At 69.7% G+C, this 227,496-nt stretch carries 204 protein-coding genes, 1 tRNA gene and 2 pseudogenes (2 of these 207 cut by a window edge); 102 read left to right on the top strand and 105 right to left on the bottom strand.

Annotated elements, in window-relative coordinates; genetic code table 11:
• Together NL114_RS08210 and NL114_RS08205 are read left to right on the top strand one after the other, a co-directional pair.
• On the top strand, window positions 1–464 hold the 3' end of the coding sequence (locus NL114_RS08210; RefSeq protein WP_254824305.1) for a GTPase. 772 nt of this gene lie to the left of the window's left edge; only the last 464 of its 1,236 coding nucleotides appear in the window; its start codon lies beyond the left edge, outside the window; its stop codon occupies window positions 462–464.
• 137 nt (window positions 465–601) lie between these two features.
• On the top strand, window positions 602–1,918 hold the full coding sequence (locus NL114_RS08205; protein WP_254824304.1) for a GTPase: 1,317 nt from the start codon (window positions 602–604) through the stop codon (window positions 1,916–1,918).
• Between the two features lie 249 nt (window positions 1,919–2,167).
• Here NL114_RS08205 and NL114_RS08200 read toward each other — a convergent pair whose 3' ends face one another.
• The 3 genes from NL114_RS08200 to NL114_RS08190 form a co-directional block, all read right to left on the bottom strand.
• Window positions 2,168–3,004, bottom strand: a complete 837-nt coding sequence (locus tag NL114_RS08200) for a hypothetical protein (protein WP_254824303.1) — start codon at window positions 3,002–3,004, stop codon at window positions 2,168–2,170.
• Window positions 3,005–4,153: 1,149 nt separating this feature from the next.
• Window positions 4,154–4,918, bottom strand: coding sequence for a nucleotide-binding protein (locus NL114_RS08195; RefSeq protein ID WP_254824302.1), 765 nt, complete (start codon window positions 4,916–4,918; stop codon window positions 4,154–4,156).
• 185 nt (window positions 4,919–5,103) lie between these two features.
• The gene (locus tag NL114_RS08190; RefSeq protein ID WP_254824301.1) at window positions 5,104–6,387 is read right to left on the bottom strand and encodes an RNA-guided endonuclease InsQ/TnpB family protein; all 1,284 of its coding nucleotides are present in this window, start codon (window positions 6,385–6,387) and stop codon (window positions 5,104–5,106) included.
• 368 nt (window positions 6,388–6,755) lie between these two features.
• Between NL114_RS08190 and NL114_RS08185 the strand changes: the two genes are divergently transcribed.
• Complete coding sequence (locus NL114_RS08185; RefSeq protein ID WP_254824300.1) at window positions 6,756–6,899, top strand: DUF7503 family protein; 144 nt, start codon at window positions 6,756–6,758, stop codon at window positions 6,897–6,899.
• A 21-nt stretch (window positions 6,900–6,920) separates the two neighbouring features.
• On the opposite strand, the gene NL114_RS08180 is transcribed toward NL114_RS08185, so the two are convergent.
• Together NL114_RS08180 and NL114_RS08175 are read right to left on the bottom strand one after the other, a co-directional pair.
• Entirely contained in the window at window positions 6,921–9,098 is a 2,178-nt protein-coding gene (locus NL114_RS08180; RefSeq protein ID WP_254824299.1) for a hypothetical protein, read from the bottom strand.
• 17 nt (window positions 9,099–9,115) lie between these two features.
• Window positions 9,116–9,781, bottom strand: a complete 666-nt coding sequence (locus NL114_RS08175; protein ID WP_254824298.1) for a DUF7504 family protein — start codon at window positions 9,779–9,781, stop codon at window positions 9,116–9,118.
• Window positions 9,782–10,195: 414 nt separating this feature from the next.
• On the opposite strand from NL114_RS08175, the gene NL114_RS08170 reads away from it, so the two are divergent.
• The 6 genes from NL114_RS08170 to ncsA all read left to right on the top strand — a co-directional run bounded on the left by NL114_RS08170 (window position 10,196) and on the right by ncsA (window position 14,552).
• Window positions 10,196–10,351: a hypothetical protein gene (locus NL114_RS08170; protein WP_254824297.1), complete on the top strand. Its 156-nt coding sequence runs from the start codon at window positions 10,196–10,198 to the stop codon at window positions 10,349–10,351.
• 119 nt (window positions 10,352–10,470) lie between these two features.
• Entirely contained in the window at window positions 10,471–11,259 is a 789-nt protein-coding gene (locus tag NL114_RS08165) for a class I SAM-dependent methyltransferase (protein ID WP_254824296.1), read from the top strand.
• A gap of 92 nt (window positions 11,260–11,351) precedes the next feature.
• Entirely contained in the window at window positions 11,352–11,951 is a 600-nt protein-coding gene (locus NL114_RS08160) for an NADPH-dependent FMN reductase (protein ID WP_254824295.1), read from the top strand.
• Window positions 11,952–12,115: 164 nt separating this feature from the next.
• Window positions 12,116–13,030, top strand: a complete 915-nt coding sequence (locus NL114_RS08155; RefSeq protein WP_254824294.1) for a spondin domain-containing protein — start codon at window positions 12,116–12,118, stop codon at window positions 13,028–13,030.
• 102 nt (window positions 13,031–13,132) lie between these two features.
• The gene (locus NL114_RS08150; RefSeq protein ID WP_254824293.1) at window positions 13,133–13,405 is read left to right on the top strand and encodes a winged helix-turn-helix domain-containing protein; all 273 of its coding nucleotides are present in this window, start codon (window positions 13,133–13,135) and stop codon (window positions 13,403–13,405) included.
• Window positions 13,406–13,514: 109 nt separating this feature from the next.
• Complete coding sequence (ncsA, locus tag NL114_RS08145) at window positions 13,515–14,552, top strand: tRNA 2-thiolation protein NcsA (RefSeq protein WP_254824292.1); 1,038 nt, start codon at window positions 13,515–13,517, stop codon at window positions 14,550–14,552.
• Window positions 14,553–14,608: 56 nt separating this feature from the next.
• On the opposite strand, the gene NL114_RS08140 is transcribed toward ncsA, so the two are convergent.
• The 5 genes from NL114_RS08140 to NL114_RS08120 all read right to left on the bottom strand — a co-directional run bounded on the left by NL114_RS08140 (window position 14,609) and on the right by NL114_RS08120 (window position 17,944).
• On the bottom strand, window positions 14,609–14,791 hold the full coding sequence (locus NL114_RS08140; protein ID WP_254824291.1) for a hypothetical protein: 183 nt from the start codon (window positions 14,789–14,791) through the stop codon (window positions 14,609–14,611).
• 48 nt (window positions 14,792–14,839) lie between these two features.
• Window positions 14,840–15,523 (bottom strand): RAD55 family ATPase, encoded by a 684-nt coding sequence (locus NL114_RS08135; RefSeq protein ID WP_254824290.1) that lies wholly within the window; start codon window positions 15,521–15,523, stop codon window positions 14,840–14,842.
• A 164-nt stretch (window positions 15,524–15,687) separates the two neighbouring features.
• Complete coding sequence (gene ftsZ, locus NL114_RS08130; RefSeq protein ID WP_254824289.1) at window positions 15,688–16,863, bottom strand: cell division protein FtsZ; 1,176 nt, start codon at window positions 16,861–16,863, stop codon at window positions 15,688–15,690.
• A gap of 3 nt (window positions 16,864–16,866) precedes the next feature.
• Window positions 16,867–17,043: a transcriptional regulator CdrS gene (gene cdrS, locus NL114_RS08125; RefSeq protein WP_254824288.1), complete on the bottom strand. Its 177-nt coding sequence runs from the start codon at window positions 17,041–17,043 to the stop codon at window positions 16,867–16,869.
• A gap of 358 nt (window positions 17,044–17,401) precedes the next feature.
• On the bottom strand, window positions 17,402–17,944 hold the full coding sequence (locus tag NL114_RS08120; protein WP_254824287.1) for a double zinc ribbon domain-containing protein: 543 nt from the start codon (window positions 17,942–17,944) through the stop codon (window positions 17,402–17,404).
• A gap of 183 nt (window positions 17,945–18,127) precedes the next feature.
• Between NL114_RS08120 and NL114_RS08115 the strand changes: the two genes are divergently transcribed.
• The 3 genes from NL114_RS08115 (at window position 18,128) to NL114_RS08105 (ending at window position 20,375) form a co-directional block, all read left to right on the top strand.
• Window positions 18,128–18,201: transfer RNA gene (locus NL114_RS08115), tRNA-Tyr, on the top strand.
• A gap of 516 nt (window positions 18,202–18,717) precedes the next feature.
• On the top strand, window positions 18,718–19,170 hold the full coding sequence (locus NL114_RS08110; protein ID WP_254824286.1) for a hypothetical protein: 453 nt from the start codon (window positions 18,718–18,720) through the stop codon (window positions 19,168–19,170).
• 20 nt (window positions 19,171–19,190) lie between these two features.
• A complete protein-coding gene (locus NL114_RS08105; RefSeq protein ID WP_254824285.1) occupies window positions 19,191–20,375 on the top strand; it encodes a tail fiber domain-containing protein in 1,185 nt (394 codons plus the stop codon).
• A gap of 123 nt (window positions 20,376–20,498) precedes the next feature.
• Here the strand turns inward: NL114_RS08105 and NL114_RS08100 are convergent, their stop codons facing one another.
• Window positions 20,499–22,544, bottom strand: coding sequence for a bacterio-opsin activator domain-containing protein (locus NL114_RS08100; RefSeq protein WP_254824284.1), 2,046 nt, complete (start codon window positions 22,542–22,544; stop codon window positions 20,499–20,501).
• A 117-nt stretch (window positions 22,545–22,661) separates the two neighbouring features.
• Window positions 22,662–23,453 carry an alpha/beta fold hydrolase gene (locus tag NL114_RS08095; RefSeq protein ID WP_254824283.1) on the bottom strand — a complete coding sequence of 264 codons (792 nt, stop codon included), beginning with the start codon at window positions 23,451–23,453 and terminating at the stop codon, window positions 22,662–22,664.
• 137 nt (window positions 23,454–23,590) lie between these two features.
• On the opposite strand from NL114_RS08095, the gene NL114_RS08090 reads away from it, so the two are divergent.
• Window positions 23,591–24,277 carry a helix-turn-helix domain-containing protein gene (locus NL114_RS08090; protein WP_254824282.1) on the top strand — a complete coding sequence of 229 codons (687 nt, stop codon included), beginning with the start codon at window positions 23,591–23,593 and terminating at the stop codon, window positions 24,275–24,277.
• 94 nt (window positions 24,278–24,371) lie between these two features.
• On the top strand, window positions 24,372–25,031 hold the full coding sequence (locus NL114_RS08085; RefSeq protein WP_254824281.1) for a hypothetical protein: 660 nt from the start codon (window positions 24,372–24,374) through the stop codon (window positions 25,029–25,031).
• 19 nt (window positions 25,032–25,050) lie between these two features.
• On the opposite strand, the gene NL114_RS08080 is transcribed toward NL114_RS08085, so the two are convergent.
• Entirely contained in the window at window positions 25,051–26,445 is a 1,395-nt protein-coding gene (locus tag NL114_RS08080) for a wax ester/triacylglycerol synthase family O-acyltransferase (protein ID WP_254824280.1), read from the bottom strand.
• 179 nt (window positions 26,446–26,624) lie between these two features.
• Entirely contained in the window at window positions 26,625–26,864 is a 240-nt protein-coding gene (locus NL114_RS08075; protein WP_254824279.1) for a hypothetical protein, read from the bottom strand.
• A 198-nt stretch (window positions 26,865–27,062) separates the two neighbouring features.
• On the opposite strand from NL114_RS08075, the gene NL114_RS08070 reads away from it, so the two are divergent.
• On the top strand, window positions 27,063–28,163 hold the full coding sequence (locus NL114_RS08070; protein WP_254824278.1) for a succinylglutamate desuccinylase/aspartoacylase family protein: 1,101 nt from the start codon (window positions 27,063–27,065) through the stop codon (window positions 28,161–28,163).
• 42 nt (window positions 28,164–28,205) lie between these two features.
• On the opposite strand, the gene NL114_RS08065 is transcribed toward NL114_RS08070, so the two are convergent.
• The 7 genes from NL114_RS08065 to mutL all read right to left on the bottom strand — a co-directional run bounded on the left by NL114_RS08065 (window position 28,206) and on the right by mutL (window position 36,678).
• The gene (locus tag NL114_RS08065; RefSeq protein ID WP_254824277.1) at window positions 28,206–29,090 is read right to left on the bottom strand and encodes a lipoate--protein ligase family protein; all 885 of its coding nucleotides are present in this window, start codon (window positions 29,088–29,090) and stop codon (window positions 28,206–28,208) included.
• Window positions 29,091–29,401: 311 nt separating this feature from the next.
• Window positions 29,402–30,055, bottom strand: coding sequence for a hypothetical protein (locus NL114_RS08060; RefSeq protein ID WP_254824276.1), 654 nt, complete (start codon window positions 30,053–30,055; stop codon window positions 29,402–29,404).
• 87 nt (window positions 30,056–30,142) lie between these two features.
• A complete protein-coding gene (locus NL114_RS08055) occupies window positions 30,143–30,877 on the bottom strand; it encodes a type 1 glutamine amidotransferase (protein ID WP_254824275.1) in 735 nt (244 codons plus the stop codon).
• A 145-nt stretch (window positions 30,878–31,022) separates the two neighbouring features.
• A complete protein-coding gene (locus tag NL114_RS08050; RefSeq protein ID WP_254824274.1) occupies window positions 31,023–31,502 on the bottom strand; it encodes an RNA-binding protein in 480 nt (159 codons plus the stop codon).
• Between the two features lie 155 nt (window positions 31,503–31,657).
• Entirely contained in the window at window positions 31,658–32,959 is a 1,302-nt protein-coding gene (locus tag NL114_RS08045) for a PGF-CTERM sorting domain-containing protein (RefSeq protein ID WP_254824273.1), read from the bottom strand.
• A 177-nt stretch (window positions 32,960–33,136) separates the two neighbouring features.
• A complete protein-coding gene (locus NL114_RS08040) occupies window positions 33,137–34,090 on the bottom strand; it encodes a PfkB family carbohydrate kinase (RefSeq protein ID WP_254824272.1) in 954 nt (317 codons plus the stop codon).
• 281 nt (window positions 34,091–34,371) lie between these two features.
• Window positions 34,372–36,678 carry a DNA mismatch repair endonuclease MutL gene (gene mutL / locus NL114_RS08035; RefSeq protein ID WP_254824271.1) on the bottom strand — a complete coding sequence of 769 codons (2,307 nt, stop codon included), beginning with the start codon at window positions 36,676–36,678 and terminating at the stop codon, window positions 34,372–34,374.
• Window positions 36,679–36,777: 99 nt separating this feature from the next.
• On the opposite strand from mutL, the gene NL114_RS08030 reads away from it, so the two are divergent.
• Window positions 36,778–38,868, top strand: coding sequence for a hypothetical protein (locus NL114_RS08030; RefSeq protein ID WP_254824270.1), 2,091 nt, complete (start codon window positions 36,778–36,780; stop codon window positions 38,866–38,868).
• Window positions 38,869–38,933: 65 nt separating this feature from the next.
• On the opposite strand, the gene NL114_RS08025 is transcribed toward NL114_RS08030, so the two are convergent.
• The 4 genes from NL114_RS08025 to NL114_RS08010 all read right to left on the bottom strand — a co-directional run bounded on the left by NL114_RS08025 (window position 38,934) and on the right by NL114_RS08010 (window position 41,997).
• The gene (locus tag NL114_RS08025; RefSeq protein WP_254824269.1) at window positions 38,934–40,274 is read right to left on the bottom strand and encodes a hypothetical protein; all 1,341 of its coding nucleotides are present in this window, start codon (window positions 40,272–40,274) and stop codon (window positions 38,934–38,936) included.
• Window positions 40,275–40,320: 46 nt separating this feature from the next.
• A complete protein-coding gene (locus tag NL114_RS08020) occupies window positions 40,321–40,740 on the bottom strand; it encodes a dCTP deaminase/dUTPase family protein (RefSeq protein ID WP_254824268.1) in 420 nt (139 codons plus the stop codon).
• A gap of 70 nt (window positions 40,741–40,810) precedes the next feature.
• A complete protein-coding gene (locus NL114_RS08015; RefSeq protein ID WP_254824267.1) occupies window positions 40,811–41,113 on the bottom strand; it encodes a hypothetical protein in 303 nt (100 codons plus the stop codon).
• Window positions 41,114–41,292: 179 nt separating this feature from the next.
• On the bottom strand, window positions 41,293–41,997 hold the full coding sequence (locus NL114_RS08010) for a hypothetical protein (RefSeq protein WP_254824266.1): 705 nt from the start codon (window positions 41,995–41,997) through the stop codon (window positions 41,293–41,295).
• A gap of 393 nt (window positions 41,998–42,390) precedes the next feature.
• Here NL114_RS08010 and trpB point away from each other — a divergent pair, with 393 nt between their 5' ends.
• Entirely contained in the window at window positions 42,391–43,557 is a 1,167-nt protein-coding gene (gene trpB / locus NL114_RS08005; protein WP_254824265.1) for a tryptophan synthase subunit beta, read from the top strand.
• A gap of 63 nt (window positions 43,558–43,620) precedes the next feature.
• Here the strand turns inward: trpB and NL114_RS08000 are convergent, their stop codons facing one another.
• Window positions 43,621–44,295 carry an RNA ligase partner protein gene (locus tag NL114_RS08000; protein ID WP_254824264.1) on the bottom strand — a complete coding sequence of 225 codons (675 nt, stop codon included), beginning with the start codon at window positions 44,293–44,295 and terminating at the stop codon, window positions 43,621–43,623.
• Between the two features lie 135 nt (window positions 44,296–44,430).
• Between NL114_RS08000 and NL114_RS07995 the strand changes: the two genes are divergently transcribed.
• Window positions 44,431–45,597, top strand: coding sequence for an RNA ligase (locus NL114_RS07995; protein ID WP_254824263.1), 1,167 nt, complete (start codon window positions 44,431–44,433; stop codon window positions 45,595–45,597).
• A gap of 95 nt (window positions 45,598–45,692) precedes the next feature.
• On the opposite strand, the gene NL114_RS07990 is transcribed toward NL114_RS07995, so the two are convergent.
• A complete protein-coding gene (locus NL114_RS07990) occupies window positions 45,693–46,202 on the bottom strand; it encodes a hypothetical protein (RefSeq protein WP_254824262.1) in 510 nt (169 codons plus the stop codon).
• A gap of 204 nt (window positions 46,203–46,406) precedes the next feature.
• Between NL114_RS07990 and NL114_RS07985 the strand changes: the two genes are divergently transcribed.
• Together NL114_RS07985 and NL114_RS07980 are read left to right on the top strand one after the other, a co-directional pair.
• The gene (locus tag NL114_RS07985; RefSeq protein WP_254824261.1) at window positions 46,407–46,718 is read left to right on the top strand and encodes an Htur_1727 family rSAM-partnered candidate RiPP; all 312 of its coding nucleotides are present in this window, start codon (window positions 46,407–46,409) and stop codon (window positions 46,716–46,718) included.
• Window positions 46,715–47,914, top strand: coding sequence for a TIGR04347 family pseudo-SAM/SPASM protein (locus tag NL114_RS07980; RefSeq protein ID WP_254824260.1), 1,200 nt, complete (start codon window positions 46,715–46,717; stop codon window positions 47,912–47,914). Before NL114_RS07985 ends, NL114_RS07980 begins: the two co-directional genes overlap by 4 nt.
• A gap of 44 nt (window positions 47,915–47,958) precedes the next feature.
• On the opposite strand, the gene NL114_RS07975 is transcribed toward NL114_RS07980, so the two are convergent.
• The gene (locus tag NL114_RS07975) at window positions 47,959–48,480 is read right to left on the bottom strand and encodes a GNAT family N-acetyltransferase (RefSeq protein WP_254824259.1); all 522 of its coding nucleotides are present in this window, start codon (window positions 48,478–48,480) and stop codon (window positions 47,959–47,961) included.
• Window positions 48,481–48,816: 336 nt separating this feature from the next.
• On the opposite strand from NL114_RS07975, the gene NL114_RS07970 reads away from it, so the two are divergent.
• Together NL114_RS07970 and NL114_RS07965 are read left to right on the top strand one after the other, a co-directional pair.
• A complete protein-coding gene (locus tag NL114_RS07970) occupies window positions 48,817–49,068 on the top strand; it encodes a DUF2249 domain-containing protein (RefSeq protein ID WP_254824258.1) in 252 nt (83 codons plus the stop codon).
• Window positions 49,065–49,406 (top strand): CGCGG family putative rSAM-modified RiPP protein, encoded by a 342-nt coding sequence (locus NL114_RS07965; protein WP_254824257.1) that lies wholly within the window; start codon window positions 49,065–49,067, stop codon window positions 49,404–49,406. The genes NL114_RS07970 and NL114_RS07965 overlap by 4 nt, the downstream gene beginning before the upstream one ends.
• Window positions 49,407–49,471: 65 nt before the next feature.
• On the opposite strand, the gene NL114_RS07960 is transcribed toward NL114_RS07965, so the two are convergent.
• Window positions 49,472–50,134 carry a helix-turn-helix domain-containing protein gene (locus NL114_RS07960; RefSeq protein WP_254824256.1) on the bottom strand — a complete coding sequence of 221 codons (663 nt, stop codon included), beginning with the start codon at window positions 50,132–50,134 and terminating at the stop codon, window positions 49,472–49,474.
• A gap of 115 nt (window positions 50,135–50,249) precedes the next feature.
• Here NL114_RS07960 and NL114_RS07955 point away from each other — a divergent pair, with 115 nt between their 5' ends.
• The 3 genes from NL114_RS07955 (at window position 50,250) to NL114_RS07945 (ending at window position 52,174) form a co-directional block, all read left to right on the top strand.
• Complete coding sequence (locus tag NL114_RS07955; protein WP_254824255.1) at window positions 50,250–51,395, top strand: TIGR04053 family radical SAM/SPASM domain-containing protein; 1,146 nt, start codon at window positions 50,250–50,252, stop codon at window positions 51,393–51,395.
• Window positions 51,396–51,543: 148 nt separating this feature from the next.
• On the top strand, window positions 51,544–51,858 hold the full coding sequence (locus tag NL114_RS07950; protein ID WP_254824254.1) for a hypothetical protein: 315 nt from the start codon (window positions 51,544–51,546) through the stop codon (window positions 51,856–51,858).
• A 55-nt stretch (window positions 51,859–51,913) separates the two neighbouring features.
• Complete coding sequence (locus tag NL114_RS07945; RefSeq protein ID WP_254824253.1) at window positions 51,914–52,174, top strand: DUF2249 domain-containing protein; 261 nt, start codon at window positions 51,914–51,916, stop codon at window positions 52,172–52,174.
• An 18-nt stretch (window positions 52,175–52,192) separates the two neighbouring features.
• Here the strand turns inward: NL114_RS07945 and NL114_RS07940 are convergent, their stop codons facing one another.
• Together NL114_RS07940 and trxA are read right to left on the bottom strand one after the other, a co-directional pair.
• On the bottom strand, window positions 52,193–52,924 hold the full coding sequence (locus tag NL114_RS07940; RefSeq protein WP_254824252.1) for a CPBP family intramembrane glutamic endopeptidase: 732 nt from the start codon (window positions 52,922–52,924) through the stop codon (window positions 52,193–52,195).
• 75 nt (window positions 52,925–52,999) lie between these two features.
• Window positions 53,000–53,413: a thioredoxin gene (gene trxA, locus NL114_RS07935; protein ID WP_254824251.1), complete on the bottom strand. Its 414-nt coding sequence runs from the start codon at window positions 53,411–53,413 to the stop codon at window positions 53,000–53,002.
• Between the two features lie 196 nt (window positions 53,414–53,609).
• On the opposite strand from trxA, the gene mutS (NL114_RS07930) reads away from it, so the two are divergent.
• Complete coding sequence (gene mutS, locus NL114_RS07930; RefSeq protein WP_254824250.1) at window positions 53,610–56,321, top strand: DNA mismatch repair protein MutS; 2,712 nt, start codon at window positions 53,610–53,612, stop codon at window positions 56,319–56,321.
• Between the two features lie 70 nt (window positions 56,322–56,391).
• On the opposite strand, the gene NL114_RS07925 is transcribed toward mutS (NL114_RS07930), so the two are convergent.
• Together NL114_RS07925 and NL114_RS07920 are read right to left on the bottom strand one after the other, a co-directional pair.
• Entirely contained in the window at window positions 56,392–58,893 is a 2,502-nt protein-coding gene (locus NL114_RS07925) for a DUF11 domain-containing protein (protein WP_254824249.1), read from the bottom strand.
• 248 nt (window positions 58,894–59,141) lie between these two features.
• Window positions 59,142–59,801, bottom strand: coding sequence for a helix-turn-helix domain-containing protein (locus tag NL114_RS07920; protein WP_254824248.1), 660 nt, complete (start codon window positions 59,799–59,801; stop codon window positions 59,142–59,144).
• A 371-nt stretch (window positions 59,802–60,172) separates the two neighbouring features.
• Here NL114_RS07920 and NL114_RS07915 point away from each other — a divergent pair, with 371 nt between their 5' ends.
• A complete protein-coding gene (locus NL114_RS07915) occupies window positions 60,173–60,688 on the top strand; it encodes a DUF7342 family protein (RefSeq protein ID WP_254824247.1) in 516 nt (171 codons plus the stop codon).
• 2 nt (window positions 60,689–60,690) lie between these two features.
• Here NL114_RS07915 and NL114_RS07910 read toward each other — a convergent pair whose 3' ends face one another.
• From NL114_RS07910 to NL114_RS07895, 4 genes are all read right to left on the bottom strand, one after another.
• Window positions 60,691–61,029: a hypothetical protein gene (locus tag NL114_RS07910; protein ID WP_254824246.1), complete on the bottom strand. Its 339-nt coding sequence runs from the start codon at window positions 61,027–61,029 to the stop codon at window positions 60,691–60,693.
• Window positions 61,022–61,384: a helix-turn-helix domain-containing protein gene (locus NL114_RS07905; RefSeq protein ID WP_254824245.1), complete on the bottom strand. Its 363-nt coding sequence runs from the start codon at window positions 61,382–61,384 to the stop codon at window positions 61,022–61,024. The genes NL114_RS07910 and NL114_RS07905 overlap by 8 nt, the downstream gene beginning before the upstream one ends.
• 101 nt (window positions 61,385–61,485) lie before the next feature.
• Window positions 61,486–61,926: a helix-turn-helix domain-containing protein gene (locus tag NL114_RS07900; protein WP_254824244.1), complete on the bottom strand. Its 441-nt coding sequence runs from the start codon at window positions 61,924–61,926 to the stop codon at window positions 61,486–61,488.
• Between the two features lies 1 nt (window position 61,927).
• Window positions 61,928–63,064 carry an AAA family ATPase gene (locus tag NL114_RS07895; RefSeq protein ID WP_254824243.1) on the bottom strand — a complete coding sequence of 379 codons (1,137 nt, stop codon included), beginning with the start codon at window positions 63,062–63,064 and terminating at the stop codon, window positions 61,928–61,930.
• A gap of 190 nt (window positions 63,065–63,254) precedes the next feature.
• On the opposite strand from NL114_RS07895, the gene NL114_RS07890 reads away from it, so the two are divergent.
• Genes NL114_RS07890 through NL114_RS07880 form a run of 3 tightly spaced genes read left to right on the top strand, consistent with a single transcriptional unit; the run spans window position 63,255 to window position 65,493 of the window.
• Window positions 63,255–63,566 carry a hypothetical protein gene (locus NL114_RS07890; RefSeq protein ID WP_254824242.1) on the top strand — a complete coding sequence of 104 codons (312 nt, stop codon included), beginning with the start codon at window positions 63,255–63,257 and terminating at the stop codon, window positions 63,564–63,566.
• Window positions 63,566–63,967 (top strand): hypothetical protein, encoded by a 402-nt coding sequence (locus NL114_RS07885; protein ID WP_254824241.1) that lies wholly within the window; start codon window positions 63,566–63,568, stop codon window positions 63,965–63,967. The genes NL114_RS07890 and NL114_RS07885 overlap by 1 nt, the downstream gene beginning before the upstream one ends.
• Window positions 63,964–65,493 carry a HesA/MoeB/ThiF family protein gene (locus NL114_RS07880; protein WP_254824240.1) on the top strand — a complete coding sequence of 510 codons (1,530 nt, stop codon included), beginning with the start codon at window positions 63,964–63,966 and terminating at the stop codon, window positions 65,491–65,493. The genes NL114_RS07885 and NL114_RS07880 overlap by 4 nt, the downstream gene beginning before the upstream one ends.
• Window positions 65,494–65,633: 140 nt before the next feature.
• On the opposite strand, the gene NL114_RS07875 is transcribed toward NL114_RS07880, so the two are convergent.
• The gene (locus tag NL114_RS07875) at window positions 65,634–66,536 is read right to left on the bottom strand and encodes a DUF7351 domain-containing protein (protein ID WP_254824239.1); all 903 of its coding nucleotides are present in this window, start codon (window positions 66,534–66,536) and stop codon (window positions 65,634–65,636) included.
• Between the two features lie 354 nt (window positions 66,537–66,890).
• Here NL114_RS07875 and NL114_RS07870 point away from each other — a divergent pair, with 354 nt between their 5' ends.
• The gene (locus NL114_RS07870) at window positions 66,891–67,598 is read left to right on the top strand and encodes a queuosine precursor transporter (protein ID WP_254824238.1); all 708 of its coding nucleotides are present in this window, start codon (window positions 66,891–66,893) and stop codon (window positions 67,596–67,598) included.
• Between the two features lie 9 nt (window positions 67,599–67,607).
• Here the strand turns inward: NL114_RS07870 and glpK are convergent, their stop codons facing one another.
• The gene (glpK, locus tag NL114_RS07865) at window positions 67,608–69,161 is read right to left on the bottom strand and encodes a glycerol kinase GlpK (RefSeq protein ID WP_254824237.1); all 1,554 of its coding nucleotides are present in this window, start codon (window positions 69,159–69,161) and stop codon (window positions 67,608–67,610) included.
• A 236-nt stretch (window positions 69,162–69,397) separates the two neighbouring features.
• Here glpK and glpA point away from each other — a divergent pair, with 236 nt between their 5' ends.
• From glpA to NL114_RS07845, 4 genes are all read left to right on the top strand, one after another.
• Complete coding sequence (gene glpA, locus NL114_RS07860; RefSeq protein WP_254824236.1) at window positions 69,398–71,074, top strand: anaerobic glycerol-3-phosphate dehydrogenase subunit GlpA; 1,677 nt, start codon at window positions 69,398–69,400, stop codon at window positions 71,072–71,074.
• Window positions 71,065–72,447, top strand: coding sequence for a glycerol-3-phosphate dehydrogenase subunit GlpB (glpB, locus tag NL114_RS07855; protein WP_254824235.1), 1,383 nt, complete (start codon window positions 71,065–71,067; stop codon window positions 72,445–72,447). The genes glpA and glpB overlap by 10 nt, the downstream gene beginning before the upstream one ends.
• The gene (locus NL114_RS07850; protein WP_254824234.1) at window positions 72,444–73,934 is read left to right on the top strand and encodes an anaerobic glycerol-3-phosphate dehydrogenase subunit C; all 1,491 of its coding nucleotides are present in this window, start codon (window positions 72,444–72,446) and stop codon (window positions 73,932–73,934) included. Before glpB ends, NL114_RS07850 begins: the two co-directional genes overlap by 4 nt.
• An 80-nt stretch (window positions 73,935–74,014) precedes the next feature.
• The gene (locus NL114_RS07845) at window positions 74,015–74,671 is read left to right on the top strand and encodes a helix-hairpin-helix domain-containing protein (RefSeq protein WP_254824233.1); all 657 of its coding nucleotides are present in this window, start codon (window positions 74,015–74,017) and stop codon (window positions 74,669–74,671) included.
• A gap of 34 nt (window positions 74,672–74,705) precedes the next feature.
• On the opposite strand, the gene NL114_RS07840 is transcribed toward NL114_RS07845, so the two are convergent.
• Window positions 74,706–76,229 carry a class I adenylate-forming enzyme family protein gene (locus NL114_RS07840; RefSeq protein ID WP_254824232.1) on the bottom strand — a complete coding sequence of 508 codons (1,524 nt, stop codon included), beginning with the start codon at window positions 76,227–76,229 and terminating at the stop codon, window positions 74,706–74,708.
• Window positions 76,230–76,410: 181 nt separating this feature from the next.
• On the opposite strand from NL114_RS07840, the gene NL114_RS07835 reads away from it, so the two are divergent.
• Window positions 76,411–77,241 carry a crotonase/enoyl-CoA hydratase family protein gene (locus NL114_RS07835; RefSeq protein WP_254824231.1) on the top strand — a complete coding sequence of 277 codons (831 nt, stop codon included), beginning with the start codon at window positions 76,411–76,413 and terminating at the stop codon, window positions 77,239–77,241.
• A gap of 150 nt (window positions 77,242–77,391) precedes the next feature.
• On the opposite strand, the gene NL114_RS07830 is transcribed toward NL114_RS07835, so the two are convergent.
• Window positions 77,392–79,335, bottom strand: a complete 1,944-nt coding sequence (locus NL114_RS07830) for an endonuclease/exonuclease/phosphatase family protein (RefSeq protein ID WP_254824230.1) — start codon at window positions 79,333–79,335, stop codon at window positions 77,392–77,394.
• A gap of 104 nt (window positions 79,336–79,439) precedes the next feature.
• Here NL114_RS07830 and NL114_RS07825 point away from each other — a divergent pair, with 104 nt between their 5' ends.
• Window positions 79,440–79,826 (top strand): DoxX family protein, encoded by a 387-nt coding sequence (locus NL114_RS07825; protein ID WP_254824229.1) that lies wholly within the window; start codon window positions 79,440–79,442, stop codon window positions 79,824–79,826.
• A 218-nt stretch (window positions 79,827–80,044) separates the two neighbouring features.
• Window positions 80,045–82,051: a PAS domain S-box protein gene (locus NL114_RS07820; RefSeq protein ID WP_254824228.1), complete on the top strand. Its 2,007-nt coding sequence runs from the start codon at window positions 80,045–80,047 to the stop codon at window positions 82,049–82,051.
• Between the two features lie 71 nt (window positions 82,052–82,122).
• Here the strand turns inward: NL114_RS07820 and NL114_RS07815 are convergent, their stop codons facing one another.
• The 8 genes from NL114_RS07815 to NL114_RS07780 all read right to left on the bottom strand — a co-directional run bounded on the left by NL114_RS07815 (window position 82,123) and on the right by NL114_RS07780 (window position 89,881).
• Window positions 82,123–84,369 (bottom strand): NADP-dependent malic enzyme, encoded by a 2,247-nt coding sequence (locus tag NL114_RS07815; protein WP_254824227.1) that lies wholly within the window; start codon window positions 84,367–84,369, stop codon window positions 82,123–82,125.
• Between the two features lie 112 nt (window positions 84,370–84,481).
• On the bottom strand, window positions 84,482–85,171 hold the full coding sequence (locus NL114_RS07810) for an urease accessory protein UreF (RefSeq protein ID WP_254824226.1): 690 nt from the start codon (window positions 85,169–85,171) through the stop codon (window positions 84,482–84,484).
• A complete protein-coding gene (locus NL114_RS07805) occupies window positions 85,168–85,761 on the bottom strand; it encodes an urease accessory protein UreE (RefSeq protein ID WP_254824225.1) in 594 nt (197 codons plus the stop codon). Before NL114_RS07805 ends, NL114_RS07810 begins: the two co-directional genes overlap by 4 nt.
• The gene (locus NL114_RS07800) at window positions 85,761–86,750 is read right to left on the bottom strand and encodes an urease accessory protein UreD (protein WP_254824224.1); all 990 of its coding nucleotides are present in this window, start codon (window positions 86,748–86,750) and stop codon (window positions 85,761–85,763) included. The genes NL114_RS07805 and NL114_RS07800 overlap by 1 nt, the downstream gene beginning before the upstream one ends.
• On the bottom strand, window positions 86,750–87,373 hold the full coding sequence (gene ureG / locus NL114_RS07795) for an urease accessory protein UreG (protein ID WP_254824223.1): 624 nt from the start codon (window positions 87,371–87,373) through the stop codon (window positions 86,750–86,752). Before ureG ends, NL114_RS07800 begins: the two co-directional genes overlap by 1 nt.
• Window positions 87,370–87,732 carry an urease subunit gamma gene (locus NL114_RS07790; protein ID WP_254824222.1) on the bottom strand — a complete coding sequence of 121 codons (363 nt, stop codon included), beginning with the start codon at window positions 87,730–87,732 and terminating at the stop codon, window positions 87,370–87,372. Before NL114_RS07790 ends, ureG begins: the two co-directional genes overlap by 4 nt.
• On the bottom strand, window positions 87,729–89,435 hold the full coding sequence (ureC, locus tag NL114_RS07785) for an urease subunit alpha (RefSeq protein WP_254824221.1): 1,707 nt from the start codon (window positions 89,433–89,435) through the stop codon (window positions 87,729–87,731). The genes NL114_RS07790 and ureC overlap by 4 nt, the downstream gene beginning before the upstream one ends.
• Window positions 89,432–89,881 (bottom strand): urease subunit beta, encoded by a 450-nt coding sequence (locus NL114_RS07780; RefSeq protein WP_254824220.1) that lies wholly within the window; start codon window positions 89,879–89,881, stop codon window positions 89,432–89,434. Before NL114_RS07780 ends, ureC begins: the two co-directional genes overlap by 4 nt.
• 226 nt (window positions 89,882–90,107) lie before the next feature.
• Between NL114_RS07780 and NL114_RS07775 the strand changes: the two genes are divergently transcribed.
• The 8 genes from NL114_RS07775 to NL114_RS07740 all read left to right on the top strand — a co-directional run bounded on the left by NL114_RS07775 (window position 90,108) and on the right by NL114_RS07740 (window position 98,595).
• Entirely contained in the window at window positions 90,108–90,827 is a 720-nt protein-coding gene (locus NL114_RS07775) for a HoxN/HupN/NixA family nickel/cobalt transporter (RefSeq protein WP_254824219.1), read from the top strand.
• 462 nt (window positions 90,828–91,289) lie between these two features.
• Complete coding sequence (locus NL114_RS07770) at window positions 91,290–92,594, top strand: urea ABC transporter substrate-binding protein (RefSeq protein ID WP_254824218.1); 1,305 nt, start codon at window positions 91,290–91,292, stop codon at window positions 92,592–92,594.
• A complete protein-coding gene (urtB, locus tag NL114_RS07765; protein ID WP_254824217.1) occupies window positions 92,591–93,532 on the top strand; it encodes an urea ABC transporter, permease protein UrtB in 942 nt (313 codons plus the stop codon). Before NL114_RS07770 ends, urtB begins: the two co-directional genes overlap by 4 nt.
• A 1-nt stretch (window position 93,533) precedes the next feature.
• Window positions 93,534–94,664 (top strand): ABC transporter permease subunit, encoded by a 1,131-nt coding sequence (locus NL114_RS07760; RefSeq protein WP_254824216.1) that lies wholly within the window; start codon window positions 93,534–93,536, stop codon window positions 94,662–94,664.
• Window positions 94,661–95,518 carry an ABC transporter ATP-binding protein gene (locus tag NL114_RS07755; protein WP_254824215.1) on the top strand — a complete coding sequence of 286 codons (858 nt, stop codon included), beginning with the start codon at window positions 94,661–94,663 and terminating at the stop codon, window positions 95,516–95,518. Before NL114_RS07760 ends, NL114_RS07755 begins: the two co-directional genes overlap by 4 nt.
• A gap of 2 nt (window positions 95,519–95,520) precedes the next feature.
• Window positions 95,521–96,219, top strand: a complete 699-nt coding sequence (locus NL114_RS07750; RefSeq protein WP_254824694.1) for an ABC transporter ATP-binding protein — start codon at window positions 95,521–95,523, stop codon at window positions 96,217–96,219.
• Between the two features lie 75 nt (window positions 96,220–96,294).
• On the top strand, window positions 96,295–97,245 hold the full coding sequence (locus tag NL114_RS07745) for a D-2-hydroxyacid dehydrogenase (RefSeq protein WP_434084114.1): 951 nt from the start codon (window positions 96,295–96,297) through the stop codon (window positions 97,243–97,245).
• A gap of 102 nt (window positions 97,246–97,347) precedes the next feature.
• On the top strand, window positions 97,348–98,595 hold the full coding sequence (locus NL114_RS07740; RefSeq protein ID WP_254824213.1) for an acyl-CoA dehydrogenase family protein: 1,248 nt from the start codon (window positions 97,348–97,350) through the stop codon (window positions 98,593–98,595).
• A gap of 255 nt (window positions 98,596–98,850) precedes the next feature.
• On the opposite strand, the gene NL114_RS07735 is transcribed toward NL114_RS07740, so the two are convergent.
• The 7 genes from NL114_RS07735 to NL114_RS07705 all read right to left on the bottom strand — a co-directional run bounded on the left by NL114_RS07735 (window position 98,851) and on the right by NL114_RS07705 (window position 108,537).
• Complete coding sequence (locus NL114_RS07735; protein ID WP_254824212.1) at window positions 98,851–100,974, bottom strand: hypothetical protein; 2,124 nt, start codon at window positions 100,972–100,974, stop codon at window positions 98,851–98,853.
• A 37-nt stretch (window positions 100,975–101,011) separates the two neighbouring features.
• Complete coding sequence (locus tag NL114_RS07730) at window positions 101,012–101,749, bottom strand: energy-coupling factor transporter transmembrane component T family protein (RefSeq protein WP_254824211.1); 738 nt, start codon at window positions 101,747–101,749, stop codon at window positions 101,012–101,014.
• Window positions 101,750–101,804: 55 nt separating this feature from the next.
• The gene (locus NL114_RS07725; protein ID WP_254824210.1) at window positions 101,805–102,503 is read right to left on the bottom strand and encodes an energy-coupling factor ABC transporter ATP-binding protein; all 699 of its coding nucleotides are present in this window, start codon (window positions 102,501–102,503) and stop codon (window positions 101,805–101,807) included.
• Between the two features lie 21 nt (window positions 102,504–102,524).
• Entirely contained in the window at window positions 102,525–103,106 is a 582-nt protein-coding gene (locus tag NL114_RS07720) for a biotin transporter BioY (protein ID WP_254824209.1), read from the bottom strand.
• Between the two features lie 114 nt (window positions 103,107–103,220).
• Window positions 103,221–104,039 carry a DUF6159 family protein gene (locus tag NL114_RS07715; RefSeq protein WP_254824208.1) on the bottom strand — a complete coding sequence of 273 codons (819 nt, stop codon included), beginning with the start codon at window positions 104,037–104,039 and terminating at the stop codon, window positions 103,221–103,223.
• A 136-nt stretch (window positions 104,040–104,175) separates the two neighbouring features.
• A complete protein-coding gene (locus NL114_RS07710; protein WP_254824207.1) occupies window positions 104,176–106,563 on the bottom strand; it encodes a DEAD/DEAH box helicase in 2,388 nt (795 codons plus the stop codon).
• A 96-nt stretch (window positions 106,564–106,659) separates the two neighbouring features.
• The gene (locus tag NL114_RS07705) at window positions 106,660–108,537 is read right to left on the bottom strand and encodes a PINc/VapC family ATPase (RefSeq protein WP_254824206.1); all 1,878 of its coding nucleotides are present in this window, start codon (window positions 108,535–108,537) and stop codon (window positions 106,660–106,662) included.
• 176 nt (window positions 108,538–108,713) lie between these two features.
• Between NL114_RS07705 and NL114_RS07700 the strand changes: the two genes are divergently transcribed.
• The 5 genes from NL114_RS07700 to NL114_RS07680 all read left to right on the top strand — a co-directional run bounded on the left by NL114_RS07700 (window position 108,714) and on the right by NL114_RS07680 (window position 113,999).
• Window positions 108,714–109,466: a pirin family protein gene (locus tag NL114_RS07700; RefSeq protein ID WP_254824205.1), complete on the top strand. Its 753-nt coding sequence runs from the start codon at window positions 108,714–108,716 to the stop codon at window positions 109,464–109,466.
• Window positions 109,467–109,585: 119 nt separating this feature from the next.
• A complete protein-coding gene (gene serA / locus NL114_RS07695; RefSeq protein ID WP_254824204.1) occupies window positions 109,586–111,169 on the top strand; it encodes a phosphoglycerate dehydrogenase in 1,584 nt (527 codons plus the stop codon).
• Between the two features lie 558 nt (window positions 111,170–111,727).
• Window positions 111,728–112,255: a cation:proton antiporter regulatory subunit gene (locus tag NL114_RS07690; RefSeq protein ID WP_254824203.1), complete on the top strand. Its 528-nt coding sequence runs from the start codon at window positions 111,728–111,730 to the stop codon at window positions 112,253–112,255.
• Window position 112,256: 1 nt separating this feature from the next.
• Window positions 112,257–113,465 carry a cation:proton antiporter gene (locus NL114_RS07685; RefSeq protein WP_254824202.1) on the top strand — a complete coding sequence of 403 codons (1,209 nt, stop codon included), beginning with the start codon at window positions 112,257–112,259 and terminating at the stop codon, window positions 113,463–113,465.
• A 33-nt stretch (window positions 113,466–113,498) separates the two neighbouring features.
• A complete protein-coding gene (locus NL114_RS07680) occupies window positions 113,499–113,999 on the top strand; it encodes a hypothetical protein (protein WP_254824201.1) in 501 nt (166 codons plus the stop codon).
• A gap of 1 nt (window position 114,000) precedes the next feature.
• Here the strand turns inward: NL114_RS07680 and NL114_RS07675 are convergent, their stop codons facing one another.
• From NL114_RS07675 to NL114_RS07665, 3 genes are read right to left on the bottom strand one after another with little or no spacing between them, the layout of a single operon-like run.
• Window positions 114,001–114,693 carry a diacylglycerol/polyprenol kinase family protein gene (locus NL114_RS07675; RefSeq protein ID WP_254824200.1) on the bottom strand — a complete coding sequence of 231 codons (693 nt, stop codon included), beginning with the start codon at window positions 114,691–114,693 and terminating at the stop codon, window positions 114,001–114,003.
• 4 nt (window positions 114,694–114,697) lie between these two features.
• Window positions 114,698–116,539, bottom strand: coding sequence for a glycine--tRNA ligase (gene glyS, locus NL114_RS07670; RefSeq protein WP_350355405.1), 1,842 nt, complete (start codon window positions 116,537–116,539; stop codon window positions 114,698–114,700).
• Window positions 116,532–117,395, bottom strand: coding sequence for a CBS domain-containing protein (locus NL114_RS07665; RefSeq protein WP_254824199.1), 864 nt, complete (start codon window positions 117,393–117,395; stop codon window positions 116,532–116,534). Before NL114_RS07665 ends, glyS begins: the two co-directional genes overlap by 8 nt.
• 296 nt (window positions 117,396–117,691) lie before the next feature.
• On the opposite strand from NL114_RS07665, the gene NL114_RS07660 reads away from it, so the two are divergent.
• Window positions 117,692–118,309, top strand: coding sequence for a protein sorting system archaetidylserine decarboxylase (locus NL114_RS07660; protein WP_254824198.1), 618 nt, complete (start codon window positions 117,692–117,694; stop codon window positions 118,307–118,309).
• Window positions 118,310–118,387: 78 nt separating this feature from the next.
• Here the strand turns inward: NL114_RS07660 and NL114_RS07655 are convergent, their stop codons facing one another.
• From NL114_RS07655 to NL114_RS07635, 5 genes are all read right to left on the bottom strand, one after another.
• Window positions 118,388–119,131, bottom strand: a complete 744-nt coding sequence (locus NL114_RS07655) for a DNA polymerase sliding clamp (RefSeq protein WP_254824197.1) — start codon at window positions 119,129–119,131, stop codon at window positions 118,388–118,390.
• A 75-nt stretch (window positions 119,132–119,206) separates the two neighbouring features.
• Window positions 119,207–120,382, bottom strand: coding sequence for a sensor histidine kinase (locus NL114_RS07650; protein ID WP_254824196.1), 1,176 nt, complete (start codon window positions 120,380–120,382; stop codon window positions 119,207–119,209).
• 2 nt (window positions 120,383–120,384) lie between these two features.
• Window positions 120,385–120,831, bottom strand: coding sequence for a response regulator (locus NL114_RS07645; RefSeq protein ID WP_254824195.1), 447 nt, complete (start codon window positions 120,829–120,831; stop codon window positions 120,385–120,387).
• Complete coding sequence (locus NL114_RS07640; protein ID WP_254824194.1) at window positions 120,828–123,125, bottom strand: PAS domain S-box protein; 2,298 nt, start codon at window positions 123,123–123,125, stop codon at window positions 120,828–120,830. Before NL114_RS07640 ends, NL114_RS07645 begins: the two co-directional genes overlap by 4 nt.
• A 195-nt stretch (window positions 123,126–123,320) precedes the next feature.
• Entirely contained in the window at window positions 123,321–125,126 is a 1,806-nt protein-coding gene (locus NL114_RS07635; protein WP_254824193.1) for a twin-arginine translocation signal domain-containing protein, read from the bottom strand.
• A gap of 186 nt (window positions 125,127–125,312) precedes the next feature.
• On the opposite strand from NL114_RS07635, the gene NL114_RS07630 reads away from it, so the two are divergent.
• From NL114_RS07630 to NL114_RS07620, 3 genes are all read left to right on the top strand, one after another.
• Window positions 125,313–126,062 carry a helix-turn-helix domain-containing protein gene (locus tag NL114_RS07630; protein WP_254824192.1) on the top strand — a complete coding sequence of 250 codons (750 nt, stop codon included), beginning with the start codon at window positions 125,313–125,315 and terminating at the stop codon, window positions 126,060–126,062.
• Window positions 126,063–126,145: 83 nt separating this feature from the next.
• Window positions 126,146–128,548, top strand: coding sequence for a heavy metal translocating P-type ATPase (locus tag NL114_RS07625; RefSeq protein ID WP_254824191.1), 2,403 nt, complete (start codon window positions 126,146–126,148; stop codon window positions 128,546–128,548).
• A gap of 237 nt (window positions 128,549–128,785) precedes the next feature.
• Window positions 128,786–129,628 (top strand): 23S rRNA (uridine(2552)-2'-O)-methyltransferase, encoded by an 843-nt coding sequence (locus tag NL114_RS07620; RefSeq protein ID WP_254824190.1) that lies wholly within the window; start codon window positions 128,786–128,788, stop codon window positions 129,626–129,628.
• Here the strand turns inward: NL114_RS07620 and NL114_RS07615 are convergent, their stop codons facing one another.
• Window positions 129,629–129,817 (bottom strand): ribbon-helix-helix domain-containing protein, encoded by a 189-nt coding sequence (locus NL114_RS07615; RefSeq protein WP_254824189.1) that lies wholly within the window; start codon window positions 129,815–129,817, stop codon window positions 129,629–129,631.
• Between the two features lie 84 nt (window positions 129,818–129,901).
• Here NL114_RS07615 and NL114_RS07610 point away from each other — a divergent pair, with 84 nt between their 5' ends.
• Both NL114_RS07610 and NL114_RS07605 read left to right on the top strand, forming a co-directional pair.
• Window positions 129,902–130,177, top strand: coding sequence for a hypothetical protein (locus NL114_RS07610; protein WP_254824188.1), 276 nt, complete (start codon window positions 129,902–129,904; stop codon window positions 130,175–130,177).
• Window positions 130,174–130,605 carry a type II toxin-antitoxin system VapC family toxin gene (locus tag NL114_RS07605; RefSeq protein ID WP_254824187.1) on the top strand — a complete coding sequence of 144 codons (432 nt, stop codon included), beginning with the start codon at window positions 130,174–130,176 and terminating at the stop codon, window positions 130,603–130,605. Before NL114_RS07610 ends, NL114_RS07605 begins: the two co-directional genes overlap by 4 nt.
• A gap of 92 nt (window positions 130,606–130,697) precedes the next feature.
• Here NL114_RS07605 and NL114_RS07600 read toward each other — a convergent pair whose 3' ends face one another.
• On the bottom strand, window positions 130,698–133,055 hold the full coding sequence (locus NL114_RS07600; protein ID WP_254824186.1) for a twin-arginine translocase subunit TatC: 2,358 nt from the start codon (window positions 133,053–133,055) through the stop codon (window positions 130,698–130,700).
• Window positions 133,056–134,241: 1,186 nt separating this feature from the next.
• Here NL114_RS07600 and pheS point away from each other — a divergent pair.
• A complete protein-coding gene (gene pheS, locus NL114_RS07595) occupies window positions 134,242–135,762 on the top strand; it encodes a phenylalanine--tRNA ligase subunit alpha (RefSeq protein ID WP_254824185.1) in 1,521 nt (506 codons plus the stop codon).
• Complete coding sequence (pheT, locus tag NL114_RS07590; protein ID WP_254824184.1) at window positions 135,762–137,534, top strand: phenylalanine--tRNA ligase subunit beta; 1,773 nt, start codon at window positions 135,762–135,764, stop codon at window positions 137,532–137,534. Before pheS ends, pheT begins: the two co-directional genes overlap by 1 nt.
• 100 nt (window positions 137,535–137,634) lie before the next feature.
• Here the strand turns inward: pheT and NL114_RS07585 are convergent, their stop codons facing one another.
• Both NL114_RS07585 and NL114_RS07580 read right to left on the bottom strand, forming a co-directional pair.
• On the bottom strand, window positions 137,635–138,042 hold the full coding sequence (locus tag NL114_RS07585) for a DUF7473 family protein (protein WP_254824183.1): 408 nt from the start codon (window positions 138,040–138,042) through the stop codon (window positions 137,635–137,637).
• 162 nt (window positions 138,043–138,204) lie between these two features.
• Window positions 138,205–138,768 (bottom strand): TATA-box-binding protein, encoded by a 564-nt coding sequence (locus NL114_RS07580; protein WP_254824182.1) that lies wholly within the window; start codon window positions 138,766–138,768, stop codon window positions 138,205–138,207.
• 188 nt (window positions 138,769–138,956) lie between these two features.
• Here NL114_RS07580 and NL114_RS07575 point away from each other — a divergent pair, with 188 nt between their 5' ends.
• Both NL114_RS07575 and NL114_RS07570 read left to right on the top strand, forming a co-directional pair.
• Window positions 138,957–140,228: a TIGR01177 family methyltransferase gene (locus tag NL114_RS07575; RefSeq protein ID WP_434084110.1), complete on the top strand. Its 1,272-nt coding sequence runs from the start codon at window positions 138,957–138,959 to the stop codon at window positions 140,226–140,228.
• 76 nt (window positions 140,229–140,304) lie between these two features.
• The gene (locus tag NL114_RS07570; protein WP_254824181.1) at window positions 140,305–141,030 is read left to right on the top strand and encodes an HAD family hydrolase; all 726 of its coding nucleotides are present in this window, start codon (window positions 140,305–140,307) and stop codon (window positions 141,028–141,030) included.
• 288 nt (window positions 141,031–141,318) lie between these two features.
• On the opposite strand, the gene NL114_RS07565 is transcribed toward NL114_RS07570, so the two are convergent.
• Window positions 141,319–142,347, bottom strand: a complete 1,029-nt coding sequence (locus NL114_RS07565; RefSeq protein WP_254824180.1) for an AAA family ATPase — start codon at window positions 142,345–142,347, stop codon at window positions 141,319–141,321.
• A gap of 153 nt (window positions 142,348–142,500) precedes the next feature.
• Here NL114_RS07565 and NL114_RS07560 point away from each other — a divergent pair, with 153 nt between their 5' ends.
• The 3 genes from NL114_RS07560 (at window position 142,501) to NL114_RS07550 (ending at window position 144,567) form a co-directional block, all read left to right on the top strand.
• Complete coding sequence (locus NL114_RS07560) at window positions 142,501–143,490, top strand: GAF domain-containing protein (RefSeq protein WP_254824179.1); 990 nt, start codon at window positions 142,501–142,503, stop codon at window positions 143,488–143,490.
• The gene (locus NL114_RS07555) at window positions 143,487–144,209 is read left to right on the top strand and encodes an RAD55 family ATPase (protein ID WP_254824178.1); all 723 of its coding nucleotides are present in this window, start codon (window positions 143,487–143,489) and stop codon (window positions 144,207–144,209) included. The genes NL114_RS07560 and NL114_RS07555 overlap by 4 nt, the downstream gene beginning before the upstream one ends.
• 76 nt (window positions 144,210–144,285) lie before the next feature.
• Window positions 144,286–144,567 (top strand): DUF7967 family protein, encoded by a 282-nt coding sequence (locus tag NL114_RS07550; RefSeq protein WP_254824177.1) that lies wholly within the window; start codon window positions 144,286–144,288, stop codon window positions 144,565–144,567.
• Between the two features lie 43 nt (window positions 144,568–144,610).
• Here the strand turns inward: NL114_RS07550 and NL114_RS07545 are convergent, their stop codons facing one another.
• Window positions 144,611–145,414 carry a DUF7089 family protein gene (locus NL114_RS07545; RefSeq protein ID WP_254824176.1) on the bottom strand — a complete coding sequence of 268 codons (804 nt, stop codon included), beginning with the start codon at window positions 145,412–145,414 and terminating at the stop codon, window positions 144,611–144,613.
• A 1-nt stretch (window position 145,415) separates the two neighbouring features.
• Window positions 145,416–145,511 carry a hypothetical protein gene (locus tag NL114_RS21815; protein WP_420028402.1) on the bottom strand — a complete coding sequence of 32 codons (96 nt, stop codon included), beginning with the start codon at window positions 145,509–145,511 and terminating at the stop codon, window positions 145,416–145,418.
• 351 nt (window positions 145,512–145,862) lie between these two features.
• On the opposite strand from NL114_RS21815, the gene NL114_RS07540 reads away from it, so the two are divergent.
• The gene (locus NL114_RS07540) at window positions 145,863–146,255 is read left to right on the top strand and encodes a RidA family protein (RefSeq protein ID WP_254824175.1); all 393 of its coding nucleotides are present in this window, start codon (window positions 145,863–145,865) and stop codon (window positions 146,253–146,255) included.
• 49 nt (window positions 146,256–146,304) lie between these two features.
• Here NL114_RS07540 and NL114_RS07535 read toward each other — a convergent pair whose 3' ends face one another.
• From NL114_RS07535 to NL114_RS07520, 4 genes are all read right to left on the bottom strand, one after another.
• A complete protein-coding gene (locus NL114_RS07535; RefSeq protein ID WP_434084113.1) occupies window positions 146,305–147,807 on the bottom strand; it encodes an MATE family efflux transporter in 1,503 nt (500 codons plus the stop codon).
• Between the two features lie 270 nt (window positions 147,808–148,077).
• The gene (locus NL114_RS07530; protein ID WP_254824174.1) at window positions 148,078–149,061 is read right to left on the bottom strand and encodes an OapC/ArvC family zinc-ribbon domain-containing protein; all 984 of its coding nucleotides are present in this window, start codon (window positions 149,059–149,061) and stop codon (window positions 148,078–148,080) included.
• Window positions 149,062–149,158: 97 nt separating this feature from the next.
• Window positions 149,159–149,575: a DUF2073 domain-containing protein gene (locus NL114_RS07525; RefSeq protein ID WP_254824173.1), complete on the bottom strand. Its 417-nt coding sequence runs from the start codon at window positions 149,573–149,575 to the stop codon at window positions 149,159–149,161.
• A gap of 4 nt (window positions 149,576–149,579) precedes the next feature.
• Window positions 149,580–150,209 carry an Era-like GTP-binding protein gene (locus NL114_RS07520; protein WP_254824172.1) on the bottom strand — a complete coding sequence of 210 codons (630 nt, stop codon included), beginning with the start codon at window positions 150,207–150,209 and terminating at the stop codon, window positions 149,580–149,582.
• A 1,542-nt stretch (window positions 150,210–151,751) separates the two neighbouring features.
• On the opposite strand from NL114_RS07520, the pseudogene NL114_RS07515 reads away from it, so the two are divergent.
• A pseudogene (locus tag NL114_RS07515) lies at window positions 151,752–153,194 on the top strand (Cdc6/Cdc18 family protein); the annotation flags it as partial.
• Between the two features lie 830 nt (window positions 153,195–154,024).
• Here the strand turns inward: NL114_RS07515 and NL114_RS07510 are convergent.
• Window positions 154,025–154,993, bottom strand: a complete 969-nt coding sequence (locus NL114_RS07510; protein ID WP_254824170.1) for a S26 family signal peptidase — start codon at window positions 154,991–154,993, stop codon at window positions 154,025–154,027.
• A gap of 100 nt (window positions 154,994–155,093) precedes the next feature.
• Here NL114_RS07510 and NL114_RS07505 point away from each other — a divergent pair, with 100 nt between their 5' ends.
• On the top strand, window positions 155,094–156,854 hold the full coding sequence (locus NL114_RS07505; protein ID WP_254824169.1) for a DNA-directed DNA polymerase II small subunit: 1,761 nt from the start codon (window positions 155,094–155,096) through the stop codon (window positions 156,852–156,854).
• A gap of 385 nt (window positions 156,855–157,239) precedes the next feature.
• Here the strand turns inward: NL114_RS07505 and NL114_RS07500 are convergent, their stop codons facing one another.
• On the bottom strand, window positions 157,240–157,449 hold the full coding sequence (locus tag NL114_RS07500; protein WP_254824168.1) for a hypothetical protein: 210 nt from the start codon (window positions 157,447–157,449) through the stop codon (window positions 157,240–157,242).
• 208 nt (window positions 157,450–157,657) lie between these two features.
• A complete protein-coding gene (locus NL114_RS07495; RefSeq protein ID WP_254824167.1) occupies window positions 157,658–158,098 on the bottom strand; it encodes a hypothetical protein in 441 nt (146 codons plus the stop codon).
• Between the two features lie 148 nt (window positions 158,099–158,246).
• Between NL114_RS07495 and NL114_RS07490 the strand changes: the two genes are divergently transcribed.
• From NL114_RS07490 to NL114_RS07475, 4 genes are all read left to right on the top strand, one after another.
• Complete coding sequence (locus NL114_RS07490; protein WP_254824690.1) at window positions 158,247–159,989, top strand: excinuclease ABC subunit C; 1,743 nt, start codon at window positions 158,247–158,249, stop codon at window positions 159,987–159,989.
• A 90-nt stretch (window positions 159,990–160,079) separates the two neighbouring features.
• Window positions 160,080–161,345 carry an SPFH domain-containing protein gene (locus NL114_RS07485; RefSeq protein WP_254824166.1) on the top strand — a complete coding sequence of 422 codons (1,266 nt, stop codon included), beginning with the start codon at window positions 160,080–160,082 and terminating at the stop codon, window positions 161,343–161,345.
• 55 nt (window positions 161,346–161,400) lie between these two features.
• Window positions 161,401–162,210, top strand: a complete 810-nt coding sequence (gene pheA / locus NL114_RS07480; protein WP_254824165.1) for a prephenate dehydratase — start codon at window positions 161,401–161,403, stop codon at window positions 162,208–162,210.
• A 240-nt stretch (window positions 162,211–162,450) separates the two neighbouring features.
• Complete coding sequence (locus NL114_RS07475; RefSeq protein ID WP_254824164.1) at window positions 162,451–163,146, top strand: Sjogren's syndrome/scleroderma autoantigen 1 family protein; 696 nt, start codon at window positions 162,451–162,453, stop codon at window positions 163,144–163,146.
• A gap of 610 nt (window positions 163,147–163,756) precedes the next feature.
• On the opposite strand, the gene NL114_RS07470 is transcribed toward NL114_RS07475, so the two are convergent.
• Window positions 163,757–166,309, bottom strand: coding sequence for a DEAD/DEAH box helicase (locus tag NL114_RS07470; RefSeq protein WP_254824163.1), 2,553 nt, complete (start codon window positions 166,307–166,309; stop codon window positions 163,757–163,759).
• A 220-nt stretch (window positions 166,310–166,529) separates the two neighbouring features.
• Between NL114_RS07470 and NL114_RS07465 the strand changes: the two genes are divergently transcribed.
• Window positions 166,530–166,751, top strand: a complete 222-nt coding sequence (locus NL114_RS07465; protein WP_254824162.1) for a hypothetical protein — start codon at window positions 166,530–166,532, stop codon at window positions 166,749–166,751.
• A 120-nt stretch (window positions 166,752–166,871) separates the two neighbouring features.
• Here NL114_RS07465 and NL114_RS07460 read toward each other — a convergent pair whose 3' ends face one another.
• Entirely contained in the window at window positions 166,872–167,459 is a 588-nt protein-coding gene (locus tag NL114_RS07460) for a DUF7474 family protein (RefSeq protein ID WP_254824161.1), read from the bottom strand.
• A gap of 476 nt (window positions 167,460–167,935) precedes the next feature.
• On the opposite strand from NL114_RS07460, the gene NL114_RS07455 reads away from it, so the two are divergent.
• Window positions 167,936–168,712, top strand: coding sequence for a coenzyme F420-0:L-glutamate ligase (locus NL114_RS07455; RefSeq protein ID WP_254824160.1), 777 nt, complete (start codon window positions 167,936–167,938; stop codon window positions 168,710–168,712).
• A 78-nt stretch (window positions 168,713–168,790) separates the two neighbouring features.
• Window positions 168,791–169,780: a 5,10-methylenetetrahydromethanopterin reductase gene (locus tag NL114_RS07450; protein ID WP_254824159.1), complete on the top strand. Its 990-nt coding sequence runs from the start codon at window positions 168,791–168,793 to the stop codon at window positions 169,778–169,780.
• A 32-nt stretch (window positions 169,781–169,812) separates the two neighbouring features.
• On the opposite strand, the gene NL114_RS07445 is transcribed toward NL114_RS07450, so the two are convergent.
• Window positions 169,813–170,031, bottom strand: a complete 219-nt coding sequence (locus tag NL114_RS07445) for a DUF8024 family protein (RefSeq protein ID WP_254824158.1) — start codon at window positions 170,029–170,031, stop codon at window positions 169,813–169,815.
• A 102-nt stretch (window positions 170,032–170,133) separates the two neighbouring features.
• On the opposite strand from NL114_RS07445, the gene NL114_RS07440 reads away from it, so the two are divergent.
• From NL114_RS07440 to yciH, 5 genes are all read left to right on the top strand, one after another.
• Entirely contained in the window at window positions 170,134–170,466 is a 333-nt protein-coding gene (locus NL114_RS07440) for a DUF7573 domain-containing protein (RefSeq protein ID WP_254824157.1), read from the top strand.
• A gap of 204 nt (window positions 170,467–170,670) precedes the next feature.
• The gene (locus tag NL114_RS07435; RefSeq protein ID WP_254824156.1) at window positions 170,671–171,636 is read left to right on the top strand and encodes an AAA family ATPase; all 966 of its coding nucleotides are present in this window, start codon (window positions 170,671–170,673) and stop codon (window positions 171,634–171,636) included.
• Window position 171,637: 1 nt separating this feature from the next.
• Complete coding sequence (locus NL114_RS07430) at window positions 171,638–172,711, top strand: DUF58 domain-containing protein (protein WP_254824155.1); 1,074 nt, start codon at window positions 171,638–171,640, stop codon at window positions 172,709–172,711.
• Window positions 172,708–174,993: a transglutaminase TgpA family protein gene (locus NL114_RS07425; RefSeq protein ID WP_254824154.1), complete on the top strand. Its 2,286-nt coding sequence runs from the start codon at window positions 172,708–172,710 to the stop codon at window positions 174,991–174,993. The genes NL114_RS07430 and NL114_RS07425 overlap by 4 nt, the downstream gene beginning before the upstream one ends.
• A 109-nt stretch (window positions 174,994–175,102) precedes the next feature.
• Window positions 175,103–175,396, top strand: a complete 294-nt coding sequence (gene yciH, locus NL114_RS07420) for a stress response translation initiation inhibitor YciH (RefSeq protein WP_254824153.1) — start codon at window positions 175,103–175,105, stop codon at window positions 175,394–175,396.
• A gap of 40 nt (window positions 175,397–175,436) precedes the next feature.
• Here yciH and NL114_RS07415 read toward each other — a convergent pair whose 3' ends face one another.
• A complete protein-coding gene (locus NL114_RS07415) occupies window positions 175,437–176,102 on the bottom strand; it encodes a helix-turn-helix domain-containing protein (protein ID WP_254824152.1) in 666 nt (221 codons plus the stop codon).
• Window positions 176,103–176,190: 88 nt separating this feature from the next.
• Between NL114_RS07415 and NL114_RS07410 the strand changes: the two genes are divergently transcribed.
• Together NL114_RS07410 and NL114_RS07405 are read left to right on the top strand one after the other, a co-directional pair.
• Complete coding sequence (locus NL114_RS07410) at window positions 176,191–177,612, top strand: cytochrome P450 (protein ID WP_254824151.1); 1,422 nt, start codon at window positions 176,191–176,193, stop codon at window positions 177,610–177,612.
• A gap of 38 nt (window positions 177,613–177,650) precedes the next feature.
• Window positions 177,651–177,971 carry a hypothetical protein gene (locus tag NL114_RS07405; protein ID WP_254824150.1) on the top strand — a complete coding sequence of 107 codons (321 nt, stop codon included), beginning with the start codon at window positions 177,651–177,653 and terminating at the stop codon, window positions 177,969–177,971.
• Between the two features lie 12 nt (window positions 177,972–177,983).
• Here NL114_RS07405 and NL114_RS07400 read toward each other — a convergent pair whose 3' ends face one another.
• Both NL114_RS07400 and NL114_RS07395 read right to left on the bottom strand, forming a co-directional pair.
• Window positions 177,984–178,355 (bottom strand): rhodanese-like domain-containing protein, encoded by a 372-nt coding sequence (locus tag NL114_RS07400; protein ID WP_254824149.1) that lies wholly within the window; start codon window positions 178,353–178,355, stop codon window positions 177,984–177,986.
• Window positions 178,356–178,428: 73 nt separating this feature from the next.
• The gene (locus NL114_RS07395) at window positions 178,429–179,601 is read right to left on the bottom strand and encodes a sensor histidine kinase (RefSeq protein WP_254824148.1); all 1,173 of its coding nucleotides are present in this window, start codon (window positions 179,599–179,601) and stop codon (window positions 178,429–178,431) included.
• Window positions 179,602–180,045: 444 nt separating this feature from the next.
• On the opposite strand from NL114_RS07395, the gene NL114_RS07390 reads away from it, so the two are divergent.
• The gene (locus tag NL114_RS07390; protein WP_254824147.1) at window positions 180,046–181,443 is read left to right on the top strand and encodes an MFS transporter; all 1,398 of its coding nucleotides are present in this window, start codon (window positions 180,046–180,048) and stop codon (window positions 181,441–181,443) included.
• Between the two features lie 61 nt (window positions 181,444–181,504).
• Here the strand turns inward: NL114_RS07390 and NL114_RS07385 are convergent, their stop codons facing one another.
• The gene (locus NL114_RS07385) at window positions 181,505–182,311 is read right to left on the bottom strand and encodes an ABC transporter permease subunit (protein ID WP_254824146.1); all 807 of its coding nucleotides are present in this window, start codon (window positions 182,309–182,311) and stop codon (window positions 181,505–181,507) included.
• Window positions 182,308–183,228, bottom strand: coding sequence for an ABC transporter ATP-binding protein (locus NL114_RS07380; RefSeq protein ID WP_254824145.1), 921 nt, complete (start codon window positions 183,226–183,228; stop codon window positions 182,308–182,310). The genes NL114_RS07385 and NL114_RS07380 overlap by 4 nt, the downstream gene beginning before the upstream one ends.
• Before the next feature lie 125 nt (window positions 183,229–183,353).
• Between NL114_RS07380 and NL114_RS07375 the strand changes: the two genes are divergently transcribed.
• Window positions 183,354–183,776: a CoA-binding protein gene (locus tag NL114_RS07375; RefSeq protein ID WP_254824144.1), complete on the top strand. Its 423-nt coding sequence runs from the start codon at window positions 183,354–183,356 to the stop codon at window positions 183,774–183,776.
• Between the two features lie 24 nt (window positions 183,777–183,800).
• On the opposite strand, the gene NL114_RS07370 is transcribed toward NL114_RS07375, so the two are convergent.
• Genes NL114_RS07370 through NL114_RS07360 form a run of 3 tightly spaced genes read right to left on the bottom strand, consistent with a single transcriptional unit; the run spans window position 183,801 to window position 185,493 of the window.
• Window positions 183,801–184,415, bottom strand: a complete 615-nt coding sequence (locus tag NL114_RS07370; RefSeq protein ID WP_254824143.1) for an NUDIX hydrolase — start codon at window positions 184,413–184,415, stop codon at window positions 183,801–183,803.
• A complete protein-coding gene (locus NL114_RS07365) occupies window positions 184,412–184,924 on the bottom strand; it encodes a hypothetical protein (protein WP_254824142.1) in 513 nt (170 codons plus the stop codon). Before NL114_RS07365 ends, NL114_RS07370 begins: the two co-directional genes overlap by 4 nt.
• Window positions 184,921–185,493 carry a DUF5809 family protein gene (locus tag NL114_RS07360; RefSeq protein ID WP_350355404.1) on the bottom strand — a complete coding sequence of 191 codons (573 nt, stop codon included), beginning with the start codon at window positions 185,491–185,493 and terminating at the stop codon, window positions 184,921–184,923. Before NL114_RS07360 ends, NL114_RS07365 begins: the two co-directional genes overlap by 4 nt.
• A gap of 338 nt (window positions 185,494–185,831) precedes the next feature.
• Between NL114_RS07360 and NL114_RS07355 the strand changes: the two genes are divergently transcribed.
• On the top strand, window positions 185,832–186,725 hold the full coding sequence (locus NL114_RS07355) for a universal stress protein (RefSeq protein WP_254824141.1): 894 nt from the start codon (window positions 185,832–185,834) through the stop codon (window positions 186,723–186,725).
• Between the two features lie 43 nt (window positions 186,726–186,768).
• On the opposite strand, the gene NL114_RS07350 is transcribed toward NL114_RS07355, so the two are convergent.
• Both NL114_RS07350 and NL114_RS07345 read right to left on the bottom strand, forming a co-directional pair.
• Window positions 186,769–187,050 carry a hypothetical protein gene (locus tag NL114_RS07350; protein ID WP_254824140.1) on the bottom strand — a complete coding sequence of 94 codons (282 nt, stop codon included), beginning with the start codon at window positions 187,048–187,050 and terminating at the stop codon, window positions 186,769–186,771.
• Window positions 187,047–187,850, bottom strand: a complete 804-nt coding sequence (locus NL114_RS07345) for a M14 family metallopeptidase (protein ID WP_254824139.1) — start codon at window positions 187,848–187,850, stop codon at window positions 187,047–187,049. Before NL114_RS07345 ends, NL114_RS07350 begins: the two co-directional genes overlap by 4 nt.
• Window positions 187,851–188,227: 377 nt before the next feature.
• Here NL114_RS07345 and NL114_RS07340 point away from each other — a divergent pair, with 377 nt between their 5' ends.
• Together NL114_RS07340 and NL114_RS07335 are read left to right on the top strand one after the other, a co-directional pair.
• Entirely contained in the window at window positions 188,228–189,391 is a 1,164-nt protein-coding gene (locus NL114_RS07340; protein ID WP_254824138.1) for an acyl-CoA dehydrogenase family protein, read from the top strand.
• 7 nt (window positions 189,392–189,398) lie between these two features.
• Entirely contained in the window at window positions 189,399–190,547 is a 1,149-nt protein-coding gene (locus NL114_RS07335) for a thiolase family protein (protein ID WP_254824137.1), read from the top strand.
• Window positions 190,548–190,622: 75 nt separating this feature from the next.
• Here NL114_RS07335 and NL114_RS07330 read toward each other — a convergent pair whose 3' ends face one another.
• The 5 genes from NL114_RS07330 to NL114_RS07310 all read right to left on the bottom strand — a co-directional run bounded on the left by NL114_RS07330 (window position 190,623) and on the right by NL114_RS07310 (window position 198,108).
• Window positions 190,623–191,099 carry a hypothetical protein gene (locus NL114_RS07330; RefSeq protein ID WP_254824136.1) on the bottom strand — a complete coding sequence of 159 codons (477 nt, stop codon included), beginning with the start codon at window positions 191,097–191,099 and terminating at the stop codon, window positions 190,623–190,625.
• Between the two features lie 102 nt (window positions 191,100–191,201).
• A complete protein-coding gene (locus NL114_RS07325; RefSeq protein WP_254824135.1) occupies window positions 191,202–192,791 on the bottom strand; it encodes a long-chain-fatty-acid--CoA ligase in 1,590 nt (529 codons plus the stop codon).
• A 42-nt stretch (window positions 192,792–192,833) separates the two neighbouring features.
• On the bottom strand, window positions 192,834–194,531 hold the full coding sequence (locus tag NL114_RS07320; RefSeq protein WP_254824134.1) for a thiamine pyrophosphate-binding protein: 1,698 nt from the start codon (window positions 194,529–194,531) through the stop codon (window positions 192,834–192,836).
• Window positions 194,532–194,652: 121 nt separating this feature from the next.
• Window positions 194,653–196,998 (bottom strand): TRAP transporter permease, encoded by a 2,346-nt coding sequence (locus NL114_RS07315; RefSeq protein WP_254824133.1) that lies wholly within the window; start codon window positions 196,996–196,998, stop codon window positions 194,653–194,655.
• 21 nt (window positions 196,999–197,019) lie between these two features.
• A complete protein-coding gene (locus NL114_RS07310; RefSeq protein ID WP_254824132.1) occupies window positions 197,020–198,108 on the bottom strand; it encodes a TAXI family TRAP transporter solute-binding subunit in 1,089 nt (362 codons plus the stop codon).
• A gap of 618 nt (window positions 198,109–198,726) precedes the next feature.
• Here NL114_RS07310 and NL114_RS07305 point away from each other — a divergent pair.
• Genes NL114_RS07305 through NL114_RS07280 form a run of 6 tightly spaced genes read left to right on the top strand, consistent with a single transcriptional unit; the run spans window position 198,727 to window position 203,832 of the window.
• A complete protein-coding gene (locus NL114_RS07305; RefSeq protein WP_254824131.1) occupies window positions 198,727–200,685 on the top strand; it encodes a type II secretion system F family protein in 1,959 nt (652 codons plus the stop codon).
• Entirely contained in the window at window positions 200,686–201,669 is a 984-nt protein-coding gene (locus NL114_RS07300) for a DUF7289 family protein (protein ID WP_254824130.1), read from the top strand.
• Complete coding sequence (locus NL114_RS07295; protein ID WP_254824129.1) at window positions 201,666–202,154, top strand: DUF7266 family protein; 489 nt, start codon at window positions 201,666–201,668, stop codon at window positions 202,152–202,154. Before NL114_RS07300 ends, NL114_RS07295 begins: the two co-directional genes overlap by 4 nt.
• Complete coding sequence (locus tag NL114_RS07290) at window positions 202,151–202,837, top strand: DUF7263 family protein (protein WP_254824128.1); 687 nt, start codon at window positions 202,151–202,153, stop codon at window positions 202,835–202,837. The genes NL114_RS07295 and NL114_RS07290 overlap by 4 nt, the downstream gene beginning before the upstream one ends.
• Window positions 202,830–203,291: a DUF7262 family protein gene (locus NL114_RS07285; RefSeq protein WP_254824127.1), complete on the top strand. Its 462-nt coding sequence runs from the start codon at window positions 202,830–202,832 to the stop codon at window positions 203,289–203,291. The genes NL114_RS07290 and NL114_RS07285 overlap by 8 nt, the downstream gene beginning before the upstream one ends.
• Window positions 203,284–203,832 carry a DUF7261 family protein gene (locus NL114_RS07280; RefSeq protein WP_254824126.1) on the top strand — a complete coding sequence of 183 codons (549 nt, stop codon included), beginning with the start codon at window positions 203,284–203,286 and terminating at the stop codon, window positions 203,830–203,832. Before NL114_RS07285 ends, NL114_RS07280 begins: the two co-directional genes overlap by 8 nt.
• Window positions 203,833–203,847: 15 nt before the next feature.
• Here the strand turns inward: NL114_RS07280 and NL114_RS07275 are convergent, their stop codons facing one another.
• On the bottom strand, window positions 203,848–205,896 hold the full coding sequence (locus tag NL114_RS07275) for a DUF6517 family protein (protein WP_254824125.1): 2,049 nt from the start codon (window positions 205,894–205,896) through the stop codon (window positions 203,848–203,850).
• 189 nt (window positions 205,897–206,085) lie between these two features.
• On the opposite strand from NL114_RS07275, the gene NL114_RS07270 reads away from it, so the two are divergent.
• The 4 genes from NL114_RS07270 (at window position 206,086) to NL114_RS07255 (ending at window position 209,796) form a co-directional block, all read left to right on the top strand.
• Complete coding sequence (locus NL114_RS07270) at window positions 206,086–207,273, top strand: sensor histidine kinase (RefSeq protein WP_254824124.1); 1,188 nt, start codon at window positions 206,086–206,088, stop codon at window positions 207,271–207,273.
• Between the two features lie 126 nt (window positions 207,274–207,399).
• Window positions 207,400–207,687 (top strand): hypothetical protein, encoded by a 288-nt coding sequence (locus NL114_RS07265; protein WP_254824123.1) that lies wholly within the window; start codon window positions 207,400–207,402, stop codon window positions 207,685–207,687.
• A gap of 129 nt (window positions 207,688–207,816) precedes the next feature.
• A complete protein-coding gene (locus tag NL114_RS07260) occupies window positions 207,817–208,824 on the top strand; it encodes a hypothetical protein (protein ID WP_254824122.1) in 1,008 nt (335 codons plus the stop codon).
• A 120-nt stretch (window positions 208,825–208,944) separates the two neighbouring features.
• Window positions 208,945–209,796, top strand: coding sequence for a M14 family metallopeptidase (locus NL114_RS07255; RefSeq protein WP_254824121.1), 852 nt, complete (start codon window positions 208,945–208,947; stop codon window positions 209,794–209,796).
• A 49-nt stretch (window positions 209,797–209,845) separates the two neighbouring features.
• Here the strand turns inward: NL114_RS07255 and NL114_RS07250 are convergent, their stop codons facing one another.
• Entirely contained in the window at window positions 209,846–210,577 is a 732-nt protein-coding gene (locus NL114_RS07250; RefSeq protein ID WP_254824120.1) for an SDR family NAD(P)-dependent oxidoreductase, read from the bottom strand.
• 265 nt (window positions 210,578–210,842) lie between these two features.
• Here NL114_RS07250 and NL114_RS07245 point away from each other — a divergent pair, with 265 nt between their 5' ends.
• Complete coding sequence (locus NL114_RS07245; protein ID WP_254824119.1) at window positions 210,843–212,747, top strand: beta-CASP ribonuclease aCPSF1; 1,905 nt, start codon at window positions 210,843–210,845, stop codon at window positions 212,745–212,747.
• Window positions 212,748–212,867: 120 nt separating this feature from the next.
• Here NL114_RS07245 and NL114_RS07240 read toward each other — a convergent pair whose 3' ends face one another.
• From NL114_RS07240 to NL114_RS07230, 3 genes are all read right to left on the bottom strand, one after another.
• Window positions 212,868–213,311: a universal stress protein gene (locus tag NL114_RS07240; RefSeq protein WP_254824118.1), complete on the bottom strand. Its 444-nt coding sequence runs from the start codon at window positions 213,309–213,311 to the stop codon at window positions 212,868–212,870.
• A 135-nt stretch (window positions 213,312–213,446) separates the two neighbouring features.
• Window positions 213,447–215,885 (bottom strand): PHB depolymerase family esterase, encoded by a 2,439-nt coding sequence (locus NL114_RS07235; RefSeq protein WP_254824117.1) that lies wholly within the window; start codon window positions 215,883–215,885, stop codon window positions 213,447–213,449.
• A gap of 94 nt (window positions 215,886–215,979) precedes the next feature.
• Window positions 215,980–218,598 carry a prolyl oligopeptidase family serine peptidase gene (locus NL114_RS07230; protein WP_254824116.1) on the bottom strand — a complete coding sequence of 873 codons (2,619 nt, stop codon included), beginning with the start codon at window positions 218,596–218,598 and terminating at the stop codon, window positions 215,980–215,982.
• Between the two features lie 296 nt (window positions 218,599–218,894).
• On the opposite strand from NL114_RS07230, the gene mutS (NL114_RS07225) reads away from it, so the two are divergent.
• Window positions 218,895–221,642 (top strand): DNA mismatch repair protein MutS, encoded by a 2,748-nt coding sequence (gene mutS, locus NL114_RS07225; RefSeq protein WP_254824689.1) that lies wholly within the window; start codon window positions 218,895–218,897, stop codon window positions 221,640–221,642.
• A 232-nt stretch (window positions 221,643–221,874) separates the two neighbouring features.
• On the opposite strand, the pseudogene NL114_RS07220 reads toward mutS (NL114_RS07225), so the two are convergent.
• Both NL114_RS07220 and NL114_RS07215 read right to left on the bottom strand, forming a co-directional pair.
• Window positions 221,875–222,021 (bottom strand): annotated as a pseudogene (locus NL114_RS07220) (DUF5615 family PIN-like protein); the annotation flags it as partial.
• Window positions 222,018–222,293, bottom strand: coding sequence for a DUF433 domain-containing protein (locus tag NL114_RS07215; RefSeq protein WP_254824115.1), 276 nt, complete (start codon window positions 222,291–222,293; stop codon window positions 222,018–222,020). The gene NL114_RS07215 and the pseudogene NL114_RS07220, both read right to left, overlap by 4 nt.
• A gap of 263 nt (window positions 222,294–222,556) precedes the next feature.
• Between NL114_RS07215 and NL114_RS07210 the strand changes: the two genes are divergently transcribed.
• Window positions 222,557–223,147 carry a DUF1684 domain-containing protein gene (locus tag NL114_RS07210; RefSeq protein WP_254824114.1) on the top strand — a complete coding sequence of 197 codons (591 nt, stop codon included), beginning with the start codon at window positions 222,557–222,559 and terminating at the stop codon, window positions 223,145–223,147.
• 34 nt (window positions 223,148–223,181) lie between these two features.
• Here the strand turns inward: NL114_RS07210 and NL114_RS07205 are convergent, their stop codons facing one another.
• Together NL114_RS07205 and NL114_RS07200 are read right to left on the bottom strand one after the other, a co-directional pair.
• Window positions 223,182–223,835, bottom strand: coding sequence for a potassium channel family protein (locus NL114_RS07205; protein ID WP_254824113.1), 654 nt, complete (start codon window positions 223,833–223,835; stop codon window positions 223,182–223,184).
• Between the two features lie 22 nt (window positions 223,836–223,857).
• Window positions 223,858–225,324 carry an APC family permease gene (locus NL114_RS07200; RefSeq protein WP_254824112.1) on the bottom strand — a complete coding sequence of 489 codons (1,467 nt, stop codon included), beginning with the start codon at window positions 225,322–225,324 and terminating at the stop codon, window positions 223,858–223,860.
• Between the two features lie 223 nt (window positions 225,325–225,547).
• Between NL114_RS07200 and NL114_RS07195 the strand changes: the two genes are divergently transcribed.
• The 3 genes from NL114_RS07195 to NL114_RS07185 form a co-directional block, all read left to right on the top strand.
• Entirely contained in the window at window positions 225,548–226,594 is a 1,047-nt protein-coding gene (locus NL114_RS07195) for a hypothetical protein (RefSeq protein ID WP_254824111.1), read from the top strand.
• Between the two features lie 66 nt (window positions 226,595–226,660).
• Window positions 226,661–227,344 (top strand): class I SAM-dependent methyltransferase, encoded by a 684-nt coding sequence (locus tag NL114_RS07190; protein ID WP_254824110.1) that lies wholly within the window; start codon window positions 226,661–226,663, stop codon window positions 227,342–227,344.
• Between the two features lie 69 nt (window positions 227,345–227,413).
• Window positions 227,414–227,496: the start of a DUF2391 family protein gene (locus tag NL114_RS07185; RefSeq protein WP_254824109.1), read on the top strand. The gene runs 346 nt beyond the window's last position; the window shows 83 of its 429 coding nt (coding positions 1–83); its start codon is at window positions 227,414–227,416; the stop codon falls past the right edge of the window.

Genomic DNA, 227,496 nt, shown 5'->3' with positions numbered 1-227,496 from the left:
CGGTCGCCGAGCTGTTGTGTAACTACTTGCCTGCGGAGGCGTTGCTGCAGTTCGCACAGGCACAGCGCCGTGAGCGACTGATGCGACAGTTAGCTCGGAAACAGACGATCGCCGTCGCGAATGCGGTTAATGAAATCCCCCGGAAGCTGATTGTGAATCCGAATATCCCGATTATTTCAGGGTTTGAAGCCTACTTGATTGCGCTAATCGGGTCATTTGCCGGGCGCGAACTCAGTGTAGATTTAGTCGATGAATATCTCGATACTAGGAATATGCCGTTAAATAACGTCCTCTCAGAACTTTCAGATATCACGGTTGATTCTGTTACCGGGTTGTTGAAGGATGATCTTGACTATCTTCCGAAGTCAACGTACGCTGTTGGACGCGCGGCCGAGGAGTACTTTTTTGATGATGAAGTCATCGCCGAAAGCGAGTTCCTTGCTGAAGCAGAGGAGGTTTTGTAATCTTTACACGGATTGCATATGGAGGAGCCGACCGGCTATTACTGTCGACAGACATCCTCACCGGATCCGCCTTATCGGGAGTTCCCAGCAGTTGAGACGGACCATACGTTAATTATGCGGTAGCCTTAGAATGGTATATGGCTGTTGACACAGAAACGTACGCTGGCTTGCGCGAGCGTCTTGAGATGGCGATCGACGCCGCGCCGGTAAGCAACGAAAAGAAACAGCAGGTGGAGGATAAACTGTTTGAGGCGATGGTCGGTGACATGGACGTTCTTATCGGCGACTCTCGCCCGCCACGGCTATTCATTATGGGCCGATCAGGGGCCGGAAAATCGTCGTTGATTAACGCCCTTGCAAACAAGGAGGTGGCTGGTGTAGGTGATGTTGAGCCGGAAACCGACGAGGCTGAGAAATATCATATCCAGTTCCCGGAGCGACACGCCAGTTGGGATGTCGTTGACTCGCGTGGGCTCTTTGAGAGCATCCCCGCAGGCGAGGAGCTACCTGAGGGAACGGTTAAGAAGCTGAAACAGGATATCCAGCAGTACAATCCCGACATTATCATACACGTCCTGACACCTGATCAGGCACGAGCCGGTGAGGAGGACTTCAATACGATTGACGAAGATCTCAGAGAAGAAATACCAGGGTTTCCCCCAATTGTCTACTGTTTGAATAAAATCGACACGCATCTATCGCCTGGGGGCGACTGGCCACCCGAAGAGAACCCAGCGTTAACTAGTACAATTACTGACAACCTCGATTTCATCGCCGGCATGCGGAACCCTGGGACTCGAGAACCGTTTGATCGGAACGCACCTGTTCGCGGCTACCTATTCTACCCACGAGACAAGATTAACGAGGGGGAGGCAGATATCGGATTACTCGACGATGTCGGCGTCTTTCCGGCATATCTCAAAGAGGAGCCCTACTGGAACGTCGATACACTCGCAGAATTCATCGGGGATTGTATGCCAGAGGAAGCACTACTTCAGTACGCACAGGCACAGCGTCGCGACCACTTAATGAGGAGAATCGCTCGCGAGCGAACGCGGAAAATCTCGGCTGTCGGCGCTTCGGTCGCGGCGGCTGATCTCTCCGGAATCTCTGACATCGCGATTCTGACCCCGCTTCAGGTGTATCTCGTCATGCTAATCGGGTCCTTGTCATGCCAGGAGTTCAGTAAACAAACGGCGATGGAGTATTTCGGTGAGTTCGGAGCCGTCAGCGGCGCCGGGTTCCTCTTTCGGAAGCTTGCGGGGGCCGCAGCCGGCGTATTTCCCGGCCCCGGGCAGGTACTGAACGGAGCAATCGCCGGTGGCGGCACGTATACCCTTGGTAGGTCCGCGGAGGCATATTATTTCGACGGGAAAACTATGTCACCATCGGACTTCAAAAAAGATCGGGGAAGGTTCATCAAGGACCTCGGCGATAAGGTTGGATTCAACTAGCTAGCGACCGATTTCGAACCTGCGATCGACGAACCGACGAGTTCCAGAGTGGGCGGCAACCTTGGTCGGGTCGGTCAGTGGTTAGAAGTATTGATTAACAGCGTTGCTGAACCTCTCGCCGAGTAATTTCCTCTCTGACCGACTCGCGCCCTGTATGCAGCACAGCCGTTGAGAACTGTCACCGATTGAGAAATTCAGCAAAGACTGAGTGCACGAATCGTCCTTCAGTCATCGATCGGTGTCAGCTGTCTACGGGAGGAGGTCAGTTAGGTCTGGCAAGTTGATCTCGAAGTCGAGATTCGGGAGCTCGATATCGGGGAGCAATCGTTCAATCGGCCCCTCGTTCTCCTGGGGGAGCGGTCCAAGCGCCCCACCGCGCTGGGGTTCCCTAGACTCTACAATCTCCTGAATCTCCTCGTACGAGTATTCCAACTCCACATCGTACTCCCACCGCTCGGCATCCCGTTGGAGTTCCTGGAGCTGCGCCCAGACGAATTCGATGGTATCCTCGGTGACGACCTCCCCGTAGACCGAGCCCCGAATGGCCCAGTGAAGCTCACTCATCAGCAGTGCGATACAGCCACGGCAGCCGTATCTGGCAAAGCGGAGGAACGTACGATTGGCGATGAACCGGGTGCCGCTCCACGCCATATTGTACGGCGTTCCGGCAGTCCAGAGTGCAACCTCCAGTCCGAAGGCGGCCACTGCGAAGAGAAAGCCCGTGACGGCGTCCGGGCTCGGGTCGGGCGTCTCGATGGCACAGGCGGCACTACAGAGGGTGTTGAAGCTCTCCACGAGCGGTATGTAGCGGGTGTAGTCACTGAGATTTCGCTCTCCGGCCTCGATCATCGCCTCGTCGATCGCGTTCGTGATGTCGTACCTGTTGAGGATGCGGACCCCGAACCGGAGTCGGCGGAGGATGTCATTCGCGGCGCCACCACCCGCGACGACTGCATCGAGCGCCGTCTCGGAGACGGTGTTGTGAGCCGCACACAGCTCGGTTGCGCAGCCGACGACGGCCGCGTGCCGCTCGGCTTTCGTGTCCGGAAGCGCCTCGAAGTAGCCCTCCGAGATATCGTCCGTCACCGGCGGCGCCGCAGTCGCGACTCCCGGTGCGAGGGTCGGAAGACTCGCAGCGGCACGGAGGATGGTGCGCCGTTTCATGCTGGACTGCGTGTAGGGAGCTGGGGAGCGTGTGACAGGCGACTCCCCAGTAGCCGTCTCGTCCCACTCCCAACTAAATCGTCGCAAACCACGGCGAAAGTGGTTTCGACCGGAGCCCTAGCCGGCCATCAGTAGCCGGTCCCGAGTCCGTGGTCGCTCTCGAGTCGACTCCAGTTCCGGGGCCACCGGACGCGGTACCGACACCGGCCCCTCGTCGACCGACACCGGCGCTGTGACTACAGAGGGCAGATCATCCGCAAGCGTGCCGCTATTGCTGAATGTATGTGGCCAGCGCCGAAGTGGAGCCGAAGCGAGTCACCTGCCACAGACGTGGGATGCTGGACTGGCAAGTAGCCGCCTGCTGCGCCGCATCTGGCATCCAGCGATACGAGAAGCATCATCCAGAGAGAATGTATTCGAATGGCAGTGAATCGAGCAACGTGGAAGGTATGTAGTCGTCTGTAGCGCCGAATCCACCACCAACATATTGGTTCGAATATGGGTTATCCCTCAGGAGTGCCACGACCGGCAGTCGAGATCGGCGAGTCACGGCCTGACAGCGGTGTCGAGTCATACGGGGGATGCTGCAGTCGTGAGTCGCGGGACTGGAAAACCGCAAGACAGCACGGGTGTGTAGTGACTTCCAGCCGCCTCGTGGGTGGCTTCAGGAGCGACTCGACGTTCCAGGCGGCCAGTCGCGAACCAGTGCGGTCGAATCGTTGGGGCACCGGTTCGAGTCTGCTGGGGATGAGACGGCTGCTCTCGATGGATTCCGGACTGCACCCCCCAATGGTGGATTGGCGTTCGTAGGTCCGCTTGGGAGGCCACGCTACAGGCTTCTACACACTGGTATCTTGCGGATGAGGCCCTCTCTGTAGTCTGTACCCCTCCAGCACTCCGAGCGCGAGGCGAGTCTCACAGCAAGCCGGACCCCCCGCTACCCCGGTGAGATTGAAATTCGAAAGCGGGTCCAATGAGTCCGTAACCGCTACCGACAGCCGCCGGACAGCGACCAAGCGACCCACGGTCGACGGCAGCACTGCCGAGGCTTGCGCCGGTGGGGAGGAACAGCTACGGTGGCTGCTGCGGTCGAATCGCGCTTCTCGCACGCCGCGAAATATCGGCTGGGTCACCGTCCTGAATTGTGAGCTGTCCTGCTGCTGCCCGGTAGGCATCGGCTGCAGCGGAGTTCGGGGCGTGTGCCAGGAGTGGGTGACCACTGTCAGTCGCTTCTCTAACGACCGAACTCTCGGGGATCTGTCCCAGCACTGGGGCGTCGAAGTACCGTTCGGCCCGTTCGACGATGTGATCGGGAACCGAATCACCGACCCTGGTCAACAGCACGCCAGCAACGTCGGTTCCGTAGACGGTGGCATACCCGTCAACTTGCAGTCCGTCCGAGAGCGCCGAGGTGGTGGGTTCGAGCACGACCACCGCGCGGTCCGCGAGAACAATCGGTAGTGTTGGCGCTGCCGACTCCAGGAGCGCGGGCGAGTCGATCAGGAGAAGGTCCGTGTCGGCGGCGATGGTCGCGAACACATCCCGGATGCGCGAGGAATCAGCTGACGCCAGCGCATGAAGTGTTGTCCCGCATGGGAGTAACCGGACTCCATGTCGCTCGTGACTAATCGCATCGACTGACGGTCCATCGGCGCAGAGCACATCCTGCAGCGTCCCGTCAACGTGTGGCGACGCAGCGAGCAACTCGGTACTCCCGGCTGCGGGGTCGAGGACTGTCACGTCGTGCTTCTCGGCGAGTGCCATCCCCAGGGCGAGCGTGCTGGTCGTGACCCCGGAACCGCTCGGTCCTGCAGCGATGGCGATGGCCTCGACCATACCCCGACCTGGGCAATCCTCCGGATAAAAATACTCGGTTGAATCGGCGGCTACGTCGCGGTGGGCAGATAGACGACTCGAATACGTCGAGAATTACGATCGGACCGGGTATCCCGCATCCCGAAGCGGTCTTGACATCCACCCCGCCATGAACGGTGAGGATTCCCCACGCTGGGTGATATCGCTTATCGACCCACGGAGGCAACTTGCGGGTTCGTATGCTCCTCGTTGGGACGATGAGAGCGTGGTGGCTCCAACCAGTCGTGGTTGTCCCACTTGAGGCATACAGGCCGTGCCATCGGCCGTGATATCGTTGTCTGCCGTCTCAGGAACGATTCCGACGCCACGAGATCGGCGTGCCCCTCGAAACCACACTCGCAGGTCAGGGTGTCGTGATGTCGGGTTACCTTGGTGGTCGAGCCACAGTCCGGACACGTCTGCGATGTCCAGGCCTCCGAACGGACTTCCACCGTGATTCCGTATTCCTCGGCCGTACAGGCGAGTCTGTTGATGAACGCTCTGAAGGCCCAGAAATTGTGTGTCTTCTCGTTCGTCACGACGGACCAGTGGCTGTCTAACACGTCGGTTAGGTCGCCCACGTACACCGTGGCAACGCCATCGTCATGCAGCCGCTCCATGAGATCACGCGCGAGCGCGTCCTGCGCGTGGTCACGGCGGTTCGTTCGGCGGCGATAGAGGCGACGGATACGGTGGCTACTGTATCGGCCCTCTTCAAGCAGCGATTGCAGCCGCGCGATCTCCTGTGTCGTGTTGCGGAACCGCTCGAACAATTCCTGACCTTCGTACAGGTACTGCTTGCCGGTCGTTGTTGTACACGCGACGAGATAGTTCGCGCCGATATCCAGAGCGGCTTCTTCCGAAGCCAGTGGGTGTGCCAGTTGCGAATGGTCGTCACCGACCGTGACTGGTTGAATGGCCCTGAATGTGTCCGCGACCTCGTCGTAGTACAGCTCCAACCGACCCTGTTTCTCGTACTCGGTCCAGTTGGGGGATCCCTGCACCTCGAGTTGAAACCGTTCCTGGTATCCGATCCCGTATTCCTCTTTCAGGTCTTGGCCAATCAGGATCTCGAGACGGGAGTATTCTCCCCACTCAACGGAGTACGATGTGTTTCGGATGTAGGTCCGCAGATCACGACCCTCTGAAGCGTTCCCCCAGTATCCGGGCGTGCCGTTAGCTTCACCCGTCTCTTGGAGCCCGAAGAACGACTTCCAGGCCTCGCAATTCTTGCGCTCGATCTGCTGGACCGTCGAAACGCCGAGAACGCCACCGTATCGACCACGATACTCACTAACATCCCATACGTCCGCGTCCGGGTCAGTGTAGTTCTCGTGGCGCTCGTAATTGATCTCGTTCCAAAGCGCAGCAGAAGCGTCCAACAGACGCCGGAGCAGCTCCTCGTCCTCCTCGGACTGCGGAACAACCTCGAACGTGTTGGTACGCTTCATCCACGCCTGTTTCCTCCCCCATTCACACATAAAGTTGAGCTTCATACGCTACCTATGGTCGAGGACCGCACCGCGTTCACCGATGATGGCTAGTACGAGGGCCTGAAGAAACGTCGCAACCTGCCTGGAAGGGACTCGTACTGGAGGGTAAACGGGAGGTTCGGGAGGAACTTCCGGACTGGGTCTCGAAAAATCGTATCGAACCGCGACTCCCGTATGGACCCCGTCCTGCTCCTGTCTGACATGTGTTCTCGTACCAATAATTAAGTCCCCACGAGACTCGTGGTAGTGCAAACCCTTATTACGCAGTGTTCTTGTCGGGTTCTTTTAATTAATTTCAATACGAACAGCGATAAGTTTAGATTGCGATGAACTCAGAAGATGGAGAGAAAACGGTTGCAACGTACCTCAAAGAGCACCCGCGGATGTCCGGCGTCCTGTTCACGCTGCTGTTGCTCCTGAGCCAGTCGGGCAGCGCGGTGGCACAGGGTGTCACCGGAAGCGGTCCATAAGCCGACCGAGTCGGAACGCGCTCAGAGCGAGTCGGCGTCTATCGTATCGCTCCAGACCAGATCGCCGTCGAGGCGGACCGGCGACGAGGCGTACCCGAAGAAGTCCGCTGCTTCTGCCGGCGACAGTTCGAACGAGTCGATGGTCCCCGAGGAGAGGTAGTAGGTGTTCTCGGCCCCGCTGAGGAACGGCATGAACTCGCTCCCGATGCCGTGTGCGGGTGTGGGGAACCCGGTGAGCGTCAGCACGAGGTCGCCGCTGTCGGCGGACCGGACCTCCGTAAGCAGCGCCGTGCCGCTGGTACACTGGACGACCGAGAGGCTCCCGTCGCCGACGACGATGTACTGCTGCCCGATGGGGTGGAAGTCGCGGGCGAGGTCCAGCGCGGCCCGGAACGGGAAGCCGTACTCCAGCAGCCGCGCCATCGTCCGGCCGAGTTCGACCGCGCCGGCGTTGGTCACGTCGGTGTGGCTCCCGACACCGACGATGGCGCCAGCCTCGATGAGCGCGCGGGCCTGCCGGTAGGAGCGGCAGGCGTTGAAGAAGAAGGTGTCCACGCCGGTCGCATCGAGGGCCCCGCAGTCCAGTTTCCCGTCCTCGCAGACCAGTCCATCGGGTTCGGCGTGGCCGATGTAGTGGAGGAAATCGTGGTCCTCGGCGAGCAGGTCGGCCAGCTCGGACACCGACAGGTCGTGTCGGAGGTTCACCTCGAACGGGAGGTGCTCGCGCTGCCCGTACACCGCCTCCACGTCGGTTTCCTCGTCCATCGCGGCGTCGTTGCAGACGACCGTGATGTCTATCTCCCCGTCACCGGCCTGGCGGGCGAGCCGGTTACGGTAGGCCGTCAACACCGCCTCGCTCGCCCCGAACGGGACACCCTCCCCGACCCAGACCTGCTCCAGTGCGTCGGCCGGCTCGGGACTGACGAACGAGAGGTCGTCCGTGTCACCGGCCGTGGTGCTGCGCACGCCGCCACCGCCCGAGGGGGAGCCCCGGGTCGACCCGCCGGCACTCGGGCCGCGCGTGAAGCCCCCGGCAGGTGACCGGGCCGAGCCGTCGCTCGAGAGGAACGACGCGACCGCCTCGGCCTGTGCCGATTCGTCACCGCCCGACCCGCCCGGCGACCGGGGCGTACGCACCAGCGCGAGGTCGTCGACGAGGAAGGGGAGTATCTCCACGGAGGACGCCACCGGGCGCGCGGTCGCCGCCACCTTCCACTGTGGGAGGTGGGGCTGGATGGTCCCGTAGGGGATCGTCAGGTAGCGCCGGACCCGCTCGGCGTGGTCGGCGTGGTAGAGCGCCTCGAAGTCGACGCCGAGCTGGCCCGTGACGGCCTCGCGCTCGCTGAGACGACGGCCGTGGCCGTACGCCCCGTCGTAGCGCGTGAGACAGTCCATGAAGAAGACCGTCTTGAGCGCCTCCTCGACGGCACGGCCGAGGCTGCCGCCCGCCGAGAGGGGATGGACGGCACCGTCGGCCACGATGCGAGCCTCGGCGGCGGCGCGGACCTCGGCCCCGAGGTAGTACGCGAGCGGTGCCGCCGTCAGGGCGGCCTCGGTCGTCTCGGGGAGTTCGAGCCGGACATCGGTCGACGGCGGGGCGAGTCCGCGGGTATCGAGTTCGTCGCCGAGTTCGACCGCGGGCGGATGGCCCCGGAGGCTCGGATAGGAGCGTTCGGGCATCGTGGTCCCGAGCGCGGCCCCGAACGTCGAGACGGTCGCCAGCAGGTCCGCCGGGTCCGCCGTCGTGGTCACGGTGGTCGCCGGGCGGGTCCGGCGCGAGCGCGCACCGACGAGAACGTCGGTGTCGTCGCCGAAGTCGATGCGTGTCTCGGCGAAGTCCGCCTCGATGGAGACCGCCGACTCGACCTGCAGGTAGCACTTGATCGGTGTCAGCAGTTCGAGTGTGTACCGGCCGGCGTCGAGGGTGGTCTGTTCGAGGTGTTCGACGCTGGCCACCAGCGCGCCGTCCGGCGCACGGACGTAGACGTTGGTCGCGGTCGGGAGCCGGACGGCCGACGTCCGGACCGCCGTCGCGGTGTCGACGGGGTAGGCGAACCGGTCGCCCGACGCCGGTACCGGGTCGATGGGTGCCGGCGTGTCCAGCTGGTACTGATGGTTGTCCACGGGGTCGAGGATCCGGAGCCCGAGCTCCTCGGTCGCCGCCGCGAACGAGACGCCAGGGGTGCCGTTGCCTGTCATGATGGTTCGTCTCCGCGTCACTCGGCCAGCGGGAGCCAGTCCGACCGGATACCGGCCTCGTGGATGTGCCAGCGCTGCTCCGGGTGGTCGTCGGCGAGGCGGAGTTCGACGGTCGCGTCGACCAGCGCCGCGACCGTCCCGGCCAGTTCGCCGTCCGCCGCGAGCGGCAGGTGGAGATGGCAGGTGCCACCGAGTCGCCGGACCCGGCTGGTGACGAGATGGAGGAACCGGAACGCCTGCTCCTCACCGCTCGTCTCGACCAGCGGCAGGACCGACTCCACGCAGACGCGGGGCCCCCGGTCGGCGGTCGTGTCGAGCGCCGCGAGTTCGGCCTCGAACGCCTCACCGGCCGACGACAGCGTCGGGACCACCGTGGCGGCGCTACTGCTCGCCCCGCCCGCGACGGCGCCGGCGCCGCCGGTCGGGGTGTCGGCGGCCGCGGCGCCCCGGGAGGCCGCGTCGAGTTCGAGCACCCGGTCACCGTCCGCGGGGCCACTCGCCGACCCCGTGCCGGTACCGACCCGGACGAACAGCCGTTCGTCGTCAGCCGGCCCGAGCAGCTCGTCACACGTCTGTCGGTGGAACCGGTCCGGGACGGCCCCGGCGACCAGGAACGCGCTGCCGGACCGCCGTAACTCCGTGAGTGCCGCCTCGAACTCGTCTCCCCGCCCCTCTGGACCCATGGTTGGTCATCCTTTCAGGTACGGGAAAATAAGGGTTGGTACGATTCTCTGAGCCTGCAACAGCCGACGAGCCCATGCCGCCAGCGCGGCGGACGCCGGGCGCGGAGGCGACCCACGCGGAGGGGGCTCGGGCCGGGGTTCGTCGTCCGTCCAGCCGCGTTCAGGCGCAGCCCCGGATGATCCCTCACGGTCCATCATTCCGAAACGTTCGTCCAGAACTCACCCGTCTATACCGGGTACCGCTCGATTCACGTCGGGAAGTAACCCGGACTCCCGACGAACGTCCGCATTCTCGATGCCCGCGAGCGCCGGTCGGTGCAATAGTTGCCGGAATTGGCAGGAAAGAACATGAAGGTTTATGACCCACCAACAACCATGATGGATTGAGGACAGCGCACCTGTCCACGCAACACCATGACGGACCGCCCAACCCACGAGATCGAACCGATGGTTCCGGAGATGCCCCGACAGTCCGCCGAGGACGAGACGCCCACGATCGCACAGGACGGGGGCCGTGTACTCTCCCGCGACGAGGAGGCCGGCGCCCCCCTCGTCCCGAAGCTCTCCTGAGCGGTCCGTCCGCTTCACCGAACCGTTCTTCGAACACCTGACCCGGTAGCTCCGGCTGTCTGCCCCGGAGGCTCGACTGTCCGCGCCGCTTTTCCCGGCCCGCTCCCTCACCGCGAGTGATGCGACGGTTCGGCGCCGACTACCTGACCGAGACCCGCCGCGGGATGTGGGACGACTCGCGCGAGGCACTCGCCGACCTCCTCCTGAGCGACGCCGACAGCGTCCTCGACGTCGGCTGTGGTACCGGCGAACTCACGGCGGTCCTCCGCGAGGAGTGCCCCGGTCGGGTGGTCGGGCTGGACCGCGACCCCGAATTGCTGGCCCACGCCCGGCGCGACGGGCCGGTCGTCCGCGGTGACGCTCGCGGGCTCCCGTTCCCCGACGATGCGTTCGACGTGGTCGTCTGCCAGGCGCTGCTGGTGAACCTGCCCGACCCGGCCGCCGTCGTGCGCGAGTTCGCCCGCGTCGCCCGCGAGCGCGTGGCCGCCATCGAACCGGACAACGCCGCCGTCACGGTCGAGTCGAGCGTCGACGCCGAGGCCGCCCTCGCCGAGCGGGCGCGCGAACGCTACCTGCAGGGCGCCGAGACCGACGTGGCGCTGGGCGCGAGCGCGCGCGAGACGTTCGAGACGGCCGGCCTCGCCGACGTGCGGAGCCAACGCTACGACCACGAGCGCGTCGTCGAGCCGCCGTACGCCGACCACGAGGTCACGGCGGCGACCCGGAAGGCCAGCGGCGCCGACCTCCGCGAGCGCCGGGCGACGATGGCCGGCACCGAGGAGGACCTCGACGCGCTCCGGGAGTCCTGGCGCGACATGGGCCGCGAGGTGGTCCGGCAGGTCCGCGACGAGACCTACGAGCGCCGGGAGGTCGTCCCGTTCCACGTCGTCGTGGGGCGCGTCGACTGAGCCCCGCCGATCGCGGTGCCAGACAGATATCACTCCTGCTACAGGAGCTGAGTTCTGCGAGTCCTCTTGTGTCCGCCGCCGCTAGCCGGGGTATGCGTTCCCCCTCCGACGTGCGGCCCGCCGCCGACCCCCACATCGTCGCCCTGTGCGGGAGCCTCCGCGACGCCAGTCGGACCCGGATCGTCCTGGCCGAGGCACTGGCGGCCGCCCGCGACGCCGGCGCGACGACGGAACTGATCGACCTGCGCGAGCGTGACATCCCGGCTCTGGACCCCGACGCCCCGACACCGTCCGACGCTGCCGCCCTCGCCGACGCCGTCGCGGGAGCCGATGCCGTCCTGCTGGGCACGCCCAACTACCACGGCTCCTACACGGGCGTCCTGAAGGACGCGCTCGACCACCTCGGCCGCGGCGAGGTCGGCGGCGCCACCGTCGGCCTCGTCGAGGTCGCCGCCGGCTCGCACCCCGGCCCGGCGCTGGCACATCTCCGTGGCGTCTGCCGGACGCTGAACGCGTGGACGCTTCCCCTGGAGGTCGCAGTCGCGGACTCGCACACCGTCGTCACCGAGGACGGCATCGCCGATACCGACCTGACCGAACGGGTCCGCCGCCTCGGCGCGGAGCTGGTCCGATACGCCGGCGTCGAGCACTACCCGGAGCTGGCCGGACCACCGGGCGCCACGGGCGACTGACCCGCCGCCACTCGTCGCCACGCCGGCGAACTCTAGACGAATCTACGACGAACCCACGGCGGAGCCCGCACGGACACCGGGCGGACTCCGGAAGCTATCTGAAAAATCATCTTCTACGTGTCCGGGCTCGGTGGCGGTGTGCGCCGACGCGCACGGTGCTACCCATGAACGACAACGACGGCGGTCACGGCGACGGCGGCAGTGGAACCTCGCGGCGCAACTTCCTGCTCGGTGCCGGAGCGGTCGGCACGAGCGCGCTGGCGGTCGGGGCGGGCGGGAGCGTGCTGGCGGACACCCGGTTCAGCGTCCAGCCCCGGGAGGCGCTACGCGTGCGCATCGAGAACGTCTCGACGGGGACGACGCTGGCAACGACGGCCGACGGCGAGGCGGCCGAACAGCCGGTGCCGCTCTCCCCCGGCGCGTTCGCGGTCCATTCCCCGGACGAGCCGCTCTTCGCGCACGGCGCCCCCGAGCGCGGCAACGGGCTGGAGGAGATCGCCGAGGACGGGATGCCCGGCCGGCTGGTCGGGTCCCTGAGCGGTCGCGACAGCGTGACGCAGGCGGGCGCGTTCACGACACCCGTCGGCGCCGACGGCCCAGGGCCGCTGCTCCCCGGCGATGCCTACGAGTTCGAGGCCGACGTGGCCCGGGCCGGGCCGGACAGCTACCTCTCGCTCGTCACGATGTTCGTCCCGTCGAACGACGGGTTCTACGCGCTCGGCGGCGAGTCGGGGCTGAAACTCGTCGACGGTGACGAGGTCGTCACCGGCGACGTGACCGACCACGTCTCGCTGTGGGACGCCGGCACCGAGGTCAATCAGGAGCCCGGCGTCGGCGACCAGCAGGTCCAGCGCCAGCGCGCGGCCGGCGTCGGCGACGTCGAGCGCGAGGTCGTCGTGCCCATGAGTGAGGTGAACGGCTACGACTACCCCGACACGGCGGATGTGATCCGCGTCACCGTCGAGCGCGTGGAGAGCGAGGGAGACTCGATGAGCGGGGACGGCGAGATGGACGATGGGGGCGAGATGAACGGGGACAGTGAGATGAACGACGGCGGCGGCATGGACGACGGCAACTGACACGACCTCCGGGCGTCGCCGCATCCCGCGCCGCCGATGCGCTATCCCCACGACCGGAAACCTGTAGGCGTCCCCGTGTGAGAGGCCCACGAGGTCACCTCGATGGAGAAGGCGCTCTGGTACCTGATCGCCGGGACGCGCGGCGGCGAGAACCGGGCCCGCATCGTCCGGCTCATCGACGAGCGCCCCCGGAACGCGAACCAGCTGGCCGACGAACTCGGGGTCGACTACAACACCGCCCGCCACCACCTCGACAAACTCGCCGAACACGACGTCGTGGAGACCGGCGGCGGCGAGTACGGGAAACTCTACTTTCTCACCGACCGCTTCGAGCGCAACCGCGACACCTTCGAGGAGATCACGAAGCACCTGTGACCGTGGTGTCCACCGCCAGCCACAACGCCATCTCGAAATCCACCACCCCCAGCGACGTCCCGGAGCGAAACCCACAACCGCACACGCGACAACCCCACACCAACCAGAGATGCAGTGCGACAAGTGTCCGGCGGACGCGGTGACGCACCTCGCGTACTCGGGACTCCACCTCTGTGGGGAACATCTCCGACGCTCCGTCGAATCGCGGGTCCGCTCGCGGGTCCGCGAGGACGCGCTGGTCCCGTCGGACGCGACGCCCGAGGACCCGGCGACGTGGCTCGTCGGCCTCTCGGGCGGGAAGGACAGCGTCGTCCTCACCACCGTCCTCCACGAGACGTTCCGTGAGGACCCGCGCATCGAACTCGTCGCGCTCACCATCCACGAGGGGATCGAGGGGTACCGGGACGCCTCGCTCGACGCCTGTCTCGAGCTGGCCGAGGACCTGGACATCGCCCACGAGGTCGTCTCCTACGCCGAGGAGTTCGGCCTGGAGATGGACGACGTGGCCGCCGAGGACCCGGAGGGGATGGCCCCCTGCGCGTACTGTGGCGTCTTCCGTCGGGACCTGCTCTCCGAGTACGCCGCCGACCTCGACGCCGACCTGCTGCTGACGGGCCACAACCTCGACGACGAGGCCCAGACAGCGCTGATGAACCTGTTCTCCGGCGACGTGAACCAGATGGCGCGCCACTGGGCGGCCTCGCTCGGCCCGCTCGACGAGCGCGAGAGCACCGACGCCGTGGACGGGCCGTTCGTCCCGCGCGCCAAACCGCTCCGCGACGTACCCGAGAAGGAGGTCGCGCTGTACGCCCACCTCCGGGACCTGCCGGTCCACATGGCCGAGTGCCCACACGCGAGCGAGGCCTATCGCGGGGAGATACAGGAGCACCTGCTCGCGCTGGAAGACGACCACCCCGGGACGCGCCACTCGGTGATGTCGGGCTACGAGGAACTGGCGCGGCTGGCCGCCGAGGCGCGGGACCGCGGCGCGGAGCGTACCGGCGAGTGCGATCGCTGTGGTGCGCCGACCACGCGCGCGGTCTGTCGGAAATGCGCACTGGTCGAGTCCGTCCACGACGCGGGCGCCGGCATCGCCGGCCACGAGTCCGAGGAGCTCCCGGAGGGGGGCGACGTGGACGCGGACTGAACGGGCGCGGACAGGGATGCCGACTGAACGGGTGCCGGCGCCGCCACCGCCACGGTTCAGCCGTCCTCGAGTCGCTCGCGCCGGGGCGCCCTCGGCACCGAATCCTCACCGCAGGCGGGGTCGGTGTCGACCCGTTGCCAGCCCGTCCCGGGCTCGATGGGGAACTCGACCGACGTGCCGGGGACCGAGAGCGCGTACATCGTCGCGCCCAGGAGGTTTGTGAGGGCCCCGCATAGCACTGGCTCCGTATCTGTTCGGTGTTTGAAGACAGTACGACTGCGACCCCGTCAGGGCAGGGCGGCCGGCTGCCACCCCACCCCGCCGTCGAAGCCGCGCAACCGGAGTTCGTACGGCCGACCGTGCGACGCCTCGCCGGGTGCCTGCCGGAGGTCGATGCGCCCGTCGAACGCCCGGGCGATCATGTTCACCGTCCGGTCGTCGTGGGCATCCGTGTCCAGCGTGTGCACCGAGACACAGCCGAGGCTGGCCAGCCGGGTCGCGAGCACGTGGCAGAACTTGAAGACGTCCTCCGGCGAGCGGTAGGCGAGCAGGGTCGACAGCGAATCGAGCCCCAGCCGGTAGCCGTCGCCGCGGACTGACAGCGACTCCAGCGCCCGCGTGATGCCGATGCCGACCCCCGTCAGGTCGTTCGGGGAGGAGACGTGCTGGACGCGCCCAGACCCCGAGAGCGCCTCGCTGGACGACTGGCCGGTGCAATCGACCAGCCCGAACCGCGACTCGTCGACATCGACGAACTCGGCGAAACGGTCCTCGATAGCGTCGGCGTGGTCCTCGGTGGAGACCATCGCGACCCCCTCCCCCGCCGCGTGGCCGGGGGCGAGGATGGCCGCGACCAGTCGCTCCTTCCGAGTCATCACCGGCCCCGCGACGAGAAGGCTGGTCCCCGGTGCCACGCGTCGGTCGAGCGGCGCGAGGCCCCCGGTCCGCTCCGGGTCCACCAGCCTGTACATTCGTCCCGAATCAGGGGCAGGAACCGCTTAACGCCTCGGATGGCGGCGTCCGACGATGAGCCAACACCTGTCAGACGATTCTACCGACATTGGGACCGAGGAACCAGCTTAGCAGCTGCTCCAGTCCGCGTATACAGCCGAAAGAAAACTATCGGTATCCGTATCTATCGGATAACGTCCAGACCGTTGTTCTTCTCGCCCTCGACCTCGGGCTTGCCGCCGTCGGTCTCGCCGACGCCGAAGGTGTCCGCGCCGGTGGACTCCTGGACCGCGTCGCCCTCGATGGCCGCGCGCGAGGCATCGGCCTGCTTCTGGGTCGTCGGGCCGAGCACCTGGGCGGACTGGACGCCGGTCATGATGGCCATGACCCGCACCTTGCCCTTGTACTCGTCCTGGATGCGCGCGCCCCAGATGACGTTCGCCGAGGCCTCGAGGCGCTCGGTGATGCGCTGGGCGATACCCTCGGCCTCTTTCAGCGTGAGGTCGGGGCCGCCCGTGATGTGGACGAGCCCGCCGGAGGCGCCCCGATAGTCGACGTCGAGGAGCGGGTGCTCCATCGCGTCGTTGACGACCTCCTCGGTCTTGTTCTTGTCCTGGGTCTCGCCCACGAGCATCACTGCCACACCACCCTGGTTCATGATTGACGTCATGTCCGCGTAGTCCAGGTTGATGAGGCTCGGCTGGGTGATGGTCTCGGAGATGCCCTTGACGGTCTCGGCGATGATCTGGTCCATCACGGAGAACGCCTTGCCGATGGGCAGGTTGGGCACGTAGTCGAGCAGGCGGTTGTTGTCCAGCACGATGATGGAGTCGGCCTCGTTCCGCAGCTTCTCGAGGCCCTCCTCGGCCTTCACCGTGCGGGCACGCTCGACGTTGAACGGCGTCGACACCATGCCGACGACGATGGCGCCCTGCTCCTTCGCGATCTTCGAGACCACCGGCGCCGCGCCGGTACCCGTCCCGCCACCCATGCCGGCGGTGACGAAGACGAGGTCGGCGTCGCCGATGACCTCCTTGACGGTGCCCTGGGCCATCTCGGTGGCGCGCTCGCCCATCGAGGGGTCGCCACCGGCCCCGAGCCCGTTGGTGAGGGACTTGCCGACGAGGATCTTCGTGTCGGCCTCGATCATCTGCAGGTGCTGCTTGTCCGTGTTGATGGCGATGGTCTCGGCGCCCTCGACGCCGATGTTGTAGAGCCGGTTGACCGTGTTGTTCCCGGCGCCACCAGCTCCGACGATGACGATCCGCGGGTCACCGAAGTCACTGGCACCGTCGCCGTCGTCCATCTCGCGGGACTCGGCCTCGGCGTTCTCCAGAGCGGAGTTGACGATGTCCTGCATCGTCTACACCTTGGCCCAGCCGCGCCGGTCGCTGGCCCGGTCGGTATCCTCGTGTTCATTCAACATCTCACGAACGGCCGACCGGATCGCCTCGCTCCGGTTGGGGAACTCCCCCGTATCGACCATTCGCTCGACCTCTTCGATCTGCTGCTTCGGAATCCGTAGTGTCACACGCTCCATTGTATTGCTCCCTTGTTGGTCGGTAAGACGGCGTGCGGCACACACCCGCATGCGTCGTACAGCGCGAAATCGCACGACAGCGGCCGGATGTAATCCGACCACCCGCGCTGTAAGACGACCGTCTTACGCAGAAGTATGCATAGACGGCTATCACTTAAACCTTTCTGCGAGCGTATGACGCTCGTCGCACAATCGCGTAAACTGGGTTAAGGCGGCCGAAATAAGCGTTTACAGCATCAGAGAGCGGCGTCGAATCCCGCTGACCGGGCAGACACGACCGGCTATCGACGGACAGTTTACCAGCAAGGATACGGCCGATTACCTCGAAAACATCCATCAGAGCGCGTTTTCCCACTGTTTACGGACTGTCCAACACGTCCGCCGCTGTCGTCCGACGGCCGCAGGACGGGCAGAACGCCCAGTCCGAGCGGAGCTCGTCACCGCACTCGCAGAACACGCGGTGGCTCGCCTTCTCACCACAGTTCGGGCAGTAAACGTGGTCCTGCGTGAGATTCTCGCCACATTGGGCACACGGCTTCTCCCCCGACTCGGGCTCGTTTGCACCCTCCGTGGACACCGTGTTACGCTCACCACCCTCCGCGGTGGCGTTCGCCCCGGATTCGCCGTCGAGAGAGATGTTTACGTTGATATCCTGGCTCTCGGTGGGCGGCCGGTAGCCCTCCAGCCGGTCCGTGATGATGGCATCGACCCGCTCGGCGACCAGCTCGTCGAGCGTTCCGGCGTCGGCCACCTCGGCGGCGTCGGACGTGTCGACGGACGTCCCGGTCGGCTCCCCGAGGTACTCGCGGAGCGCCTCGCGCATGACCTCGCTCTTGGAGGCGTCGAACTCCTCCAGCTGGGCCACGAGGTCGTCGTCGGCCCGGAACGTTATCTTGCTCACGTTGTCCGACGTTGTGTGTCACGGTACATCAACCTTCGCGTGCGTCAGACGACCGTCTGCCGCCAGAGTCGGACACACCGACAGACGGCGTCGACACGCACGCTGTCGGACACCGTGTGCCCACGCCCCACGCCCTCACGGGATGATAACGATTAAGTCCGCGACCGGCCCAGTTCCGCGTGCCCGCCCTTAGCTCAGACTGGTAGAGCAGTCGACTGTAGATCGACTTGTCCCCCGTTCAAATCGGGGAGGGCGGACTCCTTCTCCAGTCGAACCGTGGCCGGGTCCGGGAAGCGATACCCAGACCCGACCGACGAGATACCCGACGAGCTACGGCTCCGACCGACGAGCACAGTGTTCACGGAACCCCGCTCGAACCCGGCGAGACTGACTCGGTGACGTGCGTGCTGTGTAATGGGGAGTGCGCGCCCTCGGGTGCGATCGTCACGAGGCCTGTACGGTGATTAGCGGAGTGTCCCTGCCGTACAGCCGCCCGGGGACAACGCCCCGACCACGCCGCCGGCCCTACGTGCATAGCGTCCGGGTTGAAAGCCGGTCCGCATGACCTCGGGATGTGCTTCCTTCGCACGCACAGTTTCGGGGTGACGGGGGCGTGACCGCTCCCGGCAGGGATGGCTGTGGGGGCCATGCCGTCCAGGATATGCTCACTCAGCCGTCGTCTGAGCCCTCCGATGCCAGGAGTCCCTGTCCCCCACCCTCGCCCCGCACACAGGCAAGGCGCACCGACCGACGACAATCACGATATCCGATACATGGACGACAGACTCGACATCGACCGACGAACGCTGCTGGGGACGGCCTCGCTGCTCGTGACGGCGGCGACGGCCGGCTGTTCCGGCCTCCGCGGGGGAGACGGCGACGGCGGCGACGGCGGTGGCAACGACACCAGTGACGACAGTGACGCCGAGTCCACGCCGAGCCCGACGACGTACGGCTACGGCGGGACGGCAACCGCGACGCCGACACCGACGGCGACAGCCAGTCCGACGGCGAAGCCCCGGGCGACGACCACCGGGAAGCCGGAGACGGACCGGCCGACCGACACGCCGATGGACACCCAGACGGCGACACCAGCGGACACACCCACCGACACGACGACGCCGACCGACACATCCCCCCGGACGGCGACACCGACGGGTCGGCCCGAGGGCGACTACGGTGAGCAGACGTACGGCGAGTACGGCTACGGGGGCGTCGCCCCGTGACGCGACGCATCGACTGACACATGCCCGAGACACCCAATCACTCCTACAACATACCCGAGGAGGGCGCGACCGACTGGCACCAGCCGCTGAACGAGAACTTCCGGCAGTACGACACCGACATCGAGATCCGCGACGAGGAAGCGAACCGCTCGAACTACGAGCCGGTCGACGGCGCGAAGTTCCTCGCCACGGATACCGGCGTCGTCTCCATCGGTGACGGGGAGAACTGGCTCCCGGCGCTGGCGCTGGCACGGTATCGGGCGCCGGCACAGAGCAACACCCCCGGTATCGCCTTCGGCTACCAGAACAGCCTCAACGGCGAGGGGGCGACCATCAGCGGCGGCGGGGAGAACAGGGCGGCCGGCGGGGCGACGGTCGCGGGCGGAAGCTTCAATGGTGCCGACGGCAGGAGTTCCGCCATCGGGGGCGGAAGCAGGAACGAGGCCGGCGGGTTCGGCGACGTGGTCTGCGGCGGTGCGAACAACACGACCGACGGGGGGTCCCCACAGCAGGGGGCCAGTAGCATCCAGGAGATCGAGAACGGGTTCGCGACGGTCCCCGGTGGGAAGAGCAACACGGCGAGCGGGCGTTTCAGCTTCGCCGCCGGTCGCCAGGCGGACGCGTCGGAGGACGGGAGCTTCGTCTGGGGCGACGGGACCCGGCGGACGGTCCAGGCGACCCAGGCCAATCAGATGGTGTTCCAGGCGGGCGGCGGCGTCACGATTTTCTCCGCCAGCGACGCCTCGGCGGGCGTCCGGCTCTCCGCGGGCAGTGGCTCGTGGTCCTCGCTGAGCGCCGCCAGCGCCAAGTCGAACGTCCAACCGGTCGACCCGCAGGGCGTGCTCGACGGCGTCGAGTCCCTCGACGTGTCGACCTGGGAGTACGACGCCGAGGCCGACGCCACCCACATGGGCCCGATGGCGGGCGAGTTCCACGACGCCTTCGGCCTCGGCGCCGACACCGACCGCATCGCGAACGTCGACGCCGACGGGGTCGCACTGGCCGCGATACAGGGCCTCGCCGAGCGCGTCGAGGAGAAGGAGAACCGTATCGAAGAGCAAGACGAGCGCATCGAGAAGCAGGACGAGCGCATCGAGGAACTGGCAACCGAGAACGAGGCGCTTCGCGAGCGGCTGGCGGCGCTCGAACGGCAGGTCGACAGCACCGACGCCGCCGGTGGCGGCGAGAGGTCCACGGCGGACTGACGGCTCCTGCTCCAACCAGCCGTCGACGAGGACGGGACTCCGGACGACGGTGACCGGCCCGCTATCGTCCGCCCCGCCGCCACCCGCACCGGCGTCCCCGCGGTGCCTTCGCCTCTCCGCCCGTCAGTCGTCCAGCAGCGCGGCCAGGATGGTCCGCTGGGCCTTCCGGAGGTGCCCGTGGAGCGTCGGCGCGGCGAGGCCGAGCGACGACGCGACCTCCTCGGCGGTACTCTCGCGCGGCCACGCGAAGTAGCCCGCCCGGTAGGCCGCCTCCAGTGCCTCCCGCTGGCGGCCGGTGAGCGCGTCGAGCAGGCCGCCGGGGCGGCCGACGGTGGTCACCTCGCGGTCGCGCTCCCGGCGCGCGACGAGGGCCAGGTCCGGGAAGGTCTCCTGGACGGTCCCGATCAGGTCGCGCACGTCGGCGTCGACCGGCGCCTCGATGACGAGGTCGGCACCGTCGGGGCCCGCGACGACCGTCCGGACGGTCGCCCCGGCGGCCTCGACCGCGTGCAGCAGCGACGCCTCCCCGGCGAGCAGTTCGACCCGGCCGCCGTCAGCCGCGGTGACCGTCCGGGCGCGTTCGACGCGAGGGTCCGCCCCAGCGGCGGCGGCCACGTCGTCGGGGGGCGCCCCGTCGACCGCGCAGTAGACCACCCACGCCTCGCCCGACGGGACATACCCCTCCAGCTCCAGTTCACAGTCCGCCTCGGCGGCGACCGGGACGAGCACGCCGCCGTCGACCCGGAACTCCAGTTCGACGACGGCGTCGGCGAACAGGAGTTCACGGCTCCGGGCGGCATCTATCACGGTCCCGACGGTCCGTCCGAGCACGTCGAAGCCGTCCCGCTCGCGGGGCGTGAACGCGCCCTCGCGGGCCGCGTAGACGACGAGTACCCCGTAGACGGTCCCCTCGCTGCGGAGCGGGACGGCGGCCACGGACTCGAAGTCCCGCTCGCGTGCCACCGCCCGGTGCTCGAAATCGGGGGCGACAGCGTCGGCGACCTGTATCTCGCCGGTCCGGAGCGCCGCGCCAACCGGTTCGTCGGACGTCCCCCGCTCGTCCTCGTCGACGGTGTGTGTGACCGAGTCCAGGTAGCCGTCGCCCTCGCCGGCGGTCACGCGGGGGACGATCCGGTCGCCGTCGAGTTCTCGCTCGCCGACCCAGGCGAACCGGTAGCGGTCCGAGGCCACCAGCCGCTCGCAGACCCGGCGCTCGACGCCCCCCTGACTGGCCGTCCCGACCAGTTCCCGAACGGTCGCCAGCAGGACCTCGTTGATGCCGTCGAGAGTGGCCAGTTCGTCGCGCTGGCGCTTCAGCGCCCGCTCACGCTGTAGCCGGCCGGTGATGTCCCGGCCGATACCGACCCGGTAGCGTGCTCCGGTCTCCGGGTCCGTATAGGTCGACCCGTGGAGCTCGTGGGGGATGGACTCACCCTCCTTCGTCACGAGGTTCACCACGTTGTGTCGGTCCGGCACGTCGACGAACGCCGCCGGGTCCTCGGGCACCTCGTCGGACTCGGCAGGAACCAGGAAATCCGCCGGGTCGAGCGCCGCCAACTCGGCCTCGCTGTAGCCGAACCGGTCGCGCAGCGCCTCGTTCCAGAAGACCAGTGTTCCGTCCTCGTCGACCACGTACAGCACGTCGTCCAGCGCGTCGACGACGTTCTCGACGAACCGGCGCCCCTCCCAGGGGTCGCTCCAGGAACCGGCGGTGTCGGCGGAGGCGGGCTCGGTGGCTGACCGAACCCCGACAGCCCCCGGCGATGACTGCCGCTCGCCGGCCGGAGGACCATCGCGGCCGCCGGCTCGTTCCCCGTCCCGGCCGTCGGTCCGCGTCGGGGACGCCTCGACCAGCCACACGAGAGCACCCCGCTCGGTCGTCGACAACGTCAGGTCGGCCGGCATCCCGCCGTCGAGGCGGACCTCTCCGGTCCAGTCCGTCCCGTTCCGGGCCGGCGGGAGCGCCTCCGCCTCGATTCGGTCCGCCTCCGTCGACGGGAACAGCGACCGCCAGTGCTCGCCGACGAGGGCGTCGGCCTCGATCCCGACCGCCGCCGCCAGCTCCGGGGAGACGTGGACGAACCCCCCGTCTGCGTGGACACCAACCCCACCCGGTACCGCCGCCGCGAGATCGGCCCATCCGGGCCGGAATCGGCTCGCGTCGTCCATGTTCGGGACAGAAACGGGAAGTGGTAAACTCATTTGGGTCGCTACAGGGACGGCGACAGCGGGGCGACAGCGGGGCGACAGCGCCGGTGTACCTACGGCCGCGAGGGGCGCTGTCGTCTAGCTGCGGAGGAAGGCCTCGACCTCGGCGGCGACCAGGGCCGGGGCCTCCGAGGGGCCGCTGTGGCTGACGCCATCGAACTCGACGAGGCGGCTGTGTGGGAGCGCGTCGTGAACGGCGCGGGCGCTCTCCCGAAGGAAATCCGGGCCGTCCGTTCCGGACATGACGAGCACGGGCGCCTCGGCTGCGAGTCGGTCGGGAAGCCGGTACTGCTCGACGGCGCGGTTCATCCGGACGACCTCCTCGGCGAGGTCCACACAGCCCGGCCAGACGGGCCACGCCGACAGCCAGGCGTCGAGGTCGTCGATACCGTCCGGATGGAGGACCTGTTCGATGTAGCGTTTCACGGCCTCCCGGCGCTTCCCCTCGTCGAGCAGCGACTGCATCCGGGCCGAGAGGTCCGCCATCCGGCGGTAGTCCTCGGGCAGCACCGCCGGCTCGTACGCGAGGACGGCGGCGACGTCCGCGTCGGTCGCGGCCTCGACCGCGGTGAGTGCGCCGAACGAGTGCCCGAGGAGAATCGGGTCACCGTCGACCGCGGCGGCCAGTTCGCGAACGTACCGTGCTTCGCGGTCCAGTACCTCGCCAGGGCCGGTCTCCGAGGCGTCGTCGAGACACGTGCCGAAGCCCGGGCGCTGGGGGACGACGGCGGCGTACTCGTCGAAGTGGGGGATGACCGGCGTCCAGTAGTCGCGTGGAGCCATCCCACCGTGAAGGAGGAGGAGCGGCTGTCCGTCGCCGTGCCGTTCGTAGACGATGTCGGTACCATCAGGGGAGTGAGTCGACTGCATACACATCCGTGTCCGGGAGGGATGCGGCTAAGGCGCACTCTCAGTGGTTAGGCCATTGAAGTGGAGCAGGAACCGGGCAACGGGCGTCCCGGGCGGCAGTCCGGTAGCCCCATGGTTCCGGACCGGAACGAACGCGTATGGGGTTCGTCGCTGAGTTCGACATCCACTGCGAGGCGCTCCCACTCACCGACGTCGCGGCGGCCGTGTCCGACGCGACCCTGGTGCTGGAGTTGCAGTTCAATCACGGCGCGCGGCCGCTCTTCCTGCTGACGGCGACCGGCGGGAGCCGGCCGGCCATCGAGGCCGCCCTGACCGAGGCGTACGACGTCGACGAGTGGACGCTGGTGGGTGAGGCCGGCGAGACGCGGCGGTATCAGGTCGTCCCGGCGCTCAGCCTGGAGGAACAGCTCGGAGCCGATATCGCGGACCTCGACGACCTCGAGGCACTGGCGACGACCGACGCGATCATCGAGCGGATCGAGGTCACGCCCACCGGCTGGCAGCAGGCCGGCTGGTTCGCCGACCGCGCGGCGTTCGGCGCGTTCTCGTCGTTCTGGCAACGCAACGCCGGCTTCCGGCTGAACCGACTCACCCGGGACGGGGAGCCCGAGCCGCCCGGCGACGGGCTGACCGACCGGCAGCAGGAGGCGCTCCGGACGGCGTACGAACGCGGCTACTTCGACATCCCGCGGGGCGCGTCGCTCGAGGCGGTCGCGGCCGAACTCGACATCACCGCGGCCTCGCTCTCGGAGCGGTTGCGTCGCGCACAGACCCAGCTCATCGAGGAGACGCTGGCGACGACGTGGCCGCCCCTCCCAGACTGACCGGGGCCATCCGACCGGACCGAGCGGCCGTCGGCCCGGTGCCGGATTCGAATCGGCGTAATCTTCTTCCTGTCGCACGTGGGACTCCCGGGCGATGTCCACCTCGAACCAGGTGCGGCAGGCGGCCATCGCGCACGCCGAGAACGTGATGTACGACAGCGCCGAGGCCGAGGTGGTCGCGACGCGGGACGTCTCGAAGGGGACGCGGGCGGGACTCCACGTGCACCCGAAGGGAGCCAGCGTGAAGGGGGCGGTCCTCGGGGTGCTCCTGGGGCTGCTGGTGGGAGTCGTGCTGGGGCTCGTCCTGGTCATCGTCGTGCCATCGCTTGCGGTGCCGGTGATGCTCGCCGCCGTGGTCGCGGGCGGGTACGTCGGGGCGACGCGGTTCCACTCGACCAGGTACGCCACCGTCACCGTCGCCCCGAACGGCGATATCGTGCTGGAGAACCGCGACTGTCCGAAGGCCGACTTCGACCAGCTGATCGGGCGACAGCAGAGCGCCGATGCACAGGGTGCCTACCACCAGTCGTACGGTCGGACGAAGGGGAAACTGGACGCGAAGATGCAGCAGCGCTTCCTGGAGCGGATGCTCCCCGTGGACACGAGCGGCGACCCGTCGTACTCCAGCCCGGACCAGTGTCCCAGCTGTCAGGAGCGGGACACGGGACTGGGCTCGCTGTTCACCGAGCAGACCGAGGGCGTCTACCAGTGTGGCAACTGCGGCCACCTCGTGGACCTCCGGCCGAACGACTGAGGCGCCCTCCTCCAGCGGCTCACTCCAGGTCGGCCGCCCGCTCGGCGAGTTCCTCCTCGAGCGCGTCCGCCAGTCGCGAGGGCTCGTCCAGCAGCCCGGCGTCGGCGGCCACGCCGACCCGGATGCTGCCGTCGTAACTGAAGATGGAGAGCGACAGCCCCTGGTCGTTCGCCTCGGGTGCCCAGACCAGCACGTCGGACACCTCGCTCCCGGCGAACTCGAGCGTGTTCATCGGTCCCGGGACGTTGGTGACGACGCCAGTGGCGGCGTCCTCGAACTGGTCGAGCACCCAGTCCTGCACGACGCCGGGAGCCCGGCCGACGAACTCGAACAGGAGGTAGACCAGCACGCCCTCGATCATCGCGCGCTCGCGGTCCATCCGCTCGTGGACGATGTCGATGCGCTCGCCGAAGTCGGCGGTGTGGACCGGGATGGGCAGGAAGATGAGCCCGAAGTAGTTGCCCAGCGACTCCGTCCGTTCGGTCATCGGCTTCAGGTTCACCGGCACCGAACTCCGGAGTTCGAGGTCCTCGACATCCTCACCCCGCTCCACGAGCAGGCGCCGGAACGCACCCGCCGTCGCCGCCAGCATCACGTCGTTGACGGTGGCGTCGTGCTCCTCACCGAGGGCCTTCACCAGGTCGATATCGATGGCGTCGGTCCAGGCCGCCCGTTTGGTGGTCCGCAGTTCCCCCCGGAGCGAGGTCTCCGGTTCGTCGGGCCGGGTCAGCAGGTCGACCGCGACCCCGACCGCGCGCGCGGCGGTCCCGGCTGCGCTCACCGTCGACCGAGCACGGTCGAGGAGGCCGGCGGCGTCACCGTCCCCGACCTCGGTGTCAGCATCGGCGCCGGTGCCCGACCGGGTCGCCCCGGGTCCGTTCCCGTCGGCCGCCTCGTCCGCCTCGACGACCGCCTCGATGCCATCGAAGGGGAACTCGACGGCACTCGGGTCATCGACCAGCCCCAGCATCACCGAGAGCAGTGCGAAGCCGTCGGCGACCGAGTGGTTGATGCGGAAGATCACGGCGTTCCCGTCGCCGACGCCCTCGACGAGGAACGCCTCCCAGAGCGGGCGGTCCTCGTCGAGCGGGCGACTCATCAGTCCGCCGACGAACCGCTCGAGGGCGGCCTTGTCCTGTGGTTCGGGCAGCGCGACGTGCGTGACATGCGTATCGATGTCGAGGCCCGGAGAGAACTCCCACTCCGGCCGACGGAACCGGCGGTGGCCGCCGTGGACACGCTGGCGGAACCGGTCGAACCGGAGGAGGCGCTCGTCGAGGCGCTCGACGAGCTCCTCGTAGGTCACCCGCTCCTCGAAGACGAGCATCCCGGTGATGTTTGTCAGGTTCTCGATACGGCCCATCTGGAGCCAGGCGTTGTCCGGCCCCGACAGGGGCTCGCGCTCGCCGCTCATCGTCCAGCCCCCGTGAACCATCCCGGGAGCCGGTCACGCGTCGCGATTCGGCCGTCCCACCGGCGGCGTCGCTGTCGCATGGGACCGAGGTTTACGCCCAGTGGTATCAATCACCCGGGCCGGACGGGCCGTCGGTCCACAGTCCTCGGCCATCGCGGACGAGGCGTGTGCGAACGAACCTACGCCAGCTGCGACCGGACGGCCGCGACCGCCTCGAACGGGTCGATGCGGCCGGACGGGTCCGTACACCAGACGCGGTCGCCGTCGACGCTCACGCAGAAGCAGTCCTCGGTGGAGGGTGAACAGGAGACCTCGACGTCGTGTCGCTGGCCGAGCCAGTCCGCGAGAACCCGGCGGGTCGTGGTGGCCTCGCCGCCGAGGCGGCGCGGCGCAGCGTACTCGATCTCTACCTGAGCCATGAACACCCCCTACCTCTCCCCGTTTGATAAAGCGTCGGGCGTGCGCGAACGTTGCCGGGCGAGCGGCGACCAGCGGCTCGGACCGCCTCGTCGACCGGCCCACGGCCCCGTCGCGGTCGCCGGCGTTGTCGCCGGCGGCCAGTCGTCACCTCCCTCCACCGGCGGCAGCTACTTCCCCGGAGCGGCCGGGGCGGAGGTATGACACGGTCCGATAGAGACGAGGACCCCTACCGCCCCTTCACCGTCCCCGACGAACCGCGCGCCTTCCGCTACGACGGGGAGGTCCGCCCCGGCGAGAAGCGCCAGTTCCGCTACGAGGTGAGCGAGACCTACCTCGGTGACCCCGTGGCCGTCCCCGTCACGGTCATCAACGGCCACAATCCGGGGCCACGCCTCCTCTGTACGGCGGCCATCCACGGCGACGAACTCAACGGCGTGAAGGTGTGCCAGGAACTCGCCCGGGCGTACGACCCCACGGACATCGCGGGCACGCTCGTCCTGCTCCACGTCGTCAACGTCCCCGGCTTCCAGGCCCAGCAGCGCTACATCCCCATCTACGACCTGGACATGAACCGCGCGTTCCCCGGCGGGAGCGCGAACACGGCCTCGCGGATGGCCCGCGAACTCTGGGACGCGTTCGTCTCCCGCTGTGACGCCTGCCTCGACTTCCACACCTCCACCCGCAACCGGACGACGATGTACCACACCCGGGCAGACACGGCGAACCCGGCGGTGGACGGGCTGGCGCGCGCGTTCGGCGCGAACGTCATCATCGGCGGCCCGGGCGACGACGGTTCGCTCCGCAAGGCCGCCACGGACGCGGGCATCCCCACCGTCACCGTCGAGATGGGCAAGGCCCACCGCTTCCAGCCGGTCCTCGTCGAGAAGGCCGTCGACGGCGTCGAGAACGTCATGCGGTCGTACGGGATGTGCGAGGGGCCTGTCGCGTGGCCGGGATGGTTCCAGATCGCCACGAGCGGCGAGAAGGCCTGGCTCCGCGCCGAGGAGGGCGGCCTCGTCGACATGCACTGGGGCCCGTACCCGCTCGTGCGCGCGGGCGATACCATCTGTACCGTCAGCGACCAGTTCGGCGACGAGGAGCGCGTCGTCGAGGCGCCGTTCACCGGCCTCCTCGTCGGCGTGCTGGAGAACCCGGTCGCGCTGCCGGGCCACCCGCTCTGTCACCTCGCGCGCGTGGCCGAGGCGACCGCCGACGAGATCGAAGCCGAAATCGAACGCGGCGAGTTCGACGGCTACCGCGCCAACGGCACCGTCTGGCGCGACGGCGACGACGACTGAGGACGGGAGCGCGGACTGGACACCGTCACCGGGCGCCCCGCCTCACTCGTCGGTCGGGTCCTCGCGGTCCCGGGTCCAGGCCTCGCTCCGGTACTTCTCGTCGGCGAGGTCGCGGGCGGCCTCGCGCTCCTCGTCGGTCCACTCGTCGTCGACGAACCCGTCGCGCTCGATGCCACACCACGCCGCGAGGCTGTCCTCGAGGGTCCGGACCGCACGGTCCCGTTCGAGGTTGAGACTGTCCATCATCCCGACGTGCTGGGAGTCGACCGGCGTGTCCCGCTCCGTGTTCGCGCTCTCGTTCAGTCCGGCCACCCGCTCGCGGAACGTCTCGGCGTCGACCGGCGGGTCCGCGAAACAGGAGAGGTGGCGCTCGGCGCCCACCTCGAAACTGATGGAGCCGTGCTGGACCACCGCGTCACGGGTGCGGTACTGGGCGTTGCCCGCGAGCTTCTTCCCGTCGATGACGATGTCGTGGGCCGGGTCGATACCCCGGAGATAACAGGACGGCTCGTACAGCGACTCGGCGGGCTCGTCGGCGAACGTCGCTGGCACACCCAGCTCCTCGAACGCCGCGAACAGCGGCTCGCAGAACAGTTCGTACGTCTCCTCCAGGTTCCCCGGGACCACGTCGGCGGGCGCGATGATGGAGTAGGCGATGTCGCCGTGGGTGTCGTGGTAGATGCCGCCGCCGCCGGTCGGCCGACGGACCACGTCGATACCGTTCGACCGGCAGAACTCCCAGTCCACGGTGTCGGGGTCCTGTCCGTAGCCCAGCGAGAGACACGAGGGGAGCCACTGGTAGAGCCGGACGGTTCCCAGTCCCTCCTCGGCCGCGGTCCGTGCGGCGATCTCGTCGTGGGCCATCGCGCTCGCCCCCCCGACGACCTCCTCGCGGATGAGCCGCCAGTCGGCGTCCGTGATGCTCATGGCCCCGCGTAGCGGCGGCGCGGGGATAGCGGTTGCGACGAGCTTTTTCACGCCTCGGGTTTGCTCGCGCGCCCTTCGGGCGCGCTGTGCGAACCACTCGGCGTCGTGGAATCGCGAAGCGGTTCCACGGGCAATCAGAGCGCTTCGCGTTCTGATGACGCCGAAACCTGTTCAGAAAACAGGCCGACCTCCGGCCCCTTCGGGGTCTCCGGTCGGTGAAACCGCACTCGCTTCGTCATCGGACGACGTCCGATTGCAAGCGGGACGGAGTCCCGCCCTGCTCGCGCGGTATGCAAGAACAGTGCTGCTGCTCACTCCTCGCGCTCCCCGTACACCAGCGTCTCCGACAGCGTCACCGTCTCGGAGTCGCCACCCAGCAGCCCGCCGGTCGAGAACGGGACCTCGACGGTGACCGCAGCGAGTTCGTCCCCGGCTTCGACCGCAGCGCCGGCGTACGTCGAGCGGAAGGCGTAGCGCTCGCGGACGTCACCGTCGTCGCTGGCACGGCGGACCTGCCACTCGCCGGACTCGGAGTTGCCGGTGTTCTGCAGGTAGACCTCGGGGTCGTCGGTGTCCGCGTAGCGAACGTTCGTCTCGCTCCCGGTGACCACCGTGTCCGTCCCGGGGATGGACTGGGACCACGCCTGTGTCACGTCGGTCCCCGCGTGACGCCAGTCGCTGTCGTCGCACCCGCGCGCGCCGGGGCGGACCTCGATGACGGTCGCCGTCTGGAGGTCGCCGTCCGGCAGTTCGTAGGCCACGTTGCGGACCTCGACATCGCCGCGGGGACAGCCGATTCGCTCGGCGGTCGTCCGCGCCACGACCGACCCATCCTCCGGCCGGAGGTCACGGTGCTCCGCGACGTTGGCGGCCGACCCCTCGGGGCCGGTGAGCGCCGAACAGCCGGCGATCGCGGTCGCGGCAGCGGTGCCGCTGGCGGCGAGCAGCGAGCGTCGAGAGGGCATACGCGGGACTGGCGACGCGCCCGGGATAAGCCATGGGTTCGACCGGAAACGGGGGGCGGCAGGGCGGCGAGGCCCGAGGGAGCGGCCTCAGCCCGCGGCGACCCGCTCGGCGCGCACGCGGCGTACATAGTCGGTGAAGTTGTCGAACAGGCGCTTCGTCTCCGCCGCGCGGGCGTAGTTCTCGTCGGTGATGCCGTCCAGCACCGACTGGATGCGCTCGTCGGGCAGGTCCTTCGTGAGCGTCACCGCCTCGGCCATCGTCTGGTCGTACTCGGGGTGGGCCTGCACACCGACGACGTGGCCCAGCCGGAAGCCGTGGTTGCCGTAGTCGTTGGTGGCGATGACCTCGGCACCCGGCGGCACCTCGGCCACCGTATCCGAATGCGTGGTGAACACGAGGAACTCCTCGTCGAGCCCCTCGAACAGCGGGTCCGGGTCGTCGTGGTCCGCACGCTCGACCTCCCGGTAGCCGAGTTCGTACTCGCCCATGTCCGCCACCTCGCCGCCGAGCGCGTGCGCGAGCAGCTGGTGACCGAAGCAGATGCCGAGCGCGGGCAGGCCCCGGTCGACGGCCTCGCGAATCCACTCCGAGATGGGGTCGACCCACTCCTGCTCGGAGTCCCAGTAGACCGACACCGCCGAGCCCGTCACGACGAAGCCGTCGAACTCGTAGCCCCGCGGCAGTTGCCCGTCGTTGACCTGGAACTCCGCGAGGTCGGCGTCCAGCTCGCGACGGAAGTTCTGACTCGTCGCGCGCTCGCTCGTCGAGGCGTTCAACAACGCCAGCCGCAGCCGCTCGTCGCCCGTGTCGTCCGCGGTCACGGCCGCACGTTACCCATCGGCAGGGGTATGCGTTTCGGCACAGCACGTGGCGGAGCCACAACACCGCACCCGCGACCGTAGTCGGATATTATATCTATTCGGCCATTATCGACATAACCAAAGGAATTGTCGGATTATACAGCCACTACACCGAGAATTCGAACAGGTCGTCGCCGACGTGATGCAGCGAGTCGACGACCTTCCCGCTGTCACCGGCCATCTCGTCGCCGGGCACGTCGGCCCGCCCGACCGCCAGCACCTTCCCGTGGGTCTCCTCGGCGATGACGACGAGGTCGCCGGGGTCGATGGCGTCGTCGGCCTCGACGATGCCGGGGCGCATCACGTTCGCGCCGTCGGAGACGAACGAGACAGCGCCCGCGTCGACGGTGACGATGCGCGATTCGGGCGGGAACCGGTTGGCGCCCTGTACGGTCAGGAACGGCTCCTCGTCGTAGAAGGCGACCGCCGGCTCTCCGTCGACGAGCACGACACGGCGGTCGTCGTCGACGAACTCGACATCCTCCCAGGCGTCGCCCTCGACGGTGACGCCGAGGCGGTCCGCGATGTGGTCGACGATCTCGTCGATCTCGTCACCCCGGAGATGGTGGCGTGACTTCACGTCCATGCCCCACGCTCGGCACGGGACCCCGATAAATGTGGCAGTCCCGCGCCGACGGCAGTGTCCCACTGCCAGGCGCGAAAACGGGAGAAACGGGGCGTCGGAGAGAGCCGGGAGCCGAGATACCGAGACGGGCGTAGCGCCCGTCCGTTCGCTACTCGCTACCGCTGGCGGCGGGCGAACAGGGCCGCACCGACGAGTGCGACCACCGCGATGCCGGCGCCGAAGCCGGGCTGGCCACCGCTCTCGGTGGCGTTGGCACCGCCCTCGTCGTCGCTACCGCCGTCGGTCGCGGTGGACCCCTCGCTGGTGTCCGCATCCGCGTCCTGCATCGAGACCTCGCGGGCGGAGAAGTGGTTGATACCGACCACCACGTCCGTCGAGGCCTGCGCGCTGCTCGAAGACCGGACGAGATACTTCGAGGTCTCGCCGCCGTTCGCGGCGCTCTCGACCGCCGCGTACGACGAGGCCTCGACCGCCGCCTCACCGTCGACGTAGACCTCGGCGTTCTCCGCGTTCTCGAAGGCGGCCTCCGAGACGCTCATGATGACGACCTTCCCTTCGCTCTCGGCCCGCTCGACCGTCGCGTTGAACGTGCCGGCGGCGTTCTCGGTCACCTCGACCGTCGTGTCCTCGCTGTAGCGGACGACGTCGGCACTGTGCTCTTTGGCCTCCTCGCTGGGCTCCTCGGTCGGCGTCGCCGTTGCCGTCGCGGTGTCCGTCGGCGTGCTGTCGCCGTCGTCGCCGGCGTCGCTCGCGGCGTCACCGGCAGCCTGCACGTACACCTCGGCGACCGCGGTGCCGTTCTCGATCATGCGCTCCTGCTGCTTCTCCGAGTCGTTGCGCTCGCCCTCGTACTGCCGGTAGACGACACGGCCGTCCTCGGCAGTCCGGGCCGTGACGTTGCCGCTGTCCGAGACGGTCACGTTACCCTCGCCGACGACGATGACCGTCGCGGTGGTGCCGTCCTCCTTCGTGACGACGGCGCGCTTCTCGGACTCCTGGGCCGCGCTGGAGTCGCTGGTGGTGTTGAACCGGGCGACGTGGCTCTCGCCGTTCGCCTTCACGACCACGATACCGCGGTCGTTGTCGTGGGCGACGAGCTCCGCGCCGCTCTCGGACTGGATGGTGGCGCTCGTGCTGGCGTCGGCGCTGAACGTGCTCGCGACGTCCAGGCCCGCACCGGCGAAGGCCGACCCCGAGACGCTGACCCCGAGCCCACCGCTGGCCCCGGACCGCGCCTCGGACGTGGACTGGACGCTCAGCCGGTCGACGACCGTCTTCCCGTTGACCGTGTAGTCCACGACCGCGCTGTCAGCCGTCTCGAACGAGACGTACGTACCGCTCTGTACATCGCCGGACGCCTGCTGACCGGCCGCATCCGTCGTCGCGGCGGCCGCCATCGGCGCCCCAACGGCGGAGACGACCAGTGTGGCCGCGACCACGAGTGCTTTCCAGTTCATGACAGCCAGCCGTTTCGTCGTTCCATGTATAAGCTTGCTGGCTATTCTTGCGAACGTATATCACTCCCCAATGCAGCCATAAGCGGGCCTTTGAAGTGCTATTTCGTTCCGATGGCCGCATGCGACGCAGCGATCGTATATTTGAACAGACAGTTAACTGCCGGGGCGGACCGTCCGTCAGTCGTCGAGCGTCGCCAGGAGTCGGTCGATCTCGTCCCGGCGGACCGCCGGGACGCTCCCCTCGACGGTCCGCGCGAGCGCGGCCGTCACGACGCCCGTCCGGAGCGCCGCCTCCACGTCGTCGGTCGCGGCCAGTTCCGCGCAGAAGGCCCCCGCGAACGCGTCGGCCGCGCCGGCGTCGTCACGGGTCTCCGCCTCGACGGCATCGACCGCGTGGACGGTCCCGTCGTGGAGCGCGGTCGCACCCCGCGCCCCGTAGACCACGACCGTGTCGAACCCGTGCTCGGCCGCGAGCGCGTTCGCCGCGGCCGCGGGCTGACCGTCCTCGTCGAGCACCGTCTCGGCGTCCGCCTCGCTGGTCAGGAGCACGTCCACGGCCGGGAAGAACTCCGTCAGCGTCTCGCAGGCCGCGTCCGGCCCGTCCCAGCGGTCCGGCCGGTAGGCGATGTCGAGGGCGGTGGTCGCACCCCCGTCGCTCGCGGCCTTGAGGTAGCGTGCGGTCGCGGTCGCGGCGCGGGGGGAGAGCGCCGGCGTCGCGCCGGTCGTGTACGCGACATCGGCGGCCTCGACACGCGAGACCGGCACGTCGTCCATCGAGACGCCGGCCATCGCCGCGCCCGCGTGGTCGTTGACGGCCGCATCGCCGCGGGGTGGGCCTGCGCGCTCCTCGAACGTCAGCCCCACGCGGTCGGCCTCGGTGCCCGCGTCGACCCACTCGACGACGACATCGATATCGTACCCCCGGAGTTCGTCGGCCACGCGGTGGCCCAGCGGCGTGTCGGGCAGCCGCGAGAGCCACGTCGCCGCCACCCCGGTCCGGCGAGCGGCCACCGCAGCGTTGCTCTCCGGCCCGGCCGCGCGCACGCGGAGCCGGTCGGCCGTCTCGAGCCGCTCGCCGGGAGTCGCGGAGAGCCGGAGCCCGGTCTCCCCGAACGTCACGAGTTCGGTCATGCCCGGCGGAAGGCGCCCGGGTGGTTTAGTTGGGGCGGTCGGTCGCGTGTGTCGCCACTGGCAGACTCGGGTCGCCGCCGCCGGTGCCGCGTCGCCGGCTGGTCAGACCGGCTCGTCCGGCGGCGGGGTGACGAACGTACACACACTGAGGCTCGCCGAGAGCCGCCAGTTCCCGACTGCCGCCCTCCAGTCGCCAGTCGGTGGTCATCGCACTCGCCGGAGGCACAAGAGGCCACCCCGGTTGCAGCCTCGGCTACCCAGCCACGGGCACCATCGTCACCCTACGCCCGACGATGGGAGTGCCCGGGGTAGTCCCGCTCGAAGCGGTCCTCGATCTCCCCGAAGTCGAACTCCACGAGCGTCGGGCGCCCGTGCGGGCACGCGTACGGGTTCTCGCAGCCGTCGAGCGCCTCCAGCAACGAGACCACGGTCCCCTCGCGGAGCGACTCGTTACCCTTGATGGCGGGGTAGCAGGCCATGTCGCCCAGCAGTGCATCGACGCGCTCGGTCACGGTCGCGTCCGGGTCGCCGGCGGCGAGGTCGGCCAGCAGGTCCCGGACGAGGTCGGGGTCCATCGCGTCGGCGAGAACGGCCGGGACCGCCGAGACACGGACGACCCGGCTCGCGTCCCCGTCCCCCTCGTCCGCGAGCGCGACCGACAGGCCCAGGCGTTCGAGCGCCGCGCCGCGCTCGCGGACGAGTTCGGCCTCCTCGCTCGTGACGGCCACGGAGACCGGTTCCGCGAGCGTCTGCGTCGTGACGGGCCCGTCGAGGAACTGCTCGCGGAGCGCCTCGTAGTTGACCCGCTCGTCGGCGGCGTGCTGGTCGACCAGGACGAGGCCGTCGTCGGTCTCGGCCGCGAGGTACGTCTCCGAGAGCTGGCCGAGCACCCGCATCCCGGGGAGCCGGTCGAACGCGAACGAGCGGTCGACGGCCTCGCCACCGAGCGTCCGCTGCTCGGTCGCACCGCGGAAGCGTCGGTGCGGGTCGTGGCCCTCGTCGGTCGGTCCCGTTCCACCCGAAGCGGTGCCCCTCACGGGCGCGCTGGCGTCCGGCCCCGCGCCCGCACCGGGTGCGGTCCGGGCACCGGCAGCGGCCTCCTCGCTGCGGTCCTCGTCGGGAGTCGCCGCCCCCGTCCGGCCACCGGGACCGACGCCGGTCGTGGAGGCCGCGGACCCGGAGCCCGCCGAGCTGTCACCGGACTCGTCCACGTCGGGCGCGGCGGTCGGCGCGATGCCGTCGCTCTCGGCGACGCGCCAGCGACCGGGGTCGGTGTCGGTCCGGGCCTCCCGCTCGGCCGCGTCCGGGCCGGGGTCCTGAACGCCCGGGTCGGGCGCCGTGTCGGTCTCCTCGGCCACCCAGCGGCCGTCGTCGACACGGCGTGGCTCGTCGCCGGTCCCCGCCAGCGAGTCCGACTCCAGCACGGCGCGCTCCGGGCTGATCTCCGTCTGTTCGGGCTGGGAGCGCCCGCGCGGCGCCGACGAGCGGACGAGTCCCGCCTCCAGCAGCGCCGAGCGCACGGCGCGCTTGACCTGCCGGCGGACGCCCTCCTCGTCGGCGAACCGGACCTCGCGCTTGCGCGGGTGGACGTTCACGTCAACCTCGTCGGCGGGCAGCGACAGGAAGAGGGCCGCGAACGGATAGCGGTCGCCCGCGAGCTGTCCACCGTACGCCTCCACGATGGCCTCGCGGACGGCGCGGGCGGTGACCCAGCGGCCGTTGACGTAGACGTTGAGGTACTCGCGACCGGAGCGGGTCGTCTCGGCGTCGCTGACGAGGCCACAGATGCCGTCGAGCGGGCCGTCCGGGTCGGCGTCGGCCGGGGCATCGTCGGGACGGGCAGCCGCCCGCGCGGCATCGCTCGTCGGGTCCGCGCCGCCCCCACCGACCAGCACCGTGCCCTCGGCGACCTCGCGGCCGTACACCGCGAGCATCGCGCCGCGCAGGTCGCCCTGCCCGGGCGTGGCGAACGTCTCGCGGCCGTCGTGGGTCAGCGAGACCGCCACCCCCGGGTTCGCGAGCGCGTAGCCCGCGACGACGCGGTTGACGTGGGCGAACTCGGTGGCGTCGCGCTTGAGGTACTTCCGGCGCGCGGGGACGTTGTAGAACAGGTCCGCCACCTCGACGGTCGTCCCCTCCGGACAGCCAACGCGCTCGACGCTCGTGACCTCGCCGCCCTCGACGACGAGTTCCGTGCCCGTCTCGGCCGCGTCGTCGGCGAGGTCGTCGCGGTCGCTCCGCGGGCGCGTGCGGACGGTCAACCGCGAGACGGCGCCGATGGCGTGGAGCGCCTCGCCGCGGAAGCCGAGCGTCCCGACGCCGGATTCGAGGTCGGAGACGTCCCGTATCTTCGAGGTGGTGTGCTCGCGGACCGCGCGCTCGACCGCCTCGCGGGTCATCCCGACGCCGTCGTCCGAGACCCGGATGCCGTCGCTGCCGCCGGCCTCGACGGCCACCTCGACGCGGGAAGCGTCGGCGTCGATGGCGTTCTCGACCAGCTCTTTCACCGCACTGGCGGGTCGCTCGACGACCTCGCCGGCCGCGATGCGGTCCACCGTCGCCGCGTCGAGTTCGTGGATCTCGGGCACTGTTGACGGGGGAAAGGTGGGGGGAAAGGTGGTCGTTACGGTCGGAGGCACCACGGGGCCGGCCAGTAAGTGCATACCGCTCCCGCGAGAACGGGAGACATGGAGCGTGATACGCTGACCCGGCGGGACCTGCTCGCGGCCGCCGGCGCGGGCGGCGCCGGCACGCTGGCGGGCTGTTCGATGCTCGGCGGGAACGGCGACGGCGGCTCGACGGCGGCGACCGAGGCGCTGGGCGAGGAGCGGGCGGGCGAACTGGCCGAACGGTTCGCCCCCACGCTCCAGTTCGACGCCGACGAGACCTGGTTCCCGACCGACCCCCGGCCGTACGCGACCGACCGGGACGGCGAGCGGGTCGTCACCGGGTTCGACGCGGTGAACGGCTATCTGGCGGCGTACGAGCCCGACGCGCCCCCCGCACCGACGGTGTTCTACAACGGCCGGCGCTACCGGGACTCCCCGCTGGAGGTGGTCCAGTTCTGGTGGTACTCGGCGTTCGACCAGTTCACGACCAACTTCCACTGGCACGACTGGGAGGCCCTCCACGTCTTCGTCGACGGCGAAACGGACACAGCACAGCTGTACGTGGCGAGCGCGCACTCGCGGTCGGTCCCCAACAACGAGTTCATCGACCCCGGGCGCCGGCCGCGGGTCCTCTCGGAGCTGGGGTCACACTCCAGCGCGCTCTCGCTGAACGAGCTGGCCGACAGCTTCCAGCGACTGCCGCTGGGCGAGGCTGCCGCGGACGTGACCAACGCCACCCTGGGCGTGGTCGAGGCACTGGCGGAGCTCCCGGTCGCCTACGGACTCCCCCGCGACGAGGGGTTCCGGCTGCCGTACGCCATCCCCGAACTGGACGACGCACCGGTGTACGAGCACCCTGAGCTGCCGGCGTTCGAGCGACGGCATCTCGCCCCACCGGAGCTCACCGTCCGGTCGTTCACGGAGCTGGCGAGTCCGCCATCCGAGCTTCCCGAGCGGCGGTCGGGCCTGGCGCTCGGTCCCGAGGGCGATGCGACGTACGACCTCGTGCCGACGGCCGAGGCCGAGGACATCGACGCCTTCGTCGGGCCACAGCTGAGCTTCGAGTTCGCCGTGCCCGGCTTCGTGGAGGACGCCGTCGCGAGCCACCTCACCGCCACCGCCACGCCGTGGAAGCAGTCCCGCTACCGGAACCCGGCGACGGATATCAGCGACCCCAACCACCGGGCGACACTGGCCGAGCGCTACGACGCCATCGGCGAGGGCGGCCCGGCGGCCCGGCTGGTCGCCGCCGTCCGGGACGTGACCCCCGACAGTGACGCCCCCGAGGGAGAGGGCGTGACGACCGAGGAACCGACCGTCGAATCCATCGCCCTCGTCGAGAGCGACCCCGTCGCCGTCCCCTCCTTCCAGGGCGCCATCGTCGCGGACGTGCCCGCGGGCGAGCACCGGCTGACCGTCAACGGCGCCGGGCGCGCCCCCCACAGCGAGCGCGTCGAAGCCGACGGGCCGACCGCGGCGGGCGCCGATGGGACGGTCGCGATGGTCGCCAACGAGGACGCACGGAAGCTCCGCATCGACACGGAGGGGACCGACGACGACCTCCGGCGGGCCGCCGTCGAGGACGACTTCGGCGGCCGCATCTACGACAGCCGGCTGGACGGCCGCGACGCCGTCTACGTCCACCGCGACGGGGCCTACACCGCCGAGGTCCGGGACGCCGACGACGAGGTCGGCGCGTTCCGGGTCAACCCCGACCCCGACCCCGACCCGGACGCGGACGAACCGGTGACCGTCGACCGTCCCCGGACGGGGAAGGCCTCGCTGGCGGGGTTCCTCGGGTCGCTCTCCGGCGAGACCCGCGCCGCGGTCATCGACGCGGCCGACGGGGACGATGGGAGTTCGGACGGCGATGACGACCGGCAGGGCGGCGGGAACCGGACCATACCGTCCGGACCGGCTGGCGGGCTGGCGACCGCGCTGGACGCGGTCCGACGGTCGGCGGTCAGAGCGCTGGAACGCGCCGAGCAGGGCGACGGGCAGGGCGCCGACCGGCAGCTCCAGGCCGTCGCGACGCGGCTCGACCGGGTGGGCGAGGCGCTGTCGTCGGCCCGGGGGAACGTCCCCGGGGCGACCGCGAACGCCGTCGACCGCCGACTCTCGCAGCTCCAGCGCCGGACGGAGCAGGCGCTCGATGCCGAGAAGCTGTGAGACGAGGGACGGGGCCGGACGGGGGACGTCCCGGTCGACAGCAGGATACGCAACATACCCGCCCACTACGCTGTCCAAGGGGACCCTGGTTCCCGAGACACCAGCGCCCACCCGGTCGCGAGGACGAGCGAGCCCAGCACCGGGAACGCGACGGCGAAGCCGTACAGGAACACCAGCAGGAGGCCGCCACCGAGGCCCGTGGGCGGGTCGGCCGGGTTCACGAGCGTCAGCGTCGTGACGACGAACGCGAGGACGGCGACGCCGCCCCAGACCAGTATCTCTCGGCGGCTGCCACGGAGTGCGGCTCCGAGCGGCAGACACGCGGCGAACGGGAGCGCCAGGCCGAGCGACCGGGCCGTCGCGCGGAACGGGTCGTACGCGTCGATGGCGTGTTCGAGCGCGAACAGTACGGCCGAGGCGAGCACCAGAACGACGCCGGCGCCTGCCGCGAGGCGTCCCGGCGTCCACTGTCGCCCCCTGACGGCCGGATGTGTCGCCGCGAGACCGATGCCGACGGCCGCGAGCGCGGGAACCGACACCCAGCCTGGACCGTTCGCGAGGCCGGGGAGCAGTGCGCCCGCGGCGCCGACAGCAGCCAACACGCTACCGTAGGCCACCGGACCGCGCTCGAACTCGTGACCGTGGGCGGCGGCTGCCACGACCGCGAGGGTGCCGGCGAACAGAAGCGTCTGACCGAGGACGAACCGCCCGAGCGCCCCGACGACGATGGGGAGCGTCGCGAGCGCGAGTGCGGCGGCCGTCCGGAGTCCCCGGTCGGACGGCGCCCCGAAGGCGACGTACGGCGACCCGTCGAGGGACGGCCCCACGTACCCGGGGCCGGCGACGGAGCCGGTCCACGTCACCGTCGACCCGTTCACGCTGCCGCTCGCGGGCGTGTTCGTGACGACCGTCCCGGATGGCCCGCGAATCGAGAACCGGTCGGCGTTGAGCCGGATTCCGGTGCCGTCACCGCCGGTGTGGAGGTAGTCGACGACGAGCAGGCCCGCGTGACGCTCGGCGGCATCCGGGTCGTGCAGGACGACGACGGCGGTGTCACCCTGGGGCCGGGCGGCGCGAAGGGTCGCGTCCCGGGGCGGACCGTACTCCCGGTCGGCGAGCCCGCGAGCCGTCGCGTCGAGCGCGTCCGGATCCTCACGGAAGCCGTCCGTGGCGTTCAGCCGGTTGCAGATCGTCCAGGTGGCGCTGCCGTTCCCGTGGACCTGTACGAGCGCCGTGCTCTCGTGGACGGTCACGTCGACGCCATGGTCGGCGGCCGTCCGCTCGAACAGCGTGCCGCAGGCGGGACAGACGGGCCGTGGCGGGGAACTGGCCGCGGCCGGCCCGAGCACCGCTCCCGCGAGAAGTGCAACCGCGAGCGCTACCGCGACGGCGGCCGGGCCACGCATGGCGGATGGGTGACCGTCGCCCGATAAGTGCTTTGTCGGGGGGCGGCTACGCGTCCGGCGCGACCAGCGTCGACACCCGCGCGTTCTCCTTCAGGTGCAGGCCCGCCTCGGGCACCGAGAGCGGCACGCGTGGCAGGGCCGTCACGTGCATCGTGGGATGGCTGGCGCCCCGCTCGACCAGCGCGTCCCGTGGCTGGAGGACGAGCGGCTCGTCCGTGTCCAGCGACTCGTTGTACTCGACCAGGTACGTCCCGGGCGAGAGCGTCCACCAGCCGTAATCGTCGTCGGGGTCGTTCTTCACCGTCTCCAGCGGCGTCGTCTCGACCGGTTCGAGTTCCCCGCCAACGAAGTCGACGGCGCCGGGGGCGGTGACCGCGTGGACGGCGTCGACGGTGAGGTCGAACCCCACGCCCTCGGTCTGGGTCGGTTCGTGGACGATGCCGGTGAGGTGGTCGGCGAGTGACATGAGCGGGCGTTCGGCCGGCCGTCGAAAAAGCGTCGGGGCGGCCGCAGGATGCGGGACGGCCCGGTCCCCCTCAGTCCTCCCGCGCGGCCGCGAGGTGCTCGCGGGCCTCCTCGCGGGTCATCCCGCGGACGCCACAGGAACAGCCCAGCAGCTCGGGCTCCCCGCGCTCGTCGACCTGCTCGTCCTCGACCACGACCAGCCCCTCGTCGGGGTCGTAGTCGTAGCCGACGCGGTAGCTCACCTGGACGACCCCCTCGACATCATGGTCGGCATCTGGGTCGGGCTCGGCGATGGCCCGCTCGTGTTCGTCCTGCATCGATTCCTTCCACTCCTCGAGGGGCGCCTCCGGGTCGCGCTCCGGGTCGTCGCTCATACCCGGTCCTGCGGGGGCGGGGACAGAAAGGTCACGGCTGGCGGTGCGGAACGGCGGGGGGCCGCCCGGCACAGCAGCTGGACCCGCGGGCGGCGCGACCGCTGGGGCGTGGGAGCGACGCCGGGCGGAGTGCCCGGCAGTCAGGGAAGGAAGGGGAAGGTGGGAGCGTGTGTCGGAGTTCAGGCGCTGACGTCCTCGGAGACGTCGTCGACCTGGCTCTGGATGTCCTCGGAGACCTCGTCGACCTGCTGCTGCAGGTCGTCGGCGGCGTCCTCGAGCTGCTCGGTCGCGTCCTCGATGGACTCGCTCAGCTGGCCGGCGCCGTCCTCGAAGTTCTCCTGGAAGCCGTCGAGCTGGTCGGCGACCTGCTCCTCGAACTCGTCGCCGCGGGACTCGATCTCGTCCTGCAGCTCCTCGATCTGGTCCTGGAGCTCCTCCAGGGCCTCGACGGTCTGGTCCTCGAGGTCCTCGCTGGACTCAAGGAGGGAGTCGACCTGCTCGTCGAGGTTCCCGAGGAAGTCGTCGAGGAACTCGTCGACGGAGTCGGCGCCGTCGCGGACGTTCTCCTCCAGCTGGTCGGCGGCCTCCTCGCGGTTCTCGGCGAGGGTGTCGAGCTGCTCGTCGATGCTCTCGCGGAGGTCACCGACGACCTCCTGGTCGCTCGGGAGCGCCGCCTCGATGGCGTCGAGGTAGGCCTCCACGCCGGAGCGGGCGAGGTCGGCGCCGCTCTCGGAGACCTCGCGGGTCGGCTCGATGGAGTCGACGAAGGCCTCGTTCACGTCGCGCTGGATGTTGACGGCCGTGTGGATACCGTCCTGGGCGGTCCGGATCGCACTGCGCTGTGCCTCGAACGCGATACCGAACGGGGAATTGCTGTCTGCCATTGTACTCCATCCTATGTCACGGACGCATATAAAGTTTGGGTATAGAAACCATTCGTTACCAGAGAGGACCAACGAATGTCAGAGCAGGTTACAGGGGAGGACGGTACCGGTGGCCCCGCCTTGGCGCCCCGGGCGGAGACGGGTCCCCGCACTCACCTCGTACGTGCGTCTCCGGGGCGGTAGCGCTGTTGCCCGAATAGACCGGGGTGTTTATCCAGAAGGTCGAGCACGCGGAACGAGGGTGTCAGACCCTCACGTGGACGGGCACGGGAGCCGTGATGGCCCCCCGAGGCCGTAATCACCACCCCGACGTGATGTGACACGTGTGGGCGCCCGCGCGAACGATACTACCGATGGCAGTAGGTTTTACATCCGTGCGCTCGCCCCCGCTGTATGGCAGACCCAGGCACGTTCGAGGGGTACGGCGGTCGACACGTCCCGGAGCCGCTGGAGGAGCCGCTCGCCGAACTCGCGGGCGCGTTCGACCAGCTGAAAGAGGACGAGGAGTTCCAGCAGGAGTTCGAGTACCTGCTGGAGCATTTCGGCGGCCGGCCGACACCCGTCTTCCACGCGGAGACGCTCAGCGAGCGCTACGACGCGAACATCTACTTCAAGCACGAGGACCTGCTCCACGGCGGCGCCCACAAGCTCAACAACACGCTCGGGCAGGCCCTGCTCGCGAAGCGGGCGGGCAAGGAGCGCCTCATCGCCGAGACCGGCGCTGGCCAGCACGGCACCGCGACGGCGATGGTCGGCGCCCTCCTCGATATGGACACGACGGTCTACATGGGTCGCCACGACATGCAGCGCCAGGAGATGAACGTGTTCCGGATGCGGCTGATGGGCGCCGACGTCGAGCCGGTCGAGCGCGGCAACGAGGGGCTCGCCGAGGCCGTCGACGCCGCGATGGAGGACCTCGTCGAGAACACCGCCGAGACCCACTACCTCGTCGGCAGCGCCGTCGGGCCGGACCCGTTCCCGCGGATGGTGCGGCATTTCCAGTCGGTCATCGGCCGCGAGGCCCGCGAGCAGGTCCAGGAACTGCACGGCGACCTGCCCGACGCCTGCGTGGCCTGCGTCGGCGGCGGCTCCAACGCCATCGGCCTGTTCCACGCGTTCAAGGACGACGACGTGGCCTTCTACGGCGCCGAGCCCGCCGGGAAGGGACTCGATTCCGGGCAGCACTCCGCACCGCTCTCGGCCACCGAGCGCGAGGAACCCCAGGTGTTCCAGGGGATGAAGACCCGCGTCATCGACGAAGAGACGGAGAACCACTCCGTCTCCGCGGGGCTGGACTATCCTGCCGTGGGCCCCGAACACGCCGCACTACAGGAGCTGGGCCGCGCCGAGTACCACGGCATCACCGACGACGAGGCGATGGCCGCGTTCCGCGAACTCAGCGAATCCGAGGGCATCATCCCCGCCCTGGAGCCGAGCCACGCCATCGCGCTCGCCTGCAAACTGGCCGAGGAGGACCGCCACGACACGCTCCTGGTCAACCTCTGTGGCCGCGGGGACAAGGACATGCAGACGGCCGCGGAGTACTTCGATCTGAGCTAGGCGGGACGGGCCAACGGGCCCGTCGACGAGCACCCCCGGAGCCGGGCTCCCCGTTCCGGCCCGTCACTCGGCCTCCCCATCGGCACCGGTCGCCCGGAGGTACTCCTCCAGCAGCGTCGGGAAGCGCCCGCCCCGGACGTAGCGCAGACCGAACTCGTCGGCCCAGCTGACGATGCCGCGGTCCTCGGTCACGACACCGGCGTCGAGTTCGCGAGCGAGGATGAGCAGGTCGAAGTCCTCGCGCGAGTCCAGCACCCCCTGGCGGAGCGCCCGGCGGTACTTGTCGCGCATCTTCGAGAGGATGCGGTCGGCCTCGGTCACGTAGTCGTTGCCCTCGGCCGCCAGCGCGTCGGGGTCGAGCTGTTCGACCTCGCGGAGCGCCTCCTCGCTCACCCGCAGCCCGCGGTCGACGCGCCCGGACATCTCGTCGATGAACTCGTAGACGATGTCCGCCGGGATGGTGACCCCATAGCGGTCCGGACTCTTGCGGACGACCCAGGTGTCGAGCCGCTCGAACACCTCCTCGCTCACCTCGCGGTCACGGAGCATCGTCGTCAGCTCGTCGTGGATGGAGGGCGGCATGTAACAGGAGATGTTCAGCTCGAGCCGTGCGGTCGCCACCAGGTCCAGCAGCCGGAGCACCGCGTCCTCCAGCGACTCCTCGTCCTCGCGGATCTCCTCCGTGATGAACAGCGACGTATCGAGGACGAACTGCTGGCGCGGGAGGTCGCCGGGCATACCTGGGGGTTGCGGGCCGGTGTACAAAGGTATCACCCCGCCCCAGGGGTGCTCCGGGCGGCCTGCGGTCGGTCGTCCCACGCCCCCTGGGAACCACCCCCGTTACTTTTCAGCGGCTGTGGCCTCCCCTGGGACATGGACGAAGCGTGGTTCGACCGGCTGGACTCGACCGCCGACGAGCCCGCGGAGCTGTTCGAGCACTTCCGCGAGCGCGAGTTCGAGGGGCGGACGTACCACGCGCTGTCGGACACCCGACACGGCGTCGAGCGCGGGACCGTCGTGCTCGGGGACGGCACCGTCGTCCGGGGCTATCCGAGCGTCGCGCGGGTCCTCGCGCTCGACGCCGGCCTCCGGTCCGTGTTCGACCCCGACGAGACCATCCACGTCGAGGAGAAACTCGACGGGTTCAACGTCCGCATCGTCCGCGTGGACACGGCTGATGAGGCGAATGGTGACGCCGAGGCTGCCGACGGGACGACGGTCCTCGCGTTCACGCGCGGCGGGCACGTCTGCCCGTACACGACCGCGCTGGCCCGCGAGCGGCTGGAGACGGCGGCCTTCTTCGACGACCACCCCGGGCGGATGCTGTGTGCCGAACTCGTCGGCCCCGAGACGCCGTACACGACTCACGACTACGACGGCATCGAGACGAACGCGTTCCGCGTCTTCGGCGTCCGCGAGCGCGCCGCCGGCGTGCCGCTGCCGGTCGCCGAGCGCCGCGACCTCTGCGACCGGTACGGCTTCGCCCAGCCGCGGCTGTTCGGCAGCGCGGAGCCGGCCGCCGCCGTCGAGGTGGTCCGCGAGGCCATCGCCGACCTCGACGCGGCCGGCCGCGAGGGCGTCGTGCTGAAGGCCGCCGACGGCCGCTCGATGGTGAAGTACACGACCGAGGCACAGCACCACGACGAACTGGCGTACGCCTTCTCGCTCCCGTTCGATCTGGGGCAGGACTTCGTCTTCTCGCGCATCGTCCGCGAGGCGTTCCAGGCCGCCGAGTTCGACGAGGACGACGAGCGGGTCCGCGAGCGGGCCCACGACCTCGGGGAGTCGATACTCCTCCCGTTCGTCGAGACCATCCACGACGTGGCGTCCGACGAACCGGTCGGCGAGCGCCACACCGTTCGCGGCGACCCGGATACCGTCGAGGCGTTGCTGTACCACCTCGGCCAGCAGGGGCTCTCGGTGGAGATAACCGACGACCGCTGGGAGGACGGCGAGCGGGTCGTCGAGTTCGTCAAGGCCGCCGCGGCGACCCGCGACCGCGTCGAGTACTACCTGGAGGGCGGGACGTACGACGAGTGAGCCGGGCGGCGGGCGGCCCGCCCCTCGCAGCCACCCCCCGTTTCCAGTCGAATCCGGCAGTCGGTGAACGGTCGGGGCGGGGAACTGGGCGGCGTTCAGTTCCCGTTCCCGCTTCCGACGGGCCCGTTCTCGACGACGACGGTGTCCGTGCCGGAGAGGCCGTGATGTCCACCGACCTCGCGCTCCCACTTCAGGGTCGCCTCGTGTTCGCCGTCGGGGAAGCCGGTCCCTCCGAGCGGGAAGATCAGCACCACGCCCGGGTCGTCCTCGTCGGTCATGATGCTCCAGCGTGGCCGGACGCCGTGGCGGTCCTCGGCCATGTAGCCGAACCGGTAGTGGGCGTGGTCCCGGTGGGGGCCTGCGAACTCCTGATGGGGGTCGAACTCGTCGTTCGGCGAGACCCGGACCGAGACGAACCGGTCGGCGTCGGCGTCGACCACGTTCGGCGCCTGGCCCGGGAGCACGTCGATGTCGATCTCGTCCGGGAAGTGTGCGGCGGCGGTCCCCGCGAGCGCCGGGACGGCGGTGGTCGCGGCGACGGCGCCGGCCCCGCGGCGGAGGAGTGTTCGACGGTCGATGCCTCGTGTGGGGTCGTCGGGTGCCATGCTCCGGCGGTGCGTGCTCCCGTGATTAGTCGTTCTGGTCGAACCGTCGAAACCCGGTGGTACGACCGTCGAAATACGGTGGTTCGGTTCTCGGAAGCCACCCGATATCGCCGCTGGTCGGCGGCCTCGCGAGGCTGGGGCGCGTTCCCATATGGTGGGAGCCGGTGGCACCATCAAGGTGGGTTCGGCCCCTCCTCCCGTGCGATGACGGACGAAGGTGACGCGGCGCCGGACGGGAGGTCTCGCTCGAAGGGGGAGTGGACCGCCGTCGACGCCCCGCGGTCGGACGGTGAACCGGAGTGGGAGCTGTTCCTGCGCGAATCGCCGACCGAGCCGCTCCGCCACGCCGGGAGCGTGACGGCGCCTGGCCCCGAGGCCGCCCACGAACGCGCGACGGGACTGTTCCCGGAGGCGACGACGCTCTGGTGCTGTCCGGCGCCCGAGATTGCCCGGTTCACCGAGCGCGACCTCGGGAGCGACTACCGCGCGGCCGGGGACGGGGGTGAACGGGCGTGATATCGATCAGCAAACTCCTCTACGATCTCGACGCGGCGGGCGACGGGCTCCGGTACGGCGCCGACTCCGACGCCGAGCAGATCCGCGAGCGCCGCCAGCAACGCCCGGTCGTCGTCTGGAACACGACCAAGCAGTGCAACCTCTCGTGTGCGCACTGCTACGCCGGCGCCGACTGCGGCTCGGCGCCCGGCGAACTCACCACAGCGGAGGGGAAGGCGCTACTCGACGAGCTCGCCGACTACGGCGTCCCGGTCGTCCTGTTCTCCGGCGGCGAGCCGCTGGTCCGCGATGACCTGCCCGAACTCGTCGCGCACGCGAGCGATGCCGGCCTGCGACCCGTCCTCTCGACCAACGGGACGCTGCTGACCCGCGAACGGGCCCGCGAGTTGCGGGACGCCGGCCTCGCGTACGCCGGTATCTCCGTCGACGGCGGCCGCGAGACGAACGACGCCTTCCGGGGGGAGGCGGGCGCCTTCGACGCCGCGGTCCGGGGCATCGAGGCCTGCCTCGACGCCGGCCTGAAGACGGGCCTCCGCTACACCGTCACCGAGCAGACCGTCGACGACATCGCCGACGTGGTCGACCTGCTGACCGACGTGGGCGTCGACCGCTTCTGCTTCTACCACCTCGCCTACGGCGGCCGTGGGGTTCCCGAGGCTGATCTCACCCCCGAGCGCCGGCGCGAGGCCATCACGGAGCTGGTCGAGTTGACCCGCGAGTACCACTCTGGCGCCGGCATCGAGACGCTCCTGGTGGGCAACTACTGTGACGCCGCGTACCTCGTCGAGTACGCGCGCGAGGCGTTCGGCGAGGAGCGCGCCCGCCGGGTCCGGCGCCATCTCGAGCGCAACGGCGGCGACCCGGCCGGCGAGCGCGTCGCGGACATCGACTACCTGGGGAACGTCCACGCGACGCAGTTCTGGCAGTCCTACAGTCTCGGCAACGTGCGCGACCGTCCGTTCGGCGCCATCTGGGACGACGAGTCGAACCCCCTGCTGGGCCGTCTGCGCGACCGCCCCGACAGCCTCGGCGAGCAGTGCCGGTCGTGTGCGTACGCCGACATCTGCCGCGGGGCCTCACGGCTACGTGCGCTGACCGTGACCGGCGACATCGCAGCGACGGACCCGCAGTGCTATCTCACGCCGGCCGAACGCGGCGCCGGCACACCGGCGGGCGACGGCGGGACGGCCGACTGAGCGCCGGCGGACGGGAGGCGAATGGGGGGAGCCGTAGAAGACTGTCAGAGCCGTTTCGACATCCGGAGGTCGCTGCCGGTCGGGTCGTCGACGGTGAACCCCGACTTCTCGTAGAGGCCGCGCGCTCGCGTGTTCCCCCAGGTGACCAGCAACCAGACGTACGCGACACCCTGCTCGCGCGCGTGGTCGAGGCCCGCATCGAGGAGCCGCGAGCCGACGCCGGCTTCCTGATATGCCTGGTGGACGAATATCGCGAGTTCGTGGCTCCCGTCCCCGTCGGGGACGAACACGACGTGTCCGACGACACGGTCCCCGTGCCAGGCCAGGACGGAGGGACCGTCCAGCACGCTGTCGAGCCACGACTCGATGCTGTCCGTCCGGACCGGGGGAATCCCCTGGGCGCGCTGGGCCGGGTCGAACGACTCGTACATCCCGACGAGCGCGTCGCGGTCGCTCGGCTCGTACGGTCGGAACCGTATCTCCCGGCCGTACTCGTCCTCGAACGCCTCGCGAACCGACGGACCCCATCGACCGCCCGACGACGGGGCACGGCGCCCTTCGATCATGCTACCCACCCCGAGTCTCGCGCCGCACCTGTGCCCGGCTGTGCGCCGCTGGGGGCACGCCACGCGGCCCGCGCAACGGGGGGTCTCAGGGAAGCCATCACTACACCCGTATAGGGACCGTCAACTGAAATGACCTTCGGATTAAACAGCGTAAGCAGATATGTGGATTATTACCCGATAGTGTAAACAACTCCCCGGAACGGAAGGGCAGTGTACCGAGTGTGCGAACGGGGCGGCGAGCCGAGCAGCGCCCGCGGACCCGGGGTCGCCGACGCCCCGCCCCCGAACATCTTCGGGCGAAGGCCCAGGCCGCTGGCCGTCGGAGTTCGGGATGTCATGAGCACCGAACTCGACATCCGCGACCTGCCGCCGTCCGAGCGCCACGACCGCATCCACGAGGCGTTCACCGAGGTCCCGCCGGGCGAGGCGCTGACCATCGTCAACGACCACGACCCGCAACCGCTGTTCTACGAGTTCCAGGCCGAGGTCGAGTCGTTCGACGCCGACGGCTACGAGGTGGAGCGCCGCGGTATCGAGGAGTTCGTCGCGACGCTTCCGAAGCTCCCGGCCGAGGAGGTGGAGGGATGAGCGCCGACCGCGCACACGACCTCGACGCGGTCGACCCGGACGATGCCGTCGTCGTCGACCCCGCGGACCCCGCGCTCGCCGAGGACCACGACGGCTCCTGGTCCGTCAATCTGGAGCAGCCGGTCCACGCCGACGACCGCGACCGCCTCGTCCGCGCGGCGCTGCTGGCGGTCGAACGGACCGCGCCCGGTCACCACGTCAACCTCGTCACGCACGGCGACCACGGCCATCCCGAGGGCTACCTCTACGCCGAGCTGGACGCCCGTGACCTCGACTACGAGTTCGTCGAGCGGTGTGGCTGTGGCGGCTTCGTCACCCGGGTCCACGTCCGGGAGTGACGGTCGGAGGGTCGACCGGAGGGCCGGCTGGAGAATCAGTCGAAGGGTCGGTCGGAGGTTAGTGGCTACGTGCCTGGCGGCTCCACGTCGAGGTCCGTGTCGAGCCGGTCGGCGACGAACGCCTTGATCACCGACTCCTCGGCCCGGTGGAGGAGCTCGCTCAGCGTCGAGTTCGCCATCTCCAGCTCGTCGGCCAGCTCGGAGAGGGTGGCCGTCCGCGGCGTGTCGTAGTATCCATGCTCCAGCGCGGCGAGCAGGGTCTCGCGCTGCTTCTCGGTCAGGGGTGCGGCGGCCTCGACGGACTCGTACAGCCGGTCGAGCGAGTAGGTGACACCGAGGTCGTCGAACGCCTCGCCGAGCGCGGCGATGCGGTCGCGCGAGGCCGTCAGCTCCAGGTGTGCCTGGCCGTCGCTGATCTCGACGGGGAGCGAGAGCGGCACGCCGGATGCCTGCACCGACGCGAGCAACAGCGGCTGCGAGGTCTCGAACTGGATGACGACACCGTCGGCCTCCTGCCGGATGGGCTCGACCGCCGTCACCGCCGGCGCGTCACGCATCCACGCGAGGACGCCGTCGGGGTCGTCGGTCCGGACATCGACCAGCCCGAACCCGTCCTCGTCGCGCGGGACCGCGGACAGCACCCGGAACGTCGCGTCCGGGAACTCCCGGGAGACTGCACCGATCCAGACCGCCGGCGGCAGTGTGACCGTCAGCTCGGCGTGGGGCATTGCTCGGACCGTGGACCCCGACCCTGTTCAACCCGGCGCCCGACATCTCACCCCCGGTTCCCAGTGTGTGGGACTTGTCCGCACCGTTGGTAGGGACCGGTCCGTACCCGCCCCCATGCGACCGACCGACCTCGACACCGACCGTCGCCCGTTCGTCCTCGTCTGGGAGGTGACGCAGGCGTGTGACCTGGCCTGTGACCACTGCCGGGCGGACGCGACGCCCGAGCGCCACCCGCAGGAGCTGTCGACCGGGGAGGGGAAGGCACTGCTCGACGAGGCGGGTCGCTTCGGGGCGGACGGCGACGACCAGCTCGTCGTCCTCTCCGGGGGCGACCCGATGAAACGCCCGGACATCCCCGAACTCGTCCGGTACGGGACCAACGCCGGCTGCCGGATGACGCTCACGCCGTCGGGCACCGACGGGCTCGACCGCGAGATGCTGGCCATCCTCCACGGGCGCGGGCTCCAGCGGCTCGCACTCAGCCTGGACGGCGGCGACGCCGCGAGCCACGACGCCTTCCGGGGTGAGGCGGGGAGCTTCGAGACGACCGTCCGCGCGGCCGAGCACGCGCGCGAGCTCGGCCTCCCGCTCCAGGTCAACACCACCGTCTGTGCCCAGACCGTCGACCAGCTGCCGGCCATCCGCGAGCTGGTGCGCGAGCTGGGGGCGGTGCTCTGGTCGGTGTTCTTCCTCGTCCCGGTCGGCCGGGGCACGGCCCTGGATTCCATCTCGCCCGAGCGCGCCGAGCGCGTGATGAACTGGCTCCACGACGTGAACGACGACGCCCCGTTCGCGGTGAAGACGACGGAGGCGCCGTCCTACCGGCGGGTCGCGATACAGCGGCTGCGCGAGCGCGTCGGCGAGTCGGACAGGCAGACCCCGCCCACCACCCCGAACGGGGCGATGGAGCGCCGGACCGGCATCGTCGCCGGCGACGGCTTCGCGTTCGTCAGCCACGTCGGCGAGGTCTACCCGTCCGGCTTCCTCCCCGAATCCGCGGGCACCGTCCGTGAGGAGTCCGTCGTCGACATCTACCGCGAGTCCGAGCTGTTCCGGCGCCTGCGCGACCGCGACGCGCTCTCCGGGAAGTGCGGGGCCTGCGAGTTCCGCGGCGTCTGTGGGGGGAGCCGGTCGCGCGCCTACGCCCACACCGGCGACCCGCTCGCCAGCGACCCGCTCTGCTCCTACGTGCCCGAGGGCTACGACGGGCCGCTGCCCGGTCCCGAACACGAGAGTGTCGATTTCGCCAGTGGAGATTGACTCTCGATTGTAATTCGAGTGGCAAGCGAATATATCGGAGCATATCGCGATATCTCTCGAAATATTTCTGATTCTCGGTCCTGTTCGGTCGCCCTCCCGAATATATTCGGGATGATGTCTTCGCCGGTGGCCGGCGACCGTTCGCGTGATGACCACGATGACCGACCGTGGCGCCGACCTGCGCGAGCTGGCCGCCGACGTGGCCGAGGAGCCGGTGGTCGCGGACGCGTGGCTGGCCAAGAGCTTCACCGACCGGGTGCTGGTGGTGACGGTCGAGCCGGATGCGGAGCTGCCCGACGGCATCCGCGAGCAACTCGCGGCCCACGGCCTCCGGGGCGCCAACGAGGTGTACGACTCGGACGGTCCGGACCCGTCGGCGATGGGCACCGCCGGCGAGGGCCGTCGGCACCGCTTCGTGGACGTGCGGACGCGGGGCGAGTACCAGTCGTACGTGGTCGACTGACCTCCCGAACACGTTCGGGGCAACCGCGAGGAGGTGTGGCTGCCTGTTCCCGGATATGTCACGCGCCAGGCGACTGCCGGAGTTCGAGCACGCACCGACCGACCGGCCGCGAGAGCGGCTCGACCACGTCGAGGCGGGCCCGCCGACGCCGCTGAAGGAGACGCTGGAGCGGCTCGTCGACCTCCCGGACGAGACGGTCCTCGTACAGTTCAACGACCGCGCACCGCAACACCTCTACCCGAAGCTGGACGACCGCGGCTACCGGTTCGAGACCGTCACGGCCGACGACGTGGCGGTGACGGCCATCTGGAAGTGAGTCGGAGGCGACGCCCGCTCACACCAGCCGCGTCAACAGCAGGCCGCTCCCGAAGATGAGGGCGTTGTAGCCGCCGTGGGCGACCATCGCCGCGACCACCGAGCCGGTCCGCTCGTAGAGCCAGCCAAAGGAGAGGCCGACGAGGAGGATGACGCCGAGCGAGAGCGCCGCGCTCGGTCCCGAGGCCACCACGAGCGTCGGAACGTGGACCAGCGCGAACAGGACGCCGGCACCGAGGATGGCGCCGGTCGCCGAGAACCGCTCGCGGAGGTACTTCTGGATGGTCCCGCGGAACAGCAACTCCTCGGCAGGACCGACGACGAGGAGCGACGCCGGAATCATCACCGCCAGCAGCGTCTCGACCGGGATGGGCGTGTCGACCAGCGACGGGGGCGAGGGGTCGAGGCCGAGCGCCACCGCGCCGGCCACCACGACGGTCCGGAAGGCGAACGCGCCGAGGGTGACGGCAGCTACCACCCCCCACGCGCTCGGCAGCCCACGGTCGAAGTACGTCATCCCGCGGTCCGTGATGAGGACGAAGAAGGCGGCCGCGGCCACGAAGCCCGCCTCTCCCAGCACGACCGAGAGGACGAACGTCTCCGGGGTCACCGCCCCGAGGAGGACGGCCGGGAGCGAGAGGAGGGTCGACATCAGGACGCCGAGGACGGTGAGAGCCACGGCGCCACCAGCGTACCACCAGACGGAGCGCTGGTCGGGCGCTGGCGAGGGGGTCGCCGATGCGGCGGGCATGCTCGCACTTCGGCGACCGAGATGAAGAATCCGGTGCCGGCTGTCGTGGGGAGTCCGGCCCGTCGACCGGCTCGCTCAGGTGTACTGCTCGACCAGCGAGACCAGTTCGCTCTTCTGCTTGACGCCGACCATGCGCTCGACCGGCTCGCCGTCGGCGAACAGGTACATCGTCGGGACGCCCTGCACCTGGTACTGGGTGGCGAGCTGGCGCTGCTGGTCCACGTCGACCTTCGCGACGGTCGCGTCCGTCTCGGCGGCCAGGTCCGCGACGATAGGTTCGAGAATCTTGCACGGACCACACCAGTCTGCATAGAAGTCGACGAGGACGACACCGCCCTCGTCGAGGAGGGACTGGAACTCGTCGGGGCCGCCGACGTGGACCGGCTCGTCGCGGCCGGGGGGACTGTCACCTCCCGATTCAGCCCGCGATCGCAGTTCCTCGGCCTTCCGTGCTCGTGCCTCCGACAGGTCGCTGTCTGATTCGCTCATCGACACACCGTACTCGCCTGTTAGATTTAAGAGTTTTGCACAAATACAGCAATACAATCCGGTCGTCGGTTCCTCCTCTCCGGTCTGCGCGGCAGCGCACGGCGAGGTGGCGGCGCCGTTGCCGGGGGACCCCACGGAGTTCAGTTCCACCCCGGAATCCGACCGTTTTTGCCCTCGCCCGCACCACCCTCTTGCCATGACCGACTCGCCCGACGAGGACTGGTTCGGCACCGGCGAACCGACCGAAGCGTCGGGCATCGTCGGCGAGTATTTCGCGCTACGCCGAGAGGCCGAGGCGGACGTGCTGGCGATGCAGATGGGGGATTTCTACGAATTTTTCGGCGAGGACGCCGAACTCGTCGGCCGAGAGCTCGACCTGAAGGTGAGCCAGCGCTCGTCGGGCGGCGAGAACTACTCGATGGCCGGCGTCCCCGTCGACGACCTCGCGCCGTACCTGAAGGCGCTGGTCGAGCGGGGGTATCGGGTGGCGGTGGCCGACCAGCATCCCGTCGACGACGGTCACGAGCGCCGGGTCGACCGGGTCGTCACGCCCGGGACGCTGCTGGACCCCTCCGGCGACGACGCCCAGTACCTCGCGACGCTCGTCCGGGGCGAGAGCGGGTCCGAGCCGACCGTCGGGCTGGCCTTCCTCGACGTGACGACGGGCCGGTTCCACGCGACCGCCGTCTCCGGACCCGAAGCGGAATCACGCGCCCTGACCGAGTGCTACCGGTTCGCGCCGACCGAGGTGCTCCCGGGCCCCGACGCGCGCAACGACGACGCACTGCTCGAACGCCTGCGCGAGTCGCTCGGCGCCGACGGCGGCGAGACACGCCTCACGCTCCACGACGCCGAGGCGTTCGCCCCCGGCCGCGCGAAGCACACCCTCCGCGAGCAGTTCGGCGACGGCGCGGCCGACAGCGTCGGCCTGGACTCGGAGCCCGCGATACAGGCCGCGGGCGCCGCGCTCGCGTACGTCGCCGAGACGGGCGCGGGCGCCCTGGCGTCGGTCTCGCGGCTGCACGCGTACACGCCCGACGACCACGTCTCGCTGGACGCGACGACCCAGCGCAACCTCGAACTCACGGAGCCGATGACCGGCAACGGCCGGTCGCTGTTCGATACGCTCGATCACACGGAGACCAGCGCGGGCCGGCGCTTGCTGAAGGAGTGGCTCGGGCGCCCCCGGCGCGACCGCGCGGAGCTGAAACGGCGGCAAGGGGCGGTCGCCGCGCTCGCCGCGGACGCGATGGCCCGGGACCGCCTGCGCGAGACGCTGGACGGCACCTACGACCTCGAACGGCTGGCCTCGCGGACCGCGTCGGGGAGCGCCGGTCCCGACGCGCTGCTCCGGGTGCGCGAGACGCTCGCGGAGCTGCCGGCGCTGGTCGAGGCCGTCGAGTCGTCGCCGCGGCTTGCGGACTCGCCCGTGGCGGACCTGTTCACCGACCTCGACCGCGAGGCCGTCGCGGAGGTGCGCGATGAGCTGGAGGCCGCGCTCGCCGACGACCCGCCGAAGTCGCTGACAGCGGGCGGACTCATCCGCCCAGAGTACGACGAGGAACTCGCCCAACTGGTCGAGCGCCACGACGAGGCCGCCGAGTGGATCGACACACTCGCCGAGCGCGAGCAGCGCGAGCACGGGCTCAATCACCTCTCGGTCGGCCGGAACAAGACGGACGGCTACTACATCCAGGTCGGCAAGTCCGAGAGCGACGATGTCCCCGACCACTACGAGGCCATCAAGACGCTGAAAAATAGCGAGCGGTTCGTTACCGAGGAACTCGAGGAGCGCGAACGCGAGATCATGCGCCTCGAGGAGCAACGCGGGGACCTCGAGGCGGAGGTCTTCCGCGACCTGCGCGAGCAGGTCGGTGCCGAGGCCGAGTTGCTGCAGGCCGTCGGCCGCGCGTTCGCGGAACTGGACACGCTCTGCTCGCTGGCCGAGCACGCCGTGCGCAACGACTGGACCCGGCCCGAGCTGACCGACGAGGACGTGCTGGACCTGCAGGCGGCTCGGCACCCGGTCGTCGAGCAGTCGGTCGAGTTCGTCCCCAACGACCTCCGGCTGGACGGCGAGCGGCGCTTCCTGCTGGTGACGGGCCCGAACATGAGCGGGAAGTCGACGTATATGCGCCAGGCCGCGCTGGTGACGCTGCTCGCGCAGGTCGGCTCGTTCGTCCCGGCGCGGGAGGCTCGCGTGGGGCTCGTGGACGGGGTCTACACCCGCGTCGGCGCGCTCGACGAACTCGCGCAGGGCCGCTCCACGTTCATGGTCGAGATGCAGGAGCTGTCCAATATCCTCCACAACGCGACCGAGGACTCGCTCGTCATCCTGGACGAGGTCGGGCGCGGGACGGCGACGTACGACGGCATCTCGATTGCCTGGGCGGCGACGGAGTATCTCCACAACGAGGTCCGCGCGAAGACGCTGTTCGCGACCCACTACCACGAACTGACCTCGCTGGCCGAGCACCTCCCCCGCGTCGAGAACGTCCACGTCGCGGCGGAGGAACGCGACGGTGACGTGACGTTCCTCCGGACCGTCCGCGACGGCGCGACCGACCGCTCCTACGGCGTCCACGTCGCGGACCTCGCGGGCGTGCCGGCGCCCGTGGTCGAGCGCTCGCGAGACGTGCTGGACCGGCTCCGCGAGGAGAAGGCCATCGAGGCGAAGGGCTCGGGGTCGGAGACGAGCCCCGACGAGACCGTGCAGGCGGTGTTCGACCTCGGCGGCGGGGAGTTCAGGGAGGACGCTGCGGCGGCTGATGGTGGGGACAATCCGGAGGCCCTTGACCCGACGACCGAGTCCGTGCTGACGGAACTGGAAGATGTCGATATCGAGGATACGTCGCCGGTGGACCTGCTCTCGCGGGTGCAGGAGTGGCAGCGCCGGCTGGAGGAGTGACGGGGCGTGGGCCATCTCCCCCGCGAGTGCTCGGTCGCGGGGACCGATTGGCGACGGCCCGAGCGCGTCGTCAGTTGTTCGTGATCACGTGGGTGACACAGCCCTCGTTGACCACCGCGCCGTCCACGACCAGCTGCGCGCAGTTCTGGACGGCGTCCGAGCCGCCGGGGAACTGTGCTGCCGGGACGACATCGACGGTCAGCGTCAGGGTGGGGAGACAGCTCCCGGGCGAGAGCGCCCCGTTGTTGGGGTGGGTCGCGGTGACGACGCCACCGCTCACCGAGACGGTCCAGCCGCTTCCGGCGGCGGAGACGAACGACATCCCGTCCGGCAGGTCGTCGGTCACGGTGACCTGGCTGTCACACTGTGCGTCCGTCGGGTTACAGACCGTGATGTCGTACTCCTCCTGCGCGCCGTAGGTGAACTGTGTCGCGGCCAGCTTCTCGACCGTGAGGCCGTTACAGCTCTCGACCGGCTGCGTGACGGTCACGACCGCGCAGTCGCGGTCGTTCCTCGCGTTCACGTCGCTGCCGTCGATACTGACGCAGTTGCGGATCTGATCGCCGGTCTCGTCGATCGACCCGACATCGACCGCCAGGGTCAGCGCCGGGAGGCAGTCCCCGGGCGCGAGCCCGGTGCCGTTCCCGTGCGTCGCGGTGACGACGCCGCCGCTCTGGTTGACACTCCAGCCGGTGCCGTTCGCCGAGGTGTACGTCAGGCCGTCGGGCAGGTCGTCGGTGAGCGTCACCTCCTCGTCGCAGTCGCCGTCACCCTGGTTACAGACCACGATGTCGAACTCGGTGGGCTCGCCCGCGGTCACCACGCCGCCACCGGCGTGGGTCTTGGTGACCGCCAGGTCGCACTCGCCCGCGGCGGGCTGGACGGGCACGCTCACGCAGTTCTGGTTGTTGTCGGGGTTCGCATCCGTGCCCTCGATGCTGGCACAGTTGCGGATCTGGTCGCCCGTCTCCTCGATGGCGCCGATCTGGACGTTCAGCTCCATCGTCGGGAGACACTCGCCGGGGTCGAGTCCACCGCCGTTGGCGTGGGTCGCCGTCACGGTCCCGTTGTTCTCGCCGAAGCTCCAGCCGGTTCCGGCACCCGTCTCGAAGCTCACGCCGCCGGGGAGTCCGTCGACGACCGTCACCGGCTCGTCGCAGATCCCGTCGCCCTCGTTGCAGATGGTCACCTCGAAGGTAGCCCCCGACTCCTCGGTCACGGCGTCCGCGCTGGAGGTCTTCCTGATCCCCAGGTCGCACTCGCCGTCGAGTTCGCCGGGCTCGACGGGCACGCTCACGCAGTCGCGGTCGTTCGCAGCGTTCGAATCCGCGACCTTGAGGCTCGCGCAGTTGCGGATGGCGTCGCCGGTGACGGACATCGAGCCGATGTTGACGGTCAGCTCGAGCACCGGGAGACACTCGCCGGGGTCGAGCCCACCGCTGTTGTCGTGGGTCGCGACGACGGAGCCGCCACTCTGACTGACACTCCAGCCGGTGCCGCTCCCCGAACCGAACGTCACGCCGGCCGGCAGGCCGTCGACGACCGTCACCTCGTCTTCACAGACCTCGTCCCCTTCGTTGCAGACCTCGATCTCGAAAGTGGCGGGACTCCCCTCGGTGACGGTGTCGGCACCGTACCGCTTGGAGATCGCCAGGTCACACTCGCCCTCGAGTTCGCCCGGGTCGACGGGCACGCTCACGCAGTCGACATCGTTCGCGTCGTTCGCGTCGTCGACCTTGAGACTCGCGCAGTTGCGGATCGCGTCACCGGTTTCGGATATCGGTCCGATACCGAGGGTCAGCTCGAGTATCGGGAGACACTCCCCTGCGTCGAGCCCGCCGCCGTTGGCGTGGGTCGCGACGACGGAGCCGCCACTCTGGGTGACGGACCATCCGGAGCCAGCCCCCGTATCGAAGGTCACACCGTTCGGCAGGCCGTCGACGACGGTGACGGGGTCCGTACAGACGCCGTCGCCCTCGTTGCAGACCTCGATCTGGAAGGTCGCAGCACTCCCCTCGGTGACGGTGTCGGCACCGTACCGCTTGGAGATTGCCAGGTCGCACTCGCCCTCGGGCGGTTCGACCGGGACCTTGACGCAGTCCGTCTTGCTCCTGGTATCGGGGTCGCCCTGCTCGACGGTGGCGCAGTTGGCGATCTCGGGCCCGACCTCGTCCGGCTGCCCGACCTCGACGGTCAGCGTCAGGGTCGGTAGACAGTCCCCGCCGCCGAGGCCGTTCGCGTTCGGGTGTTCGCACGTGACGACACCGCCGCTCTCGCTGGCCGTCCAGCCGCTCCCGCCGACCGAGTCGAACGTCGTTCCGCTCGGCAGGTCGTCGGTGACGGTCACGCCGTCGGTACACTCCTCGTCGCCCTCGTTGCAGACGCTGATCTCGAACTCGGTCGTCCCCCCGTACGTGACCGGATCGCCCGAGTGTTCCTTCGAGAGTGTCAGGTCACAGGGGGTATCGGGGTTCGAGCACCCCGCGAGGCCGACGGCACCCCCCGCTGCAACGACCTGGAGGGCCCGTCTCCGGGTGAAGTTCCCCGACTCCGGGACGTCCTCGTCGGTCATCGTTCGGTTCCTCCGGGAGGCAGCGGAGCCACCGGCCGTGTCCGTACCGTCGACTGGCCCCACCCGCTCCGATGTCTTCTCCGTGAGAGACCGCTTACGCCGAAATTAATCGCCATTCCCTGTCTTCGTCTCCCCACTACTGGATACGGTTCGCGGTTGACTGGGAAACTCGTTTATAAGGGGCCGTGCCCCGCGAACTTGGGTGACGTTCCCCGAACGGGGCCGAGAAACCGCGACCAGAACCGCTGTCAGTCGGTATCCGGGGTCGAGGACAGCAGGGCGCTCTCGATGATCTTCTCGTTGCCTCGCCGGATGCGCTTCGAGATCGCCTGGCGACTGATCCCGAGCTCGCCGGCGAGTTCGTCGAGCTCCACCCGGCTCGGGGACGCGAAGTAGCCCCGCCGAACCGCGAGGACGAGCGCTTCCCGTTGCTCTGGCGTCAGATCGAGCGGCCGTCCCTGTTCGAACGGTTCGAGCAGGGTGTAGGTTCGGTCGACACGGATCGGGAGATCCAGGTCGCGGACGGTCTCGTGGAAGGTCGAGAGGGCATCGTGATCCGAAAAGCGGAGTCGGAACTTCCACGTCTCGTCCCCCCGCGCCTCGAGGATGACGGCTTCCGACCGTTCGAAGGCTGCGATCAGGTCCGTCGGGGCGCCGTGCCACTCGAGCCGATACAGCCCCTGGTCCCCGAACCGATCGAGCGAGGTCAGCGATCTGATGGCCGGATGCGACCGGACGCGCTCCTCGAACGTGTGATACTCGTCGCCGATTGCCCACACGAACGGCATCACCATCGCCCCGGTCGGGACGATGCGTTCGAGTTCGAGCACCATCTCGGGCGGCGGTGCCAGCACCTGCCCGAGCTGGAACGCATCGGCGTCGATGGTGAACTCCAGGAGGACGCTCATATCTACCGCTGTTCTGGGAGAGTAGGGCCATAACATTTCGCCCCGATGAAGATTAATTATAATTGATAATTTTGGAGACCGTACCGGATGTCGCGACTCGGGGCGGGCGCCCACACGTCCGAGGTCGTGTCGGTGGCGAGCGGACGGGAGCTTCACGGACACGATTCTCCGGCTGACGGGGGCCGAGCCCCCGGCACACTGGACCCGACCACCGATTCCGCGCTGGAGGGGTTGCAGGGGATGGGCGTAGAGAGCACGTCGCCAGCCCGCTCGGACGGGTTCAGGAGGGGCAGCGCCGGCTGGAGGAGTGAGCGCGGAAACACAATATTCCAGCTCGCTGGATACATGCTCCATCAGCACGTATCGCCGGTATGTCCGATTCCGCTGACTCCGACCGTGATGCCCGGGCCCTGACCCGGGGGGAGCGCGTCAGGGCCGCTGCCCGAACGCTCCGCGAACCCCGGACCGCCTCGTGGGTCGCCGAGGAGACCGATGTCTCGGTGAAGACAGCCCGGAAGTATCTCGACCAGCTCGCCGAGGACGGCGTCCTTCAGGTGATCGAGCGGGGCGACCGGACACTGTATCTGGTCGACCGACTCATGGCACGCTATCGCGAGGTTGCCGCACTCCAGCGCGAGCACGACCGTGAGGAACTGACCGACGCACTCGACTCGATGCGCCGTCGTATCTCCGACTGGGAGTCGCGGTACGGCGTGGAGTCTCCCGGTGAACTCCGCGCGACGGTGGCCGACAGCGACGACCCGGACGAGGTGGATGAACGGCGCGAGGCCGCGAGCGAGTGGGAGCATCTCCGGAATCGTCTCTCGCTGGTCCGTGCCGCGCTCAACGAGTACGACTGGGCGGCCGAGGACGCACTCTCGGCCTGAAGTCAGGAATCGAGGTAGCTCTTCGCCTCGTCGATCATCCGGTCGGTGAACGCGGCCGAGATCTCACCTTGCGGGTTTGCCACTGCCCGATGTTTCACTGTCGCGAGGACCCACGGCGAACAGTAGGAGGTCTTCTGCGGGTTCCGCCCGGAAACCCACTCGTCGCCGACCTCGCTGTTCGCGGGGAGGTCGCTCGTCGTCAGCGCAGCACAGACGTACTCCTCGCCCGGATAGGGAAGCGAGTCCGCCGCGAGAACCAGCCAGAGCCGTGGATTCGATCCGTCTCGGAACGGGTCGGGAGCCCAGAAGACATCACCCTTCCCGAAGGCACCGTCACTCACGGTCCTCGCGAGGGTCGGTCGCGTGTTCCTGCCACTCGTCGTACGCGAACGGCTCGCCCTCATGGCTCGCTGCGACCTCGCTCGCATGGCTGACCGCCGCGTCGGCACTCCGTTCGTGGTCGCTGATTCGCCAGTACCGTCCTCGGTGGTCGACCCGGCCGCGCTCACGAAGGCGGACCAGCGTCGGCCCGATCGACCCCTGCGCGACGCCGGTTGCCTCGACGAGTTCGCTCTGCGTGAACGCCTGATCCGGATTCGATGCGAGGAAATCGAGGACCGCCCGGGCGTTCGTTTCGGGTGCGGGCCCGTCGTCGTCCGGGTCGATATCGTCGAACCGGTCGGCACTGATGGGCATACGTATCAGTTGTATCGGATGTACTAAGCGGTTTTGTCGCTCACGGTTCCGCTCCCTGATGCGGGAGAGATCGGCGTCAGAAGAGTGACATCCGGCCGCCCCTACGGCGACAGCAGCCGACCCAGTCGCCGGACCGTCCCGCCGAGCAGGCCCGTTCCGCTGTCGTCCTCCTCGTCCGCTTCTTCCTCGGGTTCCGCCGATTCGGCCCCCTCCGGTTCGGGCTCGCCGACGGCGAGCGCGACGGTCACGCCCTCATCGCGCCCGATGGTAACAGTCAACTCGTCCGCTGCTGGTTCCCACACGCCGTCGCGGTCGGCCACGATGCCGGCCGTAGCGAGTTCCTCCAGCCGGTCGCGGACCTCGCGCATGTCGAGGTTGCAGTGCCGGGCCAGCTCCCCGGTCGAGGCGGCGCCCTCCCGGTAGAGGTGGTCGAGCAGCCGGAGGCTCAGCCACGAGGTGGCCACGGCGGCCCGGTGGGCCTCGCGGGCGACCGTCTCGTCGTCGAAGAACCGGCGGAGTTCTGCCTCGGAGGGGACGGACATACTAGCTCTGTGTCAGGTTGGACAGCTCACGGCTGGTCTGTTCGGTCAGTTTGTACTCGATGCCGCGGTCCCCCTCGGTGGCGCGGATGAGGCCCTCCTTCTCCAGTTCGGTCAGCGCCTCCTGGATGTGGTAGGAGCTGGCCTCGAGCGCCTCGGTGATGCCGTTGGCCGTGCTGGGGCCCTGTTCGTCGAGGACCGCGACCACGTCGGCAGCGTGGCCCGAGAGCTGCTCCAGTTTCCGCGAGGTCTCCTCGGCGAGCGTCGCCCGGACGAACTCGAAGTCGAGCACGTCACGCTCGACCCGGGCGCCGGCCTCGATGACCTCGTTGCACTCGCGGCGGATGTGGCGCGGGTACGGCGTGATGTCCTGATGGACGAGTTCGATGGCCTCGCGGGTGAACGGGGCGAGGTCTCCCTCGTCGTGGCTGCAGCCGTCGCCGTCGCCCCACTCGCTCTCGCGGCAGTAGTAGCGAAGGCGCTTGTTGACGAGTTCGACCACGCCGTCGATGTCGAGGCCCGAGAGCGTGATCTCGTCGCCGATGCGGTCAGAGAGCGGCTCGATACGGCCGTGGATCTGGTCGAGCATGTGGGCGGTGCCGTTGAAGACGAGCACCGGCTCCCAGTTCTCCACGTCGCGCTGGAGGTGGAGGATCTGCCGCAGGGTGCCCTCGCTCCCGTTGATGACCTCGTCGTAGAAGACGACCGTCCGGACCCCGTCCTCGTAGCGCCGTTCCAGGGCGTCGGCCACGTCGTCGTACAGCTCCGTGCTGGTGGCCGTGGAGTCGACCGGCTCGCCCAGCTCGTCGAGGATGCGCTTGGCCATCGTCTTGCTGAACCGGCCCTTCTGGACCGCGACGAAGACGGGCTCGTACTCCTCGACCTCCGTCAGCACCTCGTACATCGTCTTCGTCAGGATGGTCTTGCCCGTGCCGAACGGGCCCGTGATGAACGTGTTGACGTTGCGCTGGATGTTCTCCCGGAGCCGCCGGAGTTCGTCCTCGTAGCCGGCGAACAGGCTCGGGTCGGGCCACTTCTCGGCGAACGGGTTCGTCCGGAAGCGGTGGCCGTCCACCTCGTACGGCCAGCTCCCCCCGCTCTCGAACTCCCCCTTGATCTCCGAGACGATGTCGTCGACCATCGGTTACCCCGGACTTCCCGCCCCTGACTCTTGAACGTAGTGGGTGTATCCGGTGCACTGGCTGTATCGACTCGATCCTCGCGGTTGTCTGATCGGCTCAATCGGCTCTAACAACTCTAGTAACAATATCAACTCGATTAGCAGTAACTACTATAACGGCGGCATCCGTGCGCCCGGTGTGGTGTCAACCATGGGCGAACTCATCCAGGTCGAGGGCCGCGAGGTGCCGGTCGAGGACGGCACGACGGTCCAGGACCTCAAGGAGCGGCTGGACCGGGACGACGACGAACTGGCGACCTACGAGGAGAACGGCGAGGTGAAGGTGCTCGGCGACCGCGATGTCGTGGCCGACGCCGTCCCGGAGGGGACGAACGTCAGCTTCCAGCCCGGAGAGGGACAGGTCTTCGGACGACCCGGCCTGGGCCGTGGTAGTCGGCCGGGCGAAGGCCGGGATGTCCGGTCTGTCGGGGGTCGGGGCGGTCGGCCGGGCGGAGGGGTCTGATGAAGCGCGGCCGCGCCTACGAGGAGGCCCGGAAACTGGGGGAGCGCTACCCGGTCGAGTACAGCGAGGCCGACCGGCGGGTGGTGCTAGAGCGGTTCGACTTCCCGCCGGGCTGGGACCCGCAGTTCGGCAAGCTCCGGTACGAGCTCCCCGACACGTACCCCCGGGACATGCCCACCGTGTACGTCCCGAAGGAGATGTCCTACGAGGGTGGGTCGCCGACCCACCTGCTCCACGGCATCTCGCCGTACGGCGACTCCGACTGGAGCAAGTGGTGTATCGAGGACCACAACGCGAACTGGGACCCGGCGTCGGACACGCTGGTGAAGCTCACGACGATGATGCGGGCGTCGCTGGCGGACCCGTACAGCGACAACCCGTTCGCGGAGGGGTCGGCGTGAGCGACCGCCGTCTGCGCGTCCCGGCACGGGTCGTCCGCGAGCTGCGCGAGGCGCTCCTCCAGGCCGACGAGCAGGAGCGGTTCGCGTTCGTCGATGCCGGAACCGGCCCGGCACCGGGGCACGGGAAGCCCGACGCCCCAGCCGACGCCGAGGGGTCGGCGGATGCCCCGGACCTGCTCGCGAGCGAGGTGGTCCCGGTGCCGGACGAGCAGCTGGCCCGGCAGTCGAAGACCGCGTGCCGGCCCGAGCCGGCGGTCGAGCGCGACCACGTCGGGGACTGCTACGACCGGCAGCTCGCGCCCGTGCTGGTCCACAGCCACCCGTTCTCGGACGACCCGCGGTTCAGCAGCATCGACGTGGAGGCGATGGGGCGGTTCCGCGAGTGGCTGACGGGCCTGTTCCCGGACCGCCCGTTCGGCTTCGCCGTCGTCGGGCAGTCCGGCATCGAGGCGGTGGCGAACGCGGGCGAGCGGTTCGCGGCGCTCCCGGTCGAGGTCGTCGGCGGATGGAAGCTCGACGACCCGGTCCCGGGGGCGGTCGACCGGTTCACACCGACGGACGGCGGCGAGCGCGACGGGGCGACCGCGAGCAACGGGGATGCACCCACTGCCGACACCGACACGCTGGGGGGCGACGACGGTGTCGGCGACCGTTTCGACCGGAACGTCCGTGCGCTCGGGACCGACGGCCAGCGCCGGCTCCACGACGCCACGGTCGGCGTCGTCGGGGTCGGCGGCATCGGCTCGCAGGTCGCCGAGCAGTTCGCGCGGCTCGGCGTCGGCGAGCTCGTCCTCGTCGACCCGGACACGGTCGAGCCGAGCAACCTGCCGCGGCTGGTCGGCGCCTACGACCACCACGTCGGGAAGCCCAAGGTCGAGGCCGTCCGCGAGCACGCCTGGCGGTCCTCGCCGGCCGACATCGACGTGACGGCCGTCGCCGAGCCCGTCCAGGAGGTCCCGGAGCGGCTGGCCGACTGTGACCTCGTCGTCGGCTGCGTCGACCGCGTGAGCGCCCGCTCGTTCTGCAACGAGTGGGCCGTCAAGCACCTGACCTACTACGTCGACGCCGGGGTCCGCATCGACACGACGGATGATCGGGTAGTCGGGATGACCGGGTACGTCCACCTGGTGGCGCCCGGGAGCACCGCGTGCTTCGACTGCCTGGGACGTCACGACCAGGAGGCCGCGCGCATCGAGCGGCTCTCGCCCGACGAGCGCGAGGCCGAACTCGAACGAGGCTACATCGACACCGAACAGGTGTCGCCCGAGCCGGCGGTCATCCACCTCAACGGGCTCTGTGCCTCGAAGACGGTCTCGGTCGCCACGGACGTGGTGACCGGGGTGAAGGTCCCGCCGGATTTCATCCGGTACGAGGACACGGCTCACGAGATGACCGCGCTCACGACCGAGCCCAGCCGCGAGTGCCCCACCTGCGGGGACGAGGGTGTGCTCGGCGTCGGGCAGCGCTCGTTCGGCGACGCACAGTTCACGCCCGAGGACGGCCCCGAGACGGCCACCTCGGACTGAGAGCGACACACACGCTCCTCGAGGGCCGGTTCGGCCCTCGCTCCCGTATCCACGATAGCTCCCGGTCCACCCGGGCCGTCAGCCGCTGCCGACCCGCGACGACACGGACCGCTCGCGCTGCCGCCCGCGGCGGCGGTGGGTCAGCCGTGGCGCGTCTCGGTGTGGAGCACGTCCAGCGACCCATCGACGACGACATCGATGGTGTCGCCCGCACAGGAGAACGTCAGTTCGACCTCGAGCGGGTCGGTCGAGCGGACGGTGTCCTCCGCCGCGAAGACATCGCTCCAGCCGGGGGTCTCCCAGACGTTCACGCCCCGCTCGGCGAAGAAGGCCACGACCGGGGGTTCGAACAGCAGCGGCCGCTCCATCGTGCTCAACATGAACCAGTGGCAGTGGGTACACCAGAACAGCAGCGCGGGCACGTTCCAGCCTTCGATGTCGAGGCTGTCGAAGTGCTCGTGGCCCACATCCAGCTCCGCCGGCCCCGAGCAGTACGGGCAGAACCCCTGCGACATCGACAGGAGGTCCGTCGTGAAGCGGACGTTCATCGCCTCGGCGACCTCCGGAACCGCGTCGGCGTCGAACGGTCCCGGCGGCACCGGGTACTGGTGCAGCTGGTCGTCGCACGAGGGGCACTCGATGCTCACGCGCTGGTCGCGGTACGATGCGTGGAGGTGTTCCCCGCAGACATCGTGGGTCGGCTCCAGTTCGAAGGGAGGTATCTCCAGTTCCTTCGCGTAGAACCCCGCCTTCACCGCCTGGTAGGCCTTGAGCCCCCGGAGGGTCAGGTGATAGCCGTCCTCGACGCTGGCGACGTAGTCAGTGTCGACGAGCTGCTGGAGGTGGTAGTTCAGCCGCCCGCTGTCCTCGAGTTCGGTCCCCTCCCAGATATCCGTGAACCGCAGTGTGGCGTACCGCCCCGCCGTGCAGGCGTCGCCGAGCGTCATGAGGATGAACAGCCGGTGCTCGTTGGCGATGGTCTTCAGCACCTCGTCGGCGACGGCGAGACTCGGACCGTCGGCGCCGACCGGATTACCCCCCATACGCAGTGGCTGCGCCGGGGAGGTAATGACCTTGGGGGGCCGTGCGTGTCGGTGGGCGGGTAGAGAGCGGGTCGGTGTGGAGGGGCGGATGTGGAGAGCGGGTCGGTGTGGAGGGGCGGATGTGGAGAGCGGGAACGGAGTGGAGGGCCGAAGCGGGAACCGGAGGGAGTTCCCATCCGTGTGACGGGGGGGCTCCGGGATAAGTTTCATCTGAAATCGATTTCACACAGGTCCCGCTCGGAGCGTATCGAGAGCGCCGCCCCGTCTCCTCGTGGGGCCGCTCGCTCGTCACGTCCCACCCGGTCCCGCCGACGGGTCGAAAGCTCCTTGCTGGTCTCCTCACCACCTGTGGGCGTGACGAACCGAACGCTCCCTGCCGGCGCGGTGGCGCTGGTCGCGCTGTTCGTGACGGCGCTGGTGACCTCGCAGGTGACCGCGGCGAAGCTGATGAGCGTCCCGCTGCCCGTCGGCCTTCCGGTCGTCGGCGCGAGCATCCTCCTCCCGGGTGGGGCCATCGCCTACCCGCTGACGTTCTTCGCCTCGGACTGCTACGCCGAGTTGTACGGCAAGCGCCCGGCACAGGTGATGGTCAACGTCGCGTTCGGGATGAACTTCGTCCTCCTCGCACTGGTCGCGCTGACGGTCGGTGCGCCCCACGGGGGTGGCGTCCCGCAGGGGATGTTCGCGACGGTTCTAGGCGCGAGCCTGAACATCGTCGTCGGGAGCCTCCTGGCGTACCTGGTGAGTCAGAACTGGGACGTGCTCGTCTTCCACGCGCTGCGCGAGTACACCGACGGCGAGGCCCTGTGGCTCCGCAACATCGGCTCGACCGCGACGAGCCAGGCACTGGACACGGTCATCTTCGTCGGCCTCGCGTTCTACGTCCTCCCCGGGGCGGGAATCAACCCGCAACTCGGACTCTCGCTCGCCGGCGTCGTGGCACTCATGCTCGGCCAGTACCTCGTGAAGCTCCTCATCGCGCTGGTGGACACGCCGTTCGTCTACCTCGTCGTCGGGCTGGTCCGGGGCCGGAACGAGCATCCCGTTCTGGGACGGTACTGAGGAGGGCGGTCACGCCGACCGGTCACTTCCCTCGTCCCGGGCCCAGTCGAGCGACCGCTCGACCGCCTCGCCCCAGCGCTCGTACCTGCGGTCGGCCGTCGCGCGGTCCAGAGAGGGGGTGAACTCGCGGTCGACCTGCCAGTTCTCGCGGAGGTCATCGATACCGTTCCAGTAGCCGACGGCGAGCCCGGCGGCGTACGCCGCACCGAGGGCGGTCGTCTCGTCGACCTCCGGACGGACGATGTCGGTGCCGATGCTGTCGGCCTGGAGCTGGCAGAGGAAGTTGTTCTTGACCGCGCCGCCGTCGACGCGGAGGCGGCGGATGTCGATGCCGGCGTCGGCCTCCATCGCCTCGACGATGTCCCGGGTCTGGTAGGCGATGGCCTCCAGCGTCGCCCGGACGATGTGGGCCTTCCGCGTCCCGCGGGTCATCCCGACGACGGTCCCGCGGGCACGGCCGTCCCAGTGGGGGGCGCCGAGCCCGGTGAACGCCGGGACGACGTAGACGCCGTCGGTCGAGTCGACCGACCGCGCGAGCTCCGCAGTCTCGGCCGGGTCCTCGATGAGGTCGATGTCGGCCAGCCACTCGATGGCCGCGCCCGTGACGAAGATGGAGCCCTCCAGCGCGTACTGGGCGGGTTCGCCCGAACGCTGGAAGCCGACCGTCGTCAGGAGGCCGTGGTCGGAGTCGACGGCCTCGGGCCCCGTGTTCAGCAGGAAGAACGAGCCCGTGCCGTAGGTGTTCTTCGCGTCGCCGGCGTCGAAGCAGCACTGCCCGAACAGCGCGGCCTGCTGGTCGCCCAGCGCACCCGCCACCGGCACCTCGGCGCCGAGGAAGCCGTCCGGGTCCGTGTACCCGTAGTAGGAGCTGTCGCTGGAGGGGCGGACCTCGGGGAGCGCCGCGCGCGGCACGTCGAACTCCGCCAGCAGCTCGTCGTCCCACGCCAGGTCGTGGATGTCGAACAGCATCGTCCGCGAGGCGTTCGTCACGTCGGTGACGTGCGCGCCGGTGAGGTTGAAGACGAGCCAGGAGTCGATGGTTCCGAGCAGCAACTCGCCGGCCGCGGCCCGCTCGCGGACGTCGGCCCCGCCGGCGCGGTCCGTCTCGATGGGGTCGGCGTTGTCGAGCAGCCACTCGGCCTTCGTCGCCGAGAAGTAGGCGTCACACTCCAGCCCGGTCCGCTCGCGGATCCACCCGTCCTTCCCGGCCGCCCGCAGCGCCTCGACGCGGTCGGTCGTCCGGCGGTCCTGCCAGACCAGGGCGCGGTGGACCGGCTGGCCCGTCGTGGCGTCCCACAGCACCGTCGTCTCGCGCTGGTTCGTGATGCCGATACCCGCCAGCTGCCCCGCATCGATGCCGGCCTCGCGGAGTGCCTGCGTGACGACGGCCGTCGTGTTCTCCCAGATCTCGACGGGGTCGTGCTCGACCCAGCCGGGCTCCGGGTAATACTGCTCGTGTTTCTCGTAGGCGTCGGCGACGACCTGCCCCGCGTCGTCGAAGAGCATGAAGCGAGTCCCCGTCGTCCCCTGGTCGACGGCCCCGACGTAGGTGTGCTCCGACATGGTTGCTGTCGAGTGCCTCGCCCTCCGGTGGTATCCAACTATTGGTCGCCATCGATTATCGATATATCCCCGTTGTTCGACTCCTATGTAGGCCCCATGACTGTTACATCACCGACCCGACATCTATTCGGATATATGCTCCCCTGTGCCCGTTATAGCCATATTATCCGTTCGAGCACTTCGCGACGCGCGGAACACAGGGCTAAGGCCCGTCGGTCACAACCGTCGGCCAACACGTGAGACGAACGACGGAGGTCCTCGTCGTCGGGGGCGGCTCGACCGGCTGTGGCATCGCCCGGGACCTCGCGACCCGCGGTGTCGACGTCACGCTCGTCGAGAAGGGGAACCTGACCCACGGCACGACCGGCCGGATGCACGGCCTGCTCCACAGCGGCGGCCGCTACGCCGTTTCCGACCGGGCCAGCGCCCGCGAGTGCATCGAGGAGAACGACGTCCTCCGGGATATCGCTGCCCACTGCGTCGAGGAGACCGGCGGCCTCTTCGTCAAGCGCCCGGAGGACGAGGAGTCGTACTTCGAGGAGAAGCTGGCGGGCTGTCGGGCCTGCGACATCCCCGCCGAGGTCCTCTCCGGCGCGGAGGCGCGCGAACGTGAGCCGTACCTCGCCACCGACATCGAGAAGGCCATCGCGGTGCCGGACGCGGCCATCGACCCGTTCCGGCTCTGCGTCGCGAACGCCGCCGACGCCGCCGACCACGGCGCACGGGTCGCGACCCACGCCGAGGTGACCGACGTGCTCGTCGAGGCCGGCGAGGTGGTCGGCGTCGAGGTCCGCCACGGCGACGGCCCTCGCAAGGCGACCACCGAGGTCGGCGCCACCGAGCGCATCACGGCCGACCACGTCGTCAACGCGACGGGCGCGTGGGCCGGACAGCTGGGCGCGATGGCCGGCGTCGACATCGCGGTCCGGCCCTCGAAGGGCGTGATGACGGTGATGAACACCCGGCAGGTCGACACGGTCGTCAACCGCTGCCGGCCGAAGGGCGACGCCGACATCGTCGTCCCCCACGAGACGGCCTGCATCCTCGGGACGACCGACGAGGAGGTCGACGACCCCGAGGACTACCCCGAGGAGCGCTGGGAGGTCGACCTGCTGGTCGAGCAACTGGCCGAACTCCTCCCCATCCTCCACGAGGCCCGCACGCTCCGCTCGTTCTGGGGGGTTCGGCCGCTGTACGAGCCGCCGGGAACCGGCACGGAGGACCCGACCGACATCACGCGGGACTTCTTCCTGCTGGACCACGCCGACCGCGACGGCCTGCCCGGGATGACCAGCATCGTCGGCGGGAAACTGACGACCTACCGGATGATGGCCGAGGACATCGCCGACCACGTCTGCGAGAAACTCGGAGTCCGCGCGACCTGCCGGACCGCCGACGAGTCCCTGCCCGGTAGCGACGACATCCGCGATCTCCACGACCGGATGGACGAGTTCGGCCTCCGCTCGCCGGTCAGCCGACGCTCGGCTCAGCGCCTCGGCTCCCGGGCCGACGAGGTGCTTGACGTGGACGGCCCGAACCCCGTCGTCTGCGAGTGCGAGGCCGTCACCCGCGCCGAGGTCCGGGACGCCATCGACGGCGCCGGGCGCGACCTCAACGCCGTCCGGCTCCGCACCCGCGCCGCGATGGGCACCTGCCAGGGCGGGTTCTGTTGCCACCGGATGGCCGCGGAACTCGAGTCCGAGTTCGATGCGAGCGAGGCCCGCGCCTCGCTCGACGAGCTGTACCAGGAGCGCTGGAAGGGCCAGCGCCACGCGTGCTGGGGCGAGCAGCTCTCGCAGGCGATGCTGAACCACATGCTCCACGCGACGACGATGAACCGTGACGGCGACCCGGCGCGGCTCGACGACGACATCGACTTCGGGGCGTTCGACGGAGGGGACGCATGGCCATAGCCAGCGACGTGCTGGTCGTGGGGGGCGGCCTCGCCGGCGCTACGGCGGCGCTCGCGGCCGCCCGCGAGGGCGCCGACGTGCGGCTCGTCTCGCACAAGCAGTCGACGCTGTCGCAGGCGTCCGGGCTGGTCGACGTGCTCGGGTACGTGCCGCACACGCGTGCTGAGGCTGACGACGACCCGACGGCGACCCCGACGGCGGGTCGCACCGGCATCCGGGACCGACCGGACCCGGAGGGGCCGCTCGTCGACCCGTTCGCGGCCGTGGACCGGCTCCCCGAGGGCCACCCCTACCGGCTGGTCGGTGTCGACGCGCTCCGCGCCGGCCTCGAACTGTTCGACGACGCCGTCGACGGCTACCGGGGCGGGCACACCGACCGGAACGCACTCGTCCCGACGTTCGGCGGGACGGTGAAGCCGACCGCGCGGTATCCCGAGTCGGTCGCGGCGGGCCTCGCCAGCGACGCCCGGCCGATGCTGGTCGTCGGCTTCCGGTCGCTCACCGACTTCGACGCCCGGCAGGTCGCCGCTCGACTGGAAGCGACGGGGGTCCCGTTCCCCGTTGCCGGGGTCGAGGTCGCGTTCCCGGCGGCCTTCCGCGACGACGCGGCGGTGACGCGGGTCGCCCGCGCGCTCGACCGCGACGAGGCCATCGACGGGACGCCCGCGCGCCGCGCGCTGGCGGCCGCCGTGGAACCGCACCTCGACGCCGTCGAGGGGGGCGCCGCCCGTGTCGGCTTCCCGGCATTCCTCGGTGACGACGCGGCGCCCACGGTCCGCGCCGAACTCGCGGACCACCTCGGCGCCGACGTGTTCGAGATTCCGATGGGACCGCCCAGCCTCCCGGGCCTCCGGGTGGAGGACCGCCTCTACGCGGCGCTGGAGGACGCTGGCGTCCGGTACGAGACCGGTAATCCGGTCGTGGGGCGCGAACTGGCCGATGGGACCGACGGCGGGGACGGCGCGAGCGGCCGCGTCGATGCCCTCCTCGTCGACCGGACGGGGACGGAGGTGCCCTACGCCGCCGAGGCGGTCGTCCTCGCGACAGGTGGGCTGGTCGGCAAGGGCATCCACTCGGACCGTGAGGGTGTCCGCGAGCCCGTCCTCGGCTGTCACGTCCCGCATCCCGCGGAGCGCTACGAGTGGTACGTCGACGACGCCCTCGGTGACCAGCCGTACGCCCGGTTCGGCGTCGACACCGACGACCGGCTCCGGCCGCTCGACGCCGACGGCGCGGTGCAGTTCCCGAACGTCCGCGTCGCCGGGGCGACGCTGGGTGGAGCCGACGTGGCCCGCGAGAAATCCGCGAGCGGCGTCTCGCTCGCGACCGGTCTCGTCGCCGGGCGCGAGGCCGCCGCGGAGGTGTCACGATGACAGGACACGACGATTCCGACCCGGAGGACGAGGAGTACCACCCGGCACCGGGCGTCCCGCGCCTCGGCCGCGACGAGCAGGAAGCCGTCTACGGCCCCGACTACACCGTCGACCCGCCCGAGGACGGCATCGACCCGGTGTCGCGGGCGGCCGCGACCGGCGCGGCGGATTCCGAACCGGATGTCGCCCCCGATGGCGGTACCTCCGCCACGGGCGGGGACCTCGACCCGGACGACTACGACGCCGTCGACGTGTTCGACACGGGCGCGCTGGACCTGCGCGACGGCTCCGACTCCTGTTACAAGTGCACCTCCTGTGACACCTCCTGTCCGGTCGCGGAGGTGGACGACTCCTTCCCCGGCCCGAAGTTCCAGGGCCCGGAACAGTGGCGGCTCAAGCGCAAGGAGGACGCCGATATCGACCCCTCCATCACGGACTGCTCGAACTGCATGCGGTGTGACTCGGCGTGCCCGTCCTCGGTGCCGCTCTCGCAGATGCACAACGAGGCCCGCGGCGAGTACGTCGACGAGCAGATGGAGAAGCTCTCGACGGAGTACGTCCGGAACCGCATCCTCTCGAACTACCGCTTCTTCGCCGCCATCGCGAGCAAGACCCCCCGGCTGGCGAACTTCGTGACTGGCCTCTCGGTCACGCAGTGGGCCGGCGAGAAACTGCTCGGTATCACGGGCGAGCGGGAGTTCCCCGACTTCGCCGAGGAGACGTTCCGCGAGTGGTGGCGCAAGAGGGGCGGCGCGCGGGTCGAGAATCCCGAGAAGCGCGTGGCCTACTTCCACGGCTGCTACGCCAACTACAACACCCCCGAGGTGGGCAAGGCGATGGTCCGGGTGTACGAGTCGTTCGGCTACGAGGTCATGGTCCCGCCCCAGCAGTGCTCGGGGACGCCGATGTTCGCCAACGGGATGCTCGACGACGCGCGCCGGCACGCCGAGACGAACGTCGAGGAACTCGTCGCCGCCATCGGCGAGGGTGCCGACGTCATCGCCTCCTGTACCTCCTGTTCGCTCTCGCTCCGGCAAGAGTACCCCGAGCTGTTCGACCTGCACGGTATCGAGGACGTGGCCGAACACACCTTCGAGGCGCTGGAGTACCTCCGCATCCACGAGGACCTGCGCGGCGAACTCGCCGACGCAGAACTGGGCGGCGAGTCGTTCGCGTACCACGCCCCGTGTCACGCCCGGAACCAGGGGCTCGCGCGGCAGGCCATCGAGACGTTCGCCGACGTGGACGGCGTCGCCGTCGAGGACGTGGGCGACTCCTGCTCGGGCATCTCGGGGACGTACGGCTGGAAGGCCGAGAAGTACGAGACCTCGATGACGATCGGTGCGGAGATGTTCGAGCACATGGAGGCCGCCGCAGGAGAGGTGGGGATGACCGAGTGTCCCACCTGCGCGATGCAGATGGAGCACGGCACGGGCTACGAGGTGAAGCACCCGCTGCAGGTGCTGGAGGCGGCCGTCATCGACTGAGCGGTCGCCGTCGCGGGTTCAACCTGCCTGTAACTGCCGGAACACGGCTCAAGGTGCTGGAGCGCGTACCTCGTGGTACCATGAGCGAAGCATCCACCCCGTTCGGGTCGCTGTTCAGCACCCAGCGACGACTCGTCGACAGCACCATCGAGACACAGCGCAACCTCCACCGGCAGGGGCTCGACCTGACCCGGCGCTCCACGAAGGCCCTCGCCGGCGTCGTCCCCGACGACGAGGCGCCGGCCCGTGTCGACGACCTGTTCGACGACATCGAGTCGACCCAGGACGACCTGTTCGACGGCATCCAGGACGCGCTCGGCAGCGGCATCGACCGCACCGAGGAGACGGCCGAGGACCTCGAGGAGGACCTCGAGACGGCCGCCGAGGAGGTCGGCGATGCTGCGGAGGACGTGGCCGAGACGACCGAGGAGGCCGTCGACAAGGTGGCCGAGACGACCGGGGACGCCACCGAGGACGTGACCGACACGACGGAGGAGGCAGCCGAGGACGTCCAGGAGACGCTGGAGACGGCCGCCGAGGACGTCAGCGATGCGCTGGAGGCCTCCGTCGACGCCATCGACGGCATCGGCCCGACGTACGCCGAGCGCCTGGCCGACGCCGGCATCGAGACGGTCGGCGATCTCGCGGACGCGAGCGCCGACGCGGTCGCCGAGGCAGCCGAGATCAGCGAGGAGCGTGCGAGCGAGCTGGTCGAGCGGGCACAGGAGCAGGCCTGACGCGCCGGTCGACCGACTCGCGTCCACCTCCGCCCTACTCCCCGAGCTGTTCTTTCAGCGTGACCTTGTCCACCTTCTGGGTCGCCGTCCGCGGGAACTCCTCGACGAACTCCACCCGACGAGGGCGCTTGTAGCCCGCGAGCCCGGCATTCGTCTCCCACCACTCCTCGATACCCTCGTCGGTCAGGTCCGGGTCGGCGGCCACGATGGCAGCGGTGACCGCCTCGCCCCACCGCTCGTGGGGCGTGCCGAATACGGCGACCGCTTCGACGCTGGGGTGCTCCTGGAGCGCGTTCTCGACCTCGCTCGGCGCCACGTTCTCGCCACCGCTGATTATCATGTCGTCGGCCCGGTCGACGTAGTACAGCAGGCCGTCCTCGTCCTCCCGGACGACGTCGTCGGTGTGGAGCCAGCCGTCGGTGAAGTAGTCCGCGTCCAGCGACTCGTCCCAGTAGCCCGGCGTGATGATGTCGCCCCGGAGGACCAGTTCGCCCTCCTCGTTCGGGCCCACGTCGACCAGTTCGTCGGCGGTCACGTCGACGACCCGGTACTCCACAGCCTGGACGGGCCGCCCGAGTAGACCGGGGCGGCGATCCGTGTCGGCGTCGTACGTGACGCTGAGTCCGGTGTTCTCGGTCTGCCCGTAGTAGTTGTGGAGCGCCCCCACCTCGAAGACCTGCTGGAACGTGTCGAGCGTCTCCTCGGTCGCGGGCGACCCGCCGTACACCGCCCGCTCCAGCGACGAGGTATCGTACTCCCGGGTGGCCTCGGTGTTGAGTGCGTCGAGCATCATCGTCGGGATGAGTCCGGTGAACGTGGCCCCGTGTGCGTCGACGAGGTCGGCCCACTCCGTGGCGTCCCACGCAGGCTGGACGACGATGGTTCCGCCCGCCAGCAGCACCGGCAGCGCCCCGCCGTACAGGCCACCGACGTGGAACAGCGGGACCGCGACGACCGACGTGTCCGCGCGCGTGACGCCGAAGGCGGTGACGTTGACATCCAGTTGTGCCCCGACGTTCCGGTGGGTCTGGACGACCCCCTTCGGCCGGCCCGTCGTCCCGGAGGTGTACATCACGACCGCCGGCTCGTCGTCGAGGCGGCGGGCGGGGTCGGGCGCGGCGTCGGCGGCGGGCAGGTCGTCGGCGACGAAGCCGCCCTCGCGCTCGACGAGGAGGGTGTTCGACGGGTCGAGCCCGTCGACCTCGTCGTGGAGGTCGTCGATGGTGTCGGCGAACGCGTCCGAGCCCAGCAGCGCCGCCGGCTCCAGGTCGCCGAGCGTGTACGCCAGTTCGTCGACGCCGAACCGGGTGTTGATGGGGCTCGCGATGGCTCCGGCCCGCCAGATGCCCAGCACGACCGGCAGGTACGTCGCCGTATCCGGTAGATACACTGCGACCCGGTCACCCCCGCCGAGCCCCTGCGCATCGAGCCACGCCGCCACCTGCCGCGTCTGTCGGTCGAGGTCGCCGTAGGTCACCTCGGCGCCCCCGGCGTCGACGATGGCCGTCTTCTCGGGCTGCTCCCCCATCCGGTGCTGGAATCTGACAGCGACGTTCATACCACTACGTGTGCTACCAGCACACAGTTAAAATTTGCCGGTAAAATACCGGCGGAGATACGAAAACAGTTGTCGGTTGCTGGATGCTGACGGTTAACTCCGGAGCACCAGTCCCGGAATCTGGTGAACACTGTTACCTTCGACGGTAGATTCAACCCGCCGGTATGTCTCGGGTCCGAGTATGGGTACCACGGTCCAGTACGAGACGGACGGGCGGGTCGCGACGCTGACACTCGACCGGCCGGAGCGGTACAACGCCATCGACGAGTCGATGCCGGGAGAGTTGCGCGAGGCCGTCGAGCGGGCCGACAGCGACCCCGATATCCACGTCATCGTCCTCACGGGCGCCGGCGAGGCGTTCTGTTCGGGCTACGACCTGAAGCACTACGCCGAGGCACCGCGCCCGGTGCAGGGGAGCCAGGAGATGCCCTGGGACCCGATGCAGGACTACCGGATGATGAAGTCGAACACGGAGGACTTCATGAGCCTCTGGCGGTGCTACACGCCGGTCATCGCGAAGGTGAACGGGCCGGCCGTCGCCGGCGGGAGCGACATCGCGCTCTGTGCCGACCTCATCGTGATGGCCGAGGACGCCCCGATCGGCTACCCGCCGGCGCGGGTCTGGGGTTGCCCGACGACGATGATGTGGGTGTACCGGCTGGGACCGGCCGACGCCAAACGGATGCTGTTCACCGGCGACCTCGTCGACGGCACGGAGGCGGCCGAGATGGGGCTCGTCTACGAGGCGGTGCCGGGCGACGACCTCGACGACCGCGTGGACGACCTGGCCCACCGCATCGCCGGCGTTCCGCGGAACCAGCTGATGATGCAGAAACTCGCTATCAACCAGGCCTACGAGAACATGGGGCTCGAGACGACCCAGATGTTCGCCACCATCTTCGACGGGATGACCCGCCACACGCCGGAGGGGGTCGCGTTCAAGGAGCGCTGCGAGGCGGTCGGGTTCAAGCAGGCCGTCGCCGAGCGCGACCGCGGGGAACTGTTCGACTGAGCGGTCATCCGTCGGTCCGCTCACGCATCGGCGGCGAGCCCTCGGCACGGGTAGGGCACGCTGGCACCCACGCACACCGGCCCCACAGGTGTCGCGCGCGGCCCTGCCGGTGGTAGTGTCGATGGCGGCCGACGGACGGACCCACGCGGCTCACTCCGGCGGGCGCGTGACCCGGACCGAGACCCCGAGGTGGTCGGAGACCGACGGGCTTCCGACCACCGCCCCGCGCTCGTGGTCCCAGTCCCGGCCGACGAGGGCGTAGTCGATGCGTTTCCGCGGGTCGCTCGCGCTGTAGGTATCGCCCTCGCTCCGGGCGCCGGCCCACGGGTCCGCGAAGGCGTCGGTCAGGACCTCGTAGGGGCGTTCGTCGGGTGTCGCGTTGAAATCACCCAGCACGACTGCGCGGTCGGACTCGCCCGTCTCGCGGGCCAGTTCGACCACGCGCTCGGCCTGCCCGACACGGACCGGGCCCTCGGTCTCGAGATGCGCTACCACGACCGGGAGGTCGCCGAGCGGCGATTCGACGACCGCTGCCAGGGCGACCCGCGTGGCGGTGTCGGTCGACGGGAGGACGACCCACCGCTCGTCGTGGATGGGCCACGCCGACAGCAGCGCGACCCCGTAGCTCGCGATGCGCGTCGGCGGGCCGGCGGCGGCGTGCAGGTCGAGCTCGCGGGCCAGCCAGCGGACGCCGTCGAGGCCGCCGGCGGTGAGGCGCCCGCCGGCTGTCTCCTGCAGTCCGACGATGCCCGCGTCCGTCTCGGCGAGGAGGTCCCGGACGGATTCGAGGTTGTGGCGACCGCGTGCGTCGATGTACTGGTGGATGTTGAACGACAGGGCCGTCACCGAATCCGCCGCCGGGACCTCGTCCGAAGGCGTCACTCGTCGGACGGCGGCTCCGCCGAGTCCCAGCAGGCCCAGACCGGCGGCGGTCAGGAGGGCGCGGCGGCCGCCCGCCACCGGCTCGCGCGATGGTTCCGTGGCCGGGGCAGGGTCGACCCGGTCGGCCGCCGCGGTGCGCTCGCGGAGCAGGACCGCACCGGGGAGCACCGCTCCAAGGGCGAGGAGCAGCGGGGCCTGCAGCCCCCGGACGAGCGGGCCGACGCCGGGGACGAACGCCCAGTTCATCGCCAGCACCACCGCCACCGTCAGCACCAGCCCGACCGCCTGCACGCCGGCGACGCCGAGGCCCGTCCGACGGGCCGTCGTGGTCCCCGCCCGGCAGCCACGGGCACACAGCAGGACCGTCGCGGCGGCCGCCGGGAGCGCCGCCACGCCCGGTCCCGGGCCGAACAGCAGCGCCGCGAGCCCGAGGAGGAGGGCGACACTCCACGCGCCCGTCGCCCGGCGGCCGGGGGCGCCACGGCGTTCGACCCACGCTGCGCCGACGAGCAGGCCCAGCGTCGTCGACGCCAGCACGACGAGCAGCGGGCGACCGGTCCACAGGCTCACGCGCGGCGCCAGCCCGAGGAAGGTGGCGTGTGTGAACAGGAACGCGGTCGCCGTCGCGCCGCCGGGTGCCGCGAGCGCCGTCGCGTCCGGCGGTGACTCGCGGGTCGCCAGCCCCCACGCGACCGCCAGTGCGAGTGCCAGCGCGACCAGCAGTCCTCGCCCGAGCGGCGTCGCGTACGGCGGGGCCGTGTCCAGCACCGCGCGGAGGGCGCCGTGGGTCAGGACGCCGAGCGCGGCGGCGACAGCGAACCGCTCCGCCAGATTGCCGACGAGTGCAACCAGGAGCGGCGTCGCGGCCGAGAGGAAGACGACTGCCCCGGCGAGCGAGACGAGCGTCCCGCCGACGAGCGAGAGGCCGAGGCCGCCGAGTGCGACCGCCACGGCCCCGTGCCACGCCGCCGGTCGGCTCGCGAGACGGGCGAAGACGGGCACCGTCCAGCCGGTCACCAGCGCCAGCGCCAGCAGGCCGGTGACGTTCGGGCCCGCCGTCGAGAAGTTGAGGACGAAGACCCGGTTGAGCGCCCGCAGGAACGCCACGAGCCAGAGCGCCGTCAGGAGCGCCGCGACGGCGATGAGTGTGGCGCGCGAGTCTCCCCGGAGGTCCGTTCCGACGGAGCCCCGCCGGTTCGAGCGGTCTCCCATGTCCCCGGCCGTCGTGGGCGGGGCGCTAAAACCCACGTGGCGGGTGGCCCCGCCTCCCGACGGCGCCCCGCCGATTTATCCCCGATGCGGGCGTGGATACGGGCATGCCAGACGACAGCGGCGACGAGGATGCACCGTTCGGTATCGGTCGGGTGCTGTTCGGCCTGGGGATGGCGCTGCAGGCCTCCGAGGACTTCCGCGACATGGAGGACACCGTCGAGTACGCGGAGTCGGCTGGCGTGCCGATGCCCGAACTCGCGGCCCCGTTCGCCTCCGGGATGATGCTCGTGAGCGGACTGATGGTCGCACTCTGGAAGAAGCCGAAACTGTCGACGGGGGCCGTGACGACCTTCCTGGCGGTGGTCACGCTGACGATGCACGACTTCTGGAACGCCGACGAGGACAGCCGCGACGGTGAGCGCCTCGCCTTCTGGGGCAACCTCGCCATGTTCGGCGGCGCACTGGCGTTCCTGCGCGAGGCCTGGCGGTAGGGTCCGCGACTGTCACCGGGATTGCTCGCGGATTGCTGGCGTTATCTGATAATATTCCGAATTTATCTGGTATATGTACATCTCTGGATTTAGTGCCGGCTCCGGGCAGAAATACTACGAACTGGACACCGGCGACGCCCCGGCCGTCCCCAGTCTCGACACGATTGCGGACCCCATCACATCTATGTGGAACTCCTCCGTGTCTGTGATACCGAACGATGACCGACCGAGCCCAGGCGGACGAACGATACGCCCTGTTGCGATGGTTCGCGCAGGTCTCGGCGGTCGGCGCTGGGGGGCTCTGTACGCGGTGTGTGCGGACGGACCAGTTCACTGCGGCCAGCGTCGTCGAGTGGGGGAACGAGGGACGGTCCGAGGTCGCGAGCGCCGGTGACCGGCTGCCGGACGACCTGCTCGCGGCGACCGTCTCCCGGGCGGTGGAGATGGGGGACGTGACGGTCCGTCACCACGGTGGCGTGGGGGTCGCCGCCGTCCCGCTGCCGGGACTGGGCCGGCTGGCGCTCGTGCTCGGTACCGACCGGCCGGGCGGCTTCGACACGGCGGCCCGGTCGTTCCTCCGCGAGCTGGGGGACGCCGCCGCCGCGGTCCTGTCACGCGACGGCCAGTCGCCGGTGCCGTCCGGTGGCCCCGCGGCGGGTGACGGGGCGGGCACCGGCGCGTCGCTGCCCGAGTCGGCCACACAGGGGGCCGACACCGGGACCGACGACCGGCACCGGAAGCTCCGGGCGCTGCAGACCACCGCGGAGTCGCTGCTCCGGGCCCAGTCGAAATCGGAGATCGCCCGAGTCGCCGTCGAGACGGCCCGGACGGTGCTCGACTGTCCCGTCACGGGCATCTGGCTCTACGACGACGAGACCGACCGGCTGGAGCCGGCGGCCGTCACCGACGAGGGGCGCGAACTGCTGGGCGAGCCCGTCAGCTTCGAGCGGGGCGAGAGCCTCGCGTGGAAGGCGTTCGAGTCCGGCGAGATCGGTCAGTACGACGACGTGGGCGAGGTCGAGGGGGCCTACAACCCCTCGACGCCCATCCGCTCGGAGCTCGACGTTCCCATCGGGCGGTACGGCGTGCTCACGACGGCGACCACGCGGGTGGCCGAGTTCACCGCGGTCGACCTCGACCTGCTCCGCATCCTCGCCTCGAACACGGAGGCCGTGCTGGACCGGGCGGCCCGGGAACACGAGACCGAGCGCTACCGCGAGATGGTCGAGGCGGCGAGCGACCCCATCTGGGCCGTCGACACCGCGGGGACCCTGACGGAGGTCAACCAGCGGTTCGTCGACCTGTCGGGCTATCGCCGGTCGGCGCTGGTCGGCGCGGACACCTCGCTGGCGTTCTCCGGGGACCTGACTCAGCAGGTCCGAGACCGGATGCGGGCGCTCCAGGACGAGGCGGCGGACTCGACGACCTTCCAGGAGTCGTTCCGCATCGGCGGCGGCGAGCAGCGCGAGTACCGGGTCAACGTCTCGTCGCTGTACGAGGGCGCGGCGTTCGCGGGGGCCGTCTTCGTCGCCCACGACGTGACCGAACTCCGGCGCCACGAGCAGTTGCTCTCGGTGTTCAACCGCGTCCTGCGCCACAACCTCCGCAACCAGCTGTCCATCGTCCTCGGGAACGTCGACGACCTCACCGAGCACGACGACGGAAGTGTCGTGACGGCGGCGACGGCGGCGAGCAAGGCGGCCCGGAACCTGCTCACGCTCAGCGAGAAGACACGGCGCTTCGGCGCGGTGACGGACCCGGACGGCGTCGAGGTCACCGGGATGGACGTCACGGCTGAAGTCCGGCGGGCCGTCGCGCACGCCCGCGAGCAGTTCCCCGGGGCGACCATCGAGACGTCGCTTCCCGAGGCGGCGTGGGCGCGCTCGCACGGTCTCCTCGGGTTCGCCGTCGAGGAACTCGTCGAGAACGCCATCGAGCACAACGACCGCGGCCCCAAGGTGTCGGTCTCGGTCGGCGACGCGCCGGACGACGGGACCATCGAGATACGCGTCGCGGACAACGGTCCCGGCCTCCCGGAGATGGAGCGCCGCGTCATCGAGGAGGGGCTCGAGACGCCGCTGATGCACGCCTCGCGGCTCGGCCTCTGGATGGTCCGCTGGACCGCCAGCACCTCCGGCGGCGAGACCGCCATCGAGGAGAACGACCCCCGCGGCACCGTCTTCGTCCTCCGACTCCCCCGCGCCGACCCGCCGGCCGACGACTGAGCGCGTGCCGACCTGCTCGTCGCCGAACGCGTGCCCGTGCGGGATGGCGCGAGCGCGCACGGCTGGTCGGCCTACTCCTGTGCGTCGACGACGGCGACGCCGGCGAGGTTGACGATGTCCTTGACCTCGTCGCCGCGCTGGAGGACGTGGACGGGCTTGGCCATCCCCGCGAGCATCGGGCCGACGGCCTCGGCGCCGCCCAGCCGCTGGAGGAGTTTCGACGCCACGTTCCCCGCCTCCAGGTTCGGGAAGACCAGCACGTTCGCGGGTGCGTCCAGCTCGGTGAAGTCGTAGTCGCCGGTGAGCATCTCCTCGACGACGGCGGTGTCGGCCTGCATCTCGCCGTCGACCGGGAAGTCGACCTCGGGGTCCGCACGCAGGCGGTCGGCCGCGGCGCGGGGCTTGCGGGTGCCCGCGTTGTCGACGCTGCCGAAGTCCGAGTACGACAGCAGCGCGGCGCGTGGCTCGACGTTGAACCGTCGCGCGAGGTCGGCGGTGTGGCGGGTCACCTCCGCGAGCACGTCGGCGTCGGGGTCCTGGTTGACGCTCGTGTCCGCGCAGAAGAGGACGCGGTTGCGGAAGGTGAGCATCGTCACGCCCGCCGCGTACTCCGTGTCGGGTGCGGTGCCGACGACCTGCAGCGGGGCCCGGAGCGCCGACGGGTAGTGGTGGGTCTGGCCGGTCAGCATCGCGTCGGCGTCGCCCAGCGCCAGCATGGTGCTCCCGAGGTAGTTGCCGTCACGCACGAGGTCGGCGGCCTCCCGGCGGGTGACGCCCTTGCGCTTGCGCCGCTCGTACAGTGCCTCGGCGTAGGGCTCGAGTTCGACGCCGGTCGGGTCGACGATCTCGGGGTCGAAATCCAGCCCGAGCCGGTCGGCCGTCCGGAGGATGCCCCGCGTATCGCCGATGAGGACGGGCTCGGCGATACCCTGGTCGGCGAGCTGGTAGGCCGCCCGGACCATCCGGTCGCTCGCCTCCGCGAGGACGACCCGTTTGGGGTCGCTCTGGGCCTTGTTGAGGACGACACGCATCATCTCGCGGGACTTGCCCAGCCGCGCTTCGAGGCGCTCGACGTACGTCTCGCGGTCCAGGTCCCGCCGGGCGGCGCCGCTCTCGACGGCCGCCCGCGCCACGGCGGGCGCCACCTCGAACAGCACCCGGTGGTCCAGCGGTTTCGGGATGATGTACTCCGGGCCGAACTGGAGCGGCTCGTCGTCGTACGCCTTCACGACCGCGTCGGGCACGTCCTGGCGCGCGAGGTCGGCCAGCGCCTCGGCGGCGGCGACCTTCATCGCCTCGTTGATCTCGGTCGCGCCCGCGTCCAGCGCGCCGCGGAAGAGGAACGGGAATCCAAGGACGTTGTTCACCTGATTGGGGTAGTCCGAGCGCCCCGTCGCCATCACGACGGTGTCGTCCCGGGCGTGCTTGGCCGCCTCGTAGTCGATTTCGGGCTCGGGGTTGGCCATCGCGAACAGGATGGGGTCCGAGGCCATCGACCGGACCATCGCCTCGTCGACGATGCCGCCGACCGAGAGCCCGACGAAGACGTCCGCGCCAGCCATCGCGTCCGCGAGGTCGCCCGGTGGCCGGTCGACGGCGAACTCGCGGCTGTACGGGTCCAGGTCGCCCGCCTCGGCCCGCTCGGTCGTGAGGATGCCGTCGATGTCGCACATCGTGATGTTCTCGCGGGGGACGCCGAGCGAGACGTAGAAGCGAGCCGTCGCGAGCGCGGCCGCACCGGCGCCCGCGAAGGTCACCGAGAGGTCCGCGAGGTCCTTCCCGACGATGTCGGCGGCATTGGCAAGTGCGGCGCCGCTGATGATGGCGGTCCCGTGCTGGTCGTCGTGGAAGACCGGGATGGAGAGGCGCTCGCGAAGCCGCTCCTCGATCTCGAAACACGCCGGCGCCGAGATGTCCTCCAGGTTGATGCCGCCGAACGTCGGCTCCAGCGCCGCGACGTGCTCGACGAACGCGTCCGGGTCCGACGCGTCCACCTCCAGGTCGAACACGTCGATGTCGGCGAACCGCTTGAACAGCACCCCCTTCCCCTCCATCACGGGTTTCGAGGCGAGCGGGCCGATGTCACCGAGGCCGAGCACCGCCGACCCGTCGGAGACGACGCCGACGAGGTTCCCCTTCGTCGTGTAGCGGTACGCGTCACCGGGGTCGTCGGCGATGGCCTCACAGGGCGCCGCGACGCCGGGCGAGTACGCCAGCGAGAGGTCGCGCTGCGTGCTCGTCGGCTTCGTCGTCGAGATCTCTATCTTGCCGGGCGGGTCGTGTTCGTGATACGCCAGCGCGTCCTCGTCGAGTCCCATGCCGGGGCTTCGGCCTCAGAAGTATTAACTATTCGACATATGTGTGGTGATTAATCGAGGGGTTCCCGGATCGGAAGCGGATTCCCGACCACGCGTGGACTCGGATGCCGCGTCAGCTGACGAACAGCCTGCGGTCGGCCCGCTCGTGCTCGGCCGCGAGCACGTCGACCAGCGGCGCGAACGGCGTCATGTCGTCCAGCGTCCGGCCGGCGCTGTCGTCGACGGCCGTGCGCATCGCCGGGCGGAGGTCGACGAGCACGCGCTGTGCGTCGGTGTGGCCCAGCGCGAGCAGCCGCTGGGCCGCCCCGAGCAGGCCCGTGACGAACGCGTGACAGCACAGCAGGCAGGCCTCGCGCGGCTCGACGCCCGCGACGGCCGTCGCCGCGCCGAGCACGGCCGGATGGCTGCCCGGGGCGTCTCCGGCGTCGACGCGGTCGGCGTACCGCCCCAGCAGCGGTGCTTCGCGGGCCTCGCACTGCAACTCGAGCAGTCGCTCGCCCGCGGCGGTCGCGCTCTCGCGGAACTCCGCGGCCAGCGTCGTGGCCGCGAGCCGCCGGTCCGCACGGAGCACCGCATCGAGGTCGCCGTCGTCCGCGCCGGCGTGGGCCGCGCGCAGCGCCACGAGGTCGGCCGGGCCGACCTGCCGCCGGAGGTACGTCTCCAGCAGCGCCTCGAGGTCGTCGGCATCCGTCACGCGGTCGGCCTGGGCGAACTGTTCGAGGCCGTACGAGGCGGTGTGGCTCCCGTCCGGCAGGAACGAGTCCGCCAGCCGGAACGCCGACAGCGTCGCGTCGTCGCTCATCGGCCTGGCCCTCCGGTCACGCCGTCGTCGTCGGTCAACTGCAGGTGCGAGCCATCTCCGTGGGCGTGGTCGTCTCCGAGGCTCGGCCCGTGCGAGTGGTCCGGCCCGCCGTCGTCGAACGTGGTCGGGGGGACCCGCTCGGTGTCGAGCGTCGCGCCCGCGGGCGCCTCGGCCCGGACGAACCGCTCCATCCGCTCGCGGTCATCGGCCACCGGGAACAGCACCTCGGTCCCCCGGACGGCCATGTCCCAGTGGCGGTTGCCGACGGCGTGGCCGAAGGCGACGGCCGCGGTCGTCGGGGCGTCCGCGTCGGCGAGGTCGACGACCAGCGCCTCGACCGCCGCGAGTTCGACGACGAGGAGTCCCCCGTCCTCGATCCGGAGCACATCACCGTCGGCGAGTTCCCGCGCGACCACGATGCCGAGGTCGGCCCCGTCGGCCGTCTCGGTCCGAACCCGCGAACGCCGCCGCTCCGTGTCCGTGAGGACGACCCGGTGGACGCCGTCGCTCGTGTCGGTCTTCGCCTCGGCCAGTGCGCCGGCGACCGCCTCCTCACTCCGGTGGCCGAGGTAGGTCTCGGCGACCAGCATCAGTACTTCCTCCCCGCGGGTGCGGGTGCGTCGAGCAGGTCACGCCGGGCGGCGTCCCACGCCGCGTGGAGGCCGGCGGAGACGGTCTCGGCCCGGTCGCCCAGCGCCCGGACGGCCACGCCGGCCCCGTTCGGGAGCCGCGTCGCGCCGCCGCGGGCCGAGTTCGGGGCGCCGGCACACGCCGTCACGATGGCCTCGTGGAGCGCGTCGCTCAGGTCGGCGGGGGCGTCGTGGTCGGGCGCGACCACGAACAGGGTCCCGTAGACCGTGAACTCACCCAGCACGTCCGGCGCGTCGGGGACCGGCCCGGCGCCGCCGGGCGCGAGATGCGTCGCGTCCGTGAACAGCAGCCCCTCGGGGCCGGTCGCCCGGACCCGCGAGAGGCACCGCTCGAAGTCGAACCGCTCGCCCCGGGCCAGGCGCCCCGGCACCAGCACCTCGCCCAGGACCGCCGACGCGCCCGGTGCGAGGTCGAGGTCGAGGTCAGCGTGGTAGCGCGCCCCCTCGTGGAGGATGGTCGGCTCGGGGACGTAGTCGAGATGGCCGCCCGCGCCGACCGACAGCCGCGTCTCCGCGGCCGCGTAGTTGGCCCGCATCGTCTGGACCTTGGTGGCGCTCTGGGTGGAGACGTGCGCCACGGCGTCGGCGCCGACCTCGACGGTCACGTCGTGGCGGTCGCCCTGCGCGACGCCGCCGGTCGGCGACTGGACGAACACCGTCTCCGCGTCGGGGTGCGGGTCGTGGCCCAGCGTCCCCGAGACGTGGAACGGAACGGTGGCGTAGTCGTGGACGAGCGCGGTACCGCCCGTCGTCCGCTCGAACCGGAGTTCGAGGACGCCGTCCTTCCCGGGCGAGCCGACCGCGGCCTGCGGGACGGGCTCGGCGGCGTATCCCGCGAACGCCGGGTGCGGGGCGTCGGTGGTCTCGTCCCCGTCGGCCGTCCCGTCCTTGGTCGCTGGGTCACCCCCGCCCGGCGCGTCCGTGGCCATCAGGCGAACAGCACCCCCTCCTGCACGTGCTCGAGCACCTCGTCGACGCCCGTCTCGTCCTTGCAGTTCGTGAGGACGTACGGGCCGTCCCGGACCTCGCGGGCGTCGGCCTCCATCCGGTCGAGGTCGGCGCCGACGTGGGGCGCGAGGTCGGTCTTGTTGACGACGAGCAGGTCGCATTCCACGACGCCGGGCCCGCGCTTGCGCGGGATGTCGTCGCCCTCGGCCACGCTGATGACGTACAGCGAGTAATCCGCCAACTCCGGATTGAACGTCGCGGCCAGGTTGTCCCCGCCGCTCTCGATGAGGACGATGTCCAGGTCCGGGTGGGAATCGAGGAAGGCGTCGACCTGCCGGAGGTTCATCGACGGGTCCTCGCGGATGCCGGTGTGCGGGCAGGCGCCCGTCTCGACGCCGGCCACGAGGTCCTCGGGGACGATGCCGGCGAACCGCTCGCGCAGGCGGTCGGCGTCCTCCTGCGTGAGGATGTCGTTGGCGATGACCCCGACATCGAGGCCGGCCTCGCGCAGCCGCGGGACGAGTTCGGTCAGCAGTGAGGTCTTGCCCGAGCCGACGGGGCCGCCGACGCCGACCGTCGCCACGTCGCGGTGGGTCGGGCTCACGCTTCCTCCCCGTTGCTGTCGCTCGACTCGTCCGTGTCGGCGGTCCCGACACTGTCCGAGCGGACGGGGTCGTGGACGGTGACGAGTTTCGTCCCGTCCGGGAAGACGGGCTCGACCTGTATCATGTCGACCATCTCCGGGACCCCGTCCATCACGTCCTCGCGGCCGAGCAGTTGCGAGGCGCCGGACCGGATCTCGGCGACGGACTGGCCCTCGCGGGCCCGTTCGATGCACCAGTCGCTGATGTAGGCGACCGTCTCGGGGTGGTTCAGCAGGACGCCGCGCTCCTTTCGGCGCCGGGCGACCTCCGCGGCGGTGAAGACGGTCAGTCGTTCCTCCTCCTTCGGTGTGAGTTTCATAGCATGTACCGTTGTGCAAGCGGCAGTTCGCTCGACGGTTCGCAGGTGACGTGCTCCCCGTCGACCCGTACCTCGAACGTCTCGGGGTCCACGTCGATGTCGTCCGGGCAGTAATCGTTGTAGACCATGTCCTCCTTGCCGGGCGTGCGGGTGCCCTCGACCGGGACGACCCGCGAGTCGAGTCCGTACTCCTCGCCGACGCCGGCCTCGGCCGCAGCTGGCGAGACGAACGACAGCGAGAGGGCGTGCTTTGCCTTCCCGACGGCGCCTGCCCGCTCGCGCTGCTTGATGGGTTCGCAGGTCATCAGCGAGCCGTTGGCCTCGCCCATCTCCGAATGGACCGGGAAGCCGCCCTTGAACACCATCGCCGGCTTCACGCCGAAGAAGGCGGGGTCCCACAGGCAGACGTCCGCGAGTTTGCCGGGTTCGAGGGTGCCGACGTAATTGTCGATGCCGGCCGCGATGGCCGGGTTGACGGTGTACTTCGCGATGTAGCGCTTGATGCGGTGGTTGTCGGCGCCGGTGCCCTCGTCCTCCGGAAGCGGTCCCCGCTGGGTCTTCATCTTCGAGGCCGTCTGCCAGGTCCGCGGGACGAGTTCGGCCATCCGTCCCATCGCCTGGGAGTCGGTCGTCATCATCGAGATGGCCCCCATATCGTGGAGCACGTCCTCGGCGGCGATGGTCTCGGCGCGGACCCGGGACTCGGCGAACGCCACGTCCTCGGGCACGTCCGGGTTGAGGTGGTGACAGACCATCACCATGTCCAGGTGCTCGTCGAACGTGTTGTCCGTGTACGGCATCGAGGGGTTCGTCGAGGAGGGCAGCATGTTCGGCTCGCCGACCATCTCCATGATGTCCGGGGCGTGACCGCCCCCCGCGCCCTCGATGTGGAACAGGTGCATCGTCCGGCCGTCGACCGCGGCGAACGTGTTCTCGACGAACCCGGCCTCGTTCAGCGTGTCCGTGTGCATGCAGACCTGCACGTCCTCGTCCTCGGCCACGTCGAGCGCGGTGTCGATGGCCTCGGGCATCGAGCCCCAGTCCTCGTGGAGCTTCAGCGTGCAGGCACCCGCCTCGATCTGCTCGCGCAGCGGCGCCGGGTCCGAGGCGTTCCCCTTGCCGTAGAAGCCGACGTTGACGGGCCAGGCCTCGGCGGCCTGGAGGTGTCGTTTCACGTTCTCCGGCCCGGTCGTGCAGGTGGTCGCGCCGCCGCCGTAGCCACCGCCGAGCATCGTCGTGATGCCGCCCGCGAGCGCGTGCTCGTGGAGCTGGGCGGAGTTCCAGTGGACGTGGATATCCAGCGCGCCCGCCGTGGCGATCTTGCCCTCGGCCGGATACACGTCCGTCGACGGGCCGACGACCATGTCGACGCCGTCCATCGTGTCCGGGTTGCCGGCCTTCCCGACGCCGACGATATCGCCGTTCCGGATGCCGATGTCGCCCGCGACGATGCCCAGCACAGGGTCGATGACGGTCGCGTTCGTGATGACCCAGTCCAGCGCCCCCTCGGCCTGCGTCACCCCGGGCGCCATCCCCAGCCCGTCGCGCAGCGTCTTCCCGCCGCCGAAGACGGCCTCGTCGCCGTGGGTCCGGTAGTCGGTCTCCACCTCGGCGAACAGCTCCGTGTCGCCCAGCCGGACCCGGTCGCCCTCGGTGGGGCCGTACAGCTCGGCGTACGCCTCGCGGTCGATGTCGCGGGTCACTCCGTGCCCCCCGCGTCGTCGCCGCCATCGTCGCCGCCGTCGGCGTCCGCGCCGGCGTCCTCGGCACCGTGGTCGCCGGCGAACCGGAAGCCCGCTTCGCGGGCCCGCTCGATGGCCTCGCCGGGGTCGCCGTCGACGCTCCCGTTGACGAGGCCGTTCATCCCGTGGGCGACGCGCTTCCCGCCGATGGCGACCAGTTCGACCGTCTCGCGCTCCCCCGGTTCGAACCGGACGGCCGTTCCGGCGGGAACGTTCAGTCGCATCCCGAAGGCGGCCTCGCGGTCGAACGCCAGCGCGGCGTTGGCCTCGAAGAAGTGGAAATGCGACCCCACCTGCACCGGGCGGTCGCCGGTGTTGGCCACCGTGACCGTCGCCGTCTCGCGCCCCTCGTTCAGCGTCACCGTTCCCTCGCCGGTCCGGACCTCGCCGGGGACCATGTCGGTCATCCCGACCGTCCACCTCGTCGGGCATCGCCAGCGTGTTCGTACATCTTCACGGCGTGATTGATGGAGTATCGGCATAAAGACGGGATATTGGTCAATAATTGCGGAATCGAAAGGTGGTTCACCGATGGTGCGTCTATCCGGAAGCGATGCACACGAACGAACCCGCTGCCGGGGTCGGGGCTGTCGGGCCGCTCCCCGGGGCACGCACCCCTGTGAGGGCGGTGCGATGAGTGGTACCGTCGCCGCGGCGCTCGCGACCGCTGGCGTCCTCGGCGTCACGCACGCTATCGAGCCCGACCACGTCGCCGGCATCTCGTCGCTGACGGCCGAGTACGGCGACTCGCGGCTGTCCGCGCTGGCTGGTGCCTGCTTCAGCCTCGGCCACGTCGCCCTGGTCGTCGTCTGGCTCGTCGTGGCCTCCGTCCTGCTCGGGCGGACCGACTTCCCGCCGCTCTACGACCACCTCGGCACCGTCGGCGCCGGAATCCTCCTCGGGCTCCTCGGGGTGGCGATGGCGGTCACCGGCGTCCGGCGGGTCCTCCGGACGGACACCCACACCCACGGCGAGGTCACGCACAGCCACCCACACCTCCACCTCCCGCTGCCGGGGTTCGACAGCCACGACCACTCCCACGACGCCCGGTCGTACCTGAAGACGGGGCTCGTTGGCGCGCTGTTCACCCTCTCCCCGCCGGTGTCGATGCTGGTGTTCGCGACCACGCTGCTCCCGGGGACCGGCCCCGGGGTGGTCTCGCTGGCGGTGCTGACCTACGCGGTCGGCATCACCGCGACGATGAGCCTGCTCGGGGCGGGCGTCGGCGCCGCGTTCGGCCGACTCGGTGAACACAGCGCCACCGTCCACGGTGCCGCCCAGGCCGTCGCGGGCGGCGCCGTGGTGACGCTGGCCACGCTCCTGCTGGTCGACGCGAGCGCGGCACTCCTGTGATCCGCGGCCCCTCCGTCTCGTAACCGCACCCCTCCGTCTCGTAACCGCACCCCTCCGTCTCGTAACCGCACCCCTCCGTCTCGTAACCGCACCCCTCCGTCTCGTAACCGCACCCCTCCGACCCGGACCCGGATGCGGTGACGGCCGCGGGCCGTGCGGCGATTCTTGCCACACTCTGACACCCGAGCACTCCGCGCTCGCTCTGTCGCCGATTCCGAAAATATTCTGCGAAATATCCGAATCATAACTACGACTGGTCGATACTAACACGTCCTTATACGCTTCCCACCCAGACAAGGACAGTATAATACACGATTGGCAAATGTTATGTACGACATCGCAATTCGTGTTGGACGTGTTCGACAATATGGACGAATGCTCCAGTATAAATCCGAGCAGCCCAGATATGTCCATCTATTCTGCCGAATCGGTTGAGATGGACTCTCTTTCGGAGGTGGACGGATGACGGACCGCCGCGTCGGCCGTCGTGGCTTCCTCGCCTCCGGGTCCGCGGCGACGCTGGCTGCGCTTGCGGGCTGTACCGGCGTCCCCGGCTCCGGCGGTGGCGGTGGCGGTGGCGGCAGTGGTGACGACACCATCACCCTCGGTATCCTCGAGGACCGCTCGGGCAACTTCGCGCTGGTCGGCGACCCGAAGCACAAGGCGTCGCTGCTTGCCATCGAGGAGATCAACCAGAACGGCGGTATCGACGGGAAGCAGATCGAGGTGTTCGACCCGGACCCGCAGTCGGACAACCAGCGCTACCAGGAGCTCACGCGGCGGGCCATCCAGCAGGAGCAGGTCGACGCGCTGTGGGCGGGCTACTCCTCGGCGACGCGTGAGGCCATCCGGCCCATCATCGACCGCGAGGACCAGCTCTACTTCTACACCACCCAGTACGAGGGCGGGGTCTGCGACAAGAACGTCTTCGCCGTCGGCCCGACCGCCCGCCAGCAGCTGGGGAGCGTCCTGCCGTACCTCCGCGAGGAGTACGGGCCGGAGATCTACACCATCGCCGCGGACTACAACTTCGGCCAGCTGAGCGCGGACTGGGTGAAGGTGCTGGCCGACGAGAACGACGCCGAGGTCATCGGCGAGGAGTTCATCCCGCTGTCGAACTCCCAGTTCGGCTCCACAATCAACCGCATCCAGGAGGCCGACCCCGACTTCGTGATGTCGATGCTCGTGGGGGCGAACCACACCTCCTTCTACGAGCAGAAGGCCTCCGCCGGGCTGGACGTGCCCATCGGCACGTCGACGGCGATGGCCCAGGGGTACGAGCACCTCCGTCTGGACCCGCCCGCGATGGCCAACATCTACGCCGGCGTCAACTACATGGAGGAGATCCCGACCGAGCGCAACACCTCGGATGGGGGCTTCGTCGACCGCTACTACGAGAAGTTCCCCGACGCGCCCTACCTCAACGAGGAGGCGGAGAACAACTACTTCTCCATCTACATGTACAAGGCGGCGGTCGAGCAGGCCGGCACGACGAACCAGGAGGAGGTCAAGGCCGCCCTGGAGTCGGGCATCACCTACGGCGCGCCCGAGGCCCCCGGCGAGGAGGAGATCAGTCTGGTCCCGGAGACCCACCACGTCGACCACCACATGTGGGTGATGCGGGCCGACGAGAACCACAACGTCGAGGCCGTCGACGACCGGGTCATCCCGGAGACGTTCCTCAAGGACACGGTCGGCTGTGACCTCACCGAGGAGGACGAGGAGACCCAGTACACGCCACAGGACTTCTACGAGGAGGCAGGATGATCAACGGGCTGAACCTGCTCTTCCAGTTCCTCGACAGCTTCGCGTTCGTCGTGTTAGCTGCGGCGGGACTGGCCATCATCTTCGGCATCATGGGCGTCATCAACCTCGCGCACGGGGAGTTCATCATGCTGGGAGCGTACGCCACGACGCTGGCGAGCGTCCGGCTGGGGCTCCCGCTCGTGGCGGCGATGCTGGTCGGGATGGCCGTGACGGCGCTGTTCGGCCTCCTCGTCGAGCGGGTCATCATCTCGGGGTGGGCACCGAACTGGCTCGGCCAGCGGCTCGTCGGCCGCGACCTGATGGAGCCGCTGTACGACCGGCTGGCCGACTCGATGGTCGCGACGTGGGGGCTGAGCCTCATCATGGTCCAGGGCGTGCGCATCACGCTGGGCAACTCGCTGGACCAGATCGGGACGCCGCTGGGCAACATCGCCTACGGCGGCTTCTCGTACTCGATGTACCGGGTCGTCCTCTCGGGAGTCGCACTCGGCGTACTGGTGCTGGCGTACCTCGTGTTCACCCGGACGGAGTTCGGGATGCGCGCCCGCGCCACCATCCAGGACGAGGACACCGCCCGCGCGCTCGGGGTCGACACCGAACGGACGTACGCGGCCACGTTCGTCATCGGCTCCGGCCTCGCCGGCCTGACCGGCGCGCTGTACGCTCCCACCGTGACGATGGTGCCGGGACTGGGCGGGTCGTTCCTCGTCGAGGCGTTCGTCGCCGTCGTCGTCGGTGGCCCCAGCGTCGTCCTCGGGACCGCACTCGCCGGCGGCTTCCTCGGCGGCATCAACGCCCTCGTCTCGAACCTGCTGGGGACGACCGCCGGCCGCATCGCACTGCTCGTGACCGCCATCGTGATGATCCGGTTCCTGCCGGACGGCATCACGGGCTTCGTCGAGCGGGTCCGCGCGCGCCGGCAGGAGGGGGGTGCCTGAGATGGCGACCGAGACCGGCGCCGGGCGGACCGACTCGGAGCCGTCGGGGCTCCTCGGCCGGGTCCGCGGCCGTCTGGAGGGGCCGAACACCATCGGCAACTCCCGGGCGTACTGGGCCGGCTTCGCCGTCGCCGTGGCGGCCCTGCTGGTCTACCCGTACATCGTGGGCGCCTACCAGGCCTCGCGGTTCTCGCTGTTCCTGGTGTACGCCTTCCTCGGGCTGTCGCTCTCGGTGGTCTGGGGCTACGCCGGCGTGCTGAGCTTCGGGCAGGTGGTGTTCTTCGGCGTCGCCGGCTACACGTTCGGCGTCGTCTCGGTGAACTTCGCCACCCCGGCCGGTATCACCGGCGCGTTCCTCGTCGGCATCGGCGGCGGGGCGCTGGTGGCCGCCGTCCTGGGCTACTTCATGTTCTACGGCGGCGTCCGCGACGTCTACGTCACCATCATCACGCTGGTGTCGACGCTGGTGCTCCACACGTTCATGGCCCAGACCGCGGGCGACCAGTGGACCATCGGCGAGGCTGCACTGGGTGGGTTCAACGGAATGCCCACCATCCCGAACCTCGCGTTCGGCGTCGGCGGGGCTGCCCTCGTCATCTCGGACGTGATGTTCTACTACCTCGTCCTGGTGTTGCTCGTGGCGACGTACCTGGGGCTTCGGGTGCTGGTCAACTCGGACTTCGGCCGCGTGATGGTCGCCGTCCGCGAGGACGAGGACCGGACCCGGATGTTCGGCTACGACGTGCGGCGGGCGAAGCTCCTCGTCTTCACGCTCGGCGGCGCCCTCGCCGGGCTCTCGGGCGTGCTGTACGCGGCCTGGGGCAACTACGTCAGTCCGGGCGTGTTCGAGCTCGCGTTCGCCTCGCTCCCCGTCGTCTGGGTGAGCATCGGCGGCCGCGACACGCTGCTGGGTGCGGTTGCGGCCACCGTCGGCATCGAGTTCTTCCGGAACTCGCTGGGCGGCGAGTGGGCGTTCGTCACGGTCGGCGCCCTGCTGCTGGTGTCCATCCTCGGGCTCCCCGGCGGCGTCGTCCCGTGGCTCGACCGGACCTACCGGAACCTGCGCGGCGGAGGGACGACGCCCCCCACCGAGACGACCGACTCGACCGACCCCGAGGTGACCGAAGCATGAGCACGAACGACACCGACACGACCGACGGAACCGACGCCGAGACCGACACCGGCACCGACACGGGGCCGGAGACCGCGACGGGCCACCCGAACGTCCGTCAGACGGCGGCCGAACTGGCGACCGGCGACCGGACGGACACGCTGCTGGCGACCGACGGGCTCCGCAAGGAGTTCGGCGGGTTCACCGCCATCGACGACGTGGACTTCTCGGTCGCCGAGGGGGAACTCCGCTGTCTCATCGGCCCCAACGGCGCCGGCAAGTCGACGCTGCTGAAACTGGTGACGGGCACCCACGCCCCGACCGCCGGGAAGGTCTACTACGACGGCCACGACCTCACCGACCTGCCGCCCCACGAGCGGGTGCGTCGCGGCATCAGCATGAAGTTCCAGGTGCCGTCGGTGTACGGCGAGCTGACCGTTCGCGAGAACGCCCGGCTCCCCATCCAGCGGTTCGCCGACGGGGCCGAGCGCCGCCACCGGGTCGACGAGGCCATCGCCGCCGCCGGCCTGTCGGACTACGAGGCCGCGCCCGCGAGCACGCTCTCGCACGGGCAACAGCAGCAACTCGAGATCGGGATGGCCGCCTCGATGGAGCCGGACCTGCTGTTGCTGGACGAGCCGGTCGCCGGGCTCGACGTGGCCGAGCGCGAGGCCATCGCCGAGCGCATCACGCGGCTCAACGAGGATCGCGGCATCGCCTTCGTCGTCATCGAGCACGACACCGACTTCGTCGCGACCATCGCCGACCGCGTGACCGTCCTCCACAACGGGGACGTGTTCCGCGAGGGGCCGGTCGCCGACATCGAGTCCGACCCTGCTGTCCAGGACATCTACCTCGGAGGTGACGGGGCGTGACGCTGCTCGAACTCGACGGGGTTACGGCCGCCTACGACGCGACACCCATCCTCCGCGACGTCGACCTCGCGGTCGAGGAGGGCGAGATCGTCGGCGTGATGGGCAAGAACGGCGTCGGCAAGTCGACGCTGATGAAGACCGTCATCGGCCTGCTCGAACCCCGTGCCGGGACGGTCACTTACGCCGGTGCGGACGTGACGGGCGCCGACGCCGACGAGCGCGCCCGCGCCGGCATCGGCTACATCCCGCAGGGCCGGGACGTGTTCCCGGACCTCAGCGTCGAGCAGAACATCCGGATGGGCGAGACCGTCAACACCGGCGGCGACCGGACGCTGTACGACGAGATATACGACTACTTCCCCATCCTCGAGGAGCGGGCCGACCAGGACGCGGGGACGCTCTCGGGCGGCCAGCAACAGATGCTCGCCATCGCGCGGGCGCTGGTGGCCGACCCGGACCTGCTCCTGCTGGACGAGCCCTCGGAGGGCATCCAGCCGTCCATCGTCGACCAGATCAGCGAGGACATGCGGACCATCAACCAGGAGCTCGGGACGACCATCCTGTTCGTCGAGCAGAACCTCGGGGTCATCCGCGAGATGGCCGACCGCTGCTACGCGATGGAGCGTGGCGAGGTGGTCGACGAACTCGGGCCGAGCGCGCTCGCCGACGAGGAGCGCCTCACCAGCTACCTCGCGGTCTGAGGCGCCCCGGGCCTCGTCCGAGACGGACATATATTTATTGTCAGTTCCGCCCTCTCGGCGGATATGTCGAACGCTATCTCCGAACTGTCGGTCTTGCAGCACAAACCACACGGGATGCCGGCAACGGAGTACGCCGACGCCCTCCGCGAGCGACTGCCGGACGTGACGGTGACGCTCGCCGCGACTCCCGCCGAGCGCCGCCGGGCGGTCGCGGACGCCCCGGTCGTCACGAGCAACGACCTCGACGCCGAGCTGCTCGACGCGGCCGACGACCTGGGGCTGTTCGCCTGCACGTACGCGGGCGTGGACCATCTGCCCCTCGAGGCGCTCCGCGAGCGCGACGTGGCCGTCACGAACGCCTCCGGGGTCCACGGGCCGAACGTCGCCGAGCACGTCATCGGGTGGCTGCTGACGATGGTCCGGCGGCTGGACGAAGGGCTTCGGCGCCAGCAACGCCGCGAGTGGTCGCACTTCCAGGCCGCCGGCGAGTTGCAGAGCTCGACGGTGACGGTGGTTGGACTGGGTGCCATCGGCGAGGCCATCGTCGAGCGGCTGGCGGGCTTCGGCGTCGAGACGGTCGGGGTCCGGTACACGCCCGGGAAGGGCGGGCCGACCGACGAGGTGGTCGGCTACGACGCGCTCCCCGAGGTCCTCCCGCGCACCGACCACCTCGTGCTGGCGTGCCCGCTGACCGACGCGACGCGCGGCCTGGTCGACGGGACCGCCCTCGAACTCCTGCCGCCGGACGCCACGCTCGTCAACGTCGCGCGGGGGCCGGTGGTCGACACGGACGCGCTGGTCGAGACGCTCCGGCGCAACCGGCTCCACGCGGCCGCGCTGGACGTGACCGACCCCGAACCCCTCCCGGAGGGCCACCCGCTCTGGACGCTGGAGAACGCCCTCCTCACGCCCCACACCGCCGGCCACACGCCCCACTACTTCGAGCGGTGTGCCGACATCCTCGCCGAGAACGTCCGGCGCGTGAACGAGTCGGGGGCGTTCGAGGGGCTGCGCAACGAGGTCTGACGGCCGGGGCGGCCGGTACCCGTCGCCCCGGCCGCTACCAGATTACGAGATTCTGGGCATCGTCGCTAACAACTTTAAGCCCTGCCCGCGGAGATGGGCGACATGGAGTACCACGACTCCGAGAAAGCGCAGGAGGTGGCCGGCCGCGTCGAGGCGTTCATGGACGAGGTCGTCATCCCCCGCGAGCGGGAGGCCCTTCGGACGGGCGAGCACATCTCCGACGACGAACTGCACGACCTCTGGGAGCAGGCGAAGGAGCGCGACCTGTTCGCGCCGCAGGTCCCCGAGGAGTACGGCGGCCAGGGGCTCGACTTCAGCGACATGCTGCCGGCGTTCGAGCAGGCCGGCCGGTCGCTCATCGGCGCGCAGGCCATCCGCGCGAACGCGCCTCAGGAGGGGAACATGCACACCCTCGAGATGGTCGGCACCGAGGAGCAGAAGGAGGAGTGGCTCCGGCCGCTCGTCTCCGGCGAGCTGCAGTCGGCGTTCTCGATGACCGAGCCGATGCAAGGCGCCGGCTCGGACCCGAAGATGCTCCAGACCACCGCCTACAAGGACGGCGACGAGTGGGTCATCAACGGCCACAAGTGGTGGTCCTCGGACGGCTACGACGCCGACTTCCTGCTCGTGATGGCCCGGACAGACATGGACGAGCACCCGTACGCCGGGAGCTCCATCATCCTCGTCCCGACGGACACGGACGGCGTCGAGATCGTCCGGAACGCCGGCCACCTCGGCGGCCACGGCATCCTCGAGAACCCCGGCGGCCACGCCGAGATCAAGTACCGCGACGTCCGCGTCCCCGTCGAGAACACCGTCGGCGAGGAGAACGCCGGCTTCCGCATCGCACAGATGCGGCTGGGCGGCGGCCGGCTCACGCACTGCATGCGCTTCTCGGGGATGGCCCAGCGCTCGCTCGACATCGCGAAGGCGTACATCTCCGAGCGCGAGGCGTTCGGCTCCGGACTCGACGAGAAGCAGGCGCTCCGCCAGCGCATCGCCGAGGCCGAGACCCGCCTCCACATGGCCCGCACCGGCGTCCGGCACGCCGCCCGCGAACTCGACCAGTCCGACGCGCGTATCGAGGTCGCCATGTCGAAGGTGTTCACCGCACGCGTCGTCAACGACATCATCGACCTCGCGGTCCAGTGCTGTGGCGGCAACGGCATCGCGAAGGACCTGCCGCTGGCGCACTTCTACGAGGGGGTGCGGGCGTTCCGCATCTTCGACGGCGCCGACGAGGTCCACCTCCGCTCCATCGCACGCGACACGTTCGAGGACGTGAACGAGGACGAGATCAAGGACGTGCTCCGGTTCGACCCCGAGCTGACGCCCGAGAACGTGCTGTAACTGTCCCCGTAACATCTGCAAACTTCGGATTTCCTCTCTATCGCCCCCAATCCCCCACTCTGAACGAGATATCAGCAGTATCTGTATTGTACCGTGGTTATTACCCGATTCGGCGCTCGGCGCGGCGGAGCGCCTCCGAGGGGGGCTTCCCCAGCGTGACCGAGAGGCTGTCCCCGATGGGACGCGATGCCGGGGGGAACAGCGTCGCCATCTTCCTCGTCCTCGGTGGTCTCGGGCGCTTCCGGCGGTCCCGTGCTATCCTCGTTCCTCCCGACGCCCGCTCGCGACCAGTCCCGCCAGCGCCAGCACGAGGGCGACGACCGCTGCCCCCGGGCCGAATCCGGGGCCCACGGCTCCGAGCGGTCCCTCGCTCGTCGACGTACGTCCGTCGCCACTGGCCGGCGTCGGTGTCGATTCGAGTACCACCGCACCGGACTCCCTGACGACCAGTGCGCCCCGGCGCTCCACCGCGGTCAGCACGTCCTCGAGGTCGGCCACGCCGGGTGGGTAGGCCAGCACCCGGACCCGGAGCGACCAGTTCCCGCTCGGGTCCGGGGGGGTGCCCGTCAGTTCGCGGGTCGCGGTCGCATCCGTCGCGAGCGGGACGGCCGTGGCGTCGAGCCGGCGGACCTCGCGGTCGGCCTGCTCGGGGACCGCCTCCAGCACGAGCCAGTAGGTGTGGGGTTTCGGACCGGTGTTCTCCAGCCGCGCCTCGGCGGCGACGGCCTCGCCCGCCTCGAGCGCCGCGACGCTCAGATTGCCGTCGACCTGGCGCTCGTCGGGTACCGGGAACGTCGTGAGCCAGTCCTCGAGGTCCGTGTACCGTGTCCGCTGGTAGGGGACCTGCCCGGTCTCGTCGTCGGGGCCCATCGCTCCGGCGTAGCTCGCCCAGACCTCCTCGCCGGTGAGGGGGACGACCTGATACGCCTCCCCGAGCGAGCCGTCGTGGGTCAGGTTCCGGGCGTTCCCGGTCCGGTCGGCGTACACCCCCTCGGCCACGTCCGGGATGACCGTCTTCCGGCTCTCTTTGTCGATGAACTGGTCCTGGATGGGGATGCCAGCGCCGTAGCGCTCCGTGTTGCGGAGGTAGTTCGAGTGCGCGCCGAACGCGGGGTAGATGTCGACGTGACTTCCGGCGTGACCCGTCTTCGCCCACTCGCGGACCTCGCCCCCGTAGTGCTGGGAGGCGGCGACCCACTGCGGCCCGGACTCGTTGACGAGCACCGACACCGTCTCCAGGTCGCTCTGGTGGGCGACGATGGCGCCGATGCTATCGGGCTGTTTCGGGTCGTAGACGTAGAACAGCCAGTAGGTGTAGGCCGTGTACGTCTCGCCACGGTAGGTGACGCCCTCGTGGACGCTCCCGTAGACGGTCGGCGGGAAGCGGTCGTCGTAGGTCGGGAACTCGCTCTCGTCGGCGGGCATGTCCAGTTCCCAGTCGTCGCTCCGTCCCTCGATGTCGAACAGCGTCGGCTCCTCGACGTTCGGGTGGGCGATGTCCTGGAGTTCGGCGTTGTAGACCAGCGCCTCGTACCGCGTCGGCTGGTAGGGCTCTTCTGCGGCGTAGTGGATGCGCGGGGCGTACCGCCGGAGCGCCTGCACGCGGTCGGCGCTGGTCGCGCGCAGCGTCGTCGTCGCCGTCTCGCCGCCGCTGGTCACCCGGATACGGTAGGGGCCGGTCGCGTCCGGCCGGAGGGTAGCCGTCCCGCGGTCGTAGGTGCGGAGCGTCGCGTCGCTGCCGGGCGGCGCGTCGACCAGTGTCCACCGTGTCGGCGCGTCGTACGTCGGCGGCGTGCGGAGTGCGACCGGCGAGCCGACGACGGTCTCCGACCGTGGCGCCGAGATGGCGAGCGCGGCGGGCGTCTCGTAGCCGATATCGACCGTCCGGCTGTCGACCTGGTCGTCGTTGCCGAGGTCGGTATCGTCCCGGTCCTGGTCGGCGTCCCAGAGCTCGACGGTCAGGTCGTGGTCGCCCGTCTCGATGCCCCCGAGCTCCGACTCGTCGAGCGTGACGGCGAGCCGGTAGTCCGAGCGGCGCTCGACGATGTCGGTCTCGTAGACGTCATCCCCGTCGACCTCAATCTCGAGGTACGGTTCGCCGGGGTTGTTGCCGAGCACGTCCGTGTCCGGCATCCGGGTGTCGGCGACGACGGTCACCACGAACTCGCCGTAGCGACCGTCGCCGTCCGGGTCGCGACGTGGCTCGACCTGCACGTCGACCAGACCGGGGTCGGTCGTGGCTGCGGTCGTCGCGCTGGCGGCGGCGGTTGCCGGGTCCGTCACGGCGACCGCCCCCGCCGGCACGAGCAGCGACAGCACGAGCAATGTCACGAGCGCGTTCCGTCCCCCCATCATCCGCCGCGTGGTATGCAGTGACACCAGTTAAGATTCGGGTCGGTCATCCCCCCTGCGTGGCTCAGATGCCGGGGACCGTCGGCCAGCCGACCAGCGGCCAGAGCGCCCACCCGACCAGCGCGACACAGCCCGCCAGCACGGGCACATCCGTACGCCCGAGCGCGAGCCGGGGGAGCGTCGGATTCCACGCGAAACAGCGGGCACCGAGCGCGAGCGCCAGTGTATCCGAGCGGTCGAACGCCCGCCGCAGGCTCGCCGTCGCGACGATGCGCATCCGCTCGGTGAGAGGGCGGGCCTCGCCGAGCCGTGCGCGCATGGCCTCACGGGCACGCGCTGCATCCCGCTGGAGGACCGGCAGGAATCGGAAGACCAGCCCGACGCCGACGCCGAGGAACTGGCCCGGGCGGCCGGGGACGAGCCACTGGATGGCGGCTCGTGACTCCCGGCTCGGCGTGGTGGTGACGTACGCCGCGCTCACGAGCAACACCAGCAGGACCCGGTAGCTCGCCAGCGCCGGGAACCGCGCCTCCGCGAGCGAGAACCACGGCGAGCCCAACGTGAGCCCCTCCAGTAGCGGTGCTGCGACGAGGAACGGGAGGACGAACCGGAGGTCGGCCACGACCGAGCGCGGTCGGAGCCGCGCGGCCAGCAGGACCCCGCCCGCGACGCCCGTCAGGACGACGAGGCCACGCGGCGTCGTGTGGGCGAACGCGGCGGCGGTGAACGCGACCTGGAAGGCGAGCTTCGTCCGCGGGTCGAGGTCGTGGACCAGCGTGGTCCCCGGCTCGTACCTCAGCACGGTCGCCCTCCGCGGCGGCTGGCGCCCAGCCCTGCCACGCGCTCCCGACCGCCGCTCACCATGGTCGGACGTCGAACTCGAGCAACCGGTCGCGGACGGCGTCCGGAGGGCCGTCCAGTGCAACGGCACCGTCGCGCATCACCACGACGCGGTCGGCCAACTCGGCCACGTCGCGGAGGTCGTGCGTGACGACGACGACGCCGGTGCCCGACTCGTTGAGCGCGGCCAGCCGGTCGACGACGGCCGTCCGCGCGGGGTGGTCGAGCCCGGCCAGCGGCTCGTCCAGTACGAGGTGGCTCGGCTCCATCGCGAGCGCGCCGGCGATGGCGACCCGGGCCTGCTCGCCGCCCGAGAGCTGGTCGATGCGTTCCTCGCCCCGGTCCGCCATCCGGACCGCTTCGAGGGCCTCGTCGACGCGGCGGTCGATCTCCGCGTGCGGCAGGCCGAGGTTCTCCGGGCCGAAGGCCACGTCCCCGCGGACGGTCGCGGCGACGAACCCGTCGCGCGGGTCCTGGAACACCATCGCCACGGCCGCGCGGGCGGCCACGAGGTCGTCGGCGACCGGCTGGCCGTCGACCAGTACCGTGCCCGTGTCGGGGACGAGGAGGCCGTTGAAGTGGCGGACGAGCGTGGTCTTCCCGGCCCCGTTCGGCCCGACGAGCAGCAGGAACTCCCCATCCGCGACGGTGATGTCGACGCCGTCGAGGACCGGCTCGTCGTCGTACGAGTGTTCGAGGCCGCGGGTCTCTATCATGTCATCGCTGGCGGTGGTCGGTCACTCGGCGGAGAACTCCTCGCTGTTGACGATGCCGACCGCGGCGGCCATCTTGAGCGCCTCGGCGGGGATGAACGCCGCCGCCCCCGCGAAGAACGCCTCGACGGGCCCCAGCCCGAGGACCACCATCAGGCCGACGATGCCGCCGACGTAGATGATGGCGACGCCGATGGTCATGGCGCCGGCGAGCCGCCAGATGGGGACCTCGCTGGGGTCACGGAGGCCGTCGAAGCCGTGGACGAGCGCGCCGATGGCGGCCGCCGCGACCGGGAAGGCGAACAGGTAGCCGCCGCTCGACCCGGCGAACTGTCCGATACCGGCGGCACCGCCCTGGAAGACCGGCGCTCCGGCCGCTCCGGCGACGAGGTAGAGGACGATGGACAGCCCACCCCAGACGGGGCCGAGGAAGATGCCCGCGAGGAAGATGCCCAGCCCCTGCAGCGTGATGGCGATGGGCGAGACGGGGTTCGGGAAGGAGACGTACGCGAACGCGCCGGTCAGGGCCGCGAGCATCGCCGCGCGGGCGACGTTCTTGCCGATCTCCTGCCCGACGAGTTCGACGTTCTCGGTCGCCGCGCTCACGCGGACCACCACCGTTCGTGCTGTGGCATGGTTGCCCGTGCTGGTCGGGGCAGTGGGTTGAACACTTCGATATCGGGTCCTCTCGTGGCCGGTGCCGGTGGTTCCGGTGCCGGCTTACCGCCCGGCCGACCGGAAGTCGACGTTCTCGAACTGCTGGGGGCGCTCGCCCTCCGTGGCGTAGACGTAGAGGGCGGTCTTCGCGACTGCGCCCAGCGTCGTGCCACCCAGGTAGGCCAGCAGGATGACGAGCACGCCGATGGCGATGGCGCCGACGAGGCCCAGCCCGGTGCCGCCGAGCACGAAGAAGGCGAGTGCGGCGACCGCCAGCCCCGCCAGCGTGAACAGCACGGTGACGATGCCGACGCCGAAGCTGGCGCCCGCGGTCTCGCCCCAGGTCTCCTTGAACGTCTGCCCGGAGCGCTCGAACATCTCCCGGACCGAGACCTCCTCGAAGACGATGACGGGGATGACGAAGTACGTCAGGATGCCCCACGCCACGCTGAAGACGAACGAGGCGAGTTCGGCCAGCGGGTTGTCCGTGCTCTCCAGCAGCTGGAGGACCGTCCCGACGACGGCCGAGATGACCGCCCACGCGAACAGCGGGCGTCTGTTGCGCCACGCGGCCGCGAGCCCCTCGTTCAGCGTGGGGTCGCGCCCGTGGAACACCTCGCGGGCGTTGTACATCAACGCGGCCGAGAAGAACGCCGCGATGAACGAGGTGCCGAGGTAGACGACGAACAGCGCGGCGTACATCGCGGGCCCGGGAGTCGGGCCGACGAGGAACACCGCACCGCCGAGGATGAGGGCGAGATAGATGGCGCCCGCGATGCCCGAGATGGCGGGGAACACGGTGAGGCTCGGCTCGTCGCGGAGGACCTGGAGGCTGTCCATCGACAGTGCCCAGCCGGTCTTGAGTCTGCTGAAGAATCCCATTACTGGGTGCTGGTGGGTCGGCTCCGGGGATAAATCTTCGCGGCTGGGCCGTGATAGCAACGGGCCCGGCCAGCAGCTGGGTCGTGCATCCCGTCGGCGGGACCGGCCGGGCGAGCAACCCCGCTCCCGACCGGCGCTACTCCACCCGCACGGTTCGCGACTCCGTCACGGGCGCAAGCGGCAGGTCCGGGAACGCCACCTCGACCCGGTAGGTGAGTTCGTCGGCCTGGTCCGTGCCGAAGACGCCGACCGTCGTCTCCGTCTCGCCGAGGTGACTCTCGCCGCTGGACATCTCCCGGCCGTTGACCGTCACGCGGACCCCCGCCCGGGCGCTGCCCGCGGTCGAGCGCACCGTGACCGGACACATCGCGCGCTCGCCCAGCGCGATGCTGTCGGGGAACGCCCCCCAGTCCACCTCGACGACCGGGAGGTCGCGGGCGTTCCGCAGGACTCGCTCGGCGACGCCCTCCGAGAGGCCCGCATCGACGAGCCCCTCGACCCCGGCGGCGACGATGTCGGCAGGCGTTTTCAGCCCCTCTGCGGCGAGTTTCTGGGCGCGGCCGCGGGCGACGCCGTCGACGGCGGTGAGGCCGACAGCGTCGGCGGAGATGCCGGTCTCGACGCGGGCCTCGACCCGGCGGACGAGGTTCGCGGTGCGGGCGGGCGCGAACTCGCGGGCGAACGCGTGCAGGGCCGCGAGCAGGCGCAGGACGTTCTGCTTGATGACCCACGCGTCGCTCTGGAGTTCGGCCGGGGTGGACCCCCGCATCGCCGACCGGCAGATGGCCAGCACCTTCCGATGCCCGGGTTCGAGGTCCTCACCCTCGGCATCCGTGGCGAACGACTTCCCGAGGACCGACTCGACGGCGTCGCGCTCGCTCTTGCGGGCGCTGACGGAGTCGAACTCGGCGGCGGCCGCGACCGTCCGGAGTACGTCGGTCTCGTCGACGGGACGCTCCGCGGCGAGTTCGGTCAGGTCGGCGAACTCGCGGGCGGTGTCGAGGCGCATGTAGAACTTCGAGGCCAGCCGCCCGAGCGCCGTCGGCCGCAGGCGGAGGCCGTCCTCCTCGACGAACCCGTCGTCGACCAGCGCGTCCAGCGTCTCCCGCGCCCTCGTGCGGAGGTTGCCGCCGAACGGGTAGTCCGTCGAGCCGTCGCTGGCGCCGTCGGGGGCGGCCTGCGCCCGGACGTAGTAGAAGGTGGTCTCCAGCCACTCCATCACGTCGTCCATCTCGCGGACGTAGCCCAGCGCGACCTCGGCGTTGAGGTGCGCGTCGAGGTCCTCGGCGAGGCGGGACTCGATCTCCTTGCCCTCGCGAAGCAGGGTCCGGTACTTCTCGGCGTCCGCGCCGTCACAGACCACGTACGCGTAGCCGGCGTCGTCGTAGCCCGGCCGCCCGGCGCGCCCGAGCATCTGGAGCACGTCGAGCGGACTCATGTCGACCTCCCCCTCGAGCGGGTCGTGGTACTTCGTGTCCCGGATGACGACACAGCGCGCGGGCAGGTTCACGCCCCACGCGAGCGTCGAGGTCGAGAACAGGAGCTGGACCGTGCCGTCGCGGAACCACTCCTCGACGCGGTCCTTGTCCGAGCGCGAGAGCCCGGCGTGGTGGAAGGCCACGCCGTCGACGACGGACTGGCGGAGGGTGTCGTTGTCCAGGTCCTGGGCCTCGGTGTGCATGTCGTAGTCGCCGCGGGCGCCCATCTCGATGTCGCGCTCGGCGACCACGTCGCGGGCCTTCTCCGCGGCGCGGACGGTGTCCTGCCGGCTGGAGACGAAGACGAGGGCCTGCCCGCCGTCCTCGATATGGGGTTGGGCGAGGTCGAGCGCGCGGAACAGGCGGCGGTACTTGTCCTGGAACGGGTTCTCACCGTGCGAGTACGTCTCCACCCCCGCGTGCAGCGGGACCGGGCGGTACTCCTCGCCGAAGGTGAACGTGCACTCGTCGGGCGCATCGAGCCACCCGGCCACGTCCTCGATGTTCGGCATCGTCGCCGAGAGCGCGACCACGCGCGGGTCACAGAGTCGGCGCAGGCGCGAGACCGTGACTTCGAGGACGGACCCGCGCTTGTCCGAGTCCAGCAGGTGGACCTCGTCGATGATGCAGCAGTCGACGTCCGTGATGAACGCGTGACGCGCGGTGTCGTGCTTGCGCGTGGCCGAATCGGCCTTCTCGGGGGTCATAACCAGCACGTCGGCGCGCTCGGCACGCCGGGGATTGAGGTCGCGCTCGCCCGTGACGACGTACACCGAATACCCGAGGTCCTCGAAGCGCTCCCATTCGGACTCCTTCTCGTTGGTGAGCGCGCGCAGCGGTGCGAGGAAGAGGGCGGTCCCCTCGTTGCGGAGGGTGCGGCAGATGGCCAGTTCCGCGAGCGCGGTCTTCCCGGAGGCGGTGGGGGCGCTCACGACGACGTTCTCGTCGGAGTCCAGCACCGCGGGCAGGGCCTCCGTCTGCATCCGGTTGAACGCCTCGAACGGGAACGCGTCGGCGAACTCGGGGACGGCCTCGTCTACGCGCATGATGTGGAATGCCGCGGCGGAATCGCCGCCGCCGGCGGGTTACCTGACCGCAGGGGGCGTCGGACAAAGGGGTTTCCTATGCGGCACGGCGCCGGCCTACTGCGGCGCGATGGTGATCTGCTTGCCGCGGTCGATGGCCTGCTCCAGTTCCTCGGCGATGGCCGACCCACGCGAGACCTGGATCTCGCCGCCGCGCGAGACGGTCGCCGTGAACAGGTACTCGCCGCCGGCCTGCACCTCGACGGTCTCGCCCTGGTACCCCTCGGCCGGGACGATGACGTGCCGGGAGGTGACCTCGGGCGTGACGATCTCGCCGGAGCCGCCACCCGCGCGACCGCCGGAACTCCCACCGGCGTCGCCACCGCCCGACCCCCCGGCGTGGCGCGCGCCGTCCGGGCGCTCGTCGTGGGTGCGCACGTCGATCTCGATGCCGAGCCGGTTCTCGATGTCGGAGATGCGGCCGCCGCCCTTCCCGATGACCGTCGAGATGTCGTTCTCGGAGACGTAGACGCGGGCGGAGTTCTGCCCGGTGATATCGACGTCCACGCGGTCGCGGGCGACCGACTTGACCTCGCGTTCGATCTCCTGCTTGGCGATGCGGTTGACACCCGTGTCGCTCCCGTCCTCGCCCTCCTCCAGCGGGACCGTGACGACCTGGTTGTTGAACGTGTAGATCTCGTATGAGGGTTCGCCGGTCTCGAAGTCGCTGATGACGACCACCGGGCGCGTGAGGTCCTCCTCCATCAGGCCGTGGGGGACCTTCACCTCGGTGTGGACGTCGTAGACGGTGTGGACCTCGCCGGCCTCGATGTAGACGACCGTGTCGACGACCTGCGGTATCATCCCGAGTTCGACGCGGCCGACGAGCCGCTGGAGCGCGTCGATGGCGCGGGTCGCGTGGACCACGCCCAGCATCCCGACGCCCGCGAGCCGCATGTCCGCGAACACGGAGAAGTCGGAGGTCTTCCGGACCTCGTCGTAGATGGTGTAGTCCGGCCGGACCATCAGCAGGGAGTCGGCGGTCTTCTCCATCGAGCCGTCCAGTTCGGTGTACTGGGTGATGTTCGGGCCGACCTGGAGGTCGCGGGGCTTCTCCATCGTCTTGACCGCGAAGCCCGTATCGGCGAGGAACTCGGCGACGGCCTGGGCGAACGTGGACTTCCCGGCGCCCGGCGCCCCGCTGATGAGGACACCGCGCTGCTGCTCCTGCAGGCGGTCGCGGAGTTCGCCGGCGAGCTTGTAGTCGTCCAGCGTCGTCTTCGCGATGGGTCGGACGGCCGTGATCTCGTAGCCGTCGGCGAACGGCGGCTGCGCGACGGCGATGCGCATGTCCCGGAACTGGACGATGCTCATGCCGGGCTCGGAGAGCTCGATGAACCCCTGGCTGGACTGGCGGGCCGACGCCTCGATCTCGGCGGCCCACTCCTTCAGCTGGGCCTCCGTGGAGGGCTCGTCGCGGATTGCCTCGTAGCGCATGTCGCCGAGGCTCCCGCGCTTGGCCATCGGGGGGACATCCGTGCGGAGATGGACGCTCATCGTCTCCTCGTCGAAGAACTCCTCGATGGAGAGCGTGTCCACGTCGCGGGTCTCGGCCTCGACGTACTCGACGGCGATGCCCTTCGCCCGGGCGACCTCGGCCTGGACCGCGTCGCTGGTCAGGAGCGTGGCGTCGTACTCCTGGGCGATATCGCGGATGACCGCGTCGATGTCACCTTCGTGGGCACCACCGATCTCGTCACTGGTGGGGCGCTCGCCGACGTACTCGACAGCGAGCTCGTCGGCGTCGGCGAGGTCCGTGAGGCGCTGGAGCTCCTCGAGCCCGTTCCAGCCGGTGTCGTGGCCGGCGTTGGCCTGGGACTCCAGCTCGGAGACGACCGCCTCGGGGACGTACACCGTCTCGACGGGTTCGCCCCGTTCGTGGAACTCGGACACACGGCCGTCGATGACCGCGCTCGTGTCCGGGACGACGTTCATGCACGGGAGTTGGATGCTTTCGCGTATAAGGTACCGGGATACCGGGTGTGGAACGAGGACATCCGTGGTCGGGAAGATACGCCCGAGATAGCGCTCGGGAACCGCTACCGATGCCACCTGGTTGCGGTGGTGTCGCCGGGTAGCTAAGGAGGCTCCAGGGCGTAGCCGGGCGCATCGTGAACGCTGACGCCGACACCGGACTCTACAAAGCGCCGCGAACCACGGTCTCGCAGAACCAGGGGAAGTTCCGGATCCACCTGAACTTTCCGGGGCGGAACCATCCGACGCACGACGACCACGGGTACGGGCCGCTCGCCACCGTCGTGGAGTCGTTCATGGACCCGGACACACTCATCTCGATGCACCAGCACCGGAACGAGGAGATCGTCTCGTGGGTCCCGGCCGGCGTGATGCGACACGGGGACCGGCAGGGGAACGACCTGGTCACCGACCCGGACCACCTGCTGGTGATGAACGCGGGACGGGGGTTCTGGCACGAGGAGCGCACGCTCGCGGACGACCCGCCGCTGCGGATGCTGCAGATCTTCGTTCGCCCGCACAGCCTCGACCTCCAGCCGGACATCCAGCACGAACCCGTTCCCGGCCCCGTCGCTAACGAATGGCGCCACCTCTTCGGTCCCGAGGGCGCCGACGCGCCGGCGTTCGTGCGCAACGACATCCATCTCTACGATATCCGGCTCGACGAGGGCGCCACCGGCAGGCTCCCGTCGCGGGACGGATACGACACGTACTTCTACGTGTTCGAGGGCGCGGTCGAGACCGCCGGAACCCGGTTCGAGGAGGCCGAAAGTGGCCTCCTCGTCGACGACCGCGACCTCGCGCTCACCGCCACGGCGGACTCGCTCGTGGTCGCGTTCCAGGTAGACCCCGACGCCCCCATCACGAAGCAGGGGACGATCGGGCGGTAGCGCCGGGCGGGCTCCGACCACCCGAAGCCGCTCGGTTGGTCCGTGCCAACGTCCGGCCGATGCTGGCGAGACGGACCGGGAACGGAAGGGTTTACCCCCACGGAACGGACCGTCCGCGCATGAAGGTACTCGTCACGGACCCCATCGCGGACGCGGGACTGGATCGGCTCCGAGAGGCCGGCCACGAGGTCGTCACCGAATACGAGGCGGAGGGCGACGCGCTGTTCGAGGCCGTCGCGGACGCACACGCGCTCATCGTGCGCTCGGGCACGGAGGTCACGGCCGACCTCCTGGCCGCGGCGCCGGACCTGCAGATCGTCGGGCGCGCCGGCATCGGCGTCGACAACATCGACATCGACGCGGCGACCGAGCACGGCGTCATCGTCGCGAACGCGCCGGAGGGGAACGTCCGCGCCGCCGCCGAGCACACGGTCGCGATGGCCTTCGCCACCGCGCGCTCCATCCCGCAGGCCCACACCCGCCTGCGCGGGGGCGAGTGGGCGAAAGGCGAGTTCCTCGGCACGGAACTGCGCGACAAGACCCTCGGCGTCGTCGGCCTCGGCCGCGTCGGCCAGGAGGTCGCGAAGCGGCTGGGCGGGCTGGGGATGGACCTGGTCGCCTACGACCCCTACATCGGCGAGGAGCGCGCCGAGCAGCTCGGTGCCGAGCTCGCGGGCCTCGACGAGACGCTGGAGCGCGCGGACTTCCTCACCATCCACACGCCGCTCACCCCCGAGACGGAGAACCTCATCGGCGAGGACGAACTCGCGCAGCTGGAGGGCGGCTACGTCGTCAACTGTGCTCGCGGTGGCATCATCGACGAGCCCGCGCTCGCCGAGGCCGTCGAGGACGGGGTGCTGGCGGGCGCCGCCATCGACGTGTTCGCCGAGGAGCCCCTGCCGGAGGACTCGCCGCTGCTCGACGTCGACGACATCATCGTGACCCCGCATCTGGGGGCCTCGACGGAGGCCGCACAGGAGAACGTCGCCACCTCCACGGCCGAGCAGGTGCTGGCCGCCTTCCTCGGCGAGCCGGTGATGAACGCGCTCAACGCGCCGTCGATGGACGCCGCTGCGTTCCCGCGCGTCAAGCCGTACATCGAACTCGCCGAGACCGCCGGCCGCATCGCCGTCCAGCTGTTCGACGGCCACGTCAACGAGATCGAGGTCGAGTACGCCGGCGACATCGCCGACGAGGACATCGAACTTGTCACCGCGTCGGCGCTGAAGGGCGTCTTCCTCCCCATCGAGTCACAGGTCAACGCGGTCAACGCCCGGGACATCGCCGAGGAGCGCGGCATCGACGTGACCGAGACGAAGCACTCGCAGGCCGAGGACTTCACCTCACTCGTCACCGTCACGGTCCACAACGACGAGGAGTCCATCTCCGTCTGCGGGACGCTGTTCCACGACGACGACCCGCGCATCGTCCGCATCGACGGCTTCCGCGTCGACGCGATTCCGGGCGGCCGGATGATCGTCTCGCGCAACACGGACGAGCCCGGCGTCATCGGCCTCATCGGCTCGGTCATGGGCGAGTACGACATCAACATCGCCGGGATGTACAACGCCCGCCAGACCATCGGCGGCGAGGCGATGACCGTCTACAACGTCGACCAGGAGGTCCCCGACGAGGCCCGCGAGGAACTGGAGGCCGACGAGCGCGTCATCGAGACGCGCTACATCTCGCTTGCAGACGAGTAGGGATAACCCCAATATAACAACCCAAACGCATATTTTTGGAATTTATTCCCACTATTTCAAACTAATAGACCTTGTTTTATTTTTATATGATTATTAGCAGACGGCGATAGAGCCGCCTACGAAGCCCTCGCGCGCTCAGGGCCCCGCGGCTCGCTGCGCTCCTCGCTCCCTTCGGTCGCTGCGGTGCTTACGTCGCCGGGGGACCGCTGAGCGCGCTCGCCCTTCGAGTCCGCCAGGAGTCGGTTGTTCCACGGGCCCGACGCCCCTGCCCTTCCCCAGGTCGCGCGGGCTCCACTTCGTTCCGCCACGCGGCTCGCGGCTTCGCCGCTCGCTCGGGGCGCCTGCGGCGCCCCGCTCTCCCGGCCCGTGGATTGCTGAGCCTCGTGCACCTCCGTCAGTCGAACCGGCGCGCAGCGAGGCCCGGAGTGGTCGAGAGCGCGAGGGCTTCGTAGGTGGTTCTAGTGTCGTTTTCGTTGGTTCCGAGAGAGAGCACGAACCCACCAAATCCCACCCCCTGAACCGCCCGGAGTTAAGCCACCGACGGCCGAACGCCGGCCCATGACGGTCTACGAGACCGACGTGCCGGGCGTCGGCAAGAAGTTCGAGGTCGATGTCGGCGGCGGGGCCCGCGCGGTCGTTCTGCTCCACCACGACGGCCGGGTCGAACTCTTCCGCCGGCCCGACCCGGACGCCGACTCCGAGAAGGTGTTCGAGCTGACGAGCCAGCAGGCCAACTACCTCGGCTCCATCCTCGAGGGCGCCTACTTCGAGACCGTCGACATGGACCAGCTGGAGGTGCCGCTGGGCGACGCCATCATCGAATGGGTCGACATCACCGACGCCTCACCCGTCGCCGGGAAGACGCTCGCGGAGGCCGACCTCCGGGCCGTCTCGGGCGTCTCCGTCATCGCCGTCCAGCGCGGGCCCGACACCGTCCCGAACCCGGAGCCCGACTTCCAGGTCGAGGCCGACGACATCCTCGTCACGCTCGGGACCCGCGAACAGCAGGCCGTCTTCGCCGACCGCTGTCAGGGCGGAGAGGGAACCAGCGACGACCCAGATACCGCCGGCGAGGGCGGGACGTAGCGTGGCCGCGACGGAGTCGCTCCTGCTGGCCGCGGGCGTCGTCTTCGCGACGCTGGCTATCGGCGGCGCGATAGCGACCCGCCTCGACCAGTCGGTCATTCCGGCGTACATCGTCGCCGGCGTCCTCGTCGGGCCGAACGCACCCAGCGTGGCGGGCCAGTCGCTCACGCTCGTCCAGCAACAGGAGTTCATCACGCTGTTGCAGGAACTCGGTATCGTCCTCCTGCTGTTCTTCATCGGGCTGGAGTTCGACCTCTCGAGTCTGCTCCGGCGGCGCGAGGCCGTCACACGAGCCGCCGGCGTGGACCTCCTGCTGAACGCCGGCGCGGGGTTCGCGCTGGGCTACGTCTTCGGCTTCGGCCTCGTCGAGAGCGTCCTGCTCGCCGGCGCGACCTACATCTCATCCTCGGCCATCATCACGAAGTCGCTCATCGAACTCGGGTGGATCGCCGACCCCGAAGCCGAGGCCATCCTCGGCGTCCTCATCGCCGAGGACCTCGTCATCGCGGTCTACCTCGCGCTCCTCACGGCGGTCGCGCTCTCCGGCGGTACCCTCGCGAGCGCGCTCGTCCCCCTCGGCATCAGCGTCGCGGTCATCGCGGCGCTCGTCGCGCTCGCGACCGTCGGGACGCCGCTGGTCGCGCGGGCGCTCGACACGAACGCGGACGAGCTGTTCCTCCTCAGAATCGTCGCGGCCGTCACCGTCGTCGCCGGCGTCGCACTCGCGCTGGGCGTGAGCGAGGCCGTCGCCGCGTTCTTCCTCGGGGCCGCGGTCGGCGGAACCGAGCACGCCCACCGCGTCGAGCGCGTCATCACCTCCGAGCGGGACCTCTACGCGGCGGTCTTCTTCTTCGCCATCGGGCTCGGCACGGACCCCGGGACGCTGGGCGCGGTGGCGGTGCCGCTCGCAGCGCTCGTGGCCGTGACCGCGGTCACGAAACTCGTCTCGGGCTACCTCGGCGCGGCCGCCTACGGCCTGGCCGAGCGCCGCCGCGTGCGGATGGCGCTGGCGATGGTCGCACGCGGCGAGTTCTCGCTCGTGCTGGCGGCGCTCGCCGTGACCGCGGGGCTGGACCCGCAACTGACGGCGCTCATCGTCGGCTACGTCCTCGCGATGAGCATCCTCGGGACGGTGCTGATGCGGTCCTCCGGGCACGTGGAGGCGCTGGTCGCGCGATTGCGCGGCGGAGCGGGCGCCGCCCCGACCTGAAGGCACTTGTCGGCGGCCGGACGACGGCCGGCCGTGCGACGACGCGAGATGCTGGCGGCCGCCGGCGCGACCGTGGCGGCCGGACTGGCAGGCTGTCTCGGCCTCGGCCCCTGCGCGAGTGCCCCCGACGAACCGCGACGCCTGGACACGACCGTCCGGAACGAGCGACGGGTGACGCTCTCGCACGACGGCTGCCCGACGCTCCGTGACCCCGCGCCTCACTACACGACTGTCGAGAACCAGCGGACGGAACCGGTCACGGTGGCCGTCGACATCGACCGACGCGACGGCGGGGCGCTGTTCCGCGGGACGTTCCGTCTCCGGACCGACGCGACGGTCACCGTCGAGCGCCCGGAGCCGGCAGCGTACGCCGTCACCGCCCGGGTGCCAGCACTGGACTGGCACGGGCGCTACACGGCGACGCCCGACAGCTACGACTGCAACGAGTATTGGCAGGAGGTCACAATCGACACGAGCGGGGTCGAAAGCAGGGAACTCGCGACGACGATGGGCTGCGAGACGGGACCGTTCTGACTCAGCCCAGCGCCGGCAGCAGGCCCGTCAGTTCCAGCCCGACCGTCATCGCGACCGCGGCCGCGGGCGGGATGGTGAGGTTGTCGTCGAGGACGTAGCCGCGGACGGTGGGCTTGACGCCGTCGGCGAGCGCGGTCGCCAGGCCGCTCAGCACCGCCGCGATCGCGGGAACGAAGAAGCTCGCGATGCCGGTCGCGATGCCGAACGTCGCCAGCAGGACGTACCCCTGCTTCACGTCGCGCAGCTCACCCGAACCCAGCAGCCCGGAGACGGGGTCGGCGATGGCGAGTGCCAGCACGGCCGGGATGGCCACGCGGGGCTGGAAGAGGAGAACGACGACGGTGAAGCTCACCACGTACAGCGCGTACGCTGCGACGTTGTCCTGCTCGTACTCGCGGGTGAGTCGGTCGTAGATGGCGAGGTCGAGGCGGCCCGAGAGCCGCCCGACCTCCAGCAGCGCCGCCAGCATCGACCCACCCAGCAGGACGAGCCCGAGCTGGCGCCAGGTGAACACCCCGAGCAGGTAGCTCGCGGGGGCGAGCGCACCCGTGACGTGGACCAGCCGGCGCTCGACCTCGGGGTGGCGGAGCCGCGAGAAGCGGCCGCCGTCCGCGTCGGCACCGGCATCGGCGTCGGCCGATGCTCTCCCGTCCGCACCGCCCCCGCCTCCGTCGGCGCCGGCGGTGTCTGGCATCGTCCTACAGGTCCGCGATGTCGGTGCTCCCGGTCCGGAGCGCGGTCAGCGTGACGGGTAACTCCTCGATGTCGACGCGGGCCTGCTCGGTGGAGTCGCGCTCCCGGACGGTGACGGTGTCGTCCTCCAGCGATTCGTAGTCGACCGTGACGCAGTACGGCGTGCCGACCTCGTCCTGGCGGCGGTAGCGCCGGCCGATGTTGCCCGAGTCGTCGTACGCGACGGCGAAGCCCGCCTGCCGGAGGTCAGCCTCCACCTCGCGGGCGCGCTCCCCGAGGCCGTCCTTGTCCATCAGCGGGAAGACGCCGACGGTCGTCGGCGCCACCTCGGGCGGCAGGTCGAGGAACGCGCGCTCCTCGCCGTCCACGAGGTCGCGGTCGTACGCGTGCGTGAGGACCGTGTAGACGATGCGGCCGATACCGAACGACGGCTCGACGACGTGGGGCGTGATGTGCTCGCCCGACTCGGTCACCTCCTCGCGAGCGAAGTTCGTGTGCTCGACATCGACCTCGTAGGACTCGCCGTCGGCCTCCACCTCGACGACCTCGCCGTCGAAGGCGTCGGGGTCGCGCTCGACGAGGTCGTTGAGCGCCTCCTGCACGGCGCCGGCGTCGCCGCCGAACTCCGGCCCCAGCACCGACATGTCGGGGTCGACGGTGGCGCGCTCGACCGTCTTCGGCTCGTCGTACTGCTTGAACAGCGTGAACTCCTCGTCCGAGTGGGCGCCGTGCTTCGAGAGGTCGTAGTCCGAGCGGTAGGCGAATCCCGTGATCTCGACCCAGTCGCCGCCGAGTTCCGCCTCGGCGTCCCAGCAGTCCGCGGCGTAGTGGGCGAGCTCGCCCGAGAGGTGCTGGCGGTACCGGAACCGGTCCATGTCGACGCCGACCCGCTCGTACCAGTCACGGGCGAGGCCGAGGTAGTAGGCGACCCAGTCGGAGGCGACGATGTTCTCGTCGACGGCCTCCTGCACCGTGCAGGTGACGTACTTTCCGTCGGACGAGTCCGACGACGTTCGGCTCGCTTCGCTCGCCTCACCGCCGTCGTCGGCCTCCTGCTCGTCGGCCGGGTAGAGCGTGAGTTCGACATCGGCGACCCGGTGGAGGGGCGGTTCGTCCTCGTCGGGGTCGACGAAGTGCTCCAGCTCGGCCTGTGTGAACTCCCGCACGCGGACGAGCGCGCGGCGCGGCGAGATCTCGTTGCGCCACGCGGTGCCGACCTGCGCCACGCCGAAGGGGAGCTGGTTCCGGGCGTACTGCTTGAGCTGCGGGAACTCCACGAAGATGCCCTGGGCCGTCTCCGGGCGGAGGTAGCCCGGCTGGGAGCTGCCGGGGCCGATGTTCGTCTCGAACATCAGGTTGAACTCCTCGACGGGCACGTCGGTCAGCGACGCACCACAGGTCGTGCAGTCGAGGTCGTACTCCGCGATGAGCGCCTCGACCTCGGGGATGGGGAGGGACTCGGCCTCCTCGATACGGGTCGCGTCCTCGACGAGGTGGTCGGCCCGGTGGTTGGTGCCACACTCCGGGCACTCGATTATCATGTCGTCGAAGCCGTCGAGGTGGCCCGACGCCTCGAAGACGGGCTCGGGCATCACGTCGGGCGCGGATATCTCCATGTGGCCCTCCTGGGTCACGAACAGGTCGCGCCAGGCGTCCTCGACGTTGCGCTTCAGCGCGGCGCCCTCCGGGCCGTAGGTGTAGAAGCCGGCGACACCGCCGTAGGCCCGCGATGCCGGGAAGAAGAACCCCCGGCGCTTCGCGAGCTCGGCGACGGTCTCCAGCTCCTCGTCGGCCGGAATCGGCTCGAGCGCCTCCGCGTCCGCATCCGCATCCATGTCCTCACTCATCCTCGATCACCGCGGCGAGCAGGTCGATGTCGCGGAGGATGCCGACCATGTCGTCGGCCGTCATCAGCGGGAGCTGTTCGATGTCGTTGGAGATCATGAGCTGGGCGGCATCCTGTGCGGTCCGCTTGCGCGTGACCGTCACGAGGTCCCCGCTCATGAACCGGTGAGCCGGCTCGGCCGGAATCTCGACGTTCCGGGTCGGCAGGTAGCGGTTGCCGGTCGCCTTGATGCCCTCCCACTTCCAGTCGTCGTCCTCGTCGGCCAGGGATTCGCCGGTCTCGGCCTCGCCCTCCTCGACGCGGGCCACCTCGATGATGTCGACCTCCGTCAGCATCCCCTCGGGTTCGCCCTCGTCGTCGAGCACGACCGCGTAGGGCACGTCGGCGTAGTCGAGTTCGGCCTGCACGACCGGGAGCGGCGTCTCGCGGTAGACCGTGTTGACGGCGTGGGTCGACAGCGGGCCGACCTCGACGTCCGTACCGGCGATCTCGCCGTTGGCCAGCGCCCGGATGACATCGGTCACGGTGACGATCCCGGCGAGGTGGTCGTTGTCGACCACGGGGACGCGGTTGTGGCCGCTCTCGCGGACGAGCCGCGCCACGTCGGCCAGCGAGGCGTCGCTCGTCACGGTCGGGACCTCCTCGGCGAGCAGCGCGAGCTGGTCCTCGTCGGGCCGTTCGATGAGCGCCTCGCGGGTGACGAGGCCGCGGAACTCCTCGCCGTCGTCGGTCTCCTTCACGACGGGAATCGAGGAGAAGGCGCCGCCCTGCAGGTATTCGAGGGCGTCCTCACGGGTACCGGGGATGGACACCGTCACCACCTCCTCGCGGGGCGTCATGGCGTCTGCGACGTTCATACGGGCCGCACACGGGCCGCGTACTAAGGCCTTGCAGTATCCCGACAGCGGTCCACACGACCGGCGCGTGACCCCAGGCAGCGCGGTCCCCGAGGGAGGAGGCCCCTCGTTTCGAGTCCAGATGCCGACCTGTCCGGTCACGTATGATGCACACAGCGACAGGTAGCTCCCCGGTAGCCGCGAATCGACGGCTACCGTGTCATAATTTCACGACCCCAATCCGCATCTCCACCGGAAGCGGAGGGGTTCGCGGGCGCGGGCGGAACGGTGATGTGCCCGACCGCCCCAGCCCCGCTATGCGCATCGCACCCGGCGCCGGTCGCTACGCCGTCGCCGCCGCGCTCGCGGGCCTCACGACCGCCCGATGGCTGGGACGCCGCGCGGCCGTCGCGCTCGGCCTCCTGCTGGCGGGAGCCGTCCTCGCATTCCACCGCGACCCCGAACGCACACCGCCCGGTAGCGGGGCTGTCGCGCCCGCCGACGGGGTGGTGTCGGTCGTCCGCACGGAGGAACACGACGGCGACGCCCGTGTCCGCGTGGGCATCTACATGAACGCCGCGAACGTCCACGTCAACCGCGCGCCGCTCGCGGGGCGTGTCGAGGCGGTCGAGCATATCGACGGCGGCCACCGGCTCGCGTTCTCGAAGGAGTCCGAACACAACGAGCGCGTCCACGTCGACATGGCGCGCGAGACGGGTGACTACCGCGTGACCCTCATCGCGGGCGCGTTCGCCCGGCGCATCCACCCCTACGTCGAGGCCGGGCAGGAACTCGAGCGCGGCGACCGCATCGGCCACATCTCCTTCGGCTCGCGGGCCGACGTGCTGTTTCCCGCGGGCGTGACCGAGGCGGACGTACTGGTCGAAACTGGGGAGGAAACGCGAGCGGGCGAGACACAGCTGGTGGACCTGTAGCGAGGCGATGCCCCGATACCGGCAGGATATATCGGGAGTTCCAGAGTTTCTCGGATAATTTCGGACTTTCCGAACCAATCAGTCGCTCTGGATACGGGGTGCTAACATGTACGTTATTTTACCTTTCCCTTCCGCGATATCGAAGTGCATCTTGACGGGGAACTCCTCGCCCAGCTCCATCCGGACCTCCGCGTCCTTCGGGATGGCCTTGTTCATGTCCTTCAGATAATCGAGCGAGAACAGCGAGCGGGCCTCGCCGGCCTCCAGCGAGATGAGGTCGTCGCGGGTAAGCGTGAGGTGGACGTCGTCGGTGTCGCCCTCGGCCTCGACGTAGAAGGTGTCCTCGTCGACATCGACGCCGAGCGCGATGTGGTCGGAGACCATGTCGGCGGCCTTGACCGCGCGGTCGATGTCCTTGCCCTCGACGACGATCTCGGCCGGGAGGTCCAGGTCCGGGAGGTCGGGCTCCTGGCGGATGGAGTCGGGGTCGATGAGCGCGAGCGTGCCCTCCAGGCCCTCGATCTGGATGTGGAGCTTGCGGGTCTCCTCGTCGAGTTCGAGCTGGACGAGCTGGCCCGAGTCCGCCATGCCGACGAACTCCTCCAGCCGCGCGAGGTTGACACCGATGATGCCGCCGTCGGTCTCGTAGGACTCGAAGGCGTCCGCGTCGAGCGAGAGGTCCACCATGCCGACGTTCGCCGGGTCCACCGCGCGGATGGCCAGCCCGTCCTCGTTGAGGTTGATCTTGCACTCGTCGACGAGCACGCTGACGGAGTCGAGCGCGGACTCCAGCGTGTCCGCGCTCACGATGGCCTTGAACATGCGGCGGGATTCGGCGTCCCCCGATAAAAAGTCACCCCTACGCGTGCGCGGGCGCGAGTTCGGGAAAACGGGCGCTCACCCGCCGCCGTGACCACCGGCGTTCCGCCGGAGTTCCGTCAACGTGTTCGAGAGCCCGGCGACCTCGAAGCGGGCGCCACCCGAGTCGCTCTCAACGGCACGGACCTCCCAGCCGTGGTCCTCTGCGACGTTGCGGACGATGGTGAGTCCGAAGCGGGGGTCGGCGCCACCGGTCGAGCCGTGTTCGAACAGGTCGCCGCGCTCCTCGGGCGGGATGCCGGGGCCGTCGTCGGCCACGTAGAAGCCGTCCTCGTCGGGCAGCGGCCCGACCTCGACGGTGATGTCCTCGCCGCCGTGTTCGATGGCGTTGCGGAACAGCTGATCGAACAGCGACCGGATGCGGTCCGGGTTCGCCGCGATGGTCGGCAGTCCGTCGGCCGTCTCCAGCGTCGCCCCGGGCGTCGCGGCCGCCGCCCAGCGCTCGGCGGCCGTCGTCTCGAAGTCGACGGGAGCGACGCCGTCCGCGGTGCTCAGCGAGGTGAGCCGGTGGAGCTTGTCGACGAGCGTCCCGATGCGGTCGACGGCGTCGTCGATCTCGGCCAGCGCGTCCGCCGGGTCGGCATCGCCGTCGCGGGCGAGCTGGACGTACCCCGAGGCGATGCTCAACGGGTTCCGCAGTTCGTGGGAGATGAGCTCGGCGAACTCGCCCAGACGCTCGGTGCGCAGCTCCAGTTGCTTCTCGCGGGCCTTCCGCTCGACGGCGTACCGGACCGCCCGCGCCAGCATCGGCCCCTCGATATGCTCGTTCTTGTTGAGGTAGTCCTGGGCACCGGCACGGATGGCCTCGACGGCGACCTCCTCGTTCTGGAGCCCCGTCAGGACGACGACCGGGACGGTGGGGTACGCGTCGAGCACCCGTTCGGCCGTCTCGAGGCCGGTACTCTCCGGGAGTCCCAGGTCCAGCAGGACGACGTCGAACCGGTCGGTCGAGAGGCGGTCCAGTGCCGCCGTGAGGGTCTCGACGTGCGTGAGCGAGAGCTCCGTCCCGAGTTCGTCGCCGGAGACGCGGTCGAGATGTGTCTCGATGAGCGCCGCGTCTCCGGGGTTGTCCTCGACCAGCAGTACCTGCAGCGACCGCCCGCCGAACGCGACCGGGGCGACCGCCTCCTCGGTGGACGCGTCGGCGTCGGTCGCGGCCGGGCCCGTCATCTCGGGGTCGGGGTGTCCACTCATGGTCAGTCGGGTGGGAACTCCACGACGGATATCCAGAACCCCTCGACCCGGCTCACGACATCCAGGAACCCCTGGAAGTCGACCGGCTTCGTGAGGTAGGCGTTCGCGTGCTCGTTGTACGTCTTTATCATGTCCTCCTCGGCGTCCGAGCTGGTGAGGATGACGACCGGGATGCGCTTGAGGTCGTCGTCGTGCTTGATCTCGGTCAGCACCTCCTCGCCGCTCTTGCGCGGCAGGTTCAGGTCGAGCAACACCATATCCGGGCGGTCGGCGTCCGCGTACTCACCCTCCTGGCGGAGGTACTCCATCGCCGACACCCCGTCGTTGACGACGTGGAGGTTGTTGACGAGGCCGGCGTCCTCGAACGCCTTCCGGGTGAGCTGGACGTCGCCGGGGTTGTCCTCGACCAGCAGGATCTCGATGGGGTTCCCCTCCTCGCCGGGCGTCATCGCGGGACTCCTCCGTTCCCACCGGGCTGTTTCGCGAGCGTGAGCCGGACCGTCGTCCCCGCCCCGGCTTCGGACTCGACCCAGATGCGGCCGCCGTGGTTCTCGACGATGCGCTTGCAGATGGCCAGCCCGATGCCGCTGCCACCCTCATCGGTGCCGGCGCCGCGCATGAAGATGTCGAAGATACGGTCCTGCTCCGCCTCGGGGATGCCGACGCCCTCGTCCTCGACGGCGAACTCCCAGCGGTCGTCGTGCTCTGTCGCGGCGACGTGGACCCGCGGGGGCTCGTCGCCGGCGTAGCTGATGGCGTTGTCCAGCAGGTTCTGGAACAGCTGGCGGAGCTGGTGGTCGTCCACCGCGAGCGTCGGGAGGTCGTCGTGGGTGATGGTGGCGTCGGACTCGTCGATGGCGACGGTGAGGTTGTCCCGGGCCTCCTGAAGGACGGCTTCGACCGACTGAGGCTCGAACTCCTCCTCGCGCGTCTGGACCCGCGAGAACGCCAGCAGGTCGTCGATCATCTCGCGCATCCGGTCGGCCCCGTCGACAGCGTACTCGATGTACTCGTGGGCGTCCTCGTCCAGCGCGTCCTCGTACTCCAGCTCCAGCAGGTCCAGGTAGCTCGATATCATCCGCAGTGGCTCCTGCAGGTCGTGCGAGGCCACGTAGGCGAACTGCTCCAGCTCCGCGTTGGTTCGCTCCAGTCGGTCGACGGTCCGTTCGAGCTCCTCGGTCTTCTCGGCCAGCTCGCGCTCGCGCTGCTTGAGCTCTCTGATATCCCGCCCCTCGGGGATGAGCAGGACGACCTCGCCGGACTCGTCCGTGACGGGTTTGAGCGAGAAATCGATGGGGACGGTGTCCACGTCGCCGGCCGCGTTGATCTCCATCTCGAAACGGACGAACTCGCCCTCGCGGGCACGCTCGGCCGCGTCGTAGATGCGCTCGCGGTTCGCCTCGGTGATCCAGGCTGCCTCGGCGAGGTGCTTGCCGACCACATCCTCGCGCTCGACGCCCACGAACTCCAGCGCCGTATCGTTCGCCTCGATGAGGGTGCCGTCCGGCTCCATCAGCCCAGTGAACTGGTAGGTCTGGTTGAAGATGGCCTCGAACCGGCGCTCTCGCTCGCGGCGCTCGGTCACGTCGCGGCCGATACCGACGACGCCCAGCACCTCGCCGTCCGGCCCACGCCACTGCCCGGCCTTGAACTCGTACGGGATCTGCTCGCCGTCCTTGGTCCGGAGGTAGCTCTCGATGACGATGGGTTCACCGTCGGCCAGGATGGTGCCGATGGCCTCGCCGACGGGTTCCCGCTCGTCCTCCGGGACGAATTCCAGCGGGCCCATCTCCTCGATCTCCGCGTCGTCGTAGCCGGTCACCTCCGAGAAGTGGTCGTTCCAGCGGACGAAGTTCCCGTCGGCGTCGTAGGCGTAGAAGATGTCCGGGACGGCGCCGAGCATGCTCTCGACGAAGGACCGCTCCTCGCGAAGTTCGCGCTCGCGTTGCTTCAGGTCCGTGATATCCCGGCCCTCGGGCACGATGAGCGCGACCTCGCCCTGCTCGTCGGTGATGGGCTTCAGCGAGAAGTCGATAACCGCGGTGTCCTCGGCGCCCTGAACCTCGAGTTCGTACCGGACGAACTCCCCCTCGCGGGCACGCTCGACATCCTGCCGGACCTGCTCGGGCGTCTCCTCGTCGACCTGGAACCAGTAGGTGTTCCACACCTTCTTGCCGATGACGTCGTCGGGCTCGATGCCGCCGAAGGCTAGTGCCGTGTCGTTGGCCTCGATGAGGGTGCCGTCCGGCTCCATCAGCCCAGTGAACTGGAAGGTGTTGTTGAAGACGGCGTCGAACCGGCGCTCGCGCTCCTTGCGCTCCGTGATGTTCTCGAAGGCCAGCACGATATGTTCGACCTCGCCCTCCTCGTCCAGCATCGGAGTCCCGCTGATGGAGAGCCAGGTGGCGTCGCCGGTCGGCATGTCGATACGGTAGACGCGGTTCCGGACCGGCTCGCCGGTCTCCAGGATGTCGGCGGTGATGCCCTCGTCCTCACCGACGGGCTCGCCGTCCTCGCCGACGGCCGAGAGCGCCGAATCCGTCGTACTCAGGCCGAGGAGTTCGTCCTCCCGGAGCCCCAGCTCCTGCTTCGCTCGGTCGTTGGCGAGGACGACCTTCCGGTCGGCATCCAGGATGGCGATGGGGACGGGGCTGATATCGAGAATCCCCTCCCTGAGCTCCCCCTCCGAGGGGAGCAGCTCGGCCGTCGATTCCCCACCCCCTGTGCGTGTGTCGTTCCCCACAGTACCGGGAGATATGTGTACATCCACCTAAGTGTTCGGCGTGCGGGCGGGTTCACACCGGATGAAGGTCCGGGTGAGAGACCGGAGCGGGCCGTCCCGCCCACAACCGTCCTGTCCACAGCCGTCCTGTCCACAACCGTCCTGTCCACAGCCGTCACGCCCACGATCGGCTCCGGAACGTCGAGGACGGCGCGGTCAGCTGGTCTCGTCCCTGATGCCACCTTCGGCGTTGTTCTCGTAGACGTTGTTGCTCCCGTCGAAGGTCGCGCCCCCCTCGACGACGATGCCCCAGGTGGCACTCTCCGCGAGCCTGGAGTTGGTCAGCGAGAGGCGGGCGCCGTTCTGTACCCAGACGTTCGCCCAGTCGCCACCGCCGCCGTAGGCCACCTCGACGTTGTCGAGGACGTTGTCGGGGTTGTTGGACTCGAACTCGATGGTCTGCCAGTAGCCCGGCGACTGCTCGGCGCCCTCGAAGACGATGGACTCCCCGTCCCCGGCGTCCGCCGAGAGCGCCCCCTCCTGTTTGACGGTGAGCTTCGCGCCCTCGGCGAAGGTGAACCGTGCGCCGGGAGCGACCGAGACGGTCGCGAAGAGCTTGCTGTTGCCCTCGAGGAAGAACGGTGCGTCGGTGGCGGGCCAGGTGGCCTCGCTCTCGAGGTCGACGCCGCTGACCTCGATGCGGTCGGTCCCGTTGTCGCCGGCGTAGGTCGACCCGGCATCGAGCGCGCCGACGAGCGTCGTGGCGATGGACAGCGGCGCCGTCTCGTTCCCGGTGAACGTGTTCGTGGCGAACTCCGGGAACGTGGCACCGTCCTCGGCCACCAGCCCCCACGTGGCGCTGTTGGCGAACGTGCTGTTCGACACGGAGAGCCGCGCGCCGTTCTGTACCCAGACGTTCGCCCAGTCGCCAGCACCCGCGTCACGCACGACCACGTTGTCGAGGACGTTGTCGGGGTTGTTGGACTCGAACTCGATGGTCTGCCAGTAGCCGGGGACCGCCTCGTCGCCCTCGAAGACGACCGGGCGCTCGCTCGTCCCGCTGGCGGCGAGCGCCCCCTCCGATTTGACGGTCAGTTTCCCGCCTTCGGCGAACCGGAACCGTGCGCCGGGGTCGACCGAGACGGTCGCGAAGAGCTTGCTGTTGTCCTCGAGGAAGAACGGTGCGTCGGTGGCGGGCCAGGTGGCCTCGCTCTCGAGGTCGACGCCGCTGACCTCGATGTGGTCGGTCCCGTTGCCGCCGGCGTACAGCGAGACGCTGTCCAGGGCCCCCATGAGCGTCGTGGCGATGGACAGCGGCGCCGTCTCGTTCCCGGTGAACGCGTTCCGCGCGAAATCGAGCGTGGCGCCGTCCTCGGCCACCAGCCCCCACGTGGCGCTGTTAGCGAACCAGGAGTCGGTCACCGAGAGGCGCGCGCCGTTCTGCACCCAGACGTTCGCCCAGTCGCCATCGCCCGCATCATGCACGACCACGTTCGACAGCTCGTTGGGATTGTCGGACTCGAACTCGATGACCTGCCAGTGGCCCGGCACCCGCGAATCACCGTAGAACCAGATGGGGTCGCTGGCACTGCCGCTGGCCACGAGCGTCCCGTCGCCCTTCACGGTCAGCTTCGACCCGGGCTTGCCGACGACCTCGACACCCGGTTCGATGGTCAGCGTCGCCCCGCTGGTGACCTTGATGTTGCTCTCGAGGGCGACCCGCGGACAGTCGCTGGCGTCCCAGGTCGTGTCCGACGTGATGTCCGACTCGATCGGCTCCGGGTCACAGTCCGACGGAGTGAGCGGGGACTTCGTGGCCACGCTGGTAGGGGTCGCGTCGCCGCCGCCGTCGCCCCCACCGTCCCCGCCATCGCCGCCGTCGCCGAGATCCCCGACATCCGTACTACACCCGGCGAGGGCGAGTCCGGCACCGACCGTCGTGGCACCCCTGAGGAACCGGCGTCGGTCGACCGGCGTTCGACTCCCCTCCGCTCCCCCCTCTGCATTGTCATGCAGTCCCATATCACTGCCCAGTGACGGAGGGGTATTCAAACTCTAGGTCGCTGTCTACGGAGGTAACACGGGCGGAAACGGTCGTCCGTGGGCTCGGCTATCACCGGATGGCCCGACAGCGAGGGGGGCGACCCGCATCGACGCGGGGCGGTACCGAGCCCACGTGTTATGCCCTGCGACCGCCTACACATGGCTATGCGTGAACTCGTCTTCGCCCTCGAGTACGAGCCGGGATGCAACAGGGTGGCGGACGCCCTCGCCGACCACCCCGACGCCCGCGTCCGCTCGCTCTCGCTGCACGCCACCGCCGAGCGGCTCTGGCGGGTCGACCACGCCACCGGGACCCCGGACGCGCTCGACGCCATCGAGGACGCCTTCCGCAACAGCGACTACTACGCCGACTGCCTGGCGACCGAGGACTGCGGTGCCACGCAGACCACCCGCGTCCTCGACCGCACGGACGGCGCGCTCGTCCTCTACTCCGACTGGGAGCGCACGCCCACCTGTGCCTCGGTTCCCCACATCGCCCGCGACCACCTCGGCGACGGCGTGCTGTTCGAGACGCGCCACGAGGGGCGCCACTACACGTGGCGGCTCATCCACTCCGGGGAGGGGGACCTGACGGCCTTCTTCGACGATCTGGAGGCGGCCGTCGGGGAGTGCGCCCGGATGGAGATGCTCCGAACCGCGGATACCACGGCATCGGCCGGGGGCAGCGACGGGGCGTCGAGCGGGCTGTCCCCGGAGCAGGAGGCCGCACTCCGGGCGGCCGTCGAACACGGCTACTACGAGTCGCCCCGGGCGGTCGATGTCGGGGAGCTGGCCGAGCATCTCGACGTGCCGCGGTCGACGCTCACCTACCGCCTCCGGCGAGCGGAGGAACACCTGGCGAAACAGCACGTCGCAGGCGAGCGGGGAGCGAGCGAACGGCTGGCATCGCGCTGACGCCCAGAAGCCAGCATCACGCTGCGCCGGGAGTTGGAATATTCCAATAAAGGCCTATCGAACTCCCGCCCCTACCGTGAGGTATGACAGAGACCTCGGATGCAGCGGGGCCGACACCCGATGGCGGACAGCGGCGCGAGCTGACCGCCCGCCTCGCCGTCCCCGAGATGGACTGCCCCTCCTGTGCGGGGAAGGTCGACAAGAGCCTCGGGCGCGTCGACGGCGTGGTCGAGGCCGCGCTCCAGCCGACCACCGGCACGGCCAGGGTCACCTACGACCCCGACCGCACCACCGAGGCCGACATCGTTCGAGCCATCGAGAACGCCGGCTACGAGGTCGTCGGCCGTGGTGATGAGAGCGAAGACACCGACAGCGGTGGGATGGAGATCGCCCCCCCGTCCGAGATCTGGACGAGTTCCCGGGCGGTCAAGACGTGGGTCGGTGCGGTGTTCGTGACGCTCGGCCTCCTCTTCGAGTTCGTCCTCGCCGGGGGGAACGTCGCCGTCGCGAGCGTCCTCGAGTACCCACTGCACGTCGCGGACGTGCTCTTCCTCGTCGCGGTCGTCACCAGCGGTATCCCGGTCGTCCGCAGCGGCTACTACTCCGCGAAGAACCTGAGCCTCGACATCGACCTGCTGATGGGGACGGCCATCATCGCCGCGACCGGCATCGGCTACTTCGTCGAGGCCGCGACGCTGGCGGTGCTGTTCAGCATCGCCGAACTGCTGGAGGAGTACGCGATGGACCGGGCGCGTGACTCACTGCGGGAGCTGATGGAGCTGTCGCCAGACGAGGCGACCGTCCGCCGCGACACCGGGTCGTCGGAGACACCCGGAGCCGACGGCGAGGAGGTGACCGTCCCCGCCGACGAGGTGGAGGTCGGCGAGACGGTCATCGTCCGCCCCGGCGACAAGATCCCGCTCGACGGCACCGTCGTCGAGGGCGGCAGTGCGGTCGACGAGTCCCCCATCACCGGCGAGAGCGTCCCCGTCGACAAGGGCGTCGGCGACGAGGTGTACGCCGGCAGCATCAACGAGGACGGATATCTCGAGTTCGAGACGACCGCGCCCGCCTCGGAATCGACGCTCTCGCAGATCATCGAGATGGTGCAGGGGGCACAGGCGAACAAGACCGAGAAGGAGCAGTTCGTCGACCGGTTCGCGGGCTACTACACGCCGACGGTCGTCGTCCTGGCGATCCTGACCGCCGCCCTCCCGCCGCTGTTCATCAGCGGGGGCGCCACCGTCGGGCTCGCCGGCTTCTCGCACACCTTCAGCGGGAGCTGGCAGACGTGGTTCATCCGTGGGCTCACCCTGCTGGTCATCGCGTGTCCGTGCGCGTTCGTCATCTCCACGCCCGTCTCCGTCGTCTCCGGGATCACCAGCGCCGCGAAGAACGGCGTCCTCATCAAGGGCGGCAACCACCTCGAGGCGATGGGTGATGTCGACGCCATCGCCGTGGACAAGACGGGGACCCTCACCAAGGGTGAACTCGCGGTCACGGACGTGGTGGCGCTCGGTGGTGCGAGCGAGGAGACGGTACTCCGGCACGCGGCCGCGCTCGAACAGCGCAGCGAACACCCCATCGCCGAGGCGATCCTCGCGCGTGCCGACGCGGCGGCGGTCGGCGACCTGCCGGCCATCGAGGCGTTCGAGAGCATCACGGGGAAGGGAATCCGTGCGGCTGTCGGCGACGAGACGTACTACGCGGGCAAGCCGTCCCTGTTCGAGGAGCTGGGCTTCGACCTGTCGCACGCGCACCTCCGTACCGACGGCGGGGCGGTCGCCGAGGTGGCAGACGAGCAGTGCGAGCGCGAGGACTGTGCCGACATCGAGAACGGCGCTGTCGCCCGGTTCGAGGACGAAGGGAAGACGGTCATCCTCGTCGGCACCGAGGACGAACTGGTCGGTGTCATCGCCATCGCCGACGAGGTACGGCCGGGCGCCGAGCGAGCGGTCGCACGGCTGCACGACCTCGGCGTCGCACACGTGGTGATGCTGACCGGCGACAACGAGGGCACCGCCCGCGCCATCGCCGAGCAGGTCGGCGTGGACGAGTACCGGGCCGAGCTGTTGCCGGACGAGAAGGTCGACGCCGTGGCGGAACTGCAGGCCGAGTACGGCGACGTGGCGATGGTCGGCGACGGCATCAACGACGCGCCCGCGCTGGCGACCGCCGATGTCGGCATCGCGATGGGCGCGGCCGGCACGGACACGGCCATCGAGACCGCCGACATCGCGCTGATGGGCGACGACATCGGCAAGCTCCCCTACCTCTACGCGCTCTCGAACAAGGCCAACGGCGTCATCCGGCAGAACATCTGGTCGAGTCTCGGCGTGAAGGCGCTGCTCGCACTCGGCGTGCCGCTGGGCCTGGTGAGCGTCGCGCTGGCGGTCGTGGTCGGGGACATGGGGATGAGCCTCGGCGTGACGGGCAACTCGATGCGGCTCTCGCGGATGGAACCCGACCGGTTCTTCGACGGCTGAAGCCCGGTCCGGCGAACTCGAGGTCGAGACGGTCGTCGTGGCCGCGTGCGGACGCAGCCACAGCCACAAGGGCGCATCCGATGTCCATTTCCGCATCCGCGGCGTCACGACGTGTATGACCGTGGATTCGACGGAACCGAGGAGCCGACTATCACGCTCGGAGGACGGAGAGCGACCAGGGCGATGCACCCGGCATTCCCCCTCCGAGACCGTATCGACGAACACGGAGAGACGTACATGACGGGTCGTGACGAGTACTACAACCGCGCCAAGCAGGAGGGCTACCGCTCGCGGGCGGCCTACAAGCTCCAGCAGCTCGACGAGGAGGCCGACCTCCTCTCGCAGGGCGACATCGTCGTCGACCTGGGCGCGGCGCCGGGTGGCTGGCTGCAGGTCGCGGCCCAGCGCGTCGGCGCGAGCGGCAAGGTCGTCGGCGTCGACCTCCAGAACGTCCGGAACCTCTCCGAGGACGAGGCCGGCAGCGGCGACGGCGCCGCCCACATCGAGACCGTCCGCGGGGACATGACCGAGGCCGACACCCGCGAGCGGGTCCAGGAGATGGTCGACGAGGGCGGCGCCGACACCGTCCTCTCGGACATGGCGCCGAACATGAGCGGGGAGTACGACCTCGACCACGCGCGCTCGGTCCACCTCGCGCGGCAGGCGTTCGAAACCGCACTGACGGTCCTCCCGGCGGGCGGCGACCTCGCCGTGAAGGTGTTCGACGGGCGCGACCTCGACGACCTGAAGGCCGACATCGACGCGGAGTTCGAGTACGTCCGGGAGGTCCGCCCGCCTGCCTCGCGGGACTCGTCCTCGGAGCTCTATCTCGTCGCGAAGAACCGCCTCACAGCGCCCGTCCGGGCCGGCGACGAGGTCGTCGTCGAGGTGACCGACGAGGGCAACGAGGGCGACGGCATCGCCCGCGTCGAGGGGTACACGCTGTTCGTCCCGGGGACCAGCGTGGGCGATGTGGTGCGGGTGCGGGTCGACGAGGTGAAGCCCCGCTTTGGCTTCGCCGAGGTGGTCGACCGTGACCCGGACGAGGCGGCCGAACCCGCCGCCGAGGACGCGAACTGACTACGCTTCCTCTTCCTCGTCGGCCTCCAGCCGCCCGTGTCGGGCGTCGATCTCGTCCAGCACGTCCAGCGTCTTCCGCACGGAGGCGCGGATGGCGTCGCTCCGGTTGACGAACTTCCCGTCGTCGCCGACGTGCTCGTCGAGGTCGTCGAGGAGCTCCTGGGGCATCTCGACGGATATCTTGGGCATGGGACCGATTGCAGCCGCTGGCTCTTGACCCTCCCGACCGCTCCGGTGGAAATGTTTACCAGGTTTCGGATGAAACTCACAGGTATGGCGACGGCCGTCAAGGTGGACGAGGAGGCCAAAGAGCGCCTCGAGGAACTCCAGGCGGAGATTCGACTCCGGACCGGGCAGTCGGTGACCCAGCAGGCACTCCTGACGAGACTCATCGACGACGCGTACGCGTCACGCGCCGAGGTCATCGACTCGTTCCGCGAGTCCACGGTGCCCCTCTCCGAGTCGGAGAAACGGGCGATGCAGGAGGGCCGGTTCGCCTCCGGGGTCGAGACGGATGAGGACGACATCGACGACATTCTCTACGGATGACGGTCATCGTCGACACGGGGGTTCTCTACGCGGACCACGACGAGGACGCCACTCGACACGAGAGTGCCAGCGAGGCCCTCGAAGCCGTCTACGACGGGGAACTCGGCCAGCCCTACGTGAGCGACTACATCTACGACGAGGCCGTCACGCTGACGCTTGCGCGTAGTGGGTCGTTCCCGCCGGCACGGCGACTCGGGGAGCGCCTTCGAGGCGTCGACCCGTACCCACGGGCGTACGAGTTGCTCCAGGTGTCGACCGCGGTCTTCACGGATGCGGTGACGGTGTTCGAGCGGTACGACGACCAGCACCTGAGTTTCACCGACGCGACGACGGTCGCACTCTGTGAGCGCCACGACATCGACGCCGTGCTCAGTTTCGACGACGACTTCGGCGGTATCGTCGACCGACTGGACCCGGAAGCGGTCTGACCCATCATCGGCAAACAATCCAGATAGTTGTGCGATAATACACCAAACAAGGATACAATCGCAGAGCGGAGTGGTTTGATATCCTGTCGGTGTCAGTCCGCCGCCTCGGGCTCCGGCGGCGTCGGCTTCGGCCCGCCCCGGCGCCCACCCAGCGTGACCGCGTACAGCAGCGCCAGCCCCGCGAAGTACGCCAGCAGGACCGGGATGCCGACGATGAACATCGAGAAGACGCTCTTGGGCGTGAACAGCGCGGCGCCGCCGAGGATGAGCACGGTCACCTCGCGCCAGCGCCCCAGCTGCGTCCGGTAGGGGACCAGCCCGCCCCGGTGGAACAGGTACATCGTGACGGGGATGTCGAACAGCAGGCCGACGCCGACGGTGGTGAAGAAGACGAGCCAGCCGAAGGAGTTGATCTGGTAGGCGATGACCATGTTCGCGCCGAGCGCGTCCGCGACGAGCCAGGAGATGATGTTGGGGGCGACGTAGAGGAAGCCGACCGCACTGCCGGCGACGAGGCCGAGTGTCGTGAGCCCGCCCCACAGGAGCAGGACGTTGCGGTCACCGGCGGCGAAGCCGCGCTCCTTCAGGGCGGGCCACGCGAAGTACAGCAGTACGGGCAGCGTGGCGACGGCAGCGAAGATGACCGAGACCTTGATCTCGAAGATGAGCACCTCGACCGGGTGGAGCGCGACGATATCGATGGCACTGGGGTCGACCACCTGCGACGGGACGCGGCTGATGAACTGCTCTTTCAGGTAACCGATACCGCCCAGATAGAGCGCGCTGAACGAGGCCGCCAGCACGACCATGAACAGCCCGACGATGAGGAACGCCTTCGAGGTGAGCGACTCGACGATGAACTGGATGTCGTAGAGGTAGCCGCCGATGTCGTCCTCGTCGGTCTCCTCGGCGGTGAAGGCGTTGGCGACGCCCGCGGCGGTCCTGGTGCCGACGCCAGCCTCCTCCGTGTCGGCGCTGACGCCGGCCTCGTTCGGGCCCGGCTCCGCCGCGCCCGCCGGACGGCCCACGTCGTTGGCCGCGGCCGCGGTCGCCCCCTTCTCGACGGGGTCGGCCTCGACCAGCTCCTGGGCCTCGTCGAAGCGGTCGAGGATGGCCTGGGCCGTGTCGGGGTCGTCCTCGTCCATGGCGTCGCCGGCGAGCGAAAGCGCCTCGTCCTCCTCCATATCGGCGAACGCCTCGATGGGTGCTGCACGGATGCCGCCCGCATCGAGTTCGGAGAGGTCGATATCCCCGGGCGCGCCGGTCGAGGCAGGAGCAGGGCCGCCCTCGCCGGCCGTCGCCGAACGGTTGAGCCCACGCTCGACCGCTTTCAGCCCGCCCTCCGCCTCGATGATGTCGTCGACGGCGGCCACCAGGAGGTACGCCAGCGTCACCAGCACCGCGCCGAGCCCGACGACGACGGCGCCGATACCGAGCGCCACCTCGGGTGAGAGCCCGAGGATGGGGTCGGGCGTCCACTGCGAGGGCGGGCGGAGCCGCCCCGTCGCGGTGTACCGGTCGAGAACGGTCAGGGCGGCGTTGACACGCGGGACCAGCGAGTCGGCCGCGCCGGCCAGCAGCGCCCGATAGCCGAAGTAGGTCGCGGCGAAGGCGACGGCGCCCGCGCCGGCGAGCACGTTCCAGCGGTCGCGGGCGACGTTCTTCACGCCGAGACGCTCGCTGGACACCTTCGCGGTGACGACGAACTTCGATATCTGGAGGCTGATGGCGTAGAGGACGACCAGCGGTGTCGCCCACATCAGCTGCGTGAGCGGGTCCGGCGGCGTGAAGAGGGCGCCGATGGCGTACAGCCCGACGATGGCGTGGCGCCAGTAGTCACGGAACGTCGTGTACGGGACGACGCCCGAATACGAGAGCGCGCTCATCACGAGCGGGAGCTGGGCCGCGAGCCCGAACGAGGCCGAGAGCAGCATGATGAACTGTGCCCACTTGACGATGGAGTAGGTCGGCGCGAAGCCGGACTGGACGGCGTTCTCGGCGAGGAACTGGAAGGCAGTGGGGAAGAAGACGGCGTACCCGTACGCGACGCCGCCGCAGAACAGCAGGAAGCTGAAGAACGAGACGGTGGCGATCTTCCAGCGGGGGATGCCGGTCGGCCAGATGCCACGCGCTTTCAGCGCATCCCGGGAGTAGTAGAGCAACAGGGGGAGCGCGACGAGTATCCCGACGACGAGGCCGATCTTCACCTGCAGGAGGATGACGTCGAACGGCGTGACCGCGACGATGACGATGTCCTCCTGGACGTTGAGGTCGGCCTTCAACTGGGCCCAGACGAAGTTGCGGAGGACGTAGATGGTCCCCATGAGCCCGATGACGAACAGGATGAACACCTTCTGCAGGTGCTTCTGGACCTGCCGGAGCATCGCGCCCGCCGTCTCACGGCCGCTGTCCAGCGTCCGGGCCGTGTCCTCGTCCAGGTATGATGACACTGCCAGCCAGTTACGTGGACGCACCTATCAATCTTTCAGATATCGGGACAGGACCGTCGTCTGCTGAGACTCTCGCACGCTCTCAGAACGAAGGCGACGACCACGACAACGGAGACACCTACGAAGCCCTCGGCTCTCGGCTCACCTTCGAGTCCACCAGGGGATAGAACCAGGGGATAGAACGTGTCACGGGCCCTGTGACCCTGCCCTTCCCCAGGTCGCGCGGGTTCGCAGGCAAGCCGCTCACCACGCGCTCCCGGCCAGGTGGCGGTTACTCGGCGAGCCGGTTCCGAGGACAGGAAGCGCGCCAGCGGCCCTGCTGTGGAGGCCGCTCGCAGGGCGGGACTCCGTCCCGCTTGCAGTCGGCGCGAAGCGCCGACGACGCCAGCGAGCGTGCCGGAACACGTCCGGCGCTGGCGCGGGGAGGTGTGGGGACACTAGCACTTCGCCGGAACCACCACGCGCGGACGCTCTGTGCAACCAGCAACAGGGTGGGACTGAAAGGGGCCGTCATCGGCGGCTCCGCCGCCGATTGCTCGAGAGAACGAAGCTCTCCCGGCGCCCGGCTGGCGGCGTAGCCGCCAGCTATTAGATTGTCCGCGGAGCCGACAATCCGCCTCGACCCGCCCCGGACGACGCAAGGACCGCAGGGTGAGCGCAGCGAACCCGAGGACCGCAGCGAGTCCCGGCCGTTCTGGCGAGCGTAGTGAGCCAGAAGTCGTCAGAGCTTGCTCTGACGGAAGTCGAGCGGGCGAGGGCTTTCAACAGGATTCCGTCGTGGTTGTCGCCGTGAGGAGGCAAGAGTTTCGAAGTATTTAGAGCGAAGCAGAGCAACGCACACTAAGCACACATATAAGTGAGAAATTTGCGGAACAAATCTATAACACTCTAGCACTCCCGCTCCCACAACACTCAAGTCCCGTTCCCACACATCCGGTCCCATGCCAGTCGGACGCACCGGACGGCGCGCCGCCCCGCAACCGCCAGCCGCGTCCGACCCGTTCTTCTTCGCCTGACGCGGCGGCGGACCCGGCAACCCCTCACTAACTGGAGACGAAACGGAGGGGTCGGCGGGGAAACCGTCGCACAGGTCGGAACCGTTAGTTGACCGGCCGCCGCAGGCATCGACGACGACCGCGCGGGCGTCGGCGGGACGCCCGCACTCACGCACACCCATCACCACAACATGCGACTCCCGGCAACACAGGTCGCGCTGCTCGAGGCCGCCAGCGCGACCGAGACGAAGACGGTCGAATCGCTCGCCGAACAGGTAGACGCCGACACGACCGCGGTCACGAACGCCGCGCTCGAACTCGAGGCCGAGGGGCTCCTCACCGTCGAGGAGTACACCGCCGAAGAGGTCGAACTCACGGCAGAGGGCGAGCGCTACCGCGAGAACGGCCTGCCCGAACTCCGCCTCTACGACGCGGCCGTCGAGGCCGGGGGCGAGGACGAGCCCGTCGGCATCGGCCAGCTGGTCGGCGCCGCCGGGCTGGAGGGCCCGGAGGTCGATATCGCGCTGTCGAACTTCGCGCGGAAGGGCTTCGGCGACATCGAGGAGGGCGCCGTGTCGGTCGACCTGGAGGGTGGCCCGGACGTGGACCCCGATGACGACCCCGAAGCGGGTGCGCTCGACGCCATCGCCGGCGGGAACGCCGGCTACCTCGACGAGAACGTCCTCGACCGTCTCGTCGACCGCGGCCTGGCGACGCGCCACGAGACCACCGTGCGCTCGGTCACGCTCACCGATGACGGCGTGACCGCGCTGATGGAGGGCGTCGAGACCGCCGAGACGGTCGGCGCGCTCACGCCCGAGATGCTGACCTCGGGCGAGTGGGAGGACGTGGAGTTCGCCGAGTACAACGTCGCGGCGGACGCCGAGGCCGAGTACGGCGGTCGCAAGCACGTCCTCCGGCAGACCGCCGACCGCGTGAAGGACGTGCTCGTCGGGATGGGGTTCCAGGAGATGGAGGGCCCCCACGCCGACGCGGAGTTCTGGATCAACGACTGCCTGTTCATGCCACAGGACCACCCCGCCCGGACCCACTGGGACCAGTTCGCGCTGGACGTGCCGCCGATGCGTGACCTGCCCGACGACCTCGTGGACCGGGTCGAGTCCGCCCACCGCGAGGGCGTCGGCGACGACGGCGACGGCTACCACTCCCCCTGGACCGAGGACGTGGCGAAGGGCGTCGATTTGCGTGGTCACACCACGTCGCTCTCGATGCGCTATCTCTCCGGCGAGCAGGTTGGCGAACTGGAGCCGCCCCAGCGGTGGTTCTCCGTCGAGAAGGTGTACCGGAACGACACGCTGGACCCGACGCACCTGCTGGAGTTCTTCCAGATCGAGGGCTGGGTGATGGCCGAGGACCTCTCCGTGCGTGACCTGATGGGGACGTTCACGGAGTTCTACGAGCGGTTCGGCATCACGGACATCGAGTTCAAGCCCCACTACAACCCGTACACGGAGCCCTCGTTCGAGCTGTTCGGCACACATCCGAAGACGGGCGAGATCGTCGAGATCGGGAACTCCGGCATCTTCCGCGAGGAGGTGCTCAGCCCGCTCGGCGTGGAGTGTGACGTGATGGCGTGGGGACTGGCGCTGGAGCGACTGCTCATGCTCATGTACGGCTTCGAGGACATCCGCGACGTGCACGGGACGCTGTGTGACCTGGACCTCCTGCGGACCGCGGAGGTGGTGAACTGATGCCCGTCGTCGACGTGGACCCCGACGAGCTGCGCCACCTGACCGGGCACGACGAGAAGTCCGACGAGGACCTCAAGGACGACCTGTTCGCGCTCGGTCTGGAGTACGAGGGCGAGACAGAGGACGGCCTGATGCAGCTGGAGTTCGCACCCGACCGCCTCGACCGCCTGTCGGTCGAGGGCGTCGCGCGCTCGCTGCGCTACCAGTACGGCGACGACCGCGGCGTCTACCTCCCGAACACCAACGACGCCGACTGGACCATCGAGGTCGAGGAGTCGGTGCCCGACGAGCGCCCGTACGTCACCGGCGCCATCGTCCGCGGCCTGGACATGGACGAGGCGGGCCTGGACTCGCTCATCCAGTTGCAGGAGAAACTGCACGCCACGATGGGCCGCAAGCGGGCGAAGGGCGCCATCGGCGTCCACGACCTGACGATGCTGAAGGGAGGACCGGCCGCGGGAGACGGGGACGGCCAGAAGTCCATCCGCTACGTCGGTGTCGAGCCCGACGGCGACACGTTCGTCCCGCTGGACTCGAACCGCGAGCTGACGCCCGGAGAGGTCCTCACCGAGCACGACACCGGCGAGACGTACGCGGACCTCGTGGCCGACTACGAGCGCTACCCGGCCATCTACGACGACGTGGGGCTGTTCTCGTTCCCACCCGTCATCAACGGGAAGCGCACGGAGGTCGAGACCGACTCCCGGGACCTGTTCATCGAGATGACGGGGACCGACCAGTGGACCATCGACAAGATGCTCAACATCGTCTGCTACGCGCTCGACGCGCGTGGCGGACGGGTCGAGCGCGTCGACGTCGAGTACCCCGACCGCACGCTGGACCGGCCGGACCTCTCGGTCTCGGAGAAGTCGGTCAGCCACCAGCGCATCGAGTCGCTGCTCGGCATCTCGCTGGAGGCCCGCGAGGTCGTCGACCTGATGGAGCGCGCGGGGCTGGACGCGACGGCCGAGGGGGTCGACGACCCCGACGACATCGACACCGACGAGGTCGTCTACGAGGCCGACGTGCCGCCCTACCGCGTCGACGTGCTCCACCCGCTCGACCTCGTGGACGACGTGGGCCGCGCGTACGGCTTCAACGACCTCGAACCGCGCTACCCCGAGATCGGCACCATCGGTGGCCGCCACGAGCGCTCGCGCGTCGAGGACGCCGCCCGCGACGCCCTGGTGGGACTGGGCTTCGAGGACATGCTCGACTTCCACATGATAAGCGAGGGCGAGAACTACGAGCGGATGGGGCTCTCGGTCCCCGGAACAGCCGGCGGCGACGTGACGCCCGACCCGGACGCCCCGGTCGGCGCCCAGCCGCCGGTGACCATCACCGAGCCGTACAGCGAGGACTACACGATGGTCCGGACGTGGGCGCTCCCGTCGCTGGTGATGGTGCTGGAGCGCAACACCCACCGGGCGTACCCGCAGGACCTCGCGGAGATCGGCCTCGCTGCGCACCGCGACGACGACGAGAACACGCGCGTCAGCGAACACCGGACCGTCGCCGGCGTGCTGGCCCGGACGGACGCCACCTACGAGGACGCGAAGGGCAAACTGCAGGCGCTCTGTCGAGCGTTCGACGTGGACCTGGAGACGCCACCCACCTCACATCCCTCGTTCATCGACGGGCGCACCGCGAGCGTCGTCATCGACGGTGACGAGGTGGGCGTCATCGGCGAACTCCACCCCCGCGTGCTGGTCGAGCACGACCTCGAACTGCCGGTCGCGGGGTTCGAGTTCCGGCTGGACGCGCTGCGATAGGTCGGTTGAATTTCCAGTTTCGATATTATATCCGAAAGTGGCCATATATTCGGATAGGAATTCACTTGTCGGGAGTCCCGGGAGAGATTCATCGAGGGAGTCACAGCACGCCGAACACGTTCGCCAGCGCGACGCCCAGCACGGCGGCGAACCCGAAGTGCAGCGCCACGAGCGGTGCGGTCGACCGGGCGCGGAGCCGGTAGACCGTACTGATGGCGATGCCATCCGCGAGGAGGGTGGCGACGATGGTGACCCCCGCCAGCAGCGAGGGGCCGACGCCGAACGCGCCGCCCGCGACGCCGTACTGCTGGAGGAGGATAGAGACGACAGCGGGGAGAGCCGCGGCGGTGGCGGCCTTCTGGGAGGGCACGTCCCCGATGAAGAACGTGGCCGCGAGATGGAGCGTGAACGCGTAGAACAGCCACGTCAGCAGGAAGGTGACGATGACAGCGAGTGGGCCGCCGCCGGTGACCGACTGGAGCGGCACGGGCGCGATGGGACCGGCCATACGACTGCTCGGTACTCGTGGCGCATGTAGCCTCCGGACTCGGATGTACGTGGGGACGGGAGATGCGCGGGCCGAAGACGCGAGCTGTGGCGACGGCGGCGGCTACACGGCTCGGGAGACGGAAAGAGAGCAGGAGAGAGAACCGTCGGTTCGTCCAGCGTCTTACCCGTCCAGCAGGCCGAGCTTGTCGAGTTCGGAGACGATCTTGTCGACGGCGTGCTCGGCGTCCTCGGGCTGCTTGCCGCCCGTGATGACGAGCTTGCCGGACCCGAACAGGAGCGCCACGACATCGGGCTCGTCGAGTCGGTAGACGAGGCCGGGGAACTGCTCGGGTTCGTATTCGATGTTCTCCAGGCCCAGGCCGATGGCGATGGCGTTCAGGTTGAGGTTGCGCCCGAGGTCCGCGCTCGTGACGATGTTCTGGACGACGATCTCGGGGTCCTCGTCGACCTCGATGTTCAGGTCGCGGAGCTTGTCGAAGACGATGCGCAGGGACTCGTGGACATCGTCCGTGCTCTTGGCACCCGTACAGACGATCTTCCCGGAACGGAAGATGAGAGCAGCGCTCTTCGGTTCCTGGGTCCGGTAGACCAGCCCGGGGAACTGCTCGGGGTCGTAGTCGGCGCCCTCGAGGTCCATGGCCACGCTCTGCAGGTCGAGCTCCTGGCCGATACCCGTCGAGGCCACCACGTTCTCGATGTTGATGGTTTCCTTGGGGTCGCTCATCGTATGCCTTAAGCCACGTATTTAACCTTTATAAATATGGGTGGTGGTGGCTGACAGGTCGAGAACCGGAGATATCACGCGCCTCGCGCCGATTCAGCTTATAAAGCGGCATCGATTGCCGCTTGAAGTGGGGGTGTGTGTCGCTCCTGAAACGGAGTGGTCGTCGGGTCGGCCGGACCGGCACCCTCATGCCCGACGCGGCCCCGACCCCGGCCGTGTACGTCCTCGAACTGGGCGGCCAGGACGACCGGTTCGCGCGCCACGAGGCCGAGAGCGCCTGCTCCGCCGTCGAGCCGCTGGGAACGGGCCTCGCGACCGCGCGCGGCGTCACCGACCGCGTCCGTGGACTGGCGTTCACCCAGCGCGCCGCCGAACTCGTCGGGCGGACGGCCCCCCGCATCGAGGACGCCGTGACCCTGCTCGACGCCGCCGCACTCGCTCGCGAGGGCTCCGTTCGCGTCCGTGCCCGCGACGTGCGGGGCCTGACCGACGTGGACACGAAGCAGGCCGAGCGCGACCTCGGACAGGTGCTCGTCGACCGCGGCTTCACGGTCGACCTGGAGGACCCGGACCACGAACTCCGGGCCCTGTTCGCCGCCCCGCCCGGGCACGACGACGCGGACGACGGCACCGTCACCATCGGCATCGACGACGCGCGCGACGTGGAGGTCGTCGAGCACGAGGGCGTAGCCGACACGAGCGACCTCGGTGGCCTCGACGGGCCCGGCGGCGAGGAGCCGGGCGTCTGCGCACTGGGCTGGCTGACCGCCGAGAGCCGGCGGGATTTCGGCGACCGCCAGCCGACGGACAAGCCGTTCTTCCAGCCCGGGAGCATGGACCCGCTACTGGCCCGGGCGCTGGCGAACATCGCCGGGGCACGGCCCGACCGGACCCTGCTGGACCCGATGTGCGGGACGGGCGGCCTGCTCGCCGAGGGCGCGCTCGTCGGCGCCGACGTGGTCGGTATCGACGCCCAGTACAAGATGGTCCGGGGCGCGGCCGAGAACCTCGCGCACTACCTCGGCGAGTCGACGGCCGCCGACGAGAGCGAGACTGGAGACAGGGACGGGGAGGAGTCGCCCGAAGGCGTCACGGGTGCCGCCGATGCCCCCGGCAACGCGGCCGTCTGCCGAGGGGACGCCCGTCGACTCCCCATCGCGGGGGCGGACGGCGAGGGACCCATCGACGCCGTCGTCTTCGACGCGCCGTACGGCCGGCAGTCGTGGGCCAGCGACGAACTCTCGGCCGTGGTCGGCGACGCGCTCGCGGAGGCCCGCCGGGTCGCCCGCCGCGCCGTCGTCGTCGGCGACCGGCCGTGGACCGACGCCGCCGAGGCCGCGGGCTGGACCGTCACCGACCGCTTCGACCGGCGCGTCCACGGCTCGCTGGTCCGGCACGTCCTCGTGCTGACGGCCGCCGACGAGGCCGGCGATGAGGCCAGCGGCGAGGCCGGAGAGTAGCCCACTCTGCCCGCACACCGCCACCGATCCCGGACGAACCGGTACCTTTTCTCTCGCGACCGGCCACCGCTCCCCCGTGCGCGAACGGTACGTCTGCCTCACCTTCGATACACTCGCGGCCCGTGCGGGGAGCACGCCCGCGGGTGCGTACGGGCCGCCCGACGACGACTGGGGCGGAGCACTCCGTGACGCTCTCGCCGCGAGCAGCGTCGGTCGCACCACGACCCCCGACGCGGTCCGCCCCCACCTCGACCTCCCGTGGCACCACCCCGACCGGATGCACGCCGACCGGCGCGGCGAGGACTGGTGGCGTCACTACGAGTCAGCGTTCGCGGACGCGCTCGCGGCCGTCGATGTCCCCCGCCGACAGGCCGATGCGGTCGCGCGGGGCGTCCGCGAGACGTACCTCGACGCGGCGGCGTGGGCGGCCGTCGAGGGCGCGAACGCGGCGCTGGACCGCCTCTCGGACGCCGGCTGGGAGCCCGTCGTCTACCTGAACGGTCCACCGGAGGTCGAGGCGTTGCTGGCGGCCGTCGGCCTCGACGAGCGGGTACAGGAGGCGTTCACCTCGGCGCTCACGGGCTACGAACTGCCCCACGCCCGCGCCTTCGAGACCGTCGAGGACGCGCTCGGCGACTGCCGGCTCTGGTTCGCCGGCCGCGACCCGGCAGGGGCCGCGGGGGCGCTGGACCTCGGGATTCCGGGTATCGTGGTGGCGCCCGACGACGACGCGGACCTGCCGCCCGGCGCACGGTCGGCCGCGACGCTCGATGGGGTAGCCGACCTGCTCGACGGGAACTGACGCCGAGAACCGCACCGCTCGGCCGGTTCCGAGCACAGGAAGCGCGCGGGCGCGCCCCGGGTGAGCCGCCGAGCCACCAGCGAGGGGGCGAACCCTCCTGCCGCGCCCGTGCGGGGAGGGATGGGGACGCTAGCACTCGGCTGGAACCCCCACGCACGCCGCTCGACCCGAAACGCAACCCACCGGGGACCCGAATCCTCAGGGGGGCATTGGAACTTGGGGATAAATCAGTCCCACCCTCCATTTATACAACCAATACAGCTATTATACCCTCTGTTACGCCATTACTCACGCACTACCGCTCGAACGACCGAGTTCCGCGAGCAGATGCGAGAGATGGACCCGGTCGGAGGTGCCCTCCACGAGGTCCATATCCACCTCGCCAGCGAGCTGGTGGAGCCGCGCCAGGTCCCAGTTGCGGTTGCTCTCGCGGGCCACACGCAGCAGTTCGGCCAGGAGCTCGTCGCCCGACAGGCCCTCGTCCTCCAGCAGGTCGTCGAGCGTCGACCGGGCGGCGTCGAAGTCACCGGATGCGGCGGCCGCGAGCATCTCCTCGACGCGGGCGTCGACGCCGACCTCGCCGAGGGCCTCGTAGGCCGTGTCCATCGTGACGGCCGCCCCGTCGCCGTCGTCGGCCTTCGCCGCGACGAGCTGCGCGCCGAGGATGGCCCGACGGAGGTCGCCGTCGCCGTAGCTGGCGACGAAGTCGATGCCCTGGTCGTCGTAGCCCACGTCCTCGGCGTCCAGAATCGACCGGAGGACCGTCGCCGTCTCCTCGTGGGTCGGCGCACGCATCGGCACCGGGAAACACCGCGACTCGATGGGCGGGATCAGCTTCGAGGGCTGGCGCGTCGCGATGACGAACTGCGTGGTCCGGGCGTACTGCTCCATCACGCGACGCAGCGCCTGCTGGAAGTCCTCGCGGATGGCCTCCGCGTTATCGAGGAGAACCGTCTTGTACGTCCCGGAGACGGGCTGGTGGGCCGCGGACTCCTTGAGGACGTGGTTGATCATGTCGCGCTTGCTCATCCGGGACCGGCCCTCCAGGAAGTGCGCGAACCGCGGGTCGTTCTTGATCTCCGTCTTCGTCCGGCCGAAGAAGTCCGCGACGTTGATCTCCACGAGGTCGTTGTCCGGGTCCTCGTGGGCCGCACGGGCGAGCGCGCGGGCGGCGGCCGTCTTGCCGACCCCCTCCGGGCCGTGGAGGATGAGGTTGATCGGCTCCTCGACGGCCTCGGTCAGGTAGTCGCGTACGTCCGGCTGGGGGAGGTCCGCGAGGTCGGGCGCGTGTGTCTCCGTCCACAGCGGGGCGTCCATCGGGCACGGGTAGGCGAGTCGGGCGTATCAATCCACCCGTTCGAGTACCCGCGGCCCGCCAAGTCTCCATGGCCCACCGAGTACCCGCGGCCGGTTCCGGAGCCCACAGCGACCCTGGGTTTTTATTCCGGAACCGCGAACACCCGCCATCCGATGAGTGGGACCGTTCTGTGTGTCGACCCGGACGAGAAGGCGCGGGCGGCCACCGCGTCGGCACTCGAAGACGCCGGGCTGACGGTGACCGCGTGTCCCGACCTCGCCGCCGCCGTCGATGCGCTCACCGACGGCGTCGACTGCGTGGTGAGCGAGTTCGAACTCCCCGATGGAAGCGGCCTCGACCTCCTGGCTACGGTCCGCGAACGGGTCCCCGACGCGAGCTTCGTCCTCTTCACCGACGCCGAACCCGACGATATCGACAGCTCACCGCTCGGAGGAGCGGTCGGCGAGTACGTCCCGAAGGGTGGACCGAGGGCCCGAGCGCAGCTGGCCGACCTCGTCCAGCACAGCGTGACGTTCCGGACCCAGACCGCCTACCCACTTCCCGACGACGAACACGACCGGCTCGCCGTGCTCGAGGCCTACCGGCCGGTTCTCGCCGAGGCCGAGGCCTCGTTCGACCGCCTCACGACCCTCGTGAGCGACCTGCTGGACGTGCCGATGGCCGCCATCGGGATCATCGACGAACACGAACAGGAGTTCGTCGCCTGCTACGGCGTCGATTTCGACGTCTTCCCCCGCGAGGACACCGTCTGCACGTACGCGCTGCTGGAGCCGGGCGTGACGACCATCACCGACCTCTCCGAGGACCCGCGGTTCGCGAGCAACGAGGGACTCGCTGTCCACGACCTCCGGGCGTACGCCAGCGCCGATCTCCTTACCCCCGAGGGCTGCGTCCTCGGGACCATCTGTGCCTACGACAGCGTCCCCCGGGAGTGGACGGACGAGGACCGCGAACACCTCCGGCTGTTCGCGGCGGAGGCGATGGAGGTGCTGGAGCTCCGGCGACAGCTGTACGACTGCCGCGGCGACGATGCCGACACCGACCGACTCGACGCGGTGCCAGCCGGCGGTACCTCAGATCGTGACCGCGATACGAGCCGGTCCGACGCCAGCGACGAGGGACCGAACGGAGGGGCAGGATGAGCAGCCAGCAACCGGTCGGTCGCCCGGACGGCGCGGACGCCGAGGACGACGGCGGGATGGACCCCTACCGCTTCGACAGACTGCCACTGGACCCGATTCCAGCCGGTCGGAACGTCCTCGTGGCCGGACCACCCCACGTGGGCGCCCGAGGACTCGTCCTCCGGATGGTCGCCGGCTCGCTCGCGGACGACGAGGGCGGCGTCCTCATCACGACCGACGCGGACGGCACGAGCATCCTCGAGGACTGCCGGCGATGGGGCGCCAGCCCCCGGACAGACGGTCTCGGGGTGGTTGACTGCGTCGGGGCGACGACCGACGGGGCCAGGGACATCCGGACGACGACGGTGTCGGGCCCGGACGACCTCACCGGTATGGGGATGCGCTACTCGAAGCTCTGTGCCGACTTCGACGCGGAGGGCGTCACCCGCATCCGGATGGGCGTCGCCTCCGTGTCGACGCTCCTCTCGTTCGGTGATGTCCAGCGGACCTCCCGTTTCATCCACACGCTCGCCGGGCGGAACGCCTCCATCGGCGGCCTGGGCGTCTTCCTCCTCGACCCAGATACCCAGGACGAACGGACCGTCCGGACCATCGCACACTTCTGCGACGGCCGCATCCAGATCCGCGAGGCCGAGGACGGTAGCGGCGACAGCGAACTCCGGGTCCGTGGGGTCCCCGGTCCCCGCGAGTGGACCACGTTCGATGTGGGCTCGACCTGAACCACCTCGCTGACGGCGGCGTGGGCTTCCATCGGAAACGAAGGGGTTGAAGCCGAGCGCCGCCGGAGCACGCCGTATGACCGACGACGAGACCGAAGCGGATGGCGAGGTGCGCACGTGGCTGGTCGAGCGCTCCTACAACAGCCGGAACCTCATCACGCTGGTCTACGCCACCCCCGACGGGGAACGGGCGCTGACCCGCGAACTCTCCTCCTCGATGCTCGACCGGACGGCCATCACCGCCGCACGCGACGTGGACCCGGACGACCTCGCACCCGTCGAGGAGTCCGAACAGGAACGCTACCGGACGGAGGCCGAACGCGTCCGGGAGAACAACGACCCCGACGACGAGATCTGAGTCCGGCGAAGGGCGTCAGTCGTCTCCGGCATCCACGAACCGGTCACTCCCCGGTCGCGAGCGCGTCGAACGTCTTCTCCGCCCATCGGACAGCGAACGCGGCCCCGTTGCGCTCGTACGCGGCGGTATCGAGCGCGGCGAACGGGTCCGGCAGGCTCTGCCCGTGTTTGACGGCGGCGCATGAGAGTTCCGCGGCGGCCGCGAAGTCCGTCTCGCCGCGCGCCACCTCGCCCGGGAGGCCGTCGAGGCGGGGCTGGAGGCGCTCGCCCGCGTCGACCCACGCGTCGTGGAGTGCAGGGAGGTGTGGGTCGTGCTCGGGGTCACCCCAGGCCCGGAAGACGGGCCGGGTCAGCCGCCCGACGTAGGCGTCGTACAGCGCCGCACCGAGCTGGAACGTTCCGGCGGGGGCGAGCGGCGTCGCCGCCGCCAGCTCCGGGTAGCGCTCGCCGAAGAACGTGAAGAACGACTCCGTCGGCGCCACGTCGGTCTCGACGAGCGCCTCCGCGACGAGGAAGTCGACGAACGACCCGGGCGAGCCCTCGAGTCGTGGCTTGACGAACACCGTCGGCGGCTCCGTCTGCCGGGTCCAGGCCACGCCACCGTCGCCGGGGAGCCCGACGGTGAACTCGTCGCTCGCGTAGCGTGTCAGGATCTCCGGTACGTCCGCGGGAAGCCACTCGTCGGGCGCGGAGAAGGGGTCGAACCGGTCGACGAGGAGGCCCAGCTGCTCGGCGACCGCCGGCTCGATGGTCTCGAAGTCACGCGCGCAGTCCAGCACGACGGCTCCCGGGGCGTGCGCTCCGCGGACCACTTCGAGGTCGTCGGAGAGGGTGCGTGGCTCGAACACGTCAGGCCATGTACAGGCTCACGTAGACGACCGCCACCACCGCGAGGAACGCCGAGGCGCCGATGGTGCCCATGACGATCTTCGTCGCGTCGCTCATTGTCGGTGTTCCGACCGGCCACCATTTAAAAACTTCAGTTCGCGTCCGTCAGCGTGTCCCCGCGACCTGATTTATAAATCGCCCGTTCTCCACGGGAAACGGAGGGGTTGTATGAGTGTTACACACCGGCACGGCTCCCCTCGCAAGGTCGACCGTCCAGGCGACCACGAGATATCCGGCCACCGCGAGCTTCCCGACAGTCATGGCGCACCCAGCGATCGCGACACACCCTGTACCGCGACACGACCAGCACCGCGACGCACCCCGTACCGCGACACGACCAGCACCGCGATGCCCGTGTTGCGAGAGGCCGTGTGAGCATTGACGGTGGGCGGCCGCGACGGTGACGCCGTGACCCGAGAACGTGTCTCGTCGGGAACGGAGTGGGAGGCGACCGTCGGCTACTCGCGGGCCATCCGGGCGGATGGACGGGTCTCGGTGGCCGGAACGACCGCCACCGACGAGGATGGTGACCCCGTCGCGCCGGGGGACGCGTACGCCCAGACGGCCCACGCGCTGGGCCTCGTGGCCGATGCGCTCGACGAGGCTGGCGCCGGCGTCGAGGACGTGGTCCGAACGCGCCTGTTCGTGACCGACATCGACGACTGGGAGGCCGTCGGCCGCGCGCACGGGGAGATGTTCGGGGAGGTCCGACCGGCGACGACGATGGTCGAGGTCTCACGGCTGATTCACCCGGACCTCGTGGTGGAGGTCGAGGCCGAGGCCGTCGTGACGGAGGAATGAGCCGTCGAAACAGCGCGGATTTTCCAGCTACCGGGTCGTTCGTGGCGTCTCAATCACCACCGGCGCCGACACTCGCGGTCCGGGCGATGGCCTTCCAGCGCCCGGTCGCGAAGCGGACGGCGTTGACCCCGGCTCTGGCGTAGAGGTCGAGCAGGATGGCAGCGTAGATGGCGACAACGCCGAGTCCCTGGCCCGGCGCGAACGACAGCGGCCCGAGCGTGACCGCGTACCCGACCGGGAGCGCGAGGAACGCGACAGGGAGCCGGAGCCCGTATGTCCCGAACAGCGTGCCGTAGAACGGCCAGCGCGTGTCACCGGCCCCACGGAGCGCGCCGCGAGTGGTGCGGGAGACGGCGAACCCCGCGACGCCGAGGGCGAACACCCGGACGAACTCGGCGGTGAGCGCGACATCCTCGGTCCCGAACAGGGTCGCGATGGGGACGGCCAGCACCGCGAGGACGACGGCGGCGAGGAGCTGTGTGGCGAGCGCGACCCGGACGGTCGCCCAGCCGTCCCGGGTAGCGGTGTCCTCGTCACCCCCGCCGACGGCCTGCCCGACCAGCGTACTCGCGGCGGTGGCGTACCCCCACGCTGGCATCATCGCGAACAGCACGACCCGCCGCCCGACGGCGTACGCGGCGACGTACGGGGTCCCGAGGACCCCGAGAACGAAGAGGAAGGGGAACCGCCCGAAGGTGCGAGCGAGCCGGGTACCCGTGAGAGGGGTGGCGACGCGGACGATCTCTGCGACGAGGTCGCGGTCGAACTGCGGCCCGCCGAGGCGGACGCGAATCGGCCAGCGCCCGGAGAGGAAGATGGCCGCGAAGACGGCTGCTCCGGCGGTGTTGGCCACGGCCGTCGCGATGGCAGCACCCACCACGCCCAGGCGTGGCGCGGGACCGAGCCCGAACACGAGCACCGCGTTGAGGACGATGTTGGTCGGGAGGGTGATGAGCCGCACGTACATCGGCGTGCGCGTGTCCCCGACGCCGGCGAGCGCACGCGCGGCGATCATCGACCAGAAACGAGGGGCCATCGACAACATCACGATTCTGAGATACGACGCCCCGATCCGGGCCGTCTCCGCGTCGGGCGCGAGCAGGTCGAGGAGCGGCCGTGCGTAGAACCAGGCGACTGCGGTGAGTGGCAGGGCGATTCCGAGCGCCAACCAGACCGACTGCTTCACCGCGAGGTCGGCCCTGGCAGGTTCGTCCGCGCCCGTGAGCCTGGAGACGACGCTGATGGTGCCCGACGTGAGCGCCAGCGAGATGCCGAACGCGACGAAGTAGTACTGGAACCCCAGTTCGAGCGCGGCGATACCGACAGCACCGGTCGCGAGTCCGACGAAGACGAAGTCCGAGACCCGAAGTGCGACGCGAAGCCCGCCCGTCACCATCACGGGCAACGCGAGGTCGAATGCGCGGTCGGCCCGGTCACGCTCGACGAGCCCGAACCGTGCGAGGAGGGCCGGGAACCGCATCGCCACCGCCCGGAGTCGTGCCCCGAGGGCCCCGAGGAGTGCCGCCAGCCGGGAGAGCACACTCGTGAGCATCGACGCCAGCACGAGCGAGAACGTGAGCACGAGGACGACCGGCGGCGAGTCCCGGGGCGACACGGGCTATTTCAGGGGCCGCTTCCCCCTCGTTCTTCGGGTTCCGGTCCGCTGCGTGGACGAGTTCCACCGGAAATTGAGGGGTCGCGGGCGGCGGGGCGGTATCCGGGTGCTGGCAGCTGCCGCTCGGTGTGGACGCGGTGCTGGTCGTGGACGTGGTGCTGGTCGTGGATGATGACGAGGTGGAGAAGACGAACGGTCAACGAACGGTCAGGCGTCGCCGGGCTGCTCGCCGAGCCACTGCTCGGGGACCTGGATGACGTAGCGACCGTTCTCCTGCAGGGCGATGATGTACTCCTCGCGGTCGTACAGCTCCATCAGATTGAGCTCGTACTGCCCCGGCTCGAGGATCTTGATGGACTCGAACTGGTCGTTGAGCTGTTCACGGAGCTCGGAGATGTCGGGCTGGTCGCCGTCCGGTTCGCTGACGACGCGGCCCTCATCCGGCCCGTCGCCCGACGGACCGTCCGAGAGCCCTCCTGCGTCGCGGGCACCGCTCACTGGCCCCTCGGCCGCGTCGGCGGCTCCCATCCCGGGCTCGGTAGAAGCGGCGTCCGGGTCCATCGAGCCGCCGCCCTCGGCATCCGGTTCTGTCGAGGCGCCGCCCTCGGCATCCGGTTCTGTCGAGGCGCCGCCCTCGTCGGCTTCCCCGACTGCGCGAGCGGCCTCGCGGGCGTCCGCGTCGATGATGCCGTCGTCGTCGGGTTCGAGGTCGGACTGCTGGGCCTGGCCCTCCTCGCTCGGCCAGGTGGCGTTCGGGTCGGGAGCGGATCCGGCGGCCGTTCCGGCGGCCGTATCGCTGGTCGTTCGGGTTTCGCTACTGGGCTTGCTTCGGGCTTCGCTACCGCGCCTGTTTCGGGTTTCATCACCGGCCGTTCCCGGGGTCGTACCCGCCGACCCGGTGGCTCGACCCGGGTCCGTCGGTGGGGTTTCCGGGGGCCCCGCCGTCGAGTCCGGCTCGGAGTCATCGTCACTCGAGACGAGATCACGGACCTTCGTGGCGGCCCGGCCGACCGTGTTCGCGGCGGTCGACCCCTCCGGTTCGGGTGGGTCGGCATCCGGCGGGGTCTCGGGGATATCCGAACCCTTCGGGTGGAACTGGAAGGTGTTGCCGCCACAGTCCGGGCAGCCGCTCAACATCTCCTTGGAGCCGTCATCGAAGACGTGCCCGCACGTGGTACACTGGTGTGGCATCGGTCGTGGCGTGGTGGTCCGTGTGTTGGTGACGTCGCGTTCCGTGGTCCGTGGCTCCGTTCCGCTTGGGTGACTCCGGACCGTCTCGCCGGTCGCCTCAGCGGCGCCGGATGAGCGTCCGGATGAAGTTCTCGTCCTTGTGGAGCGTCTCGATGCGGTTCGCCGGGCCGATGACCGTCAGCTTCGACTCCTCGTTCTTGCCGAGAACACGGCCCAGGATTCCGGACGTGTCCCGCCTGCCGCCGGGGTAGGTCTCGATCTCGATACCGGTGAACCCGTTCCCCTCACTGCCGTCCGGCTGGATCTCGCCCATCGTCACCTCGATGAGCTTCGACTCCTCGTCGGGGTCGAGCCCGCGCTCGAGGATGACGATGTTGCCGTCCCTGACCCCATCCAGGATGAGCCGGATCTTCTCCATCGTCCGGAGCCCCTCCATCCGCTCGGCGCTGATCAGGTCGATCTGGACGCCGTCCATGGGGCTGTTGCCGTCGTCACCGGTGGTTAGCTCTGCCATACTATCACCTGAAGTACTCCGCGATCTTGTCGTAGACCTCGTCCATGTTGTCGCCCTCGAGGGCCGACAGCGGGACGGTCTCGTGCTGGGGGAACGCGTTCCGGATACGCTGGACGGAGGCGTCCTCCAGGTCGATCTTGTTGGCGAAAATCAGGACCGGGAGGTCCTGACTCTCGATGATACCGATCAGCATCGTGTTCACCTGCGTGAACGGGTCGGTCGTGGCGTCCAGCACGTAGATGACGCCGTCGACGTCCTCCCGGAGCCAGTGCATCGCCTCGGCGACGCCCTCGGTCGCCTCCCGCGACCGCCTGATGGCGTCGTCCTCCTCGATGTCGTGCTCGAGGAACTCGGTGTAGTCGACCTTGGTGGTCACACCTGGCGTGTCCACGATGTCGATGTTCACCGAGCTCCCGTTCCGTTTGATCTCGACGTTCTCTTTCCGACGCGCCCGGCGCGTCTCGTGCGGTACATGGCTCTCCGGGCCCACCGCGTCGCCCGTCCAATCACGGGCGATGCGGTTCGCCAGGGTGGTCTTCCCCGCGTTGGGGGGACCGTAGATGCCGATTCGCTTCGGCTCGTCGGCCGCGAAGAGCTCTGAAATGCTCGATCTGATGCTTGTGAGCAGACCCATCCTATCCTCCCGCACCCAGGCCCGATGGACCGGGGCGCTCTGCCGATACTGCCGAACCCGAACCACTTAAGTCTGCGTCAGACATATATAAATAACCAGATAGGATACTGGCGAAGACGGTCGATTTGAAGCCCAAGGCGGCCGTCTGACGCGCGTCATCCGATACTCTGTCAGATTTCATATAGTTCGGCGTCCGGGAGGATTCGGCGGCTGGGAAAGGCTCGGTGGTTGGCAGTAACTAGACGGGACGGACTCGCCCGGTCGCCCGATGCAGGTCGGCCCGCGAGCTGGCCTGGCGCAGACTGGTCAAGACTGGTCAAGACTGGTCAAGACTGAGCCCGTCCCGCATGGGACCCGTACACTCACGGTGACTCGTGTCGTGGGAGCCCGTCACGGGCAACCCCCCCACCCCTTCGTTTCGGGTGGAACGGGAATCGGGTGGGGGACGGGAGACTGCGGTAGCACGTTGTGTCCGGCCTCACAGTTGTCGAGAAAGCTCTAGAAGTGATATAGCTAGTCTAGAACGGTTTGGAGTGGATCTCATCCATCCAAACCGCTTTCTGCTAGTTCTACGGGTATCGTTGCACAATCTTTGATATAAAGGTTTCTAGTTCTAATAACCCTCCCCGGGACCCCACCCCACCGTCCTTCTCCGCTCCACCCGAAACGAAGGGGTGGGGGGGTTGCCTCCACTCCTTGCCCCTTCCCGTCACCCACCGCTCCGCCACCCACCGCTCCGCCACCCACCGCTCCGCCACCCACCGCTCCCCGACACTCCCAGTCGCGGCGCTGGTCGCCACGACAGCCACTGTCAGGGAATCCGGAGATCCGGAGACGCTATCCTCAGCTCACGTCCCGAAGCTGCCACGCTATCCGGAGCTTATCCGATAGCTATGAGTTACTCCATCCGATTCCGCTCGCCTCCACTCCACACTCACCACAACGTTTAAGATACTCACAACCACCCGTTCTCCTGCATCAACTGGAACCCCGATACGTTCCATCTGGGGTTATTCGGGCCGCTGACCGCGTCCAACGGCCCGAACGTGATGCCGCGCAGCGAACTTCCACCTGAAACTGGGGGCATCACGACACGCCGACGCGGGACAGAGAGACAGCATGACCGATACAGACGGACACGACGACCCGAAGGACCGGACATCGGAGCGGACCGAAGCGCGGGAGACGGAGGATGGGCAGCCCGGCTCGACCGAGGGGGAGGGGAAGGGGGAGGAGAAGGAGGAGGCGGTCGAGGAGGGAAGCGCCGTCGTGACGGACCGGCCGGATTCGGAGCCGTCGGCAGCCTCCGCGGCGTCGTCGGCAGCCTCCGAATCGTCCTCGCAGTCGACCACTGCCGAGGCGTCCTCCAGCGACGGCGCGCCGGACTCCCTCGATGGCTCCGTCGGTGCGCCCGACGACCTCTCTGCACCAGACGGCGCCTCCGTCCGCGGGGGCACCGGTTCCAGTGCGGGCGCGAGCCACGACGGCGCCGCAACCGACGCGAGCACCGAGGGTAGTGACGACACGCTCGGCGATGTGGACCTCGACCTCGACGAGATCGTCCTCGATGACGAGGGCGAGGACCCGGACGAGGCCTCGCGCGGCCTGTTCGACGACCTCCTCTCGGGCGAGCCCATCTTCGAGAACAAGGAGGTCCTCCGGCCCTCCTACACGCCCCACCGACTCCCCCACCGCGAGGAGCAGATCAACAACATGGCGACCATCCTCGTCACCGCGCTCCGCGGGGACACGCCCTCGAATATCCTTATCTACGGGAAGACGGGCACCGGCAAGACCGCGAGCGCGAAGTTCGTCAGTGAGGAACTCGAATCCACGAGTCAGAAGTACGAGGTCCCCTGTGAGGTCGAGTACATCAACTGCGAGGTGACCGACACGCAGTACCGCGTCCTCGCCCAGCTCGCCAACAAGTTCATCGAGAAGAACGAGCAGGTCGTCGAGGAGAAGCTGGCGGACCTCCGCGAGCTGGCCGATCGGACCGCCGACGAACCCACCCCGGATGTCCTCGCGGAGACGGAGTTCGCGACCCAGGAGGCGCTCGAGAGTCGTATCGAGGAGCTCGAAGCCGACCTCGACGGGCTCGAACCGGTCCCGATGACGGGGTGGCCGACCGACCGCGTCTACAGCGCCTTCTTCGACGCCGTCGACTACCACGAGCGCGTGGTCGTCATCATGCTGGACGAGATCGACAAGCTCGTCGAGAAGTCCGGCGACGACACGCTCTACAACCTCTCCCGGATGAACTCCGAACTGGAGAACTCCCGCATCTCCATCATGGGCATCTCGAACGACCTGAAGTTCACCGACTTCCTCGACCCCCGCGTCAAGTCGAGCCTCGGCGAGGAGGAGATCGTCTTCCCGCCGTACGACGCGACCCAGCTCCGGGACATCCTCCAGCAGCGCGCGGACGTCGCGTTCAAGCCCGAATCCCTCACCGAGGACGTCATCCCGCTCTGTGCCGCCTTCGCGGCACAGGAACACGGGGACGCCCGACGCGCACTCGACCTCCTCCGGACGGCAGGCGAGCTCGCCGAGCGCGACCGCACGGAGATGGTCAACGAGGAGCACGTCCGGCAGGCCCAGGAGAAGATTGAACTCGACCGCGTGGTCGAGGTCGTGCGCACGCTCCCCACCCAGTCGAAGCTCGTCCTCTACGCCACCACCCTGCTGGAGAAGAACGGCGTCCACAATATCAACACCGGCGAGGTGTTCAACATCTACAAGCGCCTCTGCCAGGAGATCGACGCCGACGTGCTGACCCAGCGCCGCGTCACCGACCTCATCTCCGAACTCGACATGCTGGGCATCGTGAACGCCGTCGTCGTCTCGAAGGGCCGCTACGGCCGGACGAAGGAGATCTCCCTCTCCGTGCCCATCGAGGAGACCGAAGCGGTCCTCCTGTCGGACTCGCGCATCGGCGAGGTCGAGGACGCCCAGCCGCTCGTCCAGACGCGGTTCGATAACTGACCTCGGCCGTCGGTTCGACGACCGGCTCGGCCCCTGTTCTCGGAACTGTCTAGGGTTCCGTTCTGGTGACTGTCTAGGGTTCCATCCTGGATCTCGCGGTCCTGGACGGTCACGTTCGCGGCCCGGACGGTCAGCAGGGTATCGTCCGCCCAGAGGCGGACGTTGCCGAGCCACGGGATGCGGAACTCGGCGGTCCCGACCACCCACTCGGGTCGGACGACGGGTGAGAGTCCCATCACCTGGTCGTACCGTGCGTTGGTCGCGGCGTTGTCGCCCTTCGTGATGAAGCCGGCGTGGGGCGCGGGGCACTGCGAGAGCTGGCCGCAGCTCTCTGCATCCCCGAGAGACGCCGGGTCGGCCTTGCCGTTGGCGACCCAGTTCTCGCTCTCGTTGACCCAGAAGCGGGCCCGGTGGATGATCGGGGTCCTGGCGGTATCCCCCCGCGGCCGGTAGATGACGACATCCCCGGGCGCGCCGAACGTCCGGTATCCGGTCTTGACGCCCGTGCGGGCCGGAACGACCCCGGTGTCAGCGTGGGCGCTCCCCGGCGGGAACCGGTGTTCCTCCACGACGAACACGAGGTCACCACGTTGCAGGTGGGGCTCCATCGACTCGGAGGTGACGGCGACCATCGGCGGCCAGAGGCCGCTGACGGCGAACAGCACCAGCCCGACGAGGAGAACGAGCCCGACGGTGGAGAGGACCTCGCGGAGGTAGACGACGACACCGGTGTCGGTCGAGAGGAACCAGCGAACCCGTTCCCGGAGCGTCTCGGGGCCGTCGTCGACCACGCTCACCCGCTCTGGGCGGTCGGCTGAATATCTTCCCCCTCAGCCCCAGCCACACTGCCCAGGGGTTCCGTTCGCTCCTCCGGGAGTTCCGTTCGCTCCTCCGGGAGTTCCGTTCGCCTTCACTCCGGTTCCGGCCGATGCAGTGCTCTCTGTCCCCGGCTCGAGAGCCGAGGCAGCACCCACCGTCCTCCGTTCGAGTGTGGCCTGCCCGGCCCAGAGGCGGATGTTGCCGAGCCACGGGATGCGGAACTCGGCGGTCCCGACCACCCACGCCGGTTTCACCGGCTCCGACAGGCCCGATACCTGGTCGTACCGGCCGTTCGCGTCGCCCTTCGTGATGAAGCCGGCGTGGGGTGCGGGGCACTGCGAGAGCTGACCACAGCTCTCGGCACCGCCGAGGTGTTCGGGCTGGGCCTTGCCGTTGGCGACCCAGTTCTCGCTCTCGTTGACCCAGAAGCGGGCCCGGTGGATGATCGGGGTCGTCAGGTCGTTCCCGTCCGGCTGGTAGACGATGACATCACCGGCCAGCTGGAACTTCGTGTAGCCGGTCCGCTGTCCCGTCTGGTAGGTCACGACCCCGGTGTCGTCGTAGGCCGCGGGCGCCGCGAGCCGGTGTTCCTCCATGACGAACACGAGATCGCCACGCTCCATGTGTGGGTTCATCGATCCCGACTCGACGGCGACCATCGGCGGCCAGAGGCCGCTCACCGCGAACAGCAGCAGGCCGACCAGCAACACGAGCGCGACGCTCGAGACGACCTCTCGGATGTAGACGACGGCTCCGTGGTCGGTGGAGAAGAACCACTTGACCCACTCGACCGGCGTCTCCGGCTCCGGATCGTCGGTGGTCCGTGGCGCGGTCCCGGGCGAGCCGTCGCCGGGCGAACTACCGGCCGGTCCGCTATCGCCGTCGGACCGGCGGTCCGGCGAGGTTCGGTGTTCGGCCGCATCGCCCGCTGAATCGGGGGTATCGGCCACATCACCGTCGCCCGAACCGGGGTCACTCATCACCCGGGGTTCCGCCCGACGGCGTTTCAACGTTCTGTTCGGGACCGCTTCGCTTGTCCTGGCCCGTAGCGTTTTTGCCCTCTCCCGGCCACCTGTTGCTGTGCCTCTCGAGGAGCCGGTTGCCGTCGCCCGCGCGCTCGCCAGCCACGGGTTCAACGCCGACCGCGAGGCGGTCACGCTGCTGGCCAACGCGCCGGACCCGAAAGCTGCCATCGCGCACCTCACCGACACAGGCCTCTCGGGAACCACTCGACTCACTGCGGCGGACGTCCGACCCGCCATCGAGGCGACGGCCGATGGGACTCCCGCCGGCGGGGGAGCCGGAACGGCCGACCGACCGGATACGACCGGGACGCCCCCGGCGGGCAACCGCGGGGCCACCGCGAGCGACGGCGGTGCTGCCGCCACGGCCGCGAACGCTCCCGAGGAGGAGCCGACGGCCGACTCTTCCAGCGGGGGGGACCCGACCGGTGACCTTTCCAGTAGGGGGAACACGACCGACGATACCGCCCGGACGGACCCCTCCGTTTCGACTGGAACAGATGGTGACAACGACCCTCTCTCGGCGCCTGAAGACGATACAACGGACGATATTCCAGTTGAAACAGAGGGGTCTGCTGTCGGAGGGCGCGACCCCTCCCTGCGTTCCATCGATATCAGCGGTGACATCACCGGTCGTTCGACCGGAACCGGCCGGTACGAGGATTTCGTCGCCGTCTTCCGTGACCGCTACGAGCGGCTATCGCGCCACCTGAAGGGGCGCGTCAACCACCGCTCGACGGACACACTCGGCAGCGCCGGGGACGGGGGCGGCGAGACCGGACTCGTGGGGATGGTCGCGGAGATCAACTCCACGAAGAGCGGCCACTGGATGATCGACCTGGAGGACCCTCGGGGGACGTTCCCGTGCCTCGTCATGAAGGACAAGGAGATCGCCGACCACGTGAACGAACTCCTGCTCGACGAGGTCATCGCCGTCGAGGGTTCCGTGAGCGGCGACGGCTCCATCCTCTTCGTCGACGACCTCCATTTCCCGGATATCCCCCGGACGTACCGGCCGAACACGGCCGACCGACCCGTCCGAGCGGCCCTCATCTCTGATGTCCACGTCGGCAGCCAGGAGTTCCTCGCCGACGCGTGGTCGCGTTTCGCCGACTGGCTCCACACCGAGGAGGCCGAACGCGTCGAGTACCTCTGTATCGCGGGGGACATGGTCGAGGGCGTCGGGGTCTACCCGGACCAGGACGAGGAACTGGACATCGTGGATATCTACGAGCAGTACGAGGCGTTCGCGGAGTACCTGAAGGAGGTGCCCGGTGACATGGAGATCATCATGATCCCGGGGAACCACGATGCCGTCCGCCTCGCCGAACCCCAGCCGGGCTTCGACGACGAACTCCGTGACATCATGGACGTCCACGACCCCCGCATCGTCGGGAACCCCTCCACCGTGACCATCGAGGGCGTCAACATCCTGATGTACCACGGCGTCTCGCTGGACGAGGTCATCGCCGAACTCCCGGAGGAGAAGGCCTCGTACGACGAGCCCCACAAGCCGATGTACCAGCTCCTGAAGAAGCGCCACGTCGCCCCCCAGTTCGGCGGCCACACCCGCCTCGCTCCCGAGGAGAAGGACTACCTCGTGATGGACGAGGTGCCGGATATCTTCCACACCGGCCACGTCCACAAGTTCGGCTACGGGAAGTACCGCAACGTCCTCGCGGTCAACACGGGTTGCTGGCAGGCGCAGACGGACTTCCAGCAGTCCGTCAACATCAATCCCGACACGGCGTACGCCCCCATCGTCGACCTCCACCGGCTGGACAAGCCGGACCCGATGACGATCTACGACTTCAACTAACGAGCTTTTTCCCGCTCGGGTTCGGCGGCGAAGCCGCCGAACCACTCGCGGCAAAGAACGTTCAGAAAAAAGGCCGCTCCTCGCGGCTTCGCCGCTCGGAGCGGTGAAACGCGCTCGCTTCGCTCGCGCGTATGCAGTGCCATGTTGTCAATTTCTATTCTGTATAATCGTATTATGGTGCTCTGATATAACGATATAGGCTGGTAAATCTATAAGAACTCATTTCGAATTCATATAGTGGACTCTGTTGAAACTCTCAACCGCTGATATATCGTTGGAGCCGTGCTGCATACAGCGCGCGAGTCGGTCAGGAGTGAACAATCCTATGACAAGAGGGAGCAATGAAGATTTGGATGAAAATTATCAATTTTTCCGCCTTTTTGAGTCATTCTGCCCTATTTCTGAACTTTTGAATCGATCTTATCGTAAGCCCGACGAATAATATAGATGCAACCGACCACTGCCACCACGTTACATCGCTTATCTCCCATCCATCGGGTTTGAACAACACTACTGCTGCGCAAAGTGCGACGAATGCCACATCGATAAACAGGAGGCCGAGGTTTCTGAGTCGATGGCCGATACCGTCCGACATGTGACTACCCTCACCGGGTGATTGTATTCAATATATTGCTGTGCATTATGTCCTGAGGCAATTGGCCCCTGGGTCGAGGTCCGGGGGAATCCGAGGGATTGATCTCGGAGATCTCCTTGGAGTTATTGAATCTATCCTCTGTATCGGTCACGCCGATGCTGTCAGCAGTTGAGGGTTTCAACAGGGCCCTATAGCGCTATCTGGATATTTACTGCTCTACTCGCGTCGGCTCGTGCCGGTAGCGCACCGTCGGCATCCCGTCGAACGTCGGGCCGCGCCCCTCGTGGCGGAAGCCGGCGGCCTCGGCGATGTCGCGCTTCTCGTCCTCGTTCTCCGCGACGAGCAGTTCGACCGGCATCCCCTCGCCGCGGGCGAACCGGAGCGGTTCGTCGAGCAGGCGCTCGCAGGCCTCGAGGGACCCCTCGAACTGAGTGATGTGTACGGCCCCGTTCTGGGCGTCGTAGCTCACGAAGCCGACGACCCGACTCGCTTCCCCCTCGAGGTCCAGGTCCTCGCCGTCCTCGTCCGGTGGCTCGACGGCCACCCGAACCGTCCGGTCGTGGACCAGGTTGCGCATCACGTCCGACGGCTGGCCGGTCAACTCGGCGAGCCGGTCGGCGTCGGCTTCGACGGCGTCCCGCACGTCCATACCGGGCGGTGGGCGTGCAGGTAGTTAAACCCCCGCACGGAGGGGCGCAGTCGCGCGGTTTTCCCGTCGGGCCGGGCTGGCGCCACGGTCGCTCCCGGCGTCCGCAGCCGACACCCACATGTCCGTCGCGCGCCGAGTCGTGGACAGCATGGACGCGGCCGCGGTCAGGGAACGCGCCGCCGACCTCCCGACGAGTCCCGGCGTCTACCAGTTCGAGGACGACGACGGAACCGTCCTCTACGTGGGGAAGGCTGTCGACCTGCGGAGCCGCGTGCGATCGTATGCTGACCCTCGCGGCGAGCGCATCCGGCGGATGGTCGAGCGTGCCGCGCGCGTGGACACCGCCGTCACGGACACGGAGACACAGGCACTCCTGCTGGAAGCGAACCTCATCAAACGCCACCAGCCTCGCTACAACGTCCGGCTGAAGGACGACAAGTCCTACCCCCTCGTCCAGCTCACGGACCACCAGTTCCCCCGTATCGAGGTGACACGGGATCCGGACCCCGATGCGACCGTCTACGGGCCGTACACGGAGATGGGCCGGGTCGAGACGGTCGTGAAGGCGCTCCGCGAGACGTACGGACTGCGGGGCTGCTCGGACCACAAGTTCGAGGGCCGGGACCGGCCCTGCCTCGATTACGAGATGGGGCTCTGTACGGCTCCCTGCACGGGAGAGATCGACGAGTCGGGCTACGGCGGCGATGTCGACGCGGTGCAACGCTTCTTCGAAGGCGAGACGGGTGTCCTCGCCGACCCGCTCCGGGACGCGATGGAGACCGCCGCGAACGAACAGGAGTTCGAGCGCGCGGCGAACCTCCGGGACCGCCTCGACGCGGTCGAGACGTTCCACGGCGGCGGTGGCGAGGCCGTCCACGCCGGCGACCGCGAGGAGCGCGCCGTCGACGTGCTCGGGGTCGCCATCTCGGGGGGTGACGCGACCGTCGCCCGACTCCACAGCGCCGACGGCAAGCTCGTCGACCGCGAGCGCCACTCGCTCGCGGCGCCGGAGGGCGAGGACCGCGTCGCGGCCGTTCTCTCGGCCTTCCTCACCCAGTACTACGCCGAACGCGAGCTGCCCGACGCGCTGCTCCTCTCGGAGCGGCCGGACGACGCCGACGTGACGGCGTGGCTCGAAGCCGAGGGCGTCGCCGTCCGCGTTCCCGGCGCGGGCCGGGAGGCGACACTCGTCGACCTCGCGCTGAAGAACGCCCGCTCGCGCGATGCCGGGCGCGACGAACTCGCGGCCCTGCGCGACGCGCTCTCGCTCGACCGCCGGCCCCGCCGCATCGAGGGGTTCGACGTGAGTCACGCGGGCGGGAAGGCCGTCGTCGGCTCGAACGTGACGTTCGTCGACGGCGAGGCCGACAAGTCGGACTACCGGCGCAAGCGCCTCGCCGACGAGAACGACGACTACGCGAACATGCGCCGGCTCGTCGCGTGGCGCGCCGAGCGCGCAGTTGAGGGCCGCGACGACCGACCGAACCCGGACCTGCTGCTCATCGACGGCGGCGAGGGGCAACTCGGCGCCGCGCAGGACGCGCTCGCCGAGACGGGCTGGGACGTGCCCGCCGTCGCGCTCGCGAAGGCCGAGGAACTCGTCGTCACGCCCGACGGGGTCCACGACTGGTCCGACGACGCCGCCCACCTCCACGTCCTCCAGCGGGTCCGCGACGAGGCCCACCGCTTCGCCGTCGCGTACCACCAGCAGGTCCGGGACGAGGTCTCGACGCCGCTGGACGATGTCGACGGCGTCGGTCCCGAGCTGCGCAAGCGCCTGCTCCGGCGGTTCGGCAGCGTCGAGGGGGTGCGCGCGGCCTCGCGCGAGGAACTCGCGAGCGTCGAGGGGGTCGGTCCGGATACGGCCGAGCGGGTCGACCGGGCGCTGTGAGGTGGCCGTCCGCACAGCACCCCTGGTTCGGGGTGCAGTTTCTCCGGTTCGGGGTGCAGTTTTATTGCCCGACGGGGCCAACCTGTCTCCATGTCCCGCTCGCGGTCCTCGTCCTCCAACTCGGGCTCCGGCGGTATCTTCTACGAACTCGGCAAGCTCACCGCCGAGGGCTCCGACCGGGAGAACGAGATGCCGGACCCCGGGGACGGCGCGGCGACGCTCGACGAGGGGCCGGGTGCCGGGCGGCTCGTCTACTTCGTCGTCCTCGCCGCCGTCATCCTCGGGCTCGCGATCGGCCAGCTGAACCTCACCCCGGGCCTGGTCATCGGGCTCGTCGCGCTGTGGATCGTCATCGCGGGCATCTCCTCGTCGGTCCAGATCGTGCAGGCCTACGAGAAGCGCGCGCTGACCGTCTTCGGCGCGTTCGAGCGCCTGCTCGACCCCGGCATCCACTTCGTCATCCCGTTCGTCTCCGACACGTACCAGTTCGACATGCGGACGGAGGCGCTGGACGTGCCGAGCCAGGAGGCCATCACGCGTGACAACTCCCCCGTGCGGGCGGACGCGGTGGTCTACATCCGCGTGATGAACGCCGAGCGCGCGTTCCTCGAGGTCGACGACTACCGGAACGCCACCCTCAACCTCGCACAGACCACCCTCCGGGCGGTCATCGGCGACATGGAGCTGGACGAGACGCTGAGCCAGCGCGAGCGCATCAACGAGCGCATCCAGGAGGAACTCGCCGGCCCGACCGACGAGTGGGGCGTCCGCGTCGAGGCCGTCGAGGTCCGCGAGGTCAAGCCCTCGCAGGTCGTCCAGGACGCGATGGAGCAGCAGACCGCCGCCGAGCGCCGTCGCCGCGCGATGATTCTCGAAGCCCAGGGTGAGCGCCGTTCCTCCGTCGAGCGCGCGGAGGGGGAGAAGCAGGCCAACATCATCCGCGCCGAGGGGTCCAAACAGTCGCAGGTCCTCGAGGCCCAGGGTGATGCCGTCGCGACCGTCCTCCGGGCCCGCGCGGCCGACTCGATGGGCGAGCGCGCGATCATCGAGAAAGGGATGGAGACGCTCCAGGGCATCGGCGCGGGCGAGTCGACGACGTTCGTCCTCCCGCAGGAACTCACCTCGCTCGTCGGGCGCTACGGGAAGCACCTCTCCGGGAGCGACGCGGGCGTCATCGATGTCGGCAATTCCCTGGAGGGCCGCGAGTTCGACGCCGAGGAGCGCGAGATGCTCGGGCTGGACGACATCGAGAACCTCGCGGCCGGCCGCGTCGGTGACGGTGCGAGGAACGGCCACGAGGTCGACATCGGGGACCCCGAGCCCGAGCCCGAGTCCGACCCCTCCGCCGACGACTGACCGGGCCCCCGGGCACCCGACGCGCTTTTGCCGGCGTCCCCTGTATCGCCGTTCGATGAGAGCGCTGACGCTGGGTCCCGCCGGGACGTACTCGCACCGCGCGACGCGAGCCATCGCGACCGACGAGGAGATCGAGTTCGCCGAATCCGTGACGGGTATCGTCGAGGGCGTCGCGGGCGGGGAGTTCCAGCGCGGCGTCATCCCCGTCGAGAACAGCATCGAGGGCTCCGTCTCGGAGTCGATGGACGCGCTGGCCGACCGGAACGTCGCCGTCGTCCGGGAGATAGTCACCCCGATCCGGCATGCGCTGCTCGCCCAGACCGGCGAGTTCGAGGTCGTCGCCAGCCACGCGCAGGCGCTGGCACAGTGTCGTGAGTACCTCGACCGGGAGTACCCGAACGCGACGCTGGAGGCGGTCGCCTCGACCTCGCAGGGTGTCGAGCGCGCCCGCGAGGACGCCAGCATCGCGGCGATCGGCCATCCGGACAACGGCGGCGATACCCTGCGCGTCCTGGCCGAGGACATCCAGGATCAGGACTCCAACACCACCCGGTTCGTCGTCATCGCGCCCCAGTCCGAGCGGAGCGACGCCGGCGGCAAGACCAGCATCGTCGTCTACCCCGGTAACGACTACCCCGGGCTCCTGCTGGAGCTGCTGGAGTGTTTCGCCGACCGCGATATCAACCTCTCGCGCATCGAGTCCCGTCCCTCCGGTCAGCGGCTGGGCGACTACGTCTTCCACATCGACTTCAACGCCGGCCTCTACGAGGACCGCTCGCAGGCCGCCCTCGAGGAACTGGAGGGTATCTGTGGGAAGGGCTGGGTGAAGGTGCTGGGCTCGTACGACACCGAGCACGCGCTCTAAACGAGCCCTTTTGACGCCGCGGGTGGCCTCGGCCGCCGAGGCCACCACTCGGCACAAAAAACGTTCGGAAGAAATGCCGCTGGCGACCGGAGGGAGCCAGCGGTGAAACGCGCTCGCTTCGTCGTCGGACTACGTCCGACTGCAAGCGGGACACGGGGTCCGGCCCTGCTCGCGCGTATGCAGCGACTGCGGAACGGACTATCCCCATACCTTTTGCGCGCTCGCGGGAAACTCACGGGCATGAGCGACGATTTCGACCGCGAGGAGGAGCGCCGGAAGCTCGAGGAGAAGTACGGCAAGGAGGCGGAGGACCGCGAGCAGACGGAGCGGCTGAGCGAGCTCCTGCTGAAGGGGGCGACGATGACCGACATCCACTGTCCGGAGTGTGGCGACCCCATCTTCCGCCACGAGGGGCGCCAGTTCTGCCCGTCCTGCCAGCGCGAGGTCGCCAGCGGCGACGGACAGCAGGCGACCGCCGGGCAGGCCGCCGCGCAGGACCCGCTGGCCGACGAGGGAGCCGAGTCCCAGCCGACTACGGACGGCCACGAGGAGATAGAGGTCGACACGCCCGCCCCCGACGCTGGGGATACGGAGAGCGAGTCCGAGCCGGCTGCCGAGGCGGAGGCGTCGGAGGCCCCGGAGACGGGAACCCAGCAGTCCACGCCGGGACAGCCCGACCCGTCGCCCGTGCAGGGCTCCGCACAGTCGACCGGTGGATCACAGTCGACCGGCGGCTCGCAGCCGAACGCCGCGCCGCAGGCGCCGACCGGTGGCGATGCGTCCGGTCTGATGCCCGCCCGCCAGCACCTCACCCGGACGGTCAACCGACTGGCCGAGCAGGCTGCCGCCGAGGAGGACCCCGGCCGCAAGCGGGAGTTCCTGGCGGCGACCCGGGAGGCCGCGGAGGCGCTGGAAGCGGTTCGGGATGCGGAATAATAGCTGATATTGGCAATTTGGTGGAGTATTCGGTTCTTTACTCGGAATATCTGTATGTTGAGGGTATACCACGTCCATAAATTGAGTGTTTCCGACGGCGTCCTCGCGCTCTCTCACGGCTGCCGCGACGACAGGAACACCTACGGAGTCCTCGCGCTCTCTCACGGCTGCCGCGACGACAGGAACACCTACGGAGTCCTCGCGCTCTCGACCCACGGGAAGACGTTCCTGCTCGGCCTTCGGCCTGCGCGGGCTGCGACTTCCCTGATTCGCGCCGTCGGCGCTCACCTCCGGGACTCGTTGCGCTCCTCGCTCCCTCCGGTCGCTGCGGTGCTTGCGTCGTCCGGGATGCATCGAGAGCGCTCGCCTTCCGGAAGACGTCGTCTTCCGACGTTCGCCTCGCTTCGCTCGGCTCACCTTCGATTCTGCCAGGGGGTTCTGTTTCGGGTCGAGAGACGAACGTGGTGGTTCCAGCGAGCCAGGGTGTCCCCACACCTCCCCGCGCGGGCGCCGGAGTTGCTCACCACGCTCCCTTCGGTCGCGGGTTCGCGAGTGAGGGCGCCCGCGCGCTTCCTGTACCCGGAACCGGCGGGCTATCTGCTTGATTCAATCACGAGGGGTCGTACTCGCCGCTCACGACCTCGCGGATCTGCGTCGCGGTCACGTCACCGACCCCGGAGACCGACTTCAGTTCGTCGGCGTCGGCGGTCATCACGGCCTCGACGCTGCCGAAGTGGTCCAGCAGCGCCCGGGCGGTGACGGGGCCGACCTCGGCGACCGAGGAGACGACGTACTCCTGCTGTTCGGCCAGCGTCTTCGAGGATTTCTCCCCGTGGACGCGGACCTCGCGGTCGTCGCGGTCCTGCTCGCGCCGGGCGATCACCTCCAGCAGGTCGGCGGTCTCGTCCGTGTCCCGGGTCTGGAGAACGCTCGCGCCGAAGTCCACGGCCAGCGAGGAGAGCGCGCCCCGGATGGCGTTCGGGTGGACGTTGCGCTTCTCGTAGAGGCGCTCCCCTTCGAGGATGACGACCGGGCGGGCGTAATGCCGGGCGGCGTCGCCGACCTGCTCGAACATCGAGCGGTCGTTGCCCAGCAGCGTATCGAGGAAGTCGTCGACGGACTTGCGCTCGACCGCGACGCGGTCCGAGAGGACGTAGTCGCCGACGGCGAGCGTTTCGAGTCGAGTGGTCACGCCCTCGCGTGTCGAGAGGTCGCGCGCGATATGCGAGTCGAGTTCGCGCTGGTCCGCGACGATCTCGATGTCCTCGGCATCGGGGTCGCCGCCGGCCGTGGCGACGAGGCCCTCGTCCGCCGGGTCGGTGCCATCCTCCTCGCTGTCATCCCCGTCGTCGGTCGCTCCATCGCTGTCGGCCCCGTCGGAGTCGCTCTCGCCCGCGAAGTCACCGAGCCCCGGCTGTCCGCCGTCCGACCCGCCGCTCCGGTCGTCGCTCGCGGTGTCCGCGTCCCTCCCGGTATCGGCCGTGCCGGACGCCCCCGTTTCGGGTGCGTCGCCGTCGCCGCTCGTGTCTTCCTCGCCCCCCGCGTCCGCGTCGCCGGCGTCTCCGTCGAAGGAGTCCAGCGACTGCTGTGAGTCGTCCAGTTCCGCCTCGATGTCCTGCTCGGCGCCCTTCAGCTTCCGGAGCTCCTCCTCCATCTTCTTCTCCTCGTTCTTGGAGATCCAGTAGAACGCCTCGTCGCGGGTGTCGTTGGCGATGAGGACGACGACCCGCCCCTCCTGTGCGCGGCCGGTCCGGCCCTTGCGCTGGATGGAGCGCACGCCCTTCGGGACGGGCTCGTAGAACAGCACCAGGTCGACATCGGGCACGTCCAGCCCCTCCTCGGCGACGCTGGTGGAGACGAGCACCTCGAACTCCCCGTTCCGGAAGGCGTCGAGGGTGTCCTTCTGCTCGGTCTGGGTCATCCCGTCGGAGCCCTCCTTGTCGCCCTGCCCGACGAACCGGCGCACGTCGAAGCTCTCGCTCAGGAACTCCGTGAGCGACTCGGCGGTGTCGCGGGACTCGGTGAACACGATGACGCGCTCGCCGTCCTGGATGCCGAGCGTCTCGGCGAGCAGGAGCCGGGTCTTCCGGAACTTCGGGTGGAGGTCGTCGAACGCCTCGGCCTTCCGCATCGCCTCTTTCACGCGCGGTTCGGAGACGAAGCGCTGGGCCGCCTTCGACGCGCCGGAGGACTGGGCGGCGTTACGCTGGCGCTCGAAGTAGCGCCGCAGGCTCTCGACGGACTGGGTTTCGACCAGTTCGACCGCCCGCCGGAGCTTCATGATCTCGGCGTGCGCGCTCATCCCCTCGTACCCCTCGGACTGGCCGTTGTTGATGAGTTCCTGCAGTTTCGCACGGATGGCGTTCAGCTGCTTCTGGGACATCGAGGGGTCCGTCGAGTTCGTCACGCCCAGTTGCTTGAGTTGCTCCAGCCGTTCGGCGATGACGTCGTTCAGCGCGTCCCGGATCGCCAGCACCTCGTCGGGCAGGTCGAGGTGGGTCCAGTCGACCTGCGTCTCGTAGGTGTGCTCGGCCACGTCGGCGTCGGCCTCGGTCATCACCTCCACGTCGTCGATGCCGAGGTTCCGGCAGACGACGAGTATCTCCTCCTCGTCGCCGCCCGGGGAGGCCGACATGCCGGTGACGAGCGGCCTGTCGGCGTCTGAGTGGTAGCGCTCGGCGATGTAGTTGTAGGCGTAGTCGCCGGTGGCGCGGTGGCACTCGTCGAAGGTGCAGTGGACGACGGAGGAGAGGTCGATGCGGTTGCCGACGAGGTCGTTCTCGATGACCTGCGGCGTGGCCATCACGACCCGGGCGTCGTTCCAGACCGCGGCGCGGTCGTCCGGGCTGACCTCGCCCGTGAACACGACGATCTCGTCGTCGGGAATCTCGAGGGCCTCGCGGTAGAACGCGGCGTGTTGCTCGACGAGTGGCTTCGTCGGTGCGAGCATCAGCGCCTTGCCCCCGTACTCCGCGAGCCGGTGTGCCGTGACGAGCAGCGAGACCGTCGTCTTCCCGAGGCCGGTGGGCAGGCAGACCAGCGTGTGGCCGTCGCATGAGGCATCGGCCAGCTGGGTCTGGTAGCTGCGGTCCTCTAGGAAGCCCGGCACCAGCAGTGGCCGGTCGAGGTAGTCGGGCCCGCCCTCGGCGTCCGTGGCCGCCATTACGCCGTCGTACCGCGTCCTCGTGGATAAGGGTTCGCTGGGCGGGGTGGAAGTGGAGTCGCCCCCGCTCGTCCGGGTTCCGGGCGCTCGCTCGTGGCTGGACCCCTCCGTTTCGTATGGAGCTACCGGACACGTCACCCGGATTCGGGAGCGGCCCTGCCCCACGCCGCCCCGCTCGCTCGACCGGGCCGGGTAAGTGGGACGCTCCCGAAGGCGAGGCATGGACGGCCGGACGGCAGTCGGCGGGTTGCTGGCGGGCTCGGGCCTGATGTTCGCGTACGTCGCCGTCCGTGCCGTGCGCCGTGGGGTGGCCGGCGACGCCGGGACCCCCGCACTCATCGCGCTCGGCGCTCTCACGCTGTTCACGCTCGCGATGGCAGCGCTCGGCGCCTCGCTCATCCTGCGCGGGCGACGGGAGGAACCCGGTGCCAGCAGCGAGTAGCCTCGACTACCGCCGTCGTCTCCGCCTGTCGCTGACGGCTCGCCTCACCGTCAACCCCGTCGGCCGATGACGGCTCGCCCCACCGTCAACCCCGGCGGTCGCTGACGGCTCGCCCCACCGTCAACCACGCCTGTCGATGACGGCTTTCGCCTCCTCGGCCGCCTGTTTCCAGCCGTAGCCGCGCTCGTAGACGTGTCGTTTGTCGTCGACGACCTCCTCGGGGGAACCCTCCTCCCAGCCGCCGCGGGCCCAGGATCCCGACTCGCGGAGCCACGCGATGACCTGCTCGCGGGTTTCGGGCCAGGAGAGCCCCACCATCTCGTAGTACGCGACGAGCGCGAAGACGCTGTGGTCGTGTGCGCCCGGGACGCTGCCGTGCTCGTAGATGGTCTTCAGGGGCTCGTGGGTCGGTTCCCGGACGAGTTCGGTGTACTCCGCGGCCGTGAGCAGCCGTAACGGTCCGTCGTCGTCCGTGACACGGCGCTCGGCGACGAGGCGGTCGAGCGCGTCGGCGTGCAGTCCGTCCCACTCGCCCGGAACCGCGTCGGGGAGCGACTCGTGCCCGACCGGTCGCCGCGAGAGGACCGAGAGGATGTCCACGTACGCGCGCTCGACGGCCGCACGGGTGATGCCGTCGTGCTCGCAGTCGGCGTCGTGGAGGTTGCTCGTGGTCCGACAGTCCGGACACGGGTACGCGAAGCGCGCCACTGGTGGTTCTGACCGGAGTGTGCGCTGGGGCGGGTATGAACGTGTCGGGAACCGTGTGGTGGTGACGGTGACGAGGACAGCTACGAGACTCCGCCGCCGATGACGGCCCGTTTCAGTCCCGCCCTGTTGCTGATTCGACCGAGCAACCGCTCTCTGGCCGGGAGCGCGTGCCGAGCGGCTTGCCCGCGAGTGCCGCGCGACCCGGGGAAGGGCAGGGGAACAGCATCCGTGGAACAGCCGATACCTGGCGGACTCGAAGGGCGAGCGATCTGCGCGGTGCCCGGCCGACGCAAGGACCGCAGGGAGCATCGCGACCGAGGACCGCAGCGAGGCCCGGCCCCGCAGAGCGCGAGGGCTTCGTAGGCGGTCCCGTCGCCGTCGCCGCCAGCACCGATATCACGAGCAAAGACCTACCCTCGCCGACTCGCCGGTATCGGCGCTCCTTATGTGTGCCCGCCACCGAGGAGATGCCACGTATGGAGGTGTTCGCGGTCGAGGGACTGCCGGAGATACGCGAGGGCGACGACCTCGCCGCGCTCGTCGACGAGCAGGTCGACCTCCGGCCGGACGACGTGGTCTGTGTGGCCAGCACCGTCGTCTCGAAGGCCGAGGGTCGCACCGCATCGCTCGACGACTTCCCGCCGAGCGACCGGGCCCGGCGCATCGCCGACCGGCTCGGGCGCATCCAGGGCGAGGAGAAGGACCCGCGCTTCGCGGAGGCCGTCCTCGCGGAGAGCGAGGAACTCCTCCTCGAAGCGCCGTTCATCCTCGCGGTCACGCAGTTCGGCCACATCACCGTGAACGCCGGTATCGACCGCTCGAACGTGCCGAACGGGGACCTGCTGTTGCTGCCGGAGGCGCCCAGCGCGAGCGCCGCGGCGCTCCGGGAGTCGCTCCCGGCCGACCGCGTCGTCGTCACGGACACGTCGGGGCGGCCGTTCCGCTACGGCCAGCGCGGCGTCGCGGTGGGGTGGGCCGGCCTCCCTGCCTCGCGGGACTGGCGCGGCGAACACGACCGCGACGGTCGGGAGCTGGAGGCAACCGTCCAGTCCGTCGTCGACGAACTCGCTGCCGCCGCGAACCTCGTGACCGGCGAGGGCGCGGGCGGGACGCCCGTCGCCGTCGTCCGGGACTTCGAGTTCGGCGACCACGCCGGCTCGGAGAACCTGTTCCGCTCGGAGGACGACGACGTGGTCCGGCAGGCACTCCGCGAGTGGAGCTTCGGCGGCGACTCGCACGACACGGACGCCTGACGATATTACTCGAGAACACCTGAACTACGGCACGAATCTACCGGAGATACCGAAAACATCGACAACCCACCGAAAACCATGCTCGGAATCGAACTCACGCCGGAACATCCGGTCGACCGCATCGCCGACCTCGGCGTCCGCGCGGCGGACGCGGGGTTCGACACCGCCTTCGTCTCCTCGCATTTCTTCAACCGCGACCCGTTCGTCGCCTGCGACCGCATCGCCCGCGCCACCGACATCCGGGTCGGTCCGGGCATCATCAACCCGTACGAGACCCATCCCGTCACGCTCGCGGCGCGCGTCGCGAGCCTCGACGAGGCCAGCGGCGGCCGCGCGGTGTACGGCGTCGGGCCGGGTGACCCCTCCGCGCTGCGCTCGCTCGGTCTGGACGAGGAGCGCGGCCTGCGCTCCGTGCTGGAGTCGTTCTCCGTCGCGCGCGACCTCTGGAGCGGCGAGACCGTCGACCACGACGGCACCTTCCAGGCCAGCGGCGCGGGCCTGAAGTTCGCCCCCCCGCAGGGGGGTGACATCCCGGTCTACGTGGGCGGCGAGGGCCCCCACATGTGCCGGATGGCCGGCAAACACGCCGACGGCCTGCTGTTCAACGGCTCGCACCCGGACGACCTCGCGTGGGCCCGCGACCGCGTCGACGAGGGCGCCGAGGGCCGGCCCGACCACCGTGGTGACGTGGACCTCGCCGCCTATGCCAGCATCTCCGTCGCCGAGGACGCCGACGCCGCCCGTGAACTGGCCGTCCAGCCGGTCGCGTTCATCGCCGCCGGCGCCGCGCCGCCGGTGCTCGACCGGCACGGTCTCGACGGTGACCGCGCCGAGCGCATCGGCGAGCACCTCTCGGCCGGCGACTTCTCCGCCGCGTTCGACGAGGTGACGCCCGCGATGGTCGACGCGTTCTGCATGGCCGGCACCCCCGAGACGGTGGCCGAGCGGATGGCCGGCGTTCTCGAGCACGCTGACTCGCTCGTGGTGGGCTCGCCGCTCGGTCCGGACCTCGAGACGGCCATCGAGCTGGCCGGCGCGGCCGCTTGCGAGGCGGGAATCCGGGAGTAGCTGGCGCGCGGAGAACGGACCCTCTCGCCGGTTCAGTTGCGCTCCTCGCCCCCCGGCGGGGAGCGGCCGCCGGGCACGAGCTGGCCCAGCTGCTCGACGACGGCGCCCAGCGAGAGGTAGCCCAGCATCGCCGAGGACCCGCCGACGAACAGCGCGCCCAGCAGGACGAGCACGAGCGTGATGGGGTCGCTCAGGACGTTGGTCACGACGAGGTCGATGGCCTCCGCGGGCGTGATACCGGTCTCTGCCATGGTCGGCCCTTCGACGCTCGGACCTTCAGTCTGTCCGTTGCCGGCCCGTAGCGGGGCGCCGGGCACCGTCAGGGCTAACGCCCCCGCGCCCCTCCCCCCGGTATGACCCGCGACGCCTCGCTCGACGAGTTCCTCGGTGGCGGGGACGAGGAGAGCGGGGGTGAAGCGACCGAGGACGAGGGGGCAGCGACCGAGCCAGCCGACCCGGTCGACGGGGCCGAGGAGCCGGCGGACGCCACCGAGACGGTCGACGAGTCACCAGCCGACGCCGACGGTGACGAGGCCCCGCCGCTCGCACCCGCCGCCGTCGACCCGGCGCACTCGACCTACGACTGGTCGCCCGACGGCGCCGAGTGCGCCGACTGCGGCGCGACCGTCGAGGCGCGCTGGCGCGATGAGTCGGGGCTGGTCTGTCCGGACTGCAAGGAGTGGTAGCCGCCGTGTCGTGTCGGCACGCCTGACGACTGCCCGCTATATAGCCCACAATACGTCCACAGCGAGTGCCCACACCCAGCAGAGTTACAAGCGTCCCGACCGTCCCTGTGGCACAATGACAGTCGGGGAGCCATCGAGCGAGCGGCCCCGTGGGGACGGGCAAGACACTTACCGCAACCACCACCAGCGACTCCCGAGGTCCCAATGAGCGAGTCACCCTCCACTGCCGACACCCCGCTCGATGCCGAGCCGAGCGTGGAGTCGGCCGGCGACACCGCCCGTGCGGTCATCGATAACGTCGAACAGGTCATCGTCGGGCACCATGACGCCATCGAGCACCTCATCTGTGCCTTCCTCGGTCGGGGCCACGTCCTGCTGGAGGACGTGCCCGGCGTCGGGAAGACGATGCTGGCGCGCTCGGTCGCGCGGTCGTTCGAGTGCGACTTCAAGCGCGTCCAGTTCACGCCCGACCTCCTGCCTACGGACATCACGGGCGTCAACATCTACAACCAGCAGACCGGCGAGTTCGAGTTCCGCCCGGGCCCCATCTTCGCCAACGTCGTGCTCGGCGACGAGATCAACCGGGCGCCCCCGAAGACCCAGTCCGCGCTGCTGGAGGCGATGGAGGAGCAGCAGGTGACCGTCGACGGGGAGTCGTACCCGGTCCCGTCGCCGTTCACGGTCGTCGCGACGCAGAACAGCGTCGAGCGCGACCGCACCTACGACCTGCCCGCGGCCGAGCTGGACCGGTTCATGGTCCAGCTCTCGCTGGGCTACCCCGACGAGGCAGACGAGGCCGCCCTCCTCGGACAGATCGTCGGCGACCACCCCATCGAGGAGCTCCAGCCGGTCGCGACGACCGATGACCTGCTGGCGGCCCGGGAGGCGACCGCGCAGGTCGCCGTCGAGAAACCCCTCCGCGAGTACGTCACGCGGCTGGCGCGCTACACCCGCGAGCACGCGCAGCTGGGTGTGAGCCCCCGCGGTGCCATCTCGCTCCTGCGCGCGGGTCAGGCCCGCGCCGTCCTCGACGGGCGCGACTACGTCATTCCGGACGACGTGCAGGCCGAGGCCCAGGTCGTGATGGCCCACCGCATCCGGCGGAGCGCCGGCGAGGGGACGGGCACCGAGCTCGTCGCCGAGGCACTCGACGCCGTCCCGGTCGAGTGAGATGCGCCCGACACGACGCGGCATCGCGGCTCTCGTCCTGGGTATCGGCGCGCTCGGCTTCGGTCTCAGGTTCGGTATCACCGGCCTGAACGCGTTCGTCGTCCCCGTGGTCGTCGGCTATGCCGTCGGCGCCGTCCAGCTGTACCGGGCGCCGACACCGACCGTCGAGCGCTCCACGCCACAGCCCGGCTTCCCCGGCGCCCGCCGGACCATCACCGTCGACGTCGAGTCGGCGGTGCCGCTCGACCTCCACGAGCGCGTGCCCGACCGTGTCCGGGTCGCCGACGCCACCGTCGTCAGCCCGGACGGCCGCGAGCGCGCGGATGCGGCCACCGTCACCGACGCGGGTACGACCGTCTCGCTCCCGGGCGACGCCACCGTCCGCCTGCACTGTGACCTCGTCGGGCGAGGGGTCCATCATCTGGGTCCGGCGACCGTTCGCGTCCGGGACCCGCTGGGGCTGCTCGTCGCCGAGACCGAACTCGCTGGCACCGCCCCCGTCGTCGTCTACCCGGACGTGGTGGCCCTGACGAACAGCGGGCCCCTCACCGGCCTCGTGGAGAAGGCGACCGCCGACGACCGGACCGCCTTCGACGAGGTCCGCGAGTACGTCCCCGGCGACCCCCTGCGCGACGTGAACTGGAAGGCGTCGGCGAAACAGGCCGAGGGTGACCTCGTCGTCACGGAGTGGGCCGCCGACGAGGAAGGTGGTATCACCGTCGCCGGCGAGGCCGGCCCCGAGTACGTCGACGAGATGGCGGCCGCCGTCGGCTCCATCGCCACCCACCTGCTCGACGCGGACCTCATCATCGGCGTCCGGGTGCCGGGCGGCGAGGTCGACGACGAGCGCGGCGAGACCGCCCGCAACCGCATCCTCGAACTGCTCGCCCGGACGGGCGCCGGTGCCGTCGACGAGGACGCCGAGGTCCTCGTCCGCGCCGGGCCCGACGGCACGACCGTCACCGTCGGCGGCCGCACGGTCCCGTTCGAACGGCTCGCCGGTGCCCCGACCGAGCACGCCGACGAGACGCCGGACCGGTCGGTCACCGGGCGCATCCGGGAGGTCGTCTCATGAGCACGGGCACCGCCACGGGCCGGTCCGCGAACGCGGACGACGCGGCCTCGGGCCTGACCCGGTTCGCCCCCGAGCTGGACCCCGTCCGGCTGCTGGCGCTCGCCAGCGTGGCAGCGCTGCTCGGGACCTTCCTGTCGGTCCTCTACCGGGTCTCCGACGTGGCCGGCGACGTGACGCTGTTCCTGGCCGTCGCGGCCGGGACGCTCGTCGCCGCCACCGTCGTCGCCCGGCTCGTTCCCGAGGGTATCGCCTTCGGCCTCGCCGCAGTCCTGCTGGTGGCCGGCGCGTACGCGTACGTCACGCAGCTCCCCCGGGACGTGGCGGCGACGCCGACGCTCCTGTTGCTCGTCAGCGACGGCATCGAGCTGCTGACCGGGCTGTCGGTCCTTCGTATCGTCAACGTGGGGCTGTGGGCGCTGGCGGCGACGCCGGCGCCGACGTTCGTGGCGTGGTATCTGGCGCTCCGCCGGCGCTACGTCGCCTCGGTCGTCGTCGGCGGGGCGATGCTCACGCTGTTCATCCTGACGGGCGATGCGAGCGGCGCGCTCGCGCTGCTGGGCGTGGTCGCGGCCGCCGGGGTCGTCGGCTTCGGCGACCTCGAACTGCGCGGGGGTGACCTCGAGACCGCCGAGACCGTCGCGGTCGTCCTCGCGGCGATGGTGACGGCAGCGCTGCTGGTGAGCGTGGTCCCGGCAGCGGGGTCGGACCCGCTCGACCTCGGTACCGGCGGCGATGACCAGACCGTCGAGTCGAGCCTCACCACCGCCGGCGACAGCGTCAGCATCCTCGGTTCCATCCGGCTCTCACCGGAGGTCCGCTTCACCGTCACCAGCTCCGAGCCGACCTACTGGCGCGTCGGCTCCTACGACCGCTACACCGGAAGCGGCTGGGTCCGGACGGGTGCGGACCGCTCGTACGACGGGCGCCTCTCCGGCCCGGTCGGGCAGAGCCGGACGGTCCGCCAGCGCTACACGGTCGAGTCCGAGCTACAGGTGCTGCCGGCGGCGTGGAAGCCCACGCGGGTCGAGGGCGTACCCGTCTCGCTCGTCGAGCTGCCGGGCGGTGGCGTCGGCCCGGACGGGACGCTCTCGCCCGGTGACACGTACACCGTCGAATCCGAGCGCCCGGTCGCGAGCGCTCGCGAGCTCCGCGAGTCCGGCACGAACTACCCGGACCCCATCGAGGAGCGGTACACGCAGCTCCCGTCGACCACACCCGACCGTGTCGGCGAGCGTACCGCGCGTATCACCGCCAACGCGGAGAACCCGTACGACACGGCCCGCGTCATCGAGCGGTGGCTGGAGAACAACCGCGAGTACTCCCTCACCGTCGACCGCCCCCGTGGCGACATCGCGGACGCGTTCCTCTTCGAGATGGAGCAGGGGTACTGCACCTACTACGCCACGACGATGGTGACGATGCTCCGGTCGCAGGGCATCCCGGCGCGGATGGCCGTCGGCTACACGCCCGGGCAGCAGGTCGCACAGGACCGGTGGGTCGCACGAGGGCTCGACTCGCACGCCTGGGTCGAGGTCTACTTCCCCGACCAGGGCTGGGTCCGGTTCGACCCGACGCCCGCCGCCCCGCGCGAGGCGGCCGAGCGCCAGCGCGTCCAGCAGGCTCGCCAGGCCAACGGGACCACGGGCGTCGACACGAACGAGTCGCGCAACCGGACGTTCACGCCGACCCCCACGCCGACGCCGGACACGCCGACGCCTGGTAACCCGAACCCCGGCGTGACCCCGACGCCGACCCCGACCACGCCGACCACGAACGGCACGACGAACGGGACCAACACCACCTCCAGCGGCCCCGGGTTCGGTGACGGTGCGGACATCGCCTCGCCCGGCGGCGGGAGCGAGGAGGGCGGCGGCGGCATCCCGCGGCCCACCCGCGAGCAGACGGCGCTCGGCGTGGTGGTCCTCGCGGGTGTCGCCGCCGGCGTCCACCGGTCGGGGGCCCCCTCGTGGCTCTACCGCGAGGTCCGACTCCGCTACCAGCCCCGCACCGACGACCCCGCACGGGACGTGGCGCGGGCGTTCGACCGACTGGAACACCTCGGCAGGAAGGCCGATGCCGCCCGGCGGCCGGGTGAGACGGCCCGCGAGTTCGCCGCGCGTGTCGGTGCCGTCGGCGTGAGCGGCACGCCGGACGAGCGGGCCCGCCGCCTGGCGACGCTCCACGAGCGGGCCCGGTACGGCGGGGGGGTCACCGTCGCGGAGGCCGACGAGGCTGTCGCGCTCGCCGACGAGCTGGTGAGCGACCGTCCTCCCATCTCCTGACTCCCTCCAGCCGGATTCCAGCGGTCTCGCCCGGTCAGCGGCGCTCGTCCGCCGTCGGTCGGCCTCCCGACAGGATTTAATATCGGTCCCCCACTACACCCGACCTGTAATGTCGGAAGTCTGCTCGACGTGCGGGCTCCCTGAGGAACTCTGCGTCTGCGAGGACGTGGCCAAGGAGTCTCAGGAGATCAACATCCGCATCGACGAGCGCCGATACGGTAAGGAGGTAACGGTCATCGAGGGGTTCGACCCGAAGGACGTCGACCTGGACGACCTGTCCAGCAAGCTGAAGTCGAAGTTCGCCTGCGGCGGCACCGTCGAGGACGGTTCCATCGAACTCCAGGGCAACCACACCGGTCGCGTGGAGGACTTCCTCCGCGACGAAGGATTCAACGTTGCCTGAGACCTGACCGCACGTCGAGCACCCCACGCGGGGTGACTTCTCACTCGCCGACAACGCGCCCGACCAGCCGCGCCTCCGCCTTCCGCAGGTGGGTTGCGGCCGTCGACTCGGCCACGCCGAGTGCGTCGGCCACGTCCGCGACGCTCCCCTCGCGGGGCACCTCGTAGTAGCCGGCTGCCCACGCAGCCCCGAGTGCCTCGCGCTGGCGACCCGTCAGGTCGCCGCCGCCGATGCGCCCGGCGCGCGAGGGGCCGGGCCGGGACTCGACGCCGTCGATATCGACCCGGACACGCTCGTCGGCCTCCATCGTCCCGACCACGGCCTCTAGCGGCTCTGTCTCGCCGACGACGGTCAGCCGCATGGTCCGGTCCGGCCGGAACGCCACCGGCGGTACGAGCACGACCCCGCCGAGGTCGAACGCGTCGTAGAACACCTCGTCCGCGGGCCGCGGCGTCTCCCGGACGTAGGCGTAGCACCCTCCTGCCGCCGGGACGAGGTCGTAGGACTCGACCTGGTCGGTGTCGGCCAGCAACGCCTCGTACGCCTCGTGGTCGCCCTCGATGTAGAACAGGAGCGCCGCCCGGTCACCCTCCGGGTTCGCCTGGAACAGCAGCTCGCGCTCGATCGGCGCCCCCTCGCAGATCGCCCGGTGGACCGGATGCAGCGCCTCGTCGCCGAGACGGACCGTGAGATGAAGGCAGTTCATGCGCGCCCGTCCGTCCGCGACGCACTTGAACACGCTAGTGTGTCCACGGCAACGAGGAGGTGTCGCTCGCCTCGACCTTCGTGTGTCCATGAGCACGATGCGCCCTCCAGGCTCGGACGGCTGGCCGGCCGTCGGACAGAGCCTCGCGTTCGCCCGGGACCCGTTCGGCTTCTACAGCCGGATGGGACGGTACGGCGACGTGGTCCGGACCCACGTCTTCGGCCGCGTCGTCTACCAGGTCCGCCACCCGGAACCGGTCCGGACGGTGCTGGTCGAGGACCACGCCCGCTACGAGAAAAGCGAGATCCTGCAGGAGTCCGCCGAGGAGCTGGCGCCGACCGGGCTGGTCACGCTCGACGGCGAGCAGTGGCAGCGGGTCCGGGGGCTGGTCCAGCCGGCGTTCTACCGCGAGCAGGTCGAGCGCTACGACGACGCGATGCGGACTGCGACCGAGCGCGCGAGCGCCGGCTGGACCGACGGCGAGCGGCTCGCGGTCGCCGACGAGATGCGGTCGCTCACCCTCGACGTGCTCTCGCAGGCCATGTTCAGCGGCGACGTGGGCGGCCCGGGGACCGACGACCCCATCGACAGGGCGACCCGGGCCATCAACGACCGGTTCGACGTCTCCTCGCCCTCGCGGTTCCTCCCCTCGTGGGTGCCGACGCCGACCAACCGGCGCTACCGGCGCGCGGTCGCGGCGTTCGACGATACCATCGAGACGCTCGTCGCCCAGCGGCGCGACCGCGCGGACCCGGGTGAGGACCTGCTCGGGATGCTGGTGGCCGCCGGCGACGATGACGGCCTCACGGACGAGGAGCTCCGGGACCAGCTGTTCACCTTCCTGTTCGCCGGCCACGAGACCTCATCGATGGCGCTGACCTACGCCTGGCTCCTGCTGGCCTCGAACCCCGAGTGCCGGCGCCGGCTGGAGCAGGAGGTCGACGCCCTCGACGGGGCGCCCGACGCCCGTGCGGTCCGTGATGGCCTGCCGTACACGGAGGCGGTCGTCCGCGAGGCGCTCCGGCGCTACCCGCCGGTGTTCGTCCTCTTCCGGCAGCCGACCGCGGACACGACCCTCCACGGCTACCACATCCCCGAGGGGACGGACCTCTCCATCCCCGTCATCGAACTCCACCGCGACGGCCGGTGGTGGGACGCCCCCGACGCCTTCCGCCCGGAGCGGTGGCTGGTCCCCACCGAGGCGTCCGACTTCGGCGACGACTTCGTGCCCGACGCCGCTGCGACCCGGGACCCTGCGACCGACGACCTGCGGGTCCTGGCGGACCCGCCGGGTCGCCCGGAGTACGCCTACTGCCCGTTCGGGGGCGGCCCACGGACCTGCATCGGCAACCGGTTCGCGATGCTCGAACTACAGCTGGCACTCGCCACGCTCGCCCGCGACTGGCGGTTCGACCTCGCGCCCGACCAGTCGGCCGACCCCGACCTCCGGATGTCCGTCACGCTCCAGCCCAGCGACCCCATCGAGCTGGTCGCCCGGCGGCGGGACTGAGCGCCCTCTTTATCGGGTCCCCCCACCTGGCCCGATACATGGACGAGCCCTCCACCGACCCGTCCGGCAGCGACGCCGGCGCCGCTCCGGGAACCGACGAACAGTACATCGTCGTCCGCCGTGCCGTCGAGGACGCCCTCTGGTCCGTCCTCGGGACCGCCGTCTACGGCGTGTTCCTCGCGTTCCTGCTCGTCGTCGGGCTGTCACTGGCGGCCGCGGGAGTCACCGCCGACCCGTTGCCGGGCGGGCTCGCGCCGCTGCTGGCCGGCGCGGTCCTGACGATCGGTGCCGGTGCCGAACTCGTCCGGACGTTCGGACTGTTCCCGTCGGTCCGGGGCCGGACGGCCGAGCAGGAGTGACGCCTCGCCGTCTCAGAACGGGGCCTCGGGCCCCTCGTCGTCCGCTCCCTCGCCGTCCGTCGCCACCTCGGATTCGAGTCCGTACCGCTCGGCCCACCCGGTGACGCCGTCGGCCATCGACTCGACGCGGCCGTCGAAGCCCTCGTAGGAGGCCACGAGCCGCGCGGCCTGCACGCTGGCCTCGCCGTGCGGGCAGACCGTCACGACGTGGTCGGCGCCCGCGAGCTCCTCGATGCGACCGGTCAGCTCCCGGAACGGGATGTTCTCGCTGTTCGGCAGGTGCCCCCGCCGGAACGCGTCCTCCGAGCGGATGTCCACGACGCGTACGTCCGTGCCCGACTCGAGGAGGTCGTGGAGCTCCTCGGCGGATATCTCGTCGTCCATGTCCGGAGTGGGGGGTCGGACGCGCTTAAATCCACCCCGACGGGTGCGGGCGACCGGCCGGCGGGTCACTTCGTCAGTGGGAGATGGGGGCTTCGGGCCTGCCGGCACCAGCTGTCGTCCGTCCGGGTTCGTGGGCGTCTGCCTGGCGTGGGAGTGTGACGGCAAAGACCGTCCCGTCGTCGTCGGTCCGGACGAGTTCGACGGCGCCGCCGTAGCGCTCCACGAGCAGTTTCGTGAGGTAGAGGCCGAACCCGTGGTCGCCGGTGGAGCGGTGGAATATGCCGTCCAGCTTCGCCTCCGGGATTCCGGGGCCGTTATCCGCGATCCGGACCGTCGCGGTCCCCGGCTCCTCCGTGACGACCACCTCGATGCGGCGTGGCGAACTGTCGTTGTGCTCGACGGCGTTCCGGAGCAGGTTCCCGAAGACCCGTCCGAGGAGCTGCCCTCCCCGAACCGCCGTCCCCGTCTGGATGTCCGTCTCGACCACGAGGTCGTCGTACGTCTGCTGGAGATCGGTGATCTCCTCGGCCAGAAGCGACGAGAGTTCGACGGTGTTCTCGTCGTCGATCTGGGTCGCTTCCAGCAGCGACCGGACATCCTGGATGACCCGCGCCAGGTCGTCGCTCCTGTTCCGTATCGACTCCAGTTTCTCGCGGTCGAGCGGCTCACCACGGGCGTGGTTCGAGATGAGCAGGTCGGCGTTCCCCCCGACGATGTTGGCGGTGTTCAGTACCTCGTGTCGGAGGAAGTCGTTGACGTATGTGAGGAGCTCGCGCTCGGCTCGCTTGCGCTCGGCGCGGACGGCCTTGGCTTCTGCCTCGACGGCGCGCTGTATCGCCCGGGCCTCCACCATACCGATGAGGAGCCCGGCCGCTATCCCCGCCTTGAGCGTGAACAGCCACCACCCTGCCAGTCCGCTGGCGGATGCCTCACCCATGACCGAGAGCATCAGAACCGCATTGATGAGCGACCAGACCGCGGTCACGACGACCGTCCAGACCAGCACCCGCACGTACCGGCTCGGATCGATGGAACCCGTCCGGAGCCGGTAGCCGGCGTAGATCGGGACGACAGCCAGGGGTGGCACGACCGCGTACAGGAGGAGTTCCGCCGGTCCGGCCCCCCTCCACGTCTCGAAGGTGAGGTGGAAGGCGATGGTGGCGGTGACGAGGGCGACACCCAGCAGGGAGACGACCCGGGGGACGACCTGTGGGGAGAGCGGATGCAGGCGAGGCGATACGTCCATCTCCGGTAGGTAGGTTGTTAACCTATATCGGGATTTCGACCATCTTCACCGGGAGAAAACGACCGATTCAGGTCGGCGGCCGTGGCCCACGCCGACCGTCTCCCCTCACGCGGATGTTGCTCGTCCATGATCTTCTCAGTCCACCAAAATCCAATATATCGATGATATATCTCAAAATATGTTGTTAAAATATCTGTTTCGGTTTTATATGGGTTGTGTGGTATGGGATATGGAATGTGGGGTATGGAATGTGGGTGTGGGTTGGGCGGTTGGTTCATCTCGTCGCCGGCCGGGCAGCGATCTGCGCGCCCCTCTCGCCGTGCGAGCCGACCGTCACGAGGTGCTCGCTGCTGTCGTTCTGGGACGAACGGTCACGGTCCCGCCGTGACCGCCTCCCACGGCACACTCGGCAGCCACAAGTGCGTCCCGGTCGCAGGTCGCGTCGTGTCAACTCCCCGGTCCGCGACCGTCGTCGACGCCGCCGCCGGCGAGGTCTCGCGCCGCCGCGCGCTGCTGACGGTGCTCGGGGTCGTCTTCATCGACCTGCTCGGGTTCGGCGTCATCATCCCGGTCCTGCCGTTCTACGTCCGGAGCTTCGGGGTGAGCGACGTGTTCATCGGGCTGCTCGCGGCGTCCTACTCCCTGACGCAGTTCCTCTTCGCGCCGCTGCTGGGTCGGCTCTCCGACGAGCGGGGCCGCCGGCCCGTGCTGATGCTGTCGCTCGCGGGCAGCGCTGTTGCCTGGCTGATCTTCGGCCTCGGCGAGCAGCTCCAGGGCCCGTTCGGGACGGTCGGCGCGCTCGGTGCCCTGTTCGCCGCCCGGATGCTCGCCGGCGCGATGGGCGGCAACATCGCCACCGCGCAGGCGTACATCACCGACATCACGCCGAAGGCCGAGCGGGCCGCCGCCCTGGGACTCATCGGCGCGACGTTCTCGCTGGGGTTCGTCTTCGGCCCCGCGCTCGGCGGCCTCGTCGCCAGCGACCCCGCCGTGGCGCTCGCCCGCGATATCCTCCCCGGGTTCGTCCCGGCGACGGTGTTCTCGCTGCCCTCGTTCCTCGCGGCGGCGCTCTCGCTGCTCGCGCTGCTCGCCGCGGCCCGCTTCCTCCCGGAACCCGACCGCCAGCGTGGGACCGCTGCCCGGGGTGGCGGACTCGTCTCCCAGTTCCGCGAGGCGCTGACCGACCGCGACCTGCGGCCGCTCGTCCTCGTCTTCCTCGTCACCTCGGTCGCCTTCTCCGGCGTGCAGGTCGCGTTCATCCCGTTCGTCGCCGACATCTACGGCTACGATGCGGCCGCCGCCGGCCTGCTCCTGACCTACATCGGCGTGCTCGGCGCCATCAACCAGGGCGTCGTCGTCCGGGCGCTGTCGCGACGCTTCGCCGACACCCGTCTCGCCGTCGGCGGCGCGGCGGTCCTGCTGGTCGCGCTGGCGACGCTCCCGTTCGCGCCCGAACTCGGGCGGGCGCTCCTGGATGGCCCCGCGGGCGCCATCCCCGTCCTCGGGCCGGAGCTGCTCGCGCTCCTCCTGTCGCTGGCGCTGCTCTCGGCCGGGAACGGGCTGCTGAACGTCGGCATCACGGCGATGGTGTCGGCGGCGGCCGACGAGTCGGCACAGGGCAGCGCCTTCGGCGTCACACAGGGAGCCGGCAGCCTCGGCCGGACGCTGGGCCCGCCGGCGATGACGGCCATCTACGTGCTCTACTACTGGGTGCCGTTCCTCACCGGCGCCGTGCTCACGGTGGGTGTGCTCGGTGCGCTGGTCGCGGTCGCACACCGGTCGGACGCCTTCGAATCCATCCCGCCCGGGTCCGACTCCGACTCGGGCCCGGAGCGGCTGTAGTCCCCGTCCCCGGTGACCTGCCGGGCTGGGGGCGTCCGTCGCCACCGGCCCGTACCCGCGTTCAGAGGTCGGCCCGCTCGAACCGGGCGATGCCGACTGCCAGCGGCACGACCGTCCAGGCGACCAGCACGAGGACGGCGGCCGGTGGGCCGGCGGTGACGATGTCCGGCGGGGCGGCGTTCGGCAGCAGGTTCGCGGCGAGGTTCCGGTAGGCCCGCGTGGGGACGGTCTGGGCGAACGCGACCGCCCACTCCGGCTGTGGGCCGGTCGGCGCCCGGAGGCCGTTCCCGACGAACCGGACGGCGGTCGGGATGGACTCCCAGAAGGTGAGGAGCGTGAGGTAGGCCGCGGCGGCGGTGACGGTCGCCCGGCCGCGGGTTGCCATCGACGCCGAGAGGCCGACAGCGAGCCCGGTGACGGCCACCCCGAGCGCGAGTGCGAGGAGGTACCCCCCCACCGTGCGCACCGGGTCCGGCACGCCGACGACCGCTGCATAGGCGACGGTCGCGACGAGGTAGCCGACGGTCACCAGCAACGCCGTGAACGCCGCCCGACCCAGGAACGTGCCCAGTACGAACGCCCGGCGGGAGTGAGGCGGCGCCAGCAGCAGCCGGATCTCACCCGTCTCGCGGGGGCCCGCGACCCGGTCGTAGCCGAACTGGAGCGCCGCCAGCGGGAGGAACAGGAAGACGACGATCTGCATCTGGTTCAGCAGTCCCGGTGCCTGCGCTCCGGGCCTGCCGCCGCCGGTCAGGGCGACCGGCCCGCCGAAGAACACGACGAACAGCAGCAGGACGGGCCACACGGCCCGCGACCGGAACGGGTCGCGGAGGTCCCGCTCGACGACGGCGCGAAGGCGGCCACTCATGCGACCTCCCCCTCCTCGCCCTCGGTGTAGGCCGCGAACAGCTCCTCCAGCGAGGCCTCCTCCGTCCGGATGTCGACCACGTCGGCGCCGTCACGCCGGGCCGCATCGACGACCGCTGCCTTCCGGTCCGGCGGGCAGGACGCCGAGACGCTCGCTCCGTCGACGCGCACGTTGCTCACACCGGCCAGGTCCCGGACCGCTGCGACGGCCGCCTCCGAGGGGGTGTCCAGCGTCACGGTCAGCCGGCCGACGGAGCCGACGCGCTCGCGGAGCCCGTCCAGCGAGTCGCTGGCGACGAGGGCGCCGCCCGAGAGGATGCCGACGCGGTCACAGACCGCGGCCACCTGCTCGAGGATGTGCGAGGAGAAGAAGACGGTCGCGCCGCGCTCGTTCTCCTCACGGACGATCTCGCGCATCCGGCGGGCACCGTTGGGGTCCAGCCCGGTCGAGGGCTCGTCGAGGATGAGCAGGTCCGGCTCGCCGACCAGCGCACAGGCCAGCAGCAGCCGCTGGCGCATCCCCTTCGAGAACCCACCCACCGCCCGGTCGGCGTCGAGGGCGATACCGACGCGGTCCAGCAGCGCCAGCGGGTTCTCGTCGCTGCCCTTCGAGTCGACGGCGTACCGGACGTGCTGGCGGGCCGTCAGATGGCCGGTCAGGCCGGTCGCATCCGGCAGGATGCCGGTCCGGGCGTGGACGGCGGTCGGCTCCGCCTGGGCGTCGTGGCCGAAGACCGAAACGCTGCCGGCCGACGGCCGGACGTAGTCGAGGAGGATGTCGATGGTCGTCGACTTCCCGGCACCGTTCGGCCCGAGGAAGCCGTACACCTCGCCCCGTTCGACCGTGAACGAGACGTCGTCGAGCGCCCGGACGTCGCCGAAGCGCTTCGAGACCGAGTCTAGCTGGAGGGCTGGCATCTGACCCGACGTTCAGCCGGTGGGGTCTTGAAATCGGGGGCGCGAGCCTCTACCGCGCCGACTGCCCCCGTCGTGCTGGTCGCATCCGCCGGTACACTGATTCCCCGCCGTCGACAAGCCCGCGCATGCCGATAACCGACGCCGACGGCCTCCGTCGGGTCCTCGGCCACGACCGCGTCGCCGTCGTCGGGGCCTCCACCTCGTACGAGAAGGCGGCCCACATCGTCCCGGCGTACCTCGGGCGCCACGGCTACGACCTGACGCCGGTCAACCCGACCGCCGACGAGATCTTCGGGGAGCGGGCGTACGATTCGCTGGCCGACGTTCCGGGCCCCGTCGACACCGTCGAGGTCTTCCGGCCGAGCGAAGAGGTCCCGGGCATCGTCGAGCAGACGCTCGCCCGCGACGACGTGCAAGCGGTCTGGATGCAGCCCGGCATCACGCACGATGCGGCCGCCCGGGACGCCGAGGCCGCCGGACTGGACGTGGTCCAGGACCGCTGCATGAAGGTCGAGCACGGTCAGCTGATCCGCAATCCGATGGACTGACCCGTCCCCGAGGTCGGGTGCTGCCTACAGTAAGCCCTCCTCCCGGGCTAGCAGCACGCCCTCCATCGTCGCGTCGTTGGCCGGGTCGCTCCGCGCCACGTCCAGCGCGTCCGCGACCGGCACCGCGTGGACGTTGATGAACTCGTTGCCGTCGAGCTTTCGCTCCACGGGTGCCAGTCCCTCCGCCCAGACGATACCGCGCTCGTGGCGCAACACGCCGGTCGAGCAGTCGAACGACTCCAGCAGCGCCGTCCCGGCGGGCGCGAAGCCGGTCTCCTCGGCGAGCTCGCGCGCCCCGGCCTCGGTGTACGTCTCACCGTCCTCGACGATGCCCGCGGGCAGTTCGAGGCAGGTCTCGCGGATGGTCGGGCGGAACTGCTCGACCATCACGACCGAGCCGTCCGCGACGGCCACCACGACGACCGCGGGCGGCAACTCCGCCCAGTAGTACTTCTTCGTCGAGCCGTCGGGCTGTTCGACGAGGTCGTAGCCCCCCGTGTACCAGCCAGTCTCGTACTCCGCGACGGACTCGATGACGGGCCAGTCGTGGGCCGCCGGGTCGTGGGCCGTGATGGGCTGCTCGCGCCCATCGCTCGCGTCGTCGGTGTCGTCGCTCGCGTCGTTGGCGCCGTCGCTCATCCGACCACCTCCGCACGTGGCGCCGCGTCGCCGGCTGGCCCCGGCCGCGCCAGCCGACTCGCGTTCGCGTCGGTCCCGGGCTCACCGACCGCGCCGGGCGTCTGCGTGATGGTGACCCGGTAGCTGGTCCCGTTGCGCGAGAGGTAGACGCTCGTGTCGTTGCCCGTCGTGCCCGTCGCGTTGGGGTAGTCCCGCGTGAGCGCCTCGAACTCGTCGAACGGGGAGTGGGTGAACCCCTCCTTGAAGCCGAACGGGCCCCGCCAGTACGGGTCCGAGCGGCCCGTCCCGTTGCCGTTCGCGGTGGCGGCCGAGACGGCGCCCGTGCTGAACCGGTAGCGCCGCGCCGAGAGGTTCGTGGCGTTCACGCTCTCGCCCGGCGCCTCGTCGGCCGTCGCGACCACGTAGTACGGGTCGCCGCTCTTCAGGTAGGAGGGGAGCGCCCCCAGCGCCAGCAACAGTACCACGACCGCGAGGATGACCAGGATGGTGTTCCGGGTGATCCGCCTCACTGCGTGCTCTCCTCGGCTTCGGCGGCCGCGTCGGTCCCGCCCTCGGTACCGTCGTCCTCGTCGTCCTCTGGCGGCCCTGCGGTGTGGGCGCCCGTCTCGACGGGGTCGGCGTGGATGACATCGCGGTAGACGCGGCCGAAGACGGTCCGGCGGAGCGTCGCCATCGCGGCCGTGGGTTCGTCCTGGAACGTCGCGGCCACCGCCACGGCCGTCACGCTCTCGTCGCCGGCGGCGCGGGTCGGTGGGCCGTCGGCACCGAACGGAACGACGTGCCAGGCCACGTTGGGGACGTCGTTGCTCCCCATCACGCGGACGTCGCCGTCGAAGTCGGCGCGCCACGCCTCGAACGCCTCGCGGTCGCCGACCCGTACCTCCAGCAGCGACGCGAACAGCGCGTCCCGGGCCGTCGAGCGCACGTCGTCGGTGACGCGCTCGGCGTACTCCTCGCGGTCGAAGCCCATCGCTTTGGCCGTCTCGCGGGTGACCGTCCGGGCCGCCCCGGCGAGCTCGGCGTACGAGCGGCGCGCCTCGGTCGCCGACTCCGGCGCGAGTTGCCCCTCGGTGTGCATACCCCCCGGTACGGGGCTTTCGCAGGTAGGCGTTCCCCTTCCCGGTGGCGGCGAGCCGGCATCTCCGCCGTGCGCCGGGGGCGAGCGGTGATTCCGCTAGCCGGCCGCTCCGGTCCGCTCCCGACCCAGGGCTCCCGGTTGCCGCTCGACAAAGAGCTACTCCTGCGTGTGGCCCCCACCCGGAACCGATGGCAGGCGAGCAACAGGCGTGAGCCGCTGGTTTCCACAGCGTGGGGACCGCGGCGACGGGGCTGCCGGGGCCGTCCGGATTCGCTGATTCCCAGCTGAGAGGAACGCCCGACGTAGTTTACCGCTACGGCGACCTACCTGTAGACACCATGTACGACCGTATCCTCGTGGCGACCGACGGGAGCGAGACCGCCGACACTGCCGTGGAGGGTGCCGTCCGGCTCGCCGACCGGTTCGGTGCTGACCTCCACGCCATCCACGTCACGCCGCCGGACGACGGGGGGCCGCCCCCCGACTCGCCGGACGAGGTCGACCCCGACGCCCTGCTCGAGGAAGTCACCGCCCACGCCGCCGAGTCCGACGTCCTCGTCTCGACCGCGGTCCTCCCCAACGAGGCCGGCACCGCTCGCGCCATCGCGGACTACGCCGAGGCACAGGACGTGGACCTGCTGGTGATGGGGACTCAGGGCCGGACCGGCCTGGACCGGTTCGTCCTCGGGAGCGTGACCGAGCGGACCCTCCGGGTTGCGCCGGCTCCCGTCCTGACGGTCCGGACCTCGACACCCGTCGAGGACCTGGACGACGTTCTCGTCGCCACGGACGGGAGCGAGGGGGCAGCCGCCGCCGTCACGCACGCGGTCGACCTGGCGGCGGCAGCCGACGCGACGCTCCACGTGATCCACGTCGTGGATGTCACCGTCGCGTGGCCGACCGGCGCCGGTGGCCCCCTCCTCGACCGGATGGAGGAGTCCGGCCAGGAGGCCGTCGAGCGGGCGGTCGAGCGGGCCGGTCGAGCGGATATCCCGTCCGTCGAGGCCACACTCCTCAGTGGGTCGCCGTACCGCGCCATCGTGGACTATGCCGCCGACACCGGCGTGGACCTGACCGTCGTGGGGACCCACGGCCGGTCCGGGTTCGACCGGTTCCTCCTGGGCAGCGTGGCCGAGCGCGTCGTCCGGACCGCTGGGACGCCGGTGCTGGCGCTCAAGGCGGCGGATGCCGAACCGGCCGAGACGGACTGGACCGACGTGCACGAGACGTAACCCCCGCGCTCGCTCGGCACTCGGGATTATCGGATGTCGCCCTTCATCCGCCTCCCCGGGCGGCCCGGTAGCCGATTCCCGCCACGACCGCGATGCCGTAGCAGGCCATCGCGAACGGCACCCAGTACACCCACAGCGCGAAGTTCGGGAACAGCAGGTTCCCGACGGCACTCCCGATGGTGAGGACCAGGTAGCCGGGGAACGCCAGCGGCGTCATGAACGCCGAGTCGAGCGCGCCCGCGACGAGCGGGACCGTCAGCAGGGCGAACGCCACGACCACGGCGGGGCCGGCGAGGACGCGTCGTGGGTTCGCCGTGGCCGTCATGCGTCCCCTCCGGCCCGCTCGAGGCCGTGTCCGGCCAGCAGTTCGGTCGCCAGCCGCTCGGTCCACCGGGCGCCGGCCTCGTCGTCGAGCAGGTACTCCGTCGCCTCGACGATGTGGGCCGGTTCGCCGAGGTCGCCGCCGACCTTGTGCGAGAGGAGCGGTGCCTCGCCGCTGAGCGGGTGGCCGACGCGGAAGTCGTGGAACGGCATGTACCACGGGACGACGGTGTCGTTGACCGTCGCGGTCGCTGACTCGGCGACGGTGACGGCGTCGCCGGCGGCCGTCGGGAAGACGGCCTGCCCCACGAAGTCCGGGTGCGTGCCGTACAGTCCCTTCGAGGACTGGAGCGTCGTCAGCACGTCCGGGTCCGCTTCGACGATGCGGTCCCAGAGCGCCCGCGCGAGTTCGGTCGCGGGTTCGCTGTCGGGCGTGAACTGCCGGTTCAGGTCGCCGTGCTCTCCCTGTCGAGTGTCCTGCTCGACGGCCACCCGATTCGCGCGTGGGATCACCACGAGACGGCCCGCCGCGAGGTCCCACTCCAGGAGCCGGTCGGCGGCGAGGATGCCGCTCCGCTCGTCGCCGTGGATGCCACCGACGGCGACCGCCGTCGGGCCCGACTCCGCGCCCTCGACGACGTACACCGGCGTCTCGTGGGCCGTCCCGGGCATGATGGTGTCCGAGGGCTCGGGCGTCGACGGGGCCGCCTCGGTCGTGCGGGGCGACCCGAAGCCGACCGCGGACACGCCGAGTGCGGTTCCGGCTGCCGCTGCCCCACCCCGGATGAACTGGCGTCGTCTCATCGTCGAAGGGAGGCGCTGTTCGGCCAAGGTTACGTGGATGCTAACGTGACCGCTGTCGGGCTCCTCCTTTCTGGGGATGCTGCCCCCCGACCCCGACGGTGGACCTTCCACCATGCCGTCGTCAGAATTTACATTGTAGTGTGAATCTGAATATTCTGACTGTCTCGTAAGCGAAAGTGCGGGTCTGCGTCGGAACGGGGGTGCCGGGCGGAGGGCCATCCGAACCGCCGATCTGGCGGGTGTCGTCCGACGGATCACATGAATATCGGACCATATGGGCACGAATAGCGTCTATCGGCGACTTCTGCGCCCGGAGCGTTCGCCGCCACCAGCGAACGAACCAAACCTTTGATGCCACGCGAGCGGGTTTACATTGTATGATAGACTACGTCGATCTGTCGAGCGACCTGACGGAGGAGGAGCGGATGGTTCGGGACACGGCACGCGATTTCGTGGAGGACAAGGTCAAACCCGTCGTCGCGGACCACTGGATCGAGGGGACGTTCCCGATGGATCTCATCGAGGAGATGGGGGAGCTGGGATTCTACGGGCCGAACCTGTCGGGGTACGGGCTGCCGGACCTCAGTGAGACGGCGTACGGCATCCTGATGCAGGAGCTGGAAGCCGGGGACAGTGGTCTCCGGTCGATGGCCTCTGTTCAGGGCTCTCTCGTCATGTACCCGATCCACGCGTACGGGAGCGAGGCGCAGAAGGACGAGTGGCTCGAGGCGATGGGCCGCGGTGAGAAGATCGGCTGTTTCGGCCTGACCGAGCCCAATCACGGGTCGAACCCCTCCCGGATGGAGACGTACGCGGAGGCAGAAGATGACGGCTACGTGCTGAACGGGACCAAAACGTGGATCACGAACTCGCCGCTGGCGGATGTGGCACTGGTGTGGGCGAAGGACCGCTCGTCACCGGACGACCCGGTTCGTGGCTTCCTGGTGGAGACGGATCGCGACGGGGTGGAGACGCCGAAGATCGACGAGAAGCTGTCGCTGCGGGCGTCCATCACGGGACAGATCGAACTGTCGAACGTCTACGTTCCGGAGGCGAACGTGCTGCCGGGCGTCGAGGGGATGAAGGGGCCGCTGTCGTGTCTCACACAGGCCCGGTTCGGTATCGCGTGGGGCGCCATCGGCGCGGCGATGGACTGTTTCGAGACGGCCCGGCAGTACGCGACGGACCGCGAGCAGTTCGGCAAGCCCATCGGGAGTTTCCAGCTCCAGCAGGAGAAGCTGGCCGAGATGGCCACGCAGATCACGACCGCCCAGCTGCTGGCCACCCGGCTCACCGAACTGAAAGAGCGCGGGGAGATGCGGCCCGAGCAGGTGTCGATGGCCAAGCGCAACAACGTGCGGATGGCGCGGGACCAGTCACGCATCGCCCGTGAGATGCTGGGCGGGAACGGCATCACGGCGGATTACTCGCCGATGCGGCACATGGCGAACCTCGAGACGGTCTACACGTACGAGGGGACCCACGACATCCACTCGCTGATTCTGGGTCACGACCTGACCGGCATCCCCGCCTTCGAGTGAACCATCCATGAGTACCAATCCATCCGACACCGACCCGGTCGTCGTCGCCGCGCGGCGCACGCCGCAGGGGAAACAGGGGGGCGTCTACGCCGACACCCGGAGCGAGGAGCTCTCGGTCGCCGTCGTGAACGAACTGCTGGCCGAGACGGGCCTGACCGGCGAGCACGTCGACGACCTCCAGTGGGGCTGTGCGAAGCAGGTCAAGGAGCAGGGGAACAACATCGCCCGCGTCATCACGCTGCTCTCGGACCTGGGGGAGGAGGTCCCGGGAACGACCATCGACCGGCTCTGTGGCTCCTCCGCACAGGCCATCGCCGCCGCTGCGGACCACATCCGGGCGGGTCAGCGCGACGTGATCATCGCCGGCGGCGTGGAGAACATGTCCCGCGTCGAGCGCGACCACGGAATCGACTCCTATCCCGGCATCCGCGAGCGGTACGACACCGACGCGCTCGCGATGGGGCAGACCGCCGAGGCCGTCGCCGAGCGGTTCGATGTCCCCCGCGAGGCCCAGGACTCGTACGCCGCCCGGTCACAGCAGCGGGCCGTCGCGGCGACCGAGGCCGGCCGGTTCGAGGAGGAGATCGTTCCCATCGAGACGGACGACGGCGTCGTCACCGAGGACGAGGGGCTCCGACCGGGCACGACGGCCGAGAAACTCGCGGACCTGCCGACCGTCTTCAGGGAGGACGGGACCGTCACGCCCGGCAACGCCTCGCAGATCTCCGACGGGGCCGCCGGCGTCATCCTCGCCTCGCGGGCCTTCGCCGACGAGCACGACCTCCCGGTGCTCGCCGAGGTCGGCGGGCACAACGTGGCCGGCGTCGACCCCGAGATCATGGGTATCGGCCCGGTGCCCGCCGTCCGCGGGCTCATCGAGCGCGCCGGGACGGCCATCGAGGACTACGACCTCGTCGAGCTGAACGAGGCGTTCGCGAGCCAGACGCTGTACTGCCAGCGCGAACTCGGCATCGAGGACGAGCGGTTCAACGTCAACGGCGGCGCCATCGCCATCGGTCACCCGCTCGGGGCCAGTGGTGCCCGGCTCCCGACGACGTTGATTCACGAGCTGGGCCGACGTGGTGGCGGTCGCGGGCTCTCGACGATGTGTATCGGCTACGGACAGGGTATCGCGCTGGAGTTCGTCGTTCCCTGACCGGCGCCGCCCCCCGAGCGAATCGTTCAGCGGAAGCGGCCGCGGTAATCTGCTGGGACGACGGTTCCGGCGCTGTCAGTCGGCGATACGGCGCCAGGAGAACACCCCTCCGAGCAGTAGTCCGAGCCCGACCAGCAGATATCCCAGTGCGCTGCTGCGGTCACCGTACCACGGGCGTTCGACGCAGTTCCCACGGATGCTGTGGGCTCGGTAGTTCCGGCCGTCGAACACGACGTACGGGGGGAGCGTGTCCGCCGCGGCCATCCGGTCTCGGTCCTGGAACCGGACGAACGACCCGTTGGCGGCACGCCCCTCCTCGAAGACGGTCTGTTGGGTACCGTTGAGTGAGCGGTACCGGCTCCGCTCTCGCTCGTCGGTGGGCTCGCCGTCCAACTCGTACACCGCGAGCTGGACCAGTTCACAATCCGCAATCGAGGTCGAACGCATGGGTGGCTCGGCCGGCCCCACCGGGGCCACGATAAGGCCGGAACCGGTGACGACGAGGACGAGCACACCGGCGAGTACTCCTCGCTCCGGGGTCGTGAACGACATCCGGTTCAGCGTATGGAAACGGGGGCGATAACGGTTCCCACTATCCGGTTCGCCACTACTCGGCGTCCAGAGCAGCGGCCGACAGTTCCGTCCGGGGGGGCCTCAGTCGTCGCTCCGGAGTTCGTACTTCTGGACCTTTCCGGTCTCGGTCCGGGGCAGTTCCTCGCGGAACTCGACGATGCGCGGGTGCTTGTACTCCGCGAGCGCGTCGAGGCAGTACTGCTTGATCTCCTCGGCGGTCACGTCGACGCCCGGCTCGTAGCCCGCGGCGGGCACGATGAGCGCTTTGATGGTCTGCCCGCGGCGCTCGTCGTCGACGCCGACGACCGCGGCGTCGGCGATGGCCTCGTGTTCGTAGAGGAGTTCCTCGACCTCGCGGGGGTAGACGTTGTAGCCGCCGGTGACGATCATGTGCTTCTTCCGGTCGACGACGTAGAAGAAGTCGTCCTCGTCCCAGTAGCCGAGATCGCCGGTGTGGAACCACCGCTTGCCGTCGGCCTCGGTGAATGCGGCCGCGTTCGCCTCGGGGAGGCCGTAGTAGCCCTGCATCACGTTCGGGCCGGCGACGACGAGCTCCCCGACGACCGCGTCGAGGTCGGCCTCGTCCTCGTCGACCGGGCCGCGCTCGACGCGGGGCATCTCATCGAAGTGCTGGTCGACGATCTTCGCGTCGACGGCGTCGATGGGCTGGCCGATACTGCCCTTCCGCCGGGCGCCCGGCCGGTTCGCGTGCGTGACCGGCGAGGTCTCGGTCAGGCCGTACCCCTCGTAGAGGTCGACGCCGAACAGCTCCTCGAACGTCTCTAGCACCTCCATCGGGAGGCTGGAGCCGCCGGAGTTGACGAACCGGAGCGAGGAGAGGTCCCGGTCGGCGGCGTCGGGCTGGTTGATCATGTCGTTGAACATCGCCGGGACGCCGAACATGACCGTGATGCCACGATCCTCGATGAGGTCGAACACCACCTGCGGGTCCCACTCCGTGACCGGCACGTAGGTCGCGCCCTGGAACATGGCGGCGTTCATCACGCCGGACATGCCGTAGATGTGGAACAGCGGCAGCGTCCCCACGAGTTCGTCGTCGGGGCCGAGGCTCGGATCCATCACCGTCGCGTTCGCCATCGAGTTCGACGCGAGGTTGTCGTGGCTCAGGAGCACACCCTTCGGCTGCCCGGTCGTCCCCGAGGTGTACGGCTGGACCGCGATGTCGTCGTCGCCGCGCTCGACGACCGGCAGGGTGTCGGCGGCCAGGAACGACTCGAAGCCGGCAGCGTCAGCCGTCGCCGCGCCCGCATCGTCCGCGTCGTCCCCGACGCTGATGACCGTCTCGACGTCCGTGTCGTCCTGCACTGCGGCGACGGCGTCGGCGTTCTCGGCGAGCGTGACGACCGCCTTCGCCCCGCTGTCGGCCAGCAGGTGGCTGATCTCGCGGGCCTTGTACTGCGGGTTCATCGGGACGACGATGGCGCCGGCCCGGAGCGTCCCGTAGAACGCCGTCACGAACTGCGGGAGGTTCGGGAGGTAGATACCGACGCGGTCGTCCGCGCCGACGCCGCGCTCGTCGAGTGCGGCGGCGAACTGGCCGGTCCGCTCCCAGAACTCGGCGTAGGACTGCTCGGTATCGTGGTACGCGATGGCGGTGGCGTCGGGCGTCGATTCGACTGTGTCTCTGACTTCGCTGACGAGGTTCGTCATTGGTTGGTGTGGTGTGTCGTGTGGTTGGCGGTCGATACGGGGTCAGTCGTGGACGAGCACGTCCACCACGCTCGGCCCGTCGGCGTCGAGGGCCCGTTCGAGCGCGGGCGCGATGTCGTCCGGCGTCTCGGCCCGCTCGGCAGTTGCGCCGTGGCTCTCGGCACTCGCCACGAGGTCGACCGGCGGCTCGAAGTCCATCCCCACGTAGTCGTGGTCGGCGTCCGTGCCGCCGAACAGCGCCTGCGTGTTGTCCTTGAGGATGCGGTAGTTGCGGTTGTCCGCGACCACGACCGTCAGGTCGAGGTCGTAGCGTGCGGCCGAGTAGACCGCCTGCGGGTAGTACAGATACGACCCGTCGCCGATGAACCCGAGCACGTCGCGGGGGTCCTCGTGCAGTGACTCGGCCAGTGCGGCGCCGACCGAGGCCGGGAGCCCGTAGCCGAGGCCGCCGCCCTTGTTCGAGAGCAGGCCCTCGGGCGCCAGCGACGAGCGGATGAGCAGCGGGTACTTCGAGGTGATACCCTCGTCGACGATGAACGCGTCCGGCGCGACCGACCCGATGGTGTCGACCAGGTCGGCCTTCGAGGCCCGCGTGTCGCCCGCGGGCGTCTCGTCCTCGCTCGTGGCCCACAGCCGGGCGCCGAACGAGTCCTCGAACGCCTGGACGGCCGCGAGCCGCTCCTGTCGGGTCGCCGCGTCGAGCCGGTCGTCGAGGCGGTCGGCCAGCCCCTCCAGCACGAGGCCGGGGTCGCCGACGACGGCGGCGTCGGCCGGCTGGTTCTTGCCGAGTTCCCACGCGTCGTCCGAGAGGTGGATGCAGGTCGTGTCGGCGTCGACGAGGTCCCCCTCGTGGCTGGATACGGTCGTGTGCGTCGAGCAGCCGGCGAAGACGACCGTGTCGGTGTCCATCGCCTCCCGGACCAGGCTCTCGCTCGGCGGGAGGTGCGACACCCACTGCGGGTGCTCGGTCGGGAAGTTCACCTCGCAGCCCAGGATCTCCGCGTGGACACGCGCGCCGGCGGCCTCCGCGAAGGCGACCGCTGCCTCGACCGCGTCGGTCCCCGAGCGGGCGATGCCGTCGCCCACCACGAGGACCGGCTCGTCGGCCGCCGCGAGGAGGTCGGCGGCCCGGTCGAGCTGCGTGGGGTCGCCGCCCCCGCCGTTCGGGACCGGCCCGAGCGGCTCGATGGCATCCGGGGCGGTCACCTCCTGCATCACGTCGACCGGGAGGCCGAGGAAGACGGGTCCCGTCGGCGGCGTCAGCGCGACGCGGAACGCCCGGCGCAGCATCGTCGGCAGCGCGTCGACGGACAGCACCTCGTCGGACCACTTCGTGAACTGGTCGACCAGTTCCAGCAGGTCACCGTGCAGGAGCGGCTCCTCGTGGCGGAAGTCCCGCTCGTGGTTGCCGGCCGTGATGACCAGCGGTGCGCCCGCGAACTCGGCGCCGTACGTGTTGCCGAGCCCGTGGGCGAGTCCCGGCGTGATGTGGAGGTTGACGACGCCAGCCGGCATGACCGAGTCGTCGTGGTGGCTGTGGTAGCGCCGCGTGCTCGCGTAGCCAGCGGCCATCCCGACGGCGATGTCCTCGTGCAGGCCGAGGACGTACTCCAGCTCGCTCCGGGAGAGCGCGTCCATCACGGGCAGCTCGGTCGTCCCGGGGTTGCCGAAGACGTGCTCGACGCCGTACTGTTCGAGCGCGTCGACGAACAGGTCGGCGCCGGTGTAGTCGGCTACCACGGACCGTCCCCTCCGGTCGTGGTTCTCGAGCGTGTGGATCCAGTTCTGGCGGGCGAGTCGCGGGCGGCGTGTCGAAGCGACGGCGTGTGGCGTGGCATTGAGTGGTGGAACCGGGCAGCGGTCACTCGCCGACGGGTGTGACGGCCGTCGGGAGCCGGTCCAGCTGGGCCAGCCCCAGCCCGGCGAGTGCGAGGGCCGCCGTGGCGAGCTGGAGGACCATGGCACTGCTCCCGCCGATGCTCCCGCCGAGTGCCGGGGCGAACAGCGCGCCCAGCGAGAGCAGGAGGTAGACCGCGCGGTGCGGGAGCCCGAGTACGTGACGCCCGTCGTAGCCGATGGTGACGGCCGTCAGCGCGACGACGCCGACGAGCACACAGGCCGCGGCGACCGGCGTCCCCGTGAGCGTCCACGTGACGAGGCTGTTGTTGGCGACCAGCGCGAACGGGATGAGGAAGCCGGCCGCGCCGATGCGGAGCGCCTGCTTCGCCGAGATGAGGAAGCCCGCATCCGCGATGCGTGAGGCCACGGCCACGCCGACCGCGACGGGTGGCGTGATGGCCGACAGCATCGCGAAGTAGAACACGAACAGGTGGGCCGTGATCTGCGGGACGCCCAGCTCCATCAGCGGGCTCGTCAGCAGCGCCGCCACGAGCACGTACGCGGCCGGTGTCGGCATCCCCAGCCCGAACAGGATGCTCGTGATCATCGCCAGCAGCAGGGCGACGAGCAACACGCCGCCCGCCAGCGCGACCATCCGGAGGCTGATCTTCCCGGAGAGGCCGGTCTGGGTCAGCATCTTGATGATGACGCCCATCGCGGCCAGCACGCCGACCAGCGGCGCCATGTCGAGCGCACCCTTCCGGAAGCCACGCAGCGTCTTCACCGTCGTGCCGACGACGGTCGCGCCGACCTGACTGGCGCCGTCGCGTTCGGCGACCCAGTCCCGGTCGATATCCTCGCCGACCGAGGTCCACGAGAGCACCACCAGCGTCAGGTCGCGGACGTACATCACGGCGATGAGCGTCAGTACCGTGTAGAGCCCCGTCGGGAGCGCCGACAGCTGCATGACCGCGAGGGCGTAGACGAGGACGGCCATCGGGATGAGGAAGTAGGTCCCGTGGAAGAACCACTGGATGGCCTTCCCGAGTTCGAGGGCCCCCTCCCGGGCGGAGGTCTCGACCACGCCCTGGACGTACCGCACGACCAGCAGCGCGGCGAGCGCCACCGCGCCGGAGACGAGCAGCGAGAGGCCGATCCCCTGCCGCGCGGCCAGGAAGCTGCCGATGGCCAGCGCCATGTACCCGACCTTCGAGAGCGCACTCCGGCTGAACAGGATACCGGCCATCCCGGCCGTGTCCTCGCCGCGCTCGCTCGTCCAGCCGTGCTTGAGGACGACGAACTGGACGGCGACGCCGACGCTGAAGTAGAACAGCAGCGCCGGCAGGAAGCCGGCCTGGATGATGCGGACGTACGGCACCCCGATGAAGTCGGCCATCAGGAAGGCCGCGACGCCCATGACCGGCGGCATGATCTGGCCGCCGCTGGAGGCGACACTCTCGATGGCGGCGGTGAAGTCCTCGCGGACGCCCTGGCGCTGCATCATCGGGATGGTGAAGCTGCCCGTGGTCGCGGCGTTGGCGGCCGCGCTCCCGGTGATGGAGCCCATCGCCATCGAGGAGATGACGGCGACGTGGACGATGCCGCTGCGGAGGCGCTTGCCCAGCTTCTCGCTCAGGTCCAGCACGATGTCGAGGATGCCGTAGGCCCGTGCGAGCCCGGCGAACATGATGAAGATGGCGACGTACTTCGCGCCGGCCTGGGTGATGAAGCCGTACGCGCCCGAGCGCTCGATCTGGGTGGCGCCGTAGAGTGCGACGTCGGTGGTGGCGAGGCCGGTGTGCTGCAGGAAGCCCGGGAACACCGAGCCGTACAGCGCGTAGCCGATGGCCGTCAGCGCGACGAGCGCGATGGACCAGCCGTACGCCCGCCGCGTCGCGTCGATGGCGAGGCCGACGACGACCAGCCCCATGTAGAGGTCGAAGTTCGCGTAGCCCAGCAGGATGGCGTCGCCGGTGAGCCGGTCGTACTGCGTGACGAAGAAGTAGCCCGAGTACGCCGCGACGACGGCCAGCACCAGACAGACGACCGTGTCGACGGCGCCGTACAGACGCTGGACCCGTTCGCCCAGGCGCCCGACGACCGGCCCCTCCACGATGGACCCGCCCTCGGCGACCCGCCGGTAGGCCAGCTCCAGATAGTACAGCGCGAGGCCGATATGCATGAAGACGATGCCGTGGATGATCTGCGTGAACGGCCGGTCCCACGCGAAGTAGATGGTGTAGGCGGTCAGTGCAACCGCGAGGAGCGATACGAGCGGCAGTAGCACCCGCTCCTGGGGCGAGCGGTCCCTGAACTCCGCGAGGAGTGCGGACGGCGACGTCGACTGGGTGTCGGTGGTCTCGGGCATGGGCGAACGTGCGGGTCCGCGTTACTCCTCTCCGCGGACGAACTCGTCGGACCAGAGACCCTGCTCCTCGTAGAAGTCGGCGGCTGCGGGGTGGAAGGGGAAGTCGGAGTAGGCGTTCTTCACCCAGGCGTCACCCTCCGCCAGCGGCGCCAGCAGCCCCGTCTCCTCCTGGAGCCCCTCGCGCTGCTCCCACAGTGTCGTCAGGAAGTTGTAGAGGGTGTCGTAGTCGTGGTCCTCGCGGACGATGAAGTTGTACGCCAGCGTCGGCGTGCTGAGGGTGTCCGGCGTGTAGCCGTAGTCCTCGAAGTCACTCATGTCGATGTCGGAGACGACGATGGCCGGGTCGTCCTCCAGCTCGCTGACGACCTCGTCGGGGAAGTCGAGCACCCGCAGGTCGACCGTGCTCTTCATCTGCTGGAGCCAGCCCGGCTCGATGGAGAGGTTGACGTAGGTCCCCGCGCCGGCGTCCAGGCGTCCCTCGCTCATCGCGCTGGCCTGGTCGCTGTAGCCGATACTGGTCCGCTCGTAGTCGTCGACGGCGAACCCGAGCGCGTACTCGAGCATCTCCGCCGTCCCCGAGCCGCGCGGGGTCGGGGAGACGGCACTGTCGGCGCCGATGTCGCTCACGCTCGTCCAGCCGTCGTTGGCCGACGCCATGAACCACGCCAGGTCGTACAGGTGGAACACCTGGTACGGCTGGTAGTCGAGGTCGCCGAACGGGTCCTCGCCCTCGCGGATCTTGTTGGCCGTCCAGTTCTGGACGTAGGCGATCTCGGTCTTCCCCTGGGTGACCTCCGCGACGTTCCGGTTGGTCCCCTGACTCGGCCGGGCGTTGACCGTCACCTCGTCGGAGTTCTGACTGACGGCCGAGGCGATGACCTGGCTCATCGAGTAGGCCGCCGTCGTCTCGGAGGCCGTCTTCATGACCATCTCGCCGTCGGCGCCCGGGGCACTGCCGCCATCGCCACCGTCGCCGCCGCCCCCATCGCCACCGTCGCCGGTGTCACCGAAACAGCCGGCGATAGCTGTGAGTCCAGCGGCCCCGGCCGCACCGGCGGTGTGTTTCAGGAACGAACGCCTGTCTACGTCGTGCGACAGCTTTTCTCTCATGGGTGACGGATAACAGTGGTGCCGTATATAGCCTTCTATCTTAAGTCCGTTAAGCTCTGTGCGTGTTTATTTGACGAAATCTGCGCTATATTCATTATCTCTGAACGATGTGGGTGTGGATGACACCCGCGCTCTCACGGCTACCGGAGCCGCCCGTCCGCTGTCGACTCCTCGGACGACACCTGGCCGGGGCTGGACGTCACCCCGCCGGACACCGGCCGATCAGCGGACGTACGAAGGCGGAGATATCCCCGATAATCGGTCGATAACTGTGAGTTTCTGCGGAGTAAATGCGGTATATCGATCCCTGGGTCGTCGGGCGACGGCTACCCGAGCAGGGTTCGCCGCCGCTCGACGCCGGTTCAGCGTGGAGCGCTCACGGTCCCGGTCGAGCGAACGACCCGTACATCACGGTTATCCCCTCCATATCGCCGCTGACGTGCTTCTCTCACGGGACCCGGACAACAGGTCGGTGTCGAATATTGCCATCTATCTGCGGTGCGAATTATCGTCTAAATCGTGAAAATTTAAGGCGGATACCTCGCCAAAAGCGCCCCATGCTGTCGCAGGGAGCGACACCCACGGACCCGAACGGGGAGACGGATGTGGGGGTGACCGATGGCGACCCGGACTGACGACGGTGCCAGTCGCGGGAACGGGACGGGACCGTTCGCCGTGGTCGAGGCGCTCGACCGCGGCGTGTACGCGCTGTTCGCCGGCCGTGCCGACCGGTCGCGGCACGACCGCGACCGGAAGCGCTACCGCGCCGCCGACCTCCGCGTCGGCTTCGACCGCTACCTCGCACGGGTGTACGCGCTGTCGTGGCTCGTCGGGCTGTGGGTCGGAGCGCTGGTGGCGGTGGGCGGGCTCGCGGTCCCCGCCGACCTGCTGGCCGCGGCCGCGTCGGTCGCCCACGAGGGACTGCCGCTGGTCGAGCGGCTCTCGATGCCCGACCTGCCGCGCACGGCCGTCGCGCTCGTGCTGGGACTGCTCGCGGGCGCGCTCGCCAAACGCGGGACCGTCCATCTGGCGGGGACCTACCTGCGGTGGGTCGCGAGCGCGCGGCAGGCGGCCATCGAACGCACCCTTCCCGGCGCGGTTCGGTACCTCCGGGCGCTGGCCACGGGGAGCGACGACGGGCGGACGCTGCTCCGGCAGGTGGCCGAGGCCGACGCGTACGGCGAGACGAGCGCCGCGTTCCGGCGCGTCCTCAACCGCGCGGCCCTGACGGGGAGTCTCGACGAGGGACTCCGCCGGGTCGCCCGGGACACGCCCTCCCGGGAGACGCTGGCGCCGTTCCTGCTCAAGTTCCGCGAGCACGCCGACCAGGGCGCCGACGCGCTCTCGCAGTACCTCGAGATGGAGTCGCGGATGCTGAGCCACCAGCAGGCCCGCGCCCGGCAGCGCGCCGAGGACTTCCTCGAACTCGTCGCCGAGCTGTTCGTGGTCCTGCTCGTGCTGCCGGCGCTGCTCGTGGTCGTCGTCACCGTGCTGGCGGTGCTGGCGCCGGGACTCTCGGCGCCGATGGCGACCCCGCTCGGCACCACCACGCCCCGGGCGCTGCTGGCCTACGGGAGCGCCGGGTTCGTCCTCCTCGTCGGTGCGGGCGCGACGATGCTCGTCGCGTCGCTCCAGCCACCCAGCGCGGCGCCGCCGAGCCACGAGCGCCCGGGTGGACTGGGGACGCTCCTGACGGCGCTTCGCACGCCGGCGAGCGCGGCGGCCGTGTTCCTCGCGCCAGCCGTCGCCGTCCTCGGCGCGGCCCTGTCGCTCGGCTATCCCATCCCGCGGGCGTGCCTCCTCGGGTACGTCGCGTACGGGCTCCCCGTGGGGCTGGTGGCGGTCCGGCGGGCCCGGCTGGACGACGCGAAGGACCGCGAGATACAGGACTTCGTCCACGCGGTCGCCGGCCGGGTCACGCTGGGCCGGCCGTTCGCCGACGCGGTCGCGGCGGTCGCCCGGGAGACCGACCTGGGTGCGCTGAGCGACGATGTCGACGACCTCGCCTACCGGCTCGACCTGGCCGAGGCACCCGTCCGGGGCGAGTCGGCCGAGCGCGAGGCGGCGGCCGACAGCCGAACGGCCGCACTCGACGCCTTCGTCGACAGCGTCGGGACGCCGCTGGCCGAGCAGACCATCGGCCTCGTGACCGGTGCGCTGGAACTCGGCGGCGATCCGGAGGCGGCGTTCGAGACGCTCCAGACGGAGGTCGGTCGGCTCCGGCACGAACGGAAGGCGCTCCGTTCGTCGATGATGGTGTACGTCGCCGTCGGCTGGACGACCGCGTTGCTCGTCGTCGGCATCGTCCTCGCGGTCCACGGCCACGTTCTCGACGGGTTCGCGCAGCTCTCGGCGGTACAGGACGCCGGGGGGAGCGCTGCCGCGACCGCGCTCGACCCGGATGCCGTCGACCGGGCCCGCGACGGCCGGCGCTTCTACTGGGTCGCGCAGGCGACGATGCTCGCCTGCGGCTGGTTCGCCGGGACCGCCGCCCGGGACCGGTACGAGGCCCTGCTCCACTCCGCCTCGCTCGCCCTCGTCTGTCACGTCGCCTTCGCGGCGGCGGGGGTGGTCTGAGTGCGGGCACTCGGTCCCGGGGGTGGGTGGCCCGACGGCTGCCGGGCCGAATCCGGCCACGACGACCGCGCCGCCGCGCAGGTCGTCGGCGTCGCGGTCCTGCTCGGACTGACGGTCGTCTCGCTGGGCGCGCTCACCGCCGGCATCGGGACCGTGGTCGAGCAGAACGCCGCCAGCGCCGACGCGGCCCGCGTCGCCGACGGGATGACGATGGCGCTCGAACCGGTCGAGCGGACCGGCCGCGCTCGCGAGCCGCTCGCGTTCACCGGTGGCCGCATCCGGACCGTCGAGCGCGATATCCGGGTGCTCAACGGGACGCGGACGGTCCACCGCCTCCACGCGGGCGCCCTCGTCTGGACCGGCACGGGTGGCCGGGTCGCCTCCGTCGCGGGGGCCGTGATCCGGGGCACGCCCGGACAGGCCGAGCTCCACGACCCACCGCCGGTGACCGCCTCGCGCGGCGACGGTGGGGTCCTCGTCGTCGGCGCTCCACGGCTCGGGACCGACGCCGGCCGGACCGTCACCGCCGGCGGTGGGACGACGGTCCCGCTCCGGACGAACGTCAGCCACGAGCGCACCGACCTCGGCGTCTCGCGGTTCCGCGTCGCGGTCGAGACCCGGACGCCGGGCGCGCTGGCGCCGTATTTCCGCGAGCAGGGCGCCTCGGTGGACCAGCGCGACATCGACGGCGACGGCGTCCCGAGCGTCGTCGCGACCTACCCCGGTCAGCGGCGCGCCTACCTCGTGGTCCACGACCTGAACCTCTCGGTGGGCGGTGCGGACTCGTCGACGGCGACCGGGACGTCACCGGGCGACGGAACTGACGACGGCACTGACGACGGCACCGACGACGATGGCGAACACGACCCGTACGACGGCGACGGCGAGCGCGACCAGGACGACGGGCCCCTCCCCATCCAGCCGCCGATTCCCGACGACGTTCCGCCGGGCGACCGCGACGACGAGCGGGGTGTGGACTCGTGACCGTCCCGTCGTCGCTCCGAACGCCCGCCGGTCGAGCGGACCGCGCCGTCGCGCCGGTCGTCGGGAAGGCCCTCGAGGCGGGACTCGTGGTCCTGTTCGTCGTCCTCGTCACGACCGCGCTCTCGACGGCCGTCGTTCCGGGGTACGAGCGGGTCGCCGGCCAGCGGGTCGCGGACCGGACGCTCGCGGGCGCCGCCGAACGGGTCCAGCAGGCCGTCCCGCCGGCGACACGACACGCGACGGCCCGGAGCCGGGTCGACCTCCCGCGGACCATCGCCGGGCAGGGATACCGGGTCCGGACCGACGGCCGGGCGCTCGTTCTCGACCACCCCGACGACGCGCTCGTCGCGCGGAGTCGGCTCGCGCTCCCGGCCCACGTCGTCCGCGTCGAGGGGTCGTGGTCGAGTCGCCAGCCGGCGGTCGTCAGCGTCGACCGGGCTCCCGGCGGGTTCGTCGTCCGGCTCGTTCGGGGTGATGCGTCGTGACCCGCCGTGCCGACGACACAGGCCGGGACGCCCGGGCGCAGATGAACCTGCCCGCACTGGCGGTGGCGCTGCTGGTGCTGGTCTCGACGCTCGGCGTGGCGCTGACGCTGGCCGACGGGGCCTTCGCCGGAACCGACCGCCAGCCCGAGGAGCGCCGGGTCGCGGTCGCACTCGCCGAACGGCTTGTCGCGGCCGACGCCGCGCACACGGCGCGGGGGAACGTGGTGAACGCCTCGGCGCTCGGGGCCGTCGATATCGATGGGCGGTTCCCGGTCGTCGGTGACCACGAGGTCCGGGTTCGGCTGGACGACCGGACGGTCCTCCGACGGGGCGACGCGACCGGCGGCGTCACGGTTCGCCGCGTCGTCCTCGTGCGGCGCGAGCCGCGGGTCGAGCGGACGCCGCCGCTCGCGGACAACGCGACCACGCTCCCCCGCCGGACCGCGAGCGTGACCCTCGACATCGCCGCCGGGCCCAACGTCACGACCGTCCGTGCGAACGACCGGGTGGTCTTGCACGACCCCGGCGGGCTCGCGGGGGCGTATACGGTCCGAACCTCCCGGTTCGAGACGCTCCGGCTCGCGTTCGCGGCCGACCGCCCGGTCGAACAGGGCGACGTGGCCGTCACGTACCGTCCCGCCCGGACGACCAAGGCCACGCTGGCGGTGACCGTCGATGCGTGAGCGCGACCCCTCCGCTTCCGGTGGAACTCGCCGTCGCTGGCGGGCACTCGACGAGCGGGGGCAGCTCTCGCTCCCGGTCGTGGAGGCGGCCGTCGGCGTGACGTTCATCCTCGCCGTCGCGGTGTCGTTCGGCGCCGGCGTTCCCGCCGCCGACACCCGGACGTCGCAGCTGGAGGCGTACGCCGACGACGCCGCTACCGTCCTGGCCGGCGAGCCCCCGCGCCACCGGGGTGCGACCCGGCTCTCCGAGGTGACCCGGTCGCCGGACGCCTTCGAGCGCGAGCGCGGCGCCCTGGACCGGCGCGTCGACCGCATCCTGCCGGACAACCTCCTCTATCGCGTGGAGACGCCACACGGCGCCGTCGGGTTCCGCCGCCCCGCCGGTGTCCCGGTCGGGCGTGCGACCGTCACGTCGCTGCACGGGCCCGTGACCGTGGAGGTGTGGTATGCCTGAGGCGCTCCCGGCCGGTGGGGACGGTCCGGACCGCGGACAGCTCGTGCTCGCCGCGGCCGCCATCATCGCCCTCGCGCTCGTGCCCGTCGTCGTCGCGTACCTGCAGCTGGGCTATCACCCGGACGTGGCCGCGAGCGCCGACTACGACGGGCACGGGGAGAACGCGCGGCGGTTCCTGGAGCGTGCCGTCCACGAGGCCGGGGCGAATGCCACGGGCGAGCACGCCTGGCCGGAGCGCGGCCGCGCGGTCGACACCGTGCGCACGGAGCTCGCTCCACGGCTGGACACGCTCAACGCCTCGCAGGTCGCGGAAGGGGTGGCCTACGCCGTTCGGTACAACCGCTCGGCGGCGAACGCGTGGGCCGACGCGAACTGCCCCGGCGGCCGCGGTCGCGCGTTCGGCTCCTGCCGTGGCGACCGTGGCGTCGTCGTGCAGGAGCGTGCCGGCGAGACCGTGGTCCTGGCGGCGGCGTTCGACGTGACCGTGACGACGCCACGTGGGCACCGTGACCTGACGCTGGTGGTGCGGGTGGTGGGGTGAGCCGGTGGACTCGGCTCAGCCGACGACGAGCGCGGCGTCGACCGCGGCGACCGTGTCGCGCCGGTCGTCGAGCTGCGACTCGGTGAGGTAGCCGTCCGGGCCGACGAGCGGCCGGTTCGGGTCCGTGACCCCGAACCCGTGGACCCCGGCCACGATGGCGACGCTGTTGCCGCTCTCGACCCGCGCGAGGTGGACGTAGGTGGCGTTCGGCTCCGATCCGGCCAGCACCCCGCCGTACGTCTCCATCTCCGTCGGAGTGCCCAGGATGACCGCCTCCGACCGCTCGATCAGGGTGGGGCCGCGCAGCCAGTTCACCCCCTGGTCGGTGCCGACACCGGCCGATTCGAGGAACGACTCGGCCTGCTGGGCGGTCAGCACGTCCGCCAGCGACAGTCCCGCCAGCGGGTTCAGCGACTGCCCGCCGACCGACGCTCTCGGCGTGCTCAGGACGCCGACGGAGAGTCGGTCTCCGCCCAGTTCCCCGGTCGTGACGTCGTCCATCGAGCCCGACCGGACCTCGTAGCTGGTCGTCGCCCCCGCCTCGGCGAAGGTGGAGTCCGGGAAGCCGACGCTTCCCGGGAGATGAAGCATCTCCGTGGGCGAGAAGACCGAGTCGGGGAAGAAGAGGGTGTCGGGGAACGACCTGAGGCCGCTGCCAGTCATCGGGGCGGCGTTCGGCGACACCGTCGCGAAGGCGGAATCGGGGAAGAAGAGGGTGTCCGGGAAGAAGAGGGTGTCCGGGAAGAAATACCCGTCCGGGAAGAAGGTGGAATCGGGGAAGAAGAGGGTGTCCGGGAACGCCTCGGGGTCGGTGCCGGCGCCGTCGGGGCCGACCGGGAAGAACAGCAGGCTGCCGGTCGTCTCGATCTCCGCGCCGGCCTCGACGAGTCGGAAGGGTTCCGGCACGTCCTCGAGCGGCTCCGTGGCGACGAACAGCCCCAGTGCGTCCGGCGAGAAGGTCGAGTCGGGGACGAAATACCCGTCCGGGAAGAACGCCGAATCCGGGAACAGCGCGCCCAGCGGTGCGGCGACGACCCGCCCCTCCTCGAAGAGGGTGTCCGGGAAGAAGATCGAATCCGGGAACAGGACATCCCCACCGAGGTAGCCGAAGGGGACCCCCTGCTCGCGGTCGGAGAACAGCACCACGCCGTGTTCGCCGACGATGCCGTTCTCGCCGACGATGCCGTTCTCGCCGACGATAGCCTCCGCACCGGTCACCGGCGTGCCGAGGAAGTCCCGCAGTCCCGCCCGGTCGATGACCGCGAGCCCCGGGCCGAAGAAGGCGGCCGCCGGCGCGGCGACGAACTCCGCGTCGAGTTCCGCGCCCGCCTCGAACCTGCTGCCCGCCGCGGGGCCGTCGTTCTCCCCGTCCTGCTTGCCGCCGAAGAAGGCGACGCTGCCCTCGCCGCTCCCGGCCGCGGCCAGTCCCTCGCCGAGCCACTCCGGCGAGGTGTCGAACACCGTCTCGGGGAAGAAGACCGTCTCCGGGAACAGGACGCCGGCGTCGCCGGCGACGAACGGCCCGCGGCCGCGGTCGAACGCCGAGCGGTGTGCGACCGCCAGCACCTCGTCGGCGGTCGGCCCCGCTCCGTCGACCTCGGGGGCGAACAGGACGATGCCACGCGGGTCCACGAGGGCGCTCCGGAGGAAGGGGAGCGAGCCGCCACTGATGTCGAACGCGTCCGCCGGGGCGGCCCGGAGGCGGCCGTTCGACGCGCCGAAGGGGCGGTCGCCGCCGAAGCGGAACAGGAGCGGTTGCTCCCTCGCATCCCCGGGTTCGCCCCCCTCGGCGTAGACGGAGGTGAAGCTCTCGATGGTGACGTTGAGGTCCTGGCCGGCCACGGAGCGGCTGAACTCCCGGCGCTGGGACTGGCCCTCCGCGACCGGGGAGAAGCCGAACTCACGCTGGGCCGCGCCCGGCAGCACCACGTTGCCGGCGACGAACTCGCGGTTGCTGATACCGCTGCAGCCCGCGAGGGCGGCCGCACCGGCGGCCAGCCCCATCGTCCGGAGGACTCGACGGCGGTTCCACGAAGCATCCTGGTCGAATCGGTTCGGACTCATGTTTGGTAATCTATTTGAAAACTTCATATAACAAATACTTTTGCGTCCGGTGGTAACCGGTGTTCGGGACCTGGAACGGGACTCGCACGCTCGGCTGACCATCTATTCAGCAGTCTGGGGGCCTGTACGGCCCTCGAACGCTGGGTCTGGTGGTTGGCTTGATAAGGCTGGAGTATCGACCTCCGGGGTATGGAACACGCCAGCGCCACCGACTCCGATACCTCGCGGGTCTCCTGGTACGTTCTCGCCATCGGCGTGGTGCTGGTGCTGGTGTTGACCGCCGAGACGCTGCTCAGGGTGCTCGGGTTCGTGACCGTCCGGCAGACGACGCTGGTCCTCAGCGGCGAGTATCTCATCGGTGTCGTCTCCTCGATACCGTTCATCGCCGCCATCTTCTGGGGCGGGCTCAAGCTCAGACGTGCGCGGTACGCCTCGGTCGACCACTCGCGGGTCCTGCTGTGGGTCCTCTCCAGCGTGGTGGTGTCGCTCTGTATCAACGGCTCGCTCATCCTCCTGACCGAGGACCTGAGCATCTGGTACGTCATCGGGTGGCTGCGGTGGGGTATCGCGCTCGGCGGGGGTGTCGGGATGCTGGTCGGATACATCGAGATGCGGGCGGTGCTGAACGCCCTCGACGCGGAACGGGCCCGACTTCAGGCCGAGCAGATTGAGACCCAGCGCGAGACGCTGGACTACCTGAACAGCCTGCTCCGCCACGAGGTACTGAACGGGATGAACGTCATCGAGGGCCACAGCCTGCTCCTCGAACAGAAGCTCGACGACGAGGAACTCGAAGAGACCCACGTCCGGCCCATCGTCCGCCACAGCCAGGACATCTCCGCGGTCATCTCCGACGTTCGGCGGCTGGTCGGTGTCATCCAGGGCGACCAGGAGCTCGAGCCCGTCGACCTGCGTCGGGCGCTGGAGGAGGAGGTCCGGAAGCTCCGCGACACCCATCCGGACGCCGATATCTCGCTCGATGTTCCCAGCGATGTGTTCGTCTACGGCAACGAGATGCTGCCGCGGGTCTTCGGGAACCTCCTCGCCAACGCCGTCGAGCACAACGACAACGAGAGCCCACGGGTCCGGGTCGAGAGCCACATCGGGGAGGACGAGGTCGAGGTCCTCGTCTCGGACGACGGCCCGGGCATCGACGACACGGCCCGGGAGACGCTGTTCGAACGCCCGGACGCGGGGCCGACGGACCACGGGTTCGGCCTCTACCTGGTGAGCCAGCTCTGTGAACACTACGACGGCGACATCGACCTCGTCGAGACCGGTCCGGAGGGGACGACGTTCGGTGTCCCGTTACAGCGGGCCCCGGAGCCGCCGTCCATGGCGTCGGCGGAGCCGTTCTCCGCGGAATCCCCGACCTGAGCGAGAGCCCGGACGGCCGCCCGTCGTCGGCGTTCGCGCCCCGCTCGATTACCGCCGCTTGGTCACTGGGTAGGGGCAAATATTGAAGGTACTCGCCCCTCGAGGGCTAGTCGGAGTGTGATATGTATGCACGGCACAGGCGGACGGTCGCGATCGAACAGTTCCGGGGCGGTTCCTGAGCAGACCCGTACCGTCGGCACCGTCGAGCACTGCTCCTGCGGCATGGCCGCACTCGTCGTGACCGCCGTCGCGGTCGTCCTGCTCTACTCGTCGCTCGTGGCGGTGACCACGGCGCTGGGGCTCCTCGGGTCGACGATGCTCGTTCTGGTCGTGTTCGCCGCCTGGTTCGGGACTTGGCTGCTGCTGGAGGTCGCCTGGGAGTGGCACGCCGGTCGGTTGCACGTCCGCGAGTGAGTGTCCGGTAGTTCCGGTCGGCATCGGTTCGGTCGGGAGAGCAGCAGCCCCTGGTGGCCGCGAGTACTTCAATGACCGTCCAGGGACGGGACAACCGCCAACCGGGGGGAGGATAGAGTACGGGTACGAATGCGACTCGACGCACGAACGACCCTGACGGTGGCGGCGGTCCTCGTCGCCGCGCTGGCGCTGGTCGCGGCGCCCGCGGCCGCTGACGACGACATCGGCATCGCCACCGGTGACGGCATCAACTCGACCATCGACCTGTCGGCCTCGGGTGGCGAGGCCGGCAACGGCGGCTCCGGCCTGCTCGACTGCGAGGGCCAGCCCACACACCACGAGTGCGACAAGGGCGGTGAGCTGAACAGCGAGGCCGGCTCGGTCACCTACACCGGCGACACCTACAGCGACGACGACGACACGCGCTTCGGCGGCGGCGACGAGGTCACCGTCGCGGGCCAGGGCGAACAGGCCACCGTCGAGTTCGACTGCGACCTCAGCACGTCGCCGTCGGCCGACGACTGCGCGGTCAACGCCACGTCCTCGCAGGGCGACGCGCCCGGGCCGCTCGGCGAGAGCGGCGAGGAGGACGATTCCGGCGGTGACGGCGGCTCCGGCGGCGCGCCGACCCTCCCGGCCCCCGGCGGTGAGGCACCGGGTACCGCCGACCTCGATGTCGGCCTCTTCCAGAGCGAGGGCATCAACTCGACGGTCGGTGTCGCCTACCAGGGCGGCTCCGGTCCGGGCGCGAGCGACGGCGCGGTCGACTGTGTCGGCCAGCCCAGCCATCACCAGTGTGACAAGGGCGGCTCCCTGACGCTGGGCCCGCTCGGCGTCGAGTACGTCGGTGACAACTACGCGGACGACGACGACATCCGCTTCGGCGGCGGCGACGAGTTCATCGTCTCGGGCGGCGGCGAGGAACTGCTCGTCGGCTTCGACTGTGACTTCACCACCTCCCCGTCCCCGGAGACGTGTGACTTCGACCTGGGCTCCTCGCAGGCCGACGCGCCCGGCCAGCTCGGCCCGGAGGACGGCGAGTTCGACAACGAGGGCGAGGCCCCCGGTGACGAGCGCTCCGAGCAGGGTGAGGAGAACAGCAACGACCAGAACAACCGGAACGAGAACGCCGAGTAGCGCGCCCCGCGGCTCCGTTCCTGTCGGATATTCATGGGTTCGCCACGCGGGAGTCCAGCGAGCGTGGGCACACTGGGCCGGACCGTGTCAGTCTTTCCGCTCGCTCCCGGACGGCCGTGTGTGTTCGGAGAAGATGTCACTCCGGCCACGACGGTGCTCGGTCCCGGCGACGATGCCGACGTGGCCATCGTGGGTGGCGTCCACGGTGACGAGCCGAGCGGTGTTCGCGCCGTGCGGCAGGTGATCGAGTCCAACCCCGACCTCCAGCGCCCGGTGAAACTCGTGGTGGCGAACCCGCCCGCAGTGGCCAGCCACCGTCGCTACCTCGATGCCGACATGAACCGGGTGTTCCCCGGAGATCCCGACAGTGGGGCCCGTGAACGCCGGCTCGCGGCCGCGCTCCTCGCGGAGATCGACGACTGTGGTCCGGTGCTCTCGATCCATTCGACCCACTCCTTCGACGACCCCATCGCCTTCGTCTCACGGTCGTATCCCCCCGTCCAGGAGCTGGCCGCACGCCTTCCGATACCGCACATCGTCGATCCGACGCCCTGTATCGAGGGGTCGCTCCCGACCGCTGCCCCCGTCATCAGCATCGAGGCGGGGCGACAGCTCACCGAGGAGGCCACGGAGAACGCCACCGGGATCGTCGAGGCGTTCCTCCGGCTGGTCGACGTGCTCCCCGAGGAGCCGACTGGTGGCGACTCGACCTACTACACGGTGACCGACGCGGTCTCGCAACCGTCCGGCCCCGACTACGAGCTACTCGTGGAGAACTTCGAACGAGTCTCCGAGGGGAGTACCGTCGCCCAGAGTGCCACTGAAGAGTACGTGGCCGACGAGCCGTTCGTCCCGATCCTCATGTCCGAGACCGGGTACGACGATCTCCTCGGGTACCGTGGCGAGACCGCCGGCGAGTCGCTGTCTGCCGCCCGCGATACCTGGGGTGTCGACCGTCCGTCGGACGGTTGATGCGGCCCCGGAGCTGGTCCACCAGTCCCCGCGCCCCCGGCCGGCGCCGCTACGAGAACAGCCGCCGCTTCAGCACGTCCGGCATGAGCCCGATGACGCCCGCGACCAGCCACCAGCGCCGGGTGACGTACGCGTGGCGCTTCCCCCGCCGGACCGCCCGATATATCTGCGCAGCGGCGGTCTCGGGCGAGCACATCCAGAACGTCCCCCCGGCCATCTCCGTGTCGACGAAGCCGGGTTCGATTGTCGTCACGTCCACGTCGGCGTCCAGGTTCCGGCCCCGGTACCGGAGTCCGTCGCAGTAGTTCGAGACGAACGCCTTCGACGCCGGGTACGCGGGGACGGCGCCGTTAGCCATGTGCGCCGCGACCGAGGAGATGCCGACGAGGTGGCCGTGGCCCTGCTGCTCGAAGCGGTCCATCGCGGCCGTCGCGAGCGCCGTGAACCCGCGGACGTTCACGTCGATGGTCTCGCGTTCGGTCTCCCAGTCGAGGTCGCGGTTCTCCTGGCCGACGCCGGCACAGAGCACGACCACGTCCACGTCACCCATCGCGTCGGCGACCTCGAAGAACCCCTCGCGGGCGTCCGCGAGGTCGGTCACGTCCATCTTCGCGACGTAGGCCTGGGTGTCGAGCTGGTTCCCGATGAGTTCGAGCTTCTCGCGTCGGCGGGCTGTCAGGCCGACCTCGTAGCCGTGGTCGGCGAACTCGCGGGCCAGCGCCTCCCCGATTCCCGAGGAGGCACCGACCACGATGGCCGATGGCGGGTCGTCGTCGTGCATACGCCGGCGCTGGCGCCCGCCCGGTGTCAACCCCTCGGAATCCGTCGCTCCCCGTGGTCCGCTGCTCCCCAGCCGTTCGGCAACGCCGGGGGTCGGCCTGTTCGAATCTCGGGACGGGACTGTTCGGTCCCGGGGCGGGCCTGAGACACACCGGAGCCACCATGCGTCTCAAAAGTGTTATACTGCGGGACCGCGGAGAGGCCAGTATCGCCCGGCTCGAGGGCGTCGTTTCTCCGGTTGGCGGCCTCGCACGGCGCACCTATCCATGCACGAAGGAACCCTCAGTGAGTACCGTACGCAGTTACGCGAGGAGCTCCCCGCGGACGCAGACCTCGACGACATCCGGTTCGAAGGTCCGGAGCTGGTCGTCTACACCAGTACGCCGGACGTGTTCGCCAGGGACGACCGGCTCGTCGGTCGACTGGCCAGCACCCTCCAGAAACGCCTGACCGTCCGGCCGACGGCGGACGCCCGCAGCACCCGAAGCGAGGCCGAGACCATCATCCGGAACGCCCTCCCCGAGGAGGCGGGGCTTCGCGACATCGAGTTCCATCCCGAGACCGGCGAGGTGCTGATCGAGGCCGAGAAGCCGGGGCTGGTCATCGGCCGTGGGGGCGAGACCAAACGCCAGATCGCCTCCGAGGCTGGCTGGACCGTCGAGGTCGTCCGGACCCCCCCGATGGAGTCCGATACCGTCGCGAACGTCCGGAACTACCTCACCCGTGAGCGGGCCGACCGCCGCGAGTTCCTCCAGCGCGTCGGCGAGAACATCCACACCGGCTCGTCGGACCCGGAGTGGGTCCGCATCTCGACGCTGGGCTGCTGCCGGGAGGTCGGGCGGGCCAGTTTCGTCCTCAGTACGGCCAACACACGCGTCCTGATCGACTGTGGCGACAAGCCCGGCGCCGAGGGCGAGGTCCCCTACCTCCAGGCGCCGGAGGCGATGCCGCTGACCGATATCGACGCGGTCGTGCTGACCCACGCCCATCTGGACCACTCGGCGCTCCTGCCGATCCTCTTCAAGTACGGCTACGACGGGCCGATCTACCTCACCGAGCCGACGCGCGACCTGATGGGGCTGCTCCAGCTCGACTACCTGGATGTCGCCTCCAAACAGGGCCGCTCGCCGCCGTACGACTCGATGATGGTCCGGGAGGCGCTCAAGCGGACCATCCCCGTCGAGTACGGCAACGTGACCGACATCGCGCCGGACGTGAAGCTCACGCTGCACAACGCCGGCCACATCCTCGGGAGCGCGTCGGCACACTTCCACGTCGGCGACGGCTTCCACAACGTCGTCTTCTCCGGCGACATCCACTACACGGACACCCGGCTGTTCAACGGCGCCGACAACGACTTCCCCCGCTCGGAGACGCTCGTCATGGAGTCGACCTACGGTCGCCGGGGCGACTACTCCACCGACCAGGAGGACGCCGAGCGGAAGCTGGTCGATGTCATCGGCGAGACGCTCGAGGGCGACGGCAAGGTCGTCATCCCGGCGTTCGCGGTCGGGCGCTCCCAGGAGATGCTGCTGGTGCTGGCCGACGCGATGCGGAGCGGCGACCTGCCGACGGTGCCGGTCTACCTCGACGGGATGATCCGGGAGGCGACCGCCATCCACACCGCCTACCCGGAGTACCTGCGTGACGGGCTCCGCGAGCGCATCCTCTACGAGGACGAGAACCCGTTCCTGGCCGACCAGTTCCAGCACGTCGACGGCGGGTCGGACCAGCGCCAGGAGATCGCCGACGGCGAGCCCGCCATCGTCCTCTCGACCTCCGGGATGGTGACCGGCGGCCCCATCTTCTCCTGGCTCGACCTGCTCGGCACGGACCCGGCCAACACCCTCGTCTTCGTCGGCTACCAGGCCGAGGGCACGATGGGGCGGCGCATCCAGCTGGGCCGACGCGACGTGCGACTCCCCCGCTACGACGGCGGCGAGTCACGGGTCACCCTCGAACTGCGGGTCGAGGATGTCAGCGGGTTCTCGGGCCACGCCGACCGGCAGGGACTGGAGAACTACGTCCGGACGATGTCCGACCGCCCGGAGCGGGTCCTCTGTGTCCACGGCGACGAGACGGCGACCAACCAGTTCTCCTCGGCACTGTACGAGGAGTTCGGGATGGCGACCTACCAGCCGCGCAACCTCGAGACGTTCAGGTGTGACTGACCGCCGGTCACCGGCGACCCATCGATATGGAGCGGTTCCCCGACATCGGGCGCCAGCGGGTTGCGCTGGGTCGGCCGATGGAGACGTGCGCGTGCGCCGGGACGACCCTACGAGGGCAGGTCACTCCGCGTTCTCGTCGGCTGCGGCGTCGCCATGTCGAACCGTCAGCACCGGCACCGGCGAGAGCCGAACCACGCGCTCGGCGACGCTCCCCAGCAGCGCGTGCGAGAGGCCCGTCCGGCCGTGGGTCCCCATCACGACGAGGTCGATGTCGTTCCGCTTCGTGTAGTCGAGGATGGCCCGGTGTGGCGACCCGCGGGCGACGGCGGTGTGGACCCGCAGGTTCCGCAGCCGCTCGGCGGCCTCGTCGACGACCTCCTCGCCGTGCCGCTCCAGTTCGTCCAGCACGTCCCCGGCGGTCGGCGTCGGCGCGATGGCTGGCGATTCCGTGACGTACAGCAGGTGGACCACCGCGTCGTGGTCGGCCGCCAGTTCGGCGGCGTGGTCCAGTGCGGCTGTCGCGGGTTCGCTCCCGTCGGTCGGGATCAGGATGGTGTCGTACATGGCCGGACTACCGATTGCCGGGGCCGAAAGTGTAGGGGTGGGTCCCGGATGCCGGGAACCGCCCCACCGACGTTGGACGGGACCACCGAGCTACCGCCCTCAATCGAGGAAGGAGTACCAGCTCGGGTTCGGGGGTTAGTCGGCTTCGCCCGGTTGCCCGGCCGCGCCGGCGTCGTCGGGGTGGGGGTTCACGAGCGGGCCGAGGTCGATGGTGGTGTCGCCCTCGATGACCTCGACGGTCTCGCGGCCGAACGTGCCCGCGAGCATCAGCTCGGCGAGCCCGTCGCTCCGGACGATGAGCGTGAGGTCCTCGTCCGGTTCGAGCCCGGCCTCCTCGATCCACAGCGTGACGGCGTCGACGTTCTCCAGCTTGACGTGGAGTTCGTTGGCCTCGTCGTGGACGTGCTCGAAGTCGACCCACTTGGTGCCCTTCGTGATGCGGGTCTGCGGGTCGCTTCCGGTTTCGCGGAAGTTCTCGGAGACCGCCTTGTCGTACCCCTCGGCCAGCGAGTGGGCATCGACGAGTCCCCCCTCGTCCTGATCGCGGACACGGATGTCGCTCACCCAGTAGGCCTTGTCGTGGGCGAGCCCGAGCGCGGGCTCGTCGAACTCGGGGTCGCGCCGGTAGGTGACCCGTGTCGGGCCGCGCTTGACCTCGCCACGGGCGAGGAACTCGGGGCCCCGGTTCCACTGGTCCCGGACCGCGAGCATCAGGTGGCCCGCCGCCGGGAAGATGTCGAGCTGGTGGCGGTAGCCGTGCTCCTTGAGCTTCCGGCTGTAGTTGATGGGCCCCAGCACCGGCACCAGTTCGTCGATGCCGCCGTTCCACAGCAGCATCGGGATATGCCGGAGGTTGTCCGAGAGCTCCATCGCGTTCTCCTGGTGGGTGGTGAAGAGGGTGAGGAACTCCCCGCCGCCGCGGCCGCCGAGCAGGCGCTGGGTCAGCAGCGGCGGCGACCGGAGCAGGCCGGATGTCGGCCCCTCGATGGGGTCCTCCGAGGGTGGTGCCACGACCGAGAAGCCACGGGCGAACAGGTCGGGGTACTTCGCGGAGAGGATCTGCGTGCCGAACCCGCCCATCGAGTAGCCCGACACCGTCACCTGGTCGCGGTCGATCTCGTAGCGCGTCTCGAGGTCGCGCCACGCCTCGAACACGTCGACCTCGCCCTCCTTGCGGTACCAGCGCCCCGGGCCGCGGGCCTGGGGCATCAGGACGATGCCGTCCTGTTCGTTCGCGATGCTCTCGACGAGCCCGGGCATGAAGACGCTGTACTCGTTGTAGTTACAGCCCAGCGAGTGGAGCATCAGCGTCATCGGCGAGGGCTCCTCGGGGTCGTGCTCGGGCGGGACGTACGCGCCGTACGGCTGGAGTCGACCCCAGAACACGTCGTTGTAGGGGTCGGTCCCCTGCCGGCCGTAGTCGTACCGGGAGGGGTACAGCAGCGTCAGGTAGCCCGTCTTCGGGACGCGGCTGTCGTCCAGCCCCGAGCGCAGTTTGGCGAAGTCCAGGTCCGTGTGGAACCGGGAGATGTCCCGCTCGGCCAGGGCACGGGCCTGGCCGTACTCGCGCCAGTTGCCCCGCCCGATGGTCCGGGGGAGTTCCCCGTCCAGCGCGGCCGTCACCTCGTCGACCGCCGAGTCCAGCCCCGGGATGGGCGTCACCCGGCTCAGCGTCCCCGTCAAGAACCGGGGGAGCCCACCGATGAGCACGTTCCGGAACGCCTGGCTCAGCCCCAGCAGGTTGAGCTCCTCCTCCTGGAGCGGCTCGTCGAACCGGAACCCCACGTTGAACACCGGCGGCGGGTTCGAGGAGGGCCGGGCGCCGCCGGGCAGGTCGTCGGTCGGGCTCTCGCGGGGCTGTTTGAACTGCTCCCCGTCGGGGTCCCACAGCCCGGTCACGCAGTAGTGGCGCCAGGTCTCGACGCCCGGGTCCAGCGGGACCCGGACCTCGATCTGGTTGCGCTCGACGTCGACGCTCACCCGGTCGTCGTCGAGGCGCTCGCCGTCCAGCTCGGCACCCGTGCCCCACGTCACGAGGACGTGGTCGGCCGGGGCACCCAGGTCGCCCAGGCCGTACCCCCAGTCGCTCGACCCGGCGACGGGCCCGCCCGACGCCGTCGTGTCGATGCCGACCGCGACGGCGGTCAGGTCGGGTTCGACCATCGCGTTCAGCGTGAAGCGGTAGACGATCTCGTCGCCCTCGTCCGGGTCGGCGTCGACCCGGGCACGGAACTCCAGCAGGTCCGCGCAGTTGAACGCGTAGCGGTTGTGGTCGTTGGGGTAGAACAGGTCGCCGGTGGCCGGCGAGAAGCTCCCGTAGGCGCTCTGGGTGTTGGCCGGCGCCCGCGACAGCACGGACCGCTGGTCGGCACCGTGGTCGTCGAAGACGTAATCCTGGTAGAGGTACTCGCCGTCGTCGTACGCGGCGGCGCCACAGACGAGCAGCGGGTCGGCCTCCCAGCCGGGGCCGTTCTCCAGCGGCGGTGGGGTCGGGTTCGACCCGTACAGCGCGTCCGGCCCCGGCCGCGGTGAGGTGGTCGGCAACTCGGCCGGGTCGCCGTGGTCCTCGGACATAGCCGTCCCTTTACGTACGCAACTGTAAACCTGTTTCCTTGTTTCTGGTGGTGTGTTTATAAATCGGCGCCGGTCGGGGCGGGATGTCCCCCGCTCACGCGATGGGGTCGACCGTCGTGGTCGCGCCGTCGCGGTCCTCGGGAAGCGTGACCTCGCGCTCGCCCTCGGCACTGGAGAGGACGACCGTCGTCTCGTTGCTCGCGCGGTAGTCGATGCGCAGTTCCGCGGTGGGGTCGAGCTTCGCCCCCTCCATGTGGACGGTGACCTCGTCGACGCCCCAGCAGGTGATGTTGAGCGCGTTGGCGGGCGCGTAGCGCTCGTGGCCGTCGCGCTCGTCGTCGTCGGCGAGGTTGCGCTCGCCGTCCCCGTCCGCCTCGTCCGGGTCGACCCACTCGACGCCGCGGGTGACGTGGGGCTGGGGCTGGCTCCCGGTCCAGTTGAAATGCTTCACGTGGGGCGCCTCGTAGCCCTCGGCCAGCGAGATGGCGTCGACGCGGCCGCTGGAGAACTCCTCGTGGGCGGTGATGCCGTCCACCCAGTAGGCTCCGTCGTGGACCAGGCCGAACTCGGGGTAGTCGAACTCGGGGACGTGCTTGTACGTGACCCGCTTCGGTTCGGCCTCGCGGTGGCCCTCGGCGACGTACTCCGGGCCGCCGCTCCACTCGTCACACGCCGCGAGTATCATGTGTGTCCCGCCGGGGAACACGTCGATGCGGTGCCGATAGTCGAACTCGTCCATCCGCCGGGCGTAGTTCGCCGGGCCGAGGATGGGCACCAGCGGGTCGGCTGCGCCGTTCCACAGCAGCATCGGGACGTGCCGGAGGTTGTCGGTCAGGCGGAGTGCGTCCTCGGGCTTGTCGCCGAAGACGGTGATGAGGTCGCCGCCGTCCTCGCCGCCGAACAGGCCCGTCATGATCTCCGCGGGCGTCTCCAGCATGCTGTTGGTCGGGCCCTCCAGCGGGTCCTCCGAGGGTGTGCCGACGATGGAGAAGCCCCGGGCGAACACGTCCGGGTGCTTCCCAGTGAGGAGGTGAACACCGTAGCCGCCCATCGAGTAGCCCGACACCGTGACGCGGTCCATATCGACCTCGTAGCGCCCCCGGAGGTCCCGCATCGCCTCGAACACGTCGAGCTCGGCCTGGCGCTGGTACCACAGCCCCGGACCGCGGGCCTGCGGGGTCATCACGATGGCGCCGTACTCCTCGGCGAACCCCTTCACGTAGTTGGGCATGAACGTCGCGTACTGGTTGTAACAGCAACCCAGCGAGTGCAACAGGAGTGCCAGCGGCGCCGGGTCGGGGTCGTCGTGGTCGTAGCTCTCGGGGATGTAGGCGCTGTAGGGCTGGAGGCGACCGTAGAAGACGTTCCGGTGGGGGTCGACGCCGTCGTGGTCGAACTCGTGGCGCGAGGGGTAGAGGAACGAGTGGTAGCCGCCGGTCGGCAGGTCGCGCTCGGTCACCGCCTCGCGGAGCTTCTCGAAGTCGATATCGGCGTGGAACTCGGAGATGTCGCGCTCGGCGAGCGCGAACGCCTGTGCGGTGTCGCGCCAGTTCCCGTGGCCGAACACGCGCGGGTAGCCGTCGAGGTCGCCGACGATATCGGTGAGGTCACCGGCCAGCCCGAGCGGGTCCAGCGGGTTCCCGCTCAGCGGGTTCCGCAGGCTGTCCCCGATGGCGTCGCCGATGCCCTGCACACGGCCGAGCAGGCGCTGGGGGTCCTGTACCTCCCCCAGCAGTGTCCCCGGCAGGTCCAGGCCCATCGATGTCAGCCGCGGGAGCAGGTTGTCCGCATCCACGTTCCGCGCCACCGGCTCGTCGAACCGGAAGCCGACGTTGAACACGGGGGGGAGCTCCTCGGCACCCTCGCCGCCGCCGGGGTACTCGTCGTCGACGGCCGTGTTGACCCGCTTGAACCCCTCGCGCTCGCGGTCCCAGAGCCCGACGGCGCAGTAGTGGCGCCAGGTCTCCGCGCCCGGCTCCAGCGGAACCTCCACCTCGATCTGGTTGCGTTCCATGTCGACGACGAGACGCTCCTCGTCGAGCGGCTCGCCGTCGAACTCGGCGCCGGTGCCCCACGTCACGAGCGTGTGGTCGACCGGGGCGCCCAGCTCGCCGAGGCCGTAGCCCCAGTCCGTTCTGCCCCCGTCCGGGTCGCCCTCGCCGGAGGTGTCGATGCCGATGGCGACCGCTGCGGCGTCCTCGGCGCGCATCGTGTTCAGCGTGATGCGGTAGGCGACCCCCTCGTCCGTCGGTCGGGCGCGGAACTCCAGCAGGTCGGCGGCGTTGTACGCGTAGCGGTCCTCATCGCGTGGGTAGTAGTAGTCGCCCGTCGGCTGCTGGTAGACCCCGCCGACCGCCTTCGCCCCCTCGGGCGGCTCGGCGTACATCGGCGTCACGTCGGCGCCGTGGTCGTCGAAGACGTAGTCCTGGTAGAGGTACTCCCCGTCGGCGTACGCGTCGGTACCGGAGACGAGCAGCGGCTCGGCCTCCCAGCCGGGCCCGTTCTGCAGCACCGGCGGCGTCGGGTTCTCCCCGTACAGCGCGTCCGGGCCCGGTCGCGGCATCCCCTCGGGGACGAAGTCCTCGCGTCGGTCCTGTGCGGGCGCCGGCTCCGGCGCCGTGCCGCCCTCGGCATCCGCGTCCGTATCCGCGTCCGCGTCCGCATCCGCAGTCCCACCATCCGTGGCCGGCTGGGCCACGTCGTGCTCGGTCATATCCTCCAATGACGGTCCTGTTGCAAAAGGCTTCAGCCGGCAGTTCTACGGGGTTTTATCCCCGATACGACCGTGTCTATGCCTCTCACGAGACGGGGTGGCACGGGTGTGGCACGGCCGTCGGTCCGTCGGCTATTTCCCGGCCGGGCACGGACGGGACGGCCATGGACGAGGACGCCGGCACGGACCGGGACGGGGAGCCCGACGGGGCTCCGGACGGCGGCGCGGCCGAGGGGTCGCCCCGGGACGATGTCGAGGACGCCCCCGCGGACCCGGCGCTGGGCGCGCCCGACGGGATGGACCCCGACGAGCTGACGCCGATGCTCTCCCAGTACTACGAGCTGTGTGCCCGCTACGAGGACTCGCTCGTGCTGTTCCAGGTGGGCGACTTCTACGAGACGTTCTGCGAGGCGGCGGAGACGACCGCGCGGCTCTGCGAGATCACGCTCACGAAGCGCGAGGACTCGACCGGCCGGTATCCGATGGCGGGCATCCCCATCGACAGCGCCGAGAGCTACATCGAGACGCTGCTGGATGCGGGCTACCGCGTCGCCGTCGCCGACCAGGTCGAGGACCCCGAGGAGGCCTCGGGCTGTGTCGAGCGCGCGGTGACGCGCGTCGTGACGCCCGGCACCCTCACCGAGACGGAACTCCTGCGCGGCGCCGACAACAACTTCGTCGCGGCGCTGGCCGTGGGCGATGCCGGCGACGGCGTCGCCGGCGGGCGCACGTACGGGCTCGCGCTGCTGGACGTGTCGACGGGCGACTTCTACGCGACCGGCCTGCACTCGCTGGACGCGGTGGCCGACGAGGCCGGCCGGTTCGTGCCCAGCGAGGTGGTGGTCGGTCCCGATGTCGACGACGAGGCCGTCGCCGAGGCGTTCCCCGCGGAGGCGATGGTGACCCGCTACGACCCGGTCGCGTTCGACGCCGAGGTTGCCCGCGAGCGCGTCGGGACGTACTTCTCCGCGGAGAGCGACTCGCTCGCGAGCGAGGCCGAGACCCGCTCGTGCGGCGCGCTGCTCGCGTACGCCGAGTACACGCGCGGCGGCTACCAGGAGGGTGCCGGCGCCGTCGACGACGGCGAGGTGGACGAGACCGGGCTGGACCCCTCGGAGGTGCCACCCGAGCCGCGGCTCGACTACCTCAACCATCTCACCCGCTACGACCCCCGCGAGTACATGCTCCTCGATGCGGTCGCGGTGCGCTCGCTGGAGCTGTTCGAGCCCCGGCACGTCCACGGCGCGGCCGGCACCGCGCTGGCGGACGTACTGGACGAGACGGCCTGCGCGCTCGGGCGGCGCGAACTGACGGACTGGCTCCGGCGGCCGCTCCTCGATACGGAGCGCATCGAGGCCCGGCAGGACGCCGTCGAGGAGTTCCTGACCGATGTCCGCACGCGCGAGCGTCTGCACGACCGCCTGGCCGACGTCTACGACATCGAGCGGCTCGTCGCCCGGGTCTCCCGGGGTCGCGCGAACGCGCGTGACCTCCGCTCGCTCCACGACACGCTCGCGGTGGTGCCGGACCTCCGGAACGCCCTCGCGGACGCCGAGTCGGAGCCGGTGCGCCGCCTCCGCGAGCGCCTCGACCCCGTCGCGGACGTGCGCGAGGCCATCGCCGCTGCCGTCCGGGAGGACCCGCCGCCGGAACTGACCGAGGGCGGCGTCATCCGGGAGGGGTACGACGACCGACTGGACGAACTCCGCGCGACCGAACGCGAGGGCAAGCAGTGGATCGACGACCTCGAAGCGAGCGAGCGCGAGCGGACCGGCGTCGACTCGCTGAAGGTCGGGCACAACCAGGTCCACGGCTACTACATCGAGGTGACGAAGGCGAACCTCGACGCCGTGCCCGACGAGTACCAGCGCCGGCAGACGCTGAAGAACGCAGAGCGGTTCGTCACGCCCGACCTGAAGGAGCGCGAGGACGAGATCCTCCGGGCCGAGGACCGCGCCGACGACCTGGAGTACGAGCTGTTCCGCGAGTTGCGCGACGAGGTGGGCACCGAAGCCGAGCGCATCCAGGGGCTCGCCTCGGCGCTGGCCGACCTCGACGCGCTCGTGGCGCTCGCCACCGTGGCGGCCGAACACGGCTACACGCGACCCGAGGTCGGTGCCGACCGCTTCGATATCGAGGCCGGACGCCACCCCGTCGTCGAGCGCGCCGAGGAGCGGTTCGTCCCCAACGGAACCGACCTCGACCCCGGCACGGTCGCGGTCATCACCGGGCCGAACATGAGCGGGAAGTCGACGTACATGCGCCAGGTCGCGCTCGTCTCGGTGCTCGCGCAGGTGGGGTCGTTCGTGCCCGCGCGGGCGGCCCGCCTGCCCGTCGTGGACCGCGTGTTCACCCGCGTCGGCGCCAGCGACGACATCGCGGGCGGGCGCTCGACGTTCATGGTGGAGATGACCGAGGTGGCCGACATCCTCCGTGCGGCGACGCCGCGCTCGCTCGTGTTGCTGGACGAGGTGGGCCGGGGCACCTCGACCGCCGACGGCTTCGCGCTCGCCCGCGCCGTCACGGAGTACCTCCACGACGAGGTGGGCGCGACGGTCCTGTTCGCGACCCACCACCACGACCTGACCGAGCTGGCGGCCGAGTTACCCGACGCCGTCAACCGTCACTTCCCCGCGACCGAGCGCGACGGCGAGGTCGTCTTCCGCCACGACCTCCAGCCTGGCTCGTCGACCGCCTCCTACGGCGTGGAGGTGGCGGACGCCGCCGGGGTGCCCGAACAGGTGGTCGAGCGCGCACACGAACTGCTGGCTCGGGAGATGGGTGGTGGCGAGCCCCATGACGGCGACTCTGCGGGTGCAGACGCCGGTTCAGGTGCCTCCGAAGGGTCGGCTTCCGGTGGAACTGGGGGGTCGTCCACGAACGCTCCCGTTTCGGGTGGAACCGGCACCGTCACGGGGGACGGCGGCCACGATGTCGAGCGGCTGGTCGCGGAACTGGACGCCGTGGACCTCGGGAACACGACGCCGCTGGAGGCGCTGAACCAGCTGTCCGAGCTGAAACGGCTGCTAGATGAGTCGGAGTAGGCGTGCCGGGTGCTACTGCTGGAGCCAGTCGTGCCACTCGTCGAGTTCGACGAGCTGGTTCTCGACACCTCCTGTTCCGTACTGGTCGAAGACCGCATCCACCGCACGGGCGAGCCCCTCGGGGTCGGTGTCCGGGAGATTCTGTTCGTAGTACAGCAGTATTCCCGCGGTCGTGCTCCTGGTGCAGGCGCTCGAAATCCTTCGCGTTGTTCGTCAGGAGAACTCTGCCGTGCTCGCCACACCACTCCAGCAGTTCGGTGTCGCTCGTGTGTTCACCGAAGCGGTCCTTGGCCTGGTCGACGTCGTGCCCCCGCTCGTGGAGTAGCCGCTCGAAGACGCGACCGACGTGTTCGTCGAGGAGAAGCCGCGCCGCCGTCACTGCACCGGTTCTTTCGGTTTCAGCGACGATTCCCGGACGCGCTCGAACGCGTCGCTGTTCTCCCGTTCGAACTCCCGCATCTCGTCGATGTGCTCGTAGTAGTACGAGAGTGACTCGTAGACCACTGCCAGCGAGAGGTCCAGCTGGTCGGCGACGTACGCGGGGGACTGGCCGCCATCGATCACCCGTGCCGCGATGTGGCGAACTCCGACGCGTGTCCCCTCGATGCGGGGTTCGCCGCCGAGGACGTCCTCGTCACGGGTGATGCTCATAGGTGGTCTATGCTGCCTCGTCGGTTATACGTTTTCGGCGGCCGTCGGTGACTCGCTGCCGCCGGAGACGCTGGGCTCGAGTTCCATTCCGGGGTGATTCTGAATGAACGTGCCGAATTTATCTCGAGGGGTTTGCTCAAATTATTTAGTATGGGATCAGCATACTTGACTGGAATATTACTGTATATCCTCGTCTCCACACTACATCGTCCGACCGGCTACGAGCCCCGACGGTTTACCCGTCCGCCGACCCAACCCCCGGTATGAGCATCGACGACGCCGATTTCGACGCCGACGCGTGGGCCAGCGAGCTCGAGGAGTACCGCGCCGAGAAGGACCAGTTCTTCGCCGAGCACCGGCAGTCGCCCATCCCGGAGGCCGACCGCGAGGAGTTCGAGGGGCTGACCTACTACGACCCGGACCCCTCGTTCCGCGTGGCGGCGCGGGTCGAACCCGCCGACGGCGAGGACACCATCGAACTGGAGATGACGCAGGGCGAGCCCCAGCAGTACGAGCGCGTGGCGAAACTCGTCTTCGACCTCGACGGCGAGGAGCACGAACTGTACGGCTACGAGCAGGCCGACCCGCACGACGACGCCGAGGACGACACCACGACGCTGTTCGTCCCGTTCCGGGACGGCACCACGGGTGACACCACCTACGGCGCGGGCCGCTACATGGAGTTCGAGGTGGAGGGCGACCTCGCCGAGGCCGACGAACTCCCCCTCGATTTCAACCTCGCGTACCACCCGTTCTGCGTCTACAACGAGGCCTTCGCCTGCCCGCTGGCGCCGCCGGAGAACACGCTGGAGGTGCGCATCGAGGCGGGCGAGCGGCTGGCGCGCTCGGTCTGAGCGCGGGCCGTGCGTCGCTTCGCCGGCCGCCGTCTCAGCCACGGAACAGCCGCGTGACCTCGTCGGCGACCTGGTTCTCGACGGCGACGAGGTAGCCGTGACCGGGCTCCAGCCGCGTGTCGGACGCCGCGACGGCGTGTCCCGCGGCACCCGACACCACGAGACTGCCCCGCGGGAGCGATACCTCCTGCAGGGTCTTGCCCGCGACGGGGGCACCCTCGGTGACGGTCATCTCGATGATCTCCAGTTCACCGGGGAGGTTCTCGACGGTGCGGACGTCGCCGCCGAGGACGGCGTTGATGGCGGCGGTCGCGCCCGCGCGCTCGGGGAAGACCAGCGCGTCGGCGTAGTCCTCGTACTCCTCGATGTTGCCGTCGACGACACGCATCACCGTCCGGACGTCGGGCGCGAGCCGCCGGGTCAGCAGTGCCACCGAGAGGTTCGTCCCCATCGTGTCGGTCATCGTCGCCACCACGTCCGCGCGGTCGAGGTCGACCTGCTCGAGGACCGACGGATGCGTGGCGTCCCCCTCGATGACCGTCGCGACGTAGGCGTCGAGGACGCGCTCGACGCGGTCCGGGTTCCGTTCGACCATCACGACGTCGTGGCCGCGGGCGTCGAGCAGCCGGGTCACCCGCAGTCCGACCCGCCCACTGCCGACCACGACGACACGCAGGTCCCCGTTCATGCGTCACCCCTGTACGGCATGGCTAATCATCCTCCGGGTCCGACGGGGTCGGTTCGGGGGGCCCTTCGTCCCCGGTTGCCACCTCCGGGCGGCGCTCGAGCGCGTAGTACCCGACCACCCCGAGGGCGATCCAGCCGGCACTCAGCGCCAGCGCCAGCAGGTCGGTCCGGAAGAGGTACTCCACGAGGACCACCGTGAGCAGGAGGTTCAGGCCGATGGCCAGCACCGGCGTCACCGGATAGTACGGGACCTCGTACGGTCGGCGCATGTCCGGGCGCTCCCGTCGCAGTTTGATGAGCGCGCCGTTGACCACGATGAAGGAGAGCAGGAAGAACAGGCTGGACATGTTCCCCGCGCTCTTCGTCGGGAGCGCGACGGAACCGAGCATCACGAGGGCGCTGCCGAGAATCGCGAGGAACGGCGTCCCGAAGCGGTGGTGGATGTGGCCGAAGCGGGGGAGCAACTGGCCCTCCCGTCCCATCGAGAACGCGACCCGCGAGGAGGCGATGACGACGGCGTTCAGCGCCGTGATGGTCGAGAAGACGGCGCCGAAGACGATGACCGCGCCCCCGTTCTGGATGACCGGGAGCCCCTTCGGCATGAACGAGGTCGCCGCCTCGGCGATACCGGCCTCGCCGGCCGCCGCGAGCCCCTCCGCTCCGAGGGTGCCGATGGCGACCGTCACGACGAGCAGGTAGACAACGACCGTCACCGCCAGACTCGCGAAGATGGCCTTCGGGATGTTCTCGCGGGGGTTCTTCACCTCCTCCGTGACGGTGGTGATGAGGTCGTACCCCTCGAAGGCGATGAACGTCAGCCCCATCGCCGGGAGGATGCTGAGCGCGCCGCCGTCGCCGGTGAACAGCGGGTCGAAGTTCTGGAACGTGAAGCTCGTCTCCCCGCCGCCACCCGCCGACAGGAAGCCGAAGGCGACGAAGATGACGAGGATGGTCACCTTGACGATGGTGAATATCGTCTCGACGCTGCCGCTCGCCGCGGTCGAGACGGCGTTCACGAGCACCAGCACGAGGACCGCGGCGAACGCCAGCGCCACCGTCGCCGGAATCGCCGGCAGCAGCGGGAGCGCGACGGCGCCCACCTCGCCCGGCGGTGGGACGTAGCCGTAGACGTGGAGGAGCTCGAGGAAGTTCGGCGCGAACCCCAGCGCGTACAGGCCGCCGGCGATCATGTAGGCGAACCACAGCATCCACCCCATCACGAACGACGGCAGGTCGTCGAAGATCTCCCGGACGAAGGCGTAGCCGCCGCCGCTCTTGGGAATCGCGGAGGCCAACTCCGCGTAGGAGAGCCCTGTGAAGGCGGTAACAACTCCGTTCAGGGCGAAGACCAGGATGGCCGCCGGTCCGGAGAGTTCCGCAGCTAGCCCCGTCAACACGAAGATGCCGGCGCCGATCATCGCCCCCATCCCGATCATCGTCGCGTCGAGCAATCCGAGCTCCGCCGCGGGCTCACGTTCACCGTGGGACATCTACCAGCTCATCTCGGATACCTCGGCCACGGATAATTAACGGTGCGGCCGGAATCGGGCCGGGACATCACTCCGGCCACGGGGCGCCTCCCGAACTCGCGGCCGTGTGCACCCACCACCTCGCGAGGTCCGGCACGGGCGGTACCCGTAGCTGGAGGGCCCAGGTGGAGCGTCATCCCGATGTCCGACGAAGGTTGAAGCGGCGGGCACGACGAGTGGGGACATGGAGGATATCGTCGAGGCCGCGCTCGACCACGCTGCGGCCGAGCAGCGGGACGCCGAGCGGGACGAGGCAGCCTCGGAGTTCGGCCCCCCGCAGGCGGCGGTCATCGGGTGCGGTGCGGCCGGCGGCGAGCGAGTCGGCAGGGTCACCACCACCTACAGAGCCGTGGACGACGTCCGGGAGACGGTCCTGACGGCGGTGTCCGTCTCCGGCGGCGGTGGCGACGACGGTGGCAGGGACGGTGACGGACACCCACCTCACGTCCACGGCATCGACGACACACTGGTGTGGGAGGCACCGGTGACCGACGACCCCCCGACACGGGCAGCGCCCGCGACGGACCCCCCCGACCGACTGGTGTCGCTCGTCGAGGCCGCCGACATCCACGTGCTCACCGGCGCGCTGGGTGACTCTACTGCCCGCCGCCTCCTCCGCCGGACGACCGCGCTCGCGGCACGGGAGGACGCCCCGTCTGTCGTCATCCCGACGTTGCCGGCGGACTCGATGGACTCGTCGGTCCGGGATGCGCTCACTGCACTCCGGTCGACCGCGGACTGCCTGGTTCCCGTCGACCCGGGTCAGCTCCCCCCGGCTCCGGGAGCCGGGTCGGGACAGCCGCCCGTGGCCGGCGTGACCGACCAGCTGGTGTCCGCGGTGCTCGGGTCGACGTCCAGTTCCATGGCGTTCCCGGTCGACCTCGCGACGCTTCACGACCTGTTCTCCGCAGGTCACGTCGCGGTCCCGGTCGTCGCGGCCGTCGACTACGACGCTCCCCTCGTTCGCTCCCCACCTGACCGGGACGCCGTCGAGGCCTCGCTTCGGACCTGCTACGACGGCGCGGGGCTCTCCCTCTCGTCGTCCCCGCAGGGCTGGCTGGCCTACCTCGTCGCGGGCGATGACCTCACGCTGGGCGCGTTCCAGCGCCTGGAACGGACGCTCTCCGAGGTCCTCGTCGACGATGCGGACGTCCCCAGCGTCCGGGGTGGCCACATCGAGGCGTCGCGCGACGGGACGGGACTGCTCTCCTGTTTCGTCCTCTACGAGTAGCGCCGGGGATCGTCGGGTCGGGCCGTCTCTCGAAGAGCGTAACTGGCGCACCCTGCTGGAGTGCGTATGAGCGTTCGCGAGGAGTTCGACACCTGGGCCGCCGACGGCCGCGACCGTGGGATGGAGGACCGCCACTGGCACACCGCAAAGCACGTCCTCGCTCGGATGCCCGTCGAGGAGGGGGAGACGGTGGTCGACCTCGGGACGGGGTCCGGGTACGCGTTGCGAGCGCTCCGGGAGACGAAGGGAGCGGGCCGAGGCTACGGGCTCGATGCGTCCCCCGAGATGCTGCGGAACGCTCGCTCGTACACCGACGACAGTCGGGTGAGCTACGTCCGTGGCGACTTCGACGCGCTCCCGTTCGCGACGGATTCCGTCGACCACGTCTTCTCCATGGAGGCCTTCTACTATGCCTCCGACCCGCTCCGGACGCTCCGTGAACTCCGGCGGGTACTCCGCCCGGGTGGCACGTTCTTCTGTGCGGTGAACTACTACGAGGAGAACGTCCACTCACACGGCTGGCAGGAGAACATCGCCATCGAGATGACCCGCTGGGACCGACAGGAGTACCGCGAGGCGTTCCGGGAAGCCGGCCTCTTCGTCGCAGAGCAGGACAACATCCCCGACAGGGAGACCGAGATACCCCCAGAGACGGCGTTCCCGACGGAGGGATTCGACACGCGTGCGGCGATGGTCGAACGATATCGGGAACTGGGCACCCTGCTGACTGTCGGGGTCGCCCCGGAGTAACAGGGGCACTGGCAGACGGTCAACGGGGGGCCCGGGAGCGTTTTATCGACCGGCGTTCAGTATCGTGGCATGGTCGGACCCTCGCGCCGGTTCAGGACCGCCGACATCGCCCAGCAGGTCGTCGGTGGGTTCCTGCTCGCTGGCCCGTTCGT

The organism is Haloglomus halophilum (genome assembly GCF_024298885.1).
Classification (GTDB): Archaea; Halobacteriota; Halobacteria; order Halobacteriales; family Haloarculaceae; genus Haloglomus; species Haloglomus halophilum.
This window is presented reverse-complemented; position numbering and strand designations above follow the sequence as displayed.

Excerpts from the sequence above, each read along its gene's own strand:
- NL114_RS07985 (WP_254824261.1), top strand. The coding sequence starts at position 46,407 with ATGACGGACGAAGGTGACGCGGCGCCGGACGGGAGGTCTCGCTCGAAG.
- NL114_RS07305 (WP_254824131.1), top strand. The coding sequence starts at position 198,727 with ATGGCGACCCGGACTGACGACGGTGCCAGTCGCGGGAACGGGACGGGA.
- NL114_RS07725 (WP_254824210.1), bottom strand. The coding sequence starts at position 102,503 with ATGATAGAGACCCGCGGCCTCGAACACTCGTACGACGACGAGCCGGTC.
- NL114_RS08100 (WP_254824284.1), bottom strand. The coding sequence starts at position 22,544 with ATGGACGACGCGAGCCGATTCCGGCCCGGATGGGCCGATCTCGCGGCG.
- NL114_RS07525 (WP_254824173.1), bottom strand. The coding sequence starts at position 149,575 with ATGGCAGAGCTAACCACCGGTGACGACGGCAACAGCCCCATGGACGGC.
- NL114_RS07435 (WP_254824156.1), top strand. The coding sequence starts at position 170,671 with ATGAGCGAGTCACCCTCCACTGCCGACACCCCGCTCGATGCCGAGCCG.
- NL114_RS07585 (WP_254824183.1), bottom strand. The coding sequence starts at position 138,042 with ATGGCCGGTCCCATCGCGCCCGTGCCGCTCCAGTCGGTCACCGGCGGC.
- NL114_RS07345 (WP_254824139.1), bottom strand. The coding sequence starts at position 187,850 with ATGAGACGACGCCAGTTCATCCGGGGTGGGGCAGCGGCAGCCGGAACC.
- NL114_RS08010 (WP_254824266.1), bottom strand. The coding sequence starts at position 41,997 with ATGGCAGACAGCAATTCCCCGTTCGGTATCGCGTTCGAGGCACAGCGC.
- NL114_RS07280 (WP_254824126.1), top strand. The coding sequence starts at position 203,284 with ATGCCTGAGGCGCTCCCGGCCGGTGGGGACGGTCCGGACCGCGGACAG.
- NL114_RS07575 (WP_434084110.1), top strand. The coding sequence starts at position 138,957 with ATGCCCGACGCGGCCCCGACCCCGGCCGTGTACGTCCTCGAACTGGGC.
- NL114_RS07885 (WP_254824241.1), top strand. The coding sequence starts at position 63,566 with ATGAAGCGCGGCCGCGCCTACGAGGAGGCCCGGAAACTGGGGGAGCGC.
- ncsA (WP_254824292.1), top strand. The coding sequence starts at position 13,515 with ATGCAGTGCGACAAGTGTCCGGCGGACGCGGTGACGCACCTCGCGTAC.
- NL114_RS07825 (WP_254824229.1), top strand. The coding sequence starts at position 79,440 with ATGCCAGACGACAGCGGCGACGAGGATGCACCGTTCGGTATCGGTCGG.
- NL114_RS07195 (WP_254824111.1), top strand. The coding sequence starts at position 225,548 with ATGGAGGATATCGTCGAGGCCGCGCTCGACCACGCTGCGGCCGAGCAG.
- NL114_RS07500 (WP_254824168.1), bottom strand. The coding sequence starts at position 157,449 with ATGTCGGACGGTATCGGCCATCGACTCAGAAACCTCGGCCTCCTGTTT.
- NL114_RS07630 (WP_254824192.1), top strand. The coding sequence starts at position 125,313 with ATGCGTGAACTCGTCTTCGCCCTCGAGTACGAGCCGGGATGCAACAGG.
- NL114_RS07250 (WP_254824120.1), bottom strand. The coding sequence starts at position 210,577 with ATGCACGACGACGACCCGCCATCGGCCATCGTGGTCGGTGCCTCCTCG.
- NL114_RS08195 (WP_254824302.1), bottom strand. The coding sequence starts at position 4,918 with ATGGTCGAGGCCATCGCCATCGCTGCAGGACCGAGCGGTTCCGGGGTC.
- NL114_RS08135 (WP_254824290.1), bottom strand. The coding sequence starts at position 15,523 with ATGTACAGGCTGGTGGACCCGGAGCGGACCGGGGGCCTCGCGCCGCTC.
- NL114_RS07425 (WP_254824154.1), top strand. The coding sequence starts at position 172,708 with ATGAGCACGGGCACCGCCACGGGCCGGTCCGCGAACGCGGACGACGCG.
- trxA (WP_254824251.1), bottom strand. The coding sequence starts at position 53,413 with ATGAGCGAATCAGACAGCGACCTGTCGGAGGCACGAGCACGGAAGGCC.
- NL114_RS08050 (WP_254824274.1), bottom strand. The coding sequence starts at position 31,502 with ATGGACGTGAAGTCACGCCACCATCTCCGGGGTGACGAGATCGACGAG.
- NL114_RS08190 (WP_254824301.1), bottom strand. The coding sequence starts at position 6,387 with ATGAAGCGTACCAACACGTTCGAGGTTGTTCCGCAGTCCGAGGAGGAC.
- yciH (WP_254824153.1), top strand. The coding sequence starts at position 175,103 with ATGTCGGAAGTCTGCTCGACGTGCGGGCTCCCTGAGGAACTCTGCGTC.
- NL114_RS07340 (WP_254824138.1), top strand. The coding sequence starts at position 188,228 with ATGATAGACTACGTCGATCTGTCGAGCGACCTGACGGAGGAGGAGCGG.
- NL114_RS07520 (WP_254824172.1), bottom strand. The coding sequence starts at position 150,209 with ATGGGTCTGCTCACAAGCATCAGATCGAGCATTTCAGAGCTCTTCGCG.
- NL114_RS07560 (WP_254824179.1), top strand. The coding sequence starts at position 142,501 with ATGAGTGGGACCGTTCTGTGTGTCGACCCGGACGAGAAGGCGCGGGCG.
- NL114_RS08070 (WP_254824278.1), top strand. The coding sequence starts at position 27,063 with ATGACACGGTCCGATAGAGACGAGGACCCCTACCGCCCCTTCACCGTC.
- NL114_RS07190 (WP_254824110.1), top strand. The coding sequence starts at position 226,661 with ATGAGCGTTCGCGAGGAGTTCGACACCTGGGCCGCCGACGGCCGCGAC.
- NL114_RS07805 (WP_254824225.1), bottom strand. The coding sequence starts at position 85,761 with ATGCTGGTCGCCGAGACCTACCTCGGCCACCGGAGTGAGGAGGCGGTC.
- NL114_RS08105 (WP_254824285.1), top strand. The coding sequence starts at position 19,191 with ATGCCCGAGACACCCAATCACTCCTACAACATACCCGAGGAGGGCGCG.
- NL114_RS07705 (WP_254824206.1), bottom strand. The coding sequence starts at position 108,537 with ATGAACGTCGTCCCGGACACGAGCGCGGTCATCGACGGCCGTGTGTCC.
- NL114_RS07285 (WP_254824127.1), top strand. The coding sequence starts at position 202,830 with ATGCGTGAGCGCGACCCCTCCGCTTCCGGTGGAACTCGCCGTCGCTGG.
- NL114_RS07245 (WP_254824119.1), top strand. The coding sequence starts at position 210,843 with ATGCACGAAGGAACCCTCAGTGAGTACCGTACGCAGTTACGCGAGGAG.
- NL114_RS07645 (WP_254824195.1), bottom strand. The coding sequence starts at position 120,831 with ATGACGCCCGGCGAGGAGGGGAACCCCATCGAGATCCTGCTGGTCGAG.
- NL114_RS08160 (WP_254824295.1), top strand. The coding sequence starts at position 11,352 with ATGCGTTCCCCCTCCGACGTGCGGCCCGCCGCCGACCCCCACATCGTC.
- NL114_RS07625 (WP_254824191.1), top strand. The coding sequence starts at position 126,146 with ATGACAGAGACCTCGGATGCAGCGGGGCCGACACCCGATGGCGGACAG.
- NL114_RS08150 (WP_254824293.1), top strand. The coding sequence starts at position 13,133 with ATGGAGAAGGCGCTCTGGTACCTGATCGCCGGGACGCGCGGCGGCGAG.
- pheS (WP_254824185.1), top strand. The coding sequence starts at position 134,242 with ATGCGACTCCCGGCAACACAGGTCGCGCTGCTCGAGGCCGCCAGCGCG.
- NL114_RS08155 (WP_254824294.1), top strand. The coding sequence starts at position 12,116 with ATGAACGACAACGACGGCGGTCACGGCGACGGCGGCAGTGGAACCTCG.
- NL114_RS07370 (WP_254824143.1), bottom strand. The coding sequence starts at position 184,415 with ATGAGCGACGGCGCCAACGACGCGAGCGACGACACCGACGACGCGAGC.
- NL114_RS07490 (WP_254824690.1), top strand. The coding sequence starts at position 158,247 with ATGGACGCGGCCGCGGTCAGGGAACGCGCCGCCGACCTCCCGACGAGT.
- NL114_RS07850 (WP_254824234.1), top strand. The coding sequence starts at position 72,444 with ATGACAGGACACGACGATTCCGACCCGGAGGACGAGGAGTACCACCCG.
- NL114_RS07810 (WP_254824226.1), bottom strand. The coding sequence starts at position 85,171 with ATGAGCGACGACGCGACGCTGTCGGCGTTCCGGCTGGCGGACTCGTTC.
- urtB (WP_254824217.1), top strand. The coding sequence starts at position 92,591 with ATGATCAACGGGCTGAACCTGCTCTTCCAGTTCCTCGACAGCTTCGCG.
- NL114_RS07335 (WP_254824137.1), top strand. The coding sequence starts at position 189,399 with ATGAGTACCAATCCATCCGACACCGACCCGGTCGTCGTCGCCGCGCGG.
- NL114_RS07360 (WP_350355404.1), bottom strand. The coding sequence starts at position 185,493 with ATGCACACCGAGGGGCAACTCGCGCCGGAGTCGGCGACCGAGGCGCGC.
- NL114_RS07790 (WP_254824222.1), bottom strand. The coding sequence starts at position 87,732 with ATGAAACTCACACCGAAGGAGGAGGAACGACTGACCGTCTTCACCGCC.
- NL114_RS07400 (WP_254824149.1), bottom strand. The coding sequence starts at position 178,355 with ATGGACGACGAGATATCCGCCGAGGAGCTCCACGACCTCCTCGAGTCG.
- NL114_RS07260 (WP_254824122.1), top strand. The coding sequence starts at position 207,817 with ATGCGACTCGACGCACGAACGACCCTGACGGTGGCGGCGGTCCTCGTC.
- pheA (WP_254824165.1), top strand. The coding sequence starts at position 161,401 with ATGAGAGCGCTGACGCTGGGTCCCGCCGGGACGTACTCGCACCGCGCG.
- NL114_RS08025 (WP_254824269.1), bottom strand. The coding sequence starts at position 40,274 with ATGCGTGGCCCGGCCGCCGTCGCGGTAGCGCTCGCGGTTGCACTTCTC.
- NL114_RS07215 (WP_254824115.1), bottom strand. The coding sequence starts at position 222,293 with ATGAGCATCACCCGTGACGAGGACGTCCTCGGCGGCGAACCCCGCATC.
- NL114_RS07615 (WP_254824189.1), bottom strand. The coding sequence starts at position 129,817 with ATGCCCAAGATATCCGTCGAGATGCCCCAGGAGCTCCTCGACGACCTC.
- NL114_RS07470 (WP_254824163.1), bottom strand. The coding sequence starts at position 166,309 with ATGGCGGCCACGGACGCCGAGGGCGGGCCCGACTACCTCGACCGGCCA.
- cdrS (WP_254824288.1), bottom strand. The coding sequence starts at position 17,043 with ATGGAGCGTGTGACACTACGGATTCCGAAGCAGCAGATCGAAGAGGTC.
- NL114_RS08060 (WP_254824276.1), bottom strand. The coding sequence starts at position 30,055 with ATGCCCTCTCGACGCTCGCTGCTCGCCGCCAGCGGCACCGCTGCCGCG.
- NL114_RS07275 (WP_254824125.1), bottom strand. The coding sequence starts at position 205,896 with ATGAGTCCGAACCGATTCGACCAGGATGCTTCGTGGAACCGCCGTCGA.
- NL114_RS07465 (WP_254824162.1), top strand. The coding sequence starts at position 166,530 with ATGGACGGCCGGACGGCAGTCGGCGGGTTGCTGGCGGGCTCGGGCCTG.
- NL114_RS08090 (WP_254824282.1), top strand. The coding sequence starts at position 23,591 with ATGGGGTTCGTCGCTGAGTTCGACATCCACTGCGAGGCGCTCCCACTC.
- NL114_RS07395 (WP_254824148.1), bottom strand. The coding sequence starts at position 179,601 with ATGGACGTATCGCCTCGCCTGCATCCGCTCTCCCCACAGGTCGTCCCC.
- NL114_RS07675 (WP_254824200.1), bottom strand. The coding sequence starts at position 114,693 with ATGCCAGACACCGCCGGCGCCGACGGAGGCGGGGGCGGTGCGGACGGG.
- NL114_RS07660 (WP_254824198.1), top strand. The coding sequence starts at position 117,692 with ATGCGCATCGCACCCGGCGCCGGTCGCTACGCCGTCGCCGCCGCGCTC.
- NL114_RS07210 (WP_254824114.1), top strand. The coding sequence starts at position 222,557 with ATGAGCATCGACGACGCCGATTTCGACGCCGACGCGTGGGCCAGCGAG.
- NL114_RS07960 (WP_254824256.1), bottom strand. The coding sequence starts at position 50,134 with ATGCCCCACGCCGAGCTGACGGTCACACTGCCGCCGGCGGTCTGGATC.
- NL114_RS07755 (WP_254824215.1), top strand. The coding sequence starts at position 94,661 with ATGAGCACGAACGACACCGACACGACCGACGGAACCGACGCCGAGACC.
- NL114_RS07325 (WP_254824135.1), bottom strand. The coding sequence starts at position 192,791 with ATGACGAACCTCGTCAGCGAAGTCAGAGACACAGTCGAATCGACGCCC.
- NL114_RS07405 (WP_254824150.1), top strand. The coding sequence starts at position 177,651 with ATGGACGAGCCCTCCACCGACCCGTCCGGCAGCGACGCCGGCGCCGCT.
- NL114_RS07440 (WP_254824157.1), top strand. The coding sequence starts at position 170,134 with ATGACCCGCGACGCCTCGCTCGACGAGTTCCTCGGTGGCGGGGACGAG.
- NL114_RS07610 (WP_254824188.1), top strand. The coding sequence starts at position 129,902 with ATGGCGACGGCCGTCAAGGTGGACGAGGAGGCCAAAGAGCGCCTCGAG.
- NL114_RS08185 (WP_254824300.1), top strand. The coding sequence starts at position 6,756 with ATGAACTCAGAAGATGGAGAGAAAACGGTTGCAACGTACCTCAAAGAG.
- NL114_RS07495 (WP_254824167.1), bottom strand. The coding sequence starts at position 158,098 with ATGGACGTGCGGGACGCCGTCGAAGCCGACGCCGACCGGCTCGCCGAG.
- NL114_RS08045 (WP_254824273.1), bottom strand. The coding sequence starts at position 32,959 with ATGAACTGGAAAGCACTCGTGGTCGCGGCCACACTGGTCGTCTCCGCC.
- NL114_RS21815 (WP_420028402.1), bottom strand. The coding sequence starts at position 145,511 with ATGAGCGACGCGACGAAGATCGTCATGGGCACCATCGGCGCCTCGGCG.
- NL114_RS08020 (WP_254824268.1), bottom strand. The coding sequence starts at position 40,740 with ATGTCACTCGCCGACCACCTCACCGGCATCGTCCACGAACCGACCCAG.
- pheT (WP_254824184.1), top strand. The coding sequence starts at position 135,762 with ATGCCCGTCGTCGACGTGGACCCCGACGAGCTGCGCCACCTGACCGGG.
- NL114_RS07665 (WP_254824199.1), bottom strand. The coding sequence starts at position 117,395 with ATGAACGTCGCAGACGCCATGACGCCCCGCGAGGAGGTGGTGACGGTG.
- NL114_RS08000 (WP_254824264.1), bottom strand. The coding sequence starts at position 44,295 with ATGCCCGGCGACCTCCCGCGCCAGCAGTTCGTCCTCGATACGTCGCTG.
- NL114_RS07905 (WP_254824245.1), bottom strand. The coding sequence starts at position 61,384 with ATGCCCATCAGTGCCGACCGGTTCGACGATATCGACCCGGACGACGAC.
- NL114_RS07385 (WP_254824146.1), bottom strand. The coding sequence starts at position 182,311 with ATGAGTGGCCGCCTTCGCGCCGTCGTCGAGCGGGACCTCCGCGACCCG.
- NL114_RS07270 (WP_254824124.1), top strand. The coding sequence starts at position 206,086 with ATGGAACACGCCAGCGCCACCGACTCCGATACCTCGCGGGTCTCCTGG.
- NL114_RS07485 (WP_254824166.1), top strand. The coding sequence starts at position 160,080 with ATGTCCCGCTCGCGGTCCTCGTCCTCCAACTCGGGCTCCGGCGGTATC.
- NL114_RS07655 (WP_254824197.1), bottom strand. The coding sequence starts at position 119,131 with ATGTTCAAGGCCATCGTGAGCGCGGACACGCTGGAGTCCGCGCTCGAC.
- NL114_RS07355 (WP_254824141.1), top strand. The coding sequence starts at position 185,832 with ATGTACGACCGTATCCTCGTGGCGACCGACGGGAGCGAGACCGCCGAC.
- NL114_RS08030 (WP_254824270.1), top strand. The coding sequence starts at position 36,778 with ATGGAGCGTGATACGCTGACCCGGCGGGACCTGCTCGCGGCCGCCGGC.
- NL114_RS07235 (WP_254824117.1), bottom strand. The coding sequence starts at position 215,885 with ATGTCCGAGGACCACGGCGACCCGGCCGAGTTGCCGACCACCTCACCG.
- NL114_RS07555 (WP_254824178.1), top strand. The coding sequence starts at position 143,487 with ATGAGCAGCCAGCAACCGGTCGGTCGCCCGGACGGCGCGGACGCCGAG.
- NL114_RS07900 (WP_254824244.1), bottom strand. The coding sequence starts at position 61,926 with ATGTCCGTCCCCTCCGAGGCAGAACTCCGCCGGTTCTTCGACGACGAG.
- NL114_RS07710 (WP_254824207.1), bottom strand. The coding sequence starts at position 106,563 with ATGCGCGTAGACGAGGCCGTCCCCGAGTTCGCCGACGCGTTCCCGTTC.
- NL114_RS07230 (WP_254824116.1), bottom strand. The coding sequence starts at position 218,598 with ATGACCGAGCACGACGTGGCCCAGCCGGCCACGGATGGTGGGACTGCG.
- NL114_RS08075 (WP_254824279.1), bottom strand. The coding sequence starts at position 26,864 with ATGGCTCAGGTAGAGATCGAGTACGCTGCGCCGCGCCGCCTCGGCGGC.
- NL114_RS07740 (WP_254824213.1), top strand. The coding sequence starts at position 97,348 with ATGGAGTACCACGACTCCGAGAAAGCGCAGGAGGTGGCCGGCCGCGTC.
- NL114_RS07375 (WP_254824144.1), top strand. The coding sequence starts at position 183,354 with ATGCCGATAACCGACGCCGACGGCCTCCGTCGGGTCCTCGGCCACGAC.
- NL114_RS07315 (WP_254824133.1), bottom strand. The coding sequence starts at position 196,998 with ATGCCCGAGACCACCGACACCCAGTCGACGTCGCCGTCCGCACTCCTC.
- NL114_RS07815 (WP_254824227.1), bottom strand. The coding sequence starts at position 84,369 with ATGGGACTCGACGAGGACGCGCTGGCGTATCACGAACACGACCCGCCC.
- NL114_RS07475 (WP_254824164.1), top strand. The coding sequence starts at position 162,451 with ATGAGCGACGATTTCGACCGCGAGGAGGAGCGCCGGAAGCTCGAGGAG.
- NL114_RS07715 (WP_254824208.1), bottom strand. The coding sequence starts at position 104,039 with ATGGGATTCTTCAGCAGACTCAAGACCGGCTGGGCACTGTCGATGGAC.
- NL114_RS07530 (WP_254824174.1), bottom strand. The coding sequence starts at position 149,061 with ATGCCACACCAGTGTACCACGTGCGGGCACGTCTTCGATGACGGCTCC.
- NL114_RS07310 (WP_254824132.1), bottom strand. The coding sequence starts at position 198,108 with ATGAGAGAAAAGCTGTCGCACGACGTAGACAGGCGTTCGTTCCTGAAA.
- NL114_RS07650 (WP_254824196.1), bottom strand. The coding sequence starts at position 120,382 with ATGAGTGGACACCCCGACCCCGAGATGACGGGCCCGGCCGCGACCGAC.
- glpB (WP_254824235.1), top strand. The coding sequence starts at position 71,065 with ATGGCCATAGCCAGCGACGTGCTGGTCGTGGGGGGCGGCCTCGCCGGC.
- NL114_RS08080 (WP_254824280.1), bottom strand. The coding sequence starts at position 26,445 with ATGAGCGGCGAGCGCGAGCCCCTGTCGGGGCCGGACAACGCCTGGCTC.
- trpB (WP_254824265.1), top strand. The coding sequence starts at position 42,391 with ATGGCAGACCCAGGCACGTTCGAGGGGTACGGCGGTCGACACGTCCCG.
- NL114_RS07775 (WP_254824219.1), top strand. The coding sequence starts at position 90,108 with ATGAGTGGTACCGTCGCCGCGGCGCTCGCGACCGCTGGCGTCCTCGGC.
- NL114_RS08165 (WP_254824296.1), top strand. The coding sequence starts at position 10,471 with ATGCGACGGTTCGGCGCCGACTACCTGACCGAGACCCGCCGCGGGATG.
- NL114_RS07820 (WP_254824228.1), top strand. The coding sequence starts at position 80,045 with ATGACCGACCGAGCCCAGGCGGACGAACGATACGCCCTGTTGCGATGG.
- NL114_RS07830 (WP_254824230.1), bottom strand. The coding sequence starts at position 79,335 with ATGGGAGACCGCTCGAACCGGCGGGGCTCCGTCGGAACGGACCTCCGG.
- NL114_RS08180 (WP_254824299.1), bottom strand. The coding sequence starts at position 9,098 with ATGACAGGCAACGGCACCCCTGGCGTCTCGTTCGCGGCGGCGACCGAG.
- NL114_RS07605 (WP_254824187.1), top strand. The coding sequence starts at position 130,174 with ATGACGGTCATCGTCGACACGGGGGTTCTCTACGCGGACCACGACGAG.
- NL114_RS07200 (WP_254824112.1), bottom strand. The coding sequence starts at position 225,324 with ATGTCCCACGGTGAACGTGAGCCCGCGGCGGAGCTCGGATTGCTCGAC.
- NL114_RS07635 (WP_254824193.1), bottom strand. The coding sequence starts at position 125,126 with ATGGGACTGCATGACAATGCAGAGGGGGGAGCGGAGGGGAGTCGAACG.
- NL114_RS07760 (WP_254824216.1), top strand. The coding sequence starts at position 93,534 with ATGGCGACCGAGACCGGCGCCGGGCGGACCGACTCGGAGCCGTCGGGG.
- NL114_RS07770 (WP_254824218.1), top strand. The coding sequence starts at position 91,290 with ATGACGGACCGCCGCGTCGGCCGTCGTGGCTTCCTCGCCTCCGGGTCC.
- NL114_RS07845 (WP_254824233.1), top strand. The coding sequence starts at position 74,015 with ATGAGCGAAGCATCCACCCCGTTCGGGTCGCTGTTCAGCACCCAGCGA.
- NL114_RS07510 (WP_254824170.1), bottom strand. The coding sequence starts at position 154,993 with ATGAGTGACCCCGGTTCGGGCGACGGTGATGTGGCCGATACCCCCGAT.
- mutS (WP_254824250.1), top strand. The coding sequence starts at position 53,610 with ATGACCGACTCGCCCGACGAGGACTGGTTCGGCACCGGCGAACCGACC.
- NL114_RS07620 (WP_254824190.1), top strand. The coding sequence starts at position 128,786 with ATGACGGGTCGTGACGAGTACTACAACCGCGCCAAGCAGGAGGGCTAC.
- NL114_RS08170 (WP_254824297.1), top strand. The coding sequence starts at position 10,196 with ATGACGGACCGCCCAACCCACGAGATCGAACCGATGGTTCCGGAGATG.
- NL114_RS07535 (WP_434084113.1), bottom strand. The coding sequence starts at position 147,807 with ATGCTCACGAGTGTGCTCTCCCGGCTGGCGGCACTCCTCGGGGCCCTC.
- NL114_RS07780 (WP_254824220.1), bottom strand. The coding sequence starts at position 89,881 with ATGACCGACATGGTCCCCGGCGAGGTCCGGACCGGCGAGGGAACGGTG.
- NL114_RS07265 (WP_254824123.1), top strand. The coding sequence starts at position 207,400 with ATGCACGGCACAGGCGGACGGTCGCGATCGAACAGTTCCGGGGCGGTT.
- NL114_RS07965 (WP_254824257.1), top strand. The coding sequence starts at position 49,065 with ATGAGCGCCGACCGCGCACACGACCTCGACGCGGTCGACCCGGACGAT.
- NL114_RS07350 (WP_254824140.1), bottom strand. The coding sequence starts at position 187,050 with ATGACGGCCACGGCGAACCCACGACGCGTCCTCGCCGGCCCCGCCGTG.
- NL114_RS07950 (WP_254824254.1), top strand. The coding sequence starts at position 51,544 with ATGACCACGATGACCGACCGTGGCGCCGACCTGCGCGAGCTGGCCGCC.
- ftsZ (WP_254824289.1), bottom strand. The coding sequence starts at position 16,863 with ATGCAGGACATCGTCAACTCCGCTCTGGAGAACGCCGAGGCCGAGTCC.
- NL114_RS07940 (WP_254824252.1), bottom strand. The coding sequence starts at position 52,924 with ATGCCCGCCGCATCGGCGACCCCCTCGCCAGCGCCCGACCAGCGCTCC.
- NL114_RS08095 (WP_254824283.1), bottom strand. The coding sequence starts at position 23,453 with ATGCAGTCGACTCACTCCCCTGATGGTACCGACATCGTCTACGAACGG.
- NL114_RS07800 (WP_254824224.1), bottom strand. The coding sequence starts at position 86,750 with ATGGCCACGGACGCGCCGGGCGGGGGTGACCCAGCGACCAAGGACGGG.
- glpK (WP_254824237.1), bottom strand. The coding sequence starts at position 69,161 with ATGTCGGAGCACACCTACGTCGGGGCCGTCGACCAGGGGACGACGGGG.
- NL114_RS07455 (WP_254824160.1), top strand. The coding sequence starts at position 167,936 with ATGGAGGTGTTCGCGGTCGAGGGACTGCCGGAGATACGCGAGGGCGAC.
- NL114_RS07580 (WP_254824182.1), bottom strand. The coding sequence starts at position 138,768 with ATGAGCGACCCCAAGGAAACCATCAACATCGAGAACGTGGTGGCCTCG.
- NL114_RS07840 (WP_254824232.1), bottom strand. The coding sequence starts at position 76,229 with ATGAACGTCGCTGTCAGATTCCAGCACCGGATGGGGGAGCAGCCCGAG.
- NL114_RS08175 (WP_254824298.1), bottom strand. The coding sequence starts at position 9,781 with ATGGGTCCAGAGGGGCGGGGAGACGAGTTCGAGGCGGCACTCACGGAG.
- NL114_RS07380 (WP_254824145.1), bottom strand. The coding sequence starts at position 183,228 with ATGCCAGCCCTCCAGCTAGACTCGGTCTCGAAGCGCTTCGGCGACGTC.
- NL114_RS07445 (WP_254824158.1), bottom strand. The coding sequence starts at position 170,031 with ATGGCAGAGACCGGTATCACGCCCGCGGAGGCCATCGACCTCGTCGTG.
- NL114_RS07330 (WP_254824136.1), bottom strand. The coding sequence starts at position 191,099 with ATGTCGTTCACGACCCCGGAGCGAGGAGTACTCGCCGGTGTGCTCGTC.
- NL114_RS07430 (WP_254824155.1), top strand. The coding sequence starts at position 171,638 with ATGCGCCCGACACGACGCGGCATCGCGGCTCTCGTCCTGGGTATCGGC.
- NL114_RS07920 (WP_254824248.1), bottom strand. The coding sequence starts at position 59,801 with ATGAGCGTCCTCCTGGAGTTCACCATCGACGCCGATGCGTTCCAGCTC.
- NL114_RS07565 (WP_254824180.1), bottom strand. The coding sequence starts at position 142,347 with ATGGACGCCCCGCTGTGGACGGAGACACACGCGCCCGACCTCGCGGAC.
- NL114_RS07205 (WP_254824113.1), bottom strand. The coding sequence starts at position 223,835 with ATGAACGGGGACCTGCGTGTCGTCGTGGTCGGCAGTGGGCGGGTCGGA.
- NL114_RS08110 (WP_254824286.1), top strand. The coding sequence starts at position 18,718 with ATGGACGACAGACTCGACATCGACCGACGAACGCTGCTGGGGACGGCC.
- NL114_RS08015 (WP_254824267.1), bottom strand. The coding sequence starts at position 41,113 with ATGAGCGACGACCCGGAGCGCGACCCGGAGGCGCCCCTCGAGGAGTGG.
- NL114_RS07945 (WP_254824253.1), top strand. The coding sequence starts at position 51,914 with ATGTCACGCGCCAGGCGACTGCCGGAGTTCGAGCACGCACCGACCGAC.
- NL114_RS07975 (WP_254824259.1), bottom strand. The coding sequence starts at position 48,480 with ATGATCGAAGGGCGCCGTGCCCCGTCGTCGGGCGGTCGATGGGGTCCG.
- NL114_RS07410 (WP_254824151.1), top strand. The coding sequence starts at position 176,191 with ATGAGCACGATGCGCCCTCCAGGCTCGGACGGCTGGCCGGCCGTCGGA.
- NL114_RS08085 (WP_254824281.1), top strand. The coding sequence starts at position 24,372 with ATGTCCACCTCGAACCAGGTGCGGCAGGCGGCCATCGCGCACGCCGAG.
- NL114_RS08205 (WP_254824304.1), top strand. The coding sequence starts at position 602 with ATGGCTGTTGACACAGAAACGTACGCTGGCTTGCGCGAGCGTCTTGAG.
- NL114_RS07240 (WP_254824118.1), bottom strand. The coding sequence starts at position 213,311 with ATGTACGACACCATCCTGATCCCGACCGACGGGAGCGAACCCGCGACA.
- NL114_RS07890 (WP_254824242.1), top strand. The coding sequence starts at position 63,255 with ATGGGCGAACTCATCCAGGTCGAGGGCCGCGAGGTGCCGGTCGAGGAC.
- NL114_RS08040 (WP_254824272.1), bottom strand. The coding sequence starts at position 34,090 with ATGACCGAACTCGTGACGTTCGGGGAGACCGGGCTCCGGCTCTCCGCG.
- NL114_RS07970 (WP_254824258.1), top strand. The coding sequence starts at position 48,817 with ATGAGCACCGAACTCGACATCCGCGACCTGCCGCCGTCCGAGCGCCAC.
- NL114_RS07415 (WP_254824152.1), bottom strand. The coding sequence starts at position 176,102 with ATGAACTGCCTTCATCTCACGGTCCGTCTCGGCGACGAGGCGCTGCAT.
- mutS (WP_254824689.1), top strand. The coding sequence starts at position 218,895 with ATGGACCCCGACGAGCTGACGCCGATGCTCTCCCAGTACTACGAGCTG.
- NL114_RS07995 (WP_254824263.1), top strand. The coding sequence starts at position 44,431 with ATGGACGAAGCGTGGTTCGACCGGCTGGACTCGACCGCCGACGAGCCC.
- NL114_RS08065 (WP_254824277.1), bottom strand. The coding sequence starts at position 29,090 with ATGAGCATCACGGACGCCGACTGGCGGCTCATCCGCGAGGAGGTCGTC.
- glyS (WP_350355405.1), bottom strand. The coding sequence starts at position 116,539 with ATGAGTGAGGACATGGATGCGGATGCGGACGCGGAGGCGCTCGAGCCG.
- NL114_RS07835 (WP_254824231.1), top strand. The coding sequence starts at position 76,411 with ATGGGTACCACGGTCCAGTACGAGACGGACGGGCGGGTCGCGACGCTG.
- serA (WP_254824204.1), top strand. The coding sequence starts at position 109,586 with ATGAAGGTACTCGTCACGGACCCCATCGCGGACGCGGGACTGGATCGG.
- NL114_RS07925 (WP_254824249.1), bottom strand. The coding sequence starts at position 58,893 with ATGACCGACGAGGACGTCCCGGAGTCGGGGAACTTCACCCGGAGACGG.
- NL114_RS07895 (WP_254824243.1), bottom strand. The coding sequence starts at position 63,064 with ATGGTCGACGACATCGTCTCGGAGATCAAGGGGGAGTTCGAGAGCGGG.
- NL114_RS07955 (WP_254824255.1), top strand. The coding sequence starts at position 50,250 with ATGCGACCGACCGACCTCGACACCGACCGTCGCCCGTTCGTCCTCGTC.
- NL114_RS07875 (WP_254824239.1), bottom strand. The coding sequence starts at position 66,536 with ATGGGGGGTAATCCGGTCGGCGCCGACGGTCCGAGTCTCGCCGTCGCC.
- NL114_RS07990 (WP_254824262.1), bottom strand. The coding sequence starts at position 46,202 with ATGGCACCCGACGACCCCACACGAGGCATCGACCGTCGAACACTCCTC.
- NL114_RS07915 (WP_254824247.1), top strand. The coding sequence starts at position 60,173 with ATGTCCGATTCCGCTGACTCCGACCGTGATGCCCGGGCCCTGACCCGG.
- NL114_RS07450 (WP_254824159.1), top strand. The coding sequence starts at position 168,791 with ATGCTCGGAATCGAACTCACGCCGGAACATCCGGTCGACCGCATCGCC.
- NL114_RS07550 (WP_254824177.1), top strand. The coding sequence starts at position 144,286 with ATGACCGACGACGAGACCGAAGCGGATGGCGAGGTGCGCACGTGGCTG.
- NL114_RS07690 (WP_254824203.1), top strand. The coding sequence starts at position 111,728 with ATGACGGTCTACGAGACCGACGTGCCGGGCGTCGGCAAGAAGTTCGAG.